205 protein-coding genes, 4 tRNA genes, 1 other RNA gene, 3 pseudogenes and 1 riboswitch (2 of these 214 running past the window's edge) are annotated in these 228029 nt (G+C 73.0%); of the genes and pseudogenes, 89 read left to right on the top strand and 124 right to left on the bottom strand.

Annotation, left to right across the window (positions count from 1 at the left end; genetic code table 11):
• From NP064_RS14560 to NP064_RS14640, 17 genes and pseudogenes are all read right to left on the bottom strand, one after another.
• On the bottom strand, nucleotides 1–289 hold the 5' portion of the coding sequence (locus NP064_RS14560) for an urease accessory protein UreF (RefSeq protein ID WP_227570131.1). The gene continues 446 nt to the left of window position 1, outside the view; 289 of the gene's 735 nt are visible here — the first part of the coding sequence; the start codon lies at nucleotides 287–289; the stop codon falls past the left edge of the window.
• A complete protein-coding gene (locus NP064_RS14565; protein WP_227570157.1) occupies nucleotides 289–2034 on the bottom strand; it encodes an urease subunit alpha in 1746 nt (581 codons plus the stop codon). Before NP064_RS14565 ends, NP064_RS14560 begins: the two co-directional genes overlap by 1 nt.
• A gap of 90 nt (nucleotides 2035–2124) precedes the next feature.
• Nucleotides 2125–2424: pseudogene (gene ureB, locus NP064_RS14570) on the bottom strand (urease subunit beta); the annotation flags it as partial.
• Nucleotides 2425–2464: 40 nt separating this feature from the next.
• Nucleotides 2465–2767: an urease subunit gamma gene (locus NP064_RS14575; protein ID WP_227570130.1), complete on the bottom strand. Its 303-nt coding sequence runs from the start codon at nucleotides 2765–2767 to the stop codon at nucleotides 2465–2467.
• Entirely contained in the window at nucleotides 2758–4392 is a 1635-nt protein-coding gene (locus NP064_RS14580) for an ABC transporter ATP-binding protein (protein ID WP_227570129.1), read from the bottom strand. The genes NP064_RS14575 and NP064_RS14580 overlap by 10 nt, the downstream gene beginning before the upstream one ends.
• Entirely contained in the window at nucleotides 4385–5311 is a 927-nt protein-coding gene (locus NP064_RS14585; protein ID WP_227570128.1) for an ABC transporter permease, read from the bottom strand. The genes NP064_RS14580 and NP064_RS14585 overlap by 8 nt, the downstream gene beginning before the upstream one ends.
• Nucleotides 5301–6392: an ABC transporter permease gene (locus tag NP064_RS14590; RefSeq protein ID WP_227570127.1), complete on the bottom strand. Its 1092-nt coding sequence runs from the start codon at nucleotides 6390–6392 to the stop codon at nucleotides 5301–5303. Before NP064_RS14590 ends, NP064_RS14585 begins: the two co-directional genes overlap by 11 nt.
• Nucleotides 6389–7996: an ABC transporter substrate-binding protein gene (locus NP064_RS14595; RefSeq protein ID WP_227570126.1), complete on the bottom strand. Its 1608-nt coding sequence runs from the start codon at nucleotides 7994–7996 to the stop codon at nucleotides 6389–6391. The genes NP064_RS14590 and NP064_RS14595 overlap by 4 nt, the downstream gene beginning before the upstream one ends.
• Nucleotides 7997–8007: 11 nt before the next feature.
• Nucleotides 8008–9003 carry an ABC transporter permease gene (locus NP064_RS14600; protein WP_227570125.1) on the bottom strand — a complete coding sequence of 332 codons (996 nt, stop codon included), beginning with the start codon at nucleotides 9001–9003 and terminating at the stop codon, nucleotides 8008–8010.
• A gap of 5 nt (nucleotides 9004–9008) precedes the next feature.
• The gene (locus NP064_RS14605; protein ID WP_227570124.1) at nucleotides 9009–9953 is read right to left on the bottom strand and encodes an ABC transporter permease; all 945 of its coding nucleotides are present in this window, start codon (nucleotides 9951–9953) and stop codon (nucleotides 9009–9011) included.
• Nucleotides 9953–11980 (bottom strand): ABC transporter ATP-binding protein, encoded by a 2028-nt coding sequence (locus NP064_RS14610; RefSeq protein WP_227570123.1) that lies wholly within the window; start codon nucleotides 11978–11980, stop codon nucleotides 9953–9955. Before NP064_RS14610 ends, NP064_RS14605 begins: the two co-directional genes overlap by 1 nt.
• A gap of 106 nt (nucleotides 11981–12086) precedes the next feature.
• Nucleotides 12087–13442 (bottom strand): MDR family MFS transporter, encoded by a 1356-nt coding sequence (locus NP064_RS14615; RefSeq protein ID WP_227570122.1) that lies wholly within the window; start codon nucleotides 13440–13442, stop codon nucleotides 12087–12089.
• A gap of 143 nt (nucleotides 13443–13585) precedes the next feature.
• Nucleotides 13586–15217: an ABC transporter substrate-binding protein gene (locus NP064_RS14620; protein WP_227570121.1), complete on the bottom strand. Its 1632-nt coding sequence runs from the start codon at nucleotides 15215–15217 to the stop codon at nucleotides 13586–13588.
• A 41-nt stretch (nucleotides 15218–15258) separates the two neighbouring features.
• Nucleotides 15259–16464 carry an agmatinase gene (speB, locus tag NP064_RS14625; protein ID WP_227570120.1) on the bottom strand — a complete coding sequence of 402 codons (1206 nt, stop codon included), beginning with the start codon at nucleotides 16462–16464 and terminating at the stop codon, nucleotides 15259–15261.
• 96 nt (nucleotides 16465–16560) lie between these two features.
• Nucleotides 16561–17919 (bottom strand): agmatinase, encoded by a 1359-nt coding sequence (gene speB / locus NP064_RS14630; protein WP_227570119.1) that lies wholly within the window; start codon nucleotides 17917–17919, stop codon nucleotides 16561–16563.
• Between the two features lie 136 nt (nucleotides 17920–18055).
• A complete protein-coding gene (locus NP064_RS14635) occupies nucleotides 18056–19105 on the bottom strand; it encodes a LacI family DNA-binding transcriptional regulator (RefSeq protein WP_227570118.1) in 1050 nt (349 codons plus the stop codon).
• A 101-nt stretch (nucleotides 19106–19206) separates the two neighbouring features.
• Nucleotides 19207–19674 (bottom strand): GatB/YqeY domain-containing protein, encoded by a 468-nt coding sequence (locus NP064_RS14640; RefSeq protein ID WP_227570117.1) that lies wholly within the window; start codon nucleotides 19672–19674, stop codon nucleotides 19207–19209.
• An 87-nt stretch (nucleotides 19675–19761) separates the two neighbouring features.
• Here NP064_RS14640 and NP064_RS14645 point away from each other — a divergent pair, with 87 nt between their 5' ends.
• Nucleotides 19762–20364 (top strand): alpha/beta hydrolase family protein, encoded by a 603-nt coding sequence (locus tag NP064_RS14645; protein ID WP_227570116.1) that lies wholly within the window; start codon nucleotides 19762–19764, stop codon nucleotides 20362–20364.
• Between the two features lie 10 nt (nucleotides 20365–20374).
• Here NP064_RS14645 and NP064_RS14650 read toward each other — a convergent pair whose 3' ends face one another.
• Entirely contained in the window at nucleotides 20375–20899 is a 525-nt protein-coding gene (locus NP064_RS14650) for an O-acetyl-ADP-ribose deacetylase (protein WP_227570115.1), read from the bottom strand.
• A 383-nt stretch (nucleotides 20900–21282) separates the two neighbouring features.
• Between NP064_RS14650 and NP064_RS14655 the strand changes: the two genes are divergently transcribed.
• Together NP064_RS14655 and NP064_RS14660 are read left to right on the top strand one after the other, a co-directional pair.
• The gene (locus NP064_RS14655) at nucleotides 21283–21447 is read left to right on the top strand and encodes a hypothetical protein (RefSeq protein WP_227570114.1); all 165 of its coding nucleotides are present in this window, start codon (nucleotides 21283–21285) and stop codon (nucleotides 21445–21447) included.
• Nucleotides 21447–22595: a YeiH family protein gene (locus NP064_RS14660; protein ID WP_227570113.1), complete on the top strand. Its 1149-nt coding sequence runs from the start codon at nucleotides 21447–21449 to the stop codon at nucleotides 22593–22595. Before NP064_RS14655 ends, NP064_RS14660 begins: the two co-directional genes overlap by 1 nt.
• Before the next feature lie 62 nt (nucleotides 22596–22657).
• Here NP064_RS14660 and dtd read toward each other — a convergent pair whose 3' ends face one another.
• Genes dtd through NP064_RS14690 form a run of 6 tightly spaced genes read right to left on the bottom strand, consistent with a single transcriptional unit; the run spans nucleotide 22658 to nucleotide 27469 of the window.
• Nucleotides 22658–23098, bottom strand: a complete 441-nt coding sequence (gene dtd, locus NP064_RS14665; RefSeq protein WP_227570112.1) for a D-aminoacyl-tRNA deacylase — start codon at nucleotides 23096–23098, stop codon at nucleotides 22658–22660.
• On the bottom strand, nucleotides 23095–24135 hold the full coding sequence (locus NP064_RS14670; RefSeq protein ID WP_372456402.1) for an asparaginase: 1041 nt from the start codon (nucleotides 24133–24135) through the stop codon (nucleotides 23095–23097). The genes dtd and NP064_RS14670 overlap by 4 nt, the downstream gene beginning before the upstream one ends.
• Nucleotides 24129–24461: a DUF2516 family protein gene (locus NP064_RS14675; protein ID WP_227570111.1), complete on the bottom strand. Its 333-nt coding sequence runs from the start codon at nucleotides 24459–24461 to the stop codon at nucleotides 24129–24131. The genes NP064_RS14670 and NP064_RS14675 overlap by 7 nt, the downstream gene beginning before the upstream one ends.
• A 55-nt stretch (nucleotides 24462–24516) precedes the next feature.
• On the bottom strand, nucleotides 24517–25653 hold the full coding sequence (locus NP064_RS14680) for an FUSC family protein (RefSeq protein ID WP_227570110.1): 1137 nt from the start codon (nucleotides 25651–25653) through the stop codon (nucleotides 24517–24519).
• Nucleotides 25650–26840, bottom strand: coding sequence for a CAF17-like 4Fe-4S cluster assembly/insertion protein YgfZ (gene ygfZ, locus NP064_RS14685; RefSeq protein ID WP_227570109.1), 1191 nt, complete (start codon nucleotides 26838–26840; stop codon nucleotides 25650–25652). Before ygfZ ends, NP064_RS14680 begins: the two co-directional genes overlap by 4 nt.
• A 5-nt stretch (nucleotides 26841–26845) precedes the next feature.
• On the bottom strand, nucleotides 26846–27469 hold the full coding sequence (locus tag NP064_RS14690) for a heme-binding beta-barrel domain-containing protein (RefSeq protein WP_227570108.1): 624 nt from the start codon (nucleotides 27467–27469) through the stop codon (nucleotides 26846–26848).
• 188 nt (nucleotides 27470–27657) lie between these two features.
• Between NP064_RS14690 and NP064_RS14695 the strand changes: the two genes are divergently transcribed.
• Nucleotides 27658–28029 carry a DsrE family protein gene (locus NP064_RS14695; protein WP_227570107.1) on the top strand — a complete coding sequence of 124 codons (372 nt, stop codon included), beginning with the start codon at nucleotides 27658–27660 and terminating at the stop codon, nucleotides 28027–28029.
• Nucleotides 28030–28041: 12 nt separating this feature from the next.
• Here the strand turns inward: NP064_RS14695 and NP064_RS14700 are convergent, their stop codons facing one another.
• From NP064_RS14700 to NP064_RS14710, 3 genes are all read right to left on the bottom strand, one after another.
• Nucleotides 28042–28527, bottom strand: coding sequence for a DUF4395 domain-containing protein (locus tag NP064_RS14700; protein WP_227570106.1), 486 nt, complete (start codon nucleotides 28525–28527; stop codon nucleotides 28042–28044).
• A 93-nt stretch (nucleotides 28528–28620) separates the two neighbouring features.
• A complete protein-coding gene (locus NP064_RS14705) occupies nucleotides 28621–29070 on the bottom strand; it encodes a thioredoxin family protein (RefSeq protein WP_227570105.1) in 450 nt (149 codons plus the stop codon).
• Between the two features lie 2 nt (nucleotides 29071–29072).
• A complete protein-coding gene (locus tag NP064_RS14710) occupies nucleotides 29073–29837 on the bottom strand; it encodes a hypothetical protein (RefSeq protein WP_227570104.1) in 765 nt (254 codons plus the stop codon).
• A gap of 264 nt (nucleotides 29838–30101) precedes the next feature.
• On the opposite strand from NP064_RS14710, the gene NP064_RS14715 reads away from it, so the two are divergent.
• From NP064_RS14715 to NP064_RS14725, 3 genes are all read left to right on the top strand, one after another.
• Nucleotides 30102–30848 carry a winged helix-turn-helix transcriptional regulator gene (locus NP064_RS14715; RefSeq protein WP_227570103.1) on the top strand — a complete coding sequence of 249 codons (747 nt, stop codon included), beginning with the start codon at nucleotides 30102–30104 and terminating at the stop codon, nucleotides 30846–30848.
• Nucleotides 30849–30977: 129 nt separating this feature from the next.
• A complete protein-coding gene (gene nhaA / locus NP064_RS14720) occupies nucleotides 30978–32267 on the top strand; it encodes a Na+/H+ antiporter NhaA (protein ID WP_227570102.1) in 1290 nt (429 codons plus the stop codon).
• An 11-nt stretch (nucleotides 32268–32278) separates the two neighbouring features.
• Nucleotides 32279–33205, top strand: coding sequence for an alpha/beta fold hydrolase (locus NP064_RS14725; RefSeq protein WP_227570101.1), 927 nt, complete (start codon nucleotides 32279–32281; stop codon nucleotides 33203–33205).
• Between the two features lie 9 nt (nucleotides 33206–33214).
• On the opposite strand, the gene nth is transcribed toward NP064_RS14725, so the two are convergent.
• Nucleotides 33215–33922: an endonuclease III gene (gene nth / locus NP064_RS14730; RefSeq protein WP_227570100.1), complete on the bottom strand. Its 708-nt coding sequence runs from the start codon at nucleotides 33920–33922 to the stop codon at nucleotides 33215–33217.
• A 179-nt stretch (nucleotides 33923–34101) separates the two neighbouring features.
• On the opposite strand from nth, the gene NP064_RS14735 reads away from it, so the two are divergent.
• A complete protein-coding gene (locus NP064_RS14735) occupies nucleotides 34102–34524 on the top strand; it encodes a hypothetical protein (protein WP_256813653.1) in 423 nt (140 codons plus the stop codon).
• A 53-nt stretch (nucleotides 34525–34577) separates the two neighbouring features.
• Nucleotides 34578–35255, top strand: a complete 678-nt coding sequence (locus NP064_RS14740) for a Crp/Fnr family transcriptional regulator (protein WP_284439673.1) — start codon at nucleotides 34578–34580, stop codon at nucleotides 35253–35255.
• 4 nt (nucleotides 35256–35259) lie between these two features.
• Here the strand turns inward: NP064_RS14740 and NP064_RS14745 are convergent, their stop codons facing one another.
• The 3 genes from NP064_RS14745 to NP064_RS14755 are packed head-to-tail and all read right to left on the bottom strand — an operon-like array spanning nucleotide 35260 to nucleotide 36201.
• Nucleotides 35260–35733 carry a RidA family protein gene (locus NP064_RS14745; protein ID WP_227570098.1) on the bottom strand — a complete coding sequence of 158 codons (474 nt, stop codon included), beginning with the start codon at nucleotides 35731–35733 and terminating at the stop codon, nucleotides 35260–35262.
• Nucleotides 35730–35891, bottom strand: coding sequence for a Sp36 family protein (gene sp36 / locus NP064_RS14750; protein WP_227570097.1), 162 nt, complete (start codon nucleotides 35889–35891; stop codon nucleotides 35730–35732). Before sp36 ends, NP064_RS14745 begins: the two co-directional genes overlap by 4 nt.
• Nucleotides 35892–35901: 10 nt before the next feature.
• Nucleotides 35902–36201 (bottom strand): WhiB family transcriptional regulator, encoded by a 300-nt coding sequence (locus NP064_RS14755; protein ID WP_284439674.1) that lies wholly within the window; start codon nucleotides 36199–36201, stop codon nucleotides 35902–35904.
• Nucleotides 36202–36515: 314 nt separating this feature from the next.
• On the opposite strand from NP064_RS14755, the gene NP064_RS14760 reads away from it, so the two are divergent.
• The 5 genes from NP064_RS14760 to NP064_RS14780 all read left to right on the top strand — a co-directional run bounded on the left by NP064_RS14760 (nucleotide 36516) and on the right by NP064_RS14780 (nucleotide 44933).
• Nucleotides 36516–38789, top strand: coding sequence for a penicillin-binding protein (locus tag NP064_RS14760; RefSeq protein ID WP_256813654.1), 2274 nt, complete (start codon nucleotides 36516–36518; stop codon nucleotides 38787–38789).
• A 53-nt stretch (nucleotides 38790–38842) separates the two neighbouring features.
• Nucleotides 38843–41287, top strand: a complete 2445-nt coding sequence (locus NP064_RS14765; protein ID WP_227570095.1) for a penicillin-binding protein — start codon at nucleotides 38843–38845, stop codon at nucleotides 41285–41287.
• 112 nt (nucleotides 41288–41399) lie between these two features.
• Entirely contained in the window at nucleotides 41400–43802 is a 2403-nt protein-coding gene (locus NP064_RS14770; RefSeq protein ID WP_227570094.1) for a penicillin-binding protein, read from the top strand.
• Nucleotides 43802–44755, top strand: a complete 954-nt coding sequence (locus NP064_RS14775) for a metallophosphoesterase (protein WP_227570093.1) — start codon at nucleotides 43802–43804, stop codon at nucleotides 44753–44755. Before NP064_RS14770 ends, NP064_RS14775 begins: the two co-directional genes overlap by 1 nt.
• A 104-nt stretch (nucleotides 44756–44859) precedes the next feature.
• Nucleotides 44860–44933: transfer RNA gene (locus NP064_RS14780), tRNA-Pro, on the top strand.
• Between the two features lie 87 nt (nucleotides 44934–45020).
• Here NP064_RS14780 and NP064_RS14785 read toward each other — a convergent pair.
• The 9 genes from NP064_RS14785 to NP064_RS14825 form a co-directional block, all read right to left on the bottom strand.
• The gene (locus tag NP064_RS14785; RefSeq protein WP_227570092.1) at nucleotides 45021–46106 is read right to left on the bottom strand and encodes a DUF4097 family beta strand repeat-containing protein; all 1086 of its coding nucleotides are present in this window, start codon (nucleotides 46104–46106) and stop codon (nucleotides 45021–45023) included.
• The gene (locus tag NP064_RS14790) at nucleotides 46103–46783 is read right to left on the bottom strand and encodes a response regulator transcription factor (protein ID WP_227570091.1); all 681 of its coding nucleotides are present in this window, start codon (nucleotides 46781–46783) and stop codon (nucleotides 46103–46105) included. The genes NP064_RS14785 and NP064_RS14790 overlap by 4 nt, the downstream gene beginning before the upstream one ends.
• Complete coding sequence (locus tag NP064_RS14795) at nucleotides 46771–48240, bottom strand: sensor histidine kinase (protein WP_227570090.1); 1470 nt, start codon at nucleotides 48238–48240, stop codon at nucleotides 46771–46773. Before NP064_RS14795 ends, NP064_RS14790 begins: the two co-directional genes overlap by 13 nt.
• Before the next feature lie 167 nt (nucleotides 48241–48407).
• The gene (locus tag NP064_RS14800) at nucleotides 48408–51386 is read right to left on the bottom strand and encodes a glycoside hydrolase family 48 protein (protein WP_227570089.1); all 2979 of its coding nucleotides are present in this window, start codon (nucleotides 51384–51386) and stop codon (nucleotides 48408–48410) included.
• 270 nt (nucleotides 51387–51656) lie between these two features.
• Nucleotides 51657–52457 (bottom strand): ABC transporter permease, encoded by an 801-nt coding sequence (locus tag NP064_RS14805; protein ID WP_227570088.1) that lies wholly within the window; start codon nucleotides 52455–52457, stop codon nucleotides 51657–51659.
• A 1-nt stretch (nucleotide 52458) separates the two neighbouring features.
• Nucleotides 52459–53460 carry an ABC transporter ATP-binding protein gene (locus NP064_RS14810; protein ID WP_227570087.1) on the bottom strand — a complete coding sequence of 334 codons (1002 nt, stop codon included), beginning with the start codon at nucleotides 53458–53460 and terminating at the stop codon, nucleotides 52459–52461.
• Between the two features lie 75 nt (nucleotides 53461–53535).
• A complete protein-coding gene (locus NP064_RS14815) occupies nucleotides 53536–54327 on the bottom strand; it encodes a hypothetical protein (protein WP_227570086.1) in 792 nt (263 codons plus the stop codon).
• Nucleotides 54324–55244: an ATP-binding cassette domain-containing protein gene (locus NP064_RS14820; protein ID WP_227570085.1), complete on the bottom strand. Its 921-nt coding sequence runs from the start codon at nucleotides 55242–55244 to the stop codon at nucleotides 54324–54326. Before NP064_RS14820 ends, NP064_RS14815 begins: the two co-directional genes overlap by 4 nt.
• A complete protein-coding gene (locus NP064_RS14825; protein ID WP_372456401.1) occupies nucleotides 55241–55678 on the bottom strand; it encodes a GntR family transcriptional regulator in 438 nt (145 codons plus the stop codon). The genes NP064_RS14820 and NP064_RS14825 overlap by 4 nt, the downstream gene beginning before the upstream one ends.
• 147 nt (nucleotides 55679–55825) lie before the next feature.
• Between NP064_RS14825 and soxR the strand changes: the two genes are divergently transcribed.
• On the top strand, nucleotides 55826–56275 hold the full coding sequence (gene soxR, locus NP064_RS14830; RefSeq protein WP_227570084.1) for a redox-sensitive transcriptional activator SoxR: 450 nt from the start codon (nucleotides 55826–55828) through the stop codon (nucleotides 56273–56275).
• 22 nt (nucleotides 56276–56297) lie between these two features.
• On the opposite strand, the gene NP064_RS14835 is transcribed toward soxR, so the two are convergent.
• Both NP064_RS14835 and NP064_RS14840 read right to left on the bottom strand, forming a co-directional pair.
• Nucleotides 56298–57167: a transketolase family protein gene (locus NP064_RS14835; RefSeq protein ID WP_227570083.1), complete on the bottom strand. Its 870-nt coding sequence runs from the start codon at nucleotides 57165–57167 to the stop codon at nucleotides 56298–56300.
• Nucleotides 57167–57859, bottom strand: coding sequence for a thiamine pyrophosphate-dependent enzyme (locus NP064_RS14840; RefSeq protein WP_227570082.1), 693 nt, complete (start codon nucleotides 57857–57859; stop codon nucleotides 57167–57169). The genes NP064_RS14835 and NP064_RS14840 overlap by 1 nt, the downstream gene beginning before the upstream one ends.
• A 94-nt stretch (nucleotides 57860–57953) precedes the next feature.
• Between NP064_RS14840 and NP064_RS14845 the strand changes: the two genes are divergently transcribed.
• Nucleotides 57954–58805 carry a phosphotransferase gene (locus NP064_RS14845; RefSeq protein WP_227570081.1) on the top strand — a complete coding sequence of 284 codons (852 nt, stop codon included), beginning with the start codon at nucleotides 57954–57956 and terminating at the stop codon, nucleotides 58803–58805.
• Between the two features lie 67 nt (nucleotides 58806–58872).
• Here the strand turns inward: NP064_RS14845 and NP064_RS14850 are convergent, their stop codons facing one another.
• Entirely contained in the window at nucleotides 58873–59844 is a 972-nt protein-coding gene (locus tag NP064_RS14850; RefSeq protein ID WP_227570080.1) for a helix-turn-helix transcriptional regulator, read from the bottom strand.
• A gap of 100 nt (nucleotides 59845–59944) precedes the next feature.
• Between NP064_RS14850 and NP064_RS14855 the strand changes: the two genes are divergently transcribed.
• A complete protein-coding gene (locus NP064_RS14855; protein ID WP_227570079.1) occupies nucleotides 59945–60343 on the top strand; it encodes a VOC family protein in 399 nt (132 codons plus the stop codon).
• A 63-nt stretch (nucleotides 60344–60406) separates the two neighbouring features.
• Here the strand turns inward: NP064_RS14855 and NP064_RS14860 are convergent, their stop codons facing one another.
• From NP064_RS14860 to NP064_RS14870, 3 genes are all read right to left on the bottom strand, one after another.
• The gene (locus tag NP064_RS14860; protein ID WP_227570078.1) at nucleotides 60407–61471 is read right to left on the bottom strand and encodes an aspartate-semialdehyde dehydrogenase; all 1065 of its coding nucleotides are present in this window, start codon (nucleotides 61469–61471) and stop codon (nucleotides 60407–60409) included.
• Nucleotides 61472–61473: 2 nt separating this feature from the next.
• Nucleotides 61474–62763 carry an aspartate kinase gene (locus tag NP064_RS14865; RefSeq protein WP_227570077.1) on the bottom strand — a complete coding sequence of 430 codons (1290 nt, stop codon included), beginning with the start codon at nucleotides 62761–62763 and terminating at the stop codon, nucleotides 61474–61476.
• Between the two features lie 127 nt (nucleotides 62764–62890).
• Nucleotides 62891–63670, bottom strand: a complete 780-nt coding sequence (locus NP064_RS14870; RefSeq protein WP_227570076.1) for a TSUP family transporter — start codon at nucleotides 63668–63670, stop codon at nucleotides 62891–62893.
• Nucleotides 63671–63748: 78 nt separating this feature from the next.
• Here NP064_RS14870 and NP064_RS14875 point away from each other — a divergent pair, with 78 nt between their 5' ends.
• Together NP064_RS14875 and NP064_RS14880 are read left to right on the top strand one after the other, a co-directional pair.
• Entirely contained in the window at nucleotides 63749–64756 is a 1008-nt protein-coding gene (locus NP064_RS14875) for an ABC transporter ATP-binding protein (RefSeq protein ID WP_227570075.1), read from the top strand.
• Nucleotides 64753–65868 carry an ABC transporter permease gene (locus NP064_RS14880; protein WP_227570074.1) on the top strand — a complete coding sequence of 372 codons (1116 nt, stop codon included), beginning with the start codon at nucleotides 64753–64755 and terminating at the stop codon, nucleotides 65866–65868. Before NP064_RS14875 ends, NP064_RS14880 begins: the two co-directional genes overlap by 4 nt.
• 52 nt (nucleotides 65869–65920) lie before the next feature.
• Here the strand turns inward: NP064_RS14880 and NP064_RS14885 are convergent, their stop codons facing one another.
• The 5 genes from NP064_RS14885 to NP064_RS14905 form a co-directional block, all read right to left on the bottom strand.
• Nucleotides 65921–66514, bottom strand: coding sequence for a DUF5063 domain-containing protein (locus NP064_RS14885; RefSeq protein WP_227570073.1), 594 nt, complete (start codon nucleotides 66512–66514; stop codon nucleotides 65921–65923).
• Between the two features lie 104 nt (nucleotides 66515–66618).
• Complete coding sequence (gene recR, locus NP064_RS14890; protein ID WP_227570072.1) at nucleotides 66619–67218, bottom strand: recombination mediator RecR; 600 nt, start codon at nucleotides 67216–67218, stop codon at nucleotides 66619–66621.
• A gap of 108 nt (nucleotides 67219–67326) precedes the next feature.
• Nucleotides 67327–69732, bottom strand: a complete 2406-nt coding sequence (locus NP064_RS14895) for a DNA polymerase III subunit gamma and tau (RefSeq protein WP_227570071.1) — start codon at nucleotides 69730–69732, stop codon at nucleotides 67327–67329.
• A 71-nt stretch (nucleotides 69733–69803) separates the two neighbouring features.
• Nucleotides 69804–71135, bottom strand: a complete 1332-nt coding sequence (locus NP064_RS14900) for an FtsX-like permease family protein (protein ID WP_227570152.1) — start codon at nucleotides 71133–71135, stop codon at nucleotides 69804–69806.
• A 23-nt stretch (nucleotides 71136–71158) separates the two neighbouring features.
• Nucleotides 71159–71890, bottom strand: coding sequence for an ABC transporter ATP-binding protein (locus NP064_RS14905; protein WP_227570070.1), 732 nt, complete (start codon nucleotides 71888–71890; stop codon nucleotides 71159–71161).
• A gap of 640 nt (nucleotides 71891–72530) precedes the next feature.
• On the opposite strand from NP064_RS14905, the gene NP064_RS14910 reads away from it, so the two are divergent.
• From NP064_RS14910 to NP064_RS14920, 3 genes are read left to right on the top strand one after another with little or no spacing between them, the layout of a single operon-like run.
• Nucleotides 72531–73742 (top strand): hypothetical protein, encoded by a 1212-nt coding sequence (locus NP064_RS14910; protein WP_227570069.1) that lies wholly within the window; start codon nucleotides 72531–72533, stop codon nucleotides 73740–73742.
• Nucleotides 73742–74176 carry a hypothetical protein gene (locus tag NP064_RS14915; protein ID WP_227570068.1) on the top strand — a complete coding sequence of 145 codons (435 nt, stop codon included), beginning with the start codon at nucleotides 73742–73744 and terminating at the stop codon, nucleotides 74174–74176. The genes NP064_RS14910 and NP064_RS14915 overlap by 1 nt, the downstream gene beginning before the upstream one ends.
• A gap of 56 nt (nucleotides 74177–74232) precedes the next feature.
• Complete coding sequence (locus NP064_RS14920) at nucleotides 74233–74574, top strand: hypothetical protein (RefSeq protein ID WP_227570067.1); 342 nt, start codon at nucleotides 74233–74235, stop codon at nucleotides 74572–74574.
• 22 nt (nucleotides 74575–74596) lie between these two features.
• Here NP064_RS14920 and ffs read toward each other — a convergent pair.
• Nucleotides 74597–74693, bottom strand: an RNA gene (gene ffs / locus NP064_RS14925) — signal recognition particle sRNA small type.
• 77 nt (nucleotides 74694–74770) lie between these two features.
• Here ffs and NP064_RS14930 point away from each other — a divergent pair.
• The 4 genes from NP064_RS14930 to NP064_RS14945 all read left to right on the top strand — a co-directional run bounded on the left by NP064_RS14930 (nucleotide 74771) and on the right by NP064_RS14945 (nucleotide 79069).
• Complete coding sequence (locus NP064_RS14930) at nucleotides 74771–76183, top strand: ferredoxin reductase family protein (RefSeq protein WP_227570066.1); 1413 nt, start codon at nucleotides 74771–74773, stop codon at nucleotides 76181–76183.
• Between the two features lie 13 nt (nucleotides 76184–76196).
• On the top strand, nucleotides 76197–76667 hold the full coding sequence (locus tag NP064_RS14935; protein WP_227570065.1) for an FMN-binding protein: 471 nt from the start codon (nucleotides 76197–76199) through the stop codon (nucleotides 76665–76667).
• Nucleotides 76664–77416: an FAD:protein FMN transferase gene (locus tag NP064_RS14940; protein WP_227570064.1), complete on the top strand. Its 753-nt coding sequence runs from the start codon at nucleotides 76664–76666 to the stop codon at nucleotides 77414–77416. Before NP064_RS14935 ends, NP064_RS14940 begins: the two co-directional genes overlap by 4 nt.
• Before the next feature lie 303 nt (nucleotides 77417–77719).
• Entirely contained in the window at nucleotides 77720–79069 is a 1350-nt protein-coding gene (locus NP064_RS14945) for a hypothetical protein (RefSeq protein ID WP_227570063.1), read from the top strand.
• A 51-nt stretch (nucleotides 79070–79120) separates the two neighbouring features.
• Here NP064_RS14945 and NP064_RS14950 read toward each other — a convergent pair whose 3' ends face one another.
• Entirely contained in the window at nucleotides 79121–80632 is a 1512-nt protein-coding gene (locus NP064_RS14950; protein WP_227570151.1) for a CoA-acylating methylmalonate-semialdehyde dehydrogenase, read from the bottom strand.
• 150 nt (nucleotides 80633–80782) lie between these two features.
• Here NP064_RS14950 and NP064_RS14955 point away from each other — a divergent pair, with 150 nt between their 5' ends.
• The gene (locus tag NP064_RS14955; protein ID WP_227570062.1) at nucleotides 80783–81274 is read left to right on the top strand and encodes an NUDIX hydrolase; all 492 of its coding nucleotides are present in this window, start codon (nucleotides 80783–80785) and stop codon (nucleotides 81272–81274) included.
• A 56-nt stretch (nucleotides 81275–81330) separates the two neighbouring features.
• Nucleotides 81331–81415: transfer RNA gene (locus NP064_RS14960), tRNA-Ser, on the top strand.
• A 111-nt stretch (nucleotides 81416–81526) separates the two neighbouring features.
• On the opposite strand, the gene NP064_RS14965 is transcribed toward NP064_RS14960, so the two are convergent.
• Nucleotides 81527–82432, bottom strand: a complete 906-nt coding sequence (locus NP064_RS14965) for a nuclease-related domain-containing protein (RefSeq protein ID WP_227570061.1) — start codon at nucleotides 82430–82432, stop codon at nucleotides 81527–81529.
• A 131-nt stretch (nucleotides 82433–82563) separates the two neighbouring features.
• Between NP064_RS14965 and NP064_RS14970 the strand changes: the two genes are divergently transcribed.
• Nucleotides 82564–83112, top strand: a complete 549-nt coding sequence (locus NP064_RS14970) for a hypothetical protein (protein ID WP_227570060.1) — start codon at nucleotides 82564–82566, stop codon at nucleotides 83110–83112.
• Here the strand turns inward: NP064_RS14970 and NP064_RS14975 are convergent.
• Complete coding sequence (locus NP064_RS14975; RefSeq protein ID WP_227570059.1) at nucleotides 83104–84339, bottom strand: BaiN/RdsA family NAD(P)/FAD-dependent oxidoreductase; 1236 nt, start codon at nucleotides 84337–84339, stop codon at nucleotides 83104–83106. The genes NP064_RS14970 and NP064_RS14975 overlap by 9 nt on opposite strands.
• Before the next feature lie 181 nt (nucleotides 84340–84520).
• On the opposite strand from NP064_RS14975, the gene NP064_RS14980 reads away from it, so the two are divergent.
• Nucleotides 84521–84955, top strand: a complete 435-nt coding sequence (locus NP064_RS14980; RefSeq protein WP_227570058.1) for a ScoMcrA-related endonuclease — start codon at nucleotides 84521–84523, stop codon at nucleotides 84953–84955.
• 239 nt (nucleotides 84956–85194) lie between these two features.
• On the opposite strand, the gene NP064_RS14985 is transcribed toward NP064_RS14980, so the two are convergent.
• Nucleotides 85195–86097, bottom strand: coding sequence for an alpha/beta fold hydrolase (locus tag NP064_RS14985; RefSeq protein ID WP_227570057.1), 903 nt, complete (start codon nucleotides 86095–86097; stop codon nucleotides 85195–85197).
• Between the two features lie 338 nt (nucleotides 86098–86435).
• On the opposite strand from NP064_RS14985, the gene NP064_RS14990 reads away from it, so the two are divergent.
• Entirely contained in the window at nucleotides 86436–87164 is a 729-nt protein-coding gene (locus NP064_RS14990) for a tyrosine-protein phosphatase (RefSeq protein WP_227570056.1), read from the top strand.
• Between the two features lie 129 nt (nucleotides 87165–87293).
• Here the strand turns inward: NP064_RS14990 and NP064_RS14995 are convergent, their stop codons facing one another.
• Nucleotides 87294–87560 carry a hypothetical protein gene (locus NP064_RS14995; protein ID WP_227570055.1) on the bottom strand — a complete coding sequence of 89 codons (267 nt, stop codon included), beginning with the start codon at nucleotides 87558–87560 and terminating at the stop codon, nucleotides 87294–87296.
• Nucleotides 87561–88227: 667 nt separating this feature from the next.
• Here NP064_RS14995 and nrdD point away from each other — a divergent pair.
• Nucleotides 88228–90429: an anaerobic ribonucleoside-triphosphate reductase gene (gene nrdD, locus NP064_RS15000; protein ID WP_227570054.1), complete on the top strand. Its 2202-nt coding sequence runs from the start codon at nucleotides 88228–88230 to the stop codon at nucleotides 90427–90429.
• Nucleotides 90430–90436: 7 nt separating this feature from the next.
• Nucleotides 90437–91039 carry an anaerobic ribonucleoside-triphosphate reductase activating protein gene (nrdG, locus tag NP064_RS15005; protein WP_227570053.1) on the top strand — a complete coding sequence of 201 codons (603 nt, stop codon included), beginning with the start codon at nucleotides 90437–90439 and terminating at the stop codon, nucleotides 91037–91039.
• A 32-nt stretch (nucleotides 91040–91071) separates the two neighbouring features.
• Here nrdG and helR read toward each other — a convergent pair whose 3' ends face one another.
• Both helR and NP064_RS15015 read right to left on the bottom strand, forming a co-directional pair.
• Nucleotides 91072–93279, bottom strand: a complete 2208-nt coding sequence (helR, locus tag NP064_RS15010; RefSeq protein ID WP_372456400.1) for an RNA polymerase recycling motor ATPase HelR — start codon at nucleotides 93277–93279, stop codon at nucleotides 91072–91074.
• A 199-nt stretch (nucleotides 93280–93478) separates the two neighbouring features.
• The gene (locus tag NP064_RS15015) at nucleotides 93479–94333 is read right to left on the bottom strand and encodes an alpha/beta hydrolase (protein ID WP_256813659.1); all 855 of its coding nucleotides are present in this window, start codon (nucleotides 94331–94333) and stop codon (nucleotides 93479–93481) included.
• A gap of 237 nt (nucleotides 94334–94570) precedes the next feature.
• On the opposite strand from NP064_RS15015, the gene NP064_RS15020 reads away from it, so the two are divergent.
• From NP064_RS15020 to NP064_RS15035, 4 genes are all read left to right on the top strand, one after another.
• A complete protein-coding gene (locus NP064_RS15020; RefSeq protein ID WP_227570051.1) occupies nucleotides 94571–94894 on the top strand; it encodes a carboxymuconolactone decarboxylase family protein in 324 nt (107 codons plus the stop codon).
• Nucleotides 94891–95217 carry a DUF6457 domain-containing protein gene (locus NP064_RS15025; RefSeq protein ID WP_227570050.1) on the top strand — a complete coding sequence of 109 codons (327 nt, stop codon included), beginning with the start codon at nucleotides 94891–94893 and terminating at the stop codon, nucleotides 95215–95217. Before NP064_RS15020 ends, NP064_RS15025 begins: the two co-directional genes overlap by 4 nt.
• 66 nt (nucleotides 95218–95283) lie before the next feature.
• Nucleotides 95284–96033, top strand: coding sequence for an SIR2 family NAD-dependent protein deacylase (locus tag NP064_RS15030; RefSeq protein ID WP_227570049.1), 750 nt, complete (start codon nucleotides 95284–95286; stop codon nucleotides 96031–96033).
• Nucleotides 96034–96146: 113 nt separating this feature from the next.
• Nucleotides 96147–97667, top strand: coding sequence for a SulP family inorganic anion transporter (locus NP064_RS15035; protein WP_227570048.1), 1521 nt, complete (start codon nucleotides 96147–96149; stop codon nucleotides 97665–97667).
• A 53-nt stretch (nucleotides 97668–97720) separates the two neighbouring features.
• On the opposite strand, the gene NP064_RS15040 is transcribed toward NP064_RS15035, so the two are convergent.
• Entirely contained in the window at nucleotides 97721–100282 is a 2562-nt protein-coding gene (locus tag NP064_RS15040; protein WP_227570047.1) for a glycoside hydrolase family 31 protein, read from the bottom strand.
• Nucleotides 100283–100379: 97 nt separating this feature from the next.
• Here NP064_RS15040 and add point away from each other — a divergent pair, with 97 nt between their 5' ends.
• Nucleotides 100380–101411, top strand: coding sequence for an adenosine deaminase (gene add, locus NP064_RS15045; protein ID WP_256813661.1), 1032 nt, complete (start codon nucleotides 100380–100382; stop codon nucleotides 101409–101411).
• Nucleotides 101412–101493: 82 nt separating this feature from the next.
• Here add and NP064_RS15050 read toward each other — a convergent pair whose 3' ends face one another.
• Together NP064_RS15050 and NP064_RS15055 are read right to left on the bottom strand one after the other, a co-directional pair.
• Nucleotides 101494–102126 (bottom strand): nucleoside/nucleotide kinase family protein, encoded by a 633-nt coding sequence (locus tag NP064_RS15050; RefSeq protein WP_227570046.1) that lies wholly within the window; start codon nucleotides 102124–102126, stop codon nucleotides 101494–101496.
• Complete coding sequence (locus tag NP064_RS15055) at nucleotides 102123–102881, bottom strand: AfsR/SARP family transcriptional regulator (protein WP_227570045.1); 759 nt, start codon at nucleotides 102879–102881, stop codon at nucleotides 102123–102125. The genes NP064_RS15050 and NP064_RS15055 overlap by 4 nt, the downstream gene beginning before the upstream one ends.
• A gap of 289 nt (nucleotides 102882–103170) precedes the next feature.
• On the opposite strand from NP064_RS15055, the pseudogene NP064_RS15060 reads away from it, so the two are divergent.
• Both NP064_RS15060 and NP064_RS15065 read left to right on the top strand, forming a co-directional pair.
• Nucleotides 103171–103464, top strand: a pseudogene (locus NP064_RS15060) (type II toxin-antitoxin system VapB family antitoxin); the annotation flags it as partial.
• Nucleotides 103465–103644: 180 nt separating this feature from the next.
• On the top strand, nucleotides 103645–104346 hold the full coding sequence (locus NP064_RS15065) for a LytR C-terminal domain-containing protein (RefSeq protein WP_227570044.1): 702 nt from the start codon (nucleotides 103645–103647) through the stop codon (nucleotides 104344–104346).
• 105 nt (nucleotides 104347–104451) lie between these two features.
• Here the strand turns inward: NP064_RS15065 and NP064_RS15070 are convergent, their stop codons facing one another.
• Nucleotides 104452–105828: a uracil-xanthine permease family protein gene (locus NP064_RS15070; RefSeq protein WP_227570043.1), complete on the bottom strand. Its 1377-nt coding sequence runs from the start codon at nucleotides 105826–105828 to the stop codon at nucleotides 104452–104454.
• Nucleotides 105829–106006: 178 nt separating this feature from the next.
• Between NP064_RS15070 and NP064_RS15075 the strand changes: the two genes are divergently transcribed.
• The gene (locus NP064_RS15075; protein ID WP_227570042.1) at nucleotides 106007–107329 is read left to right on the top strand and encodes a glycosyltransferase 87 family protein; all 1323 of its coding nucleotides are present in this window, start codon (nucleotides 106007–106009) and stop codon (nucleotides 107327–107329) included.
• Here NP064_RS15075 and NP064_RS15080 read toward each other — a convergent pair.
• The 4 genes from NP064_RS15080 to NP064_RS15095 all read right to left on the bottom strand — a co-directional run bounded on the left by NP064_RS15080 (nucleotide 107269) and on the right by NP064_RS15095 (nucleotide 113155).
• On the bottom strand, nucleotides 107269–109404 hold the full coding sequence (locus tag NP064_RS15080) for a glycosyl hydrolase (protein ID WP_227570041.1): 2136 nt from the start codon (nucleotides 109402–109404) through the stop codon (nucleotides 107269–107271). The two genes, NP064_RS15075 and NP064_RS15080, sit on opposite strands and share 61 nt — an antisense overlap.
• Nucleotides 109404–110135, bottom strand: coding sequence for an HlyD family secretion protein (locus NP064_RS15085; RefSeq protein WP_227570040.1), 732 nt, complete (start codon nucleotides 110133–110135; stop codon nucleotides 109404–109406). Before NP064_RS15085 ends, NP064_RS15080 begins: the two co-directional genes overlap by 1 nt.
• A complete protein-coding gene (locus NP064_RS15090; protein ID WP_227570039.1) occupies nucleotides 110132–111790 on the bottom strand; it encodes a glycosyltransferase family 2 protein in 1659 nt (552 codons plus the stop codon). Before NP064_RS15090 ends, NP064_RS15085 begins: the two co-directional genes overlap by 4 nt.
• Nucleotides 111791–112207: 417 nt before the next feature.
• Complete coding sequence (locus NP064_RS15095; protein ID WP_227570038.1) at nucleotides 112208–113155, bottom strand: LLM class F420-dependent oxidoreductase; 948 nt, start codon at nucleotides 113153–113155, stop codon at nucleotides 112208–112210.
• An 85-nt stretch (nucleotides 113156–113240) separates the two neighbouring features.
• Between NP064_RS15095 and NP064_RS15100 the strand changes: the two genes are divergently transcribed.
• The 3 genes from NP064_RS15100 to NP064_RS15110 all read left to right on the top strand — a co-directional run bounded on the left by NP064_RS15100 (nucleotide 113241) and on the right by NP064_RS15110 (nucleotide 115008).
• On the top strand, nucleotides 113241–113411 hold the full coding sequence (locus NP064_RS15100; protein ID WP_227570037.1) for a hypothetical protein: 171 nt from the start codon (nucleotides 113241–113243) through the stop codon (nucleotides 113409–113411).
• 105 nt (nucleotides 113412–113516) lie between these two features.
• Nucleotides 113517–114221 (top strand): GTP pyrophosphokinase, encoded by a 705-nt coding sequence (locus NP064_RS15105; protein WP_227570149.1) that lies wholly within the window; start codon nucleotides 113517–113519, stop codon nucleotides 114219–114221.
• A 121-nt stretch (nucleotides 114222–114342) separates the two neighbouring features.
• The gene (locus tag NP064_RS15110; protein ID WP_227570036.1) at nucleotides 114343–115008 is read left to right on the top strand and encodes a DUF1684 domain-containing protein; all 666 of its coding nucleotides are present in this window, start codon (nucleotides 114343–114345) and stop codon (nucleotides 115006–115008) included.
• Between the two features lie 7 nt (nucleotides 115009–115015).
• Here NP064_RS15110 and NP064_RS15115 read toward each other — a convergent pair whose 3' ends face one another.
• Nucleotides 115016–115942, bottom strand: coding sequence for an Fpg/Nei family DNA glycosylase (locus NP064_RS15115; RefSeq protein WP_227570035.1), 927 nt, complete (start codon nucleotides 115940–115942; stop codon nucleotides 115016–115018).
• A gap of 88 nt (nucleotides 115943–116030) precedes the next feature.
• Between NP064_RS15115 and NP064_RS15120 the strand changes: the two genes are divergently transcribed.
• Complete coding sequence (locus tag NP064_RS15120) at nucleotides 116031–117068, top strand: acyltransferase family protein (RefSeq protein ID WP_227570034.1); 1038 nt, start codon at nucleotides 116031–116033, stop codon at nucleotides 117066–117068.
• Here NP064_RS15120 and NP064_RS15125 read toward each other — a convergent pair.
• A complete protein-coding gene (locus NP064_RS15125; RefSeq protein WP_227570148.1) occupies nucleotides 117025–118560 on the bottom strand; it encodes a mannitol dehydrogenase family protein in 1536 nt (511 codons plus the stop codon). The two genes, NP064_RS15120 and NP064_RS15125, sit on opposite strands and share 44 nt — an antisense overlap.
• Nucleotides 118561–119024: 464 nt before the next feature.
• Here NP064_RS15125 and NP064_RS15130 point away from each other — a divergent pair, with 464 nt between their 5' ends.
• Complete coding sequence (locus NP064_RS15130; RefSeq protein WP_227570033.1) at nucleotides 119025–119330, top strand: antibiotic biosynthesis monooxygenase family protein; 306 nt, start codon at nucleotides 119025–119027, stop codon at nucleotides 119328–119330.
• 96 nt (nucleotides 119331–119426) lie between these two features.
• A complete protein-coding gene (locus NP064_RS15135) occupies nucleotides 119427–119861 on the top strand; it encodes a VOC family protein (protein WP_227570032.1) in 435 nt (144 codons plus the stop codon).
• A gap of 23 nt (nucleotides 119862–119884) precedes the next feature.
• Here NP064_RS15135 and NP064_RS15140 read toward each other — a convergent pair whose 3' ends face one another.
• Both NP064_RS15140 and NP064_RS15145 read right to left on the bottom strand, forming a co-directional pair.
• On the bottom strand, nucleotides 119885–120544 hold the full coding sequence (locus NP064_RS15140; RefSeq protein ID WP_227570031.1) for a response regulator transcription factor: 660 nt from the start codon (nucleotides 120542–120544) through the stop codon (nucleotides 119885–119887).
• The gene (locus NP064_RS15145; protein ID WP_227570030.1) at nucleotides 120532–121833 is read right to left on the bottom strand and encodes a sensor histidine kinase; all 1302 of its coding nucleotides are present in this window, start codon (nucleotides 121831–121833) and stop codon (nucleotides 120532–120534) included. The genes NP064_RS15140 and NP064_RS15145 overlap by 13 nt, the downstream gene beginning before the upstream one ends.
• A gap of 181 nt (nucleotides 121834–122014) precedes the next feature.
• Between NP064_RS15145 and NP064_RS15150 the strand changes: the two genes are divergently transcribed.
• From NP064_RS15150 to NP064_RS15165, 4 genes are all read left to right on the top strand, one after another.
• The gene (locus tag NP064_RS15150; RefSeq protein WP_227570029.1) at nucleotides 122015–122290 is read left to right on the top strand and encodes a hypothetical protein; all 276 of its coding nucleotides are present in this window, start codon (nucleotides 122015–122017) and stop codon (nucleotides 122288–122290) included.
• Nucleotides 122287–123084: an ABC transporter ATP-binding protein gene (locus NP064_RS15155; protein ID WP_227570028.1), complete on the top strand. Its 798-nt coding sequence runs from the start codon at nucleotides 122287–122289 to the stop codon at nucleotides 123082–123084. The genes NP064_RS15150 and NP064_RS15155 overlap by 4 nt, the downstream gene beginning before the upstream one ends.
• Before the next feature lies 1 nt (nucleotide 123085).
• Nucleotides 123086–125674: an ABC transporter permease gene (locus NP064_RS15160; protein ID WP_227570027.1), complete on the top strand. Its 2589-nt coding sequence runs from the start codon at nucleotides 123086–123088 to the stop codon at nucleotides 125672–125674.
• A gap of 317 nt (nucleotides 125675–125991) precedes the next feature.
• A complete protein-coding gene (locus tag NP064_RS15165) occupies nucleotides 125992–129588 on the top strand; it encodes an endo-1,4-beta-xylanase (protein WP_256813668.1) in 3597 nt (1198 codons plus the stop codon).
• Between the two features lie 116 nt (nucleotides 129589–129704).
• On the opposite strand, the gene NP064_RS15170 is transcribed toward NP064_RS15165, so the two are convergent.
• Nucleotides 129705–130325, bottom strand: a complete 621-nt coding sequence (locus NP064_RS15170; protein ID WP_227570026.1) for a dihydrofolate reductase family protein — start codon at nucleotides 130323–130325, stop codon at nucleotides 129705–129707.
• Between the two features lie 328 nt (nucleotides 130326–130653).
• Here NP064_RS15170 and NP064_RS15175 point away from each other — a divergent pair, with 328 nt between their 5' ends.
• A complete protein-coding gene (locus NP064_RS15175; protein WP_227570025.1) occupies nucleotides 130654–131865 on the top strand; it encodes an MFS transporter in 1212 nt (403 codons plus the stop codon).
• Nucleotides 131866–132068: 203 nt separating this feature from the next.
• The gene (locus NP064_RS15180; RefSeq protein WP_227570024.1) at nucleotides 132069–133391 is read left to right on the top strand and encodes an alkaline phosphatase; all 1323 of its coding nucleotides are present in this window, start codon (nucleotides 132069–132071) and stop codon (nucleotides 133389–133391) included.
• 24 nt (nucleotides 133392–133415) lie between these two features.
• On the opposite strand, the gene NP064_RS15185 is transcribed toward NP064_RS15180, so the two are convergent.
• Entirely contained in the window at nucleotides 133416–134039 is a 624-nt protein-coding gene (locus tag NP064_RS15185) for a GyrI-like domain-containing protein (RefSeq protein WP_227570023.1), read from the bottom strand.
• Between the two features lie 96 nt (nucleotides 134040–134135).
• Between NP064_RS15185 and NP064_RS15190 the strand changes: the two genes are divergently transcribed.
• Both NP064_RS15190 and NP064_RS15195 read left to right on the top strand, forming a co-directional pair.
• On the top strand, nucleotides 134136–134606 hold the full coding sequence (locus NP064_RS15190; RefSeq protein WP_227570022.1) for a nitroreductase family deazaflavin-dependent oxidoreductase: 471 nt from the start codon (nucleotides 134136–134138) through the stop codon (nucleotides 134604–134606).
• A gap of 133 nt (nucleotides 134607–134739) precedes the next feature.
• A complete protein-coding gene (locus NP064_RS15195) occupies nucleotides 134740–136971 on the top strand; it encodes an MMPL family transporter (protein ID WP_227570021.1) in 2232 nt (743 codons plus the stop codon).
• A gap of 17 nt (nucleotides 136972–136988) precedes the next feature.
• Here the strand turns inward: NP064_RS15195 and NP064_RS15200 are convergent, their stop codons facing one another.
• Complete coding sequence (locus NP064_RS15200; protein WP_227570020.1) at nucleotides 136989–137633, bottom strand: response regulator transcription factor; 645 nt, start codon at nucleotides 137631–137633, stop codon at nucleotides 136989–136991.
• A 280-nt stretch (nucleotides 137634–137913) separates the two neighbouring features.
• Nucleotides 137914–138858, bottom strand: coding sequence for a choloylglycine hydrolase (gene bsh, locus NP064_RS15205; RefSeq protein ID WP_227570019.1), 945 nt, complete (start codon nucleotides 138856–138858; stop codon nucleotides 137914–137916).
• Between the two features lie 536 nt (nucleotides 138859–139394).
• Here bsh and NP064_RS15210 point away from each other — a divergent pair.
• On the top strand, nucleotides 139395–140360 hold the full coding sequence (locus NP064_RS15210) for an NAD(P)-dependent alcohol dehydrogenase (RefSeq protein ID WP_227570018.1): 966 nt from the start codon (nucleotides 139395–139397) through the stop codon (nucleotides 140358–140360).
• A gap of 321 nt (nucleotides 140361–140681) precedes the next feature.
• Here the strand turns inward: NP064_RS15210 and NP064_RS15215 are convergent, their stop codons facing one another.
• Genes NP064_RS15215 through NP064_RS15240 form a run of 6 tightly spaced genes read right to left on the bottom strand, consistent with a single transcriptional unit; the run spans nucleotide 140682 to nucleotide 145079 of the window.
• The gene (locus tag NP064_RS15215) at nucleotides 140682–141485 is read right to left on the bottom strand and encodes an alpha/beta fold hydrolase (RefSeq protein ID WP_227570017.1); all 804 of its coding nucleotides are present in this window, start codon (nucleotides 141483–141485) and stop codon (nucleotides 140682–140684) included.
• A gap of 25 nt (nucleotides 141486–141510) precedes the next feature.
• Nucleotides 141511–142116: a hypothetical protein gene (locus tag NP064_RS15220; RefSeq protein WP_227570016.1), complete on the bottom strand. Its 606-nt coding sequence runs from the start codon at nucleotides 142114–142116 to the stop codon at nucleotides 141511–141513.
• Complete coding sequence (locus NP064_RS15225) at nucleotides 142113–142892, bottom strand: hypothetical protein (protein ID WP_227570015.1); 780 nt, start codon at nucleotides 142890–142892, stop codon at nucleotides 142113–142115. Before NP064_RS15225 ends, NP064_RS15220 begins: the two co-directional genes overlap by 4 nt.
• 37 nt (nucleotides 142893–142929) lie before the next feature.
• Entirely contained in the window at nucleotides 142930–144288 is a 1359-nt protein-coding gene (locus NP064_RS15230; protein ID WP_227570014.1) for a hypothetical protein, read from the bottom strand.
• On the bottom strand, nucleotides 144285–144581 hold the full coding sequence (locus NP064_RS15235; protein WP_227570013.1) for a hypothetical protein: 297 nt from the start codon (nucleotides 144579–144581) through the stop codon (nucleotides 144285–144287). Before NP064_RS15235 ends, NP064_RS15230 begins: the two co-directional genes overlap by 4 nt.
• Before the next feature lie 27 nt (nucleotides 144582–144608).
• A complete protein-coding gene (locus tag NP064_RS15240) occupies nucleotides 144609–145079 on the bottom strand; it encodes a hypothetical protein (protein WP_227570012.1) in 471 nt (156 codons plus the stop codon).
• A 414-nt stretch (nucleotides 145080–145493) separates the two neighbouring features.
• On the opposite strand from NP064_RS15240, the gene NP064_RS15245 reads away from it, so the two are divergent.
• The 3 genes from NP064_RS15245 to NP064_RS15255 are packed head-to-tail and all read left to right on the top strand — an operon-like array spanning nucleotide 145494 to nucleotide 147894.
• Complete coding sequence (locus NP064_RS15245) at nucleotides 145494–146258, top strand: phosphatase PAP2 family protein (RefSeq protein WP_227570011.1); 765 nt, start codon at nucleotides 145494–145496, stop codon at nucleotides 146256–146258.
• Entirely contained in the window at nucleotides 146255–146989 is a 735-nt protein-coding gene (locus NP064_RS15250) for a phosphatase PAP2 family protein (RefSeq protein ID WP_227570010.1), read from the top strand. The genes NP064_RS15245 and NP064_RS15250 overlap by 4 nt, the downstream gene beginning before the upstream one ends.
• Nucleotides 146986–147894 (top strand): diacylglycerol/lipid kinase family protein, encoded by a 909-nt coding sequence (locus NP064_RS15255; RefSeq protein ID WP_227570009.1) that lies wholly within the window; start codon nucleotides 146986–146988, stop codon nucleotides 147892–147894. Before NP064_RS15250 ends, NP064_RS15255 begins: the two co-directional genes overlap by 4 nt.
• A 56-nt stretch (nucleotides 147895–147950) precedes the next feature.
• Here the strand turns inward: NP064_RS15255 and NP064_RS15260 are convergent, their stop codons facing one another.
• The 3 genes from NP064_RS15260 to NP064_RS15270 all read right to left on the bottom strand — a co-directional run bounded on the left by NP064_RS15260 (nucleotide 147951) and on the right by NP064_RS15270 (nucleotide 150609).
• Entirely contained in the window at nucleotides 147951–148913 is a 963-nt protein-coding gene (locus NP064_RS15260; RefSeq protein WP_227570008.1) for a hypothetical protein, read from the bottom strand.
• Nucleotides 148914–149272: 359 nt separating this feature from the next.
• A complete protein-coding gene (locus NP064_RS15265) occupies nucleotides 149273–149959 on the bottom strand; it encodes an NADPH-dependent F420 reductase (RefSeq protein WP_227570007.1) in 687 nt (228 codons plus the stop codon).
• A gap of 5 nt (nucleotides 149960–149964) precedes the next feature.
• Entirely contained in the window at nucleotides 149965–150609 is a 645-nt protein-coding gene (locus NP064_RS15270) for an FMN-dependent NADH-azoreductase (RefSeq protein WP_227570006.1), read from the bottom strand.
• A gap of 87 nt (nucleotides 150610–150696) precedes the next feature.
• Here NP064_RS15270 and NP064_RS15275 point away from each other — a divergent pair, with 87 nt between their 5' ends.
• Entirely contained in the window at nucleotides 150697–151242 is a 546-nt protein-coding gene (locus NP064_RS15275) for a MarR family winged helix-turn-helix transcriptional regulator (protein WP_227570005.1), read from the top strand.
• A gap of 5 nt (nucleotides 151243–151247) precedes the next feature.
• Here the strand turns inward: NP064_RS15275 and NP064_RS15280 are convergent, their stop codons facing one another.
• Entirely contained in the window at nucleotides 151248–151697 is a 450-nt protein-coding gene (locus NP064_RS15280) for a MarR family winged helix-turn-helix transcriptional regulator (protein ID WP_227570004.1), read from the bottom strand.
• Between the two features lie 110 nt (nucleotides 151698–151807).
• Here NP064_RS15280 and NP064_RS15285 point away from each other — a divergent pair, with 110 nt between their 5' ends.
• The 4 genes and pseudogenes from NP064_RS15285 to NP064_RS15300 all read left to right on the top strand — a co-directional run bounded on the left by NP064_RS15285 (nucleotide 151808) and on the right by NP064_RS15300 (nucleotide 158096).
• The gene (locus NP064_RS15285; RefSeq protein ID WP_227570003.1) at nucleotides 151808–154921 is read left to right on the top strand and encodes an efflux RND transporter permease subunit; all 3114 of its coding nucleotides are present in this window, start codon (nucleotides 151808–151810) and stop codon (nucleotides 154919–154921) included.
• Between the two features lie 166 nt (nucleotides 154922–155087).
• Nucleotides 155088–155857, top strand: a pseudogene (locus NP064_RS15290) (NAD-dependent epimerase/dehydratase family protein); the annotation flags it as partial.
• A 185-nt stretch (nucleotides 155858–156042) separates the two neighbouring features.
• Nucleotides 156043–156975, top strand: coding sequence for an AbiTii domain-containing protein (locus NP064_RS15295; protein ID WP_227570002.1), 933 nt, complete (start codon nucleotides 156043–156045; stop codon nucleotides 156973–156975).
• Between the two features lie 317 nt (nucleotides 156976–157292).
• Nucleotides 157293–158096 (top strand): hypothetical protein, encoded by an 804-nt coding sequence (locus NP064_RS15300; protein ID WP_227570001.1) that lies wholly within the window; start codon nucleotides 157293–157295, stop codon nucleotides 158094–158096.
• 137 nt (nucleotides 158097–158233) lie between these two features.
• Here NP064_RS15300 and NP064_RS15305 read toward each other — a convergent pair.
• A tRNA-Ser gene (locus NP064_RS15305) sits at nucleotides 158234–158323 on the bottom strand.
• Between the two features lie 108 nt (nucleotides 158324–158431).
• Between NP064_RS15305 and NP064_RS15310 the strand changes: the two genes are divergently transcribed.
• Nucleotides 158432–159310 (top strand): Sir2 family NAD-dependent protein deacetylase, encoded by an 879-nt coding sequence (locus tag NP064_RS15310; RefSeq protein WP_227570000.1) that lies wholly within the window; start codon nucleotides 158432–158434, stop codon nucleotides 159308–159310.
• Here NP064_RS15310 and NP064_RS15315 read toward each other — a convergent pair.
• Nucleotides 159307–159801, bottom strand: a complete 495-nt coding sequence (locus NP064_RS15315) for a nucleoside deaminase (RefSeq protein WP_227569999.1) — start codon at nucleotides 159799–159801, stop codon at nucleotides 159307–159309. The two genes, NP064_RS15310 and NP064_RS15315, sit on opposite strands and share 4 nt — an antisense overlap.
• Before the next feature lie 60 nt (nucleotides 159802–159861).
• Here NP064_RS15315 and upp point away from each other — a divergent pair, with 60 nt between their 5' ends.
• The 4 genes from upp to NP064_RS15335 all read left to right on the top strand — a co-directional run bounded on the left by upp (nucleotide 159862) and on the right by NP064_RS15335 (nucleotide 163442).
• Nucleotides 159862–160497 (top strand): uracil phosphoribosyltransferase, encoded by a 636-nt coding sequence (upp, locus tag NP064_RS15320; RefSeq protein WP_227569998.1) that lies wholly within the window; start codon nucleotides 159862–159864, stop codon nucleotides 160495–160497.
• A 292-nt stretch (nucleotides 160498–160789) separates the two neighbouring features.
• On the top strand, nucleotides 160790–161143 hold the full coding sequence (locus tag NP064_RS15325) for a hypothetical protein (protein WP_227569997.1): 354 nt from the start codon (nucleotides 160790–160792) through the stop codon (nucleotides 161141–161143).
• Nucleotides 161144–161272: 129 nt separating this feature from the next.
• Complete coding sequence (locus NP064_RS15330) at nucleotides 161273–161938, top strand: SDR family oxidoreductase (RefSeq protein WP_227569996.1); 666 nt, start codon at nucleotides 161273–161275, stop codon at nucleotides 161936–161938.
• Between the two features lie 31 nt (nucleotides 161939–161969).
• Complete coding sequence (locus tag NP064_RS15335) at nucleotides 161970–163442, top strand: FAD-dependent monooxygenase (protein WP_227569995.1); 1473 nt, start codon at nucleotides 161970–161972, stop codon at nucleotides 163440–163442.
• On the opposite strand, the gene NP064_RS15340 is transcribed toward NP064_RS15335, so the two are convergent.
• On the bottom strand, nucleotides 163420–167145 hold the full coding sequence (locus tag NP064_RS15340; protein WP_227569994.1) for a sigma-70 family RNA polymerase sigma factor: 3726 nt from the start codon (nucleotides 167143–167145) through the stop codon (nucleotides 163420–163422). The genes NP064_RS15335 and NP064_RS15340 overlap by 23 nt on opposite strands.
• A 186-nt stretch (nucleotides 167146–167331) precedes the next feature.
• Here NP064_RS15340 and NP064_RS15345 point away from each other — a divergent pair, with 186 nt between their 5' ends.
• Both NP064_RS15345 and NP064_RS15350 read left to right on the top strand, forming a co-directional pair.
• Nucleotides 167332–168144, top strand: coding sequence for a hypothetical protein (locus tag NP064_RS15345; RefSeq protein WP_255623953.1), 813 nt, complete (start codon nucleotides 167332–167334; stop codon nucleotides 168142–168144).
• A gap of 186 nt (nucleotides 168145–168330) precedes the next feature.
• Complete coding sequence (locus NP064_RS15350) at nucleotides 168331–169113, top strand: phosphotransferase family protein (protein ID WP_227569992.1); 783 nt, start codon at nucleotides 168331–168333, stop codon at nucleotides 169111–169113.
• 130 nt (nucleotides 169114–169243) lie between these two features.
• Here the strand turns inward: NP064_RS15350 and NP064_RS15355 are convergent, their stop codons facing one another.
• The 3 genes from NP064_RS15355 to NP064_RS15365 form a co-directional block, all read right to left on the bottom strand.
• Complete coding sequence (locus NP064_RS15355) at nucleotides 169244–169996, bottom strand: alpha/beta fold hydrolase (protein ID WP_227569991.1); 753 nt, start codon at nucleotides 169994–169996, stop codon at nucleotides 169244–169246.
• 117 nt (nucleotides 169997–170113) lie between these two features.
• Nucleotides 170114–170362 (bottom strand): Atu4866 domain-containing protein, encoded by a 249-nt coding sequence (locus NP064_RS15360; RefSeq protein ID WP_227569990.1) that lies wholly within the window; start codon nucleotides 170360–170362, stop codon nucleotides 170114–170116.
• A gap of 27 nt (nucleotides 170363–170389) precedes the next feature.
• Nucleotides 170390–171133, bottom strand: a complete 744-nt coding sequence (locus NP064_RS15365; protein WP_227569989.1) for an Atu4866 domain-containing protein — start codon at nucleotides 171131–171133, stop codon at nucleotides 170390–170392.
• A 182-nt stretch (nucleotides 171134–171315) separates the two neighbouring features.
• Between NP064_RS15365 and NP064_RS15370 the strand changes: the two genes are divergently transcribed.
• Nucleotides 171316–172170: a helix-turn-helix domain-containing protein gene (locus NP064_RS15370; RefSeq protein ID WP_227569988.1), complete on the top strand. Its 855-nt coding sequence runs from the start codon at nucleotides 171316–171318 to the stop codon at nucleotides 172168–172170.
• A 115-nt stretch (nucleotides 172171–172285) separates the two neighbouring features.
• Here NP064_RS15370 and nrdF read toward each other — a convergent pair whose 3' ends face one another.
• The 4 genes from nrdF to nrdH form a co-directional block, all read right to left on the bottom strand.
• A complete protein-coding gene (gene nrdF, locus NP064_RS15375; protein ID WP_227569987.1) occupies nucleotides 172286–173260 on the bottom strand; it encodes a class 1b ribonucleoside-diphosphate reductase subunit beta in 975 nt (324 codons plus the stop codon).
• Nucleotides 173261–173300: 40 nt separating this feature from the next.
• The gene (gene nrdE, locus NP064_RS15380; RefSeq protein ID WP_227569986.1) at nucleotides 173301–175448 is read right to left on the bottom strand and encodes a class 1b ribonucleoside-diphosphate reductase subunit alpha; all 2148 of its coding nucleotides are present in this window, start codon (nucleotides 175446–175448) and stop codon (nucleotides 173301–173303) included.
• Nucleotides 175418–175834, bottom strand: coding sequence for a class Ib ribonucleoside-diphosphate reductase assembly flavoprotein NrdI (nrdI, locus tag NP064_RS15385; protein ID WP_227569985.1), 417 nt, complete (start codon nucleotides 175832–175834; stop codon nucleotides 175418–175420). Before nrdI ends, nrdE begins: the two co-directional genes overlap by 31 nt.
• A gap of 67 nt (nucleotides 175835–175901) precedes the next feature.
• Nucleotides 175902–176147, bottom strand: coding sequence for a glutaredoxin-like protein NrdH (gene nrdH / locus NP064_RS15390; RefSeq protein ID WP_227569984.1), 246 nt, complete (start codon nucleotides 176145–176147; stop codon nucleotides 175902–175904).
• A gap of 384 nt (nucleotides 176148–176531) precedes the next feature.
• Here nrdH and NP064_RS15395 point away from each other — a divergent pair, with 384 nt between their 5' ends.
• On the top strand, nucleotides 176532–176972 hold the full coding sequence (locus tag NP064_RS15395) for a hypothetical protein (RefSeq protein WP_227569983.1): 441 nt from the start codon (nucleotides 176532–176534) through the stop codon (nucleotides 176970–176972).
• A 273-nt stretch (nucleotides 176973–177245) separates the two neighbouring features.
• Here NP064_RS15395 and NP064_RS15400 read toward each other — a convergent pair whose 3' ends face one another.
• The 10 genes from NP064_RS15400 to NP064_RS15445 all read right to left on the bottom strand — a co-directional run bounded on the left by NP064_RS15400 (nucleotide 177246) and on the right by NP064_RS15445 (nucleotide 188060).
• The gene (locus tag NP064_RS15400; RefSeq protein WP_227569982.1) at nucleotides 177246–177662 is read right to left on the bottom strand and encodes a Fur family transcriptional regulator; all 417 of its coding nucleotides are present in this window, start codon (nucleotides 177660–177662) and stop codon (nucleotides 177246–177248) included.
• A complete protein-coding gene (nicT, locus tag NP064_RS15405) occupies nucleotides 177652–178821 on the bottom strand; it encodes a Nickel transporter NicT (protein ID WP_227569981.1) in 1170 nt (389 codons plus the stop codon). The genes NP064_RS15400 and nicT overlap by 11 nt, the downstream gene beginning before the upstream one ends.
• Before the next feature lie 131 nt (nucleotides 178822–178952).
• A complete protein-coding gene (locus NP064_RS15410) occupies nucleotides 178953–179390 on the bottom strand; it encodes a heat shock protein transcriptional repressor HspR (protein ID WP_227569980.1) in 438 nt (145 codons plus the stop codon).
• 40 nt (nucleotides 179391–179430) lie between these two features.
• Nucleotides 179431–180438, bottom strand: coding sequence for a DnaJ C-terminal domain-containing protein (locus NP064_RS15415; RefSeq protein ID WP_227569979.1), 1008 nt, complete (start codon nucleotides 180436–180438; stop codon nucleotides 179431–179433).
• 57 nt (nucleotides 180439–180495) lie between these two features.
• Nucleotides 180496–181143, bottom strand: coding sequence for a nucleotide exchange factor GrpE (grpE, locus tag NP064_RS15420; RefSeq protein WP_227569978.1), 648 nt, complete (start codon nucleotides 181141–181143; stop codon nucleotides 180496–180498).
• Entirely contained in the window at nucleotides 181140–183014 is a 1875-nt protein-coding gene (gene dnaK / locus NP064_RS15425) for a molecular chaperone DnaK (protein ID WP_227569977.1), read from the bottom strand. The genes grpE and dnaK overlap by 4 nt, the downstream gene beginning before the upstream one ends.
• Nucleotides 183015–183241: 227 nt before the next feature.
• Nucleotides 183242–184036, bottom strand: a complete 795-nt coding sequence (locus NP064_RS15430; protein ID WP_227569976.1) for a hypothetical protein — start codon at nucleotides 184034–184036, stop codon at nucleotides 183242–183244.
• Nucleotides 184037–184156: 120 nt separating this feature from the next.
• Complete coding sequence (locus NP064_RS15435; RefSeq protein ID WP_227569975.1) at nucleotides 184157–185206, bottom strand: ABC transporter ATP-binding protein; 1050 nt, start codon at nucleotides 185204–185206, stop codon at nucleotides 184157–184159.
• Entirely contained in the window at nucleotides 185206–186966 is a 1761-nt protein-coding gene (locus NP064_RS15440) for an ABC transporter permease (RefSeq protein WP_227569974.1), read from the bottom strand. The genes NP064_RS15435 and NP064_RS15440 overlap by 1 nt, the downstream gene beginning before the upstream one ends.
• The gene (locus tag NP064_RS15445) at nucleotides 186942–188060 is read right to left on the bottom strand and encodes a thiamine ABC transporter substrate-binding protein (protein ID WP_227569973.1); all 1119 of its coding nucleotides are present in this window, start codon (nucleotides 188058–188060) and stop codon (nucleotides 186942–186944) included. The genes NP064_RS15440 and NP064_RS15445 overlap by 25 nt, the downstream gene beginning before the upstream one ends.
• 74 nt (nucleotides 188061–188134) lie before the next feature.
• Nucleotides 188135–188269: riboswitch (TPP riboswitch) on the bottom strand.
• Between the two features lie 69 nt (nucleotides 188270–188338).
• Between NP064_RS15445 and NP064_RS15450 the strand changes: the two genes are divergently transcribed.
• Nucleotides 188339–188617 carry a DUF4235 domain-containing protein gene (locus NP064_RS15450; RefSeq protein ID WP_227569972.1) on the top strand — a complete coding sequence of 93 codons (279 nt, stop codon included), beginning with the start codon at nucleotides 188339–188341 and terminating at the stop codon, nucleotides 188615–188617.
• Nucleotides 188618–188651: 34 nt separating this feature from the next.
• Here the strand turns inward: NP064_RS15450 and mnhG are convergent, their stop codons facing one another.
• Genes mnhG through NP064_RS15480 form a run of 6 tightly spaced genes read right to left on the bottom strand, consistent with a single transcriptional unit; the run spans nucleotide 188652 to nucleotide 195264 of the window.
• Entirely contained in the window at nucleotides 188652–189131 is a 480-nt protein-coding gene (gene mnhG / locus NP064_RS15455; protein ID WP_227569971.1) for a monovalent cation/H(+) antiporter subunit G, read from the bottom strand.
• On the bottom strand, nucleotides 189128–189514 hold the full coding sequence (locus NP064_RS15460) for an MrpF/PhaF family protein (protein WP_227569970.1): 387 nt from the start codon (nucleotides 189512–189514) through the stop codon (nucleotides 189128–189130). Before NP064_RS15460 ends, mnhG begins: the two co-directional genes overlap by 4 nt.
• A complete protein-coding gene (locus NP064_RS15465) occupies nucleotides 189511–190092 on the bottom strand; it encodes a Na+/H+ antiporter subunit E (protein ID WP_227569969.1) in 582 nt (193 codons plus the stop codon). The genes NP064_RS15460 and NP064_RS15465 overlap by 4 nt, the downstream gene beginning before the upstream one ends.
• On the bottom strand, nucleotides 190089–191672 hold the full coding sequence (locus NP064_RS15470) for a Na+/H+ antiporter subunit D (RefSeq protein WP_227569968.1): 1584 nt from the start codon (nucleotides 191670–191672) through the stop codon (nucleotides 190089–190091). Before NP064_RS15470 ends, NP064_RS15465 begins: the two co-directional genes overlap by 4 nt.
• Entirely contained in the window at nucleotides 191672–192226 is a 555-nt protein-coding gene (locus NP064_RS15475) for a Na(+)/H(+) antiporter subunit C (protein ID WP_227569967.1), read from the bottom strand. The genes NP064_RS15470 and NP064_RS15475 overlap by 1 nt, the downstream gene beginning before the upstream one ends.
• Nucleotides 192223–195264: a Na+/H+ antiporter subunit A gene (locus tag NP064_RS15480; RefSeq protein ID WP_227569966.1), complete on the bottom strand. Its 3042-nt coding sequence runs from the start codon at nucleotides 195262–195264 to the stop codon at nucleotides 192223–192225. Before NP064_RS15480 ends, NP064_RS15475 begins: the two co-directional genes overlap by 4 nt.
• 256 nt (nucleotides 195265–195520) lie before the next feature.
• On the opposite strand from NP064_RS15480, the gene NP064_RS15485 reads away from it, so the two are divergent.
• From NP064_RS15485 to NP064_RS15495, 3 genes are all read left to right on the top strand, one after another.
• Nucleotides 195521–197728 carry a (Fe-S)-binding protein gene (locus tag NP064_RS15485; RefSeq protein ID WP_227569965.1) on the top strand — a complete coding sequence of 736 codons (2208 nt, stop codon included), beginning with the start codon at nucleotides 195521–195523 and terminating at the stop codon, nucleotides 197726–197728.
• 159 nt (nucleotides 197729–197887) lie between these two features.
• The gene (locus NP064_RS16680) at nucleotides 197888–198745 is read left to right on the top strand and encodes an excalibur calcium-binding domain-containing protein (protein WP_284439675.1); all 858 of its coding nucleotides are present in this window, start codon (nucleotides 197888–197890) and stop codon (nucleotides 198743–198745) included.
• Nucleotides 198746–198852: 107 nt separating this feature from the next.
• A complete protein-coding gene (locus NP064_RS15495) occupies nucleotides 198853–199674 on the top strand; it encodes a hypothetical protein (protein WP_227569964.1) in 822 nt (273 codons plus the stop codon).
• A gap of 22 nt (nucleotides 199675–199696) precedes the next feature.
• Here the strand turns inward: NP064_RS15495 and NP064_RS15500 are convergent, their stop codons facing one another.
• Together NP064_RS15500 and dcd are read right to left on the bottom strand one after the other, a co-directional pair.
• On the bottom strand, nucleotides 199697–200824 hold the full coding sequence (locus NP064_RS15500) for a hypothetical protein (RefSeq protein WP_227569963.1): 1128 nt from the start codon (nucleotides 200822–200824) through the stop codon (nucleotides 199697–199699).
• Between the two features lie 4 nt (nucleotides 200825–200828).
• Nucleotides 200829–201404 (bottom strand): dCTP deaminase, encoded by a 576-nt coding sequence (gene dcd / locus NP064_RS15505; protein WP_227569962.1) that lies wholly within the window; start codon nucleotides 201402–201404, stop codon nucleotides 200829–200831.
• Nucleotides 201405–201592: 188 nt separating this feature from the next.
• Here dcd and NP064_RS15510 point away from each other — a divergent pair, with 188 nt between their 5' ends.
• The 4 genes from NP064_RS15510 (at nucleotide 201593) to NP064_RS15525 (ending at nucleotide 207804) form a co-directional block, all read left to right on the top strand.
• A complete protein-coding gene (locus tag NP064_RS15510; RefSeq protein ID WP_227569961.1) occupies nucleotides 201593–204094 on the top strand; it encodes a glycoside hydrolase family 94 protein in 2502 nt (833 codons plus the stop codon).
• Nucleotides 204095–204252: 158 nt separating this feature from the next.
• Entirely contained in the window at nucleotides 204253–206652 is a 2400-nt protein-coding gene (locus tag NP064_RS15515) for a glycoside hydrolase family 94 protein (protein ID WP_227569947.1), read from the top strand.
• Nucleotides 206649–207611, top strand: coding sequence for an aldose epimerase family protein (locus NP064_RS15520; protein ID WP_227569946.1), 963 nt, complete (start codon nucleotides 206649–206651; stop codon nucleotides 207609–207611). Before NP064_RS15515 ends, NP064_RS15520 begins: the two co-directional genes overlap by 4 nt.
• 122 nt (nucleotides 207612–207733) lie before the next feature.
• Nucleotides 207734–207804 (top strand) — tRNA-Gly (locus tag NP064_RS15525).
• An 844-nt stretch (nucleotides 207805–208648) separates the two neighbouring features.
• Here the strand turns inward: NP064_RS15525 and NP064_RS15530 are convergent.
• Complete coding sequence (locus NP064_RS15530; RefSeq protein ID WP_227569945.1) at nucleotides 208649–208861, bottom strand: hypothetical protein; 213 nt, start codon at nucleotides 208859–208861, stop codon at nucleotides 208649–208651.
• Between the two features lie 225 nt (nucleotides 208862–209086).
• Between NP064_RS15530 and NP064_RS15535 the strand changes: the two genes are divergently transcribed.
• On the top strand, nucleotides 209087–209458 hold the full coding sequence (locus NP064_RS15535; protein WP_227569944.1) for a DUF4180 domain-containing protein: 372 nt from the start codon (nucleotides 209087–209089) through the stop codon (nucleotides 209456–209458).
• 151 nt (nucleotides 209459–209609) lie between these two features.
• On the opposite strand, the gene NP064_RS15540 is transcribed toward NP064_RS15535, so the two are convergent.
• Nucleotides 209610–210365: a hypothetical protein gene (locus NP064_RS15540; protein ID WP_227569943.1), complete on the bottom strand. Its 756-nt coding sequence runs from the start codon at nucleotides 210363–210365 to the stop codon at nucleotides 209610–209612.
• Between the two features lie 182 nt (nucleotides 210366–210547).
• Here NP064_RS15540 and NP064_RS15545 point away from each other — a divergent pair, with 182 nt between their 5' ends.
• Entirely contained in the window at nucleotides 210548–211126 is a 579-nt protein-coding gene (locus NP064_RS15545; protein ID WP_227569942.1) for a magnetosome magnetite crystal formation protein family, read from the top strand.
• Between the two features lie 43 nt (nucleotides 211127–211169).
• Here the strand turns inward: NP064_RS15545 and NP064_RS15550 are convergent, their stop codons facing one another.
• Entirely contained in the window at nucleotides 211170–212075 is a 906-nt protein-coding gene (locus tag NP064_RS15550) for a LysR family transcriptional regulator (RefSeq protein ID WP_227569941.1), read from the bottom strand.
• 255 nt (nucleotides 212076–212330) lie between these two features.
• On the opposite strand from NP064_RS15550, the gene NP064_RS15555 reads away from it, so the two are divergent.
• Nucleotides 212331–212759, top strand: coding sequence for a CBU_0592 family membrane protein (locus NP064_RS15555; RefSeq protein WP_227569940.1), 429 nt, complete (start codon nucleotides 212331–212333; stop codon nucleotides 212757–212759).
• Nucleotides 212760–212835: 76 nt separating this feature from the next.
• Here the strand turns inward: NP064_RS15555 and NP064_RS15560 are convergent, their stop codons facing one another.
• The 3 genes from NP064_RS15560 to arsM are packed head-to-tail and all read right to left on the bottom strand — an operon-like array spanning nucleotide 212836 to nucleotide 215194.
• Nucleotides 212836–213249, bottom strand: a complete 414-nt coding sequence (locus tag NP064_RS15560) for an arsenate reductase ArsC (protein ID WP_227569939.1) — start codon at nucleotides 213247–213249, stop codon at nucleotides 212836–212838.
• A complete protein-coding gene (arsB, locus tag NP064_RS15565; RefSeq protein WP_372456395.1) occupies nucleotides 213246–214409 on the bottom strand; it encodes an ACR3 family arsenite efflux transporter in 1164 nt (387 codons plus the stop codon). The genes NP064_RS15560 and arsB overlap by 4 nt, the downstream gene beginning before the upstream one ends.
• A complete protein-coding gene (gene arsM / locus NP064_RS15570; RefSeq protein WP_227569938.1) occupies nucleotides 214406–215194 on the bottom strand; it encodes an arsenite methyltransferase in 789 nt (262 codons plus the stop codon). Before arsM ends, arsB begins: the two co-directional genes overlap by 4 nt.
• A gap of 160 nt (nucleotides 215195–215354) precedes the next feature.
• Here arsM and NP064_RS15575 point away from each other — a divergent pair, with 160 nt between their 5' ends.
• From NP064_RS15575 to NP064_RS15590, 4 genes are all read left to right on the top strand, one after another.
• On the top strand, nucleotides 215355–215708 hold the full coding sequence (locus NP064_RS15575; protein ID WP_372456394.1) for an ArsR/SmtB family transcription factor: 354 nt from the start codon (nucleotides 215355–215357) through the stop codon (nucleotides 215706–215708).
• Entirely contained in the window at nucleotides 215705–216232 is a 528-nt protein-coding gene (locus tag NP064_RS15580; protein WP_227569937.1) for a GNAT family N-acetyltransferase, read from the top strand. Before NP064_RS15575 ends, NP064_RS15580 begins: the two co-directional genes overlap by 4 nt.
• 136 nt (nucleotides 216233–216368) lie before the next feature.
• On the top strand, nucleotides 216369–218987 hold the full coding sequence (locus NP064_RS15585; RefSeq protein ID WP_227569936.1) for a circularly permuted type 2 ATP-grasp protein: 2619 nt from the start codon (nucleotides 216369–216371) through the stop codon (nucleotides 218985–218987).
• On the top strand, nucleotides 218984–219979 hold the full coding sequence (locus NP064_RS15590) for a transglutaminase family protein (RefSeq protein ID WP_227569935.1): 996 nt from the start codon (nucleotides 218984–218986) through the stop codon (nucleotides 219977–219979). Before NP064_RS15585 ends, NP064_RS15590 begins: the two co-directional genes overlap by 4 nt.
• Before the next feature lie 141 nt (nucleotides 219980–220120).
• Here the strand turns inward: NP064_RS15590 and NP064_RS15595 are convergent, their stop codons facing one another.
• The 5 genes from NP064_RS15595 to NP064_RS15615 all read right to left on the bottom strand — a co-directional run bounded on the left by NP064_RS15595 (nucleotide 220121) and on the right by NP064_RS15615 (nucleotide 226947).
• Nucleotides 220121–221029: a hypothetical protein gene (locus tag NP064_RS15595; protein WP_227569934.1), complete on the bottom strand. Its 909-nt coding sequence runs from the start codon at nucleotides 221027–221029 to the stop codon at nucleotides 220121–220123.
• 177 nt (nucleotides 221030–221206) lie between these two features.
• The gene (locus tag NP064_RS15600; protein ID WP_227569933.1) at nucleotides 221207–221773 is read right to left on the bottom strand and encodes a DinB family protein; all 567 of its coding nucleotides are present in this window, start codon (nucleotides 221771–221773) and stop codon (nucleotides 221207–221209) included.
• A 308-nt stretch (nucleotides 221774–222081) separates the two neighbouring features.
• The gene (locus tag NP064_RS15605; RefSeq protein WP_227569932.1) at nucleotides 222082–223422 is read right to left on the bottom strand and encodes a sigma-54-dependent transcriptional regulator family protein; all 1341 of its coding nucleotides are present in this window, start codon (nucleotides 223420–223422) and stop codon (nucleotides 222082–222084) included.
• 192 nt (nucleotides 223423–223614) lie between these two features.
• Entirely contained in the window at nucleotides 223615–226098 is a 2484-nt protein-coding gene (locus NP064_RS16685) for an HtaA domain-containing protein (RefSeq protein ID WP_284439676.1), read from the bottom strand.
• Nucleotides 226099–226188: 90 nt separating this feature from the next.
• On the bottom strand, nucleotides 226189–226947 hold the full coding sequence (locus NP064_RS15615) for a neocarzinostatin apoprotein domain-containing protein (RefSeq protein ID WP_227569931.1): 759 nt from the start codon (nucleotides 226945–226947) through the stop codon (nucleotides 226189–226191).
• Nucleotides 226948–227037: 90 nt separating this feature from the next.
• Here NP064_RS15615 and NP064_RS15620 point away from each other — a divergent pair, with 90 nt between their 5' ends.
• Nucleotides 227038–228029 carry the 5' portion of a heme/hemin ABC transporter substrate-binding protein gene (locus NP064_RS15620; RefSeq protein WP_227569930.1) on the top strand. Its footprint extends 55 nt past the window's final position, so 992 of the gene's 1047 nt are visible here — the first part of the coding sequence; the start codon lies at nucleotides 227038–227040; its stop codon lies off the right edge, out of view.

Genomic DNA, 228029 nt, shown 5'->3' on the forward strand with positions numbered 1-228029 from the left:
CGTCGACGGCGGCCAGGTCCTCCCCCGCGGCGGCCACGGCCCGCGCCACGACGGCCGTGCCCGCCTCGACCGCGGTCACGGTGCGCAGCCGGGCACGGGCGTAGTCGGCGACATCGCCCGCCCGCAGGCCCGCTCGCAGCGCGGGCTCGAGCCCGCCGGACTGCGTGTGCCCGCCGGAGGGCAGGCGGGCGTCGGCGAGCAGGGTCAGCAGCAGGGCGGAGGGGACGGCGAACGACCCAGGGGCGGGCGGCGCCTCGCCCGCGGCCCCGGCGCCAGTCGGAGCAGCCATCAGAACATCGAGTAGAGCCGGCCGAGCGGCACCTCGTCGACGGGGGCGGGCTCCACACGCTCGCCGTCCACGTCGATCTGGAAGGTCTCGGAGTCGATGTCGATGCGGGGGCACACGTCGTTGTTCCGCATCTCCGCCTTGGTGACCGCGCGGGTGTCCGCGACGCCCATCAGCCGGCGCCGCAGCCCCAGGCGCTCCGCCACGCCGTCCTCGAGCGCCCGCGGCGCCACGAAGGACACCGACACGTCCGCGCCGATCGCGTCCGCCAGGGCCGGGCGCATCAGCACCGGCTGCGGAGACGGGATCGAGGCGTTCGGGTCGCCGAGGGCTCCCCAGACGAGCGCGCCGCCCTTGATCACCACCTGCGGCCGCACCCCGAAGAACCGGGGGTCCCACAGCACCAGGTCGGCGAGCTTGCCGACCTCGACCGACCCGATCTCCGCGTCGACGCCGTGGGCGATCGCCGGGTTGATCGTGTACTTGGCCACGTACCGGCGCGCGCGCTCGTTGTCCGCCGGGAGGCTCGACGAGAGCGGCCCACGACGGTGCTTCATCACGTGCGCGACCTGCCAGGTGCGGGTGACCACCTCGCCGATGCGGCCCATCGCCTGCGCGTCCGAGGACGTCATGGAGATCGCGCCCATGTCGTGCAGCACGTCCTCGGCGGCGATGGTCGTCGCCCGGATGCGGGACTCCGCGAAGGCCAGGTCCTCAGGGACCCGGGGGTTCAGGTGGTGGCAGACCATGAGCATGTCCAGGTGCTCGGCCACCGTGTTGCGGGTGTGCGGCAGCGTCGGGTTGGTGGACCCCGGCAGCACGTACGGCTCGCCCGCCAGCCGCATGATGTCGGGCGCGTGGCCGCCCCCGGCCCCCTCGGTGTGGAACGCGTGGATCGAACGGCCCGCGATCGCCGAGACCGTGGACTCCAGGAAGCCGGCCTCGTTGAGCGAGTCCGAGTGCAGGGCCACCTGCAGGCCCCAGTCCTGCGCGGCGCGCAGCGCGGCGTCGAGAGCCGCCGGGGTCGAGCCCCAGTCCTCGTGCACCTTGTACCCGGCCGCCCCGTTCAGCGCCTGCTCGGCGAGGCCCGCCGCGCTGACGGTGTTGCCCTTGCCCAGCAGCAGCACGTTGACGGGCAGGTGGTCCAGGCTGCGGTGGATGGCGCGCAGGTGCCAGGCGCCGGGCGTGACGGTGGTGGCCTTGGTGCCCTCCGAGGGGCCGGTCCCGCCGCCCGCGATGGTGGTGATGCCGGTGGCGAGCGCCTCGACCACCTGCGACGGCGAGATCAGGTGGACGTGCGCGTCGAACCCTCCGGCCGTGAGGATCTTGCCCTCGCCGCTGATCACGTCCGTGGACGGGCCGATGCGCAGCGCCGGGTGGACGCCGTCGGCCACGTCGGGGTTGCCCGCCTTCCCGAGGGCGACGATCCGCCCGTCGCGGATGCCGACGTCGGCGCGCACCACGCCCCACCAGTCGAGCACCACGACGTTGGTGATCACGGTGTCGGGAGCGCCCTCGGCGCGGGACGTGGACCCCTGCAGCATGGACTCGCGGATCGACTTGCCGCCGCCGAACACCGCCTCGTCGCCGCCGGCGGTGCGGTCCTCCTCGACCTCGATCCACAGGTCGGTGTCGCCCAAGCGCACCTGGTCGCCGACCGTCGGGCCGTACAGCGCCGCATAGCGGGCCCGCGGGACCACGAGGGCGGGCACGTGCGGGGCGGTGGCGGCCCCCGTGGCCGCAGCCATGCGCGCCGTGCCCGCGCTGCGCGGCGCGTCGTCCTCCGGCGCCACGACGTCGCCCAGCGCGCCGCCGTCGTCCTTGCCGCGCTGGATCCCCGGGACGCGCCGCGCGCCGCGCAGGGTGACCGCGGTGACGGTGCGCGAGGCCCCCGGCTCGAACCGCTGCGAGGTGCCCGCCATGACGTCGAGACGGAAGCCGTGCGCGGCCTCGCGGTCGAACCTCAGCGCCGGGTTGGCGTCCGGCAGGTGCAGGTGCGAGCCGATCTGCACCGGGCGGTCGCCCGTGTTGAGCACCACGAGCTCGATCCGCTCGTGCGGGGCGCGATCGGCGTTGAGCTCGACGTCGCCCTCGGCGACGCGAACGGCGCCCGGGCCGGTGGTGGAGTGGCTGGCCATGGTTCTCCTCAGGGCTGCGGCAGGACGGCGGCGGGCTCGGTCAGGCGATGGGCTGGTGGATGGTCACGAGCTTGCGGCCGTCGTCGAACGTCGCCTCGACCTGGACGTCCGGCAGCAGCTCCGCGACCCCGGGCATGACGTCGTCACGGCTCAGCACGGTGCGGCCGGCCTCCATGAGCTCGGCCACGGTCGCGCCCTCGCGGGCCCGCTCGATGACCCACGTCGCGAGCAGCGCCACGGTCTCGGGGTGGTTGAGCCGCACGCCTCGGGAGAGGCGGTCGCGGGCCACCATGCCCGCGACGCTGAGCAGCAGCTTCTCCTGGTCGGCAGGGGTCAGGTGCATGGGTTCTCGGCGCCTTTCCGGACGGAGGTCGGGGACGTGGGCGACAGCGGTGGCACGACGGTCGGCGGTGGCGGCGACGTCTCGAGGACGGAGCCTGCGTCCGCAGGCCGCAAGAACAGCACACGGTCGGCGACGGCGTGCAGCGCCGTCACATCGTGGCCCACCAGGAGCACGCCGACCCCGGAGCGGGCCAGGTCGTGGACCAGGTCGAGCACATCGGCGGCGGTCCGGTCGTCGAGCATGGACGTGGCCTCGTCGAGCACCAGGAACTCTGGTTCCAGCGCCAGGGCCCGCGCCACGCACGCGCGCTGCAGCTCGCCGCCCGACACCTCGTGCGGGCGGCGGCCGAGCAGCGCGGGGTCCAGCCCGACAGCCGCCGCGAGCGCGTCGGCGTCGACCTCCCGGCAGGCCAGCCGGGCGGGCAGCTCGATGGCCCGGCGGAGCGTCATGCGCGCGTCCACCGCCATGCGGGGATGCTGCGACACCCAGCCGACGCGCCGGCGCTGCGCAGGTGGAAGCGCCAGCCCGGCGCCGGCCACCCGCTGGCCGCCGAGGCTCACGCGCCCGGCGTCGGGTGACTCGAGCTGGGCCAGCACCGCCGCAAGGGTCGACTTCCCGGCGCCGGACGGGCCGGTCAGGCCCACCACCTCCCCGGCGCGCACCTCGAGGTCCGTGGGAGCGAGCACCGGCCGGCCGCCGCGCGTCACGACGACGCCGCGGGCCGCGAGCGCCGCCGCGTCGGGGCTGACGGCGGGACGGGGCCGGGCGGCGGGGGCGGCGTCGCGCAGCACCTCGTCGGGGGCGCCGTGCGCGACGACGCGTCCGGCGGCGACCCGCGTCACGGTGTGGGCCACCTGGCGGGCGAGGGCGGTGTCGTGCGTGATCACCAGGACGGTGTGCCCTGCCCGCGCGTAGGACGCGAGCAGCACCCCGACGGTCCGCGACGCCTCCGCGTCCAGGCCCGAGGTGGGCTCGTCGGCGAGGAGCACGGGCGGGTGGTTGACCATCGCCGCCACGAGGTTGAGCCGCCCGAGCTGCCCGCCCGAGAGCTGGTGCGGGAAGCGGCCGAGCCAGGCCGGGTCCACCCCGGCCGCGTGGGCGAGCTCGACGAGCTGCTCTGCCTCGCCTGCGGCGCGGTGCGGATGCGCCGCGCCGAGGCGGGTCCGGCGCCGGCCAGCGACGCGCTGCGCCTCGCGGAGCTGGGCCGCGATGGTCCTGGTGGGAGTGAACGCGCCGCCGGCGCCCTGGGCGGCGGCGCCGATGACCCGGCCCCGCAGCCCGCGCACGCGCCGCGAGCCGTCCAGCAGGTCGATCGCCTCGCCGTCCGCGTGCAGGGTGGCGGCGCCCGTGGCGGTCGAGCCGGCGGGAAGCGTCCCGGTCAGCGCGGACACGACCGTGGACTTGCCCGCCCCGGAGGCGCCGAGCAGCACGTGGACCTGCCCGGGCAGCAGGTCCAGGTCGAGGCCGTCGAGCACGAGCGTGCTCCCATGGGCGACGGACAGCCCGCGGACCGCGACGCTCGCCGACCCGTGGGCCTGCTCCTGCGGGCGGCCGGGCGCAGGCGACTCCTCCGGCGCCACGGCGAGCATCGGCTCGGAGGTCGGCAACAGCGTCGGCTCAGGCATGGTGGCCCTCCTCGCGACCGGCGAGGCAGCCGGCCAGGCAGATGGTGACGGCGACGAGCAGGCCCGCGGGGGCGGCCAGCGTCCACCACGCCTGGGACAGCAGCGCCTGCTGCCCCAGGTCCAGCAGCGCGCCGAGCGACGGTTGGTGCGGCGGAAGGCCGAGGCCCAGGAAGGTGAGCGTGGACTCGTGCCAGACGGCGTGCGGCACCAGCAGCCCGAACGCCACCGTGAGTTGCGTGGCCAGACGGGGGGCGGCGTGGTGGCGCAGCAACTGGCGCCGGGTGAGTCCGAGCGCGATCGCGGCCCGGTAGAAGTCCTGGCCGCTCAGGGTGAGCAGCTCGGCCCGCACCAGCCGGGCCGTCTGCGTCCAGTGCGTCGCGGCGACCACCAGCACGATGGTGACGAGGGACCCGCGCAGCGCGGCGGCGACGACGATGCCGAGCAGCAGGTGCGGCACCGCGTTGACCCCGTCGACCAGGCGCATGCCCCAGCGGTCGACCCGACCGCCGAGCAGCGCGCAGGCCGCCCCGACCACGGCGCCGACCACCACCGCGCCGAGCGCCCCGGCGAGCGCGGCGACCAGCGACACCCGCAGCCCGTGGGCCGAGCGGACGAACAGGTCCCGGCCGGCGAGGTCCGTGCCGAACGGGTGGGCGGGCGACGGGCTGGTGGCCCCGACGCCGTAGTCGACGTGGTCGAGGTCCACCTGGAGCAGCATCGGGACCAGCACGGCGTACGCGACCAGCAGCACCAGCCCGGCGGCCGCGACCCGGCGTGCGGGCAGGCGCGGGAGGCGGCGGCCAGGCGAGCGCCCGGCGGGGGCGCTCCGCGGCAGGGCGGCCGGCTCGGCGGGCGCGGGGACGGGAAGGGCGCGAGCCGCTGCCGCCGAGGGGACGTCGACCAGGTTCTCAGAGCGCATCGGGGTCCGTCCTCGGGTCGATCCGCACCAGGCAGAGGTCGGCGAGCAGCCCGCCGAGCACCGCCACGGCGGAGAGCAGCACGGTGGACGCGGCGAGCAGCGCGAAGTCCTGGGCGAGCGCCGCGCTGACCAGCGACTGGCCGAGCCCGGGCCAGGAGAAGACCTCCTCCACCAGCACCGACCCGGCGACGACCTCCGGCAGCCGGGCGCCGGCGATGGCCAGCGTCGGCACCGCGGCGGTCGGCAGCACGTGCCTGGCCAGCACCTGCCGCTCGGGCACGCCGCGCAGCCGGGCCGCCTCGGTCGCGGGGCTGCGCAGCTGCGCGGTGACGGCGCGGTGCAGGTGCAGGGTGATCCAGGGCAGCTGGGCCAGCGCCACCGACAGCACGGGCAGCACGAGGTGCCGACCCACCTGCCCGGGCGTCACGGCGGCGCCGGCGTCGGTGAGGCCGCCTGTGGGCAGCCAGCCCAGGCCGACCGCCAGCACCGCCATGAGGCCCATCGCGACGAGGAAGGCCGGCACGGCCGACAGCGCCCACAGCCCCGAGGTGAGGACCCGGGCCAGGAGCCCGTGCGGCTGGCGTGCCGCGATGAGCGCCAGCGGGACGGCCACTGCGGCGCCCAGCGCGAGGCCCAGCACCATGAGCAGCAGCGTCCACGGCAGCCGGGCGGCCACGACGTCCGCGACGGGCATCCGCGCCGATGTGGAGACGCCCAGGTCGCCGCTCACCAGGCCGGACGCCCACCGCCACCACGCCTCGGCCCAGTGGGCGCCGGCGCCGTGGGCGCCCGTGACGACGTCCTCGACGGAGGCCCGCGCGGCGCCGCCGGTGAACTCGTCGCGGGCGCCCAGGAACGCCGCGGCGGCGTCCGTGGGCGAGGCGGCGGCCAGCGCGAACACGGCCAGGCTGATGACGCCCATCAGGGGCGCCGCCCACAGGAGCCGGCGCCGGACCAGTCGCAGCACGGCCACGCGGCGCCCCGACGCGGCGCCGCGCGGCGCCGGGGCGACCAGGGGCATGCCGTCACCGGGCGCCGGCGCCACCGGCGCCTCCCGTCCCGTGTCGGAAATCAGAGTCATCGCCGCGTCCAGTCCTGCACGTTGAACCACGGGCCCCACGCGACGCCGTGCTCGTGGGGCTCGAGCACGTGCTCGACGCCATCCCAGTCGTCCAGCCCCCGGGCCACGTAGGTGTGCTCGAGCGCGAACACGGCGACCAGCGGCGGGTTCGCCACCAGGACCGTCTGGAGCTCGCGGTACAGCGCGGAGCGCGCCGCCGGGTCGGGCTCGGTCCGCGCCGCGTCGAGCAGCCTGTCGACGTCGGGGTCGGCGTAGCCGGACGGGTTGGAGTAGGCGTCGTCCTCGTCGAACACGGCGAAGTCCGAGTGGAGCTGCCGGTAGGCCTGGGCGTCGGGGTCGTATGGCATGTCCCCGCCGCCGAGCACGAAGGCCTTCTCGTCCATCGCGGTCACGGCGTGGCGGCGGTCGACGCCCTCGAGCGCCACGTCGATCCCCAAGGGCGCCATGTCCGAGGCGAAGGCCTGCGCGACGTCCCGGCGCAGCGTGTCCTCGGCGAAGTACATGAGGGTGAACGCGAACCGCACGCCGTCCTTGGCCCGGACCCCGTCGGGGCCCACGGCCCAGCCCGCGTCGTCGAGCAGCGCGGCGGCCGCGGCCGGATCGTGCGCGAACACGGCCGACGGCTCGAAGGCGTCGCCCTGGGCGGGGGTGAACGGCGTGGCCACCGCCGTGCCGTGCCCCGCGAGGATGCCGTCGATCATTGCCTGCCGGTCCGTGCCCAGGTTGACGGCCACCCGCACCGCCGGGTCCGCGAAGAAGGGCAGGGTGACCGGCAGCGAGATCGCCCGGAAGTCGCCCGAGGAGTTCGCCACCAGCTCGAGCCCGTCGGAGCCGGCGATCTGGGCCGCGATCCGCGGCGAGACCTGCGCCCCGTCGACCTCGCCTGAGCGCACCCGCTGGGCGCGGGCGTTCTCGTCCGCGACGAACGCCAGGTGGATCGTCCGCACCTGCGGCTCGCCGCCCCACCAGCCCTCGCGCGCCCGCAGCGTCATCGACTCGCCTTTGCGCCACTCGGCGAGCACGTACGGCCCGGTGCCGACGGGCTCGCTCGCCAGCGGCGAGCCGACCACGTCCCCGCCGAGCGCCTCGGACGCGGGGATGCCCAGGGTCAGGCGCGCGGGCAGCCCGGCGTACGGGTACGCCAGGTCGAACCGCACGGTCAGCGGGTCGATCGCGGTGACCTGCTCGACCATCTCGTAGTCCGCGGCCATCCAGGAGCCCACCGCCGGGTCGCGCACCGCGTCGAACGCCGCGACGACGTCCTGCGCGTCGAACTCGGAGCCGTCGCTGAACGTGACGCCCTCGCGCAGCCGGACGGTCCACGACGTGAGGGTCGCGTCGGCCTCCGGCATCGCGACGGCGAGCCCCGGCTCGAGCACCCCGTCCGCCCCCACGGCGACCAGGCCGTCGTAGAGCTTGGACGTGATGCCCAGCGGGTACTCGAGCGGGTGCAGCGAGCCGTACTCGCCCGTCTCGGCGAGGCGCAGCGTGGCCGCGTCGTCGGAGGCGCCCGCGGCCGCGCCCGAGACCGCCGCGGAGCAGCCGGACGCGGCGAGCACGAGCGCTCCGAGGAGGACGGCGGGCCGAGAGTGGCGCAGGCGCATGGGACGGCCCTTCAGGAGACGGAGATGCGAGGGTCGGCGGCGGACTGCAGGACGTCGGCCACCGCGTTGACGACGACGTACAGGCCGCCCAGCACGAAGGTGACGCCGGCGATCGCCGGGAAGTCGGAGACCGGCAGGCTCGCCAGAAGGTACGAGCCCAGGCCGCCCCAGGTGAAGACCCCCTCGATGAGCAGCACGCCCCCGAACATGAAGCCGAGCTGCAGCGCGCCCATCGACAGCGTCGCGTTGAGCGAGTTGCGCAGCACGTGCTTGCGCAGCACCTGCAGCTCGCCGAGGCCCTTGGCGGTGGCGGTCCGCACATGGTCCGAGCGCAGCGTGTCGGTGAGGCTCGACCTGAGCACCCGCCCGATCGCCAGCGCCGGCCCGACGGCGAGCGCGAGCGCCGGCAGGGCGACGTGCGCCAATGCGTCGCCCGCGGCGGGCAGGTCCCCGGCCAGCAGGCTGTCGAGGATGCTCAGGCCGGTGGGCCCGCCCTCGACGCCCCCGCGCCCCGACGCGGGCAGCCAGCCCAGCATCTTGTAGAAGACGATCAGCCCGACGATGCCGAGCATGAACGTCGGCGCCGTGGAGCCGAGGAACAGCAGGCCGCGGAAGGGGCCCGACAGCGGCCAGCGCAGCATGCTGGAGACGGCGAACGCGAGGCCGAGCAGCAGGGCCACCGCGAACGCGACCAGGACGAGCTCCATGGTGGCGGGCAGGTACGCCGAGATGTCCTGCATCACGGGACGCCGAGTGCGGAACGACGTCCCCAGGTCCCCGGTGGCGATGCCGGTGACGAAGGAGAGGTACCGGGCCAGGGCCGGCTCGTCGAGCCCCAGGCGGGCGCGCGCCGCCGCGACGGCCTCCGGGGAGGCGTTGGCGCCGATGGTCGCCGCGACGGGGTCGGCTCCGGATACCTCCTGCAGCAGGAACAGCACGAAGGACAGGACTAGGAGCAGGCCGAGCAGCGAGGCCAGGCGGATGCCGATGAAGCGCAGGTGGGGCATGGCGGTCACCTCCGGTGGGCGAGCCGGTTGCGCACTGCGTCGCCGGCGAGGTTGGACAGGAGGCTGAGCAGCATCACCGCGAGCCCGGGGACCAGCGGGATCCACCACGCGTCGAGGATCTCGACGAGCCCGCGCGAGGTGTCTGCCCCGAGCTCGGGCGCCGGGGCGGGCTGCCCCAGGCCGAGGAAGGACAGCGACGCGAGCACCATGACGACGTTGCCGATGTCGAGGCTCGCGGTGATGACGGCCGTGGGCACCACGCCCGGCAGCACGTGCCGCCACATGACCCGCATCCGGCCGACGCCCGCCATCCGGGCGGCCTCGACGTGGGGCCGGGCCATGATGCCGCGCACCTCGCCGCGGATGATCCGCGCGTAGTACGGCCACCACACCACGATCACGGCGAGGAACGTGTTGAACAGGCCCGGGCCGAGCGCGGCCGCCACGGCCACCGCCACGAGCATCGACGGCAGGGCGAGGAACACCTCCGTGGTGCGCATCAGCAGCGCGTCCACCCACCCGCCGAACATGCCCGCGACGAACCCGACGACGGCGCCCACCACCAGCCCCACCGCGGTGACCACCAGGGCCAGCAGCCAGGAGGTGCGCAGCCCCACGAGCACCCGCGAGAGCGTGTCGCGGCCGATCTGGTCGGTGCCCAGGATGTGCTCGACGTCGGTGAAGGGCGTGAGCTTGGGCGCGGCGACCGGCTGCACCGGGTCGTGCGGGGCGAGGAGCGGGGCGAGCACCGCGATGACGGTCACCAGGACGAGCAGGCCGATGAGGATCCAGTCGCCGATGCGGCGGCCCCTCGTGTCGACGCCCGAGCCGCGGGGACGGCGGGCGAGCCGCCAACGCGGCGCCGGGCCGGGCGACGGCGCGGCGGCGGCAGGGCCCCCGCCTCCCGCCGGAGCGGGCAGCGGTCCCGCCGGGACCATGACGTCGGTCATCAGAACTCCCCCCTGCGCACGCACGCCACCTCGTGGCGCAACGTGACGTCGTTCGTGGGACGGTCCCCCACCGCGGCCAGCTGGACGCCGACGACGGTGCTCGCGCACTCCGGCAGGGCCACCGGGCAGCGGGGATGGAAGGCGCACCCGGTGGGCGGGTCGAGCGCGCTCGCCGGCTCGCCGGCCAACGGCAGGACGGTGCGGCCCGGCTGCGGCACCGCCGCGACGAGGTTGCGGGTGTACGGGTGCCGCGGGGTGGCGATCACGTCCTCCGCCCGGCCGACCTCGACGATCCGGCCCAGGTACATCACCGCGATGCGGTCCCCGATGATCCGGGCGACCGCCAGGTCGTGCGTCACGAACATGACGGCGATGCCGAGGTCGCGCCGCAGCTCGTTGATCAGGTTGAGCACGTTCGCCGCGACCGACACGTCGAGCGCGCTCGTCGGCTCGTCGCACAGCAGCACCTGGGGCGGCACGATCGTCGCGCGGGCCAGGGCCACGCGCTGGCGCTGGCCGCCGGACAGCTCCCCGGGCAGGGCGTCCAGCACCGAGCCGGGCAGGCCCACCCGGTCGAGGATGGCGAGCGCCTTCTCCTCCTTCTCCGCTGTGGGGGTTCGCCGCGGCAGGCGCTCGTGCAGCACCTCGCGGATGGTCAGCCAGGGGGTCAGGGACGAGCCCGCGTCCTGGAACACCATCTGCACGTCGGTGCCGCGCGGCCCGCGCAAGGCGCCGGTGTGGCGCTTCTCGAGCTGGCCGGCCACCCGCAGCAGGGTCGACTTCCCCGAGCCGGACTCCCCCACGATCGCCACCGACTCACCGGGCTGCAGGTCGAGGGTGACGCCCCGCAGCGCCGACAGCGTGGCCCGCCGCCCGCGCTCGTCGCGCACCTGGAACGAGCACTCGAGGTCGGCGGCCTGCACCAGCGGCGCGCCGCGCTGGGGGGTGGGCGCCGGCGGCAGCGGGGGCAGCAGCTCCTGGGCCGACTCGAGGGCGCCGAGCTCCTCCGCACGCCGACACGCGGCCAGGTGGGAGTGCTCCACGTCGTCGGGGGCCCCCGCCGCGCGTAACGCGGGCTCCTGCTCGTGGCAGGCCTCCTCGACGAACCGGCAGCGGGAGGCGAACGGGCAGCCGGTCGGAGCGGCGCCGGCGGACTCCGTGGGCAGCGCCCACAGCGGTCGGGTGCGGTCGGAGTCCAGCGACAGCCGCGAGCCCAGCAGCCCGCGGGTGTACGGGTGACGGGGCGACTCGAGCACCTGCCGCGTGGTCCCGGTCTCGACGATCCGGCCGCGGTACATCACCGCGATCCGGTCGGCGATCTGCGCGGCCACGCCCAGGTCGTGGGTGATGAGGACGATCGAGCAGCCCAGCTCGTCCCGCATGCCGGCCAGGAGGGTGAGCACCTGCGCCTGCACCGTGACGTCCAGGGCCGTGGTGGGCTCGTCCGCGACCACCAGCTCGGGGTCGCCCGCGACGGCCATGGCGATCATGACGCGCTGGCGCAGGCCGCCGGACAGCTCGTGCGGGTACGAGCGGTAGCGCCGCTCGGGCTGCGGGATGCCGACGGCCCGCATCAGCCGGATCGCCTCCTCGGCCGATCCGGCCTTCTCCGCGACCTGCGTGCCGACGTGCATGGTCGGGTTGAGGGACGTCATCGGGTCCTGGAACACCACGCCGAGCCGGCTCCGACGCGCCTGGCGCAGCTGCTGCGGAGACGCGGTGCGCAGGTCCAGGCCGGCGACCTCGAGCGAGCCGTCGATGCGGGGCCGCGAAGACTCCGGGAGCAGGCCCAGCATCGACATGCTCATCACGCTCTTGCCGGACCCGGACTCGCCGACGATGCCGACGATCTCGCCCCGCCCGATCTCCAGGTCGACGCCGTGCAGGATCTGGGAGCGGACGCCGTTGCGCTCGAGGCTCACGTCCAGCCCGCGCAGCCGGGCCACCACGCCCCGCGGGCTGGCGACGGGCGCCTCGACGGCCTGCGCCTCGGTGAGCGGTGCGGCGAGCGATGCGGCTACATCCATGGTGACCGGCTCCTTCGTTGCTGGTGCGGGCGGGGGCGGCGACCTTCGGAGAGCGTCGCCCAGCGGTGTCTCCGGAGCGTCTCGATGAGATGTCCGGCCGATGTCGTCACGTGCGGGCCAGCGACGCGACCTGGGCGGATTTCGCCCTGGCGGCGGCGTCCGCGGCCAGGACCTCCGCGATCCGCCGTTGACGGGACTTCGACGTCACCGCCATCAGCACGGCGACCACGAGCGACAGCCCTGACGCCCCCAGCCACAGCGCCTTCGCGCCGTGGTGGTCGAGCACCAGGCCGCCGAGCACGGGGCCCACGGCCATCGCCAGGGAGTGCGTCACGCCGTACACGCCCTGGTAGCGGCCACGCCGCTCCGGGTGGGCCAGGTCGGCGGTGATCGAGGTCGCCTGGGGGTGCGAGCCCATCTCCCCGAGGGTCCAGATCGCGACTGCCACGAAGTACATCGCCAGGGACGCGGCCGCCGCCTGCAGGCCCACCCCCACCGCGGTGAGCGTGATGGCGACCGCGATGACGATGTCCCGCGACCACCGGTTGAGCAGGCGGGCGGTGGGCAGCTGGAGCACGCACAGCAGCAGCCCGTTGAGCGTGAGCAGCAGCCCGAAGTGGCTCGACGGGTGCCCCTGCTGCGTCATGACCAGCGGCAGCGTGGTGGTGGACTGCACGTACACCACGGAGTACACGAACATCACGGCCGCGAAGGTCATGAACACCCTGTCCCCCAGCACGGCCACCAGGCCGCCGCCACGGCCGCCCGCGCCGCGCTCGGCGCCCCGTGCGGTCGGCGGGGCCGGGGTGACCGCGAGGTCGGCGGGGTCCGCGGCGCCGGCCGGGCGCTCCGGGCCCACGGCGTCGGGCACGGCGAGCCGGGTCTCCGGCACCTTCACGGCGAGCACCGCGGTGGAGACCAGCACCAGCGCGGCCTGGCACCAGAACAGCAGCGAGAACGAGTACATGGCCATGAACCCGGCCGCGAGCGGGCCGATCGCGTAGCCGAGGTTCACGGCCCAGTAGTTGTAGTTGAACGCCGCCCGGCGGTGCCGCGGCTCGACCAGGTCGCCCACCATCGTGTGGATGACCGGCCCGGCGGCCCCGTTGAACAGGCCGTACACCGTCAGCAGCGCCGCGATCAGCAGCGCGCCGTCCACGAGCGGGATCGCCACGAGCACCAGGACCGACAGCAGCTCGCTGCCCAGCAGCACCTTGCGGCGCCCGATCCGGTCGGCCAGCACCCCGCCCGCCAGGGAGGACACCACCACGCCGACGCCGTACGCGGCGACGACCAACCCCGCCCCGGCCGCCGACATGCCGATCGACGAGGTGAGGAAGATGGTCATGTAAGGGACGACGAAGCGGCCGATCCACACCACGAGCTGGGCGGTCCACAGCCACCAGAACGTGGCGGGGAGGTCGCGCAGCCGGGTGTGCGCAGCGGTCTCGACCGGGGTCATCGGGGATTCCTTCGTCCTGAGGGGTCGCCGAGCCGCGCCCGGGCGCTCCGGGGCGGGTGGCGGGATGGTGGGGCGCGCGAGGCGGGGCCGGTCGCGGCGCCCGCCGCCTCACCGCACGGAGCCCGTGCGGTGAGGCGGTCGGGTCACTTCGAGGCCGCGGCCTCGGCGACGGTGAGCGTCGCGAAGTCGAGCGTGGCCGGGGCCGCGATCGAGTGGGACTCCTCGACCCCTTCGAGCCAGGCCTGGGCGACCATGAAGTCGGTGGTCCAGGCGAAGGTCGGGGCGCACCCGGAGTCGTACGCCGACTTGCCGGCCGTCACGTACGCCTCGTCCGAGCCGGTGGTCACGGCCTCGCGGAGCAGCGCCGTGGTGGTCTCGTCCGAGCACTGCAGGTGGTTGAGCCCGCCGTCCGGGTCCCAGAACACGTGCCCGTGCATGAACGCGTTGTTGGAGTCCGGCCACGTCTCCGGGGAGACCATGACGTCCGGGGCGCCCTCCGGGTTGGACGGGAAGTCGCCGAAGACCTCAGACGCCTGGTGGCTCGTGACCGTGGCCTTCAGGCCGAGCGCCTGGAGCTGCGCCGCGATGATGTTCGCCATCTGCGCGGCATCGGCGCCGCCCGCGCTGTGCCCGATCTGGATCGCGGTGCCCGCCGGAAGCGAGGACACCCACTTCTCCAGGGCCGCGGGATCGTGCACGAGCTCACGGGAGTCGACGTCGCCGGGCAGCGCGCCCTTCGGGTAGTAGCCCTCGGCGGGAACCGACCCCACCCCGCTGACCTGGTCGATCAGGGCCTTCCAGTCGATGCCCTCGAACAGGGTGCGGCGCGCGTCGGCGTCGGCGAGCAGCTCCCGGTTCGGGTTCATGTACATGACCCCCACCTGGAAGGACGGCAGCGCGTACGCCTCGAGCCCGTCGGAGTCGAGGTACTTCTGGCGCGAGGCCGTCGGGACCGCGGAGAGCAGCGCGTGCAGGTCGCCCTTCTCGAGCTCGAGCTGCATCGCCGAGATCTCCGTGTACACCGGAAGCTTCACGGTGGTGAACACCGGCTCCAGGCCGGCCCAGTGGTCCTCGAAGTACGTGAGCTCGTACCCCTCGCCCACCACGGCCTTCGTCAGCACGTACGGGCCCGTGCCGGCCGAGGTCGTCGACAGGTACGTCTGCGCGAAGTCGTCGCCCGCCTGCTCGGTGATCACCGTGGGGCTGATCATGCGCGGCCCGTACGGGGAGGCGAGGTAGTCGAGGAACGCCGAGTTCGGCTCGGCCAGGGTGATCCGCACCGTGTGGGAGTCGATCTCCTCGACGTCCGCGACGTCCTGCACCATGTACGCCGGCCCGGCGTCCACGGCCAGGCGCCGCTGGAACGACGCCTCGACGGCGGACGAGTCGAAGGCTGTGCCGTCGTGGAACGTCACGCCCTTCCGCAGCACGAACGTGTACTCGGTGAAGTCGCTGCTGACCTCCCACGACTCCGCGAGCGACGGGACGATCGTCGCCTCGTCATGGTTGCCCGCCTCGTAGCGGACCAGGCCCTCGTAGGCGTTGGTGGTGATCGCCAGGCCGTTGCCGGAGTAGTACACGTCCGGGTCCGGCGGCTGGCCGATGTCGTTGAGCACGCCGAGCCGCAGGACGCCGTCAGTGGGCGCGGCGTTGGAGCCGCCGCCACCGCCGGAGGACTCGCCGCCCGCGCAGCCCGAGAGCAGCAGCGTGCCGACGGTCAGGAGGGCGAGCGGCAGGCGCGCGGCCTGTCGCCGGCGCATCGTTCGTGGGGTCATGGGGTGGTCCCTCTCTCGGTGGGGGTGCGGGGAGGAGCGGGTCAGGCGCGGCGGAACACCTGGTTGCGGCGGTTGCCGTCCGCGTCCAGGCCGATCGCGTAGGGGTGCAGGAAGTCCGGCTCGGTGACGCCCTGGCGGTGCATCGCGATCCCGGTCATCGCCTCGCGGATGGCGCGGTTCGCGAGCAGCGCGGTGATCTCGCCGCGGTCGTCGTAGGGCGGGGACACCTCGACGACGTCCATCGCGACGATGCCCACCTCGGCGGCCAGCCGTCGCACGGCCCGCAGGATGTCGTTCGACGTGATGCCGCCCGGCTCCGGCGTGCCCGTGCCCGGGGCGTAGGCCGGGTCGCACACGTCGATGTCGAGGGAGATGTACAGGTGGTCGGCCTGGTCGAGCGCCTCGTCGACCGCCCGCTCGAGCACCTTGTCGAACCCGTCCCGGATGATCTCGGCCATGAAGTGCGTGCGCATCCTCTGGTCGTCCATCCAGTCGAGCGTCTCCTGCTCCGGCCAGTAGCCGCGCAGGCCCACCTGCACGAAGTTCTTGCCCGGCACGGCGCCCGAGTTGATGAGGTGGCGCATCGGGGTGCCGTGCGACGCCAGCGAGCCGGGCATGTCGTTCCCGGTGTCGGCGTGCGCGTCGAAGTGGACGATGCCGACCTTGCCGTAGCCGTAGTGGTCCGCCACGGCCGTCGCGGCCGGCCACGTGATGGCGTGGTCGCCGCCCAGGATGATCGGGATCGCCCCCGACGTGACCACCGTGCCGATGAACTTGCGGATGTCCTCGAAGGTCCGCGCGGTGTTGCCGACCGAGATCGGCGCGTCCCCGTAGTCGGCCATGACCAGCTCGTCGAACGCGTCGACGTGCGTGTCGAGCGAGAAGTGGGGGCGCCCGTATCCGCCCTTGTAGTCGCAGGACCGGATCGCGAGGGGGCCGTGGTTGGTGCCGCTGCGGCCGGTGGCGGTCGAGTCCCACGGCACGCCCAGCACCGCCACGTCGACCTTCGCGGCGACCAGGTCCTCGGGGGTCAGCGCGACGGGGAGCTTCGCGAACGTCTGGATGCCCGAGAACCCGCCCTCGGCCTTCCGGTTCGGGAACAGGAGGCCCGGGGCGCGGCCCTCGTTGAAGTCGTCGGTGGCGCCGTGGCCCTCGAGCCCTTCGCCGAGGCGGCGCGGCTGCTCCCAGAAGCCGTCCGGCCACTTGTCGTGGTGGTGGTCGTTGTCGTGGTCATGGTCGTGGGACATGTGGGTCCTCGCGTTCGTGCGGGCCGGAGGTCCGGCGGGTGGGGCGGGCGGGTCGGCGGCGCTGGTCGGCTGGCGCCGCTGGTCTGGCGCTGCGGGTCAGTGCTCCGGGGTGCGGAAGACCTGGGTGCGCTGGGCGCCGTCGGCATCGAGGTTGAGCGCGTGCGGGTGCAGGTAGTCGGGGCCCGTGATGCCCATGCGCCGCATCGCGATCCCCGTCATCGCCTCGCCGATCGCCCGGTTCGCCAGCAGCACGGTGATCTCGCCGTTGTTGTCGTAGGGCGGGGCGACCTCGACGACGTCCATCGCCACGATGCCCACCTCGGCGGAGAGCCTCCGGACCGCGCGCAGGATGTCGATCGAGGTGATGCCGCCGGCCACGGGGGTGCCGGTGCCGGGCGCGAATGCGGGGTCGCACACGTCGATGTCGAGGGAGATGTACAGGTGGTCGGCCTGGTCGAGCGCCTCGTCGACCGCCCGCTCGAGCACCTTGTCGAAGCCGTCGCGGTCGATCTCCGCCATGAAGTGGGTCCGCATCTGGTGCTCGTCCATCCAGTCGAGCGTCTCGCGGTCCGGCCAGTACCCCCGCAGGCCCACCTGGACGAAGTTGCGCCCCGGCACGGCGCCCGAGTCGATGAGCTTGCGCATCGGCGTGCCGTGCGAGGCGAGCGCCCCGTTCATGTCCTCGCCGACGTCCGCGTGCGCGTCGAAGTGGACGATGCCGACCTTCCCGTGGCCGTAGTGGTCGGCGACGGCGGTGGCCGCGGGCCACGTGATCGCGTGGTCGCCGCCCATGATGATCGGGATCGCCCCGGACGTGACGACGGTGCCGACGAACTTGCGGATCGACTCGAACGTGCCGGGGGTGTTGCCCACGTGGATGGGCGCGTCGCCGTAGTCGCACATCGTCAGGACGTCGAACGGGTTGACCCGGACGTCGAGGTGCTGGCTGGGGAAGCCGTAGCTGCCGAAGTGCGGGATGGTGCGCAGCGCGAGGGGGCCGTGGTTGGTGCCGGAACGGCCCCCGGCCGTGGAGTCCCACGGCACGCCGAGGACGGCGACGTCGACCTTGGCCGCGACCAGGTCCTCGGGTGTCAGGGCCATGGGCAGTTTCGCGAAGGTCCGGATGCCCGAGTGGCTGCCGCCGTGCTTGCGGTTCACGTGGAACAAGCCGGGCGCGCGGCCCCCGTTGTGGTCGTCCACGGCCCCGTGCCCCTCGAGCCCCTCGCCCAGGCGGCGCGGCTGCTCCCAGAACCCCTCGGGCCACAGGTCGTGGCTGTGCGCGTGGCCCTCGCCCTCGCCGTCGTGCGCGTGGGCGTCGTGGCTGTCGCCCTCGTGCGCGTGGTCGTGGGCGTCGTGGCCCTCGTGCCCCTGCGGGCTCGCGGCGCTGGGGGTGTCGGGGCCGTCGCTGGCATGCCCGGCGGACGGGTCCGTGGTCTCGGCGTGCTCGCTGCTCATGGCAGGAACGTAGGGCGCTGCCTAATCGTTTTTCCACGATCGCCGTCATGCGCAACACGGGTTTTACACAGCGGGCCACCAGGCGAGACCAGGAGACGCGCGAGCACCGCGCCGGAAACAATGGTGAAACGATTTGTCAGGCCATGGCCCGCGTGAGGGCTCCCGCCGTGGAGGCCCTCAGATGCACCGGGGCGGGAACGGTCTGCACCGTGCCGAGGGCGGCGGCCGGCCCGCGATCGTCCTCGAGGATCGCCACCAGGCGTTCCACGCACGCGACGCCCAACGCGTAGGCCGGCAGCTCGACGGCCGTCACCGGCGGATCCTCGGCCAGCAGCGCGGGCTCGTCGGCGCACGCCGCCACCAGCACGTCCCGGCCCGGCTGGCGACCCATGCCGCGCAGCACCGCCATGGCCGCCTGCGCCGCGAACGGCGACGCGGCCAGCACCAGGTCCACCTCGGGGCGATCCGCCAGCACCGGCGCCAGCAGCTCCTCATGGCGGTCCACCGACAGCTCGCCGAACCGGCTCGCCACCAGCACGGGCGTCAGGCCCCGCTCCGCGGACCACGCGCCCACGACGTCCCGCAGCACCTCGCCCCAGCCACTGTTCTCGTCCGGCGCCACCAGCATCGGGTGGCGCACGCCCTGCCGCGCGGCCGCGTCCAGCACCGCGCGCACCGCCGTCGCGTGATCCGCCGCCACCACGGCGCACGGCGGCATCGACGAGGGCACATGCTCCCCCGCCACCACGGGCACCGGCAGCGCCATCAGCTCGCGGGCGCGCAGGTCGTCCGCGATCGGGTCCACCACCACCACACCGTCGACGCGCGGCGCCGTGGTGCGCGGCCGGGAGGTGTCCGACGACAGCACCACGAGGTCGTGGTCGTGGCGATGGGCGGCCTCGACGGCCCCGGCGAGGAAGTCGCGGAAGTACGGCGTCCGCAGGTTCGCCGCGGCCCGCTCGTGGTGCACGCCCAGCGCCCGCGTCCGGCCGGTCCGGAGCCCTTGCGCCAGGGCGTTCGCGAGGTAGCCCAGGTCCTCGGCGGCGCCGCGCACGCGCTCACGGGTCGCGGGGGTCATCCGCCCCCGGCCGGAGAGGGCCTGCGAGGCCGTCGCCACGGACACCCCGGCGGCGGCAGCCACATCCTTGAGCGTCACGGCGCCCGCGCCGCGCCCTCTCGGAGTCATGGGCCGACCCTACCCGTAGGCGCCTCGGAGGGCTGGCGGAATCGGGACTGCAGGGATACGACGTGACCGCGCAGGAATCCGGCGGACGACCACGCGCCGGCTCAGCTCGACGCGCTGGCCAGGGCGGCGCGCACCCGCTGCGACAGCGCCTTGCCGTCCACCCGCCCGAGCGGCGCCGCGGCGGCCGTGGCCGCCCTCATCACGGCGCCCATGTCCTTCATGCTGCTGGCGCCCGTGGACACGATGGCGTCCGCGACGATCGCGTCGAGCTGCTCCTCGCTGACCGCGGCGGGCAGGTAGGCCTCGATCAGGTCGGCCTCGGCCGTCTCGGTCTCGGCGCGCTCGGCGGCGCCGGCGCCGGTGTAGATCTCAGCGCTCTCCCGGCGCTTCTTGACCTCGCGGACCAGGACCTCCTGCACCTGCTCCTCGGTCAGCTCGACGGCCATGGGCCCTGCCTTCTCCGCGGCGCGGACGGCGCCGATCGCCTGCCGCAGCGTCCCTGTGCGGAACGCGTCGCGGGCCTTCATGGAGGTGGTCAGGTCGGACGTCAGCCTCTCGAGTGTGCTCATGGGAGCCATCGTCCCCCATCAGGACGGCAGACGTCAGGCCGGGCCCGCGCCGTCACGCCCTGACCGCGCCTGGGCCTACCGTGGGGGGTGCCCCGCGAACACCCCAACCAGGAGCCCGCCCCGACCACGCCGCCGGGGCCGGTCGCCGGGCTGCTGCTCTTCCCCGGGGCCGGGGCCGACCGGGACCACCGCACCCTGGTCGCCGTCGAGCAGGCCCTGGCCCCGCTGCCGGTGCGCCGTGCCGACTTCCCCGGCCGCGCGGCGGGCCGCAAGGCGCCTGAGCGCGCGCCCGTGGCCATCGCGCACGTGCGGGCCGAGGCCGACCGGTTCGCGTCCGACCTGGGCGTCAACCCGGACCGCGTGCTGCTCGGCGGCCGCTCGTTCGGCGGCCGGATGGCGTCGATGGCCGTGGCCGAGGGGCAGCCCGCCGCCGGCCTGGTGCTGCTGTCCTACCCGCTGCACCCGCCGGGCAAGCCGGACCGCTTGCGCGTCGAGCACCTGCCGGACGTCGACGTCCCGGTGCTGGCCGTGTCCGGCGAGCGGGACCCGTTCGGCACTCCCGCCGAGCTCACCGCCCACCTGGCCACGCTCGGCGGCCCGTTCGAGCTCGTCCTCGTGCCCGGCGACCACGCGCCGCGGGACGACGGGCGGGTCGCCGACGCGGTCGCCCGCTGGATCGCGCGGGCGTAGCGCCCCCCGGCTACGCGCCGAGCGCCCGCTCGAACTCGGCCAGCGCGTCGGCCGTGAGCAGCACGAACCGCACGAGCGCCGGCCTGCTCCCGGGCTCCGGTGGCTGCCAGCCGCGCACCGCGGCGACCGCCACCTCCGCGACCTGCGCCATCGGCCAGCCGTAGACGCCCGCGCTCACCGCCGGGAAGGCCACGCTGCTCGCGCCCAGCCCAGCGGCCACGTCGAGGGACCGTGTGAAGCAGGACGCCAGCAGGGCCGGGTCGCGCTCGCCGGCGTGCGCGTTCGGCCCGACGGTGTGGACCACCCATCGCGCGGGCAGCCGGCCAGCCCCGGTCGCGACGGCCTCGCCGGTGGGCAGACCGTCCGGCCATGTGTCGCGGCGGACCTGCCGGCAGGCGGCCAGCAGCGCGGGACCCGCTGCGGCGTGGAGGGCGCCGTCCACGCCGCCCCCGCCGAGCAGCGACGAGTTCGCCGCGTTGACGACGACGTCGACGTCCTGGGTGGTGAGGTCTCCTCGCACGGCTTCGATGCGCATCACGACATCCTGGCTTCCTGGGCTGACGGCGTGCGGTACCGGGGCGCCCGCCCCGGCACCGCAGATAGGACGAATGTCCACGATTCGGATAGCGGTGGGCAGCGTGCGCGCCCCCCCTCCAGGATGGCGCACATGACGACGCTGGCGGCTCGCGCACGGGGACTCGTCCCCGCCGCGCCCCGCGCGGCCGCCTGTCGCTGTCGGTAGCCGAGAGGACCGCCGCGCCGCCCCCCAAGGGGCGCTGACGCGGCGCCGAGCCACGACCCCGGCGCCCCGCCGCGGGCTGGCCTCTGCCACCTCCTCTCGGCGCCCCCGCCCCGCTCCTCCGCCCGTGGCTCGCGCGTGCGTCGCCGCCGAGCCGGCTCACCCATCCAAGGACCGACATGACCCACATCCCGCACGACTCCGATCCCGCGCCCCACGCGGGCGCATCCCCCGACCTCCGCCCTCGACGGCGGCTCTCCGAGGACTGGATCGCCACCGCCCTCGGGCTCGCCCTGCTCGCGCTCGTCCTCGCCGGCGTCCTCACCGACGGGCTGGTGCCGTGATGAGCACCGCCGACGCCACAGCGCTCGACACCGCGGGCGCCCCGCGCCCCCAGCCCGACCCCGACACCCGGCCTCCCGGCGCCGCCTCGACCGTCGCCGGGCTGCTGCTCGTGGTGCTGCTCGCGGCGCTGACGCGGTTCCTCGAGCTCAACGTGCCCGGGTGGACGGAGGGCACGCCCCTGGCCCGCATCGCCAAGCCCGTCGAGTTCCCTGTGTACGCCATCGCGCTCGGCCTGCTGGGCAACGCGGTGCTGGTGGCGGCCAACCTCAAGGACAAGCTGGCCGCCGCGTTCCGCACCGAGCTGTTCATCAAGACGGGCGTGGTGCTGCTGGGCGCGTCGGTGAACCTCAGCCTGATCGTCACGGCGGCGGCGCCCGCCATCGTGCAGGCCCTGGTGCTCATCTCGAGCGTGTTCCTGTTCACCTGGTGGGTGGGCGGCAGGTTCGGGCTCGACGACAAGCTGCGCGCGCTGCTCAGCTCCGCGGTGTCCATCTGCGGGGTCAGCGCGGCCATCTCGGCGGCGGGCGCCGTGCAGGCCAAGCGCGAGCAGCTCGCCTACGCCGCCAGCCTCGTGATCGTGTTCGCCCTGCCGTCGATCTTCGTGCTGCCGTGGCTGGTGGACCTGCTGGGCCTGAGCCCTGCCGTCGCGGGCGCCTGGATCGGCGGCAACATCGACACCACGGCGGCCGTCGCGGCGGCGGGGACGCTCGCCGGAGAGGACGCGCTGGCCCTCGCGACCATCGTCAAGGCCACCCAGAACGCGCTGATCGGCGTGGTGGCGATCGCCCTCACCGCCTACTTCGCGTTCAAGGTGGAGCGCCGCCCGGACGCGCGAGGGCCGGGCGCCGGCGAGCTGTGGCGGCGGTTCCCCAAGTTCGTGCTGGGGTTCCTGGCAGCGTCGGTGATCGGCACCGTCTACCTGGCCCAGGTGGGCTCGGACGTCGGCAAGCCCGTCCTCGCCGTGGCCAACGACCTGCGGACGCTGTTCTTCATCCTGGCGTTCGTCAGCATCGGGCTCGAGCTGCGGGTCAAGGCGCTGCGAGCCGCCGGCTGGCGGCCCGTGGCCGTCTTCGGCCTGGCCACCGTGTTCAACCTGGTGGTGGGGCTGGCGTCGGCGTCCGTGCTGTTCGCGGGCTTCGAGCTCTGACCCGGCGTCGGGCGTCGGGCGGCGTGCTCGTCGCGCCCCCGGCGCCCGGACGGGCCGCGCGGTCAGCCGGCGGCGGGGTCCGACTCGACGAGCAACGTCACCGGCCCGTCGTTGACGAGCTCGACCTGCATGTCGGCGCCGAACCTGCCGGTGGCGACCTCGAGCCCCCGGGCGCGCAGCGCGTCGACCACGGCGTCGACCAGCGGCTCGGCCACCGGGCCGGGCGCCGCCGCGTTCCACGTCGGGCGGCGGCCCTTGCGGGTGTCCCCGTACAGCGTGAACTGGCTGACCACCAGCACGGGCGCCCCCGCGTCGGTGGCGCTGAGCTCGCCGCGCAGGATGCGGAGATCGGCGATCTTCCGGGCGACGAGCTCGACCTGCGCTGGCCCGTCGCCGGGCGTGACGCCCACCAGGGCGACGAGTCCGGGCCGGTCGATGGCTCCCACGACCTCGCCGTCGACGGTGACGCTGGCCCGCGCCACCCGCTGCACCACCGCCCTCATGCGCGGTCCGCACCGCCGAAAGCCGCGACCACGGCGCCCACGGGCCGCCCGTGGCCCAGCACGTCGACCCGCCCGGCCCTGTCGAGGGCGCCGACGTCGACCCCCGCCATCTGGTCCGCGCCGGCCACCCGCAAGGCTGCGCGGAGGATCGCCGGCCGAGGCCGGGCGCTGCCGTCAGCCACCTTGAACGCGAGCGCCGAGCCGTCGGGCAGCGCGGCCGCGTACACGCCCTCGGCGCCGTCCTTCGCGACAAGGCCGGGCGCCGCGCGCATCACGTCGGTGGCGTCGCGGCCGGTCCCGGCGACGTGCCACGGGTGCGCGCTCATCGCGGCGGCCACCCGGGCCTCGGGGGTCCCGGGGGCTGCCTGCGGCGCGCGGGCGATCGTGGCGAAGGCGCGCGCGAGGCCGCTCAGTGACGTCGAGAACAACGGCGCGCCGCAGCCGTCCACGGTGGGGTCGCCCGCGGGGCCGCCCGTGAGCTCGGCCAGCGTCTGGCGCACGGCGCGCTGCAACGGGTGGTCCAGCTCCCGGTAGGCGCCGGTGTCCCAGCCCGCGGCCACGCAGGTCGCGAGCATCGCGGCGTGCTTGCCGGAGCAGTTCTGCGCCACCGGCTCCGGCCCGCGGCCGGCGCGCTGCCAGTCCAGCGCCGCGGCGGGGTCCAGCGGCAGGGTCGGCGTGTTCTGCAGCGCGGACTCGTCGAGGCCCGCCCCCGCGAGGATCGCCCGGACCTCCTCGAGGTGCCCCGGCTCCGCGTTGTGGCTCGCGGCGGCCAGCGCGAGCTGGGCTCCGCGCAGGTCCAGGCCGCTGCGCAGCATCGCGACGGCTTGCAAGGGCTTCAACGACGAGCGCGCGTACACGACCTTGTCCGGGTCGCCCAGCGCGAGCCGCACCGCGCCCGTGGGGTCGAGCACGACCAGGTGCCCCAGGTGCTCAGACTCGACGAGACCGCCGCGCACCACCTGGGCGAGCAGCGCCGCGGGCGCGCCGGCGGCTCCGTTCCCAGCGGGCGCCAGGGTCGTCGGCTGGGCCGTCACCAGCCACCTCGCTGCGGGCCGCGGGGGCCGCGACGCCTGGAGTAGGGCGCCACGGCGGGCTTCACGTCCACCAGGTACACGATCGCGGCGACGGCCGCCCCGATGGCCAGGAAGGGCAGGAACCCGAGGCCGATCGGGTACGGCAGCGCCATGAACGACACCGCCACAGACGCCCCGAGGATCGCGCCCCACTTGCCCTTCGTGAGCTTGCCAGCCGAGCGGAAGGCGGCGGTGGGCCGGCGCAGCAGGTCGATGAGCGCCCACACGCTGGCGCCGAAGATCGCGACGTAGAAGATCAGGAAGATGGCGGTCTGCAGCGTGGGGATCACGCGCCGAGCCTACGACGTGTGCCTGGCCCCGCGCCCGACCGCCAGTGCGAGGCTGTCAGATCGACGGCAGGTGGGTGCGCGCCTCGGCGGCGGTGGCCCCGGAGGCCTCGAACAGGTCCACCACGAGGGACCGGGCGAGCAGCACCAGGCTCTGCAGTCGGATGTCGTCCTGCGCGATCCGGTAGGGGTCGAGCCGTTCGGCCGCGGCAGTCAGCAGCGCGCGGGCGCGCCCCTCGTGGCCGCCCCCGGTCAGCTGCTCGCCGAGTTCATCCACCGCGTCGGCGATCTGGTCGATGGCTCCCGCGAGCTCGACCACCGACGCCGTCGCGTCTGTCGGGATGGCGGTGAGGGCACGGCGTGCGAGCACTCGGGCGTTGCGCATGGCCCGGTCGGTCATGACGGCGGCGTCCTCGAGCGCCCGCAGATCGGCCTGGTACCGCCGCCCGAGCGGGGTCACCCGGGCGTTCTTGCGGGTGTCGGTGGCCGAGGTCTTCCACGCGTCGAGCGCCGACTGGGACGACCGCCCGGCCAGCAGTGCCTCCTCCAAGTCCTGCGGCACCTGTTCGCGCAGGCCCCGGGCGGCCAAGCGCAGCACGACCGCCAGCTCGAGGATGGCCGTGTGGGCGTGACGGCGCGGCAGTCGCCGCGGGTCGGAGGGCGTGACGGCGACGATCACGAACGCGGCGAGCCCGCCGATGATCGCGTCGGTCAGGCGCCCCAGGCCGCCGCCGCCGGCCGCCGTGGAGGGGAACCCCACCACGACGATCGCCTGGGACCCCGCGAGCCGTGCCACGAGCTGCCCCTTGTCGATGAACCTGCCGATCAGCGCCGCCAGGGCCAGCACGACGCCGACTTGCCACGCGCCCGAGCCGATCCCGCTGACCAGCAACTCGGCGAGGCCGATGCCGACAGCCACGCCCGCGGAGATCTCCAGGATGCGCCGGAGCTGGCGGTCCTCGCTGAATCCGAGCGCGATCCAGGCGGCGATCGGGGCGAAGATCGGGTACGGGTGCCCCAGCAGCGTGTGCGAGATGCCGTACGCGATGGCGGCAGCGGACGCCGCTTGCAGGATCGCGAACCTCGCCGACCGCACCCGCCGCCACCCCTCGGTCACCCGGGTCGCGGCCTCGTCGCGCGCGGCCCGGAGCCGGTCAGCACGCGACCGGGGCGCGGCGGCCCCCGCGGTGCTCACAGGCTCGGGCGATGCCCCAGGCCGCGGGCCACCGGTCCGCGCGCGGCCGGGCGGTCGGCGGACACGCCCTCCCCCGCGACGACCGTCTCCTGGCCGGCGGCCACTGGGCCACCCTCACACTCGACCATGAGGTCCGCGTCGGTCGGGGCGGAGCGCTTCACCACGGCGAGGGCCACCGGGCCGAGCTCGTGGTGCCGCGCCACGCTGGTGACCTGTCCGATGGCCCGCCCGATCTCGCCTCCGGTGGTCAGCGTCCCGGCCTCGTGCACCTGCGCGCCGGGCTCGGGCAGCAGGTGCCCCGACCCGTCGAGGTGCAGCATCACCAACCGGCGCGGGGGCCGGCCGAGGTTGTGCACTCGCGCCACGGTCTCCTGGCCGCGGTAGCAGCCCTTCTCCAGGTGCACGGCGGTGCGCAGCCAGTCGAGCTCGTGCGGGATGGACCGGTGGTCCGCCTCGCGTCCGAGCCGGGGGCGCCACGCCTCGACGCGCAAGGCCTCGCTGGCCCAGGTGCCGACCAGCGGCCACCCCGCCTGCTCCCGTGCGGCGACGGCCTGCGCCAGCTCGCCGCGCGGGACCAGCACCAGGCGCCAGGCTCGGTCGGCGCCGGGGTGCTGGGCGTCCTCCGGCCCGTACCGGGTGCCGCCCGGCGCCGTGCGCGGCCACGGGTCGCGCCAGGAGAGGGGCTCCCCCTCGACTCCCTCGGCGTCCACCGGCTCGCCGATCGCCGCCCACTGGTCCGTGACGTCCGCGACCTCGACCCGCAGCGTGAACCGCATCCGGTCGAGCCATGCGGCGAGCGCCGGGGCGGACGCGCCCTCGGTGATCAGCCAGGTCGTCGTCCCGTCGTCCACCACTCCGGCGGCGTGCTCGATGTGCCCCTGCGGGCTGAGCACCAGCAGCTCGGTGGAGGCACGCGGCTCGAGGCCGGTGAGGTGCTGCGAGGTGATCGAGTGCAGCCACGTGAGCCGGTCGGGGCCCGTCACCGTCACCACGCCGAGGTGGGACTGGTCCACCACGGCGCCGCCGCGGGACAGCGCCCGCTGCTCGGCGGTGGGGTCCCCGTAGTGCCAGGCGACGCCGGCGTCGGGCCCGGAGCCCTCGACCGCGCCGCGGCGGGCCAGTAGCGGGCTGCGCCGCGCCGGGGCCGTCTCGACGGCCGGGTCCGCCGGTGCGCTCGAGTCGGCCACCGGGATCACGCCTCGTCGCCGACGCGCGCCAGTCGGGCGGACGCGTAGGTCTGCATCGGCTGCCCGAACGCCGCGAGGTCGTGGGCCCACATCAGCTCGCCGTTGACCAGCCCGTACAACCGCGTCCCGGCGGTGACGTCCGCGCCGGTGGCCGTGCGTGCGACCACGTCGGTGGCCAGGTCGATGCGCCCGTTGCCGACGGCCCCGAGGTACAGCGTGACGAAGCCGGACGGGTCGGCGAGGAGCACCTCGACGGGGTGCTGGTCGTCCGCGAGGTCCGCGGGGCGCTCGGGCGGGACACGCCAGAACCCGGACTCGGTGGACCACACGGGGCCTGGCTCCTGCGCGGGGACGGGCGTCGCCGCGGGCGCGTCCTCAGGCCCGGCGACCGCGGAGGCGTCGCCGTCCTGCGCCGCGAGGGCCGCCGCGTCGTCCGGCGCGACCACGAGCCGGATGGTGGAGGTGTACGCGAGGTACGGGCCGCCGTCGTGGCTGAACGTGACGTCCTGCGTGAACGCGGACTCCTCGATGCCGGGGTAGCCGACGACGCCCTCGCCGTGCCACTCCCCCACGAGCCACGCGAGCGGGTACACCTCAGGCGCCAGGCCCTCGGGCAGGATGAACGGCATTGACTACCTCCGGTTGTGGGATCGATCGCAGCCGGTGAGAGTCAGCGCTGACCCTTGTACAGGCGGTAGACGACGAAGCAGGCGAACCACCCGATGGTGACGGTCGCCGCGACGAGCAGGCCGATGAAAACTGCTTCAAGCGCTTCCATGCCCCGATCCTAACGATGTCCGGCGCTTACGCTGACGCGATGACCCGCCCGACGCGCGCTCTCGTGATCAAGGCGACCTCGGGAGCCGAGCGCCCCGAGGCCGCCAACCAGGCCCTGACCGTCGCCGCGGCTGCCGTCGCGTCCGGCGCCGAGGTCAGCCTGTGGCTCACGGGCGAGGCCTCCTGGTTCGCCGTGCCGGGCCGCGCCGCGCAGTTCGAGCTCGCCCACGCGGCCCCCCTGGACGAGCTGCTGGCCGTGGTGCTCGAGGGCGGCCAGGTGACGGTCTGCACCCAGTGCGCGGTGCGGCGCAGCCTGGAGGTCGAGGACCTGCTGCCCGGGGTGCGCATCGCGGGCGCCCCCGTGTTCGTCGAGGAGGTCCTGGCGCCGGACGCGCAAGCCCTCGTCTACTGAGCCGGCCAGGGGTCAGGCCGAGCGAGAGCGCAGCCGCAGGCCCAGCAGGTACATCTCGCAGCCCAGGCACAGGCCGAACGCCGCGTTGAGGAACGCCGCGACGAGCGCGAACGCCGCGGCGACCGGCACCGCGACCGCCACCCCGAGCACGCCGAGCACGACTCCCAGGCCGGTGATGGCCAGGCCCACCGCCTGGGCGAAGCGCGGCGGCCGGGGGTCCTCGAGCTCGGCGGGCGGCCCCAAGCGCGGTCGCACGACGCTGCGGAACACGAGGCCCTGCATCGACCCCTGGGCCCCACGGGCCGCGCCGACCGCGAACAACGCGGCCACGACGGCCAGCAGCACCAGGGCAGGGTCGGCGGGGAGCAGCAGCACGACGACGAGCAGGACGGCGGTCATCGCGGCGCCGGCCCGCGGGCCCCGGGGGTCGATGCCGGCGGGCGGCGTGGGCGCGCGCGTGGGGTCGGCGGGCGCGGGAGACGCGGGCAGGTCGCTCATGGGTGTCCTCCTGGACGGTGTGACCGGCGGGACGGGCTGGGCGGCGGGAGGTGCGGGCTGGTCGCCTGGGCGGGCCTCGGCGGAGCGCAGGGCTCAGCGGCCGGGGGCCGCCTCGGGACACGACTCCAGCACTGCGAGCATCTGCGCGCGAGTCGCCTCGCCGGACACCCGCCCAGCCACCGTCCCGGCGCCGTCGAGCAGCAGCACCGTCGGAGTGCGGAGCACGTTGACCCGGCGCACCAGGCTCAGGTGCTGCTCGACGTCGAGCTCGACGTGCACGACGCCTGGCGCCCCCGCGACGAGCTGCGCGAGCACGTCGCGCACCCGGCGGCACGGGGCGCACACCGCGCTGGAGAACTGCACGAAGGTCGCGCGCTCGCCCAGCGCCGCGCCGATCTCGGCTGCTGTCAGGCGCCCGGCGCCACCGTCCCCCTCGGAGGTCCCCACCGCCGCGACGAACCGGCCCTGGCGGGCACGCCACCACACGCCCAGCCCGGTCGCGGCCACGAGCACCGCGACGACGAGGACCACGCGCAGGAGCATCGTCAGCCCACCAGGACTCGGCCTGCGACGTAGACCAGGATCCCGGTCACGGTGACAGGCAGGACGATCGCCGCCAACGCCGCGGGGAACCGCGCCAGCACCGGCAGCCGGTCGAACAGCTGGTGCAGCGCGGCCACCAGCAGGCCCACGGCCATCCCCAGGAGTCCGCCCGCCAGCGGGTCGAAGCCCGGCAGCGCCAGCCCGGCGAGCGCGCCCGCGGCCAGCGCCGAGCCGACGGTCGCCCCCGCCCCGACCCAGGGGGCCAGCGGCAGCGCCGCCACCGCGGACCCGACGGCCAGCGCGAGCGCCCCGGCGATGACCAGCTCCTCGCCGCCGGGGGTCCGCTGGGTGGCGACCCACCCGGCCGCGGCCGCGGCGACGAGCGCGCCGGCGACGGTGCCGGTGACGGACTCCACGAGCCGCTCGCGCCCGCCGCCTCGCAGCAGCTCGTTGATGAAGGCCAGCAGGATCGAGAACGCGAACACCACCGGCAGGTCCCGCAGCGGCGGCGCGCCGACGGTCATGTGCACGATCGCCACGGCCCCGGCGCCGCCGAGCGCGACGACGGCCGTGGAGCCGGGCCGGTTGGGCAGGTTGACCAGCACAGGCCAGCCGAACGCCAGCACGACCGCCAGGAGGCCCACCACGACGGTCAGCGGCAGGCCGGCGAGGTCGACGCCGCCGAGCGTGAGGTCGGAGAGGTAGCCGGCGACGGCCACCAGGGCGGCGAGCACGGCTGTGGAGACGGCGCGGGTCGAGAGCTGCACGGCGGCTACCGGCCCCGACGACGGAGGGACACGGGCGTGCTCACGCGCTGGCGGCGCGCAGCAGCCGAGGGCGCGAGGGAGGAGGAGGGGCCGGGCACGGCGTCGATTGTCGCAGACCGGCCACGACCGCGGGCCGAGCGATGTCCGGGACGGGGTCGCCAGCGCCCAGGCGGGTGAGAGCAGTCTCAGCGGAGGGGTGGTGCGCAGGACTGCGAGATCGCACGCGGTAGCGTGTCCACACCCGCACGCAAGGAGGTTCCGTCAGTGGCAGATCTGCTGCTGCTCACTCCTGCGCCCGGCGGTTCCGCCCAGGTGCTGCCGGCCCTCGGGCTGCTCTCGCACCGGGTGCGCGTCCTGCCGGTCGAGCCGTCGGCACTCGTGGACGCGCCCGACGCCGACATCATCGTGCTGGACGCGCGCCGCGACCTGGTCACCGCCCGCACCACGTGCCGGCTGCTGCGCGCGACTGGCCTCACAGTCCCCCTTGTGCTCGTCCTCACCGAGGGCGGCCTCACCGTGGTGACGGCCGAGTGGGGCGCGGACGACATCATCTTGGAGAACGCCACCCCCGCCGAGGTCGAGACGCGCTTCCGGCTCGTCATCGAGAGGTCCGCGGCGTCGGCGGCGTACGTCGACCAGCCGCAGGAGATCTCCGCGGGCGAGCTCATGATCGACCCGGGCGGCTACACGGCCCGGCTGCGCGGGCGCCCCCTCGACCTCACGTACAAGGAGTTCGAGCTCCTCAAGTACCTGGTGCAGCACCCGGGCCGTGTCTTCACCCGCGCGCAGCTGCTGCAAGAGGTCTGGGGCTACGACTACTACGGAGGCACCCGGACCGTCGACGTCCACGTGCGACGCCTCCGCGCGAAGCTCGGGCTCGAGCACGAGCAGCTCATCGGCACCGTCCGCAACGTCGGGTACCGGTTCGACCCGCCGAAGGACCGCCAGCCGCGCCCCAGCGACGCGGACCTGACCCTCGAGGACGAGGCAGCGCACCCCGCGGACGCCTGACCTGCGACGAGGGCGCCGACTGTCCAGCGGGCGCCCGGGAGTGGCTCCGAGACTCGGCGACTACTCTGAAGGTGGTGTGCCGGGAAGCCTGGTCGGCAGTCCTGTCCGCGCGCCCGTGAGGTGGCTCGAATGCCTGCCAGACCCCAAGAACCCCGTCCTGCCCGCCGTCGGCTGTTCGCTTCCCTCGGGCCCGGCTCCAGGCGGAACCTGCTCGACACGCTCCGCGACGAGAAGGTCGGCGGCGTGCTGCTCCTGGTGGCCACCGTGCTCGCCCTGCTCTGGGCGAACTCCCCCTGGGCTGACACATACCAGGTGCTGCGGGAGACCGCCGTGGGCCCCGCCGCCCTCCACCTCGACCTGACCGTCGCGCAGTGGGCCACCGACGGCCTGCTCGCGATCTTCTTCTTCGTCGTCGGGCTCGAGCTCAAGCGGGAGATCGTGGTCGGCGAGCTCCGCAAGCCGTCCACCGCGATCGTGCCCGCCGTCGCCGCCGTGGGCGGGATGCTCGTCCCGGCGCTGGTGTACGTCGCGGTCAACGTGCTGGGCGACGGCGCGCTCGAGGGATGGGCGGTGCCCACGGCCACCGACATCGCGTTCGTCGTGGCGATCCTCGCAGTGGCGGGCAAGCACCTGCCCCTCGCGCTGCGCGCGTTCCTGCTCACCCTGGCCGTCGTCGACGACCTGCTCGCGATCATCATCATCGCCGTCTTCTACACGGACCAGCTCGCGCTCGGCTGGCTGGGCGCCGCCCTGCTCGGCGTCGCGGCGTTCGGCGCGGCAGTCCGCCGACGCGGCTGGATCGGCTCGCCCGTCGTGCTCCTGCCGCTGGCCATCGCCACCTGGGCGTTCATGCACGCGTCCGGGGTGCACGCCACGATCGCGGGGGTGCTGCTGGCCCTCACCGTGCCCGCGATCGGCAGGACGCCCGCCGAGCCGAGCCTCGCCGAGCAGTTCGAGCACCGGTGGCGCCCGCTGTCCGCCTCGATCGCCGTGCCGGTCTTCGCGCTGTGCGCGGCCGGGGTCGCCCTGTCGCCCGCCGCGATCTCCGGCGCCCTCGTGGACCCCGTCGCCCAGGGGGTCGCCCTGGGCCTGGTGATCGGCAAGCCGATCGGGATCCTCGCCGCCACCTGGCTCGTGGCCCGCTTCACCCGGGCATCGCTCGCGCCCAGCGTCGGATGGTCGGACATCACCGCGGTGGGACTGGTCGCCGGGATCGGGTTCACCGTGTCGCTGCTGATCGGCGAGCTGGCGTTCGGCGAGGGAGCCGCCCACACCGAGCACCTCACCGTCGCCATCCTCTGCGGGTCGGCCACCGCGGCCGTCATCGGGGGCATCGCCCTCGCTGTGCGTGACCGACACCACGTCCGCCGGGACCTCCTCGTGGCCGAACCCGCGGATCCGGGCACGCCGACCGGGTAAGTTCGGCCCTGATGACCACAGACTCCTCGGCCCTGGTCCTCGACGGACCGTGGCGTCACCAGCTCGTGCCGGCGAACGGCGCCCGATTCCACGTCGCGGTCGCCGGTCCCGACGACCGCGACGCCCCCATGGTGGTGCTCCTGCACGGGCTGCTCCAGTTCTGGTGGGCGTGGCGCCACCAGCTCCCGGCCCTCGGCGACGCCGGGTACCGGGTGGTCGCCATGGACCTGCGCGGGGCCGGCTCCTCCGACAAGCCGCCGCAGGGCTACGACATGCCGACCCTGACGCGCGACGTGGCGGGGGTCGTGCGGTCGATGGGCGCTGACAGCGCCGTGATCGTCGGGCACGGGCTCGGCGGGGACGTCGCCTGGTCGATGCCCGCCTACCACCCCTCGCTCACCGAGGCGGTGGCCGCGGTCGGGGCGCCGCACCCCCTGCGCACCCGCTCCGAGCCACGGTCCGCCCTCGCGCCCGCGGCGGCGCGGCGGCTCGCCTACTTCCAGCTCCCGTACCTGCCCGAGCGCTCGCTGACCCGCACCGACCTGGTCGCCCGGGTGATGCGGGAGTGGGGCGCCCCGGGCTGGCTCGACGACGACGTCGCCGAGACGTACCGCCGGGCCGCCCGCGTGCCGTTCGCGGCGCACTCCGCGATGGAGCAGGCCCGCTGGGTCGTGCGCTCCGGGCCCCGGCTCGACGGCCGTCGCTACCTCGCGGCCCTGCGCGCGGCCCCGGCGGTGCCGGTGCTGCAGGTGCACGGCGAGCTCGACGGCTGCCGGCCGGCGGGCGCCGCGCCCGCCGTGGGCCACATCGCCGCGTCGCTGGGCGCCGGGTACCGCTTCGAGAAGGTCGCCGGGGCCGGCCACTACGTGCCCGAGGAGGCGCCCGACCGCGTCAACGAGCTGCTGCTCGCCTGGCTCGACGAGGTCGCCCCCGTCTGACCGCGCCGGTCAGCCCTTGAGCATCGCCGCGGCGAGCACGGGGTCGGTCTCGCCGATGCCGAACGAGGGGCAGTCGGCGGCGATCGGGCACGCGCCGCAGGCGGGCTTCCGCGCGAAGCAGGTGCGCCGCCCGTGGAAGATCAGGCGGTGGGAGGCCATGGTCCACTCGGGTCGCTCGATCAGCGACGCGATGTCCTGCTCGACCTTGACCGGGTCTTCCTCCGTGGTCCACAACAGCCGCCGGGACAGCCGCCCGACATGCGTGTCGACGGTGATGCCGGGAATCCCGAAGGCGTTGCCGAGCACCACGTTGGCCGTCTTGCGGCCGACCCCCGGGAGGGTGACCAGGTCGGCCAGGCGGCTCGGCACCTCACCGTCGAAGCGCTCGACGAGCTCACGGCCGATCCCGCGCAGCGCCTCCGTCTTGGCCCGGAAGAACCCGGTGGGTCGCAGCAGCTCTTCGAGCTCGACCCGGTCCGCCTCGGCGTAGGCCTTCGCGTCGGGGTACTCCGCGAACAGCTCCGGGGTCACCTGGTTGACGCGGACGTCGGTGGTCTGCGCGGAGAGCACTGTCGCCACGAGCAACTCGAGCGGGGTGGTGAAGTCGAGCTCGCACCGGGCATCGGGGTAGCGCTCAGCCAGCACCCGGTTGATGCGGCGGGCACGGCGCACGCGCGCCAAGGGGGTCTCTTCCAGCCACTTGCGCGTCGTGGTCACCTCAGCAGCCTACGCACCGTTCGCGCGGTTCGGGGGCTCTCCACCAGATGGTCCTGCCCGTTGCTCCTGGCGAGTGATCCTCACCCCATGAAGTCCCGCAGGTCTCAAGTTTTCCCAGGTGAAGGCCGAAAAACTGGTCAGAGGGAGCGCCACCGGCGCACCGATGAGCCAGGAGCGGGATGATGTCCCCAACCGTGCCGACGATGACCAACTGCGCAGACCTGCGCAGCAGCCGTCGCGCGCTGAGGGCCGAGCAGGCGACCGTGCAGTGGTGGCGCCGTCTCGTCCAGGCCCGTCTCGACCTGGCGGTCGCCGCCGCCGCCATGCCGGCGTCCCTGGGCGAGGAGCTCGCCGTCCTGCCGATGCCCGCCGGGTGGGTCGAGCCGCCGAGCCATGTCGAGCTGCGCCGCGCCACCCGCGGCGGGCTGCCTCTCGCGGAGGCGTCCAGGCTCCCCGTGCTCCGCCACCTCGACGAGCGGCTCGCCGACTACGAGCGCTGCGTGGGCGCCGCGCTGGCCGAGGTCACCGAGGAGCTGATCGAGGCGCTCGCCGTGGATCCCGCACGCCTCCTGGCAGGCCCTGAGGCGCCACGCCCCATCTGATGCGGCAGACTGGTCCTCAGAACCGTTCCCAGCGGAGAAGGTGAGGTGCCAGCGTGGAAGAGGACGTCGTGATGTCGGCGCCACTGTTCGCGAGCATGGACCCCGAGGCGTCGAGCGCGCTGATCGCGTCGATGACCCCCGTCGAGGTGTCACGCGGAGAGGTCCTCTTCCACGAGGGCGAGCCGGGCGACCGGCTCTACGTGATCCGGTCCGGCAAGATCAAGCTCGGCCGCCGCTCCAACGACGGCCGCGAGAACCTGCTGGCCATCCTCGGCCCGGGCGAGATGTTCGGCGAGCTGTCGTTGTTCGACCCGGGCCCCCGCACCGCGACCGCCACGGTGGTCGCCGACGGCGCCATCCTCGAGCTCGGCCACCTCGAGCTGATCGCCTGGCTCGAGGCGAACCCGAAGGTGTCGAAGCACCTGCTGGGCGCCCTGGCCCGCCGCCTGCGGCGCACCAACGAGGCGCTGGCAGACCTGGTCTTCTCCGATGTGCCCGGCCGGGTCGCCAAGGCCCTGCTGGACCTGTCGACCCGGTTCGGCGAGACGGTCGACGAGGGCATCCGGGTGGCTCACGACCTCACGCAGGAGGAGCTCGCCCAGTTGGTGGGCGCCTCCCGCGAGACGGTCAACAAGGCGCTGGCCGACTTCGCCGCGCGGGGCTGGGTGCGCCGAGAGGGTCGCGCCATCGTCCTGTTCGACGTCGACCGCCTCGAGCGCCGCGCCCGCTGAGGCCTCAGGCCACCTCGACGACCAGCTCGAGCTCCACGGGAGAGTCGAGCGGCAGCACGGCGACTCCCACGGCCGAGCGGGCGTGCACGCCCGCGTCTCCGAAGACCGCCTGCAGCAGCTCGCTGGCGCCGTTGATGACCGCGGGCTGGCCGGTGAACGCCGGGTCGCTCGCGACGAAACCCACGACCTTGACCACGCGCACGATGTGATCGGCTCCGCCGACCACCGAGGCGACGGCGGCGATCGCGTTGAGCGCCGCCGTGCGGGCGAGGGCCTGCGCGGCGGACGGGTCCACCAGCCCGGGGCCGTCGCCGACCTTCCCGGTGGCGGGCAGCGCGCCGTCCACGAACGGGAGCTGGCCCGACGTGTAGACGTGGTCGCCCGAGCGGACCGCGGGCACGTAGGCGGCGAGCGGGGCCGCGACGGCGGGAAGCGTCAGGCCGAGCTGGGCGAGCCGCTCGGTGGGCGTCGCCGTCACGCGCCGGCCTTCGGGCGCTTGAGGTAGGCGACCAGCCCGGCGTCGGGTCCCTGGATCACCTGGACGAGCTCCCACCCGTCAGAGCCCCACTGGTCGAGGATCGCCTTGGTGGCGTGGATGATGAGCGGAACGGTTGCGTACTCCCACTGGGTGGCCATGGCCGCCACCCTAGTGCGCCGCCAGCGCGACGTCGCCGCTGATCACCAGTTCAGACTTCCATGAGCGCACGTCGGGGCGGCGGCGGAGCAACGCGCGGCGCTCACGCTCGGTCATGCCACCCCAGACCCCGAAGTCCATCCGGTTGTCGAGCGCGTCGGCGAGGCACTCGAGCCGCACAGGGCACCCGGTGCACACGGCTCGGGCCTCGCGCTGCGCGGCGCCCTCGACGAACAGCGCGTCAGGTGAGACCTTGCCCAGTCCGCAAGCCGCGGCAGCGGCCCAATGTGCGTCCTGCAGCGTCGTTCCCACGCGAGCTCCCTCGTCTTCGGCCGCCGTCGGCGTCCGGCGGCCCTCAGCACGCCAGCACGGCGCCCTGAGGGACGGTAGCGCTTCCAAGGCCTCCTGGACATCCTCCGATCGGGTCATTCCGGGCCCCAGTGCGCACGCTCGCATTCCACCGCACATGCTCCGAACTGGGCATGGACAGGCTCCCCTCGGCTCGCCAGGTGGGGTCCCAGATGCGCACGTACGCTCTTTCAATGGGGGCTAGATCAGCTTGGGACCGTCAGGTCAATCTTGTTCAGGCGACCTCTCTGCTGGTCGCTTTCGCGCTGGTCGCAGGGGTGGGAGGGCTGCTCGCCGCAGGGCTCGTGCTGCCCGCTGTGATGGCACTCAAGGGCACTGCGGGCGTCACCTCGACGGCGTTCGACAGCCTGCCATCCGAACTAGACGTCAAGGCCGTCTCCGAGAAGTCGGTGATGCTCGCCGCCGACGGCACGATCCTCGCGGAGTTCTACGCCGAGGACCGCGAGGCCGTCCCGCTGGACGCGATCGCGCCGGCCATGCAGGAGGCCGTGATCGCCACCGAGGACAAGCGCTTCTACGAGCACGGCGGCATCGACCCGACCGGCATGCTGCGGGCGGTGGCCCGCAACGCCTCGGGCAGCTCGACGCAGGGCGCCTCGACCCTCACCCAGCAGTACGTGAAGAACGTGCTGATCGAGTCGGCGCTGCGCGACGGCGACCGCGCGGCCGCGGCAGACGCGCGCGAGGCGCAGGGGACGGAGGGGTACGGCCGCAAGCTCCGCGAGGCGAAGCTGGCCGTCTCGCTCGAGAAGGTCACCAGCAAGGACAAGATCCTCGAGAACTACCTGAACATCGCCCAGTTCGGCATCGCGGTGTACGGGGTCGAGGCGGCGTCGCAGCGGTACTTCGGCAAGCCGGCCTCGGAGCTCGGGTACCTGGAGGCCGCGACCCTGGCGGGGGTGACGCAGAGCCCGACGAAGTGGGACCCCGTGAAGAACCCGGAGGCCTCGCAGGGCCGGCGCGACGTCGTGCTGGGGCTCATGCGGGAGCAGGGTTACATCACGCCCGAGGAGCACGACCAGGGCGTGGCGACGCCCCTCGCCGACTACCTGCGGCCGCAGGACTCGAAGCTGAGCTGCATGGCCGCCGGGGCCCAGGTGCCCGGCAGCGGGTACTTCTGCGACTACGTGACCAAGGTGGTCAAGAACGACCCGGCGTTCGGGGAGACGGTCGACGACCGCCTCGAGCTGCTCTACCGCGGCGGGCTGACCATCACCACGACGCTCGACCCGCGGGAGCAGGCGCTGGCCGACGCCGAGGTGAAGAACGGCATCCCGGTGGACGACCCGTCGGGCGTCTCGTCGGCCATCTCCGTGGTCGAGCCGGGCACCGGGCGCATCACCGCCATGGCGCAGAACCGCGTCTACAACAGCGCGAGCGACGCGCCGCCTCGGGAGACCTCGACGAACTTCAACACCGACACCGGGTACGGCGGGTCGAGCGGGTTCGCGCCCGGCTCGACGTTCAAGCCGTTCACGCTGCTCCAATGGCTCCGGGAGGGCCACTCGCTCGACGAGGTGGTCGACGCCAGCCCGATGTCCTACCCGATCCGGGCCTTCCCGGCGCCGTGCGTGCGCGTGGGGCGGGAGATCTACAGCTTCGGCAACGCGGAGGGCAGCGCGAGCGGGCCCATGAGCGTCATCGACGCGACGCGCAACTCGGTGAACTCGGCGTACATCGCGATGGCCACCAAGCTCAACCTCTGCTCGATCATGGAGGGCGCCGCCAGCCTCGGCATCGTGCAGGGCGGCAACGGCAAGCCCTTCGACCCGCTGCCCGCCAACGTGCTGGGCAGCCAGTCCGTGGCCCCGCTGCGGATGGCCGCGGCGTTCGCGGCGTTCTCCGCGGGCGGCGTCTACTGCAAGCCGGTGGCCATCACGAACGTCTCGACCCCCGACGGCAGCCAGATCCCCGTGCCGGCCCCCGACTGCACGCAGGCCATCGAGCCGTCGATCGCCGCCCAGCTCAACTACGCCCTCGGCAACGTGTGGAGCGGCACCGGCAAGTCGTTGGGCGCCCGCCCGTACCCCGCGTCCGGCAAGACGGGCACGACGAGCCACAACGAGGACACCTGGTTCGTCGGGTACAACCCGGTGCGCTCGGCAGCGGTGTGGGTCGGCTTCAGCGAGGGGTTCATCCCCGTGCAGAACATGGTCATCAACGGCAAGGCGGTGAAGTACACCTACGGCGCCACGATCGCGGGGCCCACCTGGGTCCGGTACATGGACCAGGCGATGGAGGGCGCCTCCGTGCCGGACTTCGGGGGCATCGGTCCCGTCGTGCTGGACGGGCGCCTGGTCTCGACGCCGAACGTGGTGGGGCTGGCGATCGAGGAGGCGGCCGCCGTGCTCGAGTATTCGGGCTTCACGGTCGCCGTGGGCGATGCCGTCCCCGCCCTCACCCCCGCCGACACGGTGGGCGCACAGGACGTCACCGGCTCGGCGATGAAGGGCTCGACCGTCACCATCAACCCGTCCACGGGCTCGCCTCCCGCTGACGAGGGCATGACGCTCCCCACCGGAGGGGAATGACCCGAAACCGCACTCCCTGTCCCTAATGCCCAGGTCCCGCTACCCTCCCCACCATGGCTACCTCCCCCCGTGGCCGCCAGGTCAGCCTCGGCCAGGCGACGGCCCTGCTCGTCGCGTTCGTCGTCACCGCCGGCGCGGGCGGGCTGGTGGCCGCCGCCCTGATGATCCCGGTGGTCACGGTGGCGAAGGGCACCACCGACGTCACGGTCACCGCGTTCGACGGCCTGCCCTCGGAGCTGGCGATCAAGCCCTTGCCGGAGAAGTCGACCATCCTCGCCGCGGACGGCACGCTGCTGGCCGAGCTGTACACCGAGAACCGGATCGTGGTGCCGCTCGAGGCCATCGCGCCGATCCTGCGGCAGACCGTGGTCGCGGTGGAGGACAAGCGGTTCTACGAGCACGGCGGCGTGGACCCGATGGGCATGCTCCGGGCCGTCGTGAAGAACTCCACGACCGAGTCGACCCAGGGGGCGTCGACCCTCACCCAGCAGTACGTGAAGAACGTGCTGATCGAGGCCGCCAACAGCGAGCAGGACCGGGCAGCGGCGGCCGACGCCCGAGAGGCGGACGGGACCGAGGGCTACAGCCGCAAGCTGCGGGAGGCGAAGCTCGCGATCTCGCTGGAGAAGGAGACCCCGAAGGAGAAGATCCTCGAGGGGTACCTGAACATCGCGGCCTTCGGCGCCTCGGTGTACGGGGTGGAGGCCGCTGCGGAGTACTACTTCGGCAAGCCCGCCTCCGACGTCAACTACCTCGAGGCCGCCACGATCGCGGGCATCACCAAAGCCCCCGGCCGGTACGACCCCGCGAAGAACATCGACGACCTCACAGAGCCGCAGGGGCGCCGGGACACCGTGCTGGGCCTGATGCTGCAGCAAGAGCTCATCTCGCAGGAGGAGCACGACGCCGGTGTGGCGACACCGCTGGCGAACACGCTCAACATCCAGCGGCCCAAGGAGGCCTGCAAGATGGCCGACACGGTCGTGGCCGGCTCGGGGTACTTCTGCGACTACGTCACCAAGATCCTCATGACCGACCCCGTGTTCGGGGCCGACCGGCAGGCGCGCAAGGACAACCTGTACCGCGGCGGGCTGACGATCACCACGACGCTGGACCCGCGCGAGCAGGCGCTCGCCAAGGCGGCGGTCGAGGAGTGGCTGCCCGCGGGCAGCCCTGAAGACCTGTCGACGGCTTTCTCGGTGGTCCAGCCGGGCACCGGGCACATCACCGCGATGGCGCAGAACTGGGAGTACGTGCCCACCGGCGGCGAGAACCGGCAGACCGCGCTCAACCTCAACACCGACTACGAGTACGGCGGCTCGCGCGGGATGCAGCCCGCGTCCACGTTCAAGCCGTTCACGCTGATGCAGTGGCTCAAGGAGGGGCACAGCCTCAACGAGAACATCGACGGCTCGCGCAGGTCGTGGCCGGCCAAGGAGTTCAACGCGCCCTGCACCCGGCTGACCGACAGCGGCGGGAAGGCATGGACCCCGGGCAACGCCGAGGGCGGCTCGTGGACGACCATGTCCGTGCTCGACGCCACGAAGAACTCGGTGAACTCGGCGTACATCGCGATGGGCAGCAAGGTCGACCTGTGCGGGATGATCGCCGGCGCCGAGTCGGTGGGCATCCACCGGGCGGTCCCCCGCGCGGACGGCGCGGTCAACCTCACCGTCCAGCCCAGCAACATCATCGGCACGGAGGAGGTCGCCCCACTGACGATGTCCGCCGCGTACGCGTCGCTCGCGGCGGAGGGCGTCTTCTGCAAGCCGATCGCGATCCTCAGCGTCCGGGCGGCGTCCGGCGACGAGCTCGCGGTCCCCACCGCCGACTGCCACCAGGCGGTCGAGCCGCACATCGCCCACGCGATGACGTACGCGTTGGGCAACGTGTGGAACGGCACCGCGAGCAAGCTCGGCAAGACCGCGTACACGTCCGCCGGGAAGACCGGCACGAGCTCGTTCAACGAGCACACCTGGTTCGCGGGGTACACCCCTCTGCGCGCGGCGGCCGTGTGGGTCGGCTACCACGACGGGACCCGGCAGGCGAAGAACATCAGGGTCAAGGGGAAAGTCGAGAGGTCCGTCTACGGCGCCACCATCGCGGGCCCGATCTGGCGCTCGTTCATGGACCCTGCGATGGAGGGCCAGGACGTGCCCGAGTTCACCGCGCCGCGCGACAAGGAGGTAGTCGGCGAGAAGGTCTTTGTGCCGTCGGTGATCGGCCAGAGCGTCGAAGCGGCCACGGCCGCGCTCAAGGGCGCCGGGTTCGGCGTCGCGTTGTCGCCGGATCCGGTCAGCTCGAGCCTGCAGGCCAACGTGGTGGCGGAGCAGTCGCCGAACGGGACCGCGGTGAAGGGCTCGGTCGTCACGCTGCGCGTCTCCGACGGGCAGGGCGGGAACGGGCCCGGGTGGCCTGGCTCACCTGGCCAGCCAGGAGGACCGGGCAACCCTGGGGGGCCGGGGAACCCGCCGCCGGGCCCGGGCAACCGGGGCTGATCCGCGAGGCCGGCGCACGCCCGGTCGAGACCCTGTGGCGGTCCCGTGCAGGTCCGGCGGGCCCGCTCGTGCCGCCAGGGGAGGCACGGCCGTCTCCCGTACCCTACGGAGCATGGCTCCCTCCCCCCGTGGCCGCCAGGTCAACCTCGCCCAGGCGACAGCCCTGCTCCTCGCGTTCGTGCTGACGGCCGGGGTCGGCGGACTGGTGGCCGCCGGGACGCTGCTCCCCGCGATCGCAGTGGCCAAGGGCGCCGCCGACGTCACGGTCACCGCGTTCGACGACCTCCCCTCCGAGCTGAGCACCCGGCCGCTCTCCGAGAAGTCGACGATGCTCGACGCCACCGGCAACGTCCTGGCCGAGTTCTACGCCGAGGACCGCATCGTCGTGCCGCTCGACCGGATCGCCCCCGTGATGCGGGACGCCGTGGTCGCCACCGAGGACAAGCGGTTCTTCGAGCACGGCGGGATCGACCCGACCGGCATGCTCCGGGCCGCCGTGAAGAACGCCTCGAGCGACGCCACCCAGGGCGCCTCGACACTCACGCAGCAGTACGTGAAGAACGTCCTGCTCGAGACTGCCGTGCGCAACGGCGACGCCGAGGCGATGGCCGCCGCCACCGAGTCCGAGGGCATCGAGGGGTACTCGCGCAAGCTGCGCGAGGCCAAGCTGGCCATCTCGCTGGAGAAGACCACCACCAAAGAGCAGATCCTCGAGAACTACCTGAACATCGCGCAGTTCGGCGTCTCGGTGTACGGGGTCGAGGCGGCCGCGCAGAAGTACTTCTCCACCTCCGCCGCGGACCTCACCTACCTGCAGGCCGCGACCCTCGCGGGGGTCACGCAGAGCCCCACCAAGTGGGACCCGATCCGGAACCCGGAGAACTCGCAGACCCGGCGCAACGTGGTGCTCCAGCTCATGAAGGCGCAGGGGAAGATCACCGCCGAGGAGTACGACGCCGGCATCGCCACGCCTCTCGCGGACACGCTGCGCCCCCAGGAGCCGCGTCTCGGGTGCATGTCCGCCGACCAGGCGGTCCCCGGCTCGGGCTACTTCTGCGACTACGTGGTCAAGGTCGTCAAGAACAACGAGGCCTTCGGCGCGACGGAGGATGAGCGGCTGGACCTGCTGTACCGCGGCGGCCTGACGATCACGACCACCCTCGACCCCGCTGAGCAGGCGATCGCCGACTCCGAGGTCAAGAAGAGCATCCCCGTCGACGACCGCTCGGGGGTCGCGCACGCGATGTCCGTCGTGGAGCCGGGCACCGGCCGCATCACCGCGATGGCGCAGAACCGCGTCTACACCGCGGTGAACTCCGGTGTCCCCGGGGAGAGCTCGGTCAACTACAACACCGACAAGGCCTACGGCGGCTCGACCGGCTTCGCCCCCGGCTCGACGTTCAAGGCGTTCACGCTCCTCGAGTGGCTCAAGCAGGGGCACAGCCTCAACGAGACCGTGGACGGCACCAAGATGTCGTACCCGCAGCGGGCCTTCACGGCGCCGTGCACCACGCTGGGCACCGACACCTACAAGTTCGGCAACGCCGAGGGCGGCAGAAGCGGCGTCATGTCGGTGCTCGACGCGACGCGCAACTCGGTGAACTCCGCCTTCATCGCGATGGCCACCCAGCTCGACCTGTGCTCGATCATGGAGGGCGCCGCGAGCCTCGGCGTCGTGCAGGGCGGTAACGGCAAGGCCTTCGACCCACTGCCCGCCAACGTGCTCGGCAGCCAGTCCGTCGCCCCGCTGAAGATGGCCGCCGCGTTCGCGACGTTCGCCTCGGGCGGCATGTACTGCGAGCCCATCGCGATCACCAGCGTCACCAACCCGGCGGGCGAGGAGATCCCCATCCCGAGCGCCAACTGCACCCGGGCCGTCGAGCCGCAGATCGCCAACGCGATGAACCACGCGATGAGCAACGTGTGGACCGGCACGGCCAAGTCCGTGGGCGCGCCGCCCTTCGCCTCGGCCGGCAAGACGGGCACCACCTCGCGCAACGAGAACACCTGGTTCGTGGGCTACACGCCGCTGCGCGCGGCGGCCGTGTGGGTCGGCTACAGCGAGGGCATGATCCCCGTGCAGCGGATGAACGTGGGCGGCAAGTGGGTGCAGTACATGTACGGCTCGACCGTCGCGGCCCCCACCTGGAAGAGCTTCATGACGCAGGCCATGGCGGGCAAGGACGTGCCCGACTTCGGCGCCGTCGACAGCACCCTGCTCTACGGGGTGCAGATCCCCGTCCCGAACGTGGTGGGGCAGGCGCCCGAGGCGGCCATCTCGGCGCTGCGCGCCGCCGGGTTCAACGCCCGGGTCGGGCCCGACCAGGTCAACTCGAACGCGGCGGCCGGCTCCGTCGGGTCGCAGTCCCTGACGGGGACCGGCACCAAGGGCTCCTGGGTGACGCTGAGCCTGTCCAACGGGCAGCCCCCGGCTCCGTCGAACGATGGCGACCCGGACCGGGGCCGTGGCGGCGGGAACGGCCCCGGCGGTCCTGGCCCCGAGGGCAACAACTGATGGCGCCCAGCGCACGGCAGGCCGTCGGCGGGCTCGCGCTCGCCGGCGCCGGGGCCCTCGCGTGGGCCTCGCTGGTCGAGGTCCGCTGGTACGCGCTCCGCGAGGTCACGGTGCCGGTGCTCCCGGCGGGACAGGAGCCGCTGCGCATCCTGCACCTCTCCGACCTGCACCTGACGCCAGGACAGCGCCGCAAGGTCGACTGGGTGCGCGACCTCGCGTCCCTCGACGTGGACATGGTCGTCGACACCGGGGACAACTGGGCGCACCTCGAGGCCATGCCGGCGCTCCTGGAGGCGCTCGAGCCGCACCTGGCCAAGCCCGGCGCCTTCGTCATGGGCTCGAACGACTACGTGGCGCCGTCGGCGAAGAACCCCGCGCGCTACCTGCTGCCCGACGCGCGCCTTCCGCGCCTGCCGACGGCCGCCGAGCTGCCGTGGCGGGAGCTCGCCGCACGCTTCCGGGCCGCCGGGTGGAAGGACCTGACCAACCGGCGCGACACCCTGGACGTGGCCGGGCGGCGCATCTCGCTGGTGGGGGTCGACGACCCGCACCTGGACCTGGACCGGTTCCCCGCGCGGGACGACCAGACGGATCCGGTCGGCCTGCGGGCCGAGGTCGACGCCGACCTGCACCTGGGAGTCGCGCACGCCCCCTACCGGCGCGTCCTGGACGAGATGCAGGACGACGGCGCGGACCTGATCATCGCGGGGCACACGCATGGCGGGCAGCTCGCGGTCCCGTTCTTCGGCGCCCTGGTCACCAACTGCGACCTCGACCGCGGCCGGGCCAAGGGCCTGCACGGATGGCCAGGCGCACGGCCCGACTCCCCCGGTGGCGCGGGGTCCACGTGGATGCACGTCTCGGGCGGCCTGGGCACCTCGCCCTACGCGCCGCTGCGATTCGCGTGCCGCCCCGAGGCCACCGTGCTGACCCTGGCGCCCGTCGCCGGTTGAGGCCCGCCGCCGACGGCGGCCGAGGTCAGCGCGGGCGTCAGACGATCGCTTGACACCCGGTTTCGTCGCTGGGCACTTCGTCGGCTATTCTGGCCAGGCTCAACCGGGGTGTGGCGCAGCTTGGTAGCGCGCTTCGTTCGGGACGAAGAGGTCGTGGGTTCGAATCCCGCCACCCCGACCGGTGAGACAGCAAGGCCCCTGATCTGCGGAGACGCGAGATCAGGGGCCTTTGCCGTGGGCGGACGAGCCGCCGCGCGGGGTGGGGTCAGCGCGGGCCCAGGTAGGCCACGTTGCCGCTTCCCGAGCGGATGACCACGGTCCTGCTGGCCGTCGGGTCGGTGGGGCCCTCGACCGTGGTGCGGCCGTCGTTGGTGGCGATGGTCAGCGCGACAGGCTCGGCGGGCCCGTGGACGGTCACCGCGCCGTCAGACGACGTCGCCTCGACGTCGCCACGGGCCGCCCCGACCAGGACGCGGCCGCTGCCGGAGTTGGCGCGGACGTGGCCGCTCACCGACCGCACCGTCACCCCGCCGTCGGAGGACCTCGCCTCCACGTCGCCCGTGACGTCCTCGACGTCCACGTCGCCCGATCCGGAGGTCGCGGTGACCGCCCCTCGGGCGGCGGTGACCGCGACCGCGCCGTCAGAGGTCGACGCCGCGACCTGGCGGCCGCCGTCCACCGTGACGTCTCCCGAGTTCGAGCGCGCCACCACGTCGCCGCTCACCCGCGCGACCTCGACCGCGCCGTGCGAGGTGCTCGCGGTCAGGTTGCCGCGCACCCCGTCCACCTGCACGTCCCCCGAGTCGCTCGACGCCACCACGTCGCCGTCCGCGTCGACCACCGTCACGCGCCCGTCCTCGGTGCGCGCCTCGATGGGTCCCGCGATGTCGGACACCGTGATGTCGCCGAACGTGGAGCGCACGACGACGGCGGTGCCGACGGGCACGGTCACCGTCAGCCCGGCCTCGCAGCTCACGCTCCACCACTGCCGGTCGCACACGTTCTCGATGGCGAGGCGGCTGCTGCCGTCGTTCGCGGTGCGGTTCGCGGTGTACACGCTCCCCCCGAAACCGGTGCGGCGGTGCTCGGTCACCAGAACCTGCTCGTCTCCCCCGACGTCGACGACCACCGCGCCGTCAGCCGCGAGCTCCACGACCTCCGCCGCGGGGTAGTCGTGGTCACGGGACTCGGTGCTCGTCGCGAACAGGTCGGCGACCTGGACCGCGCACAGCGCGATCATGGCGGCGCCGACGACGCCGCCGGTCCACGCCAGGGCACGCTGGCCCCGCCGGCCGCCGGGCTCCGGCGCGGGCGGTCCGGTGACAACGGGGTTCAGGGTGGGCGCGCTCATGACAGGTCTCCTCGGTGGGGTGCGTGCTCCAGGTAGCGCAGGACCGCGAGCACCCGACGGTGGTCGTCGGCGCCGGGCGTGAGCTCGAGCTTGGTCAGGATGGATGTGACGTGCTTCTCGACGGCGGCGGTGCCGACCACGAGCCGCTCGGCGATGGCCGCGTTGGACCGGCCCTCCGCCATCAGGGCGAGGACCTCGCGCTCCCGCGCAGTGAGCCGCTCCAGGACGGGGCGCCGTGCGCGGGCGAGCAACTGCGCGACGACCTCGGGGTCGATCACTGTGCCGCCCCCGGCGACCCGCCCGACGGCGTCGAGCAGCTCGTCGACGTCCGCGATGCGGTCCTTCAACAGGTAGCCCAGGCTGCGGACGTCGCCCGCGAACAACTCGGAGGCGTAGCGCTGCTCGACGTACTGCGAGAGCACCAGCACCGGCAGGGTCGGGTGCAGGCTGCGCAGGTGCACCGCGGCGCGCAGCCCTTCGTCGGTGTGGGTCGGAGGCATGCGGACGTCGGTCACGAGGAGGTCGGGCAGGGTGTTCCCCGGGCCGGTGGGCCGGCCGAGCACGGCCACCGCCTCGTCGGCTGAGCGGTGGCCGACGACCTCGTGGCCCTCGGACTCCAGGAGCCGGGTCAAGCCGTCGAGCAGCAGGACCGAGTCCTCCGCGATCACGATGCGCATGGGACCTCCACCACCAGACGCGTGCCGGCCCCTGGAGGGCTGTCCAGGTCGAACGTGCCGTCCAGGGCCTCGACCCGTCCGCGTAGCCCTTCCAGGCCGCTGCCAGGCAGCTCGGAGGCGCCGCCCCGGCCGTCGTCGGCCACCTCGAGCCGCAGCCGGTCGTCGCGCGTGCGCACGACGAGGCGCACCGTGGCGGCGTCGGCGTGCCGGGCGGCGTTGGTCAGCGCCTCGGCGGCCACGAAGTAGGCGGCGGCCTGCGCGGCGGGCGAGCAGTCCGCGAGCGCGTCGGCGTCGGGCACGTCCACCTCGACCGGCACCGGGCTGCGGGCCGCGAGCGCGGAGAGCGCCGCGTCGAGGCCGCGGTCGGTCAGCACGGCGGGATGGATGCCCCGCACGAGGTCGCGGAGCTCGGCCAGCACCTCCTTGACCTCGCGGTGGGCGTGGTCGATGGCGTCGCGGGCGGCATCGGGGTCGGCTGCCGCGGCGCGCTTCGCGGCGCCGAGCTCGACGCCCAGGGCCACGAGCCGCTGCTGGGCTCCGTCGTGCAGGTCGCGCTCGATGCGCCGGCGCTCGGTGTCGGCGGCGCCCACGGCGCGGGTGCGGGTCTCGGTGAGGTGCTCGGCGCGGACCTGCGCCACCTCGACGCGCTCCTGCGCGGCGGCCGCCTGCTCCTGTGCCATCGCGGCCTGGGCGCGGGCCTCGTCGACGGCGCCGCGCTGCCCGGGGCCGAGCAGCGCCCGGGCGAGCCGGACGTGGGCCAGGGCCAGCGCCTGGCTCGCCCACGAGGTGACCCAGACCCCCATCACGCCTGCGGCCACCCAGGGTGTCACTTCGGCGGGCGTGAGGTCCGTCGCCGTGCTGTAGACCGGCAACGCCACCGCGGCCAACGAGCCGCCGAACCCTGCCCACACGACGGCTGCCTCGACCGAGACCAGCAGCAGCGCCACGGCGGCGTAGGCGATCGCGGCCCACCGCCGCCCGTCGGTGAGCAGCGCGAGGAACTGGCGCCACACGCTGGCCGATCCGTGGCGCCGATGAGCCGGGGCGGGGATGCGCACGTGCAGCTGGGCTTCGAGGCGGGCCCGCTCGAGGGTTGCGAGCGGGCTGGTGGCCGCGAGCACCCCGGCGAGCAGTGGGATGCCCACACCCAGCACGGTGAGCACCAGGAACACGGGCACCACGGACAGCGCGACGACGCCCGCCAGCAGCAGCACGAAGAACCCGATGGCGACCTGGGAGACCGAGCGCCAGGTCGCGGCGGCCCACGGCGCCAGGATGAGCGCCTGCCCGCCGCGCAGAGCCGGGGCCACCCGGTCGAGGTCGTCGCCGAGGCTGGTGTGCCGGGACACCAGGCTCGAGGGCGCTGCCGGAGGCGGCGTCACCGGGGGCGGGGCGTCGGGCGGCGGGACGGCGCCCGACGCGGGGGCGGCCTGGGCCGCGCGGGTCGTGTTCTCCATGAAGACGAAGGTAGGGCCGCTGACCTGCGCGATCCCAGCCTGCCCGCCCACCGTTCCGGGGTGGGGTTGTCCCTACCTCGACCGCTGCGACGGCCGGCGCGCGCACGAGGGGCCGGCCCGTGGCGGACCGGCCCCTCGTGGTGGCGCCTGTGGTGCTCAGCCGGACGTCAGCCGCACGCGGCGCCGTTGACCGTGAACGCGGACGGCGCCGTGTTCGTGCCGGTGTGCGAGCCGTTGAACCCGATCTCGACGCTCGCACCCGCCGCCAGGCTGCCGTTCCAGGCGGCGTTGGTGGCGGTCACCTGCGTGCCGGACTGCGACCAGTTCGCGCTCCAGCCCTGGGTGACCTGCTGGCCGGACGGGAACGCGAAGCCGAGCGTCCAGCTCGACAGCGCGGCCGTGCCCGTGTTGGTGACCTTGACCGAGGCGGTGAACCCGGTGTTCCAGCTGTTGGCGGTGTACGCCACCGTGCAGCTGGCGGTCGGGGTCGCCGCACTGGTCGTGACCGACAGGGCCGTGGACGGCGCCGAGACGTTCCCGGCCGCGTCCTTGGCCCGCACCGTGTACGAGTACGCCGTCGAGGCCGTCAGGCCCGTGTCGGTGTACGTCGTGCCCGTGGCCGTGCCCACCAGCGTCGTGCCGCGGTACACGTCGTACCCGGTCACGCCGACCGCGTCGGTCGACGCCGTCCAGGACAACGACACGCTCGTCGCCGTCTTCGATGGCGATGTCAGCCCTGTGGGGACGGTCGGGGCCGTGGTGTCGCCGCCCGTCCCCGCGCTGGTCGTGACCGACAGGGCCGTGGACGGCGCCGAGACGTTCCCGGCCGCGTCCTTGGCCCGCACCGTGTACGAGTACGCCGTCGACGCCGTCAGGCCCGTGTCGGTGTACGTCGTGCCCGTCGCCGTGCCCACCAGCGTGGTCCCCCGGTACACGTCATACCCGGTGACCCCCACCGCGTCGGTCGACGCGGTCCAGGACAACGACACGCTCGTCGCCGTCTTCGACGGCGACGTCAGGCCCGTGGGGACCGTCGGGGCCGTGGTGTCGGGAGTGGCGGGCGTGCCCAGCAGCCGGTCGTAGTCGGCCATCGCCGTGGCGATCGCGGCCTGCGCCCAGAACCGGTGGTAGTTGAACGTCGGCGCGGGGCCGCCGTCCAGGTACGCCTGGACCTTGGGCCAGTCCGGGTCGTCCTTGTACCAGGAGCGGATGTCCAGGAAGCTCACGCCCGGCTTGATGACGTCGCCGTTGGGCATCGTGCCCGTCCAGCCCTGCGGCACGTACACGCCGTCGCCGGTGGTGGAGGTCATGACGTCGTCGAACCGCTTGTAGTCCTCGCGGGTCTCCGTGGTGGAGATGCCCTTGTCGTCGCGGTTGTTCTCCCACATGACGTCGAGCAGCGCCTTCGCCGTGGACTTCGCGGCCGCGTCGCCCGACTTGGCGCCGTAGTAGGTGAGCAGCTTGGCGTAGTCGCCGGCGATGCCGACGTCCTGACCGGTGTCGACGACCGTCACGTGCAGCCCGGCGTTGCCGCCCGGGCTGGTGGCGTTCCAGGTGTCCGGCTGGCCGGACCAGCCCAGCGTCGCCGGGATGGACCACGTGCCGTCCGCGTTGACCTCCGTGTGCGCGATGGCCCACGGCACCCACTTGTCCAGCAGCTTCTTGGCGCGGGCGTCACCGGTCGCGTAGTAGAGCTCCGCGACGCGCTCCATGGACCACACCTGCATGCCGAACCACTGGTTGCTGGGCGGGTCGCTGTACACGGGCGCGACCTGGTAGCCCATGCCGTAGAACGTCGAGGTCCCCGCGGGCGGTGTGCCGTACCCGCCGCCCCAGCTGTTCGTGGCGCCACCGGCGATGCCGCCCTCGGCGGACTGCAGCCACTGGTAGAACTCGAGCTGCCGGTCCAAGGACTTGGACCAGTCGTCCTTCGCGGTGGGCGACTTGGGCGTCAGCACCGAGACGTTCGACAGCGCCCACGCGGACATCGGGTTCTGGTAGCCGAAGTGGCTCGCGCTCGAGCCGATCCGCCAGGCCCAGCCCGCGGAGGTGTCCGTCGCGCCGCCCCAGGCGTAGTACCAGGACTGCAGGTAGTGCGCGCTGTCCCGCCCGGTGCCGGCGGCGCAGCTGGGCGCCGTGCAGCCGATCTTCTTGAAGTACTTGTCGAACAGCGAGTACCGCAGGTAGTCGCCCATCTTGGCGGCCTTGGCCACCGTCGCGGCGATCTTCGACTCGTTGCCCTGCTCCGTGGCCCACGTGTGCGCCCAGTACGCGGCCTCGATGGCGCGGGCGTCGGCGTCAGGGGCGTTGGTGAACTTCCACTGCTTGGCGTAGCTGGCGTCCTGGGTGAACAGGTCGAGGAACCCGTTCGTGCCGCCGTACCGGAAGTTGTCGCAGGACGGCTGGGTGATGGTCTCCCAGACGGACTCCTGGGTGCCGCGCTGGAACGTGTTGATATACGAGGTTCCGGTGGACGCGGGGCCGGTGTTGCAGCCGCCGCCCGGGCTGCCGCCGAAGCCGTACTTGTTGTCGACGTCGGCGATCCAGTGCATGCCGTAGACGTCCGACGTGCCGTACGTCGACCTGAGCTCCGCGCCGATCGGGTCGACGCCGGAGGCCACGCCCGAGTTGATGGCCGACGGGTACTTGCTGGGGTGGTCGTACTCGGCCGCGAACGTCGCCGGCTTCGACGGGTCGTAGAAGGAGTTCGTCGGCTGATCCGCGGCCTGCGGGATCATGTACCTCTCCATCGTGGTCCACGCGGCGTTGAACGGCTCCCAGTCACCGGTGACCTGGCCGTAGCTCGCCTCGAGCCACATCCAGAAGCTGTACGCCTCCGACGTGGTCTCGTGCCCGTAGTCGGGCGCCTCCACGATGAGCGTCTCGATCGAGTGGTACGGGATGCCCTGCGGGCTGAAGTAGCCGTTCGCGGGGTCGTGGATCTCGTTGTACAGGTCGAGGAAGCGCTGGGCGTACTCGGTGGAGGCGGTGGTGACCGCGGATTTCATGGGTGGCGCGGCGACGACCGCCGCTGGCGCGGGTGGCGCCGCGAGCGCGGGCCCCATCCCCGCGAGGGCGACGCACGACGCCGCGCCCACAGCGGCCAAGGCCAGCCAGGGCGAGCGCCGACGGGTGAGTCCAGACACGAGAGCTCCCTTTCTCCGAAGGACGCGCAGCCGTCCCCCGACGACCAGGAGCACGGGCTACGGACACGCTGAAGACGCGCCCCGCGGGCGCGTCGAGGTGGCGAGCGCGATCAGCTGCGTCGTCCTGCGCACCGGGCGGGGGGGCTGCGTCGCCCAGGGCCGCGTCGGTGCGCCCAGCGGGCGACAGGACCCACCCTCAGCAGGCAGGTCCTGTCGCACCAGTCCGTGAAGCGTTTCGGGAAGAGGGGCGCCGCCGTCCGGCGCCAGCCGTCAGGTCCAGCGGAAGAGCTTGGCCGAGATCGGCACCAGCAGCACCGTCCACCCCGCCATCACGGCGAGCTCCACGCCCGGGAACGCCTGCCCGTACCAGCCGGCCGCCAGCGCCTGCGACGCGGCGCCCAGCGGGGTCCAGGCGCTGATCGTCTGCACCACGTCCGGCATGAGCGGCAGCGGCATCCACACCCCGGCGAAGAACAGGGACACGAAGTACACCGTCATGCCGATGCCCGTGGCGCCGCCCACCGAGCCCACCCGGGCCGCGATCAGGCAGCCCACCGCGAGCGACGACGCGGCCGCCAGGACGAACGCCAGGAGGACCACCAACGGGTCGGCGGGCATGGACACGTCGAGGACGACGAGCCCTGCGAGGACCGTCAGAACGGCCGCGACGACCAGCGTCGCCCCCAGCACCGTCAGCTGGGCGGTGAGCAGCCGGGAGGCGGGCATCGGCGTGGTGGACAGCCGGCGCAGGACCCCCTTCTCCCGGTAGCCGACCACCACGGCGGGCAGCGTGGAGTACGCGACCGTGCCGATCGCGAGGGCCAGCACGGTGGGCGTGTACGCCGTGATGCCGTTGATCTGGGAGAGCACGGGGTCGCTGTCGTCGAACGGCAGGTCGGCCCACGGCATCAGCAGCCCGAGGGCGAGGAGCAGCACCACGGGGAACAGCACGGCGAAGAACCACGCGGAGGGCTGGCGCCCGAAGATGCGGGCCTCGCTCACCACCAGGCGGGTCAGGGCTCGCCGGCGGTTGGCGGTGGCAGGGGCGGTGGGAGTGGCGGTGGCAGACATGTCAGACCTCCGACGGGGTGGTCGCGGACGTGGTGGTCGCAGCCGGTGCGGTGGCGCTGGGCGCCGAGGCGCCGGGCGGGTCCCCGGCACGGTCGTGCGTGGTGAGCGTCACGAACGCGTCGTCGAGCGTGCCGCCCTCGACGCGCACGGTGTCCGCCGCGACGCCGCGGGACGCGAGCGCGACCAGGACGTCCTGCACGACTGTCCCGGCGCCGCGGACGTCGTACTCCCCCGCCGGGTCCGGCCCGTGGGCCGAGGTGACCGTGGGCAGCGCCTCGAGGTCCTCGGTCGGCACGGGCGCCGAGGCGCGGAACCGCAGGTGCTGGCCGCCGCTCGCCGCCTCGGCCACCTCGGCAGGCGTGCCGGTGGCGATGACCCGGCCGGAGTCGATGAGCACCACCCGGTCGCAGAGCCGCTCGGCCTCCTCCATGAAGTGCGTGACCAGCAACACCGTGACCCCGCGCTCCCGGATCCGCTCGATCAGGCCCCAGGTGTCGCGGCGGGCCTGCGGGTCGAGCCCCGTGGTCAGCTCGTCGAGCACGGCGATCTGGGGATTGCCGACCAGCGCGAGAGCCACGGAGAGACGCTGTTTCTGACCGCCGGAGAGCTGGTCGAACTTCGCGCCGGCGCGGTCGGTGAGGCCGAGGTCGGCGAGCAGCTCGGCCGGGTCGGCGGGGTCCGCGTAGAACGAGGCGTACAGGTCCATCGCCTCGCGGACGGTGATCTTCGCGGGCAGCTCGCTCTCCTGGAGCTGCATGCCGAGCACTTCCTTGACACGCGCCTTATCGGCCTGTGGGTCCATGCCCAGCACCCGGACGCGTCCGGAGTCGGGCGCCCGGAGGCCCGCCAAGCACTCCACCGTGGTGGTCTTGCCGGCGCCGTTGGGACCCAGGATGCCCACGATCTCCCCGCGGGCGACGGTGAGGCTGACGTCCTCCACGGCCACCTTGCTGCCGTAGGCCTTGCGCAGGTTCTCCACCTGGATCACGGGTGTCGGCTCCATGTCGGACTCCTTTCGTTGCGGCGGTCGGAACTGGGAGGTGCGATGTGCGGCGCGCGCCGGGGCGCGGGCCTGCGCTCAGAGGTTGGGCTTGCCCAGTGCGGCGCCCCGGGTGAGCCGCCCGAAGACCGCGAGCGTGATCGCGATGACGACGGCGCAGGCGGCGGCGCGCAGGGCCAGGCCGCCGGCTGAGCCGATGTCCCACACCCCGCCCTCCCCGACGACGGGAAGAGAGATCGGGCCGATGGCGTAGGAGACCAGCAGCCCGGCCGCGAAGATCGGCGCGACGGTCAGCGGGAGCGCCAGGGTGCCCCACCAGCCGCCGGCCCGGTAGTAGACGATGCCCACGAGCAGGCCGCTGGCGGTGGCTGCGGCGGCGGTCATCGTCAGCGAGCTCAGCAGCGGCCCGATGTCGCTCGTGGACGAGGTGATGTCCAACCCGCTGTCGGTGAGCGTCTGCGGCCAGCCCGCGGCGTTGTAGACCACGCGCTCGACCTGCAGCAGCCCTACCAGGACGGCGGCGTACGCGGCCCCGAGGATGAGGGCGACCACCGCCGACGCTGCCGCGAACGACCGGCGGGTCATGCCGGCGGCGACGTGCGGGGTAAGCGTGCTCGTGACCGTCAGGACCATCATCGAGAACGGGAACCAGAGCGTCCCCTGCCGCGCGAACTGCACGATGCTGGTCTCGACCGTGCCGAAGGACGCCACCAGGACGGTGGCCAGGATCACGCCGGTCAGGATGACGCCCCAGAACCAGGCCCCCAGGACGAGCTGCATGCCGAGCTGGTGCTGGATCGTGCGGACGAACGGGCTGCGACGCACGGCCCGGGAGCCCGGGCGGGCGGTGGCGGCGACTGCGGCGGTCATCGGGGCGCCTCGGTCTTCCGGTCGGAGCGCGCGCCCGCCACGGCGGGCTGCGCGGTCAGGTGGACGAAGAGGTCTTGCAGGTCGACGGGCCCCAGCTCGACGCCGAGCTCGCGCGCGTGTGCGACGTCGCCGGGCCGGGGGTCGCCGAACACGGTGAGCCGGAGCGTGGGGCCGAGCTCCTGTCGGCCGACGACGTCCCGCCCGAGGGCGAACGCCGTCGCGGCCGCGGCAGGCCCGGTGACCGTGGTCCCGCGCGAGCGCAGCTCGTCGGCGCCCTCGGCCAGGAGCACCGTGCCGTCGCGGAGGATCACGACGTCCTCGAACATCTTGTCGATCTCGTCGATCAGGTGGCTCGACAGCACGATCGTGCGGGGGTGCTCGAGGTAGTCCGCGAGCAGCGCGTCGTAGAAGGCGTAGCGGGACGGGGCGTCCATCCCCAGGTACACCTCGTCCAGCATGGTGAGCTCGGTGCGGACGGCGATGCCCAGGGACGCGCTCAACGCGGACCGCTGGCCGCGGGAGAGCGACGACCGCTTGGCGCAGGGGTCGATCTGGAACGTGTCCAGCAGCCGCTCCGCGAGGTCACGGTCGAAGCGCGGGCGGGCGCCCTCGAGGTAGTCCAGCGAGGCGGTCACGCGATCGTCGAGCCAGTCGCCGCCCTCCCGGACCAGGCCGACGCCCGCCATCACCCGAGGGTTCTCCCACGGGTCCTCGCCGTCCACGAGCACGCTGCCGGAGGTGGGCCGGCGGAACGCCGCGATCACGGAGAGCAGGGTCGTCTTGCCTGTGCCGTTCCGCCCGAGCAGGCCGGTGATGGTCCCGGGGGCGATCTCGAGGCTCACCTGGTCCAGGGCGGTCTCGGCGCCGTAGCGCACGGTGAGGTCCTGGACCTGGACGCCGAAGCCGGTGCCGGTCATGGCTGTCCTCCGGTGCTGTCGTGCGTGCTGTGGTGGGTGGCGGCGTCGGGGGCTGCGGCCGGCGGCTGCGCGGCCGCGTCGAGCCGGATCCGGGCGATGACGTCCTCGAGGTCGATGCCGAGCCTGCGGGCCTCGTTCACCGCGGGGTCGAGCACGTCGGCGAAGAACCGCTCCCGGCCGCGGGCCGCGAGGGCTGCGCGGGCGCCCGTGGCGACGAACATCCCGACGCCGCGCCGCTTGTAGAGCACGCCCTCGTCGACGAGCTCGGAGAAGGCCTTCGCCGCGGTGGCGGGGTTGATGCGGTAGGTCGTCGCGTACTGGGTCGTCGACATGACCTGGTCCTCCTCCTTCAGCGCGCCATCGAGGATGTCGTCGCGGATCTGGTCGGCGATCTGCAGGTAGATGGGGTCCCGGCCGTCGAAGATGGCGTTCACCCCTCTCGGTTCGTTCAGTGGTTCGTTACTCCACTAATGAACCACAGCACCGGGAGGCGCGCAAGAGGCAGGCCATGAGGCCGCGTTGACCTCATGCCGAGTTGAGGTTCTACGTTGTCGGGTCCAGGTCACCTTCGAGGAGGGCGCATGCACTCACGGGACGCGCTGTCGGTCGGCGAGATGAGCAGGCGCACCGGTTTGGCGGTGTCCGCGCTGCACTTCTACGAGCGGCACGGCCTCATCGCCTCGTCCCGCACCGCGGGCAACCAACGCCGCTACCCCCGGCACATGCTGCGCCGCATCTCCCTGATCCTCGTGGCCAAACGCCTCGGCATCCCGCTGAGCGAGGTCGCGGAGGCCTTCGCTGGGCTTCCCATGGGCTCCGAGCCCAGCACCGAGGACTGGAAGCGGGTCTCCCGGGTGTGGAAGGTCCGCCTCGAGGAGCGGCGGCACGCCATCCTGCAGCTCGAGAAGGAGCTCGTCGGCTGCATCGGGTGCGGGTGCCTGTCGATGCGATCGTGCGACCTGCTTAACCCTGGCGACGTGCTCGGCTCCCGAGGCAGCGGGCCGGTCCGACTGGGGCCCGCTGCCCCCTGAGCCTGCTGGGCCCACCCACCGGTCAGCTGCCGGCCAGCCGCCTCCGGATGCCGTGCGCGTCGAGCCCGTGCAGGCGCACGTGGTCGGCGGGGCCCCCGTACCGCCGCACCTCTGCGCGCTGCACCCCCGCGAACTCGACCCGCGCCGGGCGGCCCGCGAGCGCTGCCATGACCTCCGGCGCCGTCGTCCCCTCCAGGTACGGCTCCACCACGAGCAGGCGCTTGCGTCCCGCCATCAGCCTGGCGAGCCCGGCCGCGTCGAGCGGGAGCGGGGTCGAGGTGTAGGCCAGGGCCACCTCCAGGCCCTCGACGGCGAGCAGCGTCTGGGCCAGGGCGGGCCCGATCGCCAGGACCGCCGGGCCGCGTCCGTCGCGCAGGACGCGCACGGCGCCGTCGGTGGGGAACGGCTCGGGGTTGGCCTGGCTGGAGAGCCGGAGGTACTGGGAGTCGTGCGACGCCGCGGCGGCGCGCACGAGCGCCTCCACCTCGTCGGGGTGGCCAGGGGTGTGCGCGCTCCACCCGGGGAGGGCGCCGATCAGCGCGACGTCCGCCGGGCTCTGGTGGGTGCGCCCCTCGCTGGCGGCGTCGAAGCTGGCCCCGATCGAGACCAGCACCGCGGCCTGGCCCTGGTGGGACAGGTCGAGCTTGATCTGCTCGTAGGGCCGCTCGATGAGGAACGGCGCGTAGGAGTGCACGAAAGGGCGCAGGCCCGCCATCGAGAGCCCCGAGGCCACGCCGATCATGGCCTGCTCGCGGATCCCGACGTTCACCACCCGTTGCGCCACGGCGGTCCCCCGCCCTAGCCCGACCGGCCCGATGTCGGCCAGCACCAAGGCGGCCCGAGGATCTGTCGCGAGGACGTCGGCGATCGTGTCGTAGAAGCACTGTCGCATCAGGACCCCTTCCGGGCGGTGCGGACGACCGTCACATGCGGCCCCGTGGCGGGTTGCGTGAGGGCGCGGTGCAGCGCGTCATGATCGGCGGCGTCGGCATGCGCGGCCGACCACCCCTCGACCTCGAAGCGCCGGGCGATGCCGCCGGGCCAGCCGAGCGAGGCCGAGTCGTTGTCCACGACCACGCACCGCAGGCGGTCCAGGCGCCACCGACCCGCGAGGGCGATGGCCTCGTGGTTGCTGCCCTCGTCCAGCTCGGCGTCTCCGAGGAGCACGTGGACGTCGCCCGATCCGGCCGCGCCCGGCGCCAGCGCCAGGCCACGGGCCAGGCCCACCGCGATCGGCAGGCCGTGCCCGAGGGAGCCGCTCGAGATCTCGACACCCGGCACCAGCATCCGGTCCGGGTGGTGGCCCAACGGGGAGGAGAAGCCAGCGAGGTCGTCCAGCCACTCCTCGGGGATGACCCCGATCGTCGCGAGCACCGCGTAGTACGAGGCGGGGCCGTGGCCCTTGGACAACAAGAACCTGTCCCGTCCCGACTCAGGCGTCAGGCGCAGCACACGGCTGTAGAGCACCCACAGCACGTCAAGCGTGGAGTGCGCGGCGGCGTCGTGCTTCTCGTCCCCCGTCACCCGGGAGAGGTTGCGCAGTAGTCGCTCGGGCAGGTCGGTCGCAACGGTGGTGGAAGGCATGCGCACGACCATTCCGGCTCAACCGCGGTTGAGGTCAAGAGGCGGCTCGCACAGGCCCTTGATCTCGCTCAGCAGCCTCTGTGACGCTACGACGATGCGCGCCTGGCAGGACATCGACCCCGTCGAGGAGATCCCCCTGCTGGGCGGCGACGTGACCGTCGGCGTCGTCCGCGTGGGCGACACCGTGCGCCGGCCGCTCGGTCCGCACTCCCCACTGGTCCACGCGCTGCTCCGGCACCTCGCACAGGTCGAATTCGACGGCGCCCCGCGACTCCTGGGCGTCGACGAGCGCGGTCGGGAGGTCCTCACCTACGTCGAGGGCGAGGTCGCCGGGCGGCCCCGACCCGGCTGGATCGCCGACGAGGAGCGGCTCCGGTCCGTCGCCCGCCTGCTGCGCCGGTACGACGACGCGGCGGTCGGCTTCACCCCGCCGCCCGGGTCCGTGCCCGACGCGCCCGCCGTTGACCACCCGGCCGTGCGGGCGGCCGCGCTCGACGAGCCTGAGCTCGTGGGCCACGTGGACGTCACGCCCGAGAACGTCGTGTTCCGCGACGGCGCCGCAGTCGCGCTCATCGACTTCGACCTCGCGAGACCCGCCACCCGGCTCGACGAGGTCGTCAACGCCCTCACGCACTGGGCTCCGCTCGCAGCCCCCGGCGACCGCGACCCGCTGCTGTCCGACGTCGACGTGCCGCGCCGCTGCCGGCTCTTCGCCGACGCCTACGGGCTGGCCGACGACGCGCGCGGCCGCCTGGTCGACGTCGCCGTGCTGCGGTCGCGGAAGTCGTGGCACGTCATGCGCCACCGGGCCGAGGCCGACGGCGGCGGGTGGGCGCGCATGTGGGCCGACGGTGTGGGCGACGTGATCCGCCGCCGCGAGGCGTGGCTCGTCGAGCACGGGCCGACGATCACCGCCGCGCTGCTGGATCGATCCGCAGCGCTGTGAGCGGCTCACGTGGAGCGACTCATGTGCTTCGCGAGGGTTCGGCTGGGCGACCGCGAATTCGGGATCGCTACGACGACGCGCGTCCTGAGGCAGCCAGCCGCTCGGCGAGCGCGACCACACGGTCGCGGAGCTCGTCCGGGCGTTCGATGACGAATGGCAGGTCGAGCGCGGCAAGCACGGCGGGCAGCCAGTCGAGGCTCTCGGCCCGGATCTCCACAGACTGCCAGCCTTCGGCCCCGCACTCTCGCACCTCGGCGATGCTGGCCGGTAGCCGTGTGCGGATCTGCTCGAGCGTTCCGTGCATCCGCAACGTCACGGCATGCCGGCGTGGCGTTCGTGCCATCGAGGCGAGAAGGCGTGTTGCGGGATCGTCCCCGGCCGGTGGCGGCTCGAAGGAGCCAGGGAGCGTCCTCGCGTCGGCGATGCGGTCGAGCCGGAAGGTCCGATCCTCGCCGACCTCCGGATCGGCTCCCGTGACGTACCACCGGCCGGCATGGTTGACCAGCCCGAACGGATGCAGCACGCGAGCACTCCGCAGGCCGTCACCCGAGGTGTACTGGAGCGAGATCGGCCGGTGATGGCGGACCGCGTCGGCGACGGTGAGAAGCACACCTGTCTGCGGCGCCGGGAGCTCGCCGGGTTCTGCGGTGAAGGCGAGGGATGCCAGCACAGCGTCCAGCCGATCCGCGGTCCGCGACGGCAGGACGCGACGGATCTTCGCTGCAGCCGTCTCGCCCGCCGTGCCCGTCGCCGTCGCCAACCCTGCGCGTCGGCCGGCAACCAGGCCGAGGAGGACGGCCAGGGCTTCGTCGTCGCTGAGCATCAGCGGCGGCAGACGATATCCGGCGGCAAGCCGATATCCACCGTAGCGGCCGCGCACCGACTCGACCGGCACCTCGAGGTCGACCAGATGACCCACGTAGCGCCGCACCGTGCGCGGTTCGACTCCGAGGCGCTCGGCGAGTTCGGCCATCGTCCGGACGCCGCCGGATTGGAGGAGCTCCAGAAGCGTGAGCACCTGCGCGGTTGGGCGTGCCATGTCTTGGACCTTAACCCTCGAATACTGGACTCGATCTGTCCAGTATTCGTCCTAGCGTGGGCCTCGCCTCGGAATCATCCGCGCTGAGCAGGGAGAAGACATGGACTTCGTCTCGATCCGCATCATCACCGACGACATCGGCCGACTCGTCGGCTTCTACGAGGGCATCACGGGCGTGCAGGCGGCCTGGGGCAACGAGGACTTCGCCGAGCTGCGCACCACCCACGGAACGCTGGCGATCGGCAGCACCCGCACGGTCGCGCTGTTCGCACCGGGCTCGGCCCGCCCCGCCGACAACCGCACCGTGATCATCGAGTTCCTGGTGGACGACGTGGACGCGGTCTACGAGAGGCTGAAGGACACGGTCCAGGACTTCGTGAACGAGCCCACGACCATGCCCTGGGGCAACCGCGCCCTGCTCTTCCGCGACCCCGACGGCAACATGGTCAACGTCTTCACCCCGGTCACCCCCGAGGCGATCGAGAGGTTCAGCCGCTGACCGGATCGCGTGCGGTTGAGCCCTCTCGATCGCCTGGATCGCGAGGTGGCGCGGCCGCCTTCGTCAGGCGGAGACGTCCTCCGCCGCGCGATCGGCGGCGATGAGCTCCGCGATCTGCACGGCGTTGAGCGCGGCGCCCTTGCGCAGGTTGTCGTTGCTGATGAACAGCGCGAGGCCACGGTCGTCCGGCACGCCCGGGTCCTGGCGGATGCGGCCCACCAGCGACGGGTCGGCGCCCGCGGCCGCGAGCGGAGTCGGCACCCCGGTCAGCTCGACGCCCGGCGCCGTGAGCAGCAGCTCCTGCGCGCGGGCGACCGTCATGGGCCGGTCGAACTCCGCGTTCACGGACAGCGAGTGGCCGGTGAACACCGGGACGCGCACGCACGTGCCCGAGACGAGCAGGTCCGGCAGGTTCAGGATCTTGCGGGACTCGTTGCGGAGCTTCTGCTCCTCGTCCGTCTCGAGCGAGCCGTCCTCGACCAGGTTCCCTGCCAGCGCCACCACGTTGAACGCGATGGGCGCGACGTACTTCTCGGGCGCGGGCAGCTCCACCGCGGAGCCGTCATGCACCAGCGCCAGGGTGTCCTGCTCGACCGCGGCGCGGACCTGGCCGTCGAGCTCGGCGGCGCCCGCCAGCCCGGAGCCGGAGACCGCCTGGTACGTCGAGACGATGAGCCGGCGCAGGCCCGCCTCGTCGTGCAGCACCTTGAGCACCGGCATCGCCGCCATCGTGGTGCAGTTCGGGTTCGCGATGATGCCCTTGCGCGCCTCGCGCACCGCCTCGGGGTTGACCTCCGAGACGACCAGCGGCACGTCGGGGTCCATGCGCCACGCCGACGAGTTGTCGATGACCGTGACGCCCGCGGCGGCGAACCGCGGGGCCTGGGCCTTCGAGGTGGCGCCGCCCGCGGAGAACAGCGCCACGTCCAGCCCGGAGGGGTCGGCGGTGGCGGCGTCCTCGACGACGACCTCCGTGCCCTTCCAGGGCAGCGTCGTGCCCGCCGAGCGCGCCGACGCGAAGAACCTGATCTCGGCCACCGGGAAGTCGCGCTCCTCGAGCAGCCGGCGCATCACGGCGCCCACCTGCCCCGTCGCGCCGACGACCCCGACCCGCAGTCCTGCTGCCATGACTAACGCCCCGTCCCGCCGTAGACCACGGCCTCGTCCTCGCTGCTGTCCAGGTCGAACGCGGTGTGCACGGCGCGCACGGCGTCCGCGAGCTGGTCCGCCCGGGTCACCACGGAGATGCGGATCTCCGAGGTGGAGATCATCTCGATGTTGATGCCCGCCGCCGACAGCGCCGAGAACAGCCGCGCCGAGACCCCCGGGTGCGACTTCATTCCCGCGCCGATGAGCGACAGCTTGCCGATCGTGTCGTCGTACTGCAGCGACGCGAAGCCGACCTCCGCCTGGCTCTCGGCCAGGGCCGTCATCGCGGCCGTGCCGTCCGTCGCCGGGAGCGTGAACGAGATGTCCGTCAGGCCCGTCGCCGCGGCGGAGACGTTCTGCACGATCATGTCGATGTTGACGCCCGACCCGGCGACGACCTCGAAGATGTGCGCCGCGGTGCCCGGCACGTCCGGCACGCCGACCACGGTGATCTTGGCCTCGCTGCTGTCGTGCGCGACCCCGGCGATGATCGGCTGCTCCATCACGTCTGCTCCCTCGTCGCCGCCCTCGGCGTCCTCGTAGTTGGTGACCATCGTCCCGGTGTGCGCTGAGAACGAGGAGCGCACGTGCACCGGGACCCCGTAGCGGCGGGCGTACTCGACGCAGCGCAGCACGAGCACCTTCGCGCCGCTCGCCGCCATCTCGAGCATCTCGTCGTAGCTGATCCGGTCGATCTTGCGGGCCGACGGCACGATGCGCGGGTCGGCGGTGAAGACGCCGTCGACGTCGCTGTAGATCTCGCAGACGTCCGCCTTGAGCGCCGCGGCCAACGCGACGGCCGTCGTGTCGGACCCGCCACGGCCCAACGTGGTCACGTCGTTGGTGTGCTGGGTGACGCCCTGGAAGCCGGCGACGATGGCCACGGCCCCCTCGTCGATCGCCGCCTGGATGCGGCTGGGCGTCACGTCGATGATGCGGGCCTTGCCGTGCACGTCGTCGGTGATGACCCCGGCCTGCTGGCCGGTGAACGAGCGCGCCTCGATGCCCAGGTTCGCGATGGCCATGGCGAGCAGCGACATCGAGATGCGCTCGCCGGCCGTCAGCAGGATGTCCATCTCGCGGGACGGGGGCACCGGCGTGATCGCGTTGGCCAGGTCGATGAGCTCGTCGGTGGTGTCGCCCATGGCCGAGACGACCACGACCACGTCGTTCCCGGCACGCTTGGACTCGGCGATCCGCTTCGCCACACGCTTGACGCCGGAGGCGTCAGCGACGGACGAACCACCGTACTTCTGCACGATCAGGGCCACGTTGGAGTCTCCGGACAAGGGTCGAACGAGTCGCGCTCACGGACTCGACGAGTCTAGGACGGCCCAGACTCTGGACGGGTCGAGGTTCGCATGGCGGACGAGCGGCCCTGCCCCTGCCAGCGGCGAGTCAGAGCACGTCGACCGCGAGCCGCACGATGAGCGCGGACACCACGACGATGAACACGACGCGCACGAACCCGCTCCCCCGCGCCACCGCCATCCGCGCGCCCGTGTACGCCCCGGCGATGTTGGCGACACCCATCACCAGCCCCAGAGCCCACAACGGGGCGCCTTGCAGGGTGAACACCACGAGGGCGCCGAGGTTCGTGGCGACGTTGACGATCTTCGCCTGGGCTGAGGCCTCGAGGAACCCGTAGCCGAGCACGCTCACCAGGCCGATCACCAGGAACGAGCCCGTCCCCGGGCCCAGCAGCCCGTCGTAGCAGCCGATCACGGCGCCCAGCCCCAGGGCCGTCAACAGATGACGCCGCCCCTCCCAGCGCAGCGTCGTGGCCCGGCCCATCTGCGGGCGCGCCACCGTGTAGACCCCGACAGCGACCAGCGCGACCAGGATCACCGGCTTGAACACCCCGACCGGCAGGGCCGACGCGACGGCCGCCCCAGCCCCGGCGCCCAGCAGCGCGGCGAGCGCCATCGGGCCGGCTGTGGCGAGCCCCGGCTGCACCCGCCGGTAGAAGGTGGCCGCACTGACACCGGTGCCCAGGATGCTCGCCACCTTGTTGGTCGCCAGCGCCTGCACCGGGGACATCCCAGGGACGAGCAGCAGGGCGGGGAGCTGCACCAGCCCCCCACCGCCCACCACCGCGTCCACCCAGCCGGCGGCGAACGCGGCGAGCACGAGCAGGACGAGCGCCGTGGTGGTCAGCTCGAGCCCCGAGATCGTCATGATTCGCCACCGTATCCGCCACATCCTCCGCACGGAATTCGCCGGTCACCGCCACCTCACGCCCTCTAGCCTGGGCAGATGCCTCACACCGTCGAGAGCACCCCCACTCCCGGGCCGGTCCCGGGGTCCCCCGCCACCGAGCACCTGGGCATCGTCGTGCGGGGCGTGACCCGTTCGTTCGGGCACGTCCGGGCACTCGACGGAGTCGACCTCGACGCCCGGCCCGGCCGCGTGACGGCCCTCATCGGCCCCAACGGCTCCGGTAAGACGACGTTGCTGCTGGTCCTGGCCGGGCTGCTCACGCCGGACGCCGGGCGCGTCAGCGTCGGCGGCCACGACCCGGTGGCCGACGGGGCCGCGACCCGGGCGCTCACCGGCTGGATGCCCGACGCGTTCGGGACGTGGGACTCGTTGACGGCACGCGAGGTGCTGGAGACGTACGCCGCCGCCTACCGGCTGCCGCGTGAGTTGGCGCGGTCCCGCGCCGCCGAGCTGCTCGAGACCGTGCACCTCGCCGAGTACGCCGACCGGCCCGCCAGCGTGCTCTCCCGCGGGCAGAAGCAGCGGCTCGGCCTCGCCCGGGCGCTCGTGCACTCCCCGAAGGTCCTGCTGCTCGACGAGCCGGCCAGCGGGCTCGACCCTCGCTCACGCGTGGACCTGCGCGAGCTGCTGCGCGGGCTCGCCGCCCAGGGCGCCACGGTGCTCGTCTCGAGCCACGTGCTCTCCGAGCTCGACGAGCTGATCGACGACGCGGTGTTCCTCTCCCGCGGGCGCACCGTCACCCCGCAGGGCCTGACCGGGAGCATGCCCGCGCGGCGCACCTGGCGGGTGCGGGCGCTGAGCCACGGCTCGCTCACTCGCTGGCTGTCCAGCACCGGCGCGATGTGGCGGCCCGACGACGACGCGCCACCACCCGGCGCCCCCGACGACGTCCCCGGCGGCGTGCTGCTCGAGGTCGACGGCGACGCGGGCGCCGCCCAGCTGGTCCGCGACGCCGTCGGCGCCGGGGTGCCCATCACGTCCCTCGCTCCCGTCGGCGGCGAGCTCGAGCAGGCTTACCTGACCCTCGACGAGGAGCGACGATGAGCACCATCACGCACGACATCGAGGTCTCCCCCGAGCCGCAGGTCCCGCCGCCCACGACCGGCAAGGCATGGCACGTGACCTGGCACGGGGTGCGCACCGTCGCGACCCTCGAGCTGCGGCAACGGGTCCGCTCGACCCGGTGGATCGCGGCCCTCGTGGTCTGGTTCGTCGTGGTGGGCGGCATCACGCTGCTCACCTCCGGGGCCATCGGCTACCTCGCCGGATCTGGTGGCAGCAGCTCCGCCCAGCGCGGTCCGCTGCTGTTCGGCGCCGTCGTCATCCTCGTGCTGGGCCTCGGGCTGCTCGTCACGCCCACCCTCAGCTCGACCTCGATCAACGGCGACCGCAACGGGGGCACCCTCGCCACGCTGCAGGTCACGCTGCTCAGCCCGGCTGAGATCGTGCTCGGCAAGCTCCTGGCCTCCTGGACCGCCTCGCTCGCCTTCCTCGCCGCCAGCCTGCCGTTCCTGCTGCTGGCGCTGCTCATGGGCGGCACCGCCGTCGCCTCGTTCGTCGTGGTGCTGCTGCTCGTCGCGGTGCTGCTCGCGTGCGTGTGCGCGATCGGCCTGGGGTTCTCGGCCCTCGTCTCCCGCACGGCCGGCTCGACGGTGCTGACCTTCCTGACCGTCGCCGCGCTGACGGTCATCGCGCCGATCCTCTTCGCCGTCACGCTGCCGACCGTCTCCTCCACGAGCGAGGTCCGCGTGTGGGCCACCACCTGGGAGGGCGTCGGCGAGGACCCGTCATGCCAGTGGGAGACGGTCCGCGAGACCGTCGTCCACACCGAGCGCACCTGGTGGCTGCTCGGCGCGAACCCGTTCGTGGTGGTCGCGGACGGCGCGGCCGTCTCCACGATCGACGAGTCGACGTCCGACCCCTTCGCCGGGATCCGGACCGGCATCCGCTACCTGCGCGCCGGCCCGCAGCCCGAGGTCGACAGATGCTGGAACGGCGAGGACTCGCCCGTCGAGGAGCACGACCCCGACGCGAGCCCGGTGTGGCCGTGGGGCCTGGGCGTCAACGTGCTGCTCGGCGCGGCTGGCGTGGTCACCGCCGTGCGCCGGCTCCACGTGCCGCAGCGCAAGCTCGCCCGCGGCACGCGCGTCGCCTGACGGCCTCAGCACTGAGGACCCGAGGGGGCGCGCGCCGCCGGCAGCGCGCCGCTCAGGGCTGGAGCGCGTCGTACTCCGCCTCGGCGGCCACGTCGTCGTCCACATCCAGGCGCAGGTGGCCCAGCAGCACCTGCAGCACCCGGAGCACGCTCGACGCCCGCTCGCCCCAGCTCGACAGGTAGGAGAACTGCCACCACCACAGGGCCTCGATCTCGTGGCCCGAGTCGTAGTGCCGAAGGCCCTGCAGCAGCGCCCCCGCGATGGCCACGAGGTCCCCGGACACCGTCGACGCCGTCACCTCGGCGCCGAGCAGCGGGTCCACCACCTCGGCGTACTCGTCGATCCCCTGGAGGATGTCCGCGAGCGCCGCGCGCAGCGGGTCCACGTCCGGGTCCGGGCCCACGTCCGGCTCGAAGCGCTCCGGGGGCACCACGTCGACGATGGCGCCAGCGCGGGCCCCGGCGGCGAGCAGGTCGGAGACGGCCAGCAGCAGCAGCGGGATCGAGGACTCGGGTCCAGTCCCTGCGCCGACCTCGGTCACCGTGGTGAGGAAGCTGCGGGTCTCCTCGGCGAGGGAGCCCGCGACCTCGAGCAGGTCGGCGGTCTCCGCGTCACGCGGCTCGTCCTGGTGCTGCGACTGTGCCATCGCGGTCACTCCCTCTGGTTCCCATCGAACTGCCGTGATTCGAGACTTGCCGTGATCCATCCGAGCTGCGGGTCCGCCGACGCTGGCCCGCCGACGTCAGACGTCTAGGCGCTGATCCGGCGCCGACCCTCGAAGGCGCGGCCGAGGGTCACCTCGTCGGCGTACTCGAGGTCGCCGCCCACCGGCAGGCCAGACGCGAGCCGGCTCACGGTGATGCCCATCGGCACGAGCATCCGCGCCAGGTACGTCGCGGTGGCCTCGCCCTCGACGTTCGGGTCCATCGCCAAGATGACCTCGGTGACGACGCCGTCCTGCAGGCGCATCAGCAGCTCCTTGATGCGCAGGTCGTCGGGGCCCACGCCCGCGATCGGGTTGATGGCCCCGCCCAGCACGTGATACCTGCCGCGGAACTCGCGCGTGCGCTCGACCGCGACGACGTCCTTGGGCTCCTCGACGACGCACAGCACCGCGGCGGATCGACGGGGGTCGCGGCACACCCGGCACTGCGGCTCCTGCGACACGTTCCCGCAGACCTCGCAGAACTGCACGCGCGCCTTCACCTCGGTGAGGGCGTCGACGAGCCGCCGCACATCCGACGGGTCGGCCGCCAGCACATGGAACGCGATGCGCTGGGCGCTCTTGGGACCGACTCCGGGCAACCGCCCGAGCTCGTCGATCAGGTCCTGGACCGCGCCTTCATACACACCGCCAGCCTACGGTGCGCGGGCTGGAAGCCGGGCGGGACGCCCCGGGCAGTCGCCCACCAGCAGCGGGACGTCCGGGCCACGCCCGATGGCGCCCGCCGCAGGACCTCAGGACATCCCGTTGTCGATCTGCTCGTCGATGACCACGCCGCCGAGCAGCTGGGCGACGAGCGGGGCGCCGTTGAGGCCCGAGGACGCCAGGTCGGGGTCGTCGGGCGACGGGGAGTCCTCCTCGATCGGCGTCCGATGCCCGCCGAGGCTGGCCGCGTAGGCACGGGCCCCGGCCTCCCGGGCGCTCAGCGGGTGCGCCGGCTCCTGAACCGGCTCGGCGCCCCACGGGTCGCCGCCAGCGGCCGCGTCGTGGCGCCCGCTCGGCTCGCCGGGGTCGTCGTCGTGCGGCTCGGGGGCGCCCGGGTCGTCATCGTCCACGCCGTGCGTCGCGGCCGGCTCGGATGTCCCCACGCCGCCCGGGTCGCCAGGCGCGCTGGCCTGCCGGTCGGGCTGGCGCTGGTCCGGCGCCGCGGCGGGCGGCGCCGCGGCGGGCGGTGCCGCGGCGGGCGCGGGCACGTCCCAGGACGCAGCCGCCGCCGCGGTGGACACCGCGCCGTGACCGCCCTGGGCGCCCGAGCCGTGGCCGGGCGCCGGGTCCTGCTGCGGGGGCGCGGCGGCGGTCGCCTGCTCGGCGAGGACCGCCTCGACGCGGGCGTCGAAGCCCAGGGTCTCGCGCACGGCGCGCTGCACCATGTCCGCGTGGGCGCCGGTGCGGAAGTACGTCGCCAAGCCGGGGGCGATGAACGACAGGCGCAGCGTGGTCGCGTCCAGGTCCGCCACCTGGGCGTTCTGGGACACGAGCACCCAGGTCGTCTTCTTGAGGCGGCTGAGGGTCTCGAGGACCTCGGGCCAGCGCCGCCGCAGCATCTCGGTGTCCGGGCCTCCGGCGCCGGCTCGCGTGGGCGCGGGCGACACCGGCGCGGGTGCGGGTGCCGCGGGTGCGGGCGGCGCTGCTGGCGCGGGTGCGGGCGCTGCGGGGCGCTGCGGTGCAGGCCGCTCAGCCGCTGCCACTGGCTCCGCCGCGGAGGGCTGGGCTGTCGGAGCCGTAGCCACGGCAGCCTCTGTTGCACGCGGCACGACCGGCGCGGGCACGACCTCGGGATGCGCCTCGGCCGCCGAGAGGGCTGCCTGCGCGCGCTGAACGGAGGAGCCGGGCGCGTCGTCGGGAGCAGGCGCGACCGGGGCGACCGCGGGCGCCGCCACAGACGGGACGACAGGCACGGCGGGCCCCGGAGCGGGAGTGGGCGCCGGAGCAGGAACCGGAGTGGCGGCGGGGGTGGTGGGCGCTGCTGCGACGGCGGCGCCGGTCCCGAGCCGCTCGAGCCGGTCGAGCCGGGCGGCGACCCCGGTCACGGTGCTGTCGGCCGCGGGCAGCAGGAGGCGGGCCATCAGCAGTTCGAGGTGCAGGCGAGGGGAGGTCGCCCCGACCATCTCGGTGAGCGCGGCGTTGACCAGGTCGGCGGATCGGGAGAGCTCGGCCGCGCCGAGGTGGGTGGCCTGGGCGCGCATGCGGGTCATCTGGTCCTCAGGCACGTCGCGCAGGGCGGCCGCGGCGGCGTCGCCGGAGGCCGCGATGACGATGAGGTCGCGCAACCGCTCGAGCAGGTCCTCGACGAACCGGCGCGGCTCGTGGCCGGTGGAGATGACCCGGTCGACGACGCGGAACGCGCTGGCGCCGTCGCTGGCCGCGATGGCGTCGACCAGGTCGTCGAGCAGCGAGGCGTGCGTGTAGCCGAGCAGGGACACCGCGCCCTCGTACTCGAGGCCGCCCTCCCCGGACCCGGCGATGAGCTGGTCGAGCACGGAGAGCGTGTCGCGCACCGACCCGGCGCCCGCGCGGACCACCAGTGGCAGCACACCGGCGCCCACGGGCACGCCCTCGGTGGCGCACACCTGGGCCAGATAGTCGGTGAGGACGTCCGGCGGGACGAGCCGGAAGGGGTAGTGGTGCGTGCGGGAGCGGATCGTGCCGATGACCTTGTCGGGCTCGGTCGTCGCGAAGATGAACTTGATGTGCGGCGGCGGCTCCTCGACGATCTTGAGCAGCGCGTTGAAGCCCTGCGGCGAGACCATGTGGGCCTCGTCGAGGATGAAGATCTTGTACCGGTCGCGCGCGGGCGCGAAGGTGGCCCGCTCGCGCAGGTCGCGGGCGTCGTCCACGCCACCGTGGCTGGCCGCGTCGATCTCCACCACGTCGAGGCTGCCGGGGCCGCCGCGAGCGAGCTCGACGCACGAGGGGCACACCCCGCACGGGGTGTCCGTCGGCCCCTCGACGCAGTTGAGGCAGCGCGCCAGGATCCGCGCCGACGTCGTCTTGCCGCAACCACGCGGGCCAGAGAACAGGTACGCGTGGTTCGCCTGCCCGCTGCGCAAGGCCTGCCGGAGCGGCGCGGTGACGTGGTCCTGGCCGATCACCTCGGCGAAAGAGTCCGGCCGGTAGCGGCGGTACAGGGCTGTGGTCACGGAAGAACCCTATGCGCCCCGCCTGACAGGGTCACCCGCCGTCCGGGCGGCGCCCCTGCGCGGGCGGGCCGTCAGTCGGGCCGCACGCTCGTCTCGCTCAGCACCGACCGCAGCAGGGGGCCGCTCACCTCGCTGGCGGCGTAGACCAGCAGGCCGCCGAGCCCGAGGCACACGCCCAGCAGGAGCAGCCCCGAGGGGGCCAACGCCAGGGCCCCGAGGAAGGGCACGATCATCAGCAGGCCGAGCCCGGCGGAGGCGCCGGAGACGAAGACCAGGGGCAGCAGCGCCTCACGCCGGCGGACCGCGTCGAGGAGCTCGACCGGCACCCCCGCCAGGGTCTGCAGCGCGTACTCCCGCCGCCGGTCCAGCACCGCGGCCGCCTGGGTGATGCCCGCCGAGCACGCCGCGACGACGAACGTGATCACCAGCGTCAGGAGCCCGCCGGTGACGAGGTCCTGGTTGAAGATCTGCTCGTGGGGGTCCATCCGCTCCATCCGGTCGAGCATGGGGATGATGGACAGGATCGCGGCGAGGAAGCTGGCGAGGGCCAGCCCGCCGACGATGCGCCAGGCCCCCTTCGGGTCGTCGACGAGGCGCCGTGCGGCGAGGAGCGTGGGGGCTGTCTGGGCCCTCTGGACGAGCGCCTTCCCGAAGCGTCCGATCAGCCACGGCCCCACGAGGTTCAGGCTCCCGAGCACGGCAGCGAGCATCCCGACGATGACGAGCACGATGGTGGCCTCCTCGCCGCCCCGCATGCTCGCGGCGACGAAGAAGCCGAGGACGGCGATCCCCATCACGATGACGCGGACCACCCGCAGCCCGGCGGGCGTCGTCCGCTGCGCGACGCCCAGCGGGGACACGACCACCCGCCGCAGGGTGGACCCGGCGCTCATCGCCGCGAGGACGGGGACCACCACGGGCGGCAGCAGCACCTGCGGGCCGACCCACAGCTCGGACAGCGACAGGTGGCCGCCCTGGAATGGGACGAGGGTCCACACGGGCAGCAGCACGATGTAGCCGACCACGCCGATCACCGCGCCGACGAGCCCTTGCCACGCGGTCTCGACGACGGTCAGCACCACCACCTCGCGCGGTGTCGCGCCGAGCAGGCGCAAGGTGGCGAGCCGCGCGTCGCGCCGGGAGACGCCCAGCCGGGCGGCCGCGCCGCCCAACGAGATCAGCGGGACCATCAGGAGCGTCACGGCGATCCACGCGTACTGCACGTACGTGTCGCCGTAGAAGTCCTGGAACGTGCTGGAGGTCGCCGCGCGGGTCTGGAACGCGTGCAGGCCGCCGAGCGTGCTGAGGGCCAGCGCGGTGGTGATGGCGAACGCCAGGACGGCGAGCCCGGTGGTGCGCAGGTGCTGACGACCGCCGCTGGGCCCACCGGCCCGGAGCAGCATGGGTCCCACGGTGGCGAGGGTCCTCATCGCGAGGCCCCCCTGCTGACGATGTGCCCGTCGCGGACCTCGATGCGCCGTGGGCACCAGGCCGCGACGTCCTCGTCGTGGGTGACCAGGACGAGCGAGGCGCCGGCGGCGCGGGTGGTCTCCGTGAGGATCTGCATCACCTCGTGCCCGGTGGCCTGGTCCAGGGCGCCGGTCGGCTCGTCGGCGAACACCACCGAGGGCCCGGTGATCAGCGCGCGCGCGACCGCGACCCGCTGCGCCTGGCCGCCCGAGAGCTCACCGGGCCGACGGCCCTCCATGCCGCTCAGGCCGAGCCTGCCCAGCCACTCGCGGGCCCGCCGCGTGGCGTCGTCCCGTGAGGCGCCCAGGAGCATGGCGGGCAGGGCGACGTTCTCCTCGGCGGGCAGCTCGGCCAGCAGCTGGCCGAACTGGAAGACGAACCCGTAGTGCTTGCGGCGCAGCAGCGAGCGCTTGGCCTCGTTGAGCCGGCTCACGTCCTGCCCGCGCAGGCGGATGGCGCCCTCGTCGGCCGGCAGGATGCCCGCGAGGCAGTGCAGCAGCGTCGACTTCCCCGAGCCGGAGGGCCCGGTGACCGCCAGCGCCTCCCCGTCGGCGACGTCGACGTCGACACCGGCCAGTGCGGTGGTCGTCCCGAAGCGCTTGACGAGGCCGCGCGCTGCGAGGCGCGCATGCACGGCGGGGGGCTGCGAGGTCGGACCGGGACGGCTGGGGAGGATGCGTGGGGACATACGTCCAGGCTGCGCCCGCGGCGCCTCGGTCCGCGTCCGTCCGGGGGCCCCGGTGCGCGGCGGCGACTACGCCAGCGGTCCCCCGCAGCCGTCATCCCCTGGGCGGAGCCGACTCGCGCGGCGCGAAGCCGACCACCGAAGCCGCGAAGGTCAAAGAGGGCGGCGTCTCAACCACCCCGGCACCGGGATCGGCACGAACCCGGCTAGCCCGCGCGCGGGCGCACGCAGGCCAGCGGACCGCGGCTTCGAGGCGACCGGGCCTCGCTGCGGCGCGGGGACGGCCGCCGACCGGTGGCGCCGCCCGGTGCCTCCACGGGCGGCGGATGCTCGGGCAGCCCGACCTCGTGCGCGCGGCGCTACGGGCGCGCACGACTCTGCCGACGCGGCTGCGCCCGTCCGTGAACGGGGCGTTCGACTCCCACTGACATGCCCCGTCCGGCGGTCGTTCACACCTCGGTCACCTCCCTATTCGCGTCGCGCGACGCCGCGTGCGGTGCGGCGCGCCCCGTGCGCTGGGGCAAACGAGTCGGACAGGCAGCGGCGGCACTGAGCGGTCGTCGCCACCCCCGCGCGCCGCTTGACCGCGGTCGGCCGCCCGCCCCGCTGCTAGCCTCGCGCCCACCCCACCCGAGAGGATCCCGTGGACGACGTCACCCTCCGCTACGCGACGCTCGAGCGCAGCGCGCAGGTCCTCGACCGCCAGCGCTCGCACGCCGACGCCGTTGGCTCCTACCTGCGCACCCACGCCGACATCGCCGACAGCACGGGCGCTCTGCTCGCCTGCCTGGCGCCGCTCTCGGCCCTGGCCGTGGAGCTCGGCGCCCAGATCGCCCGCGGGGCAGGGCTCGCGTGCACCGCGGCCGCGGATCGTGTCACGCAGACGTCGCTGGCGTACGCCGAGTCCGACAGGTCCGCGCACGAGGTCATGAGCCGCCTGATCGTGCGGCAGAGCGGCACGGCGACGCCGTGGCACGACCCCCGCAGCGACGTCCTGCCTGTCGGCGACGCCCTCGAGTCGGCTCCGCCCGGCCACGGCGACGCGCCCGCGTGGTTCGGCGCAAAGTCGTCCGCGATCGGGTCGACGGCGGGCGGCCTGGTCGGCAGCACGCGGGACCTCGTCGGCCAGGTGGCCGGCTGGGGGGCGCCCACCCAGGTGACCGAGGCCGTCGCGGCCCAGTCCTTCCTGGTGGCGCCGCAGGTCGCAGAGAACGTGGTGCAGGACCTGCGGTGGAACGCTGGCGTGCTGCTCGGCTCGGTCGACTGGGTCGCCGAGCAGCTGCTGGGCTTCTCGATCCTGGGCGAATGCGTGTTCAAGCCGCTGGGCGGCGACTGGCGGGCGATCGGGCGTGCCGAAGCGGCCTGGACGCACGGCGGCGAGGCGATGTTCGGCGTCGCGCGCAACTGCGCAGCGCTTGCGAGCGGCTCGGTCGACGGCTGGCAGGGAGCCGCGGGCGACGCGTTCCGGGGGGCGATGACGGCCTACGCGGCGGCCATGGCCGCCGCCCAGGTCGCCTTCGACCGCGCCGCGGATCTCGTAGGGACGGTCGGCACCGTGTCCAAGCTCGCCTGCGCGGGCATCGGGATGGGCCTCAAGCAGATCTCGCGGCTGCTCGTGACCCTCGCCGCGGAGGCCGCGGTGCCCGTCATCGGCTGGGCGTCCGCGGCGGCGACAATCTGGTGGAAGGTCGAGCAGGTCGCCGGCATCGTGCGGCTCGTCTACAACCTTCTCGAGACGATCGCGGACGCCATCAACGACTTCGTGGACGCCAAGGCGCACCTGTGGGACGTCGCGTCGCTGGTCGAGGACCTGACCGAGACGGTGGCGCGTCGGGCCGCTGTGGCAGGCGCCTGATGAGCGAGCAGCAGCCGGGGCCCGGGGCGCGTCCCGGCGCCTACGCCGCTCGTGTCAGCGACCTCGTGGGACAGATCGAGGCGATCGGCGCGCGGCTCGACAGAAGCTTGCGGTCCGAGCCGGACGTGCGCGCGGAGGCTGCCCGCAGAGGCGAGCTCGGACCTGACTGGCGCACCGTGCAGCAGCGCATCGACGCCGGCCGCACCTCGCTCGAGGCCGTGTTCGGCGGAGAGGACGAGTCGCCCGCGGCGCAGGCCCTGCGCACGATCTCCCGGCGGACGCTCGCCGGCCTCGCCCGCGCGCGTGACGACTCACCGGGCGGCGCGCAGGACGACCTGGCCGATGCGTTCGAGGCGGTGCGTACCGCGCGCGAACGGTTCGAGCGCAGTGCGGGCCCCTTCCCCGACGGGCGCCCCGGGGCGGGTGCGCCCTGAGCGGCGGGGTGCGGCGCTGGAGCCTTCGGCTCATCCGGCCGACGCTCGTGCTCGACGTGACGGCAGGTCAGGACGTCGCGCTCGCGCAGGCCGTCGCGGCGCTGCGCGCGCGCCGGTTCCGGGTGCACGCGGCTCCTGGTCCGGCACGGGTGGAGGCCGAGCGCCGCAACTGGTGGACGCTGCTGTCAGAGATGCTGCCTGAGCGGTGGCTCGTCGACGTCACCGCCGTGCCCGGGGGCTCGGGCACGCTCCTGCGCTGGACGTTCGTGCGGGGCGGGTACGACGGCGCCCTCGCCCGGTGCGCCCCGCGGCTGGTGGACGACGCGGTCGGTCGGCTGCGCGCCCTCGGGGTGGAAGTCACCGTGGGCGAGTGGGAGTCGAGCGTGCCCTCGCGCTGACCGCCGTCAGGGATGCCGGGCATGCAAGGACCCCCCGCACACCCGCCAGAGCTCGCCTGCCCTTGCTGCCTTCCGGCCCTGGGGGAGTTCAGCGAGATGACGCCGCACGAGGGGTCTGAGACCAGCCTAACGCAGACCGCGCGCTGCCGGTCGCGCCTCCCGGCAAAATCCCAGGTTGAGCCGCCAAGGTGAGCGCATGAGGCCCCCGAGCAGCCCCGAGGTCGAGGCGACGGCGACCGCTCGGGGCGGCCCACGAACCTCCCCGGGCACGGCCGTGGGCGCGGTGGCGGCCGCGAGCGTGCTCGTCGTGGTGGCGCTGTGGGCGTCGAACGGCAACGTGGCCGAGCTCGGGCAAGGCCCCGGCGCGGCGCTCACGTCGATCGGCAGGCTGTGCGGCCTGGTCGCCTCAGACCTGCTGCTGCTCCAGGTGCTCGCCATGGCGCGCATCCCCTGGGTCGAGCGGGCCCTGGGCCAGGACACCGTCGCCCGATGGCACCGGCTGCTCGGCTTCACCTCGATCACCCTGATGCTGGCGCACGCGCTCGCCGTCGCGGTGGGCTACTCGCTGCTGGACGGGATCGGGTTCTGGCCGGAGCTGTGGGCGCTGGTGACCACGTATCCCGGGGTGCTCCTGGCGACAGCGGCCACCGCGCTGTTCGTCATGATCGCGGTGACGTCGGTGCGCGTCGCCAGGCGCTCCCTGCGGTACGAGTCATGGCACCTGCTGCACCTCTACGCCTACCTCGGGGCGGGGCTCGCGCTGCCGCACCAGCTATGGACGGGCGCCGACTTCCTCGCATCCCCGGCGGCCACCGCGTACTGGTGGACGCTGTACAGCCTCGCCCTGGCGAGTGTGCTGATGTTCCGGATCGGCCGGCCCCTGGTGCGCTCGCGACGGCACCGGCTGACGGTCAGCGAGATGACTCCCGAGGCGCCTGGCGTGGTGTCTGTGCTGCTCACCGGGCCGCGCCTGCGGGAGCTGCCCGTGGCGGCGGGCCAGTTCTTCGTGCTGCGCTTCCGCACCGGGCCCGGGTGGACGCGCGGGCACCCGTTCTCACTGTCGGCCGCGCCGCGACCGGACGCGCTGCGCTTCACGTTCAGCGTCCGCGGGGACGACGGCCCTCGACTCGCAGCCCTGGCCCCTGGCACGCCCGTGCTGATCGAAGGGCCGTTCGGACGGCTCGTCCCCAGCGTCCGGAGCAAGCCCGGCATCGTCGCCATCGCGGGCGGCATGGGCATCACCCCGCTGCTGTCGCTGCTGCAGGACGCTGTGCGCCGCGGCGACGCGCAGGGGCCGCTGACGCTGCTCCGTCGGACCAGCACGTCGGGGCCGCTGCCGCTCGCCGGCGACGTCGAGGACCTGGCCCGCGACGGGGGGCTGCGCGTCGTGGACCTGGTCGGGCGGCGGAGCGTCACCGGCACCTCGTGGCTGCCCGTGCAGCTGGGCCACCTCAGCGGGCCCGACGCGCTGCGCGCCCTCGTTCCCGACCTGGACGCCTGCGACGTGTACGTGGCAGGCGCCGCCGAGTGGGCGGACGCCGTCGCCGCTGACGTGCGCGCCGCCGGTGTGCCACGGTCGTCCCTGCACGTCGAGCGCTTCGCCTGGTGAGAGGGGTCTGACCGTGCGCCGCATCATCTTCGCCGCCTGCTGCACCGTCGCGGGCCTCGTGCTGCTCTTCTCCTGGCCGACGAGCTGGAACCGCCCGGTGGACGGCGGGACGGCCGACGGCCCTTCCGGGCCCGCGCGTGGGGCGGCCGTTCCCGGGGCGGCCGACGGACCGGCGCCGGGACAGGCCGACCTGGGCGCCGTCCCTGCAGGTGGGACGTACACCGGCGTCGCCGTCCCCAACGGCCACGGCGACGTGCAGGTGCAGATCACCGTGGCCGACGGGGCGGTGGTCGCCGCCGAGGCGGTCCAGTACCCGACCAGCGACCCGCGGGCCCGGCAGGTCAACACCCGCGCGATCCCGATCCTCGACGAGGAGGCCGTCGGCGCCACGAGCGGCGACATCGACATGGTGTCCGGGGCCACGCTGACGAGCGACGCGTACCGGGAGTCGTTGCAGGACGCGCTGGACCAGGCCGGGCTGTGAGCGGGGCGCCGGAGCGGCGCGCCTGGGTCGAGCAGGTCATGGGGATGCCGATCAGCGTCCACGTGCGCGGACCGGGGGCGCGCGGCCCTGACGCCGAGCGCGCCGCCGCCGGGCTGTTCGCGAGCCTGCGCGCCGCGGACGCCCTGTTCAGCACCTACCGGCCCGAGTCGCAGGTGAGCCGCTTGCGGCGCGGCGACCTCGACCTGGTGGAGTGCGCCCCGGCCGTCCGCGAGGTGCACAGCCTGTGCGTGCGGGCGCGCGCGGCCACCGACGGCTACTTCGACGCCTGGGCGTTGGGCGACGGCTTCGACCCGACCGGGCTGGTGAAGACCTGGGCGCTCGAGCGCGCGGCCGTGGGCCTCGCGGCGCTGCCGGGTCTGGGGGCCGCAGTGGGCGCGGGCGGCGACATCCTCGTGCTGCCCGACGGGGAGGCGTGGCGGATCGGCATCGAGGACCCGCGCGACCGCAGCCGCACCGTGGCCACCGTGCCCGTGCGGGAGGGCGGCATCGCCACCTCCGGCATCGCGGCGCGCGGCGCCCACATCATCGACCCGCGCACGGGCCAGCACGTCACCGAGGTGCTCTCCGCGACCGTGAGCGGCCCCTCGCTGCTGTGGGCGGACGTGTGGGCCACTGCCGCCGTGGCGCGCGGCGCGGAGGCGGTCGACTGGGTGGGCGGGCTGCCGGGGACCAGCGGGCTGCTGGTGCTGGCCGACGGCGGCGTGCACCGCTGGGCCAACCCGGCCTGACGGAATCGCGTCGTCCCCGAACGGATGACTTCTCGGGGAATGGGCTGCGTTTCACCCGGCCGCATTCACCCGCGCGGGCGCATTCCTTGCCCACAGTCCGGAGGAATCGGATATACAAGGCACACGCCGCTAATCGCCCAGCCAGTCCTCCGTCGCTGCAGACCGGAGAACCGCAGGCCACAGCGGCAGCTGAGCCTCCGTCATCGATACGCCCCCGCGGCGCACGCCTTCCGCATGCCCAGATTCCCCCGCACGAGAACGCCCTGCCGAATGAGCGTGGGGCAATTCCCCCAAGGAGCCACCATGACCAACCCACGCCTCACTGCGACATTGGGCATCGGAGCCGTCGGAGTCGCCGCGGCCCTGCTGCTGGCCCCCGCCGCCCAGGCGGCCACGTGCCTGCCCTCCCCCGGATCGCCGTTCGTGCCGGCCACCTACGAGGACGTCCTCGTCTCGCCGGCCGTCGAGGCCGCGCCCGCCGTCCCGGCCGTCGACGAGGTGAGCCACACCGAGCACCGTTACGCCCGCACGGTCATCGACCAGCCCGCAGCGCCCGGCCAGGACGCCGTCATCCGGGAGAAGTGGTCGATCTCCACCTACATCAAGGGCTGGACCAAGACGGACCAGGTCCGCACCAAGATCATCACCCCGGCCTGGGACGAGTACACGACCCTGTACTGGCACTCCCGCCAGGTCGAGACCGACCCCGGCCAGCCGTACATCGCGCCCACCTTCGCGACGGTCGTGGACCAGCCGGCGTGGACCGAGGAGATCCAGCACCCGGCGGAGTACACGACGGTGCGCCACGAGGCCGTCACCGAGCTCGAGTACGAGTGGGTCAACATCTTCGCCCACTGGAAGAAGCAGTGGTCGGCAGGGGACCCCGGCTTCGGGTGGATCAAGACGGGGGCGTGCAAGACCGTCGTCGTCACGGAGGCGTACGACGAGCAGGTGCTGGTGAAGGCCGCCTGGGTGGAGAAGGTCGAGCACCCCGCGACGTACAAGGAGATCGTGGACAACCCTGGCCAGGAGTACATCGCGCCGACGTTCACCACCGAGCGCCGCGTGTCCGGGCACCAGGACCTCAACGGCAAGGGCGACGCCGGTCACGGGTGGACCCCCACCGGCGAGACGGTGCAGAAGCTCGTCAAGCACCACCCCGCCGTGACCAAGCCGGAGTACCTGCACACCCAGGTGGTCAAGGAGGCCGTGGACCCGATCGAGGAGGTCTCACACGAGGAGACCACCGACTGGCTGAGCGAGGCTCCGGAGGGCGACGGCTGGACGGTCGTCGACGAGCGCACCGTCATCGACCAGGAGTTCGTGCCCGCCGTCCCGGCCGTCGAGGCCGTCGACGCCGTGTGGGAGCAGCGCGAGCTGACGCCGGCAGTGCCGGCCGTCGACCCGGTGGTCTGCGCCGCCGACCCGGCCGCCGTGCCGGACCCGACAGTCACCTACCTCAGCGAGGTGCTGGCCGCGCCGCTGCCAGCCGCCCCGGCTGCGGCAGTCCCGGCCGCCGCCCCGACGGTGGTGCGGAGCGAGGTGCTGGCCGCGACCGGCTCCTCGGCCGGCCTGTACGCCATGGGCGCCGTGACGCTCGTGGCCCTGGGCGGCACGCTTGTCGCCGCTCGCCGTCGGACCTCCGAGGACTGACACCACAGCGGGCCCCGGCGCTTCGGCGCCGGGGCCCACTCGCGTGCCCGCTCAGCCGGCTGTCGTCCGCCCGAAGTGGAAGGACGTGGCCGTCGAGCGCGGCCAGCGGCTGGTGACGACTTTGCCGCGGGTGTAGAAGCGGACGGCCTCAGGCCCGTAGACGTGGCTCTCGCCAAACAGCGAGTCCTTCCACCCGCCGAACGAGTGCCAGCCCACCGGCACCGGGATCGGCACGTTGATGCCGATCATGCCCACGGACACCGAGCGCTGGAAGGTGCGGGCCGCGTCGCCGGAGGCCGTGAACAGGGCGGTCCCGTTCCCGTAAGGGTTCGCGTTGACGATCTCGATCGCCTCCGTGAGGCCCGCCACCCGCAGCACCACGAGCACCGGGCCGAACACCTCCTCGGCGTAGGCCCGCATGTCGGTGGACACGCCGTCGAGCACCGTCGGCCCCACGAAGAAGCCGCCCTCGTGGCCGGCCACGGTGTGCCCGCGGCCGTCGACGAGCGCCCGCGCGCCGCCGTCGACCGCCTCGGTGACGATCTGCTCGATGCGCTGCTGGGCGGCACGCGTGATCACCGGGCCCATGTCCGACGCCGGGTCGCTTCCCGGCGCCACCCGCACCGCCAGGGCCGCGGCGCGCAGCCGCTCGAGCAGCGCGTCGGCCACCGAGTCGGCGACGAGCGCCACCGACACCGCCATGCACCGCTCCCCCGCGGCGCCGAACGCCGCCGCCGTCAGGTGGGTGGCCGCCAGGTCGAGGTCGGCGTCGGCCAGCACCACCGCGTGGTTCTTGGCGCCGCCCAGAGCCTGCACCCGCTTGCCGTGCGCGGTGGCCGTGGCGTGCACGTGCTTCGCGACGGCGGTGGAGCCGACGAAGGACACCGCCGCGACGTCCGGGTGCGTGAGCAGCCCGTCCACGGCGACCCGGTCGCCCTGCAGCACCGAGAACACGCCATCGGGCAGACCCGCGTCCGCCCACATCTCCGCGAGCAGCAACGACGCCGAGGGGTCACGCTCGGACGGCTTGAGGATGAACGCGTTGCCGGTGGCAATGGCCATCGGCGCCATCCACAGCGGCACCATCGCCGGGAAGTTGAAGGGGGTGATGCCCGCCACGACACCGAGCGGCTCCCGGAACGAGAACACGTCCACATCGGTGGCGACTTGGTCCGAGTACTCGCCCTTGAGCAGCTGCGGGATGCCGCACGCGAACTCCACGACCTCGAGCCCGCGGCCGATCTCGCCCACCGCGTCCGAGAGCACCTTGCCGTGCTCCGCCGTGATCACCGCCGCCAGCTCGGCCGTCCGGGCGATGAGCTGCTCCCGGAACGCGAACATCACCGCGGCGCGCTTGCCCAGCGGGGTCTGCGCCCACGCGTCGGCCGCTGCGAGGGCCGCTGCGACCACCGCGTCGATGTCAGCCTGATCGGCGAGCACGACCTGCGCGGTCACCTGGCCGGTCGCCGGGTCGAAGACGTCCTGGCGACGATCGCCCACGCCCGGCGTCGGGGCGCCGCCGATGACGTGGCCGACGAGCGTGCTGACACCGGTGCTGGCGATCGAGGGGTTCGCGGTCACGGTTCTCCTCCAGGCGAGGCCATCGACGTCGACGGGTCCCGTCACGCTAGCGCCCAGCACCTCGGCGGAGTAGGGCTGACAGCGGACCAGGGCAGGCGGCGCCTCGTGGGACGCCCGTGCCACACTCGCCGGATGCCTGAGCACTACGCGCCCGACGACCACGCCACCGACCGGGCCCTGCTGGTCGCCGCGTCCTACGTGGTGCTGCGCCGCGACGACCAGGTGCTGCTGCAGCTGCGCCGCGGGACCGGGTACATGGATGAGCACTGGGCCACGATGGCCGGGCACGTCGAGCCCGGCGAGTCCGTGCACGAGGGCGCCGCCCGCGAGCTGTGGGAGGAGGCCGGCGTGCGCGTCCGCGTCGAGGACCTCGTGCCCCTGACGATGCTGCACCGCTACCAGGTGGGCGGGCCGCAGGTCGAGCAGCGCTGCGACGTCTTCTTCGAGAGCCGCGCCTGGGCCGGTGAGCCCTGCATCATGGAGCCGGCCAAGTGCGCCGCGATGGAGTGGTTCCCGCTCGACGCCCTGCCCTCGCCCGTTGTGCCGCACGAGCTGCTGGTCCTCGAAGGGCTCCGAGCAGGGGCGACGCTGCCCCCGATCGTCTCGTACCGCACCGGCGGCTGACCCGGCCTGGGCCGTGTACCCAGGTCGCAGCGGCGTCGGGTATCCTCATCCGGCCGGGAGGATTCGCCTAGTGGCCTATGGCGCACGCTTGGAAAGCGTGTTGGGTGAAAGCCCTCGGGGGTTCGAATCCCCCATCCTCCGCGCACCGAAGGGCCCGTCACCCGCAGCACTGTGGGAGACGGGCCCTTCGACGTCGCCGCGGATCGAGGGCGCGCTTTACCCCCTCCCTGCTCCCCCATCTGGCGCCTTGGTTCAGCGCGGCTGCCAGGTGGACCGCCAGCGCGCGGCGTCGTAGATGCGGTCCACTTGCTCTGGGGTCAGGCGTGAGGGGAGCTTTCGCAGCGGCTTGTAGGCCCGTGTGGCGCGGTAGACCAGCACGTCGCCGGGCTGCTCGCGGATCCGCAAGGCCCCGGATCCGAGTCGGAAGACGAGGACCGCTGTCGCCGTCACGGCGACGCCTGAGGCAGCCGAGAGCAGTCTGGCCGCGCGGGCAGCCTCATGGCGCGAATTCCGCAGGTACGGCACCGGCTGGTTGTTCACGCGGACTTGCCGGGGCACTACCCACACACTGGCGCCCGGGTGGTGCTTGGAGTTGACAGTGAACACGCCAGGCGGGCCGATCAGCACGTGGTCGATATCGGATCCGCCCAAGCCGACAGGCACGGAGTGAAGGACCTTCCATCCATGCCGGGTGAGGCGCTCGAGCTCTCTGCCGATCGTCTCTTCCGCATCGGCGCCGATGCGCCACGCACGCTCGTCGGTGCGCACGTCGAAGATGCGCCCAAGCCAGGTGCGGAACCTGCCGGACCGAGCCTTCCGGGCCTCGAGTTCTTCGAGGGCCCGCGCACGCGCAGCGCTCCCTGCCCGTCGCCCGCTCAGGTCTTCGTCGCTCAACCGAGTCGAGCCTCCAGAGTCTGAGGCACCTGGATCGACCGGAAGTGGAAGAGAGCAGCTCTCGATACGCGGCTCCGGGATCACAGACGCCCCCGAAGCACACTCGGCCCAGCGCCCGAGGGCCCCAGCGGTGCTCGAATCGGACGGCACCAGCGCCCCGCTGCTGTTATCCCGGTAGCCGATCTGCATTCCAGATGCGGTGTCGATGACGTAGGTGCGGTCCTTGCCGTGGCGGCGCCACTCTCTCGTCTCGAATTCCCCCATGCGTGATGGATCGGCATGCTGCGCCAGTCGCTCAAGGAACCACCGTGACTACTTGGCGACAACCAGCACACCGCATCGAGGTCGCCTGATTGGCGCTAGCTGCACGGAATGGCAGCTGTGAAGCTCCGACCGTGGACGTCCGGTACCAGCGTTTCGTGCGCAGCGTGCTGAGTCCCGACGACTCCCGCGAGCTCGAGGAGGTCGATCGGCTCGCTGTTGAGCTGCACAACCACCTGCAGGCCTCGTCGGCCGAGATTGACCTCGTGCATGTGCACCGGGCTCAGAGCAGCGCTGTGCAGACCATCGTGTCGATCATGCTCCGCGAGCACCTTGGATTCCGCGAGGAAGTCATCCTGACTCCCAGCAATGGCTTCACGACACTTGCCCGTCCCGACTTCGTCTACGGCCTGGCTCCTGGGCGGGGCCCCATCGCGGAGGTGGAGCGGGGTGGCACCACGACGAACAATCACGACCTCAAGGACCTGTGGAAGACCCACGTCGCTCCCGACGCCCAACACCTTTTCCTGGTGGTGCCGAATGCCAACTGGAATGAGGCTGGCGCGGCGCGCGAGCGGCCGTACACGCGGGTGCTGCAGCGGCTCGGCGCGTTCTTCGGCGACCCTCGGCGCGAAGTCGACGTGGTCAGCCTTCACGTCTTCGGGTACGGACGCTCAGCGTGAGCGGCGGGCGCTCTCGCCGCGGAGCCACGCCAGCGCCCCGTGCGCCGCGACCACGCCGGTGCTGAACGAGGCCTGCAGCAGGTAGCCGCCGGTGGGCGCCTCCCAGTCGAGCATCTCGCCCGCGACGAAGGTGCCGGGCAGCCGGCGGACCATCAGCGACTCGTCGACCTCCGACCAGGCGAGGCCGCCCGCGGTCGAGATGGCCCGGTCGATCGGCATCGTCGCGGTCACCACGACCGGCACCGCCTTGACCAGCTCGGCGGCGGCGGTGGGCTCGGTCGGCAGGGCACCGCCGGCGGCCTCGCGGAGCAGGCCGATCGCCGCCGGGTCGAGGCCGAGGCGGCGCAGGGTGCTCGACGCGGAGTCCTTCGGCCGACGGCGCCGCAGTCGCTCGGCGAGCTGGTCGACGGTCAGGTCGGGGCGGAGGTCGACGTGGAGGACGCACTCACCGTCGGCGTCGAGGGCGTCGCGGATGGCGGCGCCGATCGCGTAGACGGGGCCGCCCTCGATGCCGGTGCGGGTCAGCATCGCGTCGCCGCGCCCGGACTGGTCGCGCCCGAGGACGGTCAGGCCCACGTTCTTCAACGGCGTGCCCGCGAACCGGTCGGCGAAGACGTTGGTCCACGCGACCTGCACCCCGACGTTCGCGGCGCGCAACGGAGTCACCGCGGCGCCACGCTCTTCGAACAGCTCAACCCACCCGCCGTCGGCGCCCAGCCGCGGCCAGGAGGCGCCACCGAGCGCGAAGAGCGCGACCTCCGGGGTGGCCTCGACTGCCTCGCCGTCGCCTCGGGTGAACCGCAGCGCACCCGTGCCTTCGGCCCATCCGGCCCAGCGATGCCGGGTCTCGATCCGCACGCCGAGCTCGGCCAGGCGCGCCAGCCACGCCCGCATCAGGGGCGTCGCGCGGAACGCCTGTGGGAACACCCGCCCGCTCGACCCGACGAACGTCGGCTCCCCCAGGCCCGCACACCAGTCGCGCAGATCGTCCGGGCTGAACACGTCGAGCATCGGCGCGATCCGCTCGGCGGACCGGCCGTACCGGGCCAGCATCCGGTCGCGATCCTCGGAGTGTGTGATGTTCAGCCCGCCGTGCCCGGCCAGCAGGAACCGGCGGCCGACGGACGGCATCCGGTCGTAGACCGTGACCTCGACACCCGCCCGGGCCAGTGTCTCGGCGGCGATCAGCCCCGCCGGGCCGCCGCCGATGACCGCGGCGGTGCTCATCGGGGGGATCGACCCAGTGCGACGGTGGGCGTCAGGATCGGCATCGGGCGAACGTAACCCACGCGCGACGACGCGCACCAACGCCGCGTCGTCGCGCCAGCCTTCGCAGGGCTCGGCCAGGGGCCGAACGGGCGTCCAGGACCGAGTCGTAGGCTTCTCGATCGTGGCAACGTTCTCTTCCGTGGCAAAACAGCACATCTTGCAGGCGATCGCCGAGTACGACGACCGCGGCTCCGACAGCTTCCACCACGTCTTCGGCCTCGGGCTGTCGACGGACTACACACTCCTCCACGAGGGCCGCTCCTACGACGCGAAGGCGATCCTCGGGGTCGCGCACCGCTTCGCGACGGGTCGGCTGGCGAGCGTGGCCGAGGTTGACGGCGGACTGCCGAACTCCGTGGAGATCCTGCGCAAGCGCGGCTTCGAGGTGACCGAGCCCGCGTCGGCTTCGCGGGCCGCAGCACGCCCCGCACGTGCGGCCCGGGCGCCGCGGGCTCCCCGCGCCGCCACCACGACGGCGACCCGGCCTGCCCCGGTCCGCGAGGCCCCGGTCGCGATCTGCCCGACATGCTCGATGACCCTCCCGGCGACCGGCGTCTGCGACACCTGCTCCTAGGCCGCCAGAAGGCGGCAGGTGCTGGCGGGTCGACAGGTCCCCGTCGGAGGCCGTGCTGTCGGTGCGGCGGGTGTGGTTCAGCCGCAGGACGGTCGACGACATCGGGCGCAGGTCATCACCTGGCCGCCGGAAAGAACGACCCGGCGCATTTCCGTAGGAGCACGCGTAGCGCCATCACACCGTCGCCCGCACCTCTGCCGGCAAGCGTGCGGACGGAATTCTCGGATCGCGACCGCTTGTTACGAAACGTCGCGGCCGATCAGCTCCGTCAAGACGCCGGCGAGCTCGACCGGCGCGTCCTCCTGGATGTTGTGGCCGGCGTCCACGACGACCGCGCGCGCGCCGGGCGAACGTCGCGTCAGCTCGGCCGCGGCCTCGGCCGTCAGCAGCCCCCGGCCCGCGCGCACAAGGTCGACCGGGATCCCGAGGCCCTCGATCGTCGTCCAGAGCGTGTCGGCGTCGAGCCGGAGCACCGCCCGGCCGCCGAGCGTCGCGAGGTGGTGCTTCCACACGACCGTGCCGTCGGGTCGCACGCGCGTGTTGAGGTGCACACCCCGCTCGAGCCGGTCCCGCCCGCCGCCGAGACCGAACGCCAGCGCCCGGGCGACGATCTCGTCACGCGAGGCGAACTCGGCGGGCCCGGCGAGGAACGCCTCGACCTCGCGCGCGGCGCCCGGCGGCAGCGGCAGGATGTCCACGAGCACGAGGTGGGCGACCAGTCCCGGGTCGTACGCGGCGACGACGGCGCCAATCAGGCCGCCGAGGGACTGCCCGACGAGCGTCGCACCCCGCTCGACGAGGCCGTGCGAGACCCATCGGTCGAGTGCGCGCGCGACGACCGGTCCGAGCGTCTCCGGGCCGTAGTCGCCGTCGTCGCGCCACGCCGAGTCACCGTGCCCCGGCAGGTCGAGCGCGAGGGCCGCGAACCCCCCGGCCAGCACTGTCGCGTCCCAGGTGTGCGCGTTGAGCGCGGCGCCGTGCAGCAGGACGACACGTGCGGGTGAGGGGCCCCATGCGAGCGCGCTCACGCGCCCGTCACCCGCGTCGACCTCGACCCGCCGGACCTCCGGGAGCGGGTCGGTGCGACCGACGTCGCGCGCGTCGTCGGGCAGGAACGAGAACTCGTCGCGTTCGTCGGTCATGATTCGTCCATTCGGTCGTCCGCTCTTGCCGCGCTGGGGTGACCCACTCTCGCGGCCCCCGGCGGGGCGTTGTCACGCGAATCGTCGCAGCACCTTCGAAAGCGTTCACATTCCGGTTCGCGCTCTCACATCGTCTCGCGGCGCGGGCTCGATCAATGCCCGGGGAACTGCTGTCACTAATGTCGCACGAATGCTGGGGACATGCCCCGGAACGGCGCACGCCGGGGCGAGGCTGAGGTGAAGGCGATGGGCGCAGTGACCGACCGGGGCGGAGCCGTGCTCGACGCCCTGGGCGCCGCCTCCCGGCCGCGCACGCAGCGCCCACGCGAGATCTCGCCGTGCCGGGCTTCGCCAACCTGCGGGACGTCGGTGGGTACCGCATCGGCGCGACCGCGACGGCACGCTGGCGGAGCCTGCTGCGCGCGGACATGCCGCACGAGCCGGTGGATCTGCGAGCGCTCGCCGACGTGCCCGTGGGCACGGTGATCGACCTCCGCGAGGACGACGAGGCGCTCGAGACCGCATCCGTCTTCGTCGAGCGCGGGTTCCACGTCGTGCGTCGGCCCGTGTTCGGTGGGACGGCCGAGTCGTTCGTGAGCCGACGTGTGCGGCTGACGGAGCTCTACACCCACGTGGTCACGGCGTGCGCGCCGGGCCTCACGGACGCCGTCCGGGCGATCGCCGACGCCGAGGCGTCCTCGGCCGTGCTCGTGCACTGCACGGCGGGCAAGGACCGCACCGGCCTGACGGTCGCGCTGGCCCTGCGCGCGGTCGGCGTCGACCGCCGCGACGTCGTGAGCGACTACGTCGCGACCGAGGCACGCCTGCGCGGTCCCTGGCGCGACCGCAGGCTCGCCGAGCTGGAGGAGCACCACGGCGCGGACCTGTCTGGTTCGAGCCAGCTCCTGTTCGGGAGCCCGGGTCACGCATTCGACCACGCGCTCGACCTCGATCGACATCGGCGGTCGCATCCACACCGCCGTCAACGTTCACCACTTCACCGGCGGCCCGTGCGCGGAGCTTGTCGTCCTGGGCGCGGCAGCCGCCGTGACCGCCGACCGCATTGAGACCATCGTCGCCGTGGGCAGCGCTGACCTTGGCATCTTGGCGCCCTGCGGTAACTCCGCGATGGTCGAGTAGCGACGGAGCGCGGTACGCGGCTCCGAGGGCCGCGGCCCTGCCGCGGTGGACTTCGCTCAGGCGCCGCACGACGCGGTGACGTCGGCGCCGGTGAACGCCTCGCGACCTGCGGCCCGCGTCTGCGTGGGCGTCGGGACGGGAGCGGCGGGAGCGGTCGTGGCTGCGACCCCGGGCGCCCGCGTGCTGGATATCGGCTCCGGCACGCCGCCGGCGTCCGGTGGCGAGGCCTCGTCGGCCGGGACGACGGGCAGGGCGTACGCCATGGGCGTCATGAGCCGGATGACGGGAAGTTCCCCCCACACCGCGCCGGGGCGGACAGGCACCCGCCCCGGCGTGACCTCAGTACTGCTCTGCCGCTTCCCTGCACGCCCTTGTCGACTCCCAGCGCTCGTCGACGCAGAGCTTCGCGAGTTGCTCCTGCGGGTCAGAGACCCGCTCAACGGGAAGGTCAGGCTGAAGTGTCGCATTCTGCAGATGCCACGCTTCGAGCGAACAGTCATCGAGGGTGACCGTGACCAGGGCGCCAAGATCCGGAGCGGTCGCGTCTGCCAGGTTCGCGAACGCCGCCTCGCATTCTCCTGTCGTGGGCGATCTCACCAGTCTCGACCAGCGGCGGCGTGATGACGCAACCCGACAGCGCGAGCGCTGAGACGACGATCGACATCAAAGTCACGCGTGAGGGCATCCGAGCAGGCCAGTCCCACGTGCTGCGCCTCTGGTGTCGCTGCTCGGCGTAGGCGCACATCAGCAGGCCAGCGGGCGCGCACGCTGTGGCAGGCACCACCCGGGACCTACGGCCCCCTCCATTCGGCAGCACTAGATCTAGCGTCTAGCGGTCACCTGACCCACCACATCTTGTCGTTCAGCCCGCGGTGCGCTCCGGATTCCCGCAGCCTCGCCATCGGCCGTCAGCGCACCGCCAGGAGCATGCTCCCGGCCTGGTCGCGCGCGACGCCGCCCGCCGGGTGAGCGGCCGAGGAAGGCACGCGCATGCTGCAGACCGACTCCCCCGCGGCGGCCGCCACACCGGCGCCGACTGGCACGCGAGGGCTGATGGTCGCCAAGCGCGACGGTCGGCGGCTCCCGTTCGACGACGAGCGGATCTTCGCGGCGCTGGCCAAGGCCTTCGCCGAGGTGCACGGCGAGCCGACGCCCATGACGCACCGCACGCTGCGTGACCTGGTCGCGCGGATCAACCGCGAGCTGGCGTCCCGGTTCACCGTGGACGTGAAGATCTACGAGATCCAGAACGTGGTGGAGCACGTGCTGCTGGACAGCCACGAGTACGCCGTCGCCGAGGCGTACATCAGCTACCGCATCCAGCGGGACTTCGCGCGCAGCAAGGCGACCGACATCAACCACTCGATCGTCCGGCTGATCGACAAGGACCAGTCGATCGTCAACGAGAACGCCAACAAGGACAGCGACGTGTTCAACACGCAGCGCGACCTGACGGCGGGCGCGGTGGGCAAGGCGATCGGGTTGAAGATGCTGCCCCCGCACGTGGCGAACGCCCACCAGAAGGGCGACATCCACTACCACGACCTCGATTACCACCCCTACGCGCCGATGACGAACTGCTGCCTCATCGACTTCCAGACGATGCTCAGCAAGGGGTTCCGGATCGGCAACGCCGATGTCGAGCCGCCCCGCTCGATCCAGACGGCCACCGCGCAGATCTCGCAGATCATCGCGAACGTCTCCTCGAGCCAGTACGGCGGCTGCTCGGCCAACCGCATCGACGAGCTGTTGGCCCCGTACGCGGAGCGGAACTTCGCCAAGCACCTGGCCGACGCCGAGCGGTGGGTCGCGGACGAGGCGCTGCACCACCAGTACGCCGAGGAGCGCACGCGCAAGGACATCTACGACGCGATGCAGAGCCTCGAGTACGAGATCAACACCCTGTTCACGTCGAACGGGCAGACGCCGTTCACGTCGCTCGGCTTCGGGCTGGGCTCGAGCTGGTTCGAGCGCGAGATCCAGAAGGCCATCCTGCAGATCCGCATCGACGGGCTGGGCAGTGAGAAGCGCACCGCGATCTTCCCCAAGCTGATCTTCACGCTCAAGCGCGGCCTCAACCTCGACGAGGGCGACCCGAACTACGACATCAAGCAGCTCGCCCTCGAGTGCTCGACCAAGCGCATGTACCCCGACATCCTCAACTACGACCGGATCGTCGAGCTGACCGGCAGCTTCAAGGTGCCGATGGGCTGCCGCTCGTTCCTGCAGGGCTGGCAGGACGCCGACGGCAACGACGTCTCCGAGGGCCGGATGAACCTCGGGGTCGTCACCCTCAACCTCCCGCGCATCGCCCTCGAGGCACAGGGCAGCGTCGAGCGGTTCTGGGCGATCCTCGACGAGCGCCTGGCCATCGCGCGGGACGCGCTGGTGTTCCGGATCGAGCGCTGCAAGGAGGCCTCGCCCGCCAACGCGCCGATCCTCTACGTGTACGGGGCGTTCGGCGAGCGGCTCGCGGCCGGGGACAACGTGGACGCGCTGTTCAAGGACGGCCGCGCCACGGTGTCCCTGGGGTTCATCGGCCTGTACGAGGTCGCGGCGGCGTTCTTCGGCGGCGCCTGGGAGGGCGACCCCGAGGCGAAGGCGTTCACCCTCGACATCCTGCGCACGCTGCACGACAGCACGAGCGCGTGGAGCCGGGAGAACGGCTACCAGTTCAGCGTGTACTCGACCCCCAGCGAGAGCCTGACCGACCGGTTCTGCCGGCTCGACAAGGCCAAGTTCGGGTCCGTCGCGGACATCACCGACAAGGACTACTACACGAACAGCTTCCACTACGACGTGCGCAAGAACCCCACGCCGTTCGAGAAGCTGGACTTCGAGATGGACTACCCGGCCTACGCGTCGGGCGGGTTCATCCACTACTGCGAGTACCCGGTGCTGCAGCAGAACCCGCGAGCCCTCGAGGCCGTGTGGGACTACGCCTACGACCGGGTCGGCTACCTGGGCACGAACACCCCGATCGACCGCTGCTACGCCTGCGGCTACTCGGGCGACTTCGACGCGACCGCGCGCGGGTTCGAGTGCCCCGAGTGCGGCAACGCCGACCCGCTGACCTGTGACGTGGTCAAGCGCACCTGCGGCTACCTGGGCAACCCGCAGGCCCGGCCCATGGTGCACGGCCGGCACACCGAGATCGCGTCCCGGGTCAAGCACATGCCCGACCAGGGCTAGGCCTGAGGTGCGCGCCCCGCTCCCCCGCGAGTGGTTGTCCGAGAAGCTCAGCCAGGGCCATGTCGGCGACTACAAGCCGTTCCAGTTCGTCGACGGCGAAGGCGTGCGCTGCAGCCTGTACGTGAGCGGCTGCCTGTTCGCGTGCGAGGGCTGCTTCAACGAGGCCACGTGGAGCTTCCGCTACGGCCGCCCGTACACCGACGAGCTCGAGGACCGGATCCTCGCGGACCTGGGCCACGAGTCGGTGCAGGGCCTGACGCTGCTGGGCGGCGAGCCGTTCCTCAACACGGCCGTCTGCCTGCGGCTCGTCGGGAGGCTGCGCCAGGCCTTCGGCCACTCCAAGGACGTGTGGGCGTGGTCGGGCTACACGTTCGAGGAGCTGCTGGCCGACAGCGACGACAAGGTGGCGCTGCTCCGCGAGGTCGATGTGCTGGTGGACGGCCCGTTCCGCAGCGAGCTGCGCGACCCGGGGCTGCAGTTCCGGGGCAGCGCGAATCAGCGCATCGTGGACGTGCCGGCGTCGCTCGCGGCCGGCGAGGTGCGGCTGTGGGGACGGCGGGCCGACGCGGCGGGCTCCTTCGAGCAGGTCGAGCGGCGGGCGCTGATCTAGGACCGGCGCCGGGGTGTCAGGGCGGACCGGCATCAGCCGCTCGTGAGGACGACGAGCCGCTGGGTCGCGCGGGTCATCGCGACGTAGCGGTCGACAGCGCCCTCGGCGCCCTGCCCGAAGCGCTCCGGATCGACCAGCACGACCAAGTCGAACTCGAGGCCCTTCGCCAGCTCCGGGCTCAGCGACCGGACGCGCGAGGTCCCGGCGAACGTGCGGTCGCCGATCACGCAGGCGGTGCCGCTGGAGTGCTCGGCGAGCCACGCGTCGAGCACTGCCCCCAGGTCGCGGACAAACCCGTGCGCCACGGGGACTCCGCCGCGGCGGACGGAGGTGGGGACGTTGGCGTCCGGCAGCACGGCGCGGATGACCGGCTCCGCCTCCGCCATGACCTCGACCGGCGTCCGGTAGTTGATGCTCAGCGAGACCCGCTCGACCCGGTCGATCCCCACCCGCCGCAGCCGCTCCTCCCACGGCTCCGGAAAGCCGTGCCTGGCCTGCGCGCGGTCCCCGACGATCGTGAGGCTCCGCGACGGGCAGCGGAGCAGGAGCATCTGCCACTCGGCGTCGGTGAGCTCCTGCGCCTCGTCGACGACGATGTGCGCGAACGGGCCGGCGAGCTGGTCAGGCGCGGCGGCCGGCGCGACGGAGTCGTCGACCAGGGCGGCCTGCAGGTCGTCGCCGCGCAGCATGTGCATCACCGCGAGCGTGGAGTCGTCGGACTCGATCAGGTCGTCGACGACGTCGGCCATGCGCGCGCGGTCGGCGGCGAGCACCGCCTCACGACGCCGCCGTCGACGCGACTCTCCCGGGTCGCCGAGCCGCTGCCGGGCGGCATCCAGAAGAGGCAGGTCGGCCACGGTCCACGCCTGGGGCTCCGCTCGCTGGAGCAGCCGGACCTCCTCCGGCTCGAGCCAGGGCGCGCACAGGCGCAGGTAGGCGGGCACGTCCCACAGGTCCCCGACCAGGTCGGCGGGCTCGAGCAGCGGCCACGCGCGCTTGAAGGCGCGCACCAGGTCCTCGTCCTGCGCGAGCGATCGGCGCAGCTGGTCCGCGGGGACGGCGTCCTCGGCGTCGGGGTCGGCGCCTGACTCGTCGCGGACCTTGTCCGCGAGGATCTCGAGCAGCGCCTCCCACGCCTCGTCGCGCCCCTCGTTGTGCGGGGTCCCTGCCTCGACCGCCCCGAAGGCCTCGACCCAGTCCGTCGGGCTCAGCCACACGTCCGCCCAGGGGGTCTGGACCTCCATCCCCTCCGTGGGCGGTCGCTCGGAGAACCGCACGGCGGGTTCGATCGCCGCCACCATGCGCGCGTCCGCCTTCAGCCGGGCGACCCGCGGGTCCGTCTCGATCGTCGCGGTGGCGCCCTCGGGAACGAGGTCGCGCAGCGTGCAGGTCTGCACGCCCTCCTCCCCCAGGCTCGGCAGCACGTCGGAGACGTAGGCCAGGTACGGCTGGTGGGGCCCCACGAACAGCACGCCGCCACGCAGGCGCCCCAGTCGGGGGTCGGAGTACAGCAGGTACGCGGTGCGGTGCAGGGCGACGACGGTCTTGCCCGTGCCTGGGCCTCCGTCGACGACGAGCGCGCCGCGTGACCCCGCGCGGATGATCGCGTCCTGATCGGCCTGGATGGTGCCGAGCACGTCCCGCATCCGGTCCGACCGATCACCGCCCAGGCTGGCGATGAAGGCGGACTGGTCGTCGAGCGCCGGATGGTGCTCGAGCCCGACGCCGCCGTCAGCGCCGCGAGCGGCCTCAGCGTCGGGGGCGAACACCTCGTCCCAGTAGTCGGTGACCCGCCCGCCGGTCCAGCGGTACCGGCGCCGGCTCACCAGGCCCATCGGGTCGGCGTGGGTGGCCCCGAAGAACGGCTCGGCCGCCGGGGAACGCCAGTCGATCAGCACCCGCTGCCCCGAGCGGTCCGTGAGCCCGAGCCGTCCGACGTGCACCATCTCGCCGTCGGCGCCCACCATGCGCCCGAGGCACAGGTCCAGCCCGAAACGGCTCAGGGCGCGCAGCCGCGCCGTGAGCCGGTGGATCTCCTGGTCCCGGTCCAACGCCGCCTGGCCGCTCCCGCCGGGGGCCTTGCGCGCCGCGTCGAGGCGCTCGGACAGCTCCGCGGTCGACTGCTCCAGGGCGTGGGCGATCGCCGAGAAGTGGTGCTCGTCATCGGCGATCAGGGCCGGGTCGGCCTTGGCGGCCACATGGTCGGGGAGGTCGAACGCGCTCATGGTCAGGGGGTTCACGTCATCGGCTCCGAGGTCTCGGCACTGGCACGTCTCGTGGGCACTGGCACTGGGGCGCTGGCTCAGATCGAGGATTCTGCGCGGCCGCCCGGGTCTTGCCGCAAGCCCCCCGGTGGGCTATACGTTGGACATGGCGGGGAGGCGTGCGCACCCCGCCTTTCTCGTGCCCAGCCCTCGGGCGGCTCAGCGGCTCGGGACATCACCGGCAGCCGCGCACGCCCCCGCGCACCGCGACCGCCATGAGCGCGTCGATCAGCGCCGGCCCTTCGGCCAGCACCTCGTCGTTGTGCCCGGCGCCGGGCACCTCGACCTCGAGGACGTCCACGCCCGCCTCGCGCGCTGTCCGCGCGACATCCCGGCTCTGCGCGGCCGGCACGATCGCGTCGCCGGTGCCGTAGACCACCGCTGTCGGCACGGCGAGCCTGCCCACGTTCTCCCGCACGAGGTACCGGTCGCGCAGCAGCCAGCCCACCGGCACCCGGTACAGGGCGTGGCCCACCTCGTCGAGGGAGGTCAGGGGTGAGCGCAGCACCAGCGCGGCCGGCGGGTGCTCGACGGCGAGCTCGGAGACCACGGCCGTGCCCAGGCTCTCGCCCAGATAGACCAGGTCCTGCTCGTCGATCCCCATCTCGTCGAGCAGGTACGCGCGCGCCGCGCGGACGTCGAGCGCCAGCCCAGCCTCCGTGGGCCTGCCCGCGTTTCCGCCGTACCCGCGGTAGTCGAACATCAGCACCCCGAAGCCGTGCTCGTTCAGCGCGCCAGCGAGCGCGGCCCGGTCCGAGCGGTTGCCGCCATTGCCGTGGGCCAGGAGCACCGCAGCGCGGCAGCCCTCCGCCGGGGGGAGCCACCAGGCGCCCAGATCCAGGCCGTCCGAGGTCCGCAACGCGACGTCCTGCGCGCCGGGGAGCCGCTCGGCGGCGGGGGGCACGGGCACGCGGGCCGGGTGGTAGACGAATGACTGCTGGCCGACCCACACGGCGCCGACGAGCACGAGCGCGACGACGGGGAGCGCCAGCAACGGCGCCTTCCACCTCGCCCCCGTCGGTGTGGCCACGGTTCCAGGGTGTGGTGTGTCGGCCGGGCCCGCGACCGCTGCGCCAGAGTGAGACGGCGCCGGCACGAGGCGGGCCCATCGTCCCGCAGCACCGGCGCCGGGCCCGTCTACCGTCGGCGGAAGACGCGCCCGTGCCGCGCGGGCTCCGCGTGCCCGCCGGAGCGGGAAGCGGCGCCCGTGCCACGCTGACGGGACACAGTCGACCCGGCGGGCGAGCCCGCCAGAAGGAGAGCAACCGTGCCGGAGCACCTCCCCGACGTCTACGTCGGCTTCCGCGAGCGCTTCCCCGACGTCGCGCACACGCAAGACGCACTCGCCCGGGCCGTCGACGCCGCCGGGCCTTTGGACGAGAAGACGACGCGGCTGGTCAAGCTCGGCATCGCGGTGGGATCGCAGGCGGACGGCGCCGTCCGCTCGAACGTGCGCAAGGCCCTCGCGGCCGGCGCGACCCTCGACGAGGTCGAGCAGGTCATCCTGCTGGGGCTGACGACGCGCGGGTTCCCCGCGACGGTCGCCGCCTGGCAGTGGATGAACGAGGTCGTCGCCACGGAGCGGTCATGAGCGGCGGCGCCGCACGGGACCGCGGCGACGAGACGCAGAAGATGGCGGTGATGAACGCCTGGCTGGACGGGGTGTGCGCCGAGCTCGGCGTCGACCGCTCGGTGCTGGACGCGAACACCACCGGGCTGCTGGCGCTCATCAACCACGTCGCGCACGGCCCCAGCCGCCCTGGCGCGCCGGTGACCGCGTTCCTGGTGGGCCTCGCCGCGGCCAGCACGTCCACCGACCCGGCCGAGCAGGCGCAGGCCGCAGCGGAGCGCATTGCCGCCGTCGAGCGGCTCGTCGCGGCCTGGGACCCGGCGGCCTCCGCCCCCGCCGACTGACCCCGCCTCCCGCTGCGCCCGGGAGCCGGGCCACGGCCGTCAGGTCCCGGGCGTAGCGTCAGGCGGGTGGCAGACGCAGCGCAGACCCCCTCGACCCGCCCCTCGGTCACCGTGCTGACCGGCGCGGGCATCTCCACCGGCTCCGGCATCCCCGACTTCCGGGGCCCGAACGGCGTGTGGACCCGCGACCCGGAGGCCTCGCGCCTGCTCGAGCTCGACTGGTACCTCGCCGAGCCGGACATCCGGCGCCGCGCCTGGCAGATGTGGCGCGACCACCCGGTCTGGACGGCCCAGCCGACCCCCGGGCACCGCGCGCTGGTGGACCTGGACCGGGGCGGGGCGCTGCAGGCCGTCGCCACGCAGAATTTCGACGGGCTCCACCAGAAGGCGGGCGTCCCCGCGTCGAAGGTGCACGAGCTGCACGGCAGCCTGCCCGGCACGCGCTGCCTGCGGTGCGGCGCCACCGAGCCCACCGCCGATGTCCTGGCCCGCCTCGACGCCGACCCGGACCCGCACTGCGCGCGGTGCGGCGGCCCGCTCGCCACCGACGTGGTGATGTTCGGCGAGCCGCTCCCCTCCGACGTCCTCGACGCCGCCGTCGAGGCCGCGGCGACCAGTGACGTCTTCATCGCCGTCGGGTCCACGCTCACGGTGCAGCCCGCGGCGAGCCTCACCGCCGTCGCCGCGGAGTCGGGCGCGCGCATCCTGATCGTGAACGCCGAGCCCACCCCGTACGATCGGCTCGCCGACGCCGTCGACCGGCGGCCCATCGAGGTCGCCCTGCCGGCGATCGTGCAGGAACTCCTCACCACCTGACGCGCCAGCTTCACGAGCGTGAGGACGGGGCGCCATGACGGCGCCCTTCGACGCCCCCCGACGCGCATCCCCCTAACCGGGCTGCGCCTGCTGATGGATGGACACACCGCCGGATGGACACCGCGCTGCGCGAGCACTCGTCGACCCCCGCCGTCCCGGAGGCGGACCAGACCCACTCCGTGCTGGGCGCGCTGCGATCGGGGAAGCGGCTGCGCACGGAGGTGCTCGGCGGCCTCGTGGTGGCGCTCGCGCTGATCCCGGAGGCGTTGTCCTTCTCGATCATCGCGGGCGTCGACCCGCGGCTCGGCATCTTCGCGTCGTTCACCATGGCCGTGTCGATCGCCTTCCTGGGCGGGCGCCCGGCGATGATCTCGGCCGCCACGGGCGCCGTCGCGCTGGTGGTGGCGCCCGTGGTGCGCGAGCACGGGGTGGACTACCTGATCGCCACGGTGATCCTCGCGGGCGTGGTGCAGGTGGCCATGGGGCTGCTGGGGGTGGCCCGGCTGCTGCGGTTCATCCCCCGCTCGGTGATGATCGGCTTCGTCAACGCGCTGGCCATCCTGGTGGTGCTGTCGCAGCTGCCGTACCTCCGGGACGTCCCGTGGACGGTGTACGCGCTGGTGGCGGCCGGCATCGCGATCATCGCGCTGCTGCCCCGCCTCACCACGGCAGTCCCCGCGGCGCTGGTGGCCATCGTGCTGCTCACCGTGGTCACGGTGGCGGCCGGCCTGGTGGTGCCGACGGTCGGCGATCAGGGCGAGCTGCCGCAGTCGCTGCCCACGCTGCTGATGCCGCAGGTGCCGCTCACCGTCGAGACCCTGCGGATCATCGCGCCGTACGCGTTGGCCATGGCGCTGGTGGGCCTCCTCGAGTCGCTGATGACCGCGAAGTTGGTCGACGACGTCACCGACACCCACTCGAACAAGAGCCGGGAGGCGTGGGGGCAGGGCGCGGCCAACATCATCACGGGGTTCTTCGGCGGCATGGGCGGCTGCGCGATGATCGGCCAGACGATGATCAACGTGAAGGTCTCCGGCGCGCGGACCCGGATCTCCACGTTCCTGGCCGGGGTGTTCCTGCTCGCGCTCGTGGTGGGGCTGGGCGACGTGGTGGGCCTGATCCCGATGGCCGCGCTCGTCGCGGTGATGGTCATGGTCTCCGTGGCGACGTTCGACTGGCACTCGATCCGCCCGTCCACGCTGCGCCGGATGCCGCTCAGCGAGACGGCGGTGATGGTGACGACCGTCGCGGTGGTCGTGGCCACCCACAACCTGGCCATCGGCGTCATCGCCGGGGTGCTGGTCGCGACGGTGCTGTTCGCGCGCCGCGTCGCCCACCTCACCCAGGTGACCCGGACCGCCACCGAGGACGGCTGCGCCTACGTCGTCACGGGGGCGCTGTTCTTCGCGTCCTCGAACGACCTCGTCTACCAGTTCGACTACGCGGGCGACCCGGACCGGGTGGTCATCGACCTGTCCGGGGCGCAGGTCTGGGACGCGTCCACCGTCGCCACCCTCGACGCGATCACCACCAAGTACGCCGCCCGCGGCAAGCGGGTGGAGATCATCGGGCTCGACGCCCCCTCCGCCGACCGGCACCGCCGCCTGACGGGCAACCTCGGCGCCGGCCACTGACGGCGCTGCGGCACTGCGGCACTGCGGCACCGCGGCGGCCGACCGCCGCCGCTCTACCGCGCGGCGGCCACGACCTCGAGGATGGCGCCGTAGAGGTTCCCGGGCAGGTCGAGCCCGTGTAGGGAGGCGACCAGCGCGGCGCCGGACATCCGCTCGACGAGTTCCATGACCAGCGACTTGGTGTCGAAGGCGATCTCCGCCTCGTCCAGGAGCCGGAAGACGTCGCCGTGCACGTCCGGCCCGCGGTGGCGCAGCCCCTCGAGGTGCACCTCGACCCCGTCGGCCAGGTCGAGCGTGCCGAGGCGCACGCGCAGCACCCCCTGGCCAGCGGCCGGCCCATCGCCCCGCCTGGCCTCGGGGATGGTGCTGTGCGCGGCGTCCGTCACGAGCCCCACGTCGGCGACCGTCAGGGTGCGCCCGCCCACGCCGACCCGCCGCACCTCGTCGACGCCGACCACGTCGAGCGTGAGCGTCCGCGCGATGCCGGCCCCCGGCCCGACGGGCGGCTCGATCGCCAGGACGGCGTCGGCGCGCACCACGCCGTCGGCGTCGGGCCCGTGCTCCGACCAGCGCAGCGTGAACGTGGTGAGCTGCCGGTCCTCCGGGCGCGGGTCGCCCTGCCCGTCATCCTCGACGAGCACCGTGCGCCCGTCGGCCCCCGGCAGGATGCGCAGCACGAGGGCCTCGGGACGCGTCCCGGTGTCGGCCATCGGATCGGCGGCCAAGGGCAGCACGGCGCCCGCCCGGGCCAGCACCGGCATCTGCTCGAGCGTGCGGTGCAGCTCGACCCGACGCCCGCCGTCGTAGCGGCGCCCGGTGAACACGTCGTACCAGGCGCCCTCGGGGAGCCAGGCGTCGACCCGGCCCAGGTGCGTGGCGCGATCGGCCGGGGTGGTGATCGGCGCGACCAGCAGGTCGGGGCCGAACATGTACTGGTTGGGCGACTCGTACGCCTCGGGCGCCCACGGGTGGTCGTGGTACATCGGCCGGATGGGCGCGACGCCGTCGGTGTGCGCGGCCCACATCGCGGAGTACAGGTACGGCACGAGCTGGTGCCGTAGCCGCAGGAACCGCGTCATCACCTGCTCGGCCTGCAGCCCGAACCGCCACGGCTCCTTGGAGTTGAACGGGCTGGCCGTCGAGTGCAGCCGGTTGATCGGGGAGAACACCCCGAGCTGGAACCAGCGCGTCGCGAGCTCGTCGTCCTTGACCCCGCCCAGGTGCCCGCCGATGTCGTGGCTCCACCAGAAGTAGCCGACGTTGGACGCGGTCGCGGTGAAGTACGGCTGGAAGTCCAGGGAGTCCCAGGTGACGACCGTGTCGCCGGAGAACCCGACCGGGTAGCGGTGGCTGCCCAGCCCCGCGTACCGGGAGAACGTGATGGGGCGGCGACCGTCGCGGCCCGAGTCGCGGTGGTGCACGTGGTTGAGCATCCACAGCGGGTCGAGGCCGGGGACGCGCGCGCTGGTTCCGGACTGCCAGTCGATCCACCAGAAGTCGACGCCGATCTCCTCGTGCGGGTGGTGGAGGTGGCGCAGGTACGCCTCGACGAACTCCCGGGAGGAGATGTCGAACGCGATCTCGAGCCCGCTCTCGGGGTCCAGCCCGAGCTCGCGGGCCATGTCCGGGTAGGCGGCCTCGTGCCGGCGCACCCCGTCGGCCGGGTGCACGTTGAGCGTGACGCGCAGGTTCCGCGCGTGCAGCTCGGCGAGGAACGCGGCCGGGTCCGGGAAGAGCCCGCGGTCCCAGGTGTAGCCGGTCCACCCGCTGCCCAGGGCCGGGTCGATGTCGACCAGGTGCCAGTCCATGTCGAGCACAGCCACGGAGAACGGGATGCCGGCCGCCCGGAAGCGGTCCATCAACGCCAGGAACTCGTCGGCCGTGTACCGGTGGAACCGGCTCCACCAGTTGCCCAGCGCCCAGCGGGGCAGCAGCGGGCTGGGGCCCGTCAGCGCGAAGAAGTCGCGCAGCGCGTCCTGGTAGTCGCGGCCGTAGCCGAAGAAGTACAGGTCCTGCCCGGCGCCCGGCGGCCGGGGGGCGACCCAGCCGTCGTCGGTCAGCAGCAGCGAGCGCGAGTCGTCGACCACCGCGAAGCCGTGCACGGACAGCAGGCCGGGCTCGAGCTCGATGGCGCCGTCCACGTCGTCGAGCGTGCGCGCGGTGCCGCCCAGGTTCGACGGGCGGCCGTCGCCGTGCCGCGCCGGGTCGCCGTAGCTCCACCGGGTGCGGTGGGTGCTCTGCGCGCGGGTCCGCATCGAGACGGACAGCCCGGCGGCGGTGAACGGCCCCCGGTCGTAGCGGACGTGCAGGTGCTCGGTCCAGATGTCGATGCCGTCCTCGGACTCCGCGACGGTGATCTGCGGGACGTCGAACCGGCGCGAGCGCACCAGCTGGGTGGGGGCGTCGATGAACACGCCGTCCTCGCTGCGCTCCATCCGGATGAGGCGGCTGGTGAGCACCGTGAACCGGTAGCCCGGCCCGCGCACCACCGCGCGCGGGTCCGCCCGGGCCGGGTCGCGGGCCCCGTCGCGGGCGGGGTCGCCGACCGGCTCCTGGGCCCGCGGGGCCACGGCGTCGTCGAGCTTGTCCACAGGGTCCGATGAGGCCGTCGGCATGGCACCGAGGCTACGCCGAGTGTGACGACGGTCACAGGTCGACGTCCTGATAGCGTCCCCCACGAACCACGCTCCTCGAGGGAAACGGACCTCTGCCATGCCCACCGACATCGCCCCCACCTCGGCGTTCATCGCAGGCCTGCCCAAGGCCGAGCTGCACCTGCACCTCGAGGGCACCCTCGAGCCGGACCTCAAGCTGGCCCTCGCCCAGCGCAACGGCATCGAGCTGGACCAGAAGACCGTCGCCGAGGTCCAGGCCACGTACGAGTTCAACGACCTCGCGAGCTTCCTCGCCGTGTACTACCCGGCGATGGAGGTGCTGCGCACCGAGCAGGACTTCTACGACCTGGCCACCGCGTACCTGCGCCGCGCCGCAGACCAGGGCGTGCGGCACGCCGAGATGTTCTTCGACCCGCAGGCCCACACCTCCCGCGGCGTCCCGTTCGCCGACGTGGTCAACGGCTACCACCGCGCCACGGTCGACGCCCGCGCCGAGCTCGGCATCTCCTCCTCGCTGATCCTCTGCTTCTTGCGCGACATGAGCGCCGAGTCGGCCGCGCAGACCTTCGAGGAGGCCGTCCCGTTCCTCGACCTCATCGTCGGCGTGGGCCTCGACTCCGACGAGCGCGACAACCCGCCGCGCAAGTTCGCCGACACGTTCACCCGCGCCCGCGAGCTGGGCCTCAAGCTGACGATGCACTGCGACATCGACCAGGTCGGCTCGATCGAGCACATCCGCCAGGTCATCGAGGAGATCGGCGTCGACCGCATCGACCACGGGACCAACATCGTCGAGGACCCGTCCCTGGTGGACGTCGTGCGCGAGCGCGGCATCGGGCTCACCTCGTGCCCCGTGTCGAACAGCTTCGTCACCAGCGACATGAAGGCTGACGAGATCGTCCAGCTGCTGCACGACGGCGTGAAGATCATGATCAACTCCGACGACCCCGCGTACTTCGGCGCTTACGTCGCCGGGAACTACGACGCGCTCGTGGAGAAGGCCGGGCTGAGCCTCGACGACGTGGTGCGCCTCGCGAAGAACTCGTTCGAGGCCTCGTGGCTCGACGACGAGGCGAAGGCCGGCTACCTCGCCGAGATCGACGCGTACGTGGCCCGCGCGACCGCCTGAGCGGCGCCTCCCGGCCATGCAGGCGTGAGCGGCCGCACCCCCGGCGTCGGGGGTGCGGCCGCTCTGTCGTCCAGCCCCCGGCTCAGTCGAGCGCGACGAGCGCGTCCGCCCGGGCCCTTCCGCGCGCGACCAGCGCCGTGTTGCGCTCGTCGACCTGGTCGACCCAGGCCCGCGCCGCGGCCTCGGGACGCCCGTAGCGGACGTGCCGGTCCACCAGCCGCCGCACCCGCACCGCGTCGTCCACGTCCAGGTACCAGCACTCGTCGAGCAGCGGCCTCACCTGCTCCCAGCCACCCGCGTCATGCAGCAGGTAATTGCCCTCCGTCAGCACCACCCGCACGTCCGGGCCGAACGGCAGCGCGCACGCGATCGGCTCCTCGATCGAGCGCTCGAAGGCGGGCGCGTACACCGTGCCCGGGGTGTCCGCGCGCACCCGGGCCAACGCGCTGACGTACCCGTCGACGTCGAACGTGTCGGGCGCCCCCTTGCGATCGGCCCTGCCCAGCCGGTCGAGCTCCCGCTGCGCGAGGTGGAACCCGTCCATGGGCAGCACCCGCGCCTGCCGCCCGATCTGCGCGGCGAGCCGCTCGGCCACGGTGGACTTGCCCGCGCCCGGCGGGCCCACGATGCCCACCATCACACGGGCGCCGGGCCGCGCCGCGGCCAACTGCCCCACCCTGCCGGGCAGCGCGGGCACGTCGAGTCGAAGAGTCACGTCCCCATGGTGACCGATGGGCGGCGCCCCGCGAGGGCTGCCACGAGCTGGCGCGTCTGCAACGACGGAGCCACGCCCACCCGTCGGCGCAGGACGCCCGCGCACTCGGCGTAGGCCTGCATCGCCTCGGCCACGTTGCCCTCGGCCAGGTGGATGCGGATGACGGTGCGGTGCGCGCTCTCCCGCAGTGGGTCTGCGCGGACCGCGCTGAGCGCTGCCTCGAGGGCCAGCCCGAACCGCCCGCAGCGGGCCAGCTGCACCGCCCGCGCCTCGAGCACGTGCAGCCGGAGCTGGCGCAGCCGCTCCCGGTCCCCGGCGAGCCAGGCGTCGTCCCACCCGGGCAGCAGGTCGCCCTCGATATACGGCACGGGCTCGTCGACGGGGCCGGACCTCGCGGGCCGCTGTTCGCCCGACGCCCTCGCACCGCTGGAGGGGCCCGCCATGACCGTGTGGGCGAGCTCGACCATCCGGGTGACGTCGACGTCCACGTCGGGGCCGAGCACCACGCAGTCGTGGGCCGCGCCGATCAGGCCCGGCGCCAGCTGGTTCGCCCGCCAGATCGCGGTGCGCAGGCTGGCCAGCGCCCTGGCCTCGGCGGCCCCTGCCCAGAGCATCCCCGCGAGCCGTCCGCGGCTGCTGCGCCCCCGCAGCGCGAGCGCCGCGACCATCCGCTGCGTCGTCGCGGGCGTGTCGACCTCCCTGCCGTCCACTATGAGCCGGAACCCTCCCAGCAGGCTGACTCGGTGGCTCGCCATCGCCTTCACGGCACCCTCCCCCCTGGCGCCGCACCTCATCGCGCGGCGCAGATCGAGCAGATCACGGGACGAGCGCGACCGCGCGTCGGCGATGGGCCGGCCGCGCCCCGGCACGCGGCCGGCGCCACCGACGGCGCCCGAAGTGACGACGCCGTGACGCCCGGGTGACATCATCGCCGCGTGACAGGGCCCCTCCGGTGGTGTGCCTTCTGCACCCATCTGGGGTGAGCCACGCACCGATCTGCGTGGCAGGCTCGCCCGCGCGGACCCTGCGCCTAGACTCGCGCCCGTGATCTTCAAGGCGGTGGGAGACGGCAGGCCCTATCCGGACCACGGGCTCGTGACGCCCAAGCAGTGGTCCGAGGTCCCGCCACGCCAGGTGCGGCTCGACGAGCTGGTGACGACCAAGGGCACCCTGAACCTCGACAACCTGCTGTCGGAGGACTCGACCTTCTACGGCGACCTCTTCGCGCATGTGGTGCAGTGGAGGGGTGTGATGTACCTGGAGGACGGACTGCACCGCGCGGTGCGGGCCGCCCTGCACCAGCGCCCGATCCTGCACGCCCGGGTGCTCGTGATCGAGGCGACCCCCGCGCGGGAGGACCCGACGGGCGGCGCCCCTGCGACCGGCGAGAACGCTGCCGCCACGACGGCTGCGGTCGACGGCCCCACCCCGACGGACGAGTCCACCGCAGGCGGCCACGCCACGGTGAGCGGCGAGACCACCCAGTGAGCGAGACCACCCCGTGAGCGAAGCGACGCGATGAGCACCGAACCCGATCCCGATCGCGCCCGCGACCTGCGCCGGCGCCGCATGCACGAGCGCCAGGCGGGGATCTTCGGCCTGCTCCTGGCAGGGCTCGCCGTGGCGGGCATCGGCTCCGCCGCCGTGTACTCGGGTGCTGTGGACCTGCCGTTCCTGGCCCGTGAGTTCAGCACCGCGACACCCACGAAGGGCCTCGGCTCGATCGTGCCGTGCCCGCCCTCCGGGGCCATGCCCGTGGCCGCCGGCGCGGTGACCGTGAACGTCTACAACGGCTCGACCGCCGGCGGGCTGGCCCAGAGCACCGCGACGGAGCTCGGCGAGCGAGGCTTCGTGGTCGGCAACATCACGAACGCCACGCTCCGGCTGGGCGACGCGTCCCGGTTGTCCTTCGGCGCCTCGGGCGTTGCGGCCGCGTACACCGTCGCCGCTCACCTGGAGAACCCGGTGATGGTGCTTGACGACCGCCAGGACGCCACCGTCGACCTGATCGTCGGTGAGCGCTTCAACTCGCTGCTCGCGCCCGACGAGGTCGTCCTCGACCCCGCGGCGGAGCTGGTCGGCGTCGTGGGCTGCCGGCCCATCGACGAGGTCGCCCCCGTGCCGGCGCCCTCCGTCGAGCCGACGTCCGACCCTGCGGCCGAGGACGGCGCCGGCGAAGAGGCGCCCGTCGAGGGCGAGGTCGTGGTCGAGGGCGGGTAGCCCTTGCCGCAGCAGGCATAGACGTAGAACGGCCGGGTCGCCCGTGGGCGGCCCGGCCGTTCTTGTGTGCGAGGAGCCTTGCGCCGGCCCTCGTGTCAGGTCCTCCTACTGCTGGGACGCTCGGCCCTCGAGCTCGGAGCCGTTCGGCACCGAGGCCGGGCTCGCCGCCTCCTGGGTGGTGCCGCGCCAGCGGGCCAGCCCGTTCATCAGGTGGTAGACGCCGATCGCGGCGGCGGAGCCGAGCGCGATGCCCTCGAATGTGATGTCCCCCGCCACCCAGGTGTAGTTGGCGATGCCGACGATGAGCGCGACAGCGGCCGTGGTGAGGTTCACCGGGTTGGAGAAGTCGACCTTGTTCTGCACCCAGATCCGCGCGCCGAGGATGCCGATCATCCCGTAGAGCACGGTCGTGGCGCCGCCGAGCACCCCCGCGGGGATCGTGGCGATCAGCGCGCCGAACTTGGGCGACATGCTCAGCAGCAACGCCGTGGCCGCGGCCACCCAGTAGGCGGCCGTCGAGTAGATCCGGGTGGCGGCCATGACGCCGATGTTCTCGGCGTAGGTCGTGGTGCCGGAGCCGCCGCCGACACCGGCGAGGGTGGTCGCGAGGCCGTCGGCGAGCAGGGCGCGCCCGGTCAGCGGGTCGAGGTCCTTGCCCGTCATCGCGGAGACCGACTTCACGTGGCCGACGTTCTCGGCGATGAGGACGAGCACCACGGGCACGAAGAGTCCCATGACCGCCAGGTCGAACGTGGGCGTGACGAACCTGGGCAGGCCGAACCAGGAGGCGTCCTGCACGGTGGTGAAGTCGACCTCGCCGCGCAGCGTCGCCACCGCGTAGCCGATGATCACGCCGACGAGGATCGCGAGGCGGCCCAGGATTCCGCGGAACAGCACCGTGGTCAGGATGATCGCGAACAGTGTGACCAGCGCCGTGATGGGCGCCGCGCGGAAGCCGCTGGTGCAGGTCTCGACGATCTCGCCGTCCACCACGGACTGGTTGCAGGTGCCCCAGGCCACCGGGGCCAGGTTGAGCCCGATGAGCGCCACGATCGAGCCGGTGACCACCGGCGGCATCACCTTCTCGATCCAGTGCGCCCCCGCGACGTGCACCACCAGGCCGATGGCCGCGAGCAGGAGGCCGGTGACGACCACCCCGCCGAGCGCCACGGACTCCCCGCCGGAGGCGGTGGCCGCTGTGATGGGCGCGATGAAGGCGAAGCTCGACCCGAGGTAGCTGGGCAGCTTGTTGCCTGTGATGACCAGGAAGAGGACGGTGCCGATCGCCGAGAAGAACAGCGTCGTCGCGGGCGACAGGCCCGTGATGATCGGCACCAGGAACGTGGAGCCGAACATCGCCACGACGTGCTGCATCCCGATGCCGATGGTGCGCGGCCACGTCAGTCGCTCGTCGGGCGAGACGACCTCGCCCGGGCGGACCGTGCGCCCATCGCCGTGCACACGCCAACCGAGACTGCTCACGAACGGGACTCCTTCAGTTGTGTGGTCGGATCAGCCCCCTCGGCCTCTGGCCGCGACCCGTCCAGAGAGTAGCGACCCGACGTGAATGCCCATGCGTCGTTCCACCCGCGCCGGACCCGCGTGCTGGCATGATCGAGCACCGCGGCTTTTCGCGTTTTATCGCATTGTTTGCGCCGTCATGATCCACACGGAGGTTCCGCTGAGCACCGGCCGTCGTCTGCTGCGCTCCCGTGCGGCGCTGTGGACCGCGTTCGTCGTGGTGCACGCCTGGGTCGCGTTCGCGGGGACCGCGCTGCAAGGGCGCTCGTTCTTCAACGACGTGGAGCTCTACCGGCAGTGGATGCAGGCGGGCTTCGAGCAGGGCGCCTGGCCGGTGCTGTCGGGCGACTGGGTGTACCCGGCCGGCGCGCTCGCTCCCATGGCCGTGGCCGCCCTGGTCACCACGACCAGCACCTGGGGCTATCAGGTGGCCTGGGTGCTCCTGGTCACGGCGCTCGACGGGCTGGCCATCGCGGCGCTGCTGCGGGCCCGCACCGCGGACGGCTCGCCTCCGCCGGTGGACCCGGTGCGCGGAGCCTGGTGGTGGCTGGCGTTCATCGCCGGCCTGGGGCCGGTGGCGGTCGGCCGACTCGACCCGATCGTGGCGCCAGTGGTGGTCGTCGCACTGCTGGTGGCGGCCCGGCGCCCCCGGGTCGCATCGGCGCTGCTGACCGCGGGCGCGTGGATCAAGGTGGCGCCCGGCGCGATCCTGCTGCCGCTGGTCCTGGCGGTGCGACGGCCGTGGCGCGACGTGGTGCTGCCCGCGGCCCTGGTGTGCGCGGTGGTGGCGGGGGCGGTGGCGCTGGGCGGCGGGCTCGAGCACCTGACCAGCTTCCTCACCCAACAGGGCTCCCGTGGCCTGCAGATCGAGTCGGTGGGCGCGACCCCGTGGGTGCTCGTCGGGCTGTTCTCCCCCGCGGTGAGCCGCTACCTCAACGTCGAGCTGATCACCTGGGAGGTCAGCGCCCCCGGGACGGCCCTGGCGGCGGACGCGCTCGGCGCGCTGCTACCGCTCGGGCTGGCCGCGGCGGTCGTCCTGCTGTGGTGGGCCCACCTGCGCGGCCACCCCGAGAGGCGGTGGGCGAGCTCCGAGGAGTTCGTGCTGCGCGGCGCACTGCTCGTGACGACCTTGCTCATCGTGCTCAACAAGGTGGGCTCACCGCAGTTCATCGGGTGGCTCGCGCCGCCCGTCGCCGTGGCGCTCAGTCTGGGACTGCCGCGCTGGCGACGGGCCGCGTGGTGGGTGCTCGGCCTGGCGGTGCTCACCCAGGTCGTGTACCCGCTGCGCTACAACGACGTGCTGCTGGGCCTGCCACTGGGCACGCTCGCGCTGGTGGTGCGCAACGTGCTGCTGGTGGTGCTCCTGGCCAGCACGGCGCGCGGCCTCCTGCGCACGGCCCGTCAGCCGCCCGAGCCGGGACCCTTCCCCGACGCCGCCGACGCGACGAACGCCAACAGGTAGGCGCGCGAGCTCCCGTCGTCGATGGCCGTCTCGGAGACCTCCCCGGCCACCTGCCAGGCCTCCTCGGCGTGTTCCTCGCCGGCCATGGCCAGGTACATCAGCAGGTAGTCCCCGAACTTCACGTCGAACCCGGCGGGCGTCGCCTCGGCCACCTGCGCGGTGATCCGATCGGCCCGGGCGGCGGCGTCCGCGTCGCCCTGCACCAGGTAGCCCGCGACCGGGCTCATGGGGATGAGCTGGATGGCGAGCATCGCGGCCGGGTCAGGGCTGAACCACGTGGCGTAGTCCCGCTTCCCGCCCCAGTTGAGCGCCATCACCTGGTGGTCGAAGCCCTCGTACACCGGGTCGTCCAGATCCAGGGAGGTCCAGTAGGCGCGGGTCGACGCCGCCTCGGTCGAGGCCAGCCAGGTGGCCTGCACGCCGAGGTCGTCCTGCCCGGACGCGGCCGCCCACAGGCCCAGCCCGTTCCAGGCGGTCACCGCCTCCGAGCTCGACTCCTGGTTGTTGCCGTCCGCGAACGGCGACGGGCCGGAGGCCCACGCGTGGCCGGCGTAGACGTCGAAGGCACGCAGCTGCGGGAACCACTCGGTCCCCTCGGCCGCGGCGACGTCCTGCGCGAGCAGGTCCAGCACAGGCGCCAGCTCCGCGGCGAGGGCAGGGTCCTCCGCGGCAAGCAGTCCGGCCGTGGCCAGGAAGTACCCGTAGTGGAAGTGGTGGTCGTTGAACTCCTCCGACCCGAAGGAGGGGGTGAGGCCGACGACGCCCCGCGCCTTCTCGTCGTATACGAAGCACCGGGCGTCGCGGCGGGCGCAGCCGTCCGGCTCCGCCCACTCGCGCAGCGCCGTCAGGGTCTTCTCCCGGAGCGGCGCCACGACGTCCGCGGCGCCGAGCTGGCTGCCCAGGGTCACCAGCGTGGCCGCGCGGTACAGCGACTTGCCCCCGAAGTAGGTGTCGGAGGGGAACGGCGGCGTGCTGGCGACATCGGCGGCGATCTGCTCGATGATCGCGGTGCGACGGTCGTCGGGCACGGCGCCCAGGTCCAGCTCGGCGGCCGTCTCCACCACCGGCGCCCACGACGTGAGCCGGGATCCCGCGCACAGCTCGAGGACGCCGTAGACGCTCGGGTACGTGCCGAGGTTGCACGCTCCTCTGGCCGGCTGCTCGCCCTGCCGGTGGTGCGGCATGAGCGCGTGCGCCGTCGGCCCGCCGTCCGCGGTGCGGTACCCGATCGTGGTGCGCGCGATCCCGTCGCCCACGCCGTACGTGACCTCCGAGCCCACCACCGGGTCCACGGCCGCGAGCGCCAGGGTCTCGAGGCCGCCGGACGGCAGGTCGTCGGGGACGGGGAACCAGGTGGCGGCCTGTCCCGCGCTGAGCCGCAGGCTCGTGCTGGCCAGGGCGCCGTTCGGCGCGCTGAGCATCCACTCGGCCCCGCGGGCGGTGCTCGAGGCCAGGCCATCAGAGGCCGCGGTGAAGGCTGCGCCGAGGGTGAGTGTCGACTCGGCGACGGCGGTGTAGGAGATGAACGGGGAGCCCTGCGCGAGGACGACCCGGCCCAGGACGCGGTCGGCGTCGTCGAGCAGCTCGATCGTGACGGTGACCGCGTCGTAGGCGCTGACGCGCGCGTGGCTCGCGCCGACGTCGACGCTCACGTCGGGGACGTGCCCGCCGATGATGAGCCGCTCGCTCGTCTCGGGCTGCGGCAGGCCGATGTCGAAGCCAGACGCGGTCAGGGCGAAGGAGGTCGGCAGTGGGAAGACCGGCTGCGGCTGCTCGCCGAACACGAGGCCGCTGAACCAGCGGTTGGTGGGCGGCGTGAGGCCGTCGGCCAGGCGCGCCGGGTCGAGCCGCGCGGCGTCGGCGTGCTGGACGCCGGCAACCAGGGCGGCGGGGTCGACCGTCGGCAGGGTGGCGTCCGGCGGGCCGGGCTGGTCGGAGCCGTCCACGTGCACCCCTCCGTCGAGGGCGTCGGTGGCGCCGTCCTTCGAGCCGCTGAACACCATGGCGGCGGTCACGACCACGGCACCGGCGGCCGTCACCGCGATCGCCGTCGTGAGCCCACGGCGGCGGTCCATCACAGGCCCACCTCGCGCAGGTACTCCTTGACGGCCTCGACGGCCTGGGTGACCACGCCGTCGTTGCGCAGCGCGAGTTCCGCGGTGACGGGGGTGCCTGCGGCGACCAGCCCGTTCGCGTCGCCCTTGACGAGCTCGTCGCTGCGCACCTTGACCACTGCCTGCGCCTGGCTCGCGACGGTCTGCACGGAGACCTCGTCCACGTGCCCGGCGATGCGCTGCTGGTTGGGCAGGATGATGGTGACCACGGCCGAGTCCTCGACGCGGGCGTAGTCCTTGGCGGTCAGCGTGTACTCGGCCTGCACGTAGAGGCTGTCGGCCTTCTCCACGACGGCCAGGTCGCCGATGGCCTCGACGAAGGTGCCCCGCTCGGCCTTGAGGCTCACGATCGTGCCGGGCCCGGTGGCCTTGACCACCAGCCGGCCCTCCGCGTCGACGGCGCTCGCCGCCGTCTCGGTGGGCGCGAAGCCGATCTCGGTGTCGTGCCGCAGGGCCGCGCTGTCGATGACGAACAGCGCGTCGCCCTCCGCGACGACGTCGCCAGGCTCCACGAGCTGGTCGACGACCAGCCCGGCGTATGGGGAGCCGACGTGGTAGGTCAGAGCGGCGATCTGCGCGGACGAGCTGCCTGCCCGGCCCTTGCGCTCGTTGAGCTGGTAGGTGAACGCCCCGGTCAGGGCCACGACGACGACGAGCCCGAGGGTCAGGCGTAGGCGGTTGCTCCAGGTCATGCGGCACCTCCGGAGGTCAGAACGGCGTCCCGGCGCGACTGGCGCTGCTCACGCGCGGCGGTCACGACGAAGGCGCCGAGGATCAGGGTGTTGGTGACGTTCCACGCGAGGGCCAGCGAGAGGGACCCGTTGCCGAAGTCCTTCCACGCGCCCACCACGGACGTCAGCAGCAGGAACACGAAGAACAGCACCTGCGGCATCATGAAGTTGAACGGGGAGGCGGCCCGGCCCAGGCTGCCGGTGACGTGCCACTGCTGCTCGCGGCGGAAGAACGCGTTGACGAGGGCGCGGACGTAGATCGGGAACGACACTGTGGCCAGCATCAGCGTCTCCCAGCGGAACGACCCGAGCGTGTAGAACGCCACCACGATCTGCATGACGTAGAAGCCCGCGTAGGCCAGCGCCCAGGTGAGCGGCGACATGTGCAGCTGCATGGGGGTCAGGCCGAAGTACACCTGCAGCGGCGGCACGAGCAGCAGCAGCAGGGGCGCGATGCCCGTCAGGTAGTGCGTGGACGTGACCCAGTACTGCAGCCGCTGGTCGAGGTTGAGGTTGCGCTTCTTGGACAGCGGGTTGTGGGTGAACATGATCTCGAACCCACCGGTCGCCCAGCGCAGCTGCTGCTTGGTGTAGGCCTCGATCGTCTCGGGGGTGTCCCCCACGGCGAGCGCCATCGGGATGTAGATCGAGCGCCAGCCCGCCTCGTGCAGCCGCAGCGACGTCCACACGTCCTCCGACTTGGAGTCCGAGTACATGCCGCCCACGTCGAGGATGGCGGTGCGCCGGAAGATGACGTTGGTGCCGACGCAGAACGCCGAGTTGAACTTGTTCCGGCCCGGCTGGATGTACCGGTAGAAGACGGCCTGCATGTACCCGGCGCCGCGGGAGATGAGGTTGTGCAGGTTGCCGTAGGTCTGCGGGGTCTGCACGAACGCGACGTCCGCCGTCGCGAAGAACGGCACGGTCTCGTGCAGGAACTCCGGCTCGGGCACGAAGTCGGCGTCGAAGATGACGAAGAACTCGCCGCGCGTGATGGTCAGCGCGTGGTTGACGTTCCCGGCCTTGGCGCCGTTCTTGCTGAGCCGGCGCACGTACCGGGCGCCGAGCTCGGCGGCGAGGTCGCGCACCTCGTCGGAGCGGCCGTCGTCGAGCACCCAGGTGATGTGCTCGCCGTGCATGGCCAGTGCCGCGGTGACGGTGCGGCGGATGGTGGCCAGGTCCTCGCCGTAGGTGGTGATGAACACGTCGATGCCCACGGGGCGCCCGTTGAGGTGCATCGTCCATTGGTTCGGCGTGGACTCGGCGCCGGTCCGCAGGATGCGCGCGGTGTCGTACAGCGAGTCCTGGGCGTGGTGGAAGGCGAAGCCGCGGGGGTTGTGCCCGCTGGACAGCATCGTCCAGAGCGACAGCAGCGCGTGGGTGACCAGGACCGCCTCGGCGAGCATGACCATCGACCAGGGCAGCCAGTCACCGCGGTTGGCGGGGTTGAGCAGGAAGTACGCGTAGAGGATGACCCCCGCGCACGCCATTGCCACCAGCAGCATGAACGACGGCGAGTGGGCGGCCTCGTTCTCCGGCGTGCGGACGGGACGGCTCTGCGGCACGTCGGTGGCGCGCGGCTCTGTCAGGAGCCGGTCGAACGTCGTTGCTGCCATGTGGTCTCCCCACGTCGGGCCGATGCGGAGGCGGCGGGTCAGGGACCCGTCACCGAGTGCGGCGGCGACGTTGGCGACCGAGGTCACCTGGGGAGACAGCGCCCTGTGCTTGCGGCACAAATGCGACACATCGCCCCTGGTGGGTACAGACAGAACGTAACAGCGATGGGCGACTTGTCTAGTCCTGCACGGTATGCCTCACACGTGCGGCGGCGCGGCCAAGCCGGTGACGCGGGGTGAAATCAGCGGCGTCTTCGCAGGTCACAGGCCCACAAGCCGGACATCGCCCCTGATCTGCAGTCATCCCATGAGAATCTTGGCATTCGAGACCTACCAGGCGGTCGAGGTCTGCGCGGGCGCAGACGACGCAGCCCTCCCCGGCTCGCCAGGAAGGGCTGCGTTCACACCGCGGAGAGGTCAGCCGAGCTGGGGCAGCACCTCGTGCGCGATGAGCTCGAGCTGGTCGAGGTCGTGCAGGTCCAGGACCTGGAAGTACACGCGCGAGACGCCCAGTTCTGCGAGCGCCCCGATCCGGTCCACGACGGCGGACGGGGTGCCCGCCAGGCCCACCGAGCGGACCTCGATCGGGTCACGGCCGATCGCCGCCGCCCGGCGGTCGACCTCCGCGTCGTCACGCCCGACGCACGACACCAGGGCCACCGACATCACGAGCGAGGCCGGGTCCCGGCCGATGTCGCGGCACGCCGCGCGCACCCGCTCGAGCTTGGGCTCGACGTCCGCCAGCTCCGGGAACGCCAGGTTGAACTCGGCCGCGTACCGGGCCGCCATGGCCGGGGTGCGCTTGGGCCCGTGGCCGCCAACGATGATCGGCACCCCCGCGCGCGCCGGGTCGAGCGGGGAGGCCTGGACCGGCTTCGGCAGCGCCGGCGAGTCGGTGAGCGTGTAGTGCTGCCCAGCGTGGGAGTACCGCTCGCCCACCGGCGTCCCCCACAGCCCAGTGACGACCTCGAGCTGCTCCTCGAGCCGCCCGATCCGCTTCTCCGGGTACGGGATGCCGTACGCGGTGTGCTCGGCCTCGAACCAGCCGGCGCCGAGGCCCAGCTCCACGCGCCCGCCCGACATCTCGTCGACCTGCGCCACCTGGATGGCCAGGATGCCCGGCGGCCGGAAGGTGACCGGCGAGACGAGGGTGCCGAGCCGGATCCGCCGGGTGTCCCGCGCGAGGCCGGCCAGCGTCGTCCACGCGTCGGTGGGGCCGGGCAGGCCGTCGCCCTCCCCCATCCGCAGGTAGTGGTCGGAGCGGAAGAAGCCGTCGAAGCCGAGGTCCTCGGTGGCGGTGGCGACGGCCAGCAGGTCCGCGTAGGACGCGCCCTGCTGCGGTTCGGTGAAGATTCTGACGTCCATGCTCGTAACCCTGCCATCTCCCGCCGGGCGACCGCCGACCGGGCACGCGAGGGGTCCGTCACGTCCGACGGGTAGCGTGCGCCGGGTGAGATCGATCCGATGGGCCAGCCTGGCGACGGTCGCGGGCTGCGGGCTGGTGCTGGTGGTCTGCGCGGTGGCCGCGCTGCGCGGGCGGCCGTGGGCGTGGGCCCCCGGGCTGGTGGCGGCGGCTGTCGGCCTGCGGGAGCTGCGGGCTCTCCAACGCGGCCTGCGCTGAGGGTCCCACCGGCCGTCCAGGCTGCGGGACTACGCTCGCCGGGTGCAGGAGAATCAGGGACACGTGTCGTCGATCATCGAGCTTCGAGACGACTTCACCCGGTTCATGCTGGCGTACCGCTTCGGGCTCGACGAGGTGATGACCAAGCTCACCATCCTGCGTGACGAGTTCAAGTACGCGCGCAGCTACAACCCGATCGAGCACGTCAGCTCGCGGCTCAAGTCGCCGGACAGCATCCTGCAGAAGGCGCACCGCAAGGGCATCCCGCTGACCCTCGAGGACATCAAGGCGCAGATGTTCGACATCGCGGGCGTCCGCGTGACGTGCGCGTTCCAGTCGGACATCCACCGGATCCGCGACCTGCTCGTCGGGCAGCAGGACCTCACCCTGCTGGCCGAGCGCGACTACATCACCCAGCCCAAGCCCAACGGGTACAAGAGCCTGCACCTCATCGTCCAGGTGCCAGTGTTCATGTCTGACCGGGTCGAGCCCGTCACTGTGGAGATCCAGATCCGCACCATCGCGATGGACTTCTGGGCGAGCCTCGAGCACAAGATCTACTACAAGTACGGCAAGGAGATCCCCGCCTCGCTGCTCGCCGAGCTCAAGGACGCCGCCGACGTCGCGGACGCGCTCGACGTCAAGATGGAGCACCTGCACAACGCGGTGCTGGCGATCAAGGGCAGCACGGGGGCCGACGCGTCCGCGGACATGCAAGGGCTCATCCCGTCGCAGGACCTCCTCGAGGCCTTCCTGAGGTCTCGAGGCCCCGAGCAGGCGCCCGACGTCGACGGACCCGACGCGGGCTGAGCCCGATTAGCCGCATCCCTCCTGGTCCCTCCGGGAACGCGGCCCGGCCCTCGTCCCCGCGCCTCCTGACACGCCCGGCAACCCGCCCGCCGAACCCGGGGCCGCGTGGCAAGGTGGCCTGATGCCGGACGCCCGAGGCTCTGCCGCCGACGTGCTCGCGGTCAACGACTGGCGCCGCCGCACCGCCGAGCTGTACGCCGACGTCCGCCGCGTCGCCGCCGACGACCCTGCCGCCGCCCACGCCCTGTGGGTCGAGCGGCGCGACGCGTTGTTCGGCGACCACCCCGCCTCGCCGCTGCTTCCTGAGGCGCGCGCGGCGTTCCGCGGTCTGCCCGTGGCCCCGTACGACCCGGCGTTCCGCTTCGAGGCGCGGGTGCGCGCCGCCCCGACCCAGCGCCTGGACGTCGCCACCGGCACGGACGGCGTCGTGCCGTTCGAACGGATCGGCCGCGCGACGCTCCCCGGCCTGGGCACGCTGTCCGTGTGGGCCTTGCGGGCGTACGCCGGCGGGGTCTTCCTGCCGGTCAAGGACGCGCTGGCCGGGCGCACGGGCGGCACCTACGGCGGCGGGCGGTACGTCCTCGACACGATCAAGGGCGCGGACCTGGGCACCAGCGGCGACGACGGCCGCGGGCCGCTGGTGATCGACCTGAACTTCGCCTACAACCCGTCCTGCGCGTATGACCCCGACTGGGCGTGCCCGCTGGCCACGCGCGGCAACGTCGTGGAGGGCGAGACGCCGGTCGGCGAGCTCGCGCCCGGACCCGAGCTGCTGCCGCGCGACTGAGCGGGCGTCAGCGCTGGCAGGACGGGCAGCGGTACAGCTTGCGCCCCGCCATGTCCTCCACCACGACGGGGGCGCCGCACACCCGGCACGGCAGGCCCGCACGCCCGTAGACCCAGTGCCGCTCGGACCGGTCGGCCAGCGCCCGCGCCCGCCCCGCCTCGTCGAGGTCCTCCCGAGTGAGCATGACGCCTGTGCGGATGCCGTCGGCGAGCAGCACGGCCCAATCGTCCCAGAGCGCCCGCGCTGCCTCGACCGGAACCTGGCGGCCCGGCGTCCAGGGGTCCAGCCGGGCGCGGAAGAGCATCTCTGCCCGGTAGATGTTGCCGATGCCGGCCATCACCGACTGGTCCATCAGCAGCTGCCCGATGGGCACGGCCCGGCGGGTGAGGCGCCGTGCGACCTCGGCGCCAGCGGCCTCCAGGTCCTCCTCGGTGGCCGGGTCCAGGCCTAGGCGCGCCACGGCCGCGGCCGCCGACTCCGGGTCGAGCACCTCGCAGGCGGTGGGGCCGCGCAGGTCCGCGACGCTCGCGCCGGTGGCGAGCCGCACCCGGACCTGGCCCACGGGCTCCGGCGGGAACGGCTCCTCGGCGCCTGCGGCCCCGCGCTCCTGCTCGTCCTCGCCCATCCGCACGGCGCGGCGCAGCCGCGGGGCGCCCATGCTGCCCAGCGCGGCCATGCCCTCGGTGATGGGCGAGATCCGCCCGAAGAAGTCCCAGGCGCCGTAGAGGCCCAGGTGCACGCGCAGCACCAGCCCGCCGTCGAACTCGAGGAAGAGCTGCTTGCCGACTGCCCGGGAGCCGGTCAGCACGCGGCCGTCGATCAGCGCGGCGCCCGCGGCGAACCTGCCCTGCGGGGAGCTGACGGCCAGCGCGTGACCGACGAAGTCACGACGGAACTGCCGCGCGACGCGGTGGACGGTATGACCCTCGGGCACGGCACACCACCCTATGACCCGGATGGGCGCACGCCTTCCGCGAGAAGTGACATATGGTCGATATCGGGCGTGGCGGGAGGGGGCGTGGATGCGCGGACGGCTGCCTGGTCTGGATCTCTTGCGCGGGCTGGCCGTGCTCCTCGTCCTGTTGAACCACGCCCATCCACTCTTCGGGGGCGCCGGGGTGGTCGGCGTCACCATCTTCTTCGCGCTCAGCGGCTACCTGATCACCGGGGTGCTGGTCCGCGACATCTACCGCACCGGCGGCGTGCGGCTGGCGGTCTTCTACCGCAACCGCGCGCTGCGCCTCATCCCGGCGCTGCTGCTCTTCCTGCTCGCGTACGCCGTGGTCGAGGGCGTGTTCGACCTCCTCGGGGAGCGGGACCTGGTCCCGCAGAGCGTGGCGGTGGCCCTCACCTACACGACCAACATCCCCGGCATCCCGTCCGGCAGCGGCAGCCTGTACCACCTGTGGACGCTGGCCACCGAGGAGCAGTTCTACGTGCTGTGGCCCCTGGTGCTGCTCTTCGGTTTCCGCCGCGTGGGGCTCCGCCGCGTCGTGGGGCTGGTCGCGGTGGGGGTGGTGATGATGTGCGTGCTGACCATCAAGCTGACCGAGCCCGACGTGGCCCGGGTCTACGCCCTGCCCTCCTCGTGGTGGCTGACCATCATGATCGGCTCGGTGGCGTACCTGGGCCGCGAGGAGCTCGCCCGGGCGCTGCCCACCACCGCCGGGCGGCGGCGCGCGCTGCAGGTCGTGATGCTCACGGCCATCGCCGTGGTGGCGGCCATCCCGGGCCTCGCGCACTCCGCCGTCATGTACCTGCTGATCGCGCCCGGCGTCGCCCTCGCCACCGCCGTGCTCATCAACTACACGAGCCACTGGGAGGTCCTGCCCAGCCGGCTGCTGAGCCCGCTGCTCCAGCTCGGCACGATCTCGTACGCCGCCTACCTGTGGAACGCGGCGATCATGCGCTGGCTCGAGCCGATCGGCGGGCTGCTGCGCCCGGTGCTGATCGTGTCGCTGACCCTGGTGGCCGCGACCGCGAGCTGGTGGCTGGTGGAACGCCCCGTGCAGCGGCTCAGGGCTCGGCTGGATCATCAGCAGCCGGCGCTGCAGCACTGATCGACCCGGCGTCGCCCAGCACGCCCACCCAGGACTCGAGGGTCGCCCGGGCGCCCCGCTCCCGCAGCGAGGCGAGCGCCGCCGTGTAGGCGGCCACGAACCGCTCGTCGTCGACCAGGTCCCCGAACAGGTCGCGCTGCGCGAGGAACGCCGTGGGGTCCGCGTGCTGGCCCGCCGCCACCGCCATCAGCCGGTCCCGCAGGCGGTCGACCACCTCGATGGGCTCGCCCTGCTCGTCAACGCCCTCCGCGTAGCGGGCCCACGAGGCGAGGACCAGCGCGCACAGGGCAACGTCGCCGCCGGCCGCGAGCCGGCTCCTGGCCACCGGCACGATCCACTGGGGGATGCGGTCGGAGGTCTCCGCGCACAGCCGGGCCAAGGTGTCGCGGACCTCCTGGTTCGCGAACCGCTCGATCAGGGCGCGCTTGTAGTCGTCCACGTCGACACCGGGCACGGCGCCCAGCGTCGGCGTGGCCTCCAGGTCCATGTACTGGGCGAGGAACTGCGCGAACAGCGGGTCCTGGGCGACCTCGTGCGCGTACTCGTAACCGGCCAGGCGCCCCAGGTAGCACAGCGCCTGGTGGCCGCCGTTGAGCAGCCGCAGCTTCATCAGCTCGTACGGCTCGACGTCCGCCACGAGCTGGGCCCCGGCGTCCTCGAGCGGCGGGCGGCCCTGTCCGAAGTCGTCCTCGACGACCCACTGCTCGAACGGCTCGCACACCACCGGCCACGCGTCCTCGATGCCGAAGGCCTCCGCCACCAGCTCGCGGTCCGCGTCGGTGGTCGCCGGCGTGATGCGGTCCACCATGGAGTTCGGGAAGCGCACCTCCCGCTCCACCCAGTCGCCCAGACCGGGGTCGCGGAGCCGGGCGTACGCCACGAAGGAGCCGCGCGCCACGTCGCCGTTGCCCCGGATGTTGTCGCAGGACATCACGGTGAACGGCGGCAGCCCTCGCTCCCGGCGGCGGACCAGCGCCTCGGTGACCAGACCGAACACGGTGGACGGCGCCGCGCCGGGCGCCAGGTCGGCCTGCACGGCCGGCTCGTCGGCCTGGAACTCGCCCGTCACCGGGTGGACGTTGTACCCGCCCTCGGTGATGGTCAGGGAGACGATCCGCGTGACGGGCGCCGCCATCTGCACGATCACGGCCTCGGGGTCGTCGGGCGCGAGCAAGTACGCGACGAGGGAGCCGATGACCCTCGCCTCGAGGGTCCCGTCGGGGTGCTTGACCACCAGCGTGTACAGCCCGTCCTGCCGGTCCAGCGCGTCCTTCATCCGCTGGTCGCCCGGCAGGACACCCACTCCGCACACCCCCCAGTCGAGCGCCTCGCCCTGGTTCATCAGGCGGTCCAGGTACATCGCCTGGTGGGCGCGATGGAACCCGCCCACGCCGATGTGGACGATGGACGGCGCGACGGCGCGCCGGTCGTAGCGCGGCACGGCGACGGCCGAGGGGAGGGATCCGAGCGTCGACGCGTTCAACTGGGTCATCGAGGTCCCCCGCTCCCGGACGACGGGGCGCCCGGCACGGCTGACGGGCTCGAGCAGCGTCGGCATGGGCTCGAGCTGGACGCCCCGCCGCACCGCGCTCACGTCAGGGCCCCCATCGCGAGGTCGTGCGCCGTCCGTCCAGGCGCCTGCGCCGCGCGGATCCGCTGGGTGTGATGGGTCGTCCTCATCGATGTGCCGCCCCTCGCATGCGCGTGTCCAACACGTCGACTCTGACGCGTCAGCGGCCCGTCCCCGCCGCGTGCCCCGAGGGCGCCCCGCATGACGTCCCTGTCGTGCGCGGCGCGGAGATGCAGTGCCCGGGGCCGTTTGCCGGGAGGGCTGGCCTCACAGTCGCACAGTCCCGTGGCGTCGGCCAAGCGAGCAGTCGACGAGCCGACGGCGACGGCCATTCAGCCTCAGTCGCTACTGTGGCAAGTCTCATTCCCGAGCGCGCGAGGTGCCCGATGTACGTCGTCCACAACCGACTCGATGTGAAGCCCGAGGAGGCCGCCGACTTCGAGAGGACGTTCGCGACCAGCATGCGCGCGACACTCGCGGGGGTGCCCGGGCTGCGCCGGAGCCTGCTGATGCGCCCCACCCAGCCGGGCGTCCCGTACGTCTCGACGATGGAGTTCGACGACCAGGAGTCCTTCCGCGCCTGGATGCGCTCGGACTCGTTCAAGGCCGCGCACGCGGACACCGGCGCCACCGGCATGCAGGCGCCGAGCGGCATCGAGCTGTTCGACGTGCTCGAGGACGTCGTCTCCTGACACCGAGCCGCTGACCGGGCGGCGAACAGCCGATGAGTTCGGGCCTGCGGACGGGTCTGCCACTGTGACCCGTCCGTCACGTCCCGAGGAGCGATCATGGCCGTCCGTCTGAACCCCTACCTCAACTTCCAGGACTCGGCCCGCGAGGCGATGGAGTTCTACCAGTCCGTGTTCGGCGGCGAGCTGGAGACCAGCACGTTCGCCGAATTCCAGATGAGCGAGAACCCGGCGGACGCCGACAAGATCATGCACTCGATGCTCACCACCGACATCGGCCTGGTGCTGATGGCCTCGGACATCCCGGCCGCGATGCAAGGATCCGACCCGGGCGCCGGCCCGGGCGCCACGATCTCGCTCAGCGGCGGCCCGGAGGACGACGACGCGCTGCGCGGCTACTGGGCCCAGCTGGTCGAGGGCGGCGCCGTCACCGAGCCGCTCGCAGTCGCGCCGTGGGGCGACGCCTTCGGGATGTGCACGGACCGGTTCGGGGTGGGCTGGATGGTGAACATCGCCGGGCCAGGGGCCTCCTGACGCTGCGGACCTGACCTGCGGGCTCAGGCCCGCAGGCGGGCGTCCTCCAGGTAGTGCAGCACCGCGGTGACCCGGCGGTCCGCCATGTCGGTGGGCGCCAGGTCGAGTTTCGCGAAGATGCTGCGGATGTGCTTGTGCACGGCGCCCTCGGTCACGAACAGGCGCGCCGCGATGGCGGAGTTGCCCAGGCCCTCCGCCATCGCGGCGAGCACCTCCCGCTCGCGCGGGCTGAGCCTGTCCAGCCTGCCGTCCGAGCGGGTCCGCGCGAAGAGCTGGGCGACGACCTCGGGGTCGATCGCGGTGCCGCCGGAGGCCACGCGGTGCAGCGCGTCGAGGAACTCCTCGACGCGCCCGACCCGCTCCTTGAGCAGGTAGCCCAGGCCTGCGCTGCCGTTCGCGAGCAGCTCGGTGGCGAACGCCTCCTCGACGTAGGCCGAGAGCACGAGCACCGCGAGTCCAGGCTGCAACCGGCGCGCCTCGACCGCCGCGACGATCCCCTCGTTGGTGTGCGTGGGCGGCATCCGCACGTCCACGATCGCGATGTCGGGCACGTGCTCCGCGACGGCGGCCAGCAGCTCGGCGGGGTCGCCCGCGGTCGCCACCACGTCGAGCCCTTCGGCGCGCAGCAGCAGCGCCAGGCCCTCACGCAGCAGGGCGTCGTCCTCGGCGATCACAATCCGCACGGCAGCGTCACCTCCAGGGTCGTGGGCCCGCCGACCGGGCTGGTCAACGTGAAGATCCCGTCGTGCGCCTGCACACGCCGCCGGATGCCGGCGAGGCCGCTCCCGCCGCCCGTCCGGTCGCGCTCCCCGGCGGCGCGCTCTGCGGCGCCGCCCATCCCGTCGTCCTGCACGGTGACCTCCAACCGGTCGTTGTCTCGGCGCACGGTCACCACGGAGCTCTGGGCGCCGCTGTGCCGCACCACGTTCGTCAGTGCCTCCGCGACCACGAAGTACGCGGTGGCCTCGACCGACGCCGCGCATCGTCCGATGTCGGCGATGTCGAGCCTGCACGGCACCGGGCTGGTCGCCGCGAGCCCGGACAGCGCGTCGCCCAGCGTCCGGTCCTCGAGCACCGCGGGCAGGATGCTCCGGGCCACGGCGCGCAGCTCGGCGAGCGCCTGCTCGGCGGCGTCCTGCGCGCGCTCGAGCAGCGGGCCGGCGGCGGCGGGGTCGCGCAGGAGCGCGCGCTGCGCGGCGCCGAGGAGCACGGACACGGCGACGATCCGGTTCTGGGTGCCGTCATGCAGGGAGCGCTCGATGCGTCGCAGCTCGGCCGCGTGGGCGTCCAGCGCGCCGGCGCGCGTCGCGGTGAGCTCGGCGACCCGCAGGGCCAGGTCCGTGCCGGGGCGCGGGCCCAGCAGGCGGCGGCCAGGCCAGGCCTGCAGGCGCGCCATGGGCGGCTCGAGCCCCACGGCGACCGCCACCCAGGCGAAGCCCGCCAGGGTCACGGCGATGGCGCCGGGCCAGGTCTCCACCACCCACCCGCTGAACGACGGCTGGCGCAGCTCCTCGGGCACCGCCATCCACCAGAGCGCGAACGTGGCGTCCCGGGCCGCGTTGAGCGGCAACGTCAGCGCGATCGCGCCGAGCGCCAGGCCCAGCGAGGCCGCGCACGGCAGCCAGGCCAGCTCGCGGCGGACCGACGAGTCCCGGAAGGCGTCGCGCAGCCCGTCCGGCAGCGGCGCGGGCCCCAGGACCACCGGGCCGATCTGGGACAGTCGCGAGCGCTCCCGGTCGGCGACGACGCGGACGGCCCGCAGCGCGGCGGGCAGCATCCAGAACCCGACGCCCACGACGCAGGCGGCCGCGCTCACCGCCACCCACAGCAGCGCGACCAGCGCCAGCACCGAGGTGCCGAAGCCGCCCACGAGCTGCTCGATCGCGTCGATGGTGCGCCCCGCGATCCCGGCCCGGCGTTGCGCGGGCGGACGCGTGACCACCAGGTCGGCGTCTGCCGTGTGCGTGTCCACGTCGAGTGACCCTAGGCGACGGGCGCACAGGGCCGCAGGCCTTCGCGGCGAGATGGCGACGACGCGGCGAAGAAGTACAGCCTGCTACACCCCAGGTCGGGCGCTGGCGGGATCGTCGCGGGGGTACCCCGATTCGTAGCGTTGAGGGTGTCCGGAAGACCCCCCGAGCTGGGAGCGTGCCATGTCCGACCCCTACCGCCTGCCTGGCGCCTCCGATGCGCCCTCCGACCCGATCCTGCGCCGCCCCGCGGCAGCCGACCAGCCCGCAGGGGCCGAGCGTGCCCACCGCGATGGGCAGCGCGCCGTGCTGTGGGCCCTGCTGGTGCTGACCGCCGTCGCCAACTCGGTGACGTCGGCCATGGCCGTGCCGATGGGCATCAGCCTGGCCCTGGGCGCCCTCAGCCTGGCGTGCGTCACCGCGCTGGTCGTCTCGCACGTCCGCCAGGGGCGGTCATGAGCGGGGTCGCGGCGGGCCGCCCCCCGGCTCCCGGCTCGCGCGCCGGGTCCACCGCCGGCTCCCTCGCCGCGGCAGCGGCGCCCGCGGTGGCGCTGTCGAACGTCAGCAAGGTCTACGCCGGCGGGGTGCGCGCCCTCGACGACGTGACCCTGACCGTCGAGCGCGGCACGTTCGTCGCCGTGATGGGCCCCTCCGGCTCCGGCAAGAGCACCCTGATGCACTGCGCGGCGGGCCTGGACACGCCGACCTCGGGGCGCGCCGCGATCGGCGGCATCGACATGGCGCCGCTGGACGAGACCGCGCGCACCGAGCTGCGGCGCACGCACGTCGGGTTCGTCTTCCAGTCCTACAACCTGGTGCCGTCCCTGACCGTGATGGACAACATCACGCTGCCCCTGCGCCTCGCGGGCGCCAAGCCCGACATGGCGTGGCTGCAGACCTTGATCGAGCGCGTCGGCCTCACCGACCGGCTCGCCCACCGGCCCGGCGAGCTGTCGGGCGGCCAGCAGCAGCGCGCGGCCATAGCGCGGGCCCTCGCCGCCCGGCCGGAGGTCGTCTTCGGCGACGAGCCGACCGGCGCCCTCGACCTGCGCACCGGGCGCGAGGTGCTCGACCTGCTGCGCGACCTGGTGGACAACCTCGGGCAGACCGTCGTCATGGTCACGCACGACCCCGCCGCCGCCGCCCGCGCCGACCGGGTGGTGGTGATGGCTGACGGGCGTGTCGTCGACACCCTCGACTCCCCCACCGCCGCCCAGCTCGCGCACACGCTGACCACCGTGGAGGTGGGCTGAGATGCTGCACCTAGCGGTCCACATGGCCCGGCGCCGGGTCGCGGCGCTGCTGGCCGTCGCGTTCGCGGTGGTCGGCGGCACGGCCTTCATCACCGCCATCGGGGTGCTGGCCGAGTCGGGCGTGCGCTCCCACGTCGCCGTCGACCGCCTGGCCGTCGCCGAGGTGGTCGTCACCGCGAGGCAGTCGGTCGACCAGGAGGGCGACCTCGCGGTGGCCCTGCCCGAGCGCGCTCCGGTCCCCGCGGACGTGGTGGCCGAGCTGGCCGCGCTGCCCGGCGTGGTCGAGGCGGTCGGTGACGTCAGCTTCCCCGCCGCGGTGATCGGGCCCGACGGGCGGCTCGGCGAGGTGGGCGACCCCGCGACCGCCGGGCACGGGTGGTCCTCGACCGCGCTGCTCGACGGCGCGCCCGCCCAGGCTGACGCGGCCCCCGCGGTCGGAGAGGTCGCGCTCGGCGCGGGCCTGGCCGCCAGCGCGGGCGCACGGCCCGGCGACCAGGTCCAGGTCGTCGCCGCCGGCGCCACCCGCACGCACACGGTCGCCACCGTCATCCCCGACAGCGACGGCGGGGTGTACTTCGATGACACGACCGCCCTGGCGTTGGCCCGAGGGACCACGGCGGCAGGCTCCCAGCCCGCCGTCGACCTCGTCGCGCTGCGCGTCGAGCCCGGCGCCACCGAGCAGGTCGCCGACGCCGCCCGCGACCTGGTGCGCGACGCCGGCCTGGTCGTCTCGACGGGCGCCGCGCGCGGCGACGTCGAGAGCCCGCAGGCCGCCGCCGGTCGCAGCACGCTGCCCCTGATCGCGGGCTCGCTCAGCGGCGTCACGCTGCTGGTCATCGGCTTCATCGTCGCCGGGGCGCTCGCGGTCTCAATCAGCGCGCAGCGCCGCGACCTCGCGCTGCTCCGCGCCGTGGGCGCCACCCCGCGCCAGGTGCGGTCCCTCGCCGCGTGGCAGGCGACAGTCGTCTCGTGGGCCGCCATGGTCCCGGGCGTCGCGCTCGGGTACGTGGCAGCGGAGGCGTTCCGCGGGCTCATGGCCTCGATCGGGATCATCCCCGCCGGGCTTCCGCTGGTCGTCAGCCCTCTGCCTGGTCTTGCCGCCGTCCTGCTGCTCACCCTCGTGGTGCAGGTCGCCGCGCGATCCGCGTCCCGCCGCGCCTCCCGCCTGCCCGCCACGGAGGCGGTCGCCGAGTCGCGCACCGAGCCCCGCGTTCCCTCGCGGGCACGGGCGCTGACCGGCGTCGCGCTGATCGTCAGCTCCCTCGTGCTCTCGGTGGGGCCGGTGCTGTCCCGCACGGTGTTCGGGGCCGCCGGGGCCGCGATGGCCGGCATGGTCGCGGCCATCGGCCTGGCGCTGCTCGGGCCGCTCCTGGTGGGCGGGATCAGCCGCTGGATCGCCCGTCGGCTGCCCGCGCGGACCGCCGCGCACACCTGGCTCGCGGTCGCGAACAGCCACGGGTACGCGCTCCGGGTGGGCGCCGCGGTGAGCACCCTGGCCCTCGTGGTCGTCTTCACCCTGACCTACGCGTTCACCCAGACCACCACCCTCGCCGCCGCGGAGGGCGACCTGCGCGCAGCGACCACCGCGCAGGCGACGCTCAGCGCACCGGCCCTGGGCGGCCTGCCCGAGGACGTGGTCGCCGAGGTCCGCGACCTCCCGGGTGTCGAGGCCGCCGCCCCGTTCGGCGCCACCACCGTGCTGACCAGGACGACCTTCGTCGGCGAGACCACCCTCGAGAGCACGTCGGCGGCGGTCCTCACCCCCGACGCCGCGGGCGTGCTCGACCTCGACGTCCGCGACGGGGACCTCGCCGACCTCACCGGCAGCACCGTGGCGGTCGACGCGGGGACAGCGCGATCGCACCCGGTCGGGAGCACCCTGGACCTGGTCCTCGGGGACGGGACGCCGGTCCAGGCCCAGGTGGTCGCGGTGCACGGACGCGACCTCGCCTTCGGGCCCCTCGTGCTGGCCGCCGATCTGGCCGCCGGGCACGCCTTCGGCCTGGCGCAGAGCGTCCTGGTGCGCACCGACGGCTCCGCGCAGGCGTCCGAGGCGCTGGCGGAGTTCGCCGCAGGGCGCCCCGGCCTGCTGCTCGACGACACCAGCGCCGTCACGAACGGCGCGGAGCCCGCGGGTGGGGCCGCGACGGATAGGGAGGCCGCAGGCCCGGCCTCCGGGCTCGGCAGCGTGCCGCCGGAGCTGTGGATCAACATCGTGGTCCTGGGCGTGCTGCTGGGCTACCTGCTGCTCGGCGTCACGAACAAGCTCGTGGCCAGCACCCTCGAGCGCCGCACCGAGATCGCGACCCTGCAGCTCGCGGGCGCGACGCCTCGGCAGGTGCGGGCGATGATGCGCCGGGAGGCCGCGCTCGCGAGCGGCGTGGCGCTGGTGACCGGCGGCCTGCTGTCCGTGGTCCCCCTGGCGATGCTGGGCATCGGGTTCCTCGACCGTCCGCTGCCCGCGGGCCCGTGGTGGCTCGCGCCCGGGGTGGCGGTGCTGGTCGTGGTGATCGCCTTCGCCGCGATCGAGCTGCCCACCCGGCGGGCGTTGCGCACACCGCCGGCGCAGGCGCTCTCGGGGGCCGCGTAGCCGACGCGGTGACGGAGCGGCGCCGCGGTCTCACCGTGGCGCCGCTCCCACCTGGGGCTCCTCGTCGAAAACGTTGTCGAAACCTTCTGCCGGTCCCTAGGGTGTGCCCCACACGACTCAAAGCACTCGCAAAGGGGCGAACCGTGCATCGACTCGGCAGAACAAGAACACGCGTACTGGGACCTGTACTCCTCGCCGCTATCCTCGGGCTCGGCCCTGTGCCGGCGATGGCGGCGGAGGGCGACACCGAAGCTGTCCCGGGAGGCGCCGTGAATCCGACGACGACCCAGGTCACGACCGCACGGGGAACCGGGGCGGTGGCAGCCCTCACTTTCGACGACGGGCCCAACCCCGGGGAGACCGACGCGGTCCTCGACCTCTTGGCGGAGCACGGCGTCCCCGCCGTGTTCTGCGTGATCGGCCAGAACATCCAGGGCACGCGCGGCGCGGAGCTGCTGCGGCGCATCGTGGACGAGGGCCACACGCTGTGCAACCACACCACCAGCTACGCCGACATGGGCGCGTGGACCCCCGAGCAGGTCGAGGCCGACCTCACCGAGAACCTCGCCATCATCCGCGAGGCGCTCGGCGACCCGGACGCGCCGGTGCCGTACTTCCGGGCGCCCAACGGCAGTTGGGGCCAGACTGCCGAGGTCGCCGCGCGGCTCGGCATGCAGCCGCTCGGCCTGGGCAACACGATCGCCGACTGGGAGACGCAGGACGTCCCCACCCTCACCGCCAACCTCCGGGCCGCGATGCAGCCCGGCGCGGTGGTGCTGGCGCACGACGGCGGCGGTGACCGCACCGGCACCGTCGAGGCGGTCCGGACCGTCCTCGCGGAGCAGATCGCCGCGGGCTGGACGTTCACCCTCCCCGCGGAGCGCGGACCCGAGGGCGGCGGCGGAACCGGGACCACGATCCTCTCGAGCGACTTCGAGGACGGCCTGGCGCCGTGGACGGCACGCGGCGACGGAACGTCTCCCGCCGTGTCGCTCACCGACCAGGCAGCCCACAGCGGCACGCAGGCCGCCCTCGTCGACTCGCGGGGCGACACGTGGCACGGGCTCGGCACGGACGTCTCCGAGCTGTTCGACACCGGCGTGACCTACCACGTCTCCGCCTGGGTGACCCTCGCCGAAGGCGCCTCGCCCGACCCGGCCGAGCTGCGCGTCAGCGTGCAGCGCGACGTCGAGGGCACGTCCAGCTACGACACCGTCGGCTCCGCCACGGGAGTCACCGCCGGCGCATGGACGCAGATCTCGGCGGACTACACCATGGCGGCCGCCGACTCCGCGCTGCTGTACGTCGAGTCCGCCTCCGGGACGTCCTCGTTCCTGGTGGACGACGTCGTGATCACCCGCGACGCGGCGCCGCCCGTGCAGACGGACATCCCGTCCCTCCAGGACGAGCTGCCGTGGCCCATCGGCGTCGCGATCGACGAGCGCGAGACCGTCGGCCAGAGCGCGATCCTCGTCGACAAGCACTTCGACCAGATCACCGCCGAGAACGCGATGAAGCCCGAGTCCATCCAGCCGACCGAGGGCGAGTTCACCTTCGCCGAGGCCGACCGCCTGGTGGACGCCGCGCTCGCCAACGGCCAGCGCGTCTACGGCCACACCCTGGTGTGGCACAGCCAGACCCCCGACTGGTTCTTCCTCGACGAGGCCGGCCAGCCGCTCACCAGCTCCGCCGCTCACCAGACGGTGCTGCGGGAGCGCATGAAGACCCACATCGACACCGTCGCGGGCCACTACCGGGAGAAGTACGGCGAGTACGGGACCCCCGGGAACCCGATCGTCGCGTTCGACGTGGTCAACGAGGCCATCGCCGAGTCCGAGGGCGACGGGCTGCGCCGCAGCCGCTGGTTCGAGGTGCTCGGCGAGCAGTACCTCGACCTGGCGTTCGAGTACGCCAGCGACGCGTTCAACCGCGGCGTCACCGAGAACCCGCCCGTCACCCTGTTCCTCAACGACTACAACACCGAGCTGCCCGCCAAGCGCGCGGCGATGATCGCCGTGGCGCAGCGGCTGCTCGACCGCGGGGCGCCGATCGCCGGCCTGGGCCACCAGTTCCACGTGAGCCTGGTCCAGCCCGTCGCCCAGCTCCGCGCCAGCATCGACGCCTTCGCCGAGCTGGGCCTGGTGCAGGCCGTCACCGAGCTCGACGTGCAGATCGACGGCACGGTCACGCAGGAGCGGCTCGTGCAGCAGGGCTACTACTACGCCGACGTCTTCGACATGCTGCGGGACTACCCGGACCTGTTCGCGGTGACGGTGTGGGGCCCGTACGACAGCCGCAGCTGGCGGACCGGCGCGCCCCTGCTGTTCGACGACCAGCTGCAGGCCAAGCCGGCGTACTGGGGCATCGTCGACCGCGGCGAGCTGCCGGCCCTGACCCGGCAGGCGAACGTGCACGCCGGTGACGTGGCCATCGACGGCGACGCGATCGACGCGCGCGAGTGGGACCTGCTCCCGCTCATCGAGATCGGCTCGGACGGCGCGGGCTCCACCGGGTTCCAGCTCCGCTGGGCCGAGGACCACCTGACCGCTCTCGTCGAGGTGGCCGACGCCACGGACGACGGGGCGGACGACGTCGTGCGCCTGTTCGTCGGCGACACCGCAGTGGCCGTCTCCCGCGATGGAGCGGTCAGCGGCGCGGGAGCCGACGCCGTGGTCAGCAGCACGGCCACGGGGTACACCGCCGTGGTCCGACTGCCCGCGACCGACCTCGCCGCGGGCTCGACGGTCAGGTTCGACCTGCGCGTCACCGATGGCGCCACCGGCGGCCGGCTCTCCTGGAACGACCTGTCGCACGGCCAGGAGGACGGCCTGCGACGCGGCGTCGTGACTCTCGTGGAACCGGTCGGCCTGATCGAGGCGCCGCACGCCGCGGTCGCGCCCGTGATCGACGGGGTGGTGGACGACGTGTGGGCGTCCGCCGCGACCGTCCGCACGGGCACCGTGGTCGAGGGCGAGCTGGGCGCCACCGCCGACGTGTCCCTGCTGTGGCGCGACCAGACGCTCTACGCGCTGTTCCGGGTCACTGACGACGAGCTCGACGCCGGCAGCAGCAACGCCTGGGAGCAGGACTCGGTCGAGGTGTTCCTCGACCCGGCCAACGCCAAGGCCGGCGCCTTCCAGCCTGCCGACGGCCAGTACCGGATCAGCTACGCCAACGCCGTCTCGGTGAGCGGCGACCTGGACGTGATCGGCGACAACCTCACCAGCGCGACCGCCACCACGGACACCGGCTACCTGGTCGAGGCCGCGCTCCTGCTCGAGGAGCCGGTCGAGCCCGGCGGGTTCGTGGGCGTCGACTTCCAGGTGAACGACGCCGCGGCGGGCGTCCGCACCGGTGTGGTGACGTGGTCCGACCCGACCGGCCGCTCCTACCAGGACACCTCGCGGTGGGGCGTGGCCCAGCTGCTGGCGCCGGTGGTCGAGCCGGAGGAGCCGAAGCCCGCGGTCACGCTCGACCGCCGGGTGGTGCGGGCGGGCGAGAAGGTGACCGCACGCCTCACCGGGTTCACGCCCGGCAGCACGGTCACCGTCACGCTGCAGTCCGCCAAGGGCGGCAAGCACGCGCCCAAGGCCGAGCGGCTCGGCCAGGTGAGGGTGGGTGCGGACGGCTCCGCGGTCGCGTCGCTCACCGTGCCGGCGCGCACCACGGCCGGCCCGTACACCCTGACGGCCGCCTCGGGCGACCTCCGGGCGCAGGAGCAGCTCACCGTGACGCCCGCCAAGGGCCCGGGGCACGGTCCCGGGCCGGGCAAGGGCCCCGGCAAGGGGCATGGCCACGACCACGGCCCGGGCAAGGGCCACGACCACGGCCCAGGGAAGGGCCACGACCAGGGGCCCGGGAAGGGCAAGGGGAACGGTCACGGCCCGGGGCACGGCAAGCCCGTCGCCCGCTGACCCGGCTCCGTTGAGCTGATCCCCCACAGACCCGCCCGGCGCCGGGAGGCACGCCCCCCGGCGCCGGGCGGCTGTGCGTCCGCTCCGCGCGCGGCCCGGTCGGCCGTGGCGCCCGGTCAGGCGCCCTCGGCGCCCGGCACCTTGTCGGTGACGTCGTCGTACGTCTGCGCGCCCGGGATCTCGCCGGGCGTGTAGACGAGCCGCACCACGCCGGTCGGGAACACGTCCGACCGCAGCAGCCGCAGCGGGTACACCTCGTCGCCCTCGTCGAAGAGGCGCTCGCCGCGCCGGGCGGCGACGGGGTGCACGAGCAGGCGCAGCTCGTCGAGCAGGCCGGCGGCGAGCAGCTGGCGCACCACGGAGATGGACCCGGGGACCACGATCTTCTCGATGCCCGGCTCGGCCGACAGCGCCGTCACGGCCTCGACCAGGTCGCCCTGGAGGGCTTCGACGTTCCGCCACCCGAGGTCCTGGTCCCCGCGGGTCGCCACGACCTTGCGGGTGTCGCCCAGCTGGGCCGCGAACGTCGCGTCCTCGCCGCCCGCGGCCTCGCGGTCCGGCCACGCGCCCGCGAAGCTGTCGTACGTCACGCGCCCCAGCAGCAGGGCGTCGGCGTCCTCGTAGTCCTCGTCCACCGCGGCGCCCATGTTCTCGTCGAAGTACGGGAAGTGCCACGCGGGGTCGATCTCGACCACGCCGTCGAGCGAGCTGAACAAGGTGGAGACGATCGTCGCCATCGGAACCTCCAGGGCTCGTGCGGCCGCGCGTCACGGCCTCTCCACGATCAGACCTCCTCCGGGCCGCCAAGTCATCGGGTCGTGGCGATCCGGGCGAGGGGGCGACGGGCGAGGGGCGGCGACGAGCGGTATTGCCGAGCATTGGCAAGCCAGCGCCCGGTGGCAGACATCACGCCGGGGAACGCGCCAGAAGGGTGTCATGATGAATCGCTCGTGTGCGTCAGATGGCGCCGAGCAGCGAGGTGCGAGACCCCGCGATCCCCCACACGGAAGCTTGAGAACAGTGACGCGCGCGCCCAGCAAGGAACCGCTCTGGACACGAGACCTCGTGCTCGCCTCGTTGGCGAATTTCTTCCTCGCCTTCGTCTTCTACCTGCTCATGACGACGATGGCCCTGTACGCCGTCGAGAGCTTCGGGGCCTCTGACACTGTCGGCGGGCTGGCGTCGAGCATGTTCGTGCTCGGCTCCGTCGTGGCGCGGCTGTTCGCGGGCAACCTCTCCGACCTGCTCGGCCGCCGCCGCGTCCTACTCATAGCCCTCGTCGGGTTCGTCCTCGCGTCGGTGAGCTACCTGCCCGTCGACTCGATGACGGACTCGCTCGCACTGCTCCTGGTGGTCCGCGCGGTCCACGGGCTGTCGTTCGGCGTCGCGAGCACCGCCGCCATGGCGATCGCCCAGTCCCTCATCCCGGCGTCGCGCCGAGCCGAGGGCACCGGGTACTTCACGCTCAGCACCACGCTGGCCACCGCGATCGGGCCGGCGCTGGCCGTGATGCTCGTGCACACGTCCGGCTACACCGCGCTGTTCGTCGCGGGCGCCATCGCCTCCGCGCTCGGGATGGCCACCGCGCTGCTGCTCCGCGCGCCGGACAAGCCGCTCGACCCGGAGCACCGCGCCCGGCTGCGCAAGTTCCACCCGCGCGACATGCTGCACCCCGCGGTCGTCCCCGTCGCCACGACGATGCTCGTGCTGGGGATCTGCTACTCGGGCGTGCTGACCTTCCTCGACTCGTTCGCGGCCGAACGGGACCTGCAGACCGGCGCGAGCCTCTTCTTCGTCGCCTACTCCGTGGTGCTGTTCCTGGCGCGGCTGGTCGCCGGGAAGATCCAGGACCGACGCGGCGACAACATCGTCATCTACACCGCGATGGCCGCCTTCGCCGTGGGCATGCTCCTGCTCGGCAGCGCCACGTCGAACCTCCTGGTCGTGCTCGCGGGCGCGTTCATCGGTCTGGGCTGGGGCACGCTCATGTCGGCCCTCCAGTCCGTCGCCGCGGGGCTCGTCCCGATGCGGCGCATCGGTGTGGCGATCTCGACGCACTTCTTCATGCTGGACCTCGGGGTGGGCCTCGGCCCGATCGGCCTGGGCCTGCTGCTCAACACGTTCGGCTACGACCAGATGTACATGGCGCTCGCAGGGATCGTGGTCCTGTCCGCGCTGCTGTACCACCTGGTGCATGGCCGGGTGGACACCGCCCGGCGGCGCGCGGCCCTGGCGGGCGAGGCGCTCGTCCCGGCGGAAAGCACGCAGTTCGTCTGATCAGGGATGAGGGGCGCGGACCACGGCTGGCCTCGTCCGCGCCCCACTGCGTCGCCCGGCGCGCGGCGCGGTGGCTCCTGCTGCACGGCCCCGGGCTCCGGATGCGCGCCTCGGCAACCGGCGTACGGTCGGGAGCGCGGGGCTGTGCGCGGCCCCGGCAGAGGTCAGGTGGACAACGACGTTCAACCTAGGGGGCAGCGACGATGCGACTCTTCGACTCACGACACACCGTGCTGGGCGCCGCGGGAACCGTGGCGCTCGTGCTCGGGGCACTGGCGGGCGGCGCGCAGGCGGACCGCGGAGGCGGCCACGACCGAGGCGACCGAGGCGACCGAGGGCACGGCAACCAGACCGCGAAGAACGTGATCCTCGTGGTCGGCGACGGCCTGAGCATCGCGGCGCGGGACGCGATACGCCTCGCCACCGTGGGCCAGGACGGGCAGCTCGCGATGGACCAGCTCCGCTACGCGGGCTGGACGCACACCGACTCGGCGGACCCGGACGACGCCGTCACGGACTCGGCCGCGTCGGCCACCGCGTTCTCGACCGGCGTGCGGACGTACAACGGCGCGATCGGGGTCGACCTGGACGGCAACCCTGTCACGACCCTGCTCGAGGACGCGAAGGCGCTCGGCAAGGCGACCGGGCTCGTCACGACCGCGCAGGTCACCGACGCCACGCCGGGCTCGTTCGGCGCGCACGTGCCCGATCGCGGCGACCAGAGCGAGATCGCCCGGCAGTACATCGACGACACCCGGCCCGACGTCATCCTCGGCGGCGGCGAGGACTGGTGGCTGCCCGTCGGCGAGGTGGGCGCCTACCCGGACAACCCCGACGACAGCCCGGCGGAAGTCAGCAAGAGCACCATCGGGAACCTCATCACGCGCGCCCAGGAGACCGGGTACACGTACGTGAGCACCCCCGAGGAGCTCGCCGCGACCACGGCGAAGCGGCTGCTGGGACTCTTCGCCAACGAGGAGATGTTCCAGCAGGCGCCCGAGGGCGAGGGCGACGAGTACGACCCCGTGGTCCCGCTGCGCGACATGACGCAGAAGGCGCTCGACGTGCTGTCCCGCGACCGGCAGGGGTTCTTCCTGCTCGTCGAGGAGGAGGGCGTCGACGAGATGGCGCACAACAACAACGGCGGGCTGACGCTCAAGGCCGGCCAGGCCCTCGACGACACGGTCGCGCTCATCGCCGACTTCGCCGCGAGGAACCGCGACACCCTGGTGGTGGTGGTCGGCGACCACGAGACCGGCGGGCTGGCCATCGAGAACGTCGACCCGGACGACGAGTCCACCGACACCGGCAGCACCAGCCCCGACGTGCTGCAGAGCAGCGAGGACGGGCCGTTCCCCATCGCGGGCTCCGACCTCGAGTTCATCATCGACTGGACGACGGGCTCGCACTCGGGCGCCGCGACCCCCCTCACCGCGCACGGCCCGTCGGCCGAGCTGCTGGCCCGGGCGCAGCACTCGACCAACGTGCACGACGTGATCCTGAGGGCCATGCGCGGCGGGCGATAGTCGCTCCGGGGGCCGCGCGGCGGGTCAGCCGCGCGGCCTCACCGGCTGGCGCAGCACCGTCCGGAGCCTCGCGGGCTCGGTCTTGCGCGCGTCGGACAGGTAGATCTCGTGGTGGCGGCCGTTGAAGTCGAGCCCGTGCGCGGGCATGTGCTCGCGGTGCAGCCGCTCGAGGGTCGGCGCCTCGTCGTCGTAGGAGCCGACGTGCAGGATCTGCACGCTGCGCCCCTCGTCGTACCGCTCGAACCGCACCAGCGCGAGCGCTGGCAGCCCTCTCTTCTTCTTCTGGGCTGCCGTCAACGCCTCGTCCACCATCTCCGCGGTGATCCACTCGGGCTGGTGGATCATCAACGTCCAGTCCCATGCCCCCTTGTCGCGGGCGCGGAATGCGGCGGGGTCGTCGGCTGACCACAGGCCCTCCAGCGGGCCGACGGTGTGCGCCGTCTCAAGCCGCTCCTTGGCGACAGCGCGCACCGCGTACGACGCGGTGTACAGCGCCTCGATCGCCTCCCGGTAGGACTCGGCGGTATTCGGGTCGCCGTGCCCGTCGATCTTGAGGAAGGCCATCTCGGGGACGTCGACCAGCTGGAAGTCGCCGGGCTTCGGCGCGTACAGCTCGGGGAGCGCCTTCTTCACGTCGTAGGCCTGCACGATCACCTCCACCCTGTGCGGTCGGACTCCCCCGCGCGGCGGCGGGGCCGACTGGATACGGTGTCGCTCTGAGCTCGTGACGCCGAGGAGATCGCGATGCCGCAACGCCCTGACGGTACCGACGGCGCGCAGCCCCTGCCCACGTTCCGCACCGGGCGTGTGCGCCGGGCCCTCGACTCGATGGTGGGGTCCCTCGTCCGCCGGGGCCTCTTCCCCCGCTCCTACATGCTGACCACCATCGGGCGGCGCAGCGGGCGGCCGATCACCCACCCGGTCACCCCGGTGGAGCACGACGGCCGCCGGTGGCTCGTCTCCCCGTACGGCCAGGTGTCGTGGGTGCACAACGCCCGCGCGGCGGGCCGTGTCTCGTTGCAGCGCGGCGGCCGCACCGAGGAGTGCACGGTGCGCGAGCTCGGCCCCCGGGAGGCCGCGCCCGTCCTCAAGCAGTACCTCGCGATCACCGGCCCGCCCCGCCGGTACTTCCGGGCCGACAGGAAGGCGCCGGTCGCCGAGTTCGCCGCCGAGGCGCACGAGCACCCGGTGTTCGAGATCGTGCCGGTGGGTTAGCCCGAGCATGTCCCGGGGGGGCCGCCCGGGCGAACGGTGGTGCGCGCACCACTGACTTCGTCCAGCGCACCGCGAAGGATCGAGACCGAGGAGCGGCCACGCTCACAGGACCTCGACCGAACGGATCACGCTCATGGCGCAGCCAACAAGCCCTGCGATCACGACAGCGACCTCCAGCTCCGGGAGACGGCGCGGGCTCACCGCCCCGACGCAACGCATCGCGATATGGAGCGCGACGCACCGCGCCAAGGCCATCCTGTTGTGGCTCGCCGCGATCGCGGTGGCCCTCGCGCTCGGGGCCGTGCAGTCGCCTCGTGAGGCGACCCCGCTTGAGCTCGGCGTCGGGGAGTCCGGCGAGGCGGCGCGCATCGCCGCCGACGCCGGCCACCTCGAGCCCGCCATCGAGAACGTGCTCGTGAGCACCCAGGACGCCGAGATGGCCGAGGCGGAGACGGCGTCCGCCGAGGCCGCCGACGCGCTGCGGGCTCTGGACGAGGTCGACGACGTCCGCGGGCCGGTCCCCTCCGACGACGGCTCCGCGCTCCTCCTCCAGGTCGTCCTCGCCGGCGATGCCGATACTGCGAGCGAGCGCGTCGCCTCTCTGCAAGAGGTCGTCGCCGACGTGCAGGCAGCGCACCCGGGCCTGCGGGTCGAGCAGGTCGGCCCCGGCTCGATCGGCGCGGAGTTCCAGGAGTGGCTCGAAGCCGACCTGGCGAAGGCGACGTCGCTCAGCCTCCCGGTGACGCTCGGCATCCTGCTTGTCGTCTTCGGGGCGATCGTGATGGCTGGCATCCCGGTGGTGCTGGCGATCTCGTCGGTGGGCGCGGGCCTCGGCCTGTGGAGCCTGGTGTCCCAGGTCGTGCCCGACCCCGGCATGGTGGTGCACCTGCTGGTGCTGGTCGGCATGGCCGTCGGGGTCGACTACTCGCTGTTCTACCTGCGCCGCTTCCGCGAGGAGCGGCACGCCGGGCTGGGAGAGGTCGACGCGATCCGGGTCGCCGCCGCCACCGCGGGCCATTCCGTGGTCGTGTCCGGCGTCGCCGTGATCCTGTCGATGGCCGGGCTGTACTTCGCGGGCGACGCGGTGTTCACCGCGATGGCGACCGGCTCGATCATCGTGATCGCGATCGCGCTCGTCTCGTCCGTGACGGTCCTGCCGGCGCTCCTCGCGACCTTCGGCCGGTGGGTCGACCGGCCGCGCGTGCCGGTCCTGTGGCGGCTGAGCAACGGAGGCCAGCCCCGTGTCGTGCCGGCCCTGGTGCGCCCGGTGCTCGCCCACCCCGTCGTCGCGCTCGTCGCGTCCCTCGCGGTGCTCGGCGCCATGGCGTACCCGCTGATGGGCCTCTCCCTGAAGAACACCCAGCTCCAGGACCTGCCGCGCGCTCTCGACAGCATGCAGGCCTACGACCGGCTCCTCGAGGCGTTCCCCGACTCCTCGGCGTCGGACGTCGTCGTCGTCCGGGCGCCCGCGGGCGGGCAGGCCGTGCTCGCCGAGGAGGTCGAGGCGCTCGTCGCGCGGACGGAGGCCCAGCCCGACCTCTTCGGGGCGGCGGACGAGCCGTGGTTCTCCGCTGACGGCCGCACGGCCGTGGTCCAGGTCCACGTCCCGCACGCGCTCGCCTCCGACGAGGCGCGCGACTCCGTCGAGGAGCTGCGCGAGGTGATCGTGCCCGAGACGGTGGGCTCGATCGCGGGCGCCGAGGCGGCTGTCGGCGGCGAGGTGGCATCCGACCTCGACTACACGGCCAACCTCGCCCGCACGCTGCCGGTGGTCATGGCCGCGGTGCTCCTGCTGGTGTTCGCCATGATGCTCTGGGCCTACCGGTCAGTGGCGCTCGCGATCATCACCGTGGTCCTCAACGTGCTCTCGCTCGCCGCCTCGTTCGGCCTGCTGACGCTCGTCTTCCAGGGCTCGTGGGCTGAGGGTTTCCTCGGCTTCACGTCGACGGGGCACGTCGTGTCCTGGGTGCCGATGCTGCTGTTCGTGGTCCTGTGCGGGCTCTCGCTCGACTACCACGTGTTCGTCGTCAGCCGGATCCGGGAGAACGCCCTCCGGGGCTTGTCCGCGGAGCAGGCGATCCACGACGGCGTCATCCGCACGGCCGGGGTCGTGACCAGCGCCGCTGTCGTGATGATCGCCGTGTTCTCGATCTTCGGAGCGTTGTCGTTCATCGAGCTGAAGCAGATCGGGGTCGGGCTGGCGGTCGGCATCGCGCTGGACGCCACGATCATCCGTGTGATCTCCCTGCCGGCGATGCTGCTGCTGAGCAAGCGGCTCCTGTGGTGGCGTTCCACGCCGACCGGCGAAGGGCTCGCGTCCGGCGGCACAGCGGGGCCCGAGCACGTCCTCGCCGGGCGCCGATGACGCGGCTGCGTCGCAGGTCAGCCGCGCAGGTACGCGAGGACGGCGGCGACCCGGCGGGACGCCGTCGTCGCGGGGGGCAGGTCGAGCTTGGCGAGGACGCTGTTGATGTGCTTGGCCACGGCCTTCTCCGTGACCACCAGCTTCTGCGCGATCACCGGGTTCGCGTCCCCCTCGGCCATGCGGGCCAGCACCTCGAGCTCCCGTGCGGTGAGTCGCGCGAGCGCTGCCCGCCGCTTGTCCCGGCGCAGGAGCTCGGCCACCACCTCCGGGTCCATGACGGTGCCGCCGTCCCGGACGGTCCGCAGCGCGGCGATGAACTGCAGGTCGTCCAGCACGCGGTCCTTGAGCAGGTAGCCGATTCCCGAGTCTCCGGTGGCGAGCAGCCGTGGCAAGTACAGGTGCTCGATGTGCTGCGACAAGAGCATCACCGGCAGCCCCGGGGTCCGGGTGCGGGCCGCGACCGCGGCTCGCACGCCCTCGTCGGTGAACGTCGGCGGGAGGCGGATGTCGAGCAGTGCCAGGTCGGGGCGGTGCAGGTCGATCGCGTCGAGGATCTCGTCGCCGCACGAAACGGCCGCGACGACCTCGATGCCGTGGCTGCTCAGCAACCGGACGATCCCGTCCCGCAATAGGAACTGGTCCTCCGCGAGCACGACACGCATCGAAGGGCTCCTCGGTGGCTGGGTCGGTCGGGGTGCGAGTGTAGCCAGCGGGACGTTCGAGCTAGGACGTGTGCCGACCGCCGCTCTGCGGCGTATGGGCGGGCGAGGGTCAGCGCGCCACCGAGGAGGGCCTGCTCCATGGCACGAGGGCGCGGATCGGCTGCCCCCCGTTGCACCAACGGGGGGCAGCAGCGCACTCCGATCGGCGCCCCGGGTCGCTCCCCCGGCCCACCGCCCGCGCATCGACGGCGCGAGAGCTGCGCCCAGGGACGCCGCCCGGCTAGGCGACGACGAGCTCGGTCCCGTCGGGCGAGTGCTTGTCAAGCGCGACGCTGCGGATGGCCGGGTCGTCGTAGGAGTTCCAGTAGTAGGTCATTGTCCGGGAGGAGAAGAGCCCCGTGTAGATGGTCTTCTCGAACTCGCCCGTGTCCATCGCGGCGGAGCCGTCCACCATCGCGACCTGCTGCAGGGTGTGGAAGGCGCGGCTGACGTTCTCCGCCTCGCTCGACTTGGCCGGGTAGTGCCCGTGGACGTAGGCGGCGCGGACGAACCGGGACGGGGAGTAGTAGTCGCCGGGGATCCCCCGCATGTGCGAGCCCGAGCCGAACGGCGCGAGGTCGGCCGTGCCGAACCTGGCGCCCTGGAAGTCGGGCGAGGTGTTGAGGTAGTTGCGCAGGTTCTCGTGGTGCCAGGTGAATCCGGGCTGGTTGGTCAGCACGTCGACGTCGTCGTGGAAGACGTGCATGCCGTCGGGCGTGTGCTCCACCACGATGGCGCGCGTCGCGTCGCCGATGATCCAGTGGAGCAGGGAGCTCGGGAGCTGGTCGTTGATCGGCTTGTCCACGATCGTGACGCTCTCCAGCGCCTCCTCCACCTCGTCGACGCTCGAGAACTGCGAGGCCACCCACAGCGGGAACTCGAACGCGGCGACGTTGGTCGCGCCGTCGACCGGCTCGGGCGCGTAGGACGCGTAGCCCGGGAAGTTCAGCCCTGCCACGGCGAGCCCCGCGTCGTTCCCGCAGTCGAAGTACAGCGGGGTGTCATCGACGACGATGCCCATGCCGATCGTCGCGTGCCGGATGCTCGGCACCGCGCCGAACGGGGACTTCGGGGAGTAGCCGGTGGGCGTCACGACCACCCGCTCCCCGTAGCCGGTCGTCCAGTCGAGGTTCCGCGCGAGATAGAGGTTGTTGCTGCCGTCCGAGAACCTGATTCCGGTGCACACGGTGTCGCCCCCCTGTCGTTGGCGAAGCCGTCCGGCGGGCAGAGCGGGCGGAAGGCTCCTCCTCCATGATGCGCCGTCGCCCCCTGGCGAGCACCCGGGAGCCGCGACGGCGCCTGCCGAGCGGGAACACCGTGTCCACGATGGGCGTCAGCTGGCCGGCGATGATGAGGTCTGCGAGGGTCCGCAGGTCGTCACCGTTCTTCGCGCCCGGCGACCGCGTCTTCGGTCTGGCGGGTTTGCGCCGGTGCGGCGCGCGAGCTCGGCCTGCGTCATGCCTCCGTGAGCGTGCCGGAGGTCTCGCATGGTGTGGGTGATCCGGGTGGGGACATGCCGGCGTGCGAGGCGCTCGGAGGCGGCGTCGCTGGGCTCATCAGAGCGCCGATCGTGGCGCCGGGCAGCCCGCTCCCCCGCGAGGCCGCGGGAGCCGTGACAGGGACCGGCCTGGCATCGAGCGGATGCGCGGACACCCTTCCGCAGAGCCGGCGCCGTCCGTATCGTGGCGGGCCCTCACCCCTCCGACGATCGGCAGGACTCACGTGCCTCTGTCCCACGCGATGCGTTACCGGAGCCACGGGGCCCCGGAGCAGGTCCTGCGCCTCGAGCAGGTGGAGCTCCCCGCCCCGCGCCCTCGCGAGGTGCAGGTCGCCGTCGCGGCGGCCGGCGTCAGCGGGGGCGAGATCCCGATCATCGACGGGAGGCTCCGGCGCCTCGTGCGCACCCGCCTGCCCGCGGGTGTGGGCAACGACTTCACCGGGAGGGTCACCGGGGTGGGGGCCGAGGTCCACACGCTGAGTGTCGGGGACGAGGTCTGGGGCACGCTGCCGCGCGGGACGTTCGGCAGCGTGGCCGAGCACGTGACCGTCCCCGAGGGGCGCGTCGCGCCGGCGCCCCAGGGCGTGGACCTCGTCCTCGCGGCGGCGCTGCCCGTGGCCGGGACCACGGCCATGCGGGCGCTGCAGGACGTGACGCGCCTGCGCCCGGGCGAGCGTCTGCTCGTGCGCGGCGCCGGTGGCGGGACAGGCGTGGTGCTCGTGCAGCTCGGCAAGGAGCTGGGCGCGCACGTGACGGCGCTCGCCTCGGCGCGCGCCCTGGACGCGCTCGCGACGCTCGGGGCGGACGAGACCGTCGACTACCGCGCGGTCCCGCTCGACCGGCTCGGCGCCTTCGACGTGGTCGTGGACCTGGTGGGCACGCGCCTCGCCGACGTGCTGGCCCGGCTGGCGCCCGGCGGTCGGATGGCCTCGCTCGCGGTCGACGCGTCGCGCCCGCTGCGCGCGATCGCCGGCATCACGGCGGCGAGCCTGCGGACGCGGGGCCGCGCGGCCCCGTTCAGCAACAACCCGTCGCCCGCGATGCTGCGGGAGCTGACCGCGCTCGCGCAGAGCGGCGTGCTGCGCCCCGTGGTCGACCGGCAGCACCCGCTGGCCGACGCGGCCACGGCGTACGCCATGGCCGCGGCGGGCGGGACCTGCGGGAAGGTCCTGGTCCGGATGTCGTCCTGAGCAGCGCTACCGGCGCCGCCACGACTGGGGCGGCCGCGCCAACCCGCTAATCGTCGAGGTCGCCCGAGGACTCCCTCCCGGGACCGCCCTGGACCTCGGCTGCGGGGCGGGCGGGGCGGTCTTCCACGCCATGAGGGAGCGCCGCGCCCCTCGCGACCAGAAAGCCCGAGAGCGTCGCCAACAGGTCGACGTGCGTGAACGAGGCGACGAGCACGCCGGTCGCAGGGTCGACCACCTTGACGGGAGAGGCCCGCCCCGACGAGGACAGGTCGCCGGCCTAGCGCGACGGCGCCGCCGGGCCCCGACCACCCGTGCCCAGCCTCAGCCCAGGAACACCCGCAGCGCCTCGGTCATGACGTCGGGCCGCTCGGAGTGCACCCAGTGCCCGGCGTCCTTGACGGTGAGCAGGCGGGTGCGCGGGAAGAGCGCGCGCATCGCGGGCATCCGCTCGGGGGTGACGTAGTCCGAGCGGTCGCCCGCCACCCACAGCACCGCGTGGTCGAACGGGGCGCCGTCCCAGGCGGGGAACCCGGAGATCGCCGGCAGCTCGCGTCGGAGCATCGCGAGGTTGGCCCGCCACGCCCACGCGCCGGTGTCGTCCTTGCGCAGGTTCTGCAGCAGGAAGCCGCGCACGGTCGGGTTGGGGATGGGACCGGTGAGCGCGGCGTCGGCGTCACCGCGGGTCTCGACACCGGCCAGGTCGAGGCCCGCGAGCGCGTCCAGCAGATGCGCGAACTCCCCCGTGCCGGCGGTCTCCACCGGCGAGACGTCGACGACGACGAGGCGGTCGACCACGTCGGGGTGCCGCAACGCGAGCTGCATCGCCGTCTTGCCGCCCATCGAGTGCCCGACGACGTGGACGGGGTCGCCGCCGCTGCGCTCCCGGATGAGGGCCGCGACGGCGTCGGCCATGGCCGTGTAGTCGAGCCGCTCGGTCCACTCCGACTGGCCGTGATCGGGCAGGTCCACGAGGAGGGAGCGGAAGTCGGGGCTGAGCGCCTTGGCGATGCCGGAGAAGTTCTTCCCCTGACCGAACAGTCCGTGGAGGAAGACGACCTGGGGACCGGTCCCGGGGACCTCGGTCGCGTGCAGCGCGGGAAGTGCGGGGCTCTCGGCGGACGGCATGGCCCCAGCCTAAGGAGCCTGCCTCCTACAGGTGCCCGGCCGCCCCGCCGGCGCCGCCCAGCTTGGCGGCGTTGATGGCGCCGTACGACGCCCGCATCGCGAGCGGAGACCTCTTGGCGGACCCACCGCCGGCCACGTGGTCCGCCTGGGCGCGGAGCTCGATGACGACGGACCGGGCGCCGCCGGGGCGCCCGCGCTCGATCGTGTCAGCCAGCAGGCGCAGGAAGTCGGCGGGCAACGACCGCTCGACGTAGTCGCTCAGCATCAGGACGGCGATGTTGATCGGGCGGCCCTTCTGCGGGCGTGTGACGAGCAGGACCCCGCCACCGCCGTTGGAGACGAGCTTCACGCTCGTCGTGGGCTGCAGGGGGACGCTCCGGTGCCGCGACCACAGGCGGGTGCGGCCGATCGCGCCGGGGGTCGTGTCCAGCCAGCGCGACTCCGACACGATGAACAGGGTCGCGAGCAGGAGCCCGACCAGCATGATCGCCCCCACCCAACGGTTCTGCGGCTGCGTGATGCTCAGATAGACGATGATCGCGAGCAGCGCCACCGCGGTCGAGGCCATCCACATGACGGCGGACCGCGTCGTGAGGCTGGGGACGGGCACACGGCCGGTGGACGTGGTCATCGAGCGGCGCTCCGGGACCGGGCGACGACGTGCGCGACATCGCCGCGGATCCGGGACTCCAACGCGTCGCGCGTGCTCGGCGCGGCGGCGAGCGGCGCACCCGTGCCCTCGCGTGCCTCGACGACCCAGGCGCCCGCCGGTCCCGTGAACAGGCCGAGCAGCGGGGCGTGGTCGTCGTCGGCCCACCGGATCACCACGTCGGACCGCAGCAGCGCGCCGCCGAGCTGCTCGGCGACCTCGATCGGCGGCTCCGTCTGGCCGGGGTCCAGGCTGATCGGCTCCCCCGACCCGTCGCCGCACTCCGGGTGCAGGGCGGCGGCGACCACGAGCGCGGGCAGGTCATCGACCGGGGCGAGCGCGAAGCGGTGCATGCCGTCCGCGCCGACCTCCTCGAGCAGCGCGACCTCCTGCACCACGTGGGCGTACCAGAAGTCCTGGTGCACCACGCTCGTCCGCGCGATCGCCACGACGGCGGTCGCGGCCGACCGGAGCGTCACGATCGAGAGGACGTCCTGGCGGACCTGCAGGGCGACGGTCGGCTCACCGATCGCGTCGACGCGCGCCTGCGGCGTCGGCGGGTCGACGATCCCGCGGGCCACGAGCCCCCGGTACGCGGTGCGCAGCGCGACCTCCCGCTCGGCCTCGTCGAAGCCCGCGGAGAACGGCGCCACCACCAGGCCGGTGTCCCCCGCCAGGATGGCCAGCTCCTCGTCGGTCAGCACACCGATCGGCACCGTCTCCGCGCCGTCGCCCATCGAACCGGTCTCGTCGCTCATCTGCTCGCTCTCGTGTCGTGCCCGGTCGCCGCGCGGGTCACAGGAACCCGAAGGACAGGGTGTTCAAGGCGCCCTTGCCGAAGTCGGAGATCGCGTCCCCTGCGTCGCTCAGCCTGTCACCGGCCCACTTCGTCGCGTCCGAGACCGCGCTCGTCGTGGCGTTCCACGCATCCGTGGCCACGCCCGCCGTGGCGTTCCACGCATCCGTGGCCACACCAGCGGTGGCCCTCCAGGCTGCCGATGCGCCGTCGGCGATGTGCCCGCCGACCGACTGGAAGAAGTCGCCGATGGCCTCGCGGTTGTCCCACACGAGGTTGCCGAGGCTCCACGCGCCGTACGCGATGACGGCTGCCCCGGCGATGCCGAGCCCGACGGGCCCGAGGGCGATGAGACCGGCCCCCGACGCGATGAGCGCGCCCGCCCCCAACGCCCCGGCGGCGCCGAACCCGCGCGTCGCCCAGCCGCGGCCTCCCTCGTACCCGCCGCCGGTGATGGCGTCGATGCCACCCGTCACCACGGTGAGCGGCAGGAACAGCTTCCCGACTGCCGTCGCCGCCTTGGACCCGACGACGAACCGGAGGATGCCCCCGTTCTTGGCGCCCTTGGAGAACAGGTCGAGCATCTCGTCGGACTTGGCGAAGTTGTTCACCATCGTGCCGTAGTCGGTGATGGGGGCGAACGAGGCCTTGAGGAACTGCAGGTAGGCGTTCCCCTTCGTCGCCGTCGAGATGCCCTTCTTGACGACCATCGCGAGCGCCACCCCGCCAGCCCCGGCGCTGCCGAGCGCCGCCAGCGCGTCCTGGCCGTCCATCAGCCGTTGCAGGTACGCCTGCACAGCGGCTTCCAGCCCTTGCGGGACCTCCGCCTTCGCGAGCCTGTCGGCGGTGAGCTTGTCGGCCACCGCCACCACCGCGAGCGCCGTCCCCAGCTGCGCGGAGTGGTCCACCGCCGCGGCGTTGAGCGTACGCTGGCGCGCGTCCCGGGCCGCCGCCGCCCCGGTCGGATCGCCGGGGGCGGTCATCACCGGCGGCAGGGTGCGCGGCGTCACCGCGCCGTCCGAGGCGACGGTGAACCCGTCGTCCTGGATCGACGTCACCGTGGAGAGCAGCGCCGTGCGGGCAGCGCCGATGTCCGCGGCCCCCGCGACGAGCGCGGAGCGGGCGTGCTCGAGGGCGTCGGCGAGGGCCGTGCCGGTCGCCGCCTCCTTCGCCATCCGCTCGGCCGCGGCGTCAGCGGCCGTGCCCTGCCACACCGAGGTGAGCCTCTCCACCGCGGACTTCGCCGCGCTCACCTCGGCGGCGACCGCCTCACGCGCTGTGCCGACGCCGACTGCCGCGTCCGCGAGGGCCTCCGGCCGCCACGCCCGGACGGCGTCGATGGTGAGCGTCGCGGTCACGATGACCCCACCGAGCAGAAGCGCTCGCCGACCGCGGCATCCGAGGCCCGGTACGACGCGGCGGTGCCCGACGCGCTCGCCGACATCGCGGCCACCTGGTCGCCCATGACCTGGACCGCAGCCCCGATGCGCGTCGACACCCACACCGCCGCCTCGGCTGTCTGGGTGCCGGGCAGCGCCTCGCCGATCGGCGCGAAGGGGCCGGCCACATCGGCGGCCCGCAGGTTCGCCGCGACGGCGTCCAGCTCGGCGGCGGCCGTGTCGAGCGCCGCGATGTCGACAGTGAAGCTCACGAGTGGTCTCCCTGGATCAGGTCGGTCCTAGAAGCCGAGACGGGCGAAGCGCTCGGACAGGCCGGCGATCTTCCTGGCGAGCGGGGAGGTCTGCGCCGGGCCGCCGTCATGCCGCAGGTATCGGGCCTGCGACCGGAGCAGGCCGACCGCGTCAGCCGCGCCGCGCGGGCCACGACGGTCGACCGCGTCAGCGAGGCCGTCCACGAGCTCGGCCGGCGCCGTCGCCGCGCCCCCCTTGGTGGCCTCGAGCAGCGGGATGCTCGCCACGCGCCAGCCGTTGGCCCGCTCGACGACCAGGTCCACGCCGTCCTTCCGCCCGCGCACCTCAACGAGCGCCTTCCCGTCGATGACGACCGGGCGGCGCCGCCACGTGGTCTGCGCGGGCGTGAGCAGGCCCGAGGACAGGTCGAGCCGAGCCGCCTCCTGCCCGGCGCCAGCGGCGTCGAGCCGTTTGAAGACGAGCACGCCGTGACCGGGCGCCTGAGGCTGATCGACCACGCGGTCCTCCTGAGTGTCTCCTGCGGGTACGCGACGGAGACTAGCTGACCAGGCACTCTGCCGACGGCGGCGTCACCCGCCCGCGCAGGGACGCGCGCCGCCGCCGTCCGGAGGGCGGACAAGCCATTCCTTCGGGTGAAGACACGGTGCAATCGCCTCACGCCGAGAGGCGCCCGGGCGAGGTTGCCGCCGGCACTGCACATCTCGACGGCGGGAGACGTTGAGCGAGAAGCTGCCGCACCGCGCGACCGCCCATCACAGGGGGCTAGATGACGACGATCGGCGACACCTCTCCTGACCTGTGCCCCGCACGCCGGTCGCATCGTCAACGCCCGTGAGGGGCGCCCGGCACGGTCCGCGCTACGCGGCCCGCTCAACGAGCCGCCTTGAGCCTCCTGTGGGAACGTTTCGCAGATGAGCCGGACCCTCCTGCGCTCCGGGCGCCACGACCCCTTGTCCGCGCGTGCGGCGACGGCAGCACCCGGCCGAGCCCGCAGGCTGCTGCGCGCCGCCGCCGCGGCTGCAGCGACGGCGTCGGCCGTGCTCGCCCTGGGCCTGCTGGTCCGCGACCAGTGGGGCCCGCTGGTGGGGTTCGACCAGCGGGCCGTGGCCGCGGCCACCTCGTTCGCCGCAGCCCGCCCGGCCCTGGTCGACGCGTTGCTCGCCTGGCAGTGGGCGTTCGAGGGGCGGCGCCTCGTCTTCCCGGTCGTCGCGGCGTGCCTGCTCGTCTGGTGGCGGACGGGGATGAGGACGCGGACCTGGTGGGCGCTCGGGACGATGCTCGCGGCGTGGGGGTTCGCGAACGTGGCGAAGGAGGTGGCGCGTCTGGCCCGACCGGTGCTGGACGACCCGATCGCCCACGCCCCGGGCTACTCGTTCCCGTCGGGCCACGCCTCGACCACGGCCGCCTGGACGACGGCGCTCGTCGTGCTCGTCTGGCCGCTCCTGCGCAGCCGCTGGCTGAAGGCGGGGGCGGTCGTCGGCGCCGCGTCGCTCATGGTGCTCACCGCGCTGGACCGGGTGATGCTCGGCGCCCATTACCCGTCCGACGTGTTCGCCGGCGCCGTCCTCGGCGTCGGACTCGTCCTGGCGTCCTACCTCGGGTACCGGGGCTGGTCGCCGCCGCACGACACCGCACTGGTGGATCCGATCGACCGATCGACGGAGGCAGCTCGATGAGGCTGGACCTGGACAGGCACACGAACGACCCCTCCATACCCACGGCTCGGCAGGTGCGGCACGACCTGGCGGTCCGGGTGGGTGTGCCCGCTGTCGTGCTGTGGTTGGCGGTGGTCGGGCTCGGGCTGCTGGTCACCGGCCCACTGGCGGCGCTCGGCGAGCGCGAGCTGACGGTCAACGAGTGGTTCGTGGCGCACCGCACGGAGCTGCTCGACTCGCTCACGCACATCTGGAGCCCGATCGGCACCACGGAGACCGTCATCGGGATCTGCCTCGTGGTGGTCGGCGCCGTGTGGTGGCGCACCCGGCAGTGGTGGTACGCCGTCGTGCCCGCGATCGCTGTCGCCACGCAGGCCGCGGTGTTCCTGGTGGCGGCGCTCGTGGTCGGCAGGGAACGGCCAGACGTGGCGCAGCTGGACGTGGCGCCGCCGACGTCGAGCTTCCCGAGCGGGCACTCCGGCGCCGCGACGGCGCTGTACGTCACGCTCGCGATGATGGCTCAGCGCGTGGAACGCACCTGGGTGCGCGTCAGCGTCACGGTGATCCTGCTCGTGCTGCCGATGCTCGTCGTCTACTCCCGCCTCTACCGCGGGATGCACCACGTGAGCGACGTCATCGTCGGCGTGCTCAACGGCCTGGTGTGCGCGGTGCTGGCCTGGAACTACCTGCGCACGTCGCCGCGCCCGGCACGCGACGCCACCGCTGTGCGCGCCGTCGAGCGTGCCCGATGACCCGGGTCGCCGTCGTCGCGAACCCCGTCAAGCTCGACGACCCAGACTCGGTGCGGCGCGTCGTCGACGGAGTGTTGGCGGACCGCGGGCTGGAGCCCGCGCTGTGGCTGGAGACGACCGAGGAGGACCCGGGCTGCGGGCCAACCCGCGAGGCGCTGGACCAGGGCGCCGACCTGGTGTGCGCGCTCGGCGGCGACGGCACCGTGCGCGCCGTCGGCGAGGCGCTGGCGGGTGGCGACGTCCCGCTCGGGTTGCTGCCGGCGGGCACCGGCAACCTGCTCGCCCGCGCGCTGGGCCTCCCCCTCACCAGCCTCGAGGACGCGCTCGACATCGCGTTGGACGGCCGGACCCACCGGCTCGACGTCGGAGGGCTGCGCGTCGACGGGTCGGATGAGGAGCTGGTGTTCCTCGTCATGGCGGGCATGGGGCTGGACGCCGAGGCGATGGCCCACGCGGACGAGCGGCTCAAGGGCGCCGTCGGATGGCCGGCCTACCTCGTGTCCGGCGCGCGGGCGGCGGTGCGCGGTGGCTTCGTCGCCAGCGTGCAGACCCGTGGCGGCAAGGCGGTGACGCGCACGGTCCGCGCCGTCGTCATCGGGAACAGCGGGCGCCTGCAGGGCGGAGTCGAGCTCCTGCCGGACGCCAGCCTCGACGACGGGCTGCTCGACGTCGCGGTCGTCGCCCCGCGGGGCCTCGTCGGCTGGATCCGCACGATCACGACGGTCGTCTCATCCGGCCGTGGCCACGCGCACCTGGAGCGGCGCCAGACGACGGACGTGCGGGTGTCCACGCGCCACCCCACCGAGGTGCAGCTCGACGGCGACGCCCTCGGCGAGCACCGGGTGCTCACCTGTCGGGTCCGGCCGGGCGCGCTCCCGGTGCGGCTGCCCGCTGAACACGACTGAGCACCCACGAGGCCCGGGCCGCTGAGAGACATCGCGATCCGAACCATGCTGGCCTCTCAGGGGTGGGGCTTCGGCGGATGTGCTTCGGGACGGCCCACCTCAGCCACGTCGGATGACCGACGACGCCGGACGATCGTCCCCGCCCCGCCGATAGCCGCCCCGAGAGCCGCTCCCCCGATCGCGCTGCGCCCGTCGTGAGGTCCCGGCCGGACTGTCACGGAGTACGAGAGGAAGCCGGGTCCGTCCACGGAGACCGTTCCCTCGACATTCGCGCGCGCCACGGTGAAGCTCGTCGCGCCGACCTCCCGTTTGACGTCGTCGATGCGCCAGCCGGCCGCGACGATCGCCGCCTGCACATCGTCGACGTCGGGCGTCGAGGTCGGTGGCGTCGCCAGGAGCATCACCGTCTCGGCGATCGGCACGGGTTCATCCGGCGTATAGCCGGGCGGCACCAGGTCACGAGCTGCGGCCTCCAGATCGCTCTGCGACGGGCGCAGCACGAGGAAGCCGAGGCCCCCGCCGACCGTCGTCCCGACCAGGCCGCCCGCGAGCGCGGCCAGCGCCGCCACAACGAGTCCCCGTCGGGCGCCATCGCGCATCGGCACCACCCTTCCAGTGAGCCGGCGCTCCGTGATGAGGAAGGCCACCGTGCCTGCGGCGGGCAAGCTCACCGGGACGAGGCCTGCCATGAATGGCACCCCCACAGCGGTGAGAAGGCCGGTCGCGAACCCGAGCAGCACAGCGCCGACGACCGCGGCGAGCGTCGCCCAGCCCGCGGCCGCCCGGGCGTGCGGGTGCGGGAACGTCCGACGCGCGACGACGTAGAGGAGCCACACAGAACCACCGAACGACACCAGCCCGGCGAGGAGGGCCGCGACGACGGCGCCCCCGAGGTTCCCCATCCCGCCCTCGTCCGTCGTGAACGCCTCGACAAGAAGCAGCCCGACACCCCACGCGACGACGTTCGCGACGGCGACCGCGAGCCACGGGGACAGCACGAGCCAGGCGGTGCGTCGCACGACGGCCCCTTCCGGTCGGGCCCGACGCTAGGGCGTCGCACGAGCGCATCGCGCCCGGCGGACGGGTGACGGCCTCAGACCGGCCATCCCTCGCTGGCAGGCCCGCCCGATAATCGCCTGGCTGCGCAGCTGAGACGGCAATCGCGCCCAACGGTCATCGCGTCCGTCGAAGGACGGCGAGAGGCCCATCGCGCCCGCAGCGCGAGGGCCCCTCTCGGACCCGGCCCGGCTTGAACGGGCAGCCACCCTCACCAACTGCGGGCTGGGCGCGCCCTTACCGGGTAGACGCACCTTGGGCGGGTTCAGGCATGAACGTACATCCAGTTGCCAGCGCGATCAGCCGGAATAGGAGACACGTCCTAGGTCGCGGCCCACTCCGCCGCGGCGAGTGCCGCGCGAACGACCTCGGCGCCTGCGGGCCTTGCGGGAAGCGGGCCGGATGCCAGCTCGGCGCCGTACGGAATGGCATACGCGGGGGTGTCGCGCTGCGTGCGCCAGTTCTCGGCGAGTGGGCCGGCATCCACGGTGTCGAAGCCGATGCTGTCGAAGAACTCGCTCACCGTCTGCTTCGCGGCCGAGTCGTCACCGGTGATCGGCAGCGCCGACCGATCCGCGCTGCCGGCCGGCCGCGCCAGCGACCTCAGGTGCTCGACCCAGATGTTGTTGAGGCCTTTGACCACGCGGGCGTTCGGGAGGTGCTTCTGCAGCAGCTCACCGGTGGTGGTGGACCGGTTCTCCAGCTCGTCGACGACGCCGTCCCGTGCCGGGTAGTAGTTGTTGGCGTCGATGACCACCTTGCCCGCCAGGGGCTCCACCGGGACGTCGAGATATGCCCGCAGCGGCACGGCCACCACCACGATGTCCGCAGCCGATGCGGCCTCCGCGGGGGTCGCGGCCCGCGCCCGCGGCCCCAGCTCGGACACGAGGTCCCGGAGGGTCTCCGGGCCACGTGAGTTGCTGAGCACCACGTCATGACCGGCGGCGACCGCCAACCGCGCCACAGTGCTGCCGATGTCGCCGCTGCCGATCAGCCCGATCGTCGTCATGGGAGTCAACGACCCGTCGCCGAAGCGGCTGCCGTGCGGCCGGCCTGCGAGGCCGCCTCGTGGGCGACCTTCTTCATGAGCTCGGCGGACTCCAGGAACGGATCCATGGCGGGGTTGACTCCGGCCAGGGTGAGCTCGCGCTCGATGAGGGTGAGCTCGGCGCCCCACACGTCGCCGATGATGCGACGCAGGTACTCGGTGTTGTGGTCCCAGCCCTCGCGTGGAGTGCCGGGCGCGTACCCACCGCCCCGGGTGGTGAGCACGATCGCGTGCTTGCCCTCGAGCAGCCGCTCGCCGTTCTCCCCGCCGGCGATGGCCAGGTCGATCCAGGTCTTGACGTGCTGGGAGACGCCCCAGTTGTAGAGGGGCAGCGCGAGGACGGCCGCCTCGGCCTGCCGCAGCTCGTCGGCGAGGGTGCGGGCGAGGGCGACGGCGTCGCGCTGGGCGGGTGTGCGCTGGTCCTCGGGGGTGAACCCGGCGTGGACGGCCGCCGCCCAGGCGTCGCCGGGAAGCGGCTCGGCGCCCAGGTGGCGGCGGACGAAGGCGGTCTCTCGGCGGGTGGCGGACCACTCGGCCTCGACGACGTCGGCAAGTTCTGTGCTGGCTGAGCGCTGACCCTGGATGCTGGCGTCGATGCGAAGGACGGACATGGGTGGGATCTCCTGTCGGGCGACTTGAACGTTCAAGTCACACTGCCACGGCTGACTTGAACATTCAAGTCGGGATAGGGTGTCGTCGTGCCCAGTCCCACCCCGTGGCTCGACCAGGACGAGCGGTCCGCCTGGATCTCACTGATGGCCATGCTGGCGAGCGTTCCGCCGGCGATCGACGCGCAGCTCAAGGGCGACTCGGGGTTGAACTTCTTCGAGTACTCGATGCTGTCGCAACTGTCCGGCGCCCCCGACCGTGCGCTACAGATGAGCGGGCTGGCCCAGCTGGTCGGCGGCACACTCTCGCGGCTGTCCCACGCCGCGAGCAGGCTCGAAGCCCAAGGCCTGGTCCGCCGGCGCGTGGCCACCGGCGAGTCCCGCTGCACCGAGCTGGTGCTCACCGACGAGGGCATGACGCTGCTCGAGAACGCGGCCCCAGGCCACGTCCGGGAGGCGCGCCGACTGGTCTTCGACGTGCTCACCCGGGAGCAGGTGGTTCACCTCCGCGAGATCGCCCAGGCGCTGGTCAGGGTCGCGGCCCCGGACGTCGCCGAGGCGTTACAGCGGGCGATTGAAGCCGCTGACGCGGCGGAGAAGCGCCAGACCGACGCCGACGACCGCCGCCTCGACTGACGCGGTCAGCCGGCGCAGCCCTCGCTGGCGACGCGCATCATCCCGCGGATGCCCACGAGCAGCCCGGAGACCTCGTCGGGCGTGAGGCGTTCGAGCAACTCCCGGCCGAAGGAGTCGGGCATCACCACGGTGTCGCGGAGCACCTCTTGGCCGTGCTCGGTGATGGAGAGCAGGCGCACGCGGCGGTCGTCGGCCCCGGCGCGCCGGGCGACGAGGCCGAGCCCCACGAGCCCGTCGACGATGCCCGTGGTCGTGGCCGGGGTGACGTCGAGCAGTCTGGCGACCTCACCCGCGGGGACGGCGCCTGACACCTGGAGGACGGCGAGGACCCGGACCTGCTGCGCGGTGAGGTGGGTGCGGGAGGAGATGGCGTGCAGGCGCTGGGCGACGAGCAGGTCCTCGAGCTCGTCGCGGGCGGCGAGCAGCTCGTCGAGGGCGCCGGGCTGCGTCGTCATGCACGGCAGCCTACTACTTAGGGTTGGGCTAAGCATTTACTTCGGGTTAGGCTAACCAACCCCGAGCGACGCCCGCCGCCACGGACCCCTGCCCCTGAGGGAGCCCTCTCGTGTACAGACTCGCCCGGCTGTCGCTCGCCCAGCGCGCAGTGACCGCCCTCGTGACCGTCGCGGTCACGCTCCTCGGCCTCGTCAGCCTCGGGTCGCTCAAGCAGGAGCTCATCCCGTCCGTTTCCTTCCCGACCGCCGCGGTCCTCGCCGTGGCGCCCGGCTCGTCGCCCGACGTCGTCGAGCAGCAGGTCACCGTGCCACTGGAGAACGCCATCCAAGGCGTGCGCGGCGTCGAGGACGTGACCTCGTCCGCGTCCACGGGCCTGACCGTGTCCACCGTGACGTTCACCTACGGCACCGACATGGCCTCCGCGACGAGCCAGCTCACCGCGGCCATCTCCCGCGTGCAGCGCCAACTGCCCGCCGACGTCGACCCGCAGGTGATCGCCGGATCCATCGACGACCTGCCTGTGGTGCAGCTCGCCGCCGCGGGCAGCGCCGACCCGAAGGCGCTCGCGCAGGCCGTCGACGAGGTCCTCGTGCCCGAGCTCGAGGAGCTCGACGGCATCCGCGACGTCACCGTCACCGGCTCCGCCGCCCGGCAGATCACGCTCGACGTCGACCCCGCCGCCCTCGCCGCCGCGGGCCTCACGCCCACCGACGTGTCCTCCGTGCTCCAGCAGAACGGCATCACGCTCCCGGCCGGCACCGTCACCGAGGGGCACACCACCTGGTCGGTGCAGGCGGGCGCGCCGATCACCAGCGTGGAGCAGCTCGCCGCCCTGCCGCTGACCGGCGCGACCGGAGCCGTGGCGCCGCTCGGCGACGTCGTCGACGTCATCGACGGCGAGCAGGCGCAGACGTCGTTCTCGCGCCTCGACGGCGAGCCGTCGCTGGCCGTCGCGATCACCAAGACGCCGGACGGGAACACCGTCGACGTCTCGCACGAGGTGAACGACGTCCTCGCGTCCGCCCGCGACAGCCTCGCGGCGCGCGGCGTGACCGTGTCCATCGTCTTCGACCAGGCCCCGTTCATCGAGGAGTCCATCCACGGCCTGGCCACCGAGGGCGGGCTCGGCCTGCTGTTCGCGGTCATCGTGATCCTGGCGTTCCTCGCGTCGGTGCGCTCCACGCTCGTGTCCGCCGTGTCGATCCCGCTGTCGCTGCTCGTCGCGTTCGCCGTCATGAACGTCACCGGCTACACCCTCAACCTGCTCACGCTGTCCGCGCTCACCATCGCCATCGGCCGCGTGGTCGACGACGCGATCGTCGTCATCGAGAACATCAAGCGGCACCTGTCCTACGGGGAGCCGAAGCGCGAGGCGATCATCGGCGCCGTCCGCGAGGTCGGCGGCGCGATCACCGCATCGACCGTCGCGACCGTCGCCGTGTTCGCGCCCATCGGGTTCGTCGGCGGCGTGGTCGGAGAGCTGTTCCGGCCCTTCGCCATGACCGTCGCGATCGCCATGGGCGCGTCGCTGCTCGTCGCGCTCACCATCGTGCCGGTCCTCGCGTACTGGTTCCTCAAGGAGCCCGCGCACGCCGACGCCGAGGAGGCGGCACGGGTGCGCGAGGCCGCCGAGGCCAAGGAGCGGACCGGGATCTGGCAGCGCGCGTACGTGCCGACCCTGAACGCCGCCCTGCGCCGGCCGTGGACCGCGATCGCCGTCGCCGGCGCGGTGCTCGTCGGCACGCTCGCCCTGGTCCCCCGCTTGGAGACGAACCTGCTGGGCGACACCGGGCAGGACACCGCGACCGTCACGCAGACGTTCGCACCCGGCACCTCGCTGCAGGCCCAGGACGACGCCGCCCGGACCGTCGAGCAGGCGCTCGCCGACGTCCCCGGCGTCATGACCGTGCTCACCACGGTCGGTAACGACGGGCTCGCCACGCTGTTCGGCGGCGGCTCCGCCCCGAAGGCGTCCTACTCCCTCACGCTCGACGAGGACGCCGACGCCGGGCGCGTGCAGGACGACGCCCGGGCCGCCATCGCGGACCTCGGCGCCGCGCCGACCACGCAGCTCACCGTCTCCGGCGGCGAGGCCGCGTTCGGCAGCTCGACCGTTGACCTCGTCATCACCGCCGACGACAACGACGCGCTCGCCGACGTCGCCACCACGGTCACCGACGCGGTGTCCGACGTCGACGGCGTCGAGAGCGTGACGAACAACCTCGCCGCCGACCAGCAGATCGTCGACGTCACGGTCGACCGCGACAAGGCCGCCGCCGCCGGGCTGTCGGAGACGGCGCTCGCGGGCATGGTCACCGCGGTCATGCAGCCGTCCCAGATCGGCCAGCTCGACCTCGGGGACGGGCCCGTCACGGTCCGCATGCAGGTCGGGGACGCCCCCGCGACCCTCGACGCGCTCGCCGCGACGCCCGTGCTGACCGCGGGCGGCCCGGTGCCGCTGTCGTCGCTCGCCACCGTCGAGAAGGTGGACGTCCCGTCCGCCATCACCCGCGTCGACGGCTCGCGCTCCGCCACCGTCTCCGTCACGCCCGCCGGGCAGGACGTCGGCAGCCTGTCGCAGTCGCTGCAGAAGGTCGTCGACGAGATGGAGCTGCCCGCCGGCGCCCACGTCGAGCTCGGCGGTGTCGCCGCCGACCAGCAGGACGCGTTCGGCGACCTGGGGCTCGCGCTGCTGCTGGCGATCGCGATCGTCTACATCGTCATGGTCGCGACGTTCAACAGCCTCGCCCAGCCGTTCATCCTGCTCATCTCCGTGCCGTTCGCCGCGACCGGCGCCCTCGGCGCCCTGCTGGTCACCGGCACGCCGCTCGGCGTCCCGGCGCTCATCGGGATGCTCATGCTCGTCGGTGTCGTCGTGTCCAACGCGATCGTGCTGATCGACCTCATCAACCAGTACCGGGCCGCCGGACGGCCCCTGCTCGAGGCCGTCACCGAGGGCGCCCGCCAGCGGCTGCGGCCCATCGTCATGACCGCCGCGGCGACGATCTTCGCGCTGCTGCCCATGGCGTTCGGCGCGACCGGCGGCGGGGCGTTCATCTCCCAGCCGCTCGCGCTCGTCGTCATCGGCGGCCTGCTCTCGTCGACGCTGTTGACCCTGGTCGTTGTCCCGGCGCTGTACACGCTGTACGAGGGCCGAGGAGAGCGGCGGTCCGCTCGTCACGCGCAGCGGGCCGAGGAACCGGCCGTGCGCGTGACCGTCTGATCAGCGTCGCCAGCAGGCCGGCAAGCTCACGCGGCCGCTCGCCGCGAGCCTCGGCTCGTGGAGGGCGGCCGCGTGGCGTATGGCCGCTGAGAGAAGTCGTTAACCTACGAAGCGTGCGGCAGGCCGACATCCGGCCGCCGCACTGGTCCATCGACGCAGCCGAGCCGTGAGCCGCGTGGTGGTCACCGGGGGCAGCGGAAAACTCGGGCGTGCGGTCGTCGAGCATCTCGCGGAGCACGGGTACGACGTGGTGAACGTGGACATGGCCCTCCCCCCGGCTGGGCAGAGAGCGGTGTTCACTCGCGTTGACCTGACCGACCTGGGGCAGGTCACCGAGGCCCTGACCGGCATCGACGACCGGTACGAGGGCGTCGACGCGGTCGTGCATCTCGCTGCGATCCCCGCGCCCGGCCTGCGTCCCAGCTGCGCGACCTTCGCCAACAACGTCGTCGCCACCAACAACGTGTTCAGCGCCGCCCGCCGCGCGGGCGTCAGGAACGTCGTCTGGGCGTCCAGCGAGACCGTCCTCGGGCTGCCGTTCGACACGCCCCCGCCGTACGTCCCCGTCGACGAGGAGTACGCGGTCCGCCCTGAGAGCACCTACTCGCTGGGCAAGGCGGTCGAGAGGAGATGGCGCGGCACTTCACGCGCTGGGACCCCGCGCTCAAGCTCATCGGGCTGCGGTACTCCAACGTGATGGAGGTCGCCGACTACGCCGCGTTCCCGGGCTTCGCCGACGACCCGCGCAGCCGGATCTGGAACCTGTGGGGCTACATCGACGCCCGCGACGGCGCGCTCGCGGTCAGGCTCGCGCTGGAGAGCGACCTCACCGGGTTCGAGGCGTTCATCGTCGCGTCGCCCGACACCATGCTCGAGACTCCGTCGGCCGAGCTGGTCGCGGAGCACCTCCCCGACGTCCCGGTGACCCGCCCGATGTCCGTAGGATCCAGACACAACGGCCGCACACGGCTGCAGCCTCCATCGAACTCGGAAGCTGCCGCTCCAGGTCTCTCCCATCGCCGTGGGCAACCTGCATACTTGCTGGCGTCCGAGCGCGGGTCGTGCGCCACGATGGGCGTCGTCAGTTTCGCGATGTCGGGCACTTCGTCCACGTGGCGACCATGACCGGAGGACTCATGTCCCGGCTCAGCGCACTCATCGACCAGGCGGCAGACAGCGCTCGGCCCCTCTCGGACGTGTTGAGGCAGGTGAAGATCGTCGCCGCGCGGATCGATGATCCCGGGCTCGCTGAGTGGTCGAGCAAGGAACTGACCGGCTACGGGACTGACGATCAGCTGCCGACGTACCGCTCGAAGCGGGAGTTCCCGGTGTTAGGGAACTGGTCCGGGCCGTTCGGCTCGGCTGTGAACAACGCCCCGATCTCCTCAGCGGGCATCACCGATGGCTTCCTCGACTGGTTCCAGTGCGAGATCCGGCACCCCGTTGCTGAACTAGAAGCGCTCAGCGATAGCGGCCAGGACCCGACGATCCGGTGGGATCCCTGGGCCGTCGTCGAGTACAACAGGCGGACAGAGAATGGTGAGGGCGGCGCCACCTTCGAGATGATGAGCCTCCTCGACGCCCGGCTCGTCATCCCGCGGAACGCGTTGACCGGGATCCTCGACATGATCCGGACACGTGTCCTCGACCTCGCTTTGGCGCTCGAAGGCGTTGCGCCAGACGCCGGTGAGCCGGATGGCCCGACCGTGGCGAACAAGCGAGTCGAAGCAGTGACCCAGACGTTCCACATCACGGTCAACGGCGACGGTGCGAACATCGCCACCGGGGACCATGTGCGCCAGCGGTCCACGATCAAGAAGGGCGACGTGGACGGGTTGCTGGAAGCGGCCCGGACTCTCGGCCTTGACAATGACAGCGCCGCCGAGTTCCATCGCGCCATCGAGGCGGATGGCGGCCATGTGGGCGAGAACACGCGGAGCTTCGTCGAGCGGGTGCGGAGCGGGGTGGTCTCGCTTGTCGGCAGCATCGCCGCCAACGTTGCCGCCACCGGCCTGCTCGAACTGGCGGCCCAATTCGCTGGCGCCGTGGGCTGACTAGGGATTCCACTTCGCCTCGGAGGGGGCGCTTACTGCACAACCTAACTGGCGCGAACCTTTGCCTGGAGCCCGTGGTGCGCACGGTGCTGGCAGTAGTGTCTGCGCCAACCAGACGACCCTGATCTGCAGAACGAAAAGCACCGCGGTGTCGCCGATAACTTGCGCCTTATGACATTCTGTCGTCTGCGTATTGGCTTTGGTGAACGTCCCGGTCACGCGCCCCGGGCTCCGCTTGCGCGGCTGCACCCGCCCTCACTGCGCATTCGCCCTGTTGTCGCCTCGCGCGACCTAGAAACCTTGCTACGGTGCCTGACATGGCGCTGACCGAATCAGAACGCGCGTCTCTAGCCCAGATGCTTAACACAGCGCCCGACCTCGATGGCTGGCGGCTCAGAGCCCATCGTGTGGAGGAACCAGAGCGGGGCAGCGACCTGGCAGTCGACGACAAGATCTTCCCGCACATTGCGATTAGCCAACTTGCGCGGATGTCACTCGTCCTCGCTGGCGAACACCTCCGCCTCGCGCTCGACGCCATCAAGGCCAAGCAGCTCTATCCCTCTTCGCATTTCACAGTGCTGCGAGGAGCGCTGGTCGGCGCATCCCAAGCGGTATGGATTCTGGGACCGGAAGACCGCGGTCTGCGCCGTGAGCGGGCGCTCACGGTCCTCACGGAGATGTATGCCCAAATGGGCAAGTACTACGGCTTCCTCGCCGACACCCGGCTCGATGGCACCGATCGCGCGAGTCTTGATGATCAGCGGTCATGGTTGAGTGTGCGCCAGAATGGCGTCGCCGCAATACGAACTGGCAAGGCGAGCCTCAACCTCACAGACGTCATCGGCGCCGCGTCCGATCACGCCTTTGCGAACGCTGCGAGTCGTGAAGCCGTCCGGCGACTGTGGCGTGAGATGAGCGCCGACGCACATGTTCTGGGCTGGTCACTCTTTCAACGGACATCGTTCGGGCCACCTGACCGACGCACCGGCATCGGCGAGGGTCGCGCGCCCGGAAGTCCTGAGCATGTCGCGGAGCCGTTCCTGGCCTCGTACCGGCTACTCAGATGTGGGTGGTCGCTATTCGACCGCCGCTGCGAGGCGCCGACCACGCCATCGCGGTGAGCTCGGCCGACCGCTGCGGCGTTAGCTCGGCACCGATGCCAGGCCCGCCTGTGCGTACAACGCGTTGCACGAAAGGTAGTGGGGGCAACGACGAAGGGCCCCACGTCCGCAGGATCCTGCGGGTGGGGCCCTTCGGCTGGCGGTAGCGGTGGGATTTGAACCCACGGTGGACTTTCACCCACACACGCTTTCGAGGCGTGCTCCTTAGGCCGCTCGGACACGCTACCTCGCCGAGAAGGGTACCTGGTCGGAGCCCATGGTCCGTAATCGGCCAGCCCAGACACCCCTCGGCGACCGCAGCGGCGACCTCCAGACCCGCGTCGTACGGTGGTCCGGTGACCCTCTCGACTGCGCTCCCCCGCCCTGCGGCCGGCTCGCTCGAGGACGTGGTCGACCTGCTCCGCGGCAGGCGGCTGGCTGTGCTGACGGGCGCGGGCATCTCGACGGACTCGGGGATCCCGGACTACCGCGGCCCGGATTCGCCGCCGCGCACCCCCATGACGTTCCAGCAGTTCGTGGGCGATGAGGCGTTCCGCCGGCACTACTGGGCCCGCAACCACGTCGGTTGGCGGCACATGCACCGCACGGAGCCGAACGCGGGCCATCGGGCGTTGGCCGAGCTGGAGGCGCGTGGGGTGGTGAACGGCGTCATCACGCAGAACGTGGACCTGCTCCATGAGGAGGCGGGATCGCGCACGGTGATCGACCTGCACGGCCGGTACGACCGGGTGGTGTGCCTGCGCTGCGGCACGGTGCGCCCGCGGGCCGAGGTGGCGGAGCGGTTGGAGGCGCTCAACCCGGGGTTCGTGGAGTCGGTGGGCGCCGTGGCGGACATCGAGATCGCGCCGGACGCCGATGCGGTGATCGAGTCGACGGCGGACTTCCGGATCGCGTCGTGCTGGGCCCCCGACCCGGACGGCGGCGCCGGCGAGTGCGGCGGGATGCTGAAGCCGGACATCGTGTACTTCGGCGAGAACGTGCCGAAGGAGCGGGTCGAGCGGGCGTTCGCGCTGGTGGACGACGCGCAGGCGCTGCTCGTCGCCGGATCGTCCCTGACGGTCATGTCGGGCCGGCGCTTCGTGGTGCACGCCTCCCGGACGGGCAAGCCGGTGGTCATCGTCAACCAGGGGCCGACCCGGGGCGACGCCCTCGCCACCCTCACCCTCGACGCGGGCACCACGCCGACGCTGACGGCTTTGGCGCGGCGCCTCTAGTCGGCCGGTCGGCCCGGGTCGGCCCGGTGCTCGGCGAAGAACTCGCGCAGCAGCTCCCCGCACTCGGCCTCCCGCACCCCGCCGATGACCTCGACGCGGTGGTTGAGCCGCCGGTCGCGCACCACGTCCCACTGCGAGCCGCACGCCCCGGCCTTGGGGTCCCAGGCGCCCAGCACCAGCCGTGGGACGCGGGCCAGCACGGTGGCGCCCGCGCACATCAGGCAGGGCTCGAGGGTGACGACGAGGGTGCAGTCGTCGAGCCGCCAGCGCCCGAGCCGCTCGGAGGCGTCGCGCAGCGCCAGCACCTCGGCGTGCGCGGTGGGGTCGCCGGTGGCCTCGCGCTGGTTGTGCCCGCGCCCGACGATGCCGCCGTCCGGCCCGATGACGACCGCCCCGACCGGGACGTCGCCGGTGGCGAGGGCGGAGCGCGCCTCTGCGAGCGCGCACGCCATGTCTTCTGCGTCACGCGGCAGGCCGATCATGCTGGTCATCCTTCCATCCGGGACCTCGGGCGGCGTCCACTCTGTGGGACTGGCGGTAGCCTGTGAGCCATGCGCCTGCACGTCGCCGACCACCCGCTGGTCGCCCACAAGCTCACCGTCCTGCGAGACGAGCGGACGGCGTCCCCGACGTTCCGGCTGCTGGTCGACGAGCTGGTGACGCTGCTCGCGTACGAGGCCACCCGCGAGGTCCGCACGGAGCCCACCGTCATCCAGACTCCGGTCACGCAGACCACCGGCATCAAGCTGGCGGACCCGCGTCCGCTGGTGGTGCCCATCCTGCGCGCCGGCCTGGGGATGCTCGAGGGGATGACCCGCCTGCTGCCCACGGCCGAGGTCGGCTTCCTGGGCATGCAGCGCGACGAGGAGACCCTCGAGGCGATCACCTACGCGAACCGCCTCCCGGACGACCTGGCGGGCCGCCAGTGCTTCCTGCTGGACCCGATGCTGGCCACGGGCGCCACGCTCGTCGCCGCGATCGACTTCCTGTTCGCCCGCGGGGCCCGCGACGTGACGGCCGTGTGCCTGCTGGCCGCGCCCGAGGGCCTGAAGGTCCTCGAGGACGCCGTCGGCGACCGGGGCGACGTCAAGGTGGTCGTCGCGTCGGTGGACGAGCGGCTCAACGAGAACGCGTACATCGTCCCGGGCCTGGGCGACGCGGGCGACCGCCTGTACGGCGTCGTCTGACCTGTCCGACGCCAGCCCGGCCACCCGGACCGCGCCCCGGGCTGCCCGGTGAGCCTCACCAGCCAGTTTTCTCACGCAGTTCTCACACGGTGAGATCTCGGGCATTCCCCCTTGGGCATCTCGGCATCTCCTGACACGATCAAGTCGTGTACCCCGCGCTGCCCACCCTCGTCGCCGACTCGGCGCACGATCCGGCGCGCCTGTGCTCCCCATGCTGTCGGTCCTGACGCGCGTCAGCCCATCGACCACATGCCCATCCCGTCCGGGGTGGGATCGCACACCGGAGGCCTGCATGACCCTCCCCGCCAAGAAGAGCCTGCCTGAGCCGCGTCCCCGTGCCGGGTTCGTGCTCTACGTCGGGCTGCGGGACCACGACGACACCACCGAGCCCCACGACCCGCCGCTCGACGACGTCCACTCCGCCCGCGCCGACCTCGGCGTGGCCGAGCTGACCGAGATCGCCGAGACTCTGCGCGACCTCGCCCGCGAGATCCTGCCGACCGCGGAGACGTTCACCGCGCTGTCGCTCGTGCCGGGCGGCGGCGAAGGCCCGGACGACGTCCAGGGCCTGCGGGAGCGGCTCTCCCATCTGCGCCTCCTCGAGGCGCCATCGACTGTCCTCGGCGGCTCGGGGGACGCCCGCTGAGGACACGCGCTGCCGGGCCCACGACTGGTCTGGGGGGACCCACGTCGGCCCGGCAGCGCACCCACCCGCCTCGCACGCGGCGGCTACCCGCCCGCGCGGAGAGGACGTATCGGACCTAGCGTGGGGCCCATGCGCATCGTCATCGCCGGAGGCCACGGCCAGATCGCCCGTCGTCTGACTCGCCTGCTGGTGGCACGCGGGGACACGCCCATAGCGATCGTGCGCAACCCCGAGCACATCCCCGACGTCCGGAGCGACGGCGCGGGCGCGGTGCTGATCGACCTCGAGAAGGTCGACCCCGGCGCGTTGCCCGGCGCCCTGTCCGGCGCCGACGCGGTGGTGTTCGCCGCAGGGGCCGGCCCGGGCAGCGGCGCCGCCCGCAAGGACACCGTCGATCGGGCGGCTGCCGCGGCACTGGCCGACGCCGCCTCCCACGCGGGCGTCCACCGCTACATCCTGGTGTCGTCGATGGGCGCGGGCGAGGAGCCACCCGAGGACGCGTCGGAGGCGTTCGCCGCGTACCTGCGCGCCAAGACGGCCAGCGAGCGCTACCTGGCCGGTCACGAGCTGGACTGGACGATCCTGCGGCCCGGCCGCCTGACCGATGAGCCCGGCACCGGCCGGGTCCGCCTGGACACCGAGGCGCCTCCCGGGTCGGTGCCACGGGACGACGTGGCCGCGGTGATCGCCGCGCTGCTGCACGAGCCGCTCTCCTCGGGCCTGACCCTCGAGCTGGTCTCCGGCGACGTCCCCATCGAGGCCGCGGTCGCCGCGGTGACCGAGCTCGAAGACTGACGCCACCCCGCAGGGCCGCATGGGAGCGACGATGACCGACCACGCCGTGGCGATAGCCGGCGGCGGCCCGACGGGACTCATGCTGGCTGCCGAGCTGGCCATCGCCGGGGTCGACGCCGTCGTCGTCGAGCGGTGCGCCACCCAGCAGGTCGACGGCTCCCGCGCCGGTGGGCTGCACTCCCGCACCCTCGAGGTGCTCGACCAGCGCGGCGTCGTCGACAGGTTCCTCGCGGCGGGGCAGCCGATGCAGATCCAGGGCTTCGCCGGGATCCCGCTGGACATCAGCGACTTCCCCACCCGGCACCCCTACGGGCTCGCGCTCTGGCAGGGGCACATCGAGCGGCTCCTCGCGGAGTGGGTCGCCGAGCTGGGCGTCCCCGTGATCCGGGAGACCGAGGTGACCGGCTTCGCGCAGGACGACGACGGCGTCGACGTGCGCCTCTCCGACGGCCGCTCGATCCGCGCGCAGTTCCTGGTGGGCTGCGACGGCGGGCGCAGCACGGTGCGGAGGGCCGCGGGCATCGAGTTCCCCGGGTCGGACGCCACGACGAGCTGGCTGATCGCCGAGGTGGACATGACGGAGCATCCGCAGATCGGGATGCGCCGTGAGGGCGGCGGCATCGGGCCGGTCGATCGCGAGCGGGGCGGCGGGCCGTACCGGGTGGTGCTCAAGGAGCAGCACATCGGCCAGCCCGGCGAGCCCACGCTGCAGCAGGTCAGCGAGGCGCTCGTCCTCGCCTACGGGACTGACTACGGGGTGCGCAGCCCCACCTGGATCTCCCGGTTCACCGACGCGACCCGGCAGGCGGCGTCCTACCGTGCGGGCCGCGTGCTGCTCGCGGGCGACGCCGCCCACGTGCACCCGCCGCAGGGCGGCCAAGGGCTCAACACCGGCGTGCAGGACGCGGTGAACCTCGGCTGGAAGCTGGCCCAGGTCGTCGAGAACGCCTCGCCCGACGCCCTCCTGGACAGCTACCGCGCGGAGCGGCACCCGGTGGCGGCGCAGGTGCTGCGGCACACCATGGCGCAGGTCGCGCTGAGCACCCCGGATGACCGCCACGACGCCCTGCGCGGCGTCCTCATCGACCTGCTGGGGCTCGACCAGGCGCGCCGACGCCTGGCCGGGAGCCTCTCCGGCCTGGACATCCACTACGACCTCGATGGAACGCACCCGGTGGTCGGGCGGCGCATGCCTGATCTCGACCTCGACGGCCCCGACGGCCCCACCCACGTCTTCGAGCTGCTGCACGACGCACGCCCGATCCTGCTCGTCCTCGCAGAGCCCGGTGGGCCCGTACCGCCCCCGTCGGCTGATCGCGTGCGCCTGGTCGAGGCCAGGCGCCAGGGCGGCTGGGAGCTGCCGGTGCTGGGCGAGGTCACCGCTCCCCCGGCCGTTCTGATCCGGCCTGACGGGCATGTCGCCTGGGCTGGGGACCCCACCGACCCGGCGCTGCCCCGGACGATCGAGGCCTGGTTCGGCGTCAGTCCCGGGTCTGCACCGTGATGACGCCGAGCAGGTAACGGTCGCCTGTGGCGACCGCGGTCAGGGTGCTGACCGGCTGGCGCAGCGGCGCCTCCTGGAAGGGCTTGGCGTCCACGCCCAGCGAGTTGGCGCCGCTCCATCCGACGGCGGTCGAGTCGAACGCGTTCGCGGACGAACCGGTCGCGGCGAGCGCCGAGCCCGTCCAGCGCCACGGGGTCAGGGCCGAGCCGTCGAGCAGCAGCGAGTCGCCGCTCGAACTCCGGTCGCCCTCCCAGCCGACGACGCCGATCTGCGCTCGGGACCCGTCAGCGGCGAAGGCGAACGCTGGCGCGGACTGGCCCAACCCGCTGGCCCAGGCGCCGCCGTCGTACACGGCGACGGCTCCGGCGCCCGGCTCGGCGTAGACCACCACGAGCGCCCACCCGGCGTAGTAGGTCGGGGTCAGGTCGAGCCGGGTCGACGCGACGGCGATGTCGGCGACGGACCACACCCCGGGGCCGCCCGCGCGCACCTGCTCGGTCACGTCGGCGAACGACTGGTAGTAGGCCCGGCGCGCGTCGTCCTGGACCTCGGCGAGCACCTCGCCGGTGAGGGCGCTGTACGCCACCTCCCCCGGCCCGCGCAGGCGGACGGTCGCGCGGTCGCCGGTGAGCTGGTCGAAGCGGGCGTGGTTCGCCGACCAGTAGAGGCCCGCGAAGGCGATCTCCCGATCGGCGGGGACCTCGAGCCGGGCGCTGGAGGAGACGTGCCGCCCTCCGGCCGCGTTGAGCGGGACCATGAGGAAGTCGTTGTTGTCGAGTGCCGACCCGGCGCCGGCCACGGCGTTCTGGCACGCGCCGGGCAAGGTCACGCCGGTGCCGGGCACGCCCAGGCAGCTGAGCAGCGGCGCGCCGACCTGGGTGACCGACCACCCGCCCGCTTGGCTGAACCGTGGCGCGAAGCCGCCCCACCCGGCGGCGGCGGCCGCCCGCTCCACAACCTCGGCGCCGGTTCCGCCGGTCAGCCGCACTGTGACGTCGTCCGAGCCCGCGGCGACGGCCCGCACGCCCACCGCCACGGATGCCGTCGCGCCGGGCTCCACCGTCCCGAGGGCGCACCGCACCGTTCCGGCCTCTCCCACCACGCACGACGCCCCGCCGAGATCCGACGTGAGGTTCGCGGCCAGGTGGCGCGGGAGGACGAACTCGGCGACCGCCCCCTGCGCGGGGTGGTTCCCGGAGTTGGCCACCGTGGCCTCCACCCGACCGCCGCCGCCATCGAGCAGACGCGCCACCGGGGCCGAGGCGAAGGCCAGCCGCGACGCCCGGGCCACGACGCCGATGTCCACCTGTCCGGCGCGTGCCCCCGCCGCCGACGCCGTCACGTGGAAGGCGCCGATCGGGCCAGGGACGACGCCCGTCGCCGCCCGCACGTGCAGCATCAGCGGCGCCACCGCCCCGGCGTCGAGGTCGCGAACGCACAGCACCGCACCCGAGGGCTCCGACTCGCACGACCAGCCCGGCCCGGACGCGCCGGGCGACGCCGCCCACTCGACACCGGTCGGCGGCGCGACCCGCACCGCCGCGCCCCGCACGGGGACGTCCCCGCCGTTGGCGACGGTCACCCGCACCTGCTGCCGCTGCCCCTCCACGAGGTCGACCGACGAGGCCGCCGCCACGTCCAACCGCGCCTGGCGGTGCACCAGCACCGGCGCCTGCAGCCGCAGGGGCGCGAGCCCGTCACCGGTGACCTGGATCGAGACGACTGCCTCAGCGCCGCCCAGCGCCGAGTCGTCCACCACCACCTGCAGCGTGAGGATCGCCGTGGAACCCGGCTCCAACCGGTCGAGCGCGCACGTCGCGACGCCGCCGCCGGCGGTCCCGGCGCAGACCCACCCGCTCGCGCCGCCCACGGCGAGACGGGCACCCACCGCGGACGGGGAGGCCAGCGCCATGCGGAGCGGTGACGCGACGATCCGCGTCGTGGTGGACGCGAGGACCGCACCCGGCGGGAGGGTGATCTCGGCCCGGAGGCCGGTGGCGGTCGCCCCACCCGAGTTCTCGATGTTGATGCTGAGGCCCTGCTCGGCGCCGTCCGCGACCAGCACCACGGGACCCGAGGCCGGGACGGTGATCTGGGCTGGCGTCGGGCTGACCGGCGGCTCGGTCGGCTGACCGGGCGCCGGCGACGGGCCCGGCGCAGGGGATGGCGCCGGCGACGCTCCAGAATCCGGCTCCGCGGCAGGCGGCGCGGCGGCGGATCCCGGCTCCGCGGCGGGTCCCGCGTCGCCCTCGGGCTCGGCTGCGCCTCCGACGGCAACCGTAGTCACCGGAGGGCGCCTCGAATCCGTGCTCACGCCCGGGTCCACGGACTCGGGGCCCGCGTCGGCAGCGGGCACGTCCGGGGAGGCGAACGGGCTCGGCAGGTCGGTGGGCGAGACGGGCCGGGCAGTGGTCGTGTCGCTCGTCGTGGGCGCAGGAGCGGACGTGACCACCGCGTCCGAGGCGGAGGCGTCCGGATCTTGCGAGAAGACGCCGAGCGCCCCGGCGGTGGCCACGGCAGCAACGACCACGATCGACGCCGCGGCCAGCCCGATGACGGCCAGCGGCAAGGAGGCCAGCGCGGCGCCGATCCCGGCGACCCCGCCCACTGCGGCGGCGCCCCCCGCCGCCGCGCCCGCTGCTACTCCACCCGCTGCCGCACCGCTCGCGCTCGCACCTCCAACGGCCCCCGCACCGGTCGCCGAAGTGCCGGTCGCCGCAGTGCCGGTCGCCGCAGTGCCGGTCGCGGCGGTGCCAGACGCCGTGGTGCCAGACGCCGTGGTGCCAGCTGCGGCCGCCGTGCCGGCCGCCGTGGTTGCCGTCGCGGTGGTCCCGGCCGCGATGGCTGCCCCACCCCCGCCGCCCAACGCCGCGACGCCAGCGGCGAGGCCACCGCTGACCGGCAACGGGTGCGCGAGGACGCCGAGCCCGACGGCGCCGAGCACCAGCGGCGCGATGACCGCCCGCATCCCGTGGTTGACGTCGCCAAGCTCGAGCAGCAACGCACGGCAGTCGCCGCATCCTTCGAGATGGCCGTCGACCTGCGTGGTGTCCCGGGCGGCGAGGCCGCCGCGGACGTATGCCCCGAGCTTGCCGGCCACCTCACGGCACCCGGAAGCCAACGGCTCTTGCAGGTGCTGCTGGAGGTAGGCCTGCCGCAACCCCTCGCGGGCCCGGTAGGCGAGCGCGGCGACCCCGTTCGCGGACAGGCCGAGCAGCGGACCGATCTTCGCCGGGCTGAGCGACTCGACCTCGGTGTACCAGAGCACGGCCTGCCAGCGCTCGGGCAGCGTGCTGTAGGCCTGGGCGACGACTCCGCGCTCGAAGTCGGCCATGGCAGGGGCCTCGGTGGACTCCTCGGCGCCGAGGACAGACTCGAGGACGCGGACGTCGTCGGTGGCCTCGGTGCGACGGCCCGCCTGGACGCGTTGCATGCCGAGGCGCCGTGCGGCGGTGAACACGTACGCGCGGAAGGCCACGTCAGGACCGCCACCCTCTTTGAGGATCGCGAAGACCTTGGCGAACGTCTCGGCGACGACATCCTCCGCGTCGGCGGCGGAGTTCGTGTACTGGCGGGCCACGGCCCAGGTGGCCCCGGCGTGCCGCTCGTAGAGCTGGCCGAACGCCTCGGCGTCTCCGGCGCGGGCAGCGGTGATGAGCTCGGCATCACCGAGGGGTGAATCCTCGGGTCGCGTCCCACCCATTGCCCGCCGAACCTCCTCGATCACCCGGGCGGAGGACCGCCGTGGGCATCGTCGCCCTGCCTGCACCGTCGGCGGTGCGCCATGTGGGGCTCAGCCTTGCACAGTTGGACGTATCGGTGCGAAAACGACTGAAAATTGGCGCCGGGTTCCGCGTCATGATTCGGGGAGAGCGCCGTCTCACCAGGCATGACGCCCAACGAGCCGCGCGGCGCCCCTGCCGCGGGCGCGCCCCTGAGGGAGCGCTGGCGCGAGCGGAGCGTCGCCTCGACCTGGCGGCGGGCGTCCGACTGGCGCCATCCGGCCGTGGACGGACTCGTCGCGGCGGTGCTCGCGGGCGAGGACGGCGAGGCTGCGGCCGTGCGCCTCGGCGCCGCCCGATGCGCGGCCGGGGTGGGCATCGCGGAGGCCATCGACGATCTGGCCGCGTTCTACCAGTGCGTCGACGGTGGTCCGCCACCGACGCCGATGCTGCGGGCACTATGCGAGGGCTGGACGGACGAGCAGACCTCCGGCATCGCCTTGGGGTCGTGCCTCGACCCGTCCTCAGGCCTGCCGACACGCGACTACCTGGCCACCCGGCTCGTCGAGACGTACGCCGTGAGCCGCCGCGCCGGGGTCTCCCCGACGCAGTCCCACCGCCTGCTGGTGCTGGACGCGGCGACACCCTCGGCCACCCCGTGGTCACGGCTCGCCCGATCAGCCACGGTCGGGGCCGCCCTGCGCGACCAGTTCGGCGACGTCCACCCCATGGCGAGCCTGGGCGGCGACGTGTTCGTGGTGCTCGTGGACGAGATGGAGCTGGACGAGCAGCCGTCTGACGATCCCGACGGCCCGACTGCCCTCGACCGGGTGGTCACCCGCACCCTCGCCCATGTCGCGCGGCACGCGTTACAGCTCGACGTCCCCCAGCTCGTGCGCCATCCGCCGCGCGTGCGCCTCGTAGGATTGCCAGCTGTGTATGAGGACGCCGAGCGGCTGCTGGTCGACCTCACGCGCTGAGCCGTTCCTTCGCGCGCGCTCCCCGCAGCGCTTGACCGAATGTTGTACGTCACATCACCATGTCTGGCGGTCTGACGGTGCAGGTCAAAAGTTCATGCGGGATCCACTGACCTCGAGAGCGGTCATTCTGTACAGTGCAAAGGCTCTGCACGGGACAATTTGCCGAGACACGTCTACCGTCGATGTATGTGCTCCGCCGGAATCGCTCCCGACGCCGCCCCACATGCTCCGGCCGTCCCGGGTCCCGTGCTCGCCGCAGGGCGTGACGCGGACGTCTTCGCCCTCGACGAGGAGCGGGTGCTGCGGCGCTACCGCTCCGGCCGCTCCGCCCTCGGCGAGGTGCGGCTGATGGCCCACGCCCGCTCCCACGGCTTCCCCGCCCCCGAGGTCTTCAGCGCCCAAGGCCCCGACCTGGAGATGGAGCGGCTGCACGGCCCCACCCTGCTGCAGGCCATGGCCGCGGACGAGGTGTCGATCGCTGACGGGGCCGCCGTCCTCGCCGACCTGCACACCCGCCTGCACACCGTGCCGCTGCCCGAGGTGGCGGGAGACGGCTCCGCGCAGTCCGGGGCGCCGCTGGCCAGTCGGCTCGACCAGTGCCTCGTCCACCTGGACCTGCACCCGGCCAACATCATCCTCACCGAGCCGCACGGCCCCGCGCTGGTCGACTGGGCCAACGCCACGATCGGCCCGGCAGGCCTCGACGTCGCCATGACGTCCGTGATCATCGCCGAGGTCGCCGTCGACGCTGGCGGCGCCTACTCACGGGCCGCCCGCGCCCTGCTGGTCGCCTTCCTCGCTCTCGCCGGTGTGGACCCGCGCCCCCATCTCGACGTCGCGGCCCAGCGGCGCGCCCACGACACCACCCTGGTGCCCGGCGAGCGCGAGCTCGTCCCGCTGGCCCAGGAGTTGGTCCGGCACTACGCCGACATCGCCTTCGACTCGCCCGCGAGCGACGCCCGCGCCTGACCCGGACGCCGGCGCGGTCTCACGCGTCAGGCGGCTCGGCGGCTCCGGGAGCGGCGGGTCCGTGTTCGGCGCGTCCGCTCTCGACGTCGGGCCGTGCGCGCTCGGGCGCCGGCCCGAGCACGGTAGAGACCTACCGCTCGGCGCGCCGCCGGGGCGCGAACGTCTCGCCGCGGTCGGGCTCATGCAGCGCGCACACCAGGGACGCGCACCACGCCGGGTGCTCGACCAGCACACCGTGCGAGGCATGGGGAACGACCGCGAGCTCGCCCCGCGGCAGTGCCCGGTACAGCGCGATCGCGTGCTCGAGCCGCACCTCGTCGTCGTCGCCGACGATGACCAGCGCCGGGCAGGCCACAGCCGCGACGTCCTCCTCGGTGAGCGTCAGCTCGCTGCGGCGCATCTGCGCGTTCTTGGCCACGATCACCGGGTAGTGCTCCGGCCCATCGGGCGAGACCTCGGCGTAGGCGTCAGCCATGGGCGCGACGACCGCCTCCGCCTCCTCCAGCACCCCGGGTTCCCACCCGTCCCGGTGGAAGACCCCAGCGACCAGCACGACATCCCGGACCAGGTCCGGGCGTCGGCGAGCGACCTCCAGCGCGACCACGGCGCCGTCGCTGTACCCGAGCAGGTGCACCGGCGCCCCGACTTGCGCGTCGATGAGGTCGGCCGTGTCGTCGGCCATCGCGGCGTAGGTCAGCGGGCCGTCGACGTCCGGGGTGCGCCCGTGACCGCGCCGGTCCGGCATGAGCACCCGGTAGCGGTGCCCCAGGTGCGGGAGCAGCGACTCGAAGACCCGCGAGTCGGCGCCACCGGGGTGCAGCAGCACCAGCGGCTCGGGCCCATCGCCGTGCCCGGCGAACCACTGGCGGACGGGCGGGGTCATCGGGCCAGTATGCGCAGGGCCCGGCCTCGCCCGCCGGGCGGAGTGCTGCCGCGGATGCGGACCGCCAGAGGCCTCCCCCTGGGCGCGCCCGCATCCACGACCTCGCCAACGGCGCGGCTACTCGACGCGGCGCAGGACCATGCCGCCGTGATGCAGAACGCCCTGGATGAAGTCGCCGTCCGCGGTGAACCCCGTGTCGTCCACGTAGTCGATGTGATCGCCGGTGACGGTGTACCTGCCGGTGTACGCGGACTCCCGCGTCCCGCGAGCCTCGACGTATCGCCCGCCGGGGAGCAACTCGTGGCGGACGCGCCCGTCAGCGGTGTGCCACATGCCGACATAGGGGTGAGAGGTGGTCTCGGGCATGTCAGTTCTCCTTCGTGGTCGTCGGGCTCAGCGGCGCTCGAGCGTGTAGGGCCCGTGGTGGAGGACACCGTCGATGAACTCGCCGAACGCCCAGAAGCCCAGGTCGTCGAGGTAGTCGATGCGCTCGCCATCGATCCAGAAGGAACCCTGGAACGCGTGCGGGCGGCCGCCACGGGTCTCGTCGTAGCGTCCATCCGCCGTGAGCTCCTGGTGAAGGAAGTCAGACGTGTCGATCCACATCCCCAGGTAAGGGCTGGTGGAAGCGGCGACCTCACCCGCACGCGTGGAGTCCGGCCGTTCGGGGGCGTTCGCGGTCCGCTCCCCGTTCCAGAGCACGACCTTGCCGTCGACGACGATCGCCGCCACGGACTCAGGCCGCGTCAGCACGGTCATGATGGCGCTCGCGGCGTCGGTCGCCAGCGCGGCGTCCACGATCGCGAAGCTCCCCGTGTTCCCCGGCCAGAGGGTCCCGACATCCGAGGCCCGGCTGGCATTGAGGCCGAGCGCGGCACGGGCATCGATCACCACGGGCACGATGACCATGCCCGCGCAGTCGATCACGAGGGCGTTGTCGTCGCCCGCGGCTGTCACGATGCCCGGGCCGGTGCCGACGATGAACCCCTCGCCGAGGAGGATGTCAGCATCCTCCATCTCTCCGACCAGCGAGTCGAACACGTGGACCTGGGCGCCGACGAACAGCAACGGCTGCGCGTAGGCGGCCTGGTTGTCGATGATGCGTGCCAGCAGCTCGGGTGTGAATGCGTTGTTCATGCTTCCTCCTCGATCCCCTCGGTGGAGATCCTGACCACGAGCCTGCGGGGCCGCGTTCGGAGCAAACAGACCGTGACGCACCGAGGGTGGGCGCACCCCGGCTGCACGGTGGGGAACGCGCGGGGACAGCCTGGGTGTGCCACGCCCTGTCACCGACGCTCCCGAGCGGGCAGGCTGTCTGCATGGCGACCAATGACCTCGGGCTCTTCCTCACCGCGCGCCGCGCGGCCCTCAGCCCCGACGCCGCCGGAGTCCGCTGGAGCGGGGTGCGTCGCGTGCCCGGCCTCCGCCGCGAAGAGGTGGCGATGCTGGCCGGCGTCAGCGTCGACTACTACTCCAGGCTCGAGCAGGGGCGCGAGCACAACCCGTCAGCATCCGTTCTCAATGCGCTGAGCCGAGCACTCGACCTCGCAACCGATGCGCGCGAGCACCTGTTCCGCCTGGCGGGCGCGACGCCCTCCGCATCCCCGTCACCTGTCAGCGAGCAGGTCGACCCGTCGCTGCATCGCCTGATGGACGCGTGGCCCGACACCCCGGCCCTCATCCTGAACCGCCGCCTGGACATCCTCGCCCTGAACCCGCTCGCCCGAGCGCTCTACTCGCCGTTCGAGGAGACCGAGAATCTCGCCCGGATGGTCTTCGTGGATCCCGCGGGGGCGGCCTTCTTCGACGACTGGGACCGGTCCGCGCAGGCGTGCGTCGCGAACATCCGGCTGGCGCTGGGCTACGACCCGCATGACGGCGCCACGCTCGCACTGGCGGAGGAGCTGCGCGTGAGCCCGCGCTTCCGCGCGCTCTGGGCCCATAACGACGCGCGTGGGAAGACTCATGAGGCCAAGGTGTTCGTCCACCCGGACGTCGGGCGTCTCACCCTTGAGTTCAACTCGTTCGATGTGCGGGGCGCCGCCGGCCAGCAGCTCATCGTCTACCGTGCGGAACCCGCGTCCGCGAGCGATCACGCCCTGAGGCTCCTCGCGACGATCGCGGCGACCCGCGATGCCGCGGTCCACGCTGCAGGGCAGGAGCTCGGCCGGTAGGAGCTGTGGCGACATTCCCACGCCGGCGCGCACGGGTCACACGGGGACCAACGGAACGCACTGACGCCGCCGACCTCGTGGAGGTCGGCGGCGTCGGTACGTCAGGGGCGGGAGGTCAGAACTCCCAGTCCTCGTCCTCCGTGTTGACGGCCTTGCCGATCACGTAGGACGAGCCCGAGCCGGAGAAGAAGTCGTGGTTCTCGTCAGCGTTGGGCGACAGCGCCGAGAGGATCGCGGGGTTCACGTCCGTCTCGTCGCGGGGGAACAGGCCCTCGTAGCCGAGGTTCATGAGGGCCTTGTTGGCGTTGTAGCGCAGGAACTTCTTGACGTCCTCGGTCAGGCCGACGCCGTCGTAGAGGTCCTGCGTGTACTCCACCTCGTTGTCGTACAGCTCGAAGAGGAGCTCGAAGGTGTAGTCCTTCATCTCCTGCTTCTCCGCCTCGGACAGCTTCTCGAGGCCCTTCTGGAACTTGTAGCCGATGTAGTACCCGTGCACGGCCTCGTCACGGATGATCAGGCGGATCAGGTCGGCCGTGTTGGTGAGCTTGGCCCGGCTCGACCAGTACATGGGCAGGTAGAAGCCCGAGTAGAACAGGAAGGACTCGAGCAGCGTCGAGGCGACCTTGCGCTTGAGCGGGGAGTCGCCGCGGTAGTACTCCATGACGATCTCGGCCTTGCGCTGCAGGTTCGGGTTCTCCTCCGACCAGCGGAACGCGTCGTCGATCTCACGCGTCGAGCACAGCGTCGAGAAGATCGACGAGTACGACTTGGCGTGCACCGACTCCATGAACGCGATGTTGGTGTACACCGCCTCCTCGTGCGGCGTGAGCGCGTCGGGGATCAGCGAGACGGCGCCGACGGTGCCCTGGATGGTGTCGAGCAGCGTCAGGCCGGTGAAGACCCGCATCGTGAGCTCCTGCTCCTGCGGGTTCAGGGTGGCCCACGACTGGATGTCGTTGGACACCGGCACCTTCTCGGGCAGCCAGAAGTTCCCGACCAGGCGGTCCCAGACCTCGGCGTCCTTGTCGTCCTCGAGGCGGTTCCAGTTGATCGCCGAGACCCGGCTGACCAGCTTCAACTTCTCACTCATCACAACTCCATCGTGTTCTTGGACGCGCGCGCACAACCGGTCACAGCATGCACGAGACGCAGTTCTCCACTTCCGTCCCCTCCAGCGCGAGCTGGCGCAGGCGGATGTAGTACAGCGTCTTGATGCCCTTGCGCCAGGCGTAGATCTGGGCCTTGTTGATGTCGCGCGTGGTGGCGGTGTCCTTGAAGAACAGCGTCAGCGACAGGCCCTGGTCCACGTGCTGCGTGGCCTCGGCGTACGTGTCGATGATCTTCTCGTAGCCGATCTCATACGCGTCCTGGTAGTACTCCAGGTTGTCGTTCGTGAGGAATGGCGCCGGGTAGTAGACGCGCCCGATCTTGCCTTCCTTGCGGATCTCGATCTTCGACGCGACGGGGTGGATCGAGGACGTCGAGTGGTTGATGTACGAGATCGACCCGGTGGGCGGCACCGCCTGCAGGTTCTGGTTGTACAGCCCGTGCGCCTGAACCGAGGCGGCCAGCGCGCGCCAGTCGTCCTGCGTCGGGATGTGCACGCCCGCGGCCTCGAACATCTCGCGGACGCGGGCAGTCTTGGGCTCCCACGTGCCGTTCACGTACTTGTCGAAGTACGCGCCCGACGCGTAGGTCGAGTCCTCGAAGCCGTCGAACGCCTTGCCCCGCTCGATCGCGAGCAGGTTCGACGACCGGATCGCGTGGTAGGCGACGGTGTAGAAGTAGATGTTCGTGAAGTCGAGGCCCTCTTCGGACCCGTAGTAGACACGCTCACGGGCCAGGTACCCGTGCAGGTTCATCTGGCCGAGGCCGATGGCGTGCCCGCCGTTGTTCGCCCGCTTGACCGAGGGCACCGACTCGATGCTCGTCTGGTCCGAGACCGCGGTCAGCGCGCGGATCGCCGTCTCGACCGTCGCGCCGAAGTCGGGCGAGTCCATCGCCAGGGCGATGTTCATCGAGCCGAGGTTGCACGAGATGTCGCGGCCCACGTGGTCGTAGGACAGGTCCTCGTTGAACGTGGACGGCGTCGAGACCTGCAGGATCTCCGAGCACAGGTTCGAGTGGGTGATGCGGCCCTTGATCGGGTTCGCCTTGTTCACCGTGTCCTCGAACATGATGTACGGGTAGCCCGACTCGAACTGCAGCTCGGCGAGGGTCTGGAAGAACTCGCGGGCGTTGATCTTCGTCTTGCGGATCCGCTTGTCCTCGACCATCTCGTGGTACTTCTCGGAGACCGAGATGTCCGCGAACGGCACGCCGTAGACGCGCTCGACGTCGTACGGGGAGAACAGGTACATCGGCTCGTTCTTCTTGGCGAGCTCGAAGGTGATGTCGGGGATGACCACGCCCAGCGACAGGGTCTTGATGCGGATCTTCTCGTCGGCGTTCTCACGCTTGGTGTCGAGGAACCGCATGATGTCGGGGTGGTGCGCGTGCAGGTACACCGCGCCGGCGCCCTGGCGCGCGCCGAGCTGGTTCGCGTAGGAGAACGAGTCTTCGAGCAGCTTCATCACGGGGATGACGCCGGACGACTGGTTCTCGATGTGCTTGATAGGCGCGCCGTGCTCGCGGATGTTGCTGAGCAGCAGCGCGACGCCGCCGCCGCGCTTGGAGAGCTGCAGCGAGGAGTTGATGCCCCGCGCAATGGACTCCATGTTGTCCTCGATGCGGAGCAGGAAGCAGGAGACGGCCTCGCCGCGCTGCGCCTTGCCCGAGTTGAGGAAGGTGGGGGTGGCCGGCTGGAAGCGGCCCGCGATGATCTCGTCGACCATCTTGATCGCGAACTGCTCGTCGCCGCCGGCGAGGGTCAGCGCGACCATGCAGACGCGGTCTTCGAACCGCTCCAGGTAGCGCTTCCCGTCGAACGTCTTGAGCGTGTACGACGTGTAGTACTTGAACGCGCCCAGGAACGACTGGAAGCGGAACTTCTTGGAGTACGCGTGCTCGAAGAGGCTCTTGACGAACGCCGCGTCGTACTGCGCCAGGACCTCGGGCTCGTAGTACTTGTTCTCGACCAGGTACTCGAGCTTCTCCGCGAGGTCGTGGAAGAAGACGGTGTTCTGGTTGACGTGCTGCAGGAAGTACTGCCGCGCGGCCTCACGGTCCTTGTCGAACTGGATGCTGCGACCGTCAGGTCCGTACAGGTTGAGCATCGCGTTGAGCGCGTGGTAGTCGAGCCCGGTCTCTACGCCGGAATCTGTGACTGTCGCTGCCAAAATGTTCCCAACCCTTCGCGGACGCGTGTGACGTCCTCAGTCGTTCCTAGGAGCTCGAAGCCGTACAGGTAGGGGACGTGGCACTTGGCCGCGATGATGTCCCCCGCGATGCAGTACGCCTCGCCGAAGTTCGTGTTTCCCGCGGCGATGACGCCGCGGATGAGTGAGCGGTTGCCCTCGTCATTGAGGAACTTGACCACCTGCCGCGGCACGGCCCCACCCTCGTTGCCGCCACCGTAGGTGGGCGTCATCAAGACGTAGGGCTCGTGCACGCGCAGGAAGGGCTGCGTGGGCGTCAGCGGGATGCGCTGCGCCGCGATCCCGAGACGCTGGACGAACCGGTGCGTGTTGTCTGACGCACTCGAGAAGTAGACCAGTGAGCTCATGATGGCTCCCTCGCCTCGAGTCAGTCAGGTGATGCCGTGATGCTCGGCCCGTCGGGGCCGCGAGCGGTCAGGCGACCGCGACAGCCGCACGCTCGGCGAGCGCCTTGATCTGGTCGGGCCGGTAGCCGGACCAGTGCTCGCCGTCTGCGACGACGACGGGCGCCTGCATGTGGCCCAGCGACACGACGTAGTCACGAGCGGCGGAGTCCTGGCTGATGTCCACGATCTCGTACTCGAAACCGGCCTTGTCCAGCGCACGGTAGGTAGCAGTGCACTGCACGCACGACGGCTTGCTGTAGACCGTGATCGTCATCGTGGCTCCCCCAGATGTGGCACCCGCGGACTGCCCGCGGCGAGGGTCTCGACACTACACCTAGTGGTCGGTGATTGCTCTCACCACTAGCGGTTGTGCTTACACGCGTGTCGTTCTTCACCCTCTGTGGACAACTCCAGGCTAGAGCGAGGGTCCGACACGGCCCGGACCTGCATGTTCTCCACGGTCCACAGAGCGCCCACATGGCCCTCCACAGGGCCCTCCACAGGCCCTCGCCCGATTCGTCCCGCGTGCCGTCGCGCGACGCACCGGACGAATCGCCGCGCCTGCCCTCGTGGTTGTGCCGGACATCACCCGGACGGACCTCTGGGACGCGCCGACGCAGACGCGCCGCAGCGCCGCGAGCGGTGCCAGAGTGGGCGCATGGCCGAACTCAGCGAGCTGTTCGCAGCAGACCACGCGACCGCACTCACCCGCACCGCCGCGCTGGACGCCGGCGACGTGCCCGACACCGCCACCCACATCGAGCTCACGTCGGTGGGCCCGGCCGAGCTCGAGGCCCTCGGCGAGATCGCCGCCGAGGTGGTGCGCTTCGGCACCGGCGACCTCGAGTTGGAGGAGGTCGACCTGGACCACGAGAACCTCTTCGAGCTGCCGCCGTTCCTGGTCGACCTGCTGGTCGAGCTCGGGCGCACGGACGACGAGGACGCGCTGGGCGAGGTCGCCGAGCGCTGGGCCGCCTCGGACGTGATGGAGGCGACGGCCGGCGAGCTGGCCCTGGTCCTCTCGGACATCGTCGACCTGGTGACGACGGCCTCCCGCGAGGACCTGCACGTCTACCTGTGGACCGAGCCCCTCGGCTGACGGCGGTCGCCTCGACGATCCACGCGTCGTCCTTCGCGACATCTCTTGCGCAATAACTCTTGCGCAAGAGATGTTGCGCATCTGCGCTCCTCATCATGGACGGGCACGAGGCACAGCCGACACCGCGCACGGACGCCGCGGTCCGCACCAGCGACCCCGAGCGGATCCGCGCCCTGCCTCGCGACCCGCACCGCCCGGGAGGCCGACATCGCGCGGGCCCTCGCACTCCGCTCAGGCGCGGGCGTCTGACCGCACCCGCCCGGGACGGGGTCCCTACCGGGGGTCCGTCGGGCGACGGCAGTCGCCGCACAGGGCGACGACCGTCACGCCGAGCACCGGGCCCGAGGCCCGCTCGAGCAGCGGCATGACCTCGCGGATGTCGAGGTCGTCGATCCGGTCGCACCGTGGGCACACGGCGTGCCCGTGGCCGTGGCCGACGCCGTACCGCGACCCGCGGAAGCCGTCGACGCGGTGGGCTAGCCCGGTCTCGACGAACCGCGCCATGGTGCGGTAGACGGTCGAAGGCCGGATGTGGGGCAGCTCGGCGCGGACAGCGTCGACCAGCTCGTTGCCGGTGAGGTGGCGGTCGGCGTCTTCCAGTGCGCGGAGGCAGGACAGGCGTTGCTGGGTGACACGCCCGGTCGCGGAGAGCGCGTCGCGCAGTGCCTCGTCGTTGGTCCTACCCGGCAATGTGGGACGACCACCTCTCCTCGACGCGCCCGAAGCGCCAGACGGCGAGTGCGACCAGCCACGAGACCAGGAACAGCCCCACGATGACGTAGCCGGCGTAGTCGAGGCCGATGTCGGCGATCGCCCCCACGAGCCCGGTCGTGATGTCGAACCGGTCCGCGAACACGCTGACGAGCTGGATCGTGCCGATCACCAGCGCGACGATCACCGAGATGGTGGTGATCGTCAGGTTGTAGAACACCTTGCGCACCGGGCGCGCGAACGCCCAGCCGTAGGCGCCGTTCATGAAGACGCCGTCGAGGGTGTCCATCAGGCACATCCCCGCCGCGAACAGGATCGGCAGCAGCAGGATCGCGTAGAACGGCAGGTTGAACGCCGCAGCGCCGCCCGCCAGGACCAGGAGGCCGATCTCGGTGGCCGTGTCGAAGCCGAGCCCGAACAGCACGCCCACGGGGTAGATCTGCCAGGGCTTGGTGATCGACTTGGTGAGCCCGCCCAGGAAGCGGTTCATGAATCCCCGGGAGTCGAGCTGCTTCTCGAGCGCGGCCTCGTCATAGGCGCCGGTGCGCATGGAGCGGAAGACCTTGAGGATGCCGACGAGCGCGGCGAGGTTCAGGATGCCGAGGATCCACAGGAAGGCCCCGGACACCGACGGGCCGATGATGCCGGTCACGGTGTGCAGCGTCGAGCTGTCGTCCTCGAGCGGGCCGACGATGGCCTTGACCCCGAGCGCGAGCAGGAACGCCAGGCCGAACACGATGGTCGAGTGCCCCAGCGAGAACCAGAAGCCGACCGAGAGCGGCTTCTTCTGGCGTCCGGCGCCCTGGGCCTCGCGGGCGATGTTGTCGCCGATGAGCTTGCGCGTCGTGTTGTCGACCGCCGCGATGTGGTCCGCGTCGAACGCGTGCCGCAGGCCGAACGTGTAGGCCAGGATCCCGACGCCAACGGTGTAGACGGGGTAGTCGCCTCCGAGAGCGAAGTGCTGCGGCGCCACGACGCCGAGCAGCAGCCCGAATCCGACGACGTGGAGGACCGCGATGAGCGACGTCATCCCGATGAGGCTCCGCCGGTCGGCGCTGGACAGGCTGCGCCGGAAGTCCCGGAGGTGTGCCCCCACTCCTGGCGCCTGGTCGGTCGATGCGGTGGAGCGCTCTGCCATGGTGGTTCCCCCCTGGGACAGGCCGTCGGCTCACCGCCGCATGACCGAATTCCAGGACAACCCAGTTGCGACTCGCTCGCAACACGTGCGGCCTCCGCCCAGCCGCGCAGCGGCTCCGGGGCGGCAGGCCCTCAGCGGTAAGTGATCTCCGTGCGTCTCGTCGGGCGCCACAGCACGATGGCCCCGCCCGTGCTCCGCTGCTCCCCCATCCGGGCCCGCTGGCCGCGGCGCATCGCGATCACGTCGCCCGTGGGGCCGGCGGTGAACACCCGCCGGCCCGGCTCCGCGAACGAGCGCAGGTACTCGACCTGCTGGGTCAGCCGCGCGACCTCGGCCTCGAGGTCGAGGATGCGCTTGATCCCCGCGAGGTTGACGCCCTCGTCCTGCGAGAGCCGATGCACCTCGCGGAGCTGCTCGATGTCCCGCCACGAGTAGCGGCGGCCCCGGCCACGGGTGCGCCGGGGCGAGACGATGCCCAGCCGGTCGTACTGCCGCAGGGTCTGCGGGTGCATGCCCGCGAGCTCGGCCGCCACCGAGATCACGTACACCTGCGCGTCTTCCGCCAGCATGTCTCGCCCCTTCGCCGTCACGTGTTCAGGTCAGGTCACATCAGGTCCGGGCCTGCGCCCGGAGGTCGGCGCGCACGTCCTCGCCCGCGGTCGCCACACCGAAGGCCTCGACCGCGTCGCGCGCGGCCCCCGTGAGCTTCTGCGGCACCACGACCAGCACGGTGACCAGCAGGTCGCCCGTGCCCTTGGACGTGGTGATGCCCCGGCCCTTGACCCGCAGGGTGCGTCCCGACGGGGTGCCCGCCGGGACCTTGAGCCGCACCGTGCCGCCGTCCAGGGTCGGCACCTCGATCTGCGCGCCGAGCGCGGCCTCGTCGAAGGACACGGGCACCGTCTCGCGCAGGTTGTTGCCATCGAGGGTGAACACGGGGTGCGGGGTGACCCGCACCGTGACGACCAGGTCCCCCGCGGGCCCGCCGTTGGCGCCGGGCCGGCCCTTGCCGCGCAACCGGATCTTCTGCCCGTCGTGGACCCCCGGGGGGATGCGGGCGTTGACCGTCCGCCCCTCGACGCTCAGTGAGACGGTCGAGCCCTCAGTGGCCTGCCGGAACGGCAGGGTGGTGACGGCCTCGAGGTCGGCGCCCTGGCGGGGTCCGCGGCCCCCGCCGCCGAACCCACCGCCGAAGCCGCCGCCACCGCCGCCGAACAGGCCGCCGAGGATGTCCTCGAAGCCGCCGGGCATGTCCTGTCCGCCACCGCCGCCGGTGGAGAACCGCACCCGCTGGCCGCCTCCACCGCCGAAGGCTCCGCCGAACAGGTCCTCGAACCCGGCGGCGCCCCCGCCTGCGCCGGCGCCCGAGAACCGCGGGCCGCCGGCCATCGCGCGCAGCTGGTCGTACTGCTGACGCTGCTCGGGGTCGGACAGGACCGAGTAGGCCTCGCCGACCTCCTTGAACTTCGCCTCGGCGCTCGAGTCGCCCGGGTTGTGGTCCGGGTGCATCTGCCGGGCGAGCTTGCGGTACGCCTTCTTGATCGCGGCCTGGTCTGCGTCCTTGGGGACGCCGAGAGCGGCGTAGTAGTCCTTCTCCAGCCAGTCCTGGCCGCTCACGGCGTCTCCCTCCGGCTCAACTCAGGCTGCTCGACGCACCCCAGCGGATGCCGAGCCTCAGGCATCCGGGTCGACGACTGCGACCCGGGCCGCCCGCAGGATGCGCTCGCCCGCCCGGTACCCGGGCTGCAGCACCGTCGCGACGGTCGGCTCCGCGACCTCCGAGGAGTGCGAGTGCATGAGCGCCTCGTGCACGTTGGGGTCGAAGACCTCGCCCTCGGCCCCGTACCGGACGATGCCGAACCGGCCCAGGATCGCCTCGAGCTTCTCCGCGATCGAGCCGAAGGGCCCAGTCAGGTCGCCGTGCTGACGCGCGAGCTGGATGTCGTCGAGCACGGGGATGAGCGCCTCGGCGACCTCCGCGACACCCCGCTCGCGAGCGACCGAGGCATCGCTCTTCGAGCGCTTCACGTAGGACGTGTACTGCTGCTCGAGGTTGTAGTACGCCGCGTTGGCGCGCTGCAGCTCGTCGAGTCGCTCGGCCGCCAGGCCCTCCGCCGCGACGAGCGCCTCGTGCATGTGCGCGTCCGCCTCGGCCTCGAGCCCGGCGAGCGGGTCGGCCTCGGCGCCCTCGGGCTGGGCGCCCTGGTCGCGCACTGCGCCCGTCTCCGGGTCGATGCGCCGCTTGTCGGTGAAGCGGGGCGTCTCCTCGCCGGAGGGGTCGGGGCGGCCTTCCCCGCCGGCGGGGGTCCGGTCCTCGCTCACTTGGACTCGTCCTCGTCCACGATCTCGGCGTCGACGACGTCCTCGTCACTGGCCGTCGCCGAGGGGCCACCGTCGGTCGGCGCCTCGCCCGCGGCGCCGGCGCCTGCCGCCGCCCCGGCCTGGTCGGAGGAGTACAGCGCCTCGCCGATCTTCTGGGCGGACGTCACGAGCTGCTCGTGCTTGGCCTTGACGGGCTCGATGTCCTCGCCCTCGAGCGCGGTCTTGAGCTCGTCGATCGCCTTGTTGACGTCGGACTTCACGTCGTCGGAGAGCTTGTCGCCGTTGTCGGCCAGGAGCTTCTCGGTCGAGTAGACGAGCTGCTCGGCGGAGTTGCGGGTCTCGGCCTCCTCGCGGCGGGCCTTGTCCTGCGCGGCGTGCGCCTCGGCCTCCTTGACCATGCGGTCGATCTCGTCCTTCGGCAGCGCCGAGCCGCCGGTGATCGTCATCGACTGCTCCTTGCCCGTGCCGCGGTCCTTCGCGGAGACGTGCACGATGCCGTTGGCGTCGATGTCGAAGGTGACCTCGATCTGCGGGACGCCGCGCGGGGCGGGGGCGATGCCGGTGAGCTCGAAGGTGCCCAGCGGCTTGTTGTCGCGGGCGAACTCGCGCTCGCCCTGGAAGACCTGGATGAGCACCGACGGCTGGTTGTCCTCGGCGGTGGAGAAGATCTCCGAGCGCTTGGTCGGGATGGCCGTGTTGCGCTCGATGAGCTTGGTCATCACCCCGCCCTTGGTCTCGATGCCGAGGCTCAGCGGCGTGACGTCGATCAGCAGGACGTCCTTGCGCTCGCCCTTGATGACACCGGCCTGCAGCGCGGCGCCGATGGCCACGACCTCGTCCGGGTTGACGCCCTTGTTGGGCTCCTTGCCGCCGGTGAGCTCCTTGACCAGCTCCGTCACGGCGGGCATGCGGGTCGAGCCGCCGACGAGGATGACGTGGTCGATGTCCGACAGCTTGATGCCCGCGTCGCGGATCACGGCGTGGAACGGGGCCTTGGTGCGGTCGAGCAGGTCCGCGGTCATCTGCTGGAACTGCGCGCGCGTGAGCTTGCTGTCCAGGTGGACGGGGCCGTTCTCGCTCATCGACAGGTACTGCATCGAGATGTTGGTGCTCGTCGCGGACGAGAGCTCCTTCTTGGCCTGCTCAGCGGCCTCGCGCAGACGCTGGAGGGCGATCTTGTCCTTGGACAGGTCGACGCCCGTGGAGTTCTTGACCTCCTTGATGAGGTGCTCCACGATCCGGTTGTCCCAGTCGTCGCCGCCGAGGCGGTTGTCGCCGGAGGTGGCGCGGACCTCGATGGTCGAGAAGTCGTCGTCCTTGCCCACCTCGAGGAGGGACACGTCGAACGTGCCGCCACCGAGGTCGAAGACGAGGATGAGCTCGTCCTCCTTGCCGCGCTCGAGCCCGTAGGCGAGCGCCGCGGCGGTGGGCTCGTTGACGATGCGCAGCACGTTGAGGCCTGCGATCTGACCGGCGTCCTTGGTGGCCTGGCGCTCGGCGTCGTTGAAGTAGGCCGGGACGGTGATGACCGCGTCGGTGACGGGCTCGCCCAGGTACTCCTCGGCGTCGCGCTTCAGCTTGCCGAGCACGCGGGCGGAGATCTCCTGCGCGTTGTACTTCTTGCCGTCGATGTCGACGGACCAGTCGGTGCCCATGTGGCGCTTGACCGACGTGATGGTGCGGTCGACGTTCGTCACGGCCTGCCGCTTGGCGACCTCCCCGACGAGCACCTCGCCGGTCTTGGAGAACGCGACGACCGACGGGGTCGTGCGGGATCCCTCGGCGTTGGCGATGACGGTGGGCTCGCCGCCCTCGAGGACCGAGACCACGGAGTTGGTGGTGCCGAGGTCGATGCCTACTGCTCGTGCCATGAGCGTGCGCCTTCTTTCGTGTGGGTGCGTGAACCCCGGGGATGTCGCCACCGAGGGTCGCTTGAGTCTGCTGCGCTCAAGTTTGCGCGCCCGAGGCGCGCCACGCAAGTTCCGAGGCCCAATGTTGAGTCTGGTCGGCTCAATGTGCGAGGACGGAAGCGCCCCCACCACTCAAGTTGACTCCACCACCGTCAGCCCCGCACCCCGGGGGCGCCGACACGAGCCCGTCAGCTCACCCGGGTGCGGCGAGGGCTCGCGGTCGACGACGTCGCGGCGCCGCTCCACCACGTCTCCCAGCGGGCGAGCACCCTCGCGACAGCCTCGTCGTCGACGCCGTACAGCGAGAGCACCGCGGTCAGCAGGCCGTGCGGGGGCCGGCTGCCCGCCGGCGTCTCCATGAGCACCAGCAGCGCGGGGCGCTCCGCGTACAGGCGCAGGCCCACCTGGTGCTGGGACTTGTAGAGGATCTGCCCGCCGATCATCGACCCGTCCGGCAGCTCCGCCTCGACGTGGCCGCCCACCGGGACGCCGCGCAGGCCGTGGAGGCCGAGGCGGTCCAGCAGTCGGTCGCGCAGCGGCCCCGCGTCCACGTCGCGCATGACGACGGTGCGGCGCTCTTCGCCCGGGAACTGCTCGAGGGCGAACTTCAACTGGTGGGCGCCCGCGATCCACGCCTCGTCGCGCGGGTCGTGCACGCCGTCGAACGTCGTGATGCCGTCATGCGCGGTGCGCTGCACCGACAGGTGGGAGCGATGGTGCGACTCCCCCGCGACAGGCGTCACCTGCACGCGGTCCCCGCGCGGCCACGCCAGGGCGCGCACCGGCGCGCCGCCCACCGAGGACGTCTCGGAGGCCACGGGGCGCACGCCGAACATCTCGCGGATCTCGCCGTCGATGCCCTCGCGGTCCCATCCGAACCAGCGCCGGACCAGAGCCGGGTCCCGCAGATGGTCCCAGACCACGTCCGGGGCCGCGTCAATGTCCAGCCCCACCACCTCGCGGTGCTCGAGTCCGCCAGCCATGCCGCGTCACCCCAACCTGCGTCTCGCCGGGGACAGGCCCTCCCCGGTCCTCCTCCGACCGTAGACCGCGCACGGCTTCGCGGCCCCCCGGGCCAATGCCCGATGCGTCACACCTGAAGGTCAGAGCAGGGCCACAGCCTGCGGGTCTACCCCCAGCGCCACGTCGTCTCCCGGCGCGGCCGAGACCCCCGGGCGTGCCGCAGCGGTCACCCGCCCGATGCCCTCGACGCGCACCCCGAGCTCGGTGCGCCCACGCCGGAACGCCGACGAGAGCACGACGCCACGGGCCAGCGCCCCGGCCTCGGCGAGGGAATCGCCCGGGAGCACCACGAGCGCGCCCTCCGCGAGAGCCGCGAGCCGCGCCCCCGCCGGGATGTCCCCGCCGAGGGACGCGCGCACCCGCGCGCCCAGCGGCGAGTCGAGGGGGACGAACGCCTCGTACCCGAGGAACTCGGCGACCTCGCGGGTCGCCGGCCGCCGCCACAGGTCGGCGGGGGTTGCCGCCTGCAGCAGGCGCCCCGCGCTCATCACCGCGACCCGATCGCCCACCGTGGCAGCCTCGTCGTGGTCGTGCGTGACGAACAGCGCCGTGGTGCCGGTGGCGACGAGGGCGGCCCGCAGATCGTCGGCGAGGCGCTCTCGCAGCGCCCGGTCGAGGGCCGACAGCGGCTCGTCGAGCAGCAGCAGGCGCGGCTGCGGCGCCAACGACCGGGCCAGCGCGACCCGCTGCCGCTCCCCGCCCGACAGCGTCGCCACCGAGCGCGCGCCGTACCCGGCCAGCCCCACGAGGTCGAGCAGGCCGGCCACCCGGGCGCGCCGCTCCGCTCGGGGGAGCCGCGCCATGCGCAGCCCGAACTCGACGTTGCCCGCGACGTCCCGGTGAGGGAACAGCTGGCCGTCCTGGAACATCAGGCCGAACCCGCGACGGTGCACCGGGACCCCGGCGAGGTCCTGCCCGTCCCAGGCGACGGCGCCCCCGGCGAGCGGCTCGAGGCCCGCGATGGCGCGGAGCACGCTCGACTTGCCGCAGCCCGAGGGTCCGAGCAGCGCCACGACCTCGCCCCGCCGCACCTCGAGGCTGAGCCCGTCGACCGCGGGCGGTCCCTGGTCGCGGCCCTTGCGGGCGTCGTCGTACCGGACGCTCATGGCGTCGATCGTGAGCCCGTCCATCAGAGCTCCCCTCCTGCTGGGCCGCGCAGGCGCTCGGCGACGGAGATGATCCCGGCGGTGACCAGGGCGAGCAGCACCGACGCGGCCAACGCCATGCCGTGGTTCTCCGCGCCGGGCCGGCCGATGAGCTTGAAGATGACGACCGGCAGCGTGGGCCGGTCGGGGCGGGCGAGGAAGGACGTGGCGCCGAACTCGCCGAGGGACACGGCGAACGCGAGCCCGACGGCGAGCCCCAGCGCCCGGACCGCCATCGCCACGTCGACGGAGGCGAGCACCCGGCCCGGCCCCGCGCCCAGCGCGGCGGCGGCCTCGCGCAGCCGGGGGTCGATCGCGCGCAGCACCGGCAGCACGGTCCGCACCACCAGCGGCACGGCGACGACCGCCTGGGCGATCGGCACCAGCAGCGCGCTGCGGCGCAGGTCGAGGTCGAGCCCGAAGGGGTTGTCCAGGGTGAGCAGGAAGCCGAACCCGACGGTCACGGCCGAGACACCCAGCGGGAGCATGAACACCGCGTCGAGCAGGGAGACCGCGCGGCGGGCCGAGCGGCGGCGAGGGCGGCGGGAGACGACGAGCGCCACGAGCCCCCCGACCACCACCGCGATGACCGTCGCGTCGAACGCGATGCGCAGCGAGTTCGCCGCGGCCTCCCACACCGTCACCGTGAGCGCGTTGCCGCCGCCTGTGGTCCCCAGGGCCGCGTAGTTGCCCAGCCCCCACCCCGTGGGCGTGCGCAGCGAGCGCACCACGAGGCTGGCCAGGGGCAGCGCGATCAGCACGACCACCAGCGCCGTCACACCGGCCGCCACGGCGTCGGACCCGTTGCGCAGCCGCAGGGGGCGCTCGCCTCCCGCGGGCGCCGCGAGTGACAGGGCGCGCTCCCGGGTGCGGCGGGCGCGCGCGGCGACGGCGAGCGCCGCCGCGACGATCACGAGCTGCACCACGGACAGCACGGACGCCGCGCGCAGGTCCAGGAACTGGGTGGTCTGGATCCAGATCTCGGTCTCGATGGTGCCGTACCGCATCCCGCCCAGCACCAGCACCGTCCCGAACGCGGTCGCCGAGAACAGGAACACCAGCGACGCCGCCGAGGCGATCGCCGGGGCCAGTGCGGGCAGGGTCACCGAGCCGAAGGCCCGCAACGGCGAGGCTCCGAGGGCCCGTGCCGCCTGCTCGGTGCGCGGGTCCAGGTGCTCCCACAGGCCGCCCACGGTGCGCACCACGAGCGCGTAGTTGAAGAACACCAGCGCCGCGACGATGGCCGCGAACGTCCCGTCCAGCCCCAGGAAGTCCAGCGGGCCGCCGGTGGCGAGCAGCGAGCGGAACGCGACGCCGACCACCACCGTGGGCAGCACGAAGGGGACCGTGACGAAGGCCCGCACGGCGGCGCGCCCCGGGAACCGGCGACGGTGCAGCACGTAGGCGCCCGGCACCCCGAGCGCCACCGCGATCACCGTGGCGATGCCGGCCTGCGCCAGCGTGAGCCCGATGATCCGCCAGGTCCGCTGCCGCGCGAAGACCTCGGTGAACGCGGACAGGTCCAGCGCGCCGTCGGTGGTGAACCCCCGGGCCACGAGCGTGGCGACGGGCCAGGCGAAGAAGACGCCCAGGAAGGCCAGCGGGACGGCCGCGGCGAGCGCCCACCACAAGGCCCCGCCCACGCCCGACCGACCGCGCCCCGCACGCGGGGGGCGGCCGGACGAGGCGGGCGCGGACGGCCGGGGCGCGTCGAGCGTGGTCAGCCCGTGACGATGTCCGTCCATGCCCTGATCCACTCGTCGCGGTGCTGCTCGATGGCCGCGGGGGCCACCGCGAAGGGGGCGTCCGCGAGCGGCGCCCACCGGGCCCACTCGGCGGGCAGTTCGACGTCGCCGCTCACCGGGTACATGTACATGGAGCCGGGGATGCCGGCCTGCACCTCGTCCGAGAGCAGGAAATCGACGAGCTGCCGGGCGCCGTCCGGGTTCTGCGCGTTCGCCAGCACCCCGGCGTACTCGACCTGCCGGAAGCAGGTGTCGAGCAGCGCCGACGTGGTCGGCTCCGAACCGCCCTCGGGCACGGTGAACGGCGGGGACGACGCGTACGAGAGCACGAGGGGCCGCTGGCCCTGGCCGCTGCCGCCCGAGAAGTCGACGTCGTACGCGTCGGACCAGCTCTCGACCACCTTGACGCCGTTCGCCTGCAGCCGCTGCCAGTACTCCTGCCAGCCGTCCTCGCCGAAGGCGCCCACCGTGGCCAGCAGGAACGACAGCCCTGGGGAGGACGTCGCGGCGTTCGTCACGACGAGCTGATCCCGGTACTCCGGCCGGGCCAGGTCCTCGAGCGTGGCCGGCGCCGCGAGCCCGCGCTCGGCGAACCACGCGTCGTCGACGTTCACGCACACGTCGCCCACGTCGATCGCGGTGAGCGAGCCGGAGTCGTCCGGGGCGTACTGCTCCGCGTCCGCGGCCGCGGGGGCCTGCGACGTGTAGGGGTCCAGCACACCCGCGTCGATGGCCCGCGAGGCGAAGGAGTTGTCGATCCCGAAGACGGCGTCGCCGAGCGGCGCGTCCTTGGTCAGCACGAGCTGGTTGACCAGCGACCCGCCGTCACCGGGCGTGACGATCTCGACGCGCAGGCCGGACTCCCGCTCGAAGGACTCGATCAGGCCGTCGCCCACAGCGAACGAGTCGTGGGTGACGAGGGTGACCGTGTCCGACGGGCTGGACGGGTCGTCCGAGGCGTCGATAGCCGAGCAGGCGCTCAGCGCGAGCGCCGCGACGGCCGCGACGGCGCCCGCCCGACGTGCTCGTGCGGCCGGGGTCGGTGAGGCCCGGCGCGCTCCCGCGGATCGGTGGGGCATGGTGGTGCGTGGCATGGCGTCCTCCCAGATGCAGGAGGGGGTCGCCGCCGCCACCGGTCCCGCGGCATCCGCCGTGGCCGACGACGACGGGACTGAGAAGCCCGACTCCCTACGCCGGTGTGACCCGGATCAGGTTCGAGGGTCTGCGGATGGCCCGCACTCTCAGCGCCCTGGACCCCTCGGCACGTCGCCGGAGGGGCTGTGGCGCTCCCCTGTCGTTCAGCGGCGAGACTACACCGCGCGTACGGTGAGCAGCAGCCTCGCCCCCGTTTCCCCACCCCTGAGGAGGATCAGTGAACGACGAGCAGAAGAACTCGATGCTCGCCAAGGTCGCCGGCGCGGCCGTCGCCCTGGCTGCCGCCTGGGTCGCCCACAAGGCGATCGACGCCGCGTGGAAGGCCGCCAGCGGGCACAAGGCGCCGAAGCCGGACGACGACGGCGACGCTGGCCTGAGCGAGCTCGTCGCGGCCGCAGCCCTCAGCGGCGCCCTGGTCGCCGCGTCCCGGGTGCTCGCCACCCGCGGGACGAAGTCCTTCGCGTCGCGGGTGAACCGCAACCGCCTCACCCGCTGACCGCGGCGGGAGCAGGGCGCCGGGCGCCGGGACGTCAGTCGAAGCCGGGCTTCCCGTCGGTGTCCGGGTCGTTCCGGCGGCTGGCGTCCGGGCGGGCTCCCGGCTCGGGCCGCTGGTCGTTGTCCGGCACCGGCGGCGCGACGTTCTGCGGCTCGGCGCTGTCCGCGCGCGCCTGGTCGAGCGTGAGCTCGTCCACCACGAGCAGGTCCTTGCGCACCTTGCCGGTGCGGTAGCCCGCGCGCCCCACCATGTGGGCGGCGACGGGCGCGGTGATCATCTGGAACAGCACCACCAGGACGAGCGCGCCCACCTCGGGCCCGGGCCCGAGCCGCAGCGCGAGGCCGATGAGCACCAGCACCAGGCCGAGCACCTGCGGCTTGGTGCCGGCGTGCATCCGCGACAGCAGGTCGGGGAAGCGCAGCACGCCCACGCCCGCGGCGAAGGCCAAGAACGCCCCGCCGATCATGCACGCGGACGCGACGACGTCCGCCACAGCCATCCAGTCGATGCTCATCGCAGCTCACCGCCGTACTGGTCGCCCGAGGGGTCGGCGCTGGGACCCGCGGCGCTCTCCCGGCGAAGCCGCTCGGCCTCTTCAGCCGCGATCTCCTCGCGGGTGCGCACGCGCCCCTCGCCCTCCGGCTCCACCGAGGCGAACCGCGCGATGGTCACGGAGGCCACGAACCCGACCAGCGCGAGCGCCACCAGGATCGGCACGATGTCCGCACGACGCTCGACGGCCGCGTACAGGGCGCCCGCGGAGATCATCGTCGCGACGACGATGTCCAGCGCGACGGTCCTGTCGAGCATCGACGGGCCCTTCTCGACGCGCACCACGGCCATGGCGCAGCCGACCGCCAGCAGCGCGCTGCACACGATCACCACCCAGTCGCTCACGCGTTCACCCCTTCCCCACGACGCCCGCGAGCCGGGCGCAGCGGAAGCCCCGCCTGGCGCAGCTCCTCGTCGGAGGCGAACGCGCGCAGCACCCGCTCCTCCTGGGCCAGGACCGTCTGCCGGGCCTTCTCCACACCGCCCGACTGCTCGACGTCCAGCACGTGCAGGTACAGCTTGCCGGTCAGCCGGTGCGCCTCGACCACGAGGGAGCCAGGCACCAGCGACGACAGCTCGGAGGTGAGCGTCAGGTACAGGTCGGAGTGGCTGCGCAGCTGCACGCCGATGACCGCGCCGTGCGGGACATGCCCGGGGCGAAGCGCCAGCAGGCTCACCTCGAACGACGCGCGCACCAGGTCGAAGGCGAACCGCCCGACCAGGCGCATCAGCCCCAGCGGGCGCACGCGGCCGTGGAACACGATCGGCGTCATCCGCAGGCCGCCGGTGACCAGCACGCCGATCAGGAGCCCGACGATCAGGTTCGCGACGCTGAGGGAGCCCCACAGCATCATCCAGACGAACGCCAGCCACACGACGGTGGGCCACTGCCGGATCACAGACCGGCGGCGCGACGGGCTCACGGGGTCACCTCCGGCGCCGGGGTCTCGAGCTCGATGACGGCCTCGTCGGACACCACGTCCGCCGACTCGCCCGCGCCGCGCACACCGTCCGGCAGGACGGCGTCGATGTACGGCGACCGCTCCTTGAGGGCGTCGGCGGCACGCTCGGTGTAGGCGTACAGCGGGCCGCCCGCGAAGGTCAGCGCCAGGCCGAGGCCGACGAGCGCGGCGGTGGGGCCGATCATCCCGCCCGGCAGCCGGGTGTCGGGCAGCTCGGCCGGCGGCGTCTGCCAGAACGCCTTGTTCCAGGCCTTCACCAGCGCGTACAGCGTCAGCAGCGACGTCACCACGCCACCGACCACGAGCGTGTACGCCAGCGGGGTGCCAAGCTCGACGCCGGCCTGCAGCAGGCCGACCTTGCCGAGGAACCCGGACAGCGGCGGGATGCCCGACAGGTTCATCGCCGGGATGAAGAACAGGATGGCGAGCACCGGCGCCAGCTTGGCGAGGCCGCCGAGCCGGTCGAGGCTCGTGGTGCCGCCGCGGCGTTCGATGAGCCCGACCACCAGGAACAGCGCCGTCTGCACCGTGATGTGGTGGGCGACGTAGTAGATGGACGCCGTCCAGCCCATGGTGGTGGACAGGGCGATGCCGAAGATCATGTAGCCGATGTGGCTGACCAGGGTGAACGAGAGCAGACGTTTGATGTCGTCCTGCGCCACGGCGCCCAGGATGCCGATGATCATCGTCGCCAGCGCGGCCCACATCAGCACGTCGTCGAGCCGGCCCTCGGGGAACAGCAACGTCTGGGTACGGATGATCGCGTAGACGCCGACCTTGGTCAGCAGGCCCGCGAACACCGCCGTGACCGGCGCGGGCGCCGTCGGGTAGGAGTCGGGCAGCCAGGCGGAGAGCGGGAAGATGGCCGCTTTGATGCCGAACGCGACGAGCAGCATGATCTGCAGCACCAGCCGCACGCCCGGGTCGATCTCCGGCAGCCGCACGGCGAGCTGGGCCAGGTTCACGGTGCCCGTCGCCGCGTAGATCATCGCGATGGAGATGAGGAACAGCGCCGAGGACAGCAGCGCCACGACCACGTAGATGCTGCCCGCCCGGATCCGCTCCCCGGTGCCGCCCAGCGTCAGCAGCACGTAGGACGCCGCGAGCAGGATCTCGAAGCCGACGTAGATGTTGAACAGGTCGCCGGACAGGAACGCGTTCGCGACCCCCGCCGTCAGCACCAGGTACGTCGGGTGGTAGATCGAGACCGGGGCTGCCTCGTCACCGTCCGCGTCACCCTCGGCGAGCGAGTACAGCAGCACCGCCAGGGTGACCGCGCTGGAGATGGTGAGCATCAGAGCCGAGAGGCGGTCCGCGACCAGGTCGATGCCCACCGGCGCCGCCCAGCCGCCCACGTCGACCACCAGCGGCCCGCCGTCGGCGAGCACCAGCAGTGTCGCGGAGGCGGCCAGCACCAGGCTCAGCGCGATGACGCTGATCAGGCGCTGCGCTCGCGGCTTGCGGTAGAGCGCCAAGGCCAGCCCGGCGCCGAACAGCGGCACCACGACGGGCAGCGGCACCAGCCACGTCGGGTCGTTCATCACGGGCGCTCCTCGGGGTTGGCGGATCCGGCGTCGCCGTCGGCGTCTGCCGGCCCCGCGTCCTCGGAGGCTGTGGCCTCCGCGCCTCGGAGCACCTCGTCCGTCTCGTCTCGGGTCTCCGCGGCCTCGTCGTCCAGCGTCTCGCCGGCGTCCTCGGTGTCGCGGTCGGTGAAGGCGTGCTCGTCGATGGCGGCGAGCCGCGCGATACGGCGGTCCTCGACGTCGTCCTGCACCTCGTCGTGGCGGTGCAGCTGCCACGAGCGGTACGCCATGGCCATGAGGAAGGCCGTCATGCCGAGCGTGATGACGATGGCCGTCAGCACCATGGCCTGCGGCAACGGGTCGCTCATCTCGGAGACCGGCGCGTCTCCCACGATCGGCGGCTTGCCGGCGGCGCCCCCCGAGATCAGGAACAGCAGGTTCGCGCCGTTGCCGATCAGGATCACGCCGATCAGCACGCGGGACAGGCTGCGCTCGAGCAGCAGGTAGACGCCGACGGTGAACAGCACGCCGATCACCACGACCAGCACGATGTTGGGGCTCATGTCGATCATCGGGCGCCTCCGCTCTCGCCGGCGCCACGCGAGCCCTGCGCGATCACCGCCGACACGTCGTAGGAGTCCGGCCCGTCGCCTTGCTCGGCCTGCTGGTCGATCTCCGCGCCGAGGCTGCGCAGGATGTCGAGCACCAGGCCGATCACCACGAGGTACACGCCCACGTCGAAGAACAGCGACGTCACCAGGTGCACGTCCCCGACCAGCGGCAGGTGGAAGTCGAGCATCCAGGACTGCAGCACCGAGCCGCCCGCGAGCAGCGCGACGATGCCGACGCCGGCGGACAGGAACAGGCCGCTGCCGAGCAGGAGGCCGGGCTGCACCGGGGCGGCCTCGCCCAGCTCGTACCTGCCACCCGCGAGGTACCGCACCACGAGCGCGATACCGGTGATGAGGCCGGCCGCGAACCCGCCGCCTGGCGAGTTGTGCCCGGAGAACAGCAGGAACACCGAGTAGACGATCATCGAGTGGAACAGCAGCCGCACGGTGACCTCGAAGATCACCGACCGGCGCTGCGGGGCGAGTGTGCTCCCGGCGCGCAGCCACTCACGCGAGCGCGATCCAGTGCCGGACTGGCTGCCGGTTCCGCCGCCGCCCGGGCGCTGGGCCGCGGTGGGCTGGCGCAGCGCGGCCATCGGGTCGCTGCCGCCGCCCCACACCTGGCGGCTCTCCGCGGCGTCGTCGGTGCGGAAGATGGCCCCTCCACGGCGCCTCAGGAAGACCAGCGACGCGACGCCGGTGGCTGCCACGAGCAGCACCGAGATCTCGCCCATGGTGTCCCAGGCGCGGATGTCCACGAGGGTCACGTTGACGATGTTCTTGCCGCCGCCGAACTCCACGGCCTCGACGGCGAAGCTCTCCGAGACGGGCGCGTGCATGCGGGCGCCGGGCACCACGAGGGCCAGGCCCGCGACGGTCAGCCCGACCGCGATCCCGATGCCGAGGCGCAGCCAGCGCGACGCCGCGAGGGGCCGGTTGGAGAAGTACGGGGGGAGGCGGCGCAGCACCAAGACGAACACCGTCAGCGTGACCGTCTCGGTGAGCACCTGGGTCAGCGCCAGGTCCGGGGCGCCGTGCAGCAGGAACAGCCCGGCCACGCCGTACCCGCCCACGCCGACCAGGATCACGGCCTTCAGGCGCCGGCGGGCCCGCGCGGCCAGGATCGCGGAGACGATGACGAGGAGGCCGAGCGCCGCCTGCGCGGGGGTGTCCCACGCCTTGACGTCGTCGGGGAGCGCGGTTGAGGTCAGCAGCGCGCCGCCGACCGCCAGCACGAACACGCCGAGGATCCAGCCCAGGTACACGGGCAGGGAACCGCGCTGCGTGAGCGCCGTGACGTCCGCCGCGACCTCGTCGAGCTTGCGCATGAACCGCCGGTAGACGCGGTCGGCCTCCGGGCCGGCCGACAGGGCCGCCTGCAGCCGCTCCACCGGGCGACGGCCCACGAAGAGCAGGACGCCGATGCCCACGACCAGCACGGTCAGGCCCAGCGTCGGGGTCAGTCCCGCCCACAGCGCCAGGTGCCCGGGCTCGCCCAGGGGGTAGGTGTCGGCGTAGGGCTGCAGCAGGTCCTCGCCGAACGTCGGCAGCAGCGCCACGGCGAGCCCCAGCACCGCCAGCACGAGCGCGGGCATCACGAGCAGCGGCGCCGGCTTGGTGATGGTCGCGGGGGCGGCGGGCCGCTCCAGCTCGGCGGGCGTGGCGCCGGCCGAGGCGTCGGTGGGCAGCGCGTGGATGACGGGCTTGGTGGCGAACGCGCCCCACCACAGGCGCAGGCCGTAGGCGACGGTCAGCATCGAGCCCACCACCACGGCCGCGAGGACGACACCGCCCATCCAGCCCTGGTCCAGGTGGGCCAACGACTCGAGCGCGGCCTCCTTGGCCACGTAGCCGGCCAGCGGCGGCAACCCGATCATCGACGCGGTGGCGAGCCCGGCAGCCGTCGCGGTGACGGGCAGCGCCCTTCCGACCCCCGACAGGCGGCGGAGGTCACGGGTGCCGGTGGCGGCGTCGACAACGCCGACCACCAGGAACAGCGACGCTTTGAACATGGCGTGCGCGCCGAGCATCGCGAGCCCGGCCAGCGCCGTGGCGCGGGTGCCCATGCCCACCAGCAGGATGATCAGGCCCAACTGGCTGACGGTGCCGAAGGCGAGGATGAGCTTGAGGTCCTGCTGGCGGAGTGCGCGGTAGCCGCCGAGCAGCAGCGTGCCGCAGCCGAGCACCACGACCATGGCCTGCCAGACGGCCAGCTCGGAGTACGCGGGCGCGAACCGGGCGACCAGGTACACCCCGGCCTTCACCATCGCGGCGGCGTGCAGGTACGCGCTCACCGGCGTCGGCGCCGCCATCGCCGCCGGCAGCCAGAAGTGGAAGGGGATCAGCGCGGACTTGCTCACGGCGCCCACGAGCAGGCACGCGACGGCGATCGTGATCGCCGTGCCGTGCGGCGGGTCGGCGATCACCTCGGAGATCCGGTACGTGCCCGCGGCCGAGCCGAGCAGGATGATGCCGATGAGCATCACCAGGCCGCCGGCCGTGGTGATGACGATGGCCTGCATCGCCGCGCGACGGCTGGCCTTGCGCTCGTTGTAGTGGCCGATGAGCAGGTACGACAGCACCGTCGTCAGCTCCCAGAACACGTACAACAGCAGCATGTCGTCCGAGACGACCAGGCCGAACATGGCGCCGGCGAACGCCGTGAGCGTCGCCGAGAAACGGCCCAGCCCTCGGGCGCTGGCGGAGAAGTACGCCGAGCAGTAGATGAGCACCAGCGCGCCGATGCCGCCCACCAGCAGGCACATCAGCCAGGACAGGGTGTCCAATCGGAACGCGAGCTCGAGGCCCAGGCCGGGGATCCACTGGACCACCTCGACCGGGCCGTTCCCGGCCATGACGTCACCGCTGAGGGCGAGGGCCCACACCGCCACCGACGCAGGGGCCAGCGCGAGGACCCAGAACGCTTTGCGCCCCAGCCACGACACCAGCGCAGGCGCAGCCAAGGCTGCGACGAGATGCACGGCGAGCAGTGTCAGCACGTCCGCTCCGTCCTGTGGTGGGCGGGTGGTCGGTCAGACCCCTGGGGGCAGGGGAAGTACGTGTGTTTTTGACTGGTGCGGGCAGCTTCGAGCACGCGTGACGACCACAGTGGGCCGACCACGATGCGTGACTGGATTGGCACGCAGCCTACCAAGCGCGAATGTATGCCTCGGTCGCCTGATCAGCCGTGACGGCTGGCTGACCGCGTGCGAAGGTCCTCCACCCACCCCCAGCGGGACCCGCTAGCGTGACCTGGTGACCGCCCTGGAGATCGTCTGCCTCGTCGTCGTGGTCCTCGCCACCTTGGTCGGCACGGCGGTGTTCGTGAGAGGCGCTGTCGCCATCGTCCGCACGGTCCGGACGGGGACGTCGGAGCGCGGCCGGTGGCGTCCGGTGGGGCCCCGCCTGCGCATCGTCCTCGACGAGGCGCTGAGCCACGACCGCTTCCAGGGCCGCCCTGTGGTGCGGGCCGCGCACTGGGCGGTGATGCTCTCCTTCCCGGTGCTGTTCTTCACCCTGGTGACGGGATACGCGCAGATCGTGGACCAGCGTTTCGCGCTCCCGCTGATCGGCCACCTCCCGCTGTGGGAGTGGATCACCGAGGCCATCGCGTGGGCGTCGCTGGTCGGCATCGTGGCGCTCATCGGCATCCGCCAGCGGCGCCGCCCGCGACCCAGCGACCCGGCCAGCGAGCAGCGGCGGTCGCGGTTCTTCGGGTCCAACGAGGCCCAGGCGTACTTCGTCGAGGCGACCGTGCTGCTGGTGGTGCTGGCCGTCCTCGTGCTCCGCGGGCTCGAGCACGCGCTGCTCGCCCAGGACGCGACGACCGCGCACCTGGCGGGGGCGTGGCACTTCCCGCTGACGGCCTGGTACGGCGCCCCCCTGGAGGGCCTGTCCACCGGCGCCCTCGAGGCGGCCGTGGTGGTCGCCGCGACCGTGAAGATCCTCGTGTCGATGTCGTGGTTCGTGGTGGTGGGCCTGCAGCCCACGATGGGCGTGGCTTGGCACCGGTTCCTCGCGGTCGTGAACATCTACGCCCGCCGCTACCCGCAGGGCGGCGTGTCCCTCGGCCCTCTGCAGCCCATCCAGGTGGGCGGGGCGGCGCTCGACATGGCCACCATCGAGGACCTGCCCGACGACGCGCGGCTGGGCGTCGGCGCCATCGAGGACTTCACGTGGAAGGGCCTGCTCGACTTCGCGAGCTGCACCGAGTGCGGCCGCTGCCAGGACCAGTGCCCTGCCTGGGCGACGGGCAAGCCGCTGTCCCCCAAGCTCGTGACGTTGGCCCTGCGCGACCACGCGGCCGCCACGGCGCCGTACCTCCAGGCGGCTCGGTCCGCCGGGGCGGACGGTTCCGGGGCCACGGCCGACGAGTCGCACGCCGGCCTCGACCTGATCGGCGCGGGCGTGCTCGACCCGGACGCGCTGTGGGCCTGCACCACGTGCGGCGCCTGCGTGCAGCAGTGCCCCGTGGACATCGAGCACGTCGACGCGATCGTGGACGTGCGCCGCTACCAGGTGCTCATGGAGTCGGCGTTCCCCAAGGAGCTCGGGGGCACGTTCACGAAGCTCGAGCGGCAGGGCAACCCCTGGGGGCTGCCGGCGCGCGCCCGGCTCGACTGGGCCAAGGGGCTGCCCTTCGACGTGCCCGTGGTCGGCGCCGACGTCGACTCCGCCGCGGACGTCGACTACCTGTTCTGGGTGGGCTGCGCGGGCGCCTACGAGGACCGCGCCAAGCGCACCACCCGCGCCGTCGCGGAGCTGCTGCACACGGCCGGTGTCTCGTTCGCGGTGCTGGGCGACGGCGAGTCCTGCACGGGCGACCCGGCCCGCCGCGCCGGCAACGAGGTGCTGTTCCAGATGCTCGCGACCGCGAACGTCGAGACGCTCAACGAGGTCGGCGCGCAGGCCATCGTCGTCACGTGCGCGCACTGCTTCAACACCATCAGCCGTGAGTACCCGCAGCTGGGCGGGCGGTACGACGTGGTGCACCACAGCGAGCTGCTCAACCGGCTCGTCGCCGAGGGCCGCCTGACCCCCACCGACCCCCAGCCCGGGACCCCCGCCGACGGGCAGCGCGTCACCTACCACGACCCCTGCTACCTGGGCCGGCACAACCAGGTGTACGCGCCCCCACGCGAGCTGCTGGGCGCGCTGCCCGGCGTCGAGCTCGCCGAGATGCCCCGCAACCGCGAGAACTCCTTCTGCTGCGGAGCCGGTGGCGCCCGCATGTGGATGGAGGAGTCGATCGGCACGCGCATCAGCACCAACCGGGCGGCCGAGGCCGTCGCGACGGGCGCCGACGTCGTGGCCACCGCCTGCCCGTTCTGCACGGTCATGCTCTCCGACGGGGTCGCCGCGCAGCCCGCCGCCGCCGGTGGCGTCTCCACCCCGCCGGTGGGCGTCCCCGAGGTCGTCGACATCGCCCAGCTCCTGCTCGACCGCGTCCGCGCCCGCGACTGACCCCGTCGCGCCCGGCCTCGCGGGATGGCGACCGCGTCCGGCGTCTCGGTGGGGACCGCTAGGCGGTACTCGCGCGTCTGAAGCGTGGACGCGAGCCTTCCGCCGCCTCCTCCAGCGACCTAGCGTTATCGAGGAGACGCGACAGGCCGGGGGGCAGTCATGTCGGACGACGCCACACACCGCGGCACGCCGGGGGATGACAAGGGCCCTCGCAGACGACGGCGGCCCTGGTACTTCTGGCCGGTCGCCGCGGTCGCCTTCGCGGTCATGGCCTTCGTGTTCTTCGGGCTCGGAGCGGCCGCTGGCACCGTGCCGAACACGACCTCCCCGCCTCAACAGGCGGAGGGCAGCTCCCCCGCGCCGGACCCATCCGACCCGGACCCAGACGACGTGGAGCGGCAGCGTGACCGGGCGGTCGACGAGGCGGAGCAGTGCGCTGAGGACCTCCTCGCCGCCACGGCCGCAGCCAAGAACGCGCTCGACGACCTCGAGGAACGTGAGGCTGCGGTCTCCCAGGAGGAGGACCGGCTCGACGAGCTCGCCGTCGCCCTGAAGGGGCGGGACGACGACATGGCGGCAAGCCAGCAGGCGCAGGATGACCGGACGAAGGAGCTGGACGCGGCGAGCGCCGAGCTCCAGGCCCGCGAGGACGAGCTCGCAGCGGCGCAGCGCGAGCACGACGACCGCACCAAGGAGCTCGCCGCCGCCAGGACCGAGCTCGAGGAACGGACGAAGGCCGTGTCCGAGGCCGAGGAGAAGATCCGCGGCGCAACGCCGACGCCCGCAGCACCTCCGGAGCCGGCGCCGACATCAGAACCCGCGCCCACGCCTGCGCCCGCACCGGCGGCACCGCCACCTCCACCACCTCCTCCCGCGCCCGCACCCGCGCCCGATGTCGACGCGTACTACGAGAACTGCGCGGCCGCGCGAGCCGCGGGCGCGGCTCCGGTCTACGTCGGGGAGCCCGGCTACGGCCCCCATCTCGATCGCGACCGGGACGGCGTCGGCTGCGAATGACCCTCGGCGGAGAGGCCGCCACCCGTGCGGAGAGGGCGGCGGGCGATGAGCGGGCGGGCCACTGCTCGACGTACCGTGGAAGCGGACCCGATCGGCTGGGGGCAGCCATGGCGGACGACGATCGCGCGGAGGACTGGGGCCCGGGGGCGGCGGTGAGGCCGGCTGGGAGCACACCCCGCAGACGCGCCCTGTACGACCGGCCGATCCTGATCGCCTGTCTGGCGGCTGGCCTGGCGGTGGGCCTGCTGGCGGGGTTGTCGCTGGCGACGCTGCGGGTCACCCGCACCCCGGTGTACCGGGCGCTGGCGGACCACGTCCAGCAGCTCGCGGACCAGCGGGACGAGGCGACGGGCACGGTGGAGTCGCTCCGCGAGGACCTGGAGTCGTCGCAGCAGACGGCGCAGGGCCTGCAGGCCAAGGTCGTCGAGTTCGAGGGGATCCAGGCCCAGGACGCGGCGCGCGACGGCGCCCTCGCCGAGCGGGAGGCCGCGCTGACGGCGGGCGAGTCGGCGCTGGCGGCGAACCGGCAGGAGGCCGAGAAGCGGGAGAAGGCCCTGGCCGCCAGGGAGTCGACGATCAAGGACCGGGAGAAGGCTGTCAGCGCCAAGGAGGGGCAGGTGTCCCGCGCTGACGCGGCGACCGGCACGTCGAAGGCGACCGGCGGCAGCGCTGCGGAGAAGGCGGCTCTCGAGGCCCGCGCCGCCGAGGTGGAGCGTGCCGCCGCGAACCTCGCGGCACGGGAGGCGGCGGTGAGCGCCCGGGAGTCGAAGGTCAGCGCCCGGGAGGACGCGGCGTCGAGGGCTGGCTCGGCCCCGCCCACGTGCACGCCGCCATCAGCGGCCGGGGCCCCAGCGCCTCAGCCCGCGCCTGCGCCCGCTCCCGAACCGGAGCCAGCACCTGCGCCCGAGCCGGAGCCTGCCGTGCCATGACCCGCCGCGGCGTGCGACGGGCCTAGAGGTCCTCGGGCGCCACGAGGAACTCCGCGGCGTCGGCGATCTCGCCGCCGACCGCGGCGTGCAGCTCCCGCACGATGGCCTGCATGGGAGGGATGGCGCGGCCGCGGGCGACCTTGTGCGCGAATGAGGGCCGCTCGAGCTCGAGCTCGTCGACGTCGGACGGCTCCCAGCGCACCCGGTACGCGACGGCGCCGGCCCTGGTCCACGGCAGGTCGCGGAGCAGCGGGGGCAGGATCTCCTCGGCGCCGACCTCGAGCGCGACGAGCCCGTCGACCCCGAGGTCCACGATCGCGCCGAACCCCTCGCGCGGCGGCGGGTCCGCGAGCATCGCCGCGTCGTAGGCAAGGGCCTCGGCGACGAGCCGCTCGCGCTCCCGCTCATCCTGGACGCCATGCTGCGCCAGCGCCGCGCTCAGCCCTGAGCCGCCGCGCTCGGGCAGGCCCGTGCCCATGATCCCGGCGAGCGCCCGGCGCCCCGCGTCGGTGGCCGGTCCTGCCCAGGGCGTCCCGTCCATCGCGAGGCGGGCGCGCGGAACCGCCCGCTGCACCACGGCCAGGGCCTCGTCGGGCTCGAGCCAGCGGCTGCTGTAGAGCGTGAGGTCGATGGTCCCGTCGACGTCGGGGTGGAGCACCACGCCGTGCTCGCCGGTGCGCACGGCGCCGCCCAGCCGGCGCGCCGCCGCGACCAGCCACAGCAGCACGCGCTCCTCCTCGCGGATGGGCATCGCGTCGGGGAAGGCCCGCTTGAGGCCGTCGCGGTCGCCGCCCGGGTACGGCTTGGCGCCGCGCTCACGAGGGCAGGCCGCGTCATACACGACGGCGGTCTGGGCGGGGAGCCCCAGGCTCACGGCCTCGGCCTGGTCCACGGCGTAGGGGCCTGTCAGGGTGGAGAGCCGCGAGACGCGCAGCACCCCCGGCTCGACGGGCGCCGAGGAACGACCACGCCCGGCCGCCCGATCCGGCTCGGCTCCGGGCAGCCGCTCCCAGCGGGCGGACGGGAACCGGCTGATGGCGAGCACCTCGACCTCGTCGGCCCCGATGCCCGCGGGGAGCGCGAGGAGGTGACGCGTGCGCAGGCCCAGGTCGTCGAGCGGGATCCGGGGCAGCACAGGGGGCCAGACCACGGTCCTAGACCTCCGTGCGGTGGAAGCTCTGCCACGAGCGCGACGCTGTGGGACCGCGCTGGCCCTGGTAGCGCGAGCCGTACTCGCTCGACCCGTAGGGGTGCTCGGAGGCCGAGGACAGCCGGAAGAAGCACATCTGGCCGATCTTCATCCCGGGCCACAGCAGGATCGGCAGCGTCGCGACGTTCGACAGCTCGAGCGTGACGTGCCCGGAGAACCCGGGGTCGATGAAGCCCGCCGTGGAGTGCGTGAGGAGGCCCAGGCGCCCCAGCGACGACTTGCCCTCCAGACGCGCCGCGATGTCGTCCGGCAGGGACACCGCCTCGTACGTGGAGCCCAGGACGAACTCCCCGGGGTGCAGCACGAAGGGCTCGTCTCCCTGGACCTCCACCAGCCGGGTGAGGTCCGGCTGCTCGGCCGCGGGGTCGATCACCGGGTACTTGTGGTTGTCGAACAGCCGGAAGAACCGATCGAGCCGGACGTCGATGCTCGACGGCTGGAGCATGGTCGCGTCGTAGGGATCGAGCTGGACCCTGCCGGACTCGAGCTCGGCGGTGATGTCGCGGTCGGAGAGAAGCACGTGCCCACCGTAACGGTCACCCGTGCCCCACCGTTCCCAGAGGGGGGGCGAGGGTCTATGCTCGTGCCCGTGAGATCGCGTGGGAGCGCTCTCGCGCCCACCCAGCGCCGCGTCGGCCACTTCCCGCACAGCCGCGGGAGCACCCCCATGGACGCGCGGCACCTCCGAGCACGCGAGAGGCACAACGAATGCGGTACGGCCACTTCGACGACGCAGCCCGCGAGTACGTCATCACGACGCCTCACACGCCCTACCCCTGGATCAACTACCTGGGCTCAGAGCAGTTCTTCTCGCTCCTGTCGCACCAGTCGGGCGGGTACTCGTTCTACCGCGACGCCAAGATGCGCCGCCTGACGCGATACCGCTACAACAACATCCCCACGGATGAGGGCGGCCGGTACTTCTACATCAACGACGGCGGCGACGTCTGGACCCCGTCCTGGATGCCGGTCAAGGCCGAGCTCGAGCACTTCGAGGCCCGCCACGGCCTGGGTTACTCGACCATCACGGGCGAGCGGGGCGGCCTGCGGGTCGAGTCGCTGTTCTTCGTGCCGCTCGGTGAGAACGCCGAGGTGCAGAAGGTCACGGTGACCAACACCTCCGCCGCGGCCAAGAGCTTCACGCTGTTCTCGTTCGTCGAGTTCTGCCTGTGGAACGCCCAGGACGACCAGACGAACTACCAGCGCAACCTGTCGATCGGCGAGGTCGAGGTCGAGATGGACGGGCCGTCCGGCTCGGCGATCTACCACAAGACCGAGTACCGCGAGCGCCGCGACCACTACGCCGTCTACGGCGTGAACGCCCAGGCCAGCGGCTTCGACACCGACCGCGACACGTTCGTGGGCGCCTACAACGGCCTGGGCGACGCCGCGGTGCCGCTCGCCGGGAAGTCGGCCGGCTCGGTCGCCTCCGGCTGGTACCCGATCGGCTCCCACTCGCTCGACATCACGCTGGCCCCGGGCGAGTCCGCGAGCCACACCTTCGTGCTCGGCTACATCGAGAACCCGCAGGACGAGAAGTGGGCCCCGGCCGACGACGCCGCGGGCATCGCCGACAAGCAGGTCATCAACAAGACGCGCGCCCACGAGCTCCTGGCCCGCTTCGCGACGACCGAGCAGACCGACGCCGCGTTCGAGGCGCTCAAGGCCCACTGGACCGAGCTGCTCTCCGGCTACTCGGTGTCCAGCACCGACGAGAAGCTCGACCGCATGGTCAACGTGTGGAACCAGTACCAGTGCATGGTCACGTTCAACATGTCCCGCTCGGCCTCGTACTTCGAGACGGGCATCGGGCGCGGGATGGGCTTCCGCGACTCCAACCAGGACCTGCTCGGCTTCGTGCACCTCATCCCCGAGCGCGCCCGCGAGCGGATCCTCGACATCGCCGCCACGCAGTTCCCGGACGGCTCGGCGTACCACCAGTACCAGCCGCTGACGAAGCGTGGGAACAACGACATCGGGTCGGGCTTCAACGACGACCCGCTGTGGCTCATCGCCGGCGTGGCCGCGTACATCAAGGAGTCGGGCGACTTCTCGATCCTCGACGAGCAGGTGCCGTTCGACAACGACGAGTCGCTCGCCGAGTCGCTGTTCGAGCACCTCACGCGCTCGTTCCGCTACACAATCGACAACCGCGGCCCGCACGGCCTGCCGCTGATCGGCCGTGCCGACTGGAACGACTGCCTCAACCTCAACTGCTTCTCCAACGAGCCGGGCGAGTCGTTCCAGACGACCGAGAACCAGGCCGGCGGGGTCGCGGAGTCCGTGTTCATCGCCGCGCAGTTCGTCCTCTACGGCGCCGAGTACGCCGAGCTGGCCGAGCGCCGTGGCCTGGCCGACGTCGCCGCCGAGGCGCGCGCCGCGGTCGAGGACATGCGCGCCGCGGTGCTGTCGCACGGCTGGGACGGCGACTGGTTCCTGCGGGCGTACGACTTCTACGGCAACAAGATCGGCACGGACGAGAAGCCCGAGGGCAAGATCTGGATCGAGCCGCAGGGCTTCGCGGTCATGGCCGGCATCGGCGTCGAGGGCGCCGACCCGACCACGCCCGAGGCCAAGGCCAGCCCCGCGATCAAGGCGCTCGACTCGGTCAACGAGATGCTCGCCACCGACCACGGCATGGTGCTCCAGTACCCGGCCTACACGAGCTACCAGATCGAGCTCGGCGAGGTCTCCACGTATCCCCCGGGCTACAAGGAGAACGGCGGCATCTTCTGCCACAACAACCCGTGGGTCATCATCGGCGAGACCGTGGTGGGTCGTGGCGCGCAGGCGTTCGACTACTACAAGCGCATCACGCCGGCGTACCGCGAGGACATCTCCGACGTGCACAAGCTCGAGCCGTACGTGTACGCGCAGATGATCGCTGGCAAGGAGGCCGTGCGGCACGGTGAGGCCAAGAACTCGTGGCTCACCGGCACCGCCGCGTGGAACTTCGTGGCCGTCTCGCAGTACCTGCTGGGTGTGCGCCCGGGCTACGACGGCCTGGTCGTCGACCCGCAGATCGGCCCGGACGTCCCCGAGTACACCGTGACCCGCCGCGCGCGGGGCGCCGTGTACGAGATCACGGTGACGAACTCCGGCGCCCCGGGGGCCCGTGCGGCCCTCGAGGTGGACGGTGTGGCGGTCGACGGCAACGTCGTGCCGTACGCCCCCGCCGGCTCCACGGTCAAGGTGCGCGCCACCCTCTGACCTGCCGTATCCCGCCGTGGGCCGGGTGTGCTGAGCTGCTGCTCAGACGCCCGGCCCACGGCGTCCAACGAGCGTGAGGGGTCCCCGCCCACCGACCCCCTGCGGCGGGACATCCACTGACGGTCGGGCCGACCCGAGCACCGAAGGGCACAGCGACGATGCGCTACGGCCATTTCGACGACGACGCGCGCGAGTACGTCATCACCCGACCCGACACCCCGCGCGCGTGGAGCAACTACCTGGGCTCCCGGCGGTACGGCGGCATCGTCACGCAGAACGCCGGCGGGTACAGCTTCTACCGGTCGGGTGGCACGGGGCGCCTGCTGCGGATGCGGTTCAACGGGGTGCCGCAGGACGAGAGCGGCCGGTACGTCTACCTGCGCGACGATGTGACGGGCGACTTCTGGTCCGCGTCGTGGCAGCCCGTCGGCAAGCCGCTCGACGGCCCAGGCGCGTACCGGGCGACCGTCCGCCACGGGCTCGGGTACTCGGTGCTCGAGTCCTCCTACGCGGGCATCGACACCGAGATGACGATGTTCGTCCCCCGCGACCAGGCCTTCGAGCACTGGTCGCTGCGGATCACCAACACCGGCGCCGAGCCGCGCGTGATCTCGGCGTTCTCCTACGCCGAGCTGGCGAACGACTGGGGCTTCCGCCAGGACCTGGAGAACCTCCAGTACAGCCAGTACGTGGTCCGGGCCGACTACCGCGACGGGTTCATCCACCGGGTCAACCGCACGCGGGCCGCGACGAGCGAGTGCTGGTTCGCGCTCAGCGGCGCCGAGGTCGTCTCGTTCGACACCGACCGCGACGCGTTCCTGGGCGCCTACCGCACCACCGCGGCCCCGTTGGCCGTCGAGAAGGGCGAGTGCTCGGGCAGCGAGACGTGGGGTGACAACGCGTGCGCGTCCCTGCACACGCGCCTCGAGCTGGCGCCCGGCGAGACCCGGCAGATCGTCTTCACCCTGGGCGTCGGCTCCCCCGACGAGCCCTGGGACGACGGGGACGCCGTGCTGCCTCCCGGCCGCGAGCTCGTCGCCGCGCACGCGACGCCCGAGCGCATCGCCGCCGAGGTCGACGCGCTGCGCGAGGAGTGGGCGGCCCGGCTCGCGCCGCTGCACGTCACCACCCCCGACCCGCAGCTCGACTCGATGGTCAACGTGTGGCACGCCTACCAGACGCACATGACGTTCAACTGGTCCCGCGGGGTCTCGCTGATCGAGGCGGGCGACCGTGACGGCCTCGGCTTCAGGGACACCGCCCAGGACATCTTGGCGATCGTGCACTCCATCCCCGACGCCGCCCAGGAGCGCCTGAACCTGCTGCTCACCGGGCAGACCGCCGAGGGCGGCGCGCTGCCGCTGGTCCACCCGCTGACCCACACTCCGGGCAAGGAGCAGGCCCCGCAGCTCGAGCAGTACCGCAGCGACGACGCGCTCTGGCTGCCGATGTCGGTCACCGCCCTGGTCAACGAGACGGGCGACCTCGACTACCTGTCGACCACGCTGCCCTACGCCGACGCGGGCGAGGACACCGTGCTGGGCCACCTGGTGCAGGCGCTGCGCTTCTCGCTCGAGCACCGTGGCGCGCACGGGCTGGTCCAGGGCCTGGCGGCCGACTGGAACGACTGCCTGCAGTTCGGCGTCGAGGGCGAGTCGATGTTCTCCACGTTCCTGCTGGCCAACGGGCTGCGCGCGGTCAGCGAGCTCGCGGCGCTGATCGGCGACGGCTCCGTGGCGGCGTGGTGCGTCGAGCAGCTGTCTCTGCTGCTCGAGGCCATCGAGGGCGCGTGGGACGGCGAGTGGTACGTGCGGGGCATCTCCGCCGTCGGGGTCCCGCTCGGCTCCGCGGACGCCGACGAGGGCCGCATCTACCTGGAGCCGAACGTGTGGGCGGTGATCTCCGGGGCGGCGAGCCCGGGGCGCGCCCGGCAGGCCATGGACGCCGTCCACGAGCACCTGTCCTCGGAGCACGGGGTCGCGCTGTGCGCGCCCCCGCACACGCGCCCCCTGGACGGCGTCGGGCTGTCGTTGCTGGTGTTCCCGCCCGGGCACAAGGAGAACGGCGGCATCTTCTGCCACGCGACCGCGTGGGCCGTCGTCGCCGAGGCGATGCTGGGCCACGGGGAGCGGGCGTACGAGTACTACCGCGCCTACCTGCCGGGCCGGCACAACGACGACGCCGGCCTCCGGCAGACCGAGCCCTACGTGTACTCGCAGTTCACGCACGGCCCGTCGTCCCCGCGGTTCGGGCAGTCCCGCAACCCGTGGCTGACGGGCGCCGCGAGCTGGACGTACGTGGCCGTGACGCAGCGGATCCTCGGCGTCAGGCCGGTTCCCACGGGGCTCAAGGTGGACCCGTGCGTCCCCGCCGACTGGGACGGGTTCACGGTGCGACGAGACTTCCGAGGTCGATCGGTGACGATTCAGGTCGCCAACCCGGACGGAGTGAACAGAGGAGTGGCAATGCTCAGCGTGGACGGCACAGCAGTGGACGGGGACATCGCTCCCACGGACCTGCTCCGGGACGGCTCCCTGGTCGAGGTGGTGCTCGGATGAGCGCCTCCCCGGTGATCGAGCTCGAGTCGTCCGGGTGGCGCCTCGGCGTGCTGCCCCGCACCGGAGCCTCCCTGGCCCACGGCCGCGTCCTCGTGGACGGGGAGTGGCTCGACCTGCTGCGCCCCACCCGCCCGACCGCCTACGGCAACCCCGAGCTGTGCTCGAGCTTCCCGATGGTCCCGTGGTCCAACCGCGTCCGCGACGGCCAGCTCCGCTTCCGCGGCCGCTCGTGGACCCTGGCGCACAACGGCGCCGACGGCACCGCGATCCACGGCGCCACCCGCGACCACACCTGGCAGGTCGCCTCGCAGGCGTCTGACCGCGTCGAGCTGACCCTCGACAGCCGCGGCCTGGTGGGCGTGAACTTCCCCTGGCAGTTCCGCGCCGCGATCGCCTACGCGCTGGACGGCGACCGGCTGACCGTCACCACCACCGTGGAGAACGTCGACACCGAGCCCTTCCCGGCCGGGTTCGGCCACCACCCGTACTTCGAGCGGCGCCTGCGGCCCGTCGAGCAGCACGGGACGCCAGGCCCGGACGAGGACGCCGACGGCTCCGACGCGCTGCTCGAGCTCCCCTTCGATCGGGCGTTCCCCCTGGCCGAGGGCATGGCCACCGGGCCCGCGGGCGACATCCCGGCGCGCGCCGACTACCGCGCGGCCCGGGTGATCGGGCACGACTTCGTCGACGACGTGCTCACCGCGCAGCGCGACGGCGAGCCCGCGGCCCGTCTCGCGTACCCCGACCACGGCCTGGGCGTGCGCCTGGACATGGACCCCGTCTACGAGAGCCTCGTGGTGTACGTGCCCCGCCGGCGCGCGTACTTCGCCGTGGAGCCCGTGACCAACACGAACGACGGGTTCGGGCTCTTCGAGGACGGCGTGCCCGGCACCGGGGTGTTCGTGCTCGAGCCCGGCGAGTCACGCACCGGCTCGTTCAGCCTCACGCTCGAGCGCTGACACCCCCTCGGCCCTGCTGGCCGGACCCCCGGTGGACGTGATCCACCCCTGGGGGTTCGGTCCAGCGGCTCGGGCGGGTATATTGGTCGGCGCGTGGCCGACGTCGACCGTCAGCCGATCGCGCGGGTGTAGTTCAGTGGTAGAACTTCAGCTTCCCAAGCTGATAGCGCGAGTTCGATTCTCGTCACCCGCTCCGAGTAGTCACCCCAGGTCAGAGGGGCAAGGGTGCCCCGCTGCCGGGACGGACGACGCGTTCCAGATGGTGTCACGACCATGGGTAAGCGGCGGTGCGGATCGATCGCGAGTCACCTTCGGGCCACTTCCAGGCGAGCGCTCCCGTCGGCAATGGCCAGATGAAGCCGATCGGGATGGTCAACAACGAGGCTCTGGCTGAGCATTCGCTAACTGAGCACCGAGTCCGACACGGAGGCGGCTTGGCTGCGACCGATCCGACCGATGTTCCGGTCGCCGTCTACTTGGGCAACGGTGGGCAGGTCGCACCGCAGGCGACCGGGCATGATGCACGAGCGAGAGGAGCACGACCGACCGCTCCCCCAGGGCGTGAGGCGAGGCCGGTTCAGTGGGTCTCAGATGCGGCGGGCAGCTCCCATCAGCACAAGTGAGCGTCCGCCGAACGATGGCAACGGCGGCGTCATCGGGTTCACGTTCTCACGGTGACCACGTTGCCACACATGCTGCGGAACCAAACCAGGCGGGTCAGGCGGCGGGGTCCCGTTGCCCGGTTGCCCGGTTTCCCAGTCTCCTCGGTCGGCCGGTCCGTGCGCCGACGGCACATACCGGGGCTCAGATCAGGAGTTTCCGCTGTTGTCGTCAGCGTCAACAACGTGCTGGACGGGAGTTCCTGGTGCACGCAACGCACCGCAGTGCACACAGGCCGACGCGCATCGCCCTCGGCACTGCCCTACACCCTCGCTCTTGAGAATCGAAAGCCCGAGCGGCTCACCATGGCCGCAGTACCCAACCGCCAACGGGCAATCAGGGCACCGCGGCCATGGCAAGCCATCGCACGATATTCGCTAATCGATGCGACCAGTCTCTGGGTCGACGCGGCCCAAGAAGTTGCGAATCGCCCGTATCAGCACAGCCTCATCGAGTTTCGCTCGATCGTTACGGGCAATCGAGAACCCAGGCCGCGGCCCGCCCGCATGCTCCCAGATGAGATCGTAGGCACCAGGTTCATCGGAACGTTCCTGGACATCAAACACTTCACCATCAACCGTCAGGCGCATGGGCTCGCCTCCTTCAAAGGTCAGTCACAATTGAACTTGAATGTGGGTGTGTACAGCCGGTCCGGGAGGTCTGCCACACCCACGACACACCTACCGCCGGCCGGACGGCATCGCCGTCATTCCGCTCGCGCTGCTCGGACCCTGAGAACTGCAGCCTCAAGGAGCATGGGGCCGCCGTGACCGTCAGCCCAGCCTCCGCGCCGGGGGTCGCGCTAACGTCGGCGGATGCGCATCATCGACCACGACGGCATCGTTGTGCAGCACCTCGACGAGGTCGGGCCCGTCATCGCCACGTCCGCGGACACGTCCGACCTGATCGGCAACGCGTGGGCGGCGCAGGCCGACCTCGTCGCCGTGCCTGTCAGCCGTCTCGACCCCGAGTTCTTCCGGCTGCGGTCCGGGATGGCCGGCGAGATCCTGCAGAAGGCCGTCAATTACCACCTGCAGATCGCGGTGGTGGGCGACATCAGCGAGCACCTGGCCGCGAGCGAGGCGCTGCGGGCGTTCGTGGCCGAGTCGAACCGGGGGCAGCACGCCTGGTTCGTGCCCGACGAGGCCGCCCTCGAGGCCCAGATCGCCCGCATCAGGCGGGTGTGACCCGAGGACCGTTCAGCCGCTCCGACGTGCTCCCACCACCTGGGAGCGGCTGCCGTCCTCGCCGCAGGAGAGGAGAACGACCTCGCTCAGGCCCAGCCCGCCCGCTGAGTGGCGGGACCGCGCCCCGCCGCCACGCCCGCCCGGCCGGCCGTCACTCCTCGACGAGGCAGCCGTAGGTGTCCGGCAGCTCGACGTAGAACGGCGACTCGTCCGGGCAGGTGGCCGCGTCGGAGACCTCCACGATGACCTTGTAGTCGTGCGGCCCGTCGCAGGGCACCTCGTCGAGCATGTCGCTGGACGCGTCGCTCCAGCAGGAGCCCGTCAGCTCGCCGGCGCTCGGCGGCGAGTCGTCGGCCATCGCCCCGAGGGCGAGCACCCCGACGACGAGGCAGGCGACGGCGCCGCCCGCGACGGCCACCCGGCCGATCGTGCTCCCCCGGCCGCCCACAGACCGCACGGCCCGGTGCATGCGCCAGGCCCGCCAGAACAGCACGAGGCCGAAGAGCATCCCGCCGGTCCAGATGGTGCCGCCGCCCGAGGATCCGGCGGCGTAGAGGGCCGAGCCGGCGCCGATGAGGAACACCAGGACGCCGAGGGCGAACACCCCGAGCGCCTTCTTCTGGGCCGCGGCGACCTCGGCCGGGTCGACGTCGGCCGGGTCGGCGCCGGTCGGCGGCACGTTGCCCAGCGGAGCGCCCATGACGGGGGCGGCGAGCGGGGCGCCCACGGCACGCGGGTCCCAAGCCGGCACCGTGAAGTCGACGATCGGGGCCGGCAGCCCTCCGTCGGTGAGCCAGTAAGTCCAACCGGGCTCGGGGAGCGGCCACTGGGCGTCCGGCGTCCAGCCGGGCTGCGGGCTCCAGCCGTCGGGGGCCGCTGGCCACGCTGGGGGTGTGTTGAACCGCATCGCGCGCTCCTAATTCTCTGGAGCGGCGCCTGTGCGCCCTGCCCCCGTGTGGGTGCGATCGTCCCGCAGTCGGGCGGTCGACGGAGGCGATTCGCGTCAACGTTCGCGCTGTTCACCCATTTGCGGGCGGGCTGTGAAGAACGGCCCGATTGGGGCGGGCGACATGGCTAGGCTCACGCGCCGTGACCCCTCCCAGCAACCACACGCCCCCTCCGTCTGCCCATGAGGCGCGTGAGCTCCTCCACCAGCTCCAGCGCGAGGGGTTCTCCGCAGAGGAGGCCGATCTCGCGCTGCGGGAGGCGGGCATCGTCCCGCCCGGGCCGGCGGGCTACGGAGCCCTCGAGGCCGGCCGCACGCCTTACCTCCTGGGCCTGCTCGCCTGGCTCCCGATCCCGTTCGTGAGCGTGCTGATCGCCGGGGTCGCGATGGCCGCGGCGTACCCGAGCCAGCGCAAGCGGTCGGCGCTGGCCGCTGAGAACGCCCGCCGCGCCGCGAACTGGGGGCTGACCTATGTGCTCGGCGTCGTCCTCAGCATCGCGGCGACCATCCTCATGGTCCTCGTCGCACAGGGCGCGGACACCGCAGGACCCGACGCGTCGCCGTGGCCGCTCGTGTTCTTGCTGCCCATCTTCGGGCTGGGCATCGCCCACCTGGTCATCACGATCATGGGCATCCGGCGCACCTCAAGCCTCCAGGCTTTCAATCCCCCGGGTGTGCCGTTCTTCCGCGCCGCCACCCCGGAGGTCGCGCGCGCCGTCTAGATCGCGGTCCGGCACGGGGCGGCGGGGCGCCCGCTGCCCCGGGTCAGGCGAGCTCGATGCCGCCCGCGACGCCGAGCAGCACATCGAGCACGGCCGCGACGGCGGGCCCGGGCTCGCGTCGGGTGGCGCGGTGGCGTGCGACCAGCCGGCGCGAGCCGAGTCCGGGCACCGTGACGACGCCGACCCCCGGGGGGATCTCGCCCTGCAGCGCGAGCGCGGGCAGCATCGCGACGCCTTGACCGGCGGCGACGAGGGAGAGCGCCACGTCGAAGTCGTAGTACTGGTGTCGGGTGCGGACCCGCTCCCCCAGCAGCGTGGCGACCCGGCCGAGCGCCCGGTCGGCCGCGGTGCCCGGCTCCGCGCCCACCCACAGGGCGCCGCGCAAGTCGTCGAGCTGCGTGGGGATCGCGACGGCGGCGGGCACCACGAGACGCCACGGCTCCTCGAGCAGCACGGTGTCCCGCACGCCGCGCGGCACGGTGGCGTCGGCGTCCTCGTCGCGCTCGAGCAGCACGATGTCGGCCTCGCCGGCGCGGAGCCTGCGCAGCGCCACGGCCGGCTCGAGCTCCTCGATGACCAGCTCGACGCCGGGGTGCCGTTCCTCGACGACAGTCGAGGCGGGCCCGACCACCGCCCGGATCGCGGTGCGGAAGGCCGCGACCGTGACTCGCCCGGAGACCTCCCCCGCGAGGGTCGCGATGGCCTTGCGGGCGTCCACGAGCTCGGCCTCGATGCGCTCGGCGGACTCCGCGAACACCCGCCCGGCGGGGGTGAGGGTCACGCCGCGGGGCCCGCGGTCGAGCACCTGGACCCCTTCCTCCGCCTCGAGCCGGGCGATCTGCTGAGAGACGGCCGAGGGCGTCACGCGCAGCACGTCGGCCGCCGCGTGCACGCCGCCGGCACGGTGCACGGCGAGCAGGATGGCGAGGCGTCGAGGATCGGTGGGCATCCAGCGATGCTAGGCCCGCCTTGGGGTCCTCGCGCGTTCCAGATGACCGTCCGACCTGCGTTGCTACCAGGATTTGGGCATCTGATGGGCCTTCCGTGGGGAATGCCAGGGGCGGCCGTAGCCATGTAGTTCCGCTAACCAGTGGTGCAAACAAAGTTCATTTGTGCTGAATAGCAAGACGGCCCCAGACTGTGCGCGAGCCGCCGCGAGAAACCTCCGTGACGGCACGGGAACCGTGGGTCACTGGAGCAAGTCGTGGACGTCGTCATCACCTCGCTGGGCTGGCTCGGCGCCATCATCTGCGTCACCGCCTACGGTCTCGTCTCGCGGGGCACCTGGTCCGCCTCGTCGACCCGCTACCAGGTGGCCAACATCGCCGGCGCCCTGCTGCTGTGCGTGGTGGCCGCCCGCTCGCAGGTGTGGCCGTCCGTGGCCTCCAACATCGCCTGGGCCCTGATCGGCGCCCACGCGCTGACCGCCCTCGTCCGCGGACGGCAGTCGCCCGCCGATGCCGCCGCCACGGCGGCGGAGCACTCCGCGGCAGGGGCCACGTCGCAGATGTCGCTGCTGCCCACCCAGGCCACGGCCGCCACCGCCGGGGCACGCCCGATGATGGCGCCGGCCGGTAGCACGGCCGACGACCTCGCCCACCTGCCGCCGAGCTCGGTCACCCTCGTCGCCTGACACGGGCGGGCCTCAGTCCCGAGCGGCGCCTCCGCGGCTCGCGGCAGGCGAGGCAGCACGGCCGCCCAGCGCGCCGTCAGGCGCCGCGGGCGCCCAACAGATCGGCGAGCAGCGCCTCCACCCGGCCGCGGATCTCATCCCGGATGGGCCGCACGGACGCGATGCCCTGCCCGGCCGGGTCCTCCAGCACCCAGTCCTCGTACCGCTTGCCCGGGAAGATCGGGCACACGTCGCCGCAGCCCATCGTGATCACCGCGTCCGAGGCCTGCACCGCCTCAGGAGTGAGCACCTTGGGCTGGGCCGCGGTGATGTCGATGCCGACCTCGGCCATCGCCTGCACCGCGACGGGGTTGATCTGCTCGGCGGGCATCGAGCCGGCCGATCGCACCTCGACGGCGCCGCCGGACAGCGCGGTCATGAACCCCGCGGCCATCTGGGAGCGGCCAGCGTTGTGGACGCAGACGAAGATCACGCTGGGCTTGTCGGTCATCGGGGGCTCCTTGCGGGGGTCGGTTCAGCGGCGGGAACGGGAGTGGAGGACGCCGGGACGGTCGGGTCGCCGGGGAACCACCGCCGGCCCGCCCACAGCGCGACGTAGACGAGGCCGACGAGCACCGGCACCTCGATGAGCGGCCCGACGACCCCCGCGAGCGCCTGCCCGGACGCGGCCCCGAAGGACCCGATGGCCACGGCGATGGCCAGCTCGAAGTTGTTGCCGGCGGCGGTGAAGGACAGCGTCGTGGTGGTGGCGTAGCCCATGCCGAGCGCGCGGCCCAGCAGGAAGGCGCCCCCGAACATCAGCACGAAGTACGCCAGCAAGGGCAGGGCGATCCGGGCGACGTCGGCGGGGCGGCTCAGGACCGCCTCCCCTTGCAGGGCGAACAGCACGACGATGGTGAACAGCAGGCCGTAGAGCGCCACGGGACCGATCTTGGGCAGGAACCGCTGCTCGTACCAGTCCCGGCCGCGCCGGCGCTCGCCCACCGTCCGGGTCAGGTAGCCGGCGACGAGCGGGACGCCGAGGAACACGAGGACGGACACGGCGATCGAGCCGATCGAGAACTGCGCGGAGGTGGTGGCCAGGCCGAGCCACCCCGGCAGCACCTGCAGGTAGAACCAGCCCAGGCCGGCGAACGCGACGATCTGGAACACGGAGTTGATCGCGACGAGCACCGCCGCGGCCTCGCGGTCCCCGCAGGCGAGGTCGTTCCAGATCAGCACCATCGCGATGCAGCGCGCCAGCCCGACGATGATCAGCCCGGTGCGGTGCTCGGGCTGGTCGGGCAGCATCAGCCACGCGAGGGCGAACATCAGCGCGGGCCCCACCACCCAGTTCAACGCGAGGGACGCCACGAGCAGCCGGCGGTCGCCGGTGACGCGGGCCGTCTCGGTGTACCGGACCTTGGCCAGCACCGGGTACATCATCACGAGCAGGCCCACGGCGATCGGCACGGACATCGACCCGACGGTGACGGCCTGGAGCGCGTCACCGAGAGCCGGGACGGCGCGCCCGAGCACCAGGCCGACCGCCATCGCGGCGAGGATCCACACAGGCAGCCAGCGGTCGAGCGCGGACAGCCGCCGCAGCACGGGGGCGGTCGGGGCAGCGGGCGCGGGCTGCGCAGGTGGCGCAGTGCGCGCAGCGGTCACGAGGGCTTGACCGCGCGGACGATCGCGCCGTGCATCCCGTCGGCGACCTCGTGCGTGAAGGCCACGTCGACATCGGCGAACCCCGCGGCGCGCAGGCCGTCCAGGTACTCGCTCCGGGACAGCGCGCCCGCGATGCAGCCGACGTGGGAGCCGCGCTCGGCGCGCTCGGCGGGGCTGAGGCGGTCCTCCGCGACGACGTCGGAGATGCCGACGCGGCCGCCGGGCGCCAGCACCCGGTGCACCTCGCGCAGGACCGCGGCCTTGTCGGTGGAGAGGTTGACGACGCAGTTGGAGATGACCACGTCCACGCTGCCGTCGGCGAGCGGGAGGTCCTCGATGGCGCCCTGGAGGAACTCGACGTTGGCCACGCCCGCCTTCTCGGCGTTGGCGCGGGCGAGGTCGAGCATCTCCGGGGTCATGTCGACGCCGTAGGCGAACCCCGTGGGCCCCACGCGCCGGGCGGACAGGAGCACGTCGATGCCCCCGCCGGATCCCAGGTCGAGCACGCGCTCACCGGGCGCGAGGTCGGCGACGGCGATCGGGTTGCCGCAGCCCAGCGAGGCGAGCAGCGCCTCGGCGGGCACCTGCCCGGCGCTCTGCGCGTCGTACAGCGCGCCGCCGAACCGGTCGTCGAGCTCGAGCGTGGTCCCGGCGCAGCATCCGCCGCCACCGTCGGAAGGGCTCGGCGCGGTGACCGCGAGCGCCGCGGCGGCGTATCGCGCCCGCACCTGGTCGCGCACGTCATCGGCCTGGGGCTGCTGCTCGCCGGGTCCGGACTCCGTCATGGTCTCCACCTCTCCGTCGGGCGCCGCTGTGCTCGCTGGCGCGGTCTGTCGCGCCCTCTGCCCAGGCGCACCCATCGACACCTGTCGATGGGAGGCTCCCACCATAGATCGACGGCTGTCAATATCGACGTCCGCCGATCTCATTCGCCATACTGGCTCGATGACCGGCGCGACCATGACCACCCCCGAGTGCTGCGGCACGCTCACCAGCGACACGCTCTCCGCGCCCGACGCCGCCGAGCTGGCCCGCACCCTCAAGGCCCTCGCCGACCCCGCCCGGCTGCGGCTGATCTCGCTGGTCGCCTCCCACGACGGCGCCGAGGCGTGCGTCTGCGACCTCGTCGAGCCGCTCGGGCTCAGCCAGCCCACCGTCTCCCACCACCTCAAGGTGCTAGTCGACGCCGGCCTGCTCACCCGGGACAAGCGCGGGGTCTGGGCGTACTACGCACTGGTCCCCGGCGCCCTCGAGGCGGTGGCCGGCGCCCTCGCCTCCCCAGTGGCGGACCCGCGATGACCACGCCGGCCGCCCTCCAGGTGTCGACCACCGCGCTCACGCCCGCCCATTGGCCCGCCGTGCGGGAGATCTACGCCGCGGGCATCGCCACCGGCCACAGCTCCTTCGAGGAGGACACGCCCAGCTGGGAGTCCTTCGACGCGGGACGGCTGCCCGAGCACCGCCACGTCGCGGTCGACACCGCCGGGCGCGTGCTCGGCTGGGCTGCGGCCTCCGCCGTCTCGTCGCGGTGCGTCTACGCGGGCGTCGTCGAGCACTCCGTGTACGTGTCCCCCGACGCCCACGGCCGGGGCGTGGGACGGCTGCTCCTGGACACCCTCATCGCCTCCACCGAGGCCGCCGGGATCTGGACGATCCAGTCGGGCGTCTTCCCCGAGAACACCGCGAGCCTCGCCCTGCACGCCTCCGCCGGGTTCCGCGTCGTGGGCGTCCGGGAGCGCGTCGGGCTGATGCGCTTCGGGCCCCTCGCGGGCCAGTGGCGGGACGTCACGCTCCTGGAACGCCGCAGCCCCGCCATCGGCTGACCTCCCGCGAGCGCTCCCCGCGGCGTGACCCTCCGCTCGAACTCGCGGAGCGGATGCCGCTCGCAGCACGGCACTCTGCCCCCATCATGGGTGAGGGGCCGACGCCGGCTCGTCGAGCCGGGGGAAGGGGTGGCGGATGACCGACCTGCTGTCCTCCCCCGCCATGCCCGGCGCGGCGCCCAGCGCAGCGGGCGGCCCGGACTGGTCCTGGCTTCCCGACGCCTCGGACGCCCCGACCGACGGCGACCTCGCGCGGTACCGCGCGCACACGGCCCGCCTGCTAGCCGATCACGGCGTCAGCCATGGCAGCGACGACAGCGAGCACGGCGCCCGGGACTGGCGCCTGGACCCCGTCCCCGTCGTGGTGCACGAGCAGGAGTGGGCGGCCCTAGACGCCGGCCTGGTGCAGCGCGCCGAGCTGCTCGACGCCGTGCTCGCCGACCTGTACGGCCCCCAGCTGCTGCTGCGCGACGACCTGCTGCCGCCCGCTGTCGTGCTGGGCCACCCGGGCTTCCTCCGCGCGGCGCACGGGTTGCCCGTGCGGGGATCGCGCCGCCTCGTGCTCAGCGCCACCGACCTGTCCCGCGACCCGGCGGGCGCCTGGACGGTGGTGGCCGACCGGACGCAGACGCCGGCCGGGGCCGGGTACGCGATGGAGGACCGCCGGGTCGTCGCCCGGGTGCTGGCGGGGGTTTACCGGCAGGCGCCCATCCAGCGGATCGGGCCGTTCTTCCACGCCCTGCGCCTGGCGCTGCGCGAGGCCGCGCCCGAGGGCGTCGAGGAGCCCCGCGTCGTCCTGCTCACCTCCGGCCCGTACAGCACCACCGCGTTCGACCAGGCGTACCTGGCGTCGATGCTCGGCCTGCCCATGGTCGAGGGCAGCGACCTGGTGGTCCGGGACGGGCGGCTGTGGGCGCAGGGCGTCGACGGCGCCGAGCCCGTGGACGTGGTGCTGCGCCGCGTCGACGACGACCTGTGCGACCCGCTCGAGCTCCGCGCCGACTCCCGGCTCGGCGTGCCCGGCCTGGTGCGCGCGCTGCGGGCCGGGTCCGTCGGGGTGGTCAACCCGCTGGGCAGCGCGGTGCTGGAAAGCCCTGGCCTGCTCGCCCACCTGCCGCGCCTGGCCCAACCGGTGCTGGGCCAGGACCTCGCCCTCCACGCCCCGCCCGCGTACTGGTGCGGGGACGAGTCCGCCCGCGCGCACGTCCTGAGCCGGCTCGACCGGATGGTGATGGTCCCCACCGCCCGAGGCGCGACCCCCGCCCGCGGCCGTGCGGTGCGCCCCGCCGCGCAGTTCCCCGGCCAGCTGCGGGGATGGCTGCTCAGCCGGGCGGAGCGCGAGGACCTCGCCGACCGGATCCTGGCCCACCCGGAGCAGTGGGTGGGGCAGGAGCCCATCGAGCCCTGGGACGCGGAGGCCGGCTCAGCCCAGCTCCGCACCTTCAGCGTCGCCCACCGCGGCGCGTACCGCGTGATGCGCGGCGGCCTGGCACGCGTCACGCCTGCGCCCCCGCCGGGCTCCGCCGAGCCCAGCCCGGTGGCCAAGGACGTGTGGGTGGTGTCCTCCGAGCCCGACAACCCCCCCGATCCGTGGGTCCACGGCGACGCCTCGGCCCAGCGCATCCCCACCGCCCTGTCGCCGCGCACCGCCGAGAACCTGTTCTGGATGGGCCGCTACGCCGAGCGGGCCGAGGGCGCCGTGCGCGCGCTGCGCGCCGCCGTGGACCGGTGGGAGGACTACCACCGCGCGCCCGGATCGGTGGGCGGCCAGGCTCTCGCGGCGCTGCTCGCCGCCCTGGACGTGAACGAGCCCCGAGCCTGGGCGGGCCGGGACCCCGGGGCACGCGGCGCCGATGGCGAAGGGCGGGACGCGGGGCGCCCGCAGGCCGCGACCACCGACCTGCGCACCCAGCTTCTCGAGCGGTGGCGCCCCGGCACCGTCGCGTGGTCGGTCCGCAGGCTGGCGGAGGCCTCCGCGGCGGTGCGCGACCAGCTCTCCCAAGACACCTGGCTGCCGCTGGCCAGCATGGAGCGCGCCCTGGCGGACGCCTCCGGCCCGGACCCGGGGTCCGTCGACCGCGCCGGCACGTCCGGCGAGGCGGGCGCCACGGGCATGGGGCCGGTGCTCGACCGGCTGCTCGAGGCGCTGGTCGCCGTCGCCGGGATCAGCGCCGAGAGCATGGTGCGCGATGCGGGCTGGCGGTTCCTCGACGCCGGCCGGCGCATCGAGCGGGCGCTCGGCGTGCTGGAGTCCCTCGACAGGACGGTGACCACCCGGCGGTCCGATGACGTCGACTCCTTGGTGGTCGAGTCCGTGCTGCTCACGCACGAGTCGATACTCACCTACCGGCGGCGCAACCAGTCGCGCGCGAGCGTGCCCACCGTCCTGGACCTGCTGCTGGCCGACGGGTCCAACCCCCGCTCCCTCGCGTTCCAGCTCGAGCGGCTGCGGGAGGACCTCGCCGCAGTGCCGACCCCGCCCGGAGCCTCGGAGTCGCTCGACCAGTGCGCCCGCCTGCTGCAGGACCTCGCAGACCTCGTCACGGAGGTCGACACGACGGCGGTGACCCTGCCCTCCGCGGACGGGCGCCGGGACCGGCTGACGGACGTCCTCGAGTCGATGCGCTGGCGGCTGCGGGCCGTGGCGGAGGAGCTCAACCGGGTGTGCTTCACGCACCCGACGCCCAGCCGCTCGTACGCCGAGGCCTGGGGCTCGAGCCGCATCGACCACGAGGCCCCGGAGCCGGGCCGATGACGACCGTCCCCCTGCCCCGCACGTACGAGGTGGTGCACCGCACCACCTACCGCTACACGGATCCGGTGACCCGCTCCTACGGTCGCACCACCCTGGTCCCCCGAGACCTCCCGGACCAGCACCGGCTGGACTCCGCGATCACGATCGACCCCGCCCCCGCGGACTCAGACGCGCACATCGACTACTTCGGGAACCGCTCGACGTACTTCGCGGTCACCACCCCGCACCGCGAGCTGGTCGTCACCGCGACGTCCACCGTGACGGTCTCCCGGGCTGCGGCCACCCCTGACCTGCTGCCCGACGTCTCGTGGGAGGACGCCGTGCGGGCTGTGCGCCCCGGTGGCGCCCTCGGAGGCGCCTCGGACGACGACCGGGTGGCCGCCGGGGTCGGGCTCGGCCACGACCCTGCCCCTCGACCGGGCGCGGCCAGCCTCCTCGAGCTGCGCGAGGCGCTGCTGCCGTCCCGGCACGTGGCGCTCTCCGAGGAGGTGCGGGCCTGGTCGGCGCGCACGCTCACCCCCGGCCGCCCGCTCTCCGAGGTGATCGCGGAGCTCTCCCGCCGGATCCACTCGGAGCTCGTCTACCGGCCCGGGTCGACGACGGTGGGCACCACGCAGGCCGAGGTGCTGGCGCAGGGGTCGGGCGTCTGCCAGGACTTCGCCCACCTGATGATCGCGGCCCTGCGGGTGCACGGGCTGCCGGCCCGGTACACCAGTGGGTACCTCGAGACGTCGCCGCCGCCCGGCCGCCCGAAGGCTCGGGGCGCCGACGCGTCGCACGCCTGGGTCTCGGCCTGGGTGCCGGGCGCGGGATGGGTCGAGGTGGATCCCACGAACGACGTCTTCGTGGGCGACCGGCACGTGATCCTGGGGTGGGGTCGGGATTACGCGGACGTGCCGCCGCTGCGGGGAGTCATCTTCACCGAGGGCTCGGGCTCCGAGCTCGACGTGTCTGTCGACCTCGCGCTGCTGGGCGCCCCGTCGGCGCCTTGATCGGCGTTCCCCACAGGCCGCCCACAGGGTCATCCACAGGATGACCCCGCATGGACACGCGGAGAACACAGGCCTGTGGATATCTCCTGTGGATAAGTGGCGCCTCGGCGCCCCTCGTGCGCACCCAGCCACCGACCGGCGTCAGCCCGCCGAGCCTCGGGTGCGCGCCCCCAGCTCCGCCGGGCTGACGAGGAACCCGCCGTCGTCGACCACCACGCCGCCCACCGCGGGCATCAGCGCGGCGACGACCCGGGCCACCACCGGCGCGATCCGCCCCCGGGCGATGAGGTGCGACCGCGTCGGCTGCAGGGCGTCGAGCTCGGCGGGCTCCGGCGGATGCCACCTGACCGCGTAGGCGAACGGCCCATGGTCGCGCCACCCCATGGTCGCGAGCACCCTCGGCGGATGCGCGCGACCGAAACGGACCCGCACGTCCCCGTCGTACTCGAACCGCGCCACGAGCTCGTAGGGCATCGCCGACGAGCCTGCCGGGCCAGCTGGGCCGATCGCGCCCGCCGGGCCGGTCGTCGTCACCCGCGCGCCGGGAAGGCGCGGCCGCACCAGCTGGACCAGCGCCTCCAGTGGCAGCGCCACCGCAGACCACAGGGCCAGGTCCACGACCAGCGCGGCGTCGTACGTGACGATCTGGGACCTGTCGGGCGCCACGACCACACCCCCGGCGTGCCGGGCGGCCGCCTGCACCCAGTGCGCCACCTCGGCGGGCGGCTGGACGTGGTCGTGCGCCACGGTGTAGCCGTCGAGCATCCGCGCCGCCGACCGCGGCGCTCCCCCGCCAAGCGGCGCCTCGAGCGGCTCCGGCCCGACAAGCACCACGCCGGGCAGCAGCCGCAGCACTCCCGGCTCCGCCGTGACGTCCTGGGTGACCCCCCGGAACCGGGCTCCGGCCATCGGGCGGGCCCTGCGTTGCGCCTGGGCGGCCGTGACGGGCGCCCGCTCCCACACGGCGCCGGGGAACCAGGCCTCCGCGAGGGCGGCCACGTCGACGCCGTGAGGCAGCCCGAGCACCGCGCCGGGTACGGGGGTGTGCATGACGCCGCACGCTACCGAGCCGATGCTGCCGGGAGATTTCCGGGCGGTCATCACCATGGGTCACGGTCATCGGAGCGCTCGTCACCGTTGCGTCCACCGCTACGTCCACAGGCTTGCGCGCCTGGATGGCACCTCTGTGCACACAGGTGTGGACAGAGCCTGTGGATAACTTGGTGCTCAGCCCCGGACGTCGTGGAGGTGGTGGACGACGTCGTGCAGGAAGTACTGCCCGATGGACCGGACCGTGAAGGCCGACCCGTTGGAGCGGATCCCGGGACGATCGAGCTCGTCCTCCCGCACCGCGTCGAGCTGGGCCGCGAACTCCTCGGCCGAGACCGCCAGCTCCTCCGCCACGACGACCGGGTCCTGGAGGTCGTACCGCTGCTCCACCGCGGTGGCGTCTTGGTCCCAGTTGTCGAAGAGCGGACCGTCCTCGGCGAGCATCCGGCGGACCCGCTCCGCGAACACACGGTGCACGTCGCGCACGTGGGCGCCGTACTCGAGCACCGACCACGTCGTCGGCTCCGGGCGAACCCGCACGTCAGGACGGTGCAAAGCCGCGACCCACCGGGGCACCAGGTCCCGGACCGTGCCGCCCAGCGCCGCTGGCGGCACCTCGTCCGAGCGGAAGCCGCACTCGGCGCACCCCTCGTCCACCACCCCGGTCCAGTCCTTGGTGTCGGGGATGATCGCGGCCGGACGGGCCTGCGCAGATCCGGGCATCTCGGGCGATGGCAGAGTCATGACCGCACAGTAGCGGCCCCTCGCGCGCGCGGCATCGGGCGACGATGCACTCTCCGATGGCCCGGCCTGACCCCAGTCCGGTCAGGGTGCCGCACGTCTCCCCCCGGGCGTGCGGCACCCCTCGCGGTCCAACCGGGGGGCGAACCCCTCGGCCGGAGTCGGAGACCCCCACGACCTGGATCTCCAGCGGCGGGTCAAGCCGGTGAAACCACCGTAGGCGCCCGCACGTTGCACCCGCGTTGCACTTTCCTACCGGTCTGGCGGTAATTCGACGCGAATGTCGGCACGGGCGCGGAGGGGCCCGCCCCTCAGCGCCGCAGGTGCCGGCCGGGGCCGATGCCCAGCTCCCGGGAGAGCAGTTCGAGCCTGCCCTGGGCCCGCGCCCAGCGAGGCGAGCCGGCGACCGACAGGTGCGCGAGCCGCTGCCACGCCTGCCAGTCCTCGGCGCCCTCGTCGGTGCCGACCCACCGCTCGATCGCCAGCGCGTCCTGCGACGCCAGAACCGACGCGCGCAGCTCGGCGCTCAGCTCCGCGCGCAGGCGCTCGACCCCGGGCGCCCGCGACCTGGCCAGCACCGGCCCCGGGTAGCTCGCCAGGGCGCCCGCCACGTCACCTGCCGCGAGGGCCGTGCGGACGGCGTCGGCGTCGGTGTACACGGGCACCGCCAACCGGTACGGCCGCGACTCCCCCAGCAAGGGCCCGACGGCCCGGCGCAGCCGCCACACCTCGGCGCGCACCGTCACGTCGCTCAGGTGGTCCGGGTGCAGGTGCACCGCGAGCTCCTCCCCGCTGAGCCCGCGCGGGTTCGCGGCCAGGAGCAGAATCAGCTCCGCATGCCGCAGGCTCAGGTTGCGGGTGACCCCCGGGTCCGGCCCGTGCAGCACCCCGGCGCCCTGCCCCAGCACGTCGAGCCGGGCGGTGCCGGGCGGGCGTGGCCCCACCCCCGCGCGCGGGTCCTGCTCAGCGGCGCCGATCCGCAGCGCGCCCGTGGCGGCGGCGAGCTCGAGCTCGACCGCCATCACCGTCGCCCGGACCAGCGAGAGCATCAGCCCCGACGCGACGTGGTCGCCGCCGGTGACGTCGAGGACCCCGAGCACGCGTCGGGTGGCGAGGTCCCGGACCGGAACCGCCGAGCAGCTCCAGGGCTGCACCGAGCGCGTGAAGTGCTCGGCCGAGAACACCTGCACCGGTCGGCGGGTGGCGATGGCCGTTCCCGGCGCGTTGGTCCCCGCGTACTCCTCGCCCCAGGAGGCGCCCTCGACGAACCCCACACGGTCGACGGCCTTGCGCACCTTGCCGTCGCCCTCGACCCACAGCAGGCGCCCCACGTCGTCCGTGAGCGCGGTGACGAGGCCGTCCCCGACCGCGCCGTCGACCAGCAGCCGGCGAACCGCGGGCATCGCGGCCGCCAACGGGTGGTCCCGGCGGTAGGCGGTCAGCTCGGCGGCGCTGAGCTCGACCGGGGCCAAGGGCTGCTCCGGGTCGACGCCATTGCGGGCACTGCGCCGCCACGAGTTGGCGACGACCGGCCGCACCGAGCCGTCGAGGGTCCCCGTGGCCAAGAAGTTCTCATGCGCGGAGCGCAGGCTCGCCGCGAGGGTCGAGGGGTCCACCCCGGGAGGCACGGCGGGGACTTCTCGTCGGCGCATCTCACATCCTCCCCGACGTCGTTGTCGAGCGGCCGTCGTCGAGTCTTTCATCACGATTCTAGATCTATCGAGTGAAATGTCGAAAGAAGCGGCTTTCGCGAGGGAATTCGAAGCATCGCGATCAATCACCAGCGCAGAACGGCGCCGATCAGCCGTGTGGTCGACTGATCGGCGCCGTTCTGCTCGAGTGGGTCAGCGTCGGGCGGGCACCGGCTTGGCCGCCTGCGCGCGCCGTCGGGCCACGAGCACCATGGCCCCACCGAAGGTGACCAGCAGCAACGCGTAACTCAACGCGTCGAGGTCGCCGCCCGTGGCGGCCAGGACACCGCCCTTGCCGTACTTGGCCAGCGTCGCGCCCGATGCGCTCGTGCAATCTGTCTCTGCGCCGAGCGGCAGGGTGAAGGAGACCGGGTCGAGCGCCGCGCCCGCCGAGTAGAAGCCCTCGAATGCCGGCGCCGCTGTCGCCGTGAGGGTCGCCGGGAGGCCCTGCCACGAGACCTTGTCGCCTGCCCGTGAGGCCGTCCCGTCGGCGAGCCGCAAGGTGGCCACGGCAATGCCGGGGTACGACTTCTCCGCGGTGCGCACGTCGGCGACGAGCGTCGCCGACGTCGAGCCGTTCACCTGCACCCGCGGGTTGGAGATGGTCACGTCCAGCACGCCGCCGTGGCCGGTGAACCGCACCGAGCCGGCGAACGCCGCACGGCCCACGCCATCGTTGGTGTTGAACGTCCCGTTGCCGCCGCTCCAGGTCCACGGGCCCGAGCCGGCGACGCCCGTGCCGGTGGCCGAGCCGTGGGCGATGCTCCCGGTCACGTACTCGCGGAAGTCCCCCTTGACGCCCCACGAGAGCGTGGCGCCCGAGACGACGCGGGCCACGCACACGGGCAGCGCCGCCGCGACCGCCACCGGGAAGGAGACCTGGCGCCCGTCCGCGCCGATCACCACGAGGTGGTGGTTGCCCGCCGGGGTTCCCGACGGGAGCGTGACGGTGGTCCGGACCGTGCCGGACGCGTCGGCGGTGAGGCCCGTGGCGAGGACCACCGGGTCCGAGTGCAGCTCGAGGCGGATGCCCGTCTCGTTCGGCCGGAAACCGCTGGCCACGATCGTCACGGACTCGCCCGCGGTGACGGAGCCGCCGGCGCGGACGCCCTCGACCGCCAGCACCGGGGCGCTGGTCGGCGCAGGGGCCGGGGCCGGCAGGAGGCCGCCCGGCGACGCCGCCGCGAACGTGATCGGCCCGGAGACCGCGTCGAGGCTGCGGTCGTAGCCCGAGCAGCCGTGCGCGCAGAAGACGGCGGCGACGTAGGACGATCCGGAGCGTGCCGCGCCGGCCTTGACGGTGAGCGTCGTGCTGAACGTGCCGTCGGCAGCGATGCGCGCCTTGGGCAGGTAGTCCGAGGCCGTCCAGCCGCTCTGCGACGGCGTCGTGCCCGGGGTCCAGGCGCTGGCGGGGCCGATGTTCACGTACAGGCCGTCGTGGGACAGCGCGCCGGTGAAACCGGAGCCGGTGATGGTGAACCTCTGGTCGACGCCCGGGTCGAGGGCTGTCGCAGGGCTGACCACGAGGGTGGGCCCGACCGGCTGCTGGGGCTCGGGCGTGGGCTCGGGAGCGACCGGCGCCGCGGAGTACGCGACGGGCACGAAGAGCTCCTGCGCGGCGTTCTTGACGCCGCCGGCGGCGTAGGTGAACACGCCGATCGAGCCGCCGTCGACCACGGTGGGCTCCTTCACCGCGAGCCGCGCCGTGAACGTGCCGTCATCGGCGAGCGGCACCCACTCCGGGCGGATGGCCGCCTGCATCTGGGTCGGGACCTGGTCGAGCACGGACTCGGCGAGCACCCAGCCCTGGGAAGCGACCTTGCGCGAGGACGACGCCGCGCCCTCGGAGGGCCGCCACACGGCGGCGGCCGAGCCGAAGACCACGTAGGTGCCCTGCGGCAGGGTGGCGGGGATCGGGACGCCACGGCCGCCGAGGTTCCCTGCCGGGTCGAAGCCCGAGCCCTTGACGACGATCGTGTCGCCGGGCCGCACGGTGGCGCCGCCGAGCGGCGTCGTGCCGTCCGCGGCGAAGACGCTCAGCGAGGGCGTCCACGCCGGCTGCGGGCTGGGCGACGCCGACGGGGTGGGCGTCGGCTCCGGGGCCACGGTCGGGGTGGCGGTCGGGGTGGCGGTCGGCGTGGGCTGAGCCGCCGCGAAGGTGATCGGCCCGGACACCGCGTCGAGGCCGCGCTCCGACGCCGAGCAGCCGTGCGCGCAGAAGGCAGCCGCGGCGTAGGTCGAGCCTGGCGCCGCCGTGCCGGCTGCGAGCGTGAGCGTCGTGGTGAAGGAGCCGTCGCTGGCGATGCGCGCCGTGGGGACATACCCGGAGGCGGCCCAGCCGCTCTGCGACGGAACGCTTCCCGGGGCCCATGTGCCGGCCGCGCCGAGGTTGACGTACATCCCCTGGTGCGCCAGCGCGCCGGCGAAGCCCGCGCCGGTGATCGTGATGACGTTGTCGACGGACGGGTCGAGGTTCTCCGCCGGGCTGACGGTCAGCGTCGGCGAGGCCGCGGCGCCGGTGTCGGCGTTCGCAGCGCCGGCCAGGCCGACGATCACGGTGGTTCCCGCGATCGCGACCGCGGTCAGCGCGGCGAGGACTCGCCCGGCGGACCGGGATCTCCTAGTTCCTGTCAGCACAGGAGAGCTCCTTCAGGTAAGGCGCGGACGAGCGCGCCGTGGAGTGGGGCGGGCGGTGCGGGTCGAGGGCGCCGGAGGGCGCGAGCGCTGTCAGCTCGTGGGGTCCGAGGCGGGCTCGGCGGCGGTCGGCGTGCGTCGGCGGCGGGCCACCAGCACGGCTCCGGCGGCGACCAGGAGGACGGCGCCGACGATGCCGGCGATCAGGGGGCCGTCGACGCCGGCCTCCTCGTCGGCGGGGGCAGCCGCGGAGTCGTCCACGACCTCCTCGGCGCCGTAGGCGGTCATCTCGGGCTCGGGCGTCGCCGCCGGCTCGGGATCCGTGGCGGCGGGGGCGTCGGCGACTGCTCCGTCAGCGGCGAACGCGATCGGGACGAGCACGTCGCCGGTGCGGTCGTCCACGCGCGTGTGGTCGTAGCGGACAGAGACGGCGCACTGGACCTCGCGGCAGTCCACTCCGGCGACCGGGTCCTCGACGGCGACGGGGAGCGCGACCTCGAACGTCCCGCCCGGCCCGAACGGCGTCGGCAGGCCCGCGGCGTACGAGGGCGGGTTGGAGGAGATCCAGGCGGAGCCGCCGCCGGACCCCTCGACGTCGACACCACCGAGGCAGGGGGTCGGGGTCGCGCCGGGGCCGTTGTCGACGCAGACGGCTACGTAGATCCCCTTGGCCTCGTCGAAGCCGCTGCCGCTGACCGTCACGACCTGCCCGGGCGTGAGGCCCTCGGTCTGCGAGACGACGAGGTCGCCTGCCGGCGCCGCGGTCGCGACGCTCGCGGCGCCTGCCACGGCGCAGGCGGTGAGCACGGAGACGGCCAGGAGCCGCTGCTGGAGTCGGAGGCGTGGTTCCACAAACCGGACCGTACTACGACTTAGGCTTACCTTCCTAATGTTAGCCTTACCTCTGCCAAGCAGACCCCGGCACCCATGACCAGGAGAGACATGAAGACTGGCGCGCGCCCTCGGCCGCGATCCACCGCACTCTCCGCCCTCGCCGGCCTGCTGGCCGTGGTCCTGCTCGCCGGGTGCGCCCCCGCGGACGCGACCGCCCCATCGGCCACCGGCGACACGGCGGGGCCCGCGACCGCCGTGGTCGACGACGCGAGCATCCACCCGATCACCACCGACCCCGAGCCCCGCCTGCCCGTGACCGTGCGCTCCTACGACGGGGTGGACGTCACCATCACCGACGTGAGCCGGATCATCGCCGTCGACCTGTATGGGACCCTCGGCGAGATCGTCTACACCCTCGGCCTCGGGGACAACGTCGTCGGGCGCGACCGGGCGACGGGCTTCCCGGAGGCCGCCGACGTGCCACTCGTCTCCGCCGCCGGGCACGACCTCAACGCGGAGTCGATCCTCTCGTTGAACCCCACCGTCGTCCTCACCGACACCTCGATCGGGCCGTCCGAGGTGCAGGCCCAGCTCCGCGCGGCGGGCATCCCGGTCGTCTACTTCACGCCTGAGCGAACGCTCGAGGGGATCGGGCCCCAGATCACCGCCGTGGCGGAGGCGCTGGGCGTCCCCGAGGCCGGCGCCGCCCTGGTCGAGCGGGTCGAGGGCGAGATCGCCAGCGCGGTCGAGCTGGCCCCGGCCGACGGCGAGGCGCCGCGGATCGCGTTCCTCTACCTGCGCGGCGCCGCCGGGATCTACCTGCTGGGCGGCCCCGGCTCGGGCGCCGACGCGATGATCCATGCGATCGGCGCCGTCGACGTGGGCACCAACATCGGGCTCGACCGCTCGTTCGTCAACCTGACCAGCGAGGCGCTGATCAGCGCCGCCCCCGACGTGATCCTCGTGTTCTCCGAGGGCCTGAAGTCGGTCGGCGGGGTCGACGGGCTGGTGGGCATCACGGGCATCGCGCAGACCCCCGCGGGCGCCAACCGCCGCGTGGTCGACATGAGCGACACGACACTGCTGAGCTTCGGCCCGCG

The sequence above is a fragment of the Cellulomonas chengniuliangii genome (assembly GCF_024508335.1).
In the GTDB taxonomy this organism is placed as follows: domain Bacteria; phylum Actinomycetota; class Actinomycetes; order Actinomycetales; family Cellulomonadaceae; genus Cellulomonas_A; species Cellulomonas_A chengniuliangii.

Coding starts and splice junctions, on each gene's coding strand:
- NP064_RS15130 (WP_227570033.1), top strand. CDS start 119,025: ATGTACGTCGTCCACAACCGACTCGATGTGAAGCCCGAGGAGGCCGCC.
- NP064_RS15180 (WP_227570024.1), top strand. CDS start 132,069: ATGCGACTCTTCGACTCACGACACACCGTGCTGGGCGCCGCGGGAACC.
- NP064_RS15365 (WP_227569989.1), bottom strand. CDS start 171,133: ATGAACAACGCATTCACACCCGAGCTGCTGGCACGCATCATCGACAAC.
- NP064_RS15135 (WP_227570032.1), top strand. CDS start 119,427: ATGGCCGTCCGTCTGAACCCCTACCTCAACTTCCAGGACTCGGCCCGC.
- NP064_RS15325 (WP_227569997.1), top strand. CDS start 160,790: ATGACCCTCCCCGCCAAGAAGAGCCTGCCTGAGCCGCGTCCCCGTGCC.
- NP064_RS14785 (WP_227570092.1), bottom strand. CDS start 46,106: ATGAGCGCGCCCACCCTGAACCCCGTTGTCACCGGACCGCCCGCGCCG.
- NP064_RS15510 (WP_227569961.1), top strand. CDS start 201,593: ATGCGGTACGGCCACTTCGACGACGCAGCCCGCGAGTACGTCATCACG.
- NP064_RS15395 (WP_227569983.1), top strand. CDS start 176,532: ATGGCCGAACTCAGCGAGCTGTTCGCAGCAGACCACGCGACCGCACTC.
- NP064_RS15550 (WP_227569941.1), bottom strand. CDS start 212,075: ATGCCCACCGATCCTCGACGCCTCGCCATCCTGCTCGCCGTGCACCGT.
- NP064_RS15585 (WP_227569936.1), top strand. CDS start 216,369: ATGACCGACCTGCTGTCCTCCCCCGCCATGCCCGGCGCGGCGCCCAGC.
- NP064_RS14860 (WP_227570078.1), bottom strand. CDS start 61,471: ATGGCAGCAGGACTGCGGGTCGGGGTCGTCGGCGCGACGGGGCAGGTG.
- NP064_RS14610 (WP_227570123.1), bottom strand. CDS start 11,980: ATGGATGTAGCCGCATCGCTCGCCGCACCGCTCACCGAGGCGCAGGCC.
- NP064_RS14880 (WP_227570074.1), top strand. CDS start 64,753: ATGAGCACCATCACGCACGACATCGAGGTCTCCCCCGAGCCGCAGGTC.
- NP064_RS15540 (WP_227569943.1), bottom strand. CDS start 210,365: ATGCGGTTCAACACACCCCCAGCGTGGCCAGCGGCCCCCGACGGCTGG.
- NP064_RS15590 (WP_227569935.1), top strand. CDS start 218,984: ATGACGACCGTCCCCCTGCCCCGCACGTACGAGGTGGTGCACCGCACC.
- NP064_RS14600 (WP_227570125.1), bottom strand. CDS start 9,003: ATGCCCCACCTGCGCTTCATCGGCATCCGCCTGGCCTCGCTGCTCGGC.
- NP064_RS15160 (WP_227570027.1), top strand. CDS start 123,086: ATGCTGCACCTAGCGGTCCACATGGCCCGGCGCCGGGTCGCGGCGCTG.
- NP064_RS14775 (WP_227570093.1), top strand. CDS start 43,802: ATGGCGCCCAGCGCACGGCAGGCCGTCGGCGGGCTCGCGCTCGCCGGC.
- NP064_RS15535 (WP_227569944.1), top strand. CDS start 209,087: ATGCGCATCATCGACCACGACGGCATCGTTGTGCAGCACCTCGACGAG.
- NP064_RS14660 (WP_227570113.1), top strand. CDS start 21,447: ATGAGCACCGCCGACGCCACAGCGCTCGACACCGCGGGCGCCCCGCGC.
- NP064_RS15215 (WP_227570017.1), bottom strand. CDS start 141,485: ATGCCGTCCGCCGAGAGCCCCGCACTTCCCGCGCTGCACGCGACCGAG.
- NP064_RS15295 (WP_227570002.1), top strand. CDS start 156,043: ATGACCGGAGGACTCATGTCCCGGCTCAGCGCACTCATCGACCAGGCG.
- NP064_RS15360 (WP_227569990.1), bottom strand. CDS start 170,362: ATGCCCGAGACCACCTCTCACCCCTATGTCGGCATGTGGCACACCGCT.
- NP064_RS15350 (WP_227569992.1), top strand. CDS start 168,331: ATGTGCTCCGCCGGAATCGCTCCCGACGCCGCCCCACATGCTCCGGCC.
- NP064_RS14810 (WP_227570087.1), bottom strand. CDS start 53,460: ATGGAGCCGACACCCGTGATCCAGGTGGAGAACCTGCGCAAGGCCTAC.
- NP064_RS14650 (WP_227570115.1), bottom strand. CDS start 20,899: ATGCGCATCGAAGCCGTGCGAGGAGACCTCACCACCCAGGACGTCGAC.
- NP064_RS14930 (WP_227570066.1), top strand. CDS start 74,771: ATGAGGCCCCCGAGCAGCCCCGAGGTCGAGGCGACGGCGACCGCTCGG.
- NP064_RS14815 (WP_227570086.1), bottom strand. CDS start 54,327: ATGACCGCCGCAGTCGCCGCCACCGCCCGCCCGGGCTCCCGGGCCGTG.
- NP064_RS15065 (WP_227570044.1), top strand. CDS start 103,645: ATGAGCACCGAACCCGATCCCGATCGCGCCCGCGACCTGCGCCGGCGC.
- NP064_RS14850 (WP_227570080.1), bottom strand. CDS start 59,844: ATGGCACGCCCAACCGCGCAGGTGCTCACGCTTCTGGAGCTCCTCCAA.
- NP064_RS14700 (WP_227570106.1), bottom strand. CDS start 28,527: ATGAGCGACCTGCCCGCGTCTCCCGCGCCCGCCGACCCCACGCGCGCG.
- mnhG (WP_227569971.1), bottom strand. CDS start 189,131: ATGAGCATCGACTGGATGGCTGTGGCGGACGTCGTCGCGTCCGCGTGC.
- NP064_RS14840 (WP_227570082.1), bottom strand. CDS start 57,859: ATGCCTTCCACCACCGTTGCGACCGACCTGCCCGAGCGACTACTGCGC.
- NP064_RS15085 (WP_227570040.1), bottom strand. CDS start 110,135: ATGACCTGGAGCAACCGCCTACGCCTGACCCTCGGGCTCGTCGTCGTC.
- NP064_RS15475 (WP_227569967.1), bottom strand. CDS start 192,226: ATGATCGACATGAGCCCCAACATCGTGCTGGTCGTGGTGATCGGCGTG.
- nrdD (WP_227570054.1), top strand. CDS start 88,228: ATGCTGCAGACCGACTCCCCCGCGGCGGCCGCCACACCGGCGCCGACT.
- NP064_RS14875 (WP_227570075.1), top strand. CDS start 63,749: ATGCCTCACACCGTCGAGAGCACCCCCACTCCCGGGCCGGTCCCGGGG.
- NP064_RS14835 (WP_227570083.1), bottom strand. CDS start 57,167: ATGCGACAGTGCTTCTACGACACGATCGCCGACGTCCTCGCGACAGAT.
- NP064_RS15105 (WP_227570149.1), top strand. CDS start 113,517: ATGCTGGCGTACCGCTTCGGGCTCGACGAGGTGATGACCAAGCTCACC.
- NP064_RS14620 (WP_227570121.1), bottom strand. CDS start 15,217: ATGACCCCACGAACGATGCGCCGGCGACAGGCCGCGCGCCTGCCGCTC.
- NP064_RS15055 (WP_227570045.1), bottom strand. CDS start 102,881: ATGGCGAGCCACCGAGTCAGCCTGCTGGGAGGGTTCCGGCTCATAGTG.
- NP064_RS15255 (WP_227570009.1), top strand. CDS start 146,986: ATGACCCGGGTCGCCGTCGTCGCGAACCCCGTCAAGCTCGACGACCCA.
- NP064_RS15435 (WP_227569975.1), bottom strand. CDS start 185,206: ATGGACGGGCTCACGATCGACGCCATGAGCGTCCGGTACGACGACGCC.
- NP064_RS14820 (WP_227570085.1), bottom strand. CDS start 55,244: ATGACCGGCACCGGCTTCGGCGTCCAGGTCCAGGACCTCACCGTGCGC.
- NP064_RS14640 (WP_227570117.1), bottom strand. CDS start 19,674: ATGAGCACACTCGAGAGGCTGACGTCCGACCTGACCACCTCCATGAAG.
- nhaA (WP_227570102.1), top strand. CDS start 30,978: ATGCCTGCCAGACCCCAAGAACCCCGTCCTGCCCGCCGTCGGCTGTTC.
- NP064_RS14985 (WP_227570057.1), bottom strand. CDS start 86,097: ATGACCGACGAACGCGACGAGTTCTCGTTCCTGCCCGACGACGCGCGC.
- NP064_RS15035 (WP_227570048.1), top strand. CDS start 96,147: ATGGACACCGCGCTGCGCGAGCACTCGTCGACCCCCGCCGTCCCGGAG.
- NP064_RS15600 (WP_227569933.1), bottom strand. CDS start 221,773: ATGACTCTGCCATCGCCCGAGATGCCCGGATCTGCGCAGGCCCGTCCG.
- NP064_RS15410 (WP_227569980.1), bottom strand. CDS start 179,390: ATGCTGGCGGAAGACGCGCAGGTGTACGTGATCTCGGTGGCGGCCGAG.
- NP064_RS14765 (WP_227570095.1), top strand. CDS start 38,843: ATGGCTACCTCCCCCCGTGGCCGCCAGGTCAGCCTCGGCCAGGCGACG.
- sp36 (WP_227570097.1), bottom strand. CDS start 35,891: ATGGCCACCCAGTGGGAGTACGCAACCGTTCCGCTCATCATCCACGCC.
- NP064_RS14945 (WP_227570063.1), top strand. CDS start 77,720: ATGACCAACCCACGCCTCACTGCGACATTGGGCATCGGAGCCGTCGGA.
- NP064_RS15595 (WP_227569934.1), bottom strand. CDS start 221,029: ATGCACACCCCCGTACCCGGCGCGGTGCTCGGGCTGCCTCACGGCGTC.
- NP064_RS14905 (WP_227570070.1), bottom strand. CDS start 71,890: ATGTCCCCACGCATCCTCCCCAGCCGTCCCGGTCCGACCTCGCAGCCC.
- NP064_RS15200 (WP_227570020.1), bottom strand. CDS start 137,633: ATGCGTGTCGTGCTCGCGGAGGACCAGTTCCTATTGCGGGACGGGATC.
- NP064_RS14705 (WP_227570105.1), bottom strand. CDS start 29,070: ATGCTCCTGCGCGTGGTCCTCGTCGTCGCGGTGCTCGTGGCCGCGACC.
- NP064_RS14955 (WP_227570062.1), top strand. CDS start 80,783: ATGCCTGAGCACTACGCGCCCGACGACCACGCCACCGACCGGGCCCTG.
- NP064_RS15265 (WP_227570007.1), bottom strand. CDS start 149,959: ATGACGACGATCGGGCTGATCGGCAGCGGCGACATCGGCAGCACTGTG.
- NP064_RS14690 (WP_227570108.1), bottom strand. CDS start 27,469: ATGCCGTTCATCCTGCCCGAGGGCCTGGCGCCTGAGGTGTACCCGCTC.
- NP064_RS15225 (WP_227570015.1), bottom strand. CDS start 142,892: ATGAGCGACGAGACCGGTTCGATGGGCGACGGCGCGGAGACGGTGCCG.
- NP064_RS14725 (WP_227570101.1), top strand. CDS start 32,279: ATGACCACAGACTCCTCGGCCCTGGTCCTCGACGGACCGTGGCGTCAC.
- NP064_RS15080 (WP_227570041.1), bottom strand. CDS start 109,404: ATGGACCGCCGCCGTGGGCTCACGACGGCGATCGCGGTGACGGCCGCC.
- NP064_RS15155 (WP_227570028.1), top strand. CDS start 122,287: ATGAGCGGGGTCGCGGCGGGCCGCCCCCCGGCTCCCGGCTCGCGCGCC.
- NP064_RS14735 (WP_256813653.1), top strand. CDS start 34,102: ATGATGTCCCCAACCGTGCCGACGATGACCAACTGCGCAGACCTGCGC.
- NP064_RS14915 (WP_227570068.1), top strand. CDS start 73,742: ATGAGCGAGCAGCAGCCGGGGCCCGGGGCGCGTCCCGGCGCCTACGCC.
- NP064_RS15280 (WP_227570004.1), bottom strand. CDS start 151,697: ATGACGACGCAGCCCGGCGCCCTCGACGAGCTGCTCGCCGCCCGCGAC.
- NP064_RS15575 (WP_372456394.1), top strand. CDS start 215,355: ATGACCGGCGCGACCATGACCACCCCCGAGTGCTGCGGCACGCTCACC.
- NP064_RS15220 (WP_227570016.1), bottom strand. CDS start 142,116: ATGACCACGTCCACCGGCCGTGTGCCCGTCCCCAGCCTCACGACGCGG.
- NP064_RS14595 (WP_227570126.1), bottom strand. CDS start 7,996: ATGCGCCTGCGCCACTCTCGGCCCGCCGTCCTCCTCGGAGCGCTCGTG.
- NP064_RS15300 (WP_227570001.1), top strand. CDS start 157,293: ATGGCGCTGACCGAATCAGAACGCGCGTCTCTAGCCCAGATGCTTAAC.
- NP064_RS14590 (WP_227570127.1), bottom strand. CDS start 6,392: ATGACTCTGATTTCCGACACGGGACGGGAGGCGCCGGTGGCGCCGGCG.
- NP064_RS15090 (WP_227570039.1), bottom strand. CDS start 111,790: ATGGCAGCAACGACGTTCGACCGGCTCCTGACAGAGCCGCGCGCCACC.
- soxR (WP_227570084.1), top strand. CDS start 55,826: ATGCACTCACGGGACGCGCTGTCGGTCGGCGAGATGAGCAGGCGCACC.
- NP064_RS15075 (WP_227570042.1), top strand. CDS start 106,007: ATGATCCACACGGAGGTTCCGCTGAGCACCGGCCGTCGTCTGCTGCGC.
- NP064_RS15495 (WP_227569964.1), top strand. CDS start 198,853: ATGGCGGACGACGATCGCGCGGAGGACTGGGGCCCGGGGGCGGCGGTG.
- NP064_RS15430 (WP_227569976.1), bottom strand. CDS start 184,036: ATGGCTGGCGGACTCGAGCACCGCGAGGTGGTGGGGCTGGACATTGAC.
- NP064_RS15270 (WP_227570006.1), bottom strand. CDS start 150,609: ATGTCCGTCCTTCGCATCGACGCCAGCATCCAGGGTCAGCGCTCAGCC.
- NP064_RS14580 (WP_227570129.1), bottom strand. CDS start 4,392: ATGCCTGAGCCGACGCTGTTGCCGACCTCCGAGCCGATGCTCGCCGTG.
- NP064_RS15250 (WP_227570010.1), top strand. CDS start 146,255: ATGAGGCTGGACCTGGACAGGCACACGAACGACCCCTCCATACCCACG.
- NP064_RS15190 (WP_227570022.1), top strand. CDS start 134,136: ATGCCGCAACGCCCTGACGGTACCGACGGCGCGCAGCCCCTGCCCACG.
- NP064_RS15515 (WP_227569947.1), top strand. CDS start 204,253: ATGCGCTACGGCCATTTCGACGACGACGCGCGCGAGTACGTCATCACC.
- NP064_RS14975 (WP_227570059.1), bottom strand. CDS start 84,339: ATGAGCACCGCCGCGGTCATCGGCGGCGGCCCGGCGGGGCTGATCGCC.
- NP064_RS14695 (WP_227570107.1), top strand. CDS start 27,658: ATGACCCGCCCGACGCGCGCTCTCGTGATCAAGGCGACCTCGGGAGCC.
- NP064_RS14770 (WP_227570094.1), top strand. CDS start 41,400: ATGGCTCCCTCCCCCCGTGGCCGCCAGGTCAACCTCGCCCAGGCGACA.
- NP064_RS14900 (WP_227570152.1), bottom strand. CDS start 71,135: ATGCTGCTCCGGGCCGGTGGGCCCAGCGGCGGTCGTCAGCACCTGCGC.
- NP064_RS14585 (WP_227570128.1), bottom strand. CDS start 5,311: ATGCGCTCTGAGAACCTGGTCGACGTCCCCTCGGCGGCAGCGGCTCGC.
- NP064_RS15125 (WP_227570148.1), bottom strand. CDS start 118,560: ATGACCCAGTTGAACGCGTCGACGCTCGGATCCCTCCCCTCGGCCGTC.
- NP064_RS15355 (WP_227569991.1), bottom strand. CDS start 169,996: ATGACCCCGCCCGTCCGCCAGTGGTTCGCCGGGCACGGCGATGGGCCC.
- NP064_RS15530 (WP_227569945.1), bottom strand. CDS start 208,861: ATGCGCCTGACGGTTGATGGTGAAGTGTTTGATGTCCAGGAACGTTCC.
- NP064_RS15560 (WP_227569939.1), bottom strand. CDS start 213,249: ATGACCGACAAGCCCAGCGTGATCTTCGTCTGCGTCCACAACGCTGGC.
- speB (WP_227570120.1), bottom strand. CDS start 16,464: ATGTCCCACGACCATGACCACGACAACGACCACCACCACGACAAGTGG.
- NP064_RS15150 (WP_227570029.1), top strand. CDS start 122,015: ATGTCCGACCCCTACCGCCTGCCTGGCGCCTCCGATGCGCCCTCCGAC.
- NP064_RS15110 (WP_227570036.1), top strand. CDS start 114,343: ATGCCGGACGCCCGAGGCTCTGCCGCCGACGTGCTCGCGGTCAACGAC.
- NP064_RS15470 (WP_227569968.1), bottom strand. CDS start 191,672: ATGAACGACCCGACGTGGCTGGTGCCGCTGCCCGTCGTGGTGCCGCTG.
- nrdI (WP_227569985.1), bottom strand. CDS start 175,834: ATGAGCTCACTGGTCTACTTCTCGAGTGCGTCAGACAACACGCACCGG.
- dnaK (WP_227569977.1), bottom strand. CDS start 183,014: ATGGCACGAGCAGTAGGCATCGACCTCGGCACCACCAACTCCGTGGTC.
- NP064_RS15095 (WP_227570038.1), bottom strand. CDS start 113,155: ATGGACGTCAGAATCTTCACCGAACCGCAGCAGGGCGCGTCCTACGCG.
- NP064_RS15605 (WP_227569932.1), bottom strand. CDS start 223,422: ATGCGCCGACGAGAAGTCCCCGCCGTGCCTCCCGGGGTGGACCCCTCG.
- NP064_RS15040 (WP_227570047.1), bottom strand. CDS start 100,282: ATGCCGACGGCCTCATCGGACCCTGTGGACAAGCTCGACGACGCCGTG.
- NP064_RS16680 (WP_284439675.1), top strand. CDS start 197,888: ATGTCGGACGACGCCACACACCGCGGCACGCCGGGGGATGACAAGGGC.
- add (WP_256813661.1), top strand. CDS start 100,380: ATGCCCACCGACATCGCCCCCACCTCGGCGTTCATCGCAGGCCTGCCC.
- NP064_RS14790 (WP_227570091.1), bottom strand. CDS start 46,783: ATGCGCATCGTGATCGCGGAGGACTCGGTCCTGCTGCTCGACGGCTTG.
- NP064_RS15025 (WP_227570050.1), top strand. CDS start 94,891: ATGAGCGGCGGCGCCGCACGGGACCGCGGCGACGAGACGCAGAAGATG.
- upp (WP_227569998.1), top strand. CDS start 159,862: ATGCGCCTGCACGTCGCCGACCACCCGCTGGTCGCCCACAAGCTCACC.
- NP064_RS14855 (WP_227570079.1), top strand. CDS start 59,945: ATGGACTTCGTCTCGATCCGCATCATCACCGACGACATCGGCCGACTC.
- NP064_RS15345 (WP_255623953.1), top strand. CDS start 167,332: ATGACGCCCAACGAGCCGCGCGGCGCCCCTGCCGCGGGCGCGCCCCTG.
- NP064_RS15580 (WP_227569937.1), top strand. CDS start 215,705: ATGACCACGCCGGCCGCCCTCCAGGTGTCGACCACCGCGCTCACGCCC.
- NP064_RS14885 (WP_227570073.1), bottom strand. CDS start 66,514: ATGGCACAGTCGCAGCACCAGGACGAGCCGCGTGACGCGGAGACCGCC.
- NP064_RS15520 (WP_227569946.1), top strand. CDS start 206,649: ATGAGCGCCTCCCCGGTGATCGAGCTCGAGTCGTCCGGGTGGCGCCTC.
- NP064_RS14605 (WP_227570124.1), bottom strand. CDS start 9,953: ATGACCGACGTCATGGTCCCGGCGGGACCGCTGCCCGCTCCGGCGGGA.
- NP064_RS14575 (WP_227570130.1), bottom strand. CDS start 2,767: ATGCACCTGACCCCTGCCGACCAGGAGAAGCTGCTGCTCAGCGTCGCG.
- NP064_RS14965 (WP_227570061.1), bottom strand. CDS start 82,432: ATGGGGGAATTCGAGACGAGAGAGTGGCGCCGCCACGGCAAGGACCGC.
- NP064_RS14870 (WP_227570076.1), bottom strand. CDS start 63,670: ATGACGATCTCGGGGCTCGAGCTGACCACCACGGCGCTCGTCCTGCTC.
- NP064_RS14845 (WP_227570081.1), top strand. CDS start 57,954: ATGCGCGCCTGGCAGGACATCGACCCCGTCGAGGAGATCCCCCTGCTG.
- NP064_RS15440 (WP_227569974.1), bottom strand. CDS start 186,966: ATGGACGGACATCGTCACGGGCTGACCACGCTCGACGCGCCCCGGCCG.
- NP064_RS15335 (WP_227569995.1), top strand. CDS start 161,970: ATGACCGACCACGCCGTGGCGATAGCCGGCGGCGGCCCGACGGGACTC.
- NP064_RS15445 (WP_227569973.1), bottom strand. CDS start 188,060: ATGCCACGCACCACCATGCCCCACCGATCCGCGGGAGCGCGCCGGGCC.
- dtd (WP_227570112.1), bottom strand. CDS start 23,098: ATGAGGGCGGTGGTGCAGCGGGTGGCGCGGGCCAGCGTCACCGTCGAC.
- NP064_RS15245 (WP_227570011.1), top strand. CDS start 145,494: ATGAGCCGGACCCTCCTGCGCTCCGGGCGCCACGACCCCTTGTCCGCG.
- NP064_RS14565 (WP_227570157.1), bottom strand. CDS start 2,034: ATGGCTGCGGCCACGGGGGCCGCCACCGCCCCGCACGTGCCCGCCCTC.
- NP064_RS15315 (WP_227569999.1), bottom strand. CDS start 159,801: ATGACCAGCATGATCGGCCTGCCGCGTGACGCAGAAGACATGGCGTGC.
- NP064_RS15340 (WP_227569994.1), bottom strand. CDS start 167,145: ATGGGTGGGACGCGACCCGAGGATTCACCCCTCGGTGATGCCGAGCTC.
- NP064_RS15195 (WP_227570021.1), top strand. CDS start 134,740: ATGGCGCAGCCAACAAGCCCTGCGATCACGACAGCGACCTCCAGCTCC.
- nrdF (WP_227569987.1), bottom strand. CDS start 173,260: ATGAGTGAGAAGTTGAAGCTGGTCAGCCGGGTCTCGGCGATCAACTGG.
- NP064_RS14615 (WP_227570122.1), bottom strand. CDS start 13,442: ATGACCCCGGTCGAGACCGCTGCGCACACCCGGCTGCGCGACCTCCCC.
- NP064_RS15370 (WP_227569988.1), top strand. CDS start 171,316: ATGGCGACCAATGACCTCGGGCTCTTCCTCACCGCGCGCCGCGCGGCC.
- NP064_RS14805 (WP_227570088.1), bottom strand. CDS start 52,457: ATGTCTGCCACCGCCACTCCCACCGCCCCTGCCACCGCCAACCGCCGG.
- NP064_RS15170 (WP_227570026.1), bottom strand. CDS start 130,325: ATGGCGACGATCGTCTCCACCTTGTTCAGCTCGCTCGACGGCGTGGTC.
- NP064_RS14655 (WP_227570114.1), top strand. CDS start 21,283: ATGACCCACATCCCGCACGACTCCGATCCCGCGCCCCACGCGGGCGCA.
- NP064_RS14635 (WP_227570118.1), bottom strand. CDS start 19,105: ATGACTCCGAGAGGGCGCGGCGCGGGCGCCGTGACGCTCAAGGATGTG.
- arsM (WP_227569938.1), bottom strand. CDS start 215,194: ATGACGGAGTCCGGACCCGGCGAGCAGCAGCCCCAGGCCGATGACGTG.
- speB (WP_227570119.1), bottom strand. CDS start 17,919: ATGAGCAGCGAGCACGCCGAGACCACGGACCCGTCCGCCGGGCATGCC.
- nrdH (WP_227569984.1), bottom strand. CDS start 176,147: ATGACGATCACGGTCTACAGCAAGCCGTCGTGCGTGCAGTGCACTGCT.
- nicT (WP_227569981.1), bottom strand. CDS start 178,821: ATGGCAGAGCGCTCCACCGCATCGACCGACCAGGCGCCAGGAGTGGGG.
- NP064_RS15120 (WP_227570034.1), top strand. CDS start 116,031: ATGCGCGGACGGCTGCCTGGTCTGGATCTCTTGCGCGGGCTGGCCGTG.
- NP064_RS14795 (WP_227570090.1), bottom strand. CDS start 48,240: ATGGAGAACACGACCCGCGCGGCCCAGGCCGCCCCCGCGTCGGGCGCC.
- NP064_RS15330 (WP_227569996.1), top strand. CDS start 161,273: ATGCGCATCGTCATCGCCGGAGGCCACGGCCAGATCGCCCGTCGTCTG.